We start from the raw sequence: 230,686 nt of genomic DNA, 5'->3' as shown, positions 1-230,686 counted from the left end.
TTAATTTATAACGACATGGGCTGTTCGAATCATATTGAGACAATTGAGAGGATAAAAAAATCAAATTTTGTCTGGTTTGAAGAAAACTGGATTCATGATAACGCATTACATACGCATCAAAAAGCGCAGCTGATTTATGTCGAGCAAGGTTTTCAATACCTTACCGTGGCAGGAAAAATGTACCTACTTCCCCAAAATCACGTAGCGTGGGTTCCCTCAAATGCTTTACATAAGACCAATTCGCATTCGGAAAGCATTAAGCTAATGATCCTTTTTTTTGATATCGACGAAGAAGAAGACTCATTTTTTGATAAGGTCCAAATATTCGCGGCTCCAAGGGTATTAAGGGAAATGATTCTGTATGCGGAAAAATGGTCAAAATTGACGGAAGAGAATGAACACGAAAGAATTTTCCTCCGTGCACTCCTCAACGAACTACCTGCTTTTGGAGCCCGATTATTGCATTTAGAAATTACGTTGCCCAGTGAGAATAGACTACAGACAGTTTTAGACCACCTCCATGATCACTATACCCACGCCATCAAGATGGAGGACATTGCATTATTATCCAATCTATCCTTGCGTACCATAGAGCGTCTATTTAAAAAAGAAACGGGAATGACACTTGTCAAATACCAACAATTGCTTCGGATCATTAAAAGCCTTGAGCTTTTAAGTATGGGCGAGCTGACAATATCCCAAATCGCCTATAAAGTAGGTTATCAAAGTCTGCAGGCGTTTACCAATAGTTTCTATGCTGTCCTGGGCTACCGGCCATCTGCATTTATTCAACATTAACCACTTATTACACTATCCTGGGCGCGCGTCTTGTGTAATTTTAAATTTCATCCTATTTTTTCAAACTTTCGAGGACCATGATGTGCTCTATTGTAAAATCGCTTTAACCATATTTGGTATAAGAACATACCTGATTGCTATCAATTTTTATAATAGTAGGGTAATTACAGGGAGTTAACAGGGGTTTTACAGGCTAAACATGGTCATATTTCAGCTCCAAGTACGATTTTGTTCTGATCTTGGTATAAAGCTAGATATCAGTAATCATCAACAAAAAAAGAAACTGTTATAAAATGGTGGCCTCGGATCACAAAAGAACTGACACTATGGTCACTTTTCGCTTTGAAATGATACACTTGCAATAACGAAATAGCGTACCTTAAATAAACATTATCTTTAAAATCAGGATGACATCAAGAATATTGTAGCTTTTTAGCTACAAAAATAATTGCTCAATAAAAAAATATCAAACAACACTTGCAGAAGTGTAAAAGACACACTATCTTTGTATCATCATAATTTAGGTTTATAATTGGTTATTTAAGGTTTTCATTCTCCCCGTTTGAAAACCTTTTTTTGTTCCTATACATCATATTAAACACGATATGATGTTCCTCTTCCAATGCATCTGTTATAATATCATACATAAAATTAGGATAGGAAATCTTTCAAATAGCGTCCTTCAGAAAATCATTATTCAAATTAAATTCTTAAAAAATTCAATAATTCTTCAACAATAACGTATTTTTAACCGTATGTTCAAAAAATAGGAAAATCCTATTGGTGGCGTACACATAAAAATACATCGAAATATAACTAAACATATATGGCAGAACATGGGGATTTACAAATCGCAATATTAATCGATGCGGATAATGTTTCTTATCGAAAAATCGAAGAAATTCTGAACGAAGTCAAACGCTACGGTATTCCTACGATCAAACGGATCTACGGTGACTGGACCAATCCTTATGTCGAAAAATGGAAGGATAAGCTTCTTACCCATGCGATCACCCCGATTCAGCAGTACAGTTACACACAAGGCAAAAACTCCACGGACTCGGCACTCATTATTGATGCAATGGACATCCTCCACTCTGATAGGGTTGATGGATTCTGTATTGTATCAAGTGACAGCGATTTTACAAGATTGGCAACCCGTCTAAGAGAATCGGGTAAGTTGGTTATCGGTATTGGAGAGAAAAAAACGCCGAAACCTTTCATTGCCTCTTGCGACAAATTTATTTATGTTGAAATCTTTGAAAAGAATCCAAAGAAAGAATCTAACACAAAGAAAAAACAGCAGAATCAACCCAAACCGGTACCTGTTGACAATCCAACCAGCATAGCAGTGCTTGACGAAGAGACACTGGAATTATTAAAAGATACTGTTGATGACACCGCAGATGAAAATGGATGGGCATTTTTAGGGGAAATTGGCAGTCTTTTCAATAAAAGAAAACCAGATTTTGATGCGCGAAATTATGGTTACGATAAGATGTCCCACCTTTTTAAAGCCTATACGGAAGATTTTGAAATTGAAGAACGTAATACGGACAAATCGAGAATAAAACATTATTACATTCGAAATATTATCAAGCGACCTTTGTCCGCCCTCCCCTCTTCACCAACAGCTGAAGACAAAAAAACAGTAACGACTACTGATGCAAAATCGCAGGAAGTTTCGGCAAAACCTGCCAATCAAAATGCACGAAAAAAAGGCCGCCAAAATAAAAAGCCTCAAGATACAGTGGCAGCGGAAAATCCTCCGAAAGATGTTGCAGCAGTTCAACAGAAAGATGAACAACAAGTAGTAGAAAACATAGCTCAAAATGATTCTCCCAATCGTATTTTATTTCCAGCAGCAGGAAATAAAATTACAGCGGATGATGCAAAAAAATCGCAAATCAGAATTACGAAAGATTTTAAGCCTTTATTTCCAGCGAAATCACAAAAGCTCCGGATCGTTATTGATTCCAATGAGTATGAATGCAATTTCACTTATCGTGGCCGTGGATTCCATGTCCTTAAACTAGGGAAAGAAGCAGCTACACAACTTGGACTCGCAGAAGGAATTCAACTGGAAATAACGAAACTCAACGAGCAAACCTATGCGCTCCAAAATCAACCTAGCTAGGATCACATTTTATTGAGCAAAAAAAAGACATGATTGCTGATCGAAGAAAAGATAATTGTTCGGTCAGCGATCAATATAGGTTCTCCTTCCCTTTTCGCTCTCCGTTAAAATCCCCTGAAAACAGCTAGAATATCCTTACTATTTCCAGTTATATTTGTAACTATCCAAGGGGGCTCCATTTTTTGGGGGGATAATCGACGGTCTAAAAAGAATCCTTTACGAACTAGATCGTTGGTCTGATTGCCGACATATAAATGTTCGATGATGAAAATGAGTATATATTTTGTAATAACAATATTTTTATCTATTCTCCTGTTGCTAGCCTGTGATCCTGTACGTACGATTCAGATTGAAGCAAAGAAAAAGGACACACGTATTTTAGTATACTTGAAATCAACTAACAGCAAGCACGTCGGAATTTCTGCGAAAACAAACCCCATTGAGGTATCCCTACATACGAATCCGCAATTCAGGCAGCATTTTTCAATTGGAAAATGGGGTGGAACCTCGATTAAATACTTATTGGTCGATCAAATTGATTCGATAGTCATTCTAAACAGACAGCAAAAACAAGCTTATACAACGCCGATATGTATGCAGCAATATTTAATATCCAGACGAAAGACATTTTCAAAGCATGTAATCCAGATAAAATAATCTGTTTATTCTCCAATAAAATCGTCTATCTCGCACATGAGCAAGCGGTTCGCTGATGAATTTCCAACTAAACAAGCGTTTCGAAAACGATGACCATCAAGCCTATTAACTACTAAAAAACTATCTTCCACCAGCAAATTCCATCGTAAAATGGTAGTTTTCATCGATCGGAACAACTTTTCTATCAACCTTCCGAAAATCGCGGGCCGGTTCTGTCCACAGAAAAGGATAAAATGAAAACACTTGGTTGCCATCTAATTTCCGTACATCTTCAGCCCAATCCTTCCATTTGAATGTTTCATAAAATTGACGGATGTCACCCCTCAATGTCCAATAAATAAAATCAGAATAGCCGCACTCCAAACTTTCCCATTGCAAGGTATCCTGTGCAAAATAATAGACCTGTCCTATGCCCTCACCCAAAGCTCCGGCATTAATCGCAAAATAGCCACCCAAAACATCATCGGCAATTAACAGAAAACCACCTTTCTCTCCTTCTTTGTCAAAGCTTTTCCCTTTGTTCCACTCCATAATACCTCGATTCAATTTAGCCGAACCCGAGCCTAGGATTCGGAGCCATCCACCATCGATGAGTATTCCACCGGTTTGATGAATAATAGCGCCCATAGGTGATTTTGTGGTAATTTGAGCTCTTAAGAGCTCCTCATCTGCGCGTTTCGGATTTCTGGCTAGTATCTCATAAGAATTGCTTGCTTCCTTCATCCATTCTTCGACCAGACCCCATCCTGAATCTGTCGGATTAATCAACTCATTTAGACTCTTCATTCCTTGTGCTTTATATTCAAAACAAACTGTATTTACCTCCTTTACCACCTCATCTGTTATAGAAAGTAAAGCCATGCATCTTGAATTGTCGAAATTACCACAATTCTTCCTGTCATCCAAATCACATAAGTTCATTACCTAAAGTGCAAAACGAGATTTAACCGTTACTTTACGCACAATACATAAGGACCTTGAAGCAATTTTCGCTAAATTTAAACCATGCAACATGAATTAGAAAAACTTCGGTATCCCATAGGTCGCTTTGCCGTACCAGATCATATTGACAAGCAACTACTGAATGATTGGATAAAAACAATCGCAGATTTCCCCGCACGACTCACATCCGAAGTCAGCGACCTGCCAGATATCGCTTTGGAGAAACGATATCGTCCAGACGGCTGGACCATCAGACAGGTGGTGCATCACTGCGCTGATAGCCATATGAATAGCTTTGTCCGTTTTAAGTTAGCCCTAACAGAAGATGACCCAACGATAAAACTCTATGAAGAAAACCTGTGGGCCGAACTTCCAGATGCAAAACACAATCCGATTGAAAGCTCCCTTAGACTATTAGAAGGCCTGCACCAACGTTGGGAAATCCTGCTCAAGAGTCTGAGTGATGAGCAACTTGAACGAGCCTTTATTCATCCGGTTACCAAACGGTATATTTCCCTTAAAGTAAATATAGGCCTATATGCCTGGCATTGTAATCACCATTTGATGCATATCGTCAACGCGAAAAATAGATCGGTTTAACGGCCGAAGATTTATTTTCTGATATAGCTACAAAAAAAGTAAATGCGCCCCCCTGAGAATACGTATTCGAAAAGAAATTGTGGCATTATACTGCATTCCTAGGCCATCAGGGACAGCGCGATCATAAAGGCGCCAAAGGCTCCCAAAGCGAGACCTACGATACCTGCGATCAAAAATGTCCGCAGATAATAACCAAAGGTTTTGGTCTTTTTCTGGACGACATGGATCATCCCAACAAGCAGGGAATAACCTGCAGCTACGCCGAAAAAAAGCATAAAGGCTAGGTCGATCAGCATACCTGTGAAATCTAAATTAGCAGAAGATAACATCGTGCAGGTTATTTTTTCTTTTTAAACAACTTACTAAAAAAGGATGAACGAATATTTCCTTTAGGTTCATCCTGCGGATCGGCCCCTCCACTTTTCGTAGCCTCCGTCCAGATCAGCAGCTCGGGTTCAATATCCAAATCGTGTTGCCGGGCAAAGTTCGACCAGTAGGCATGTTTTTCCTGATCCATAAAGTCAGGATCATTTTTATAGTAACCCAATAAGCTTTCTGTAGCAGACTCATACACACTATAACGATTCGCCCGCTCAAAATAATGAATGGCTTTTTTACTGTCCTTTTTAAGTTTTAAACCCGCATCATACATCAAACCGTAATAAATATTGGAATAGCTATCCGCTTTATCTTTCTTCAGATAAACAAGTAGACGGTCATAGTCATCTAAACTATAATAAATCGAAGCAATATTGCGATTATTTTCAACCAGTTTCAGTTCCGCTTTTTTGTAGTAATCTAATGCTTTTTCAAGATCTTCCTCTACATAGGTCCCACTAAAAAAGAAATAACCCAAGTTGGATAATGCATAGCCATCCCCAAGATCAGCCCCTTTGTTATAGGCCTCAAAAGCTCTTTTTAGATCCGATGTATAGCCTATTCCATGCTGGTAAAGATAACCGATGCTATTCCAAGAAGCTGCATACCCCTTATCGGCGGAACGCTCATAGTATGCAATTCCTTTTTTCAGATCGAGGAAACGCTTATCTTCATTATCGGTATCCGTATAGATATTACCGAGCTCGTACATACTGCTTTCATTGTCCTGATCCGCTGAATACGTAAAGTAACGGATGGCACTTTTGACGTCTCCATTTCTGCAGCAATCCATAGCCATGTGATACAAGGTATAACTATCATAAGCAGATTCAAAATCTACGCCCCGATCCGATTTCCACTGCGTGAAAAAATGGTCAAAAACCTCAAGTTCCTTTCCTTCCAGCTTGTCCAATGCCTTGATATAATATCCATATTGATCTTGGGGAACCCCTTCCAGTCCCTCATATCCTTTATTGAACAGTCGGTCGCCGCGTAACATCATTAGATCTTGGTAATGACGTACATTACCACAGATAAAATCAAAGGATTCACTCAGTTCTTTGCTATCAGTATCGTAGTAATAATACCCACCCACCTGATCTTGCAAGATAAAATAGTCCATCAGCGCATAGCTGATTGTGGCATAATGGGCTGACAATGGAATCAGCCAGCTTTTAGTCTCCGTGTGATAGATTCCTCTTTCCGATTCGGTTTCGATGATATAACAATTATAGGCGCCATTACCAAAATCTGCACCTCCCTGTATAGATTTAATCGTCAGATCTTGCAGCAGAAAATCCTGACTAGCGAGGTCATACAGAAAATATTTGCCTTCCGAAAGGTAAAATAATGCACTGAGCCCATTCATGGCATTTAGCACAGCCACATCTTTTACCAAAAGGGAGCCGTCTGCTGCATGGACTGATTTCATTTTTTTATTGTTTAAATTGACCGCGTAAAAATCAAACAACAATTCGTTCAAAACCCCTTCTGGATATTCGCCCAATAGAACACCCTGATTGGAATAATATTTACGTAGTTTGCTGTTCGCTATCGGTTGATAAATAAAGCCCTCGTAGTCTATTTCAAAAGGCTCATCAGAACCTGTCGTATGAAAGCCCTTACCTTCGGCATCGATAATATCATATTTTCCATCCAGCTGTCCCTGATAGAATCCATAAGCAAAATCGTCCAAAACCGCATAGTTCAAGGGAATAATTGTAGCGCCAGTTTCCACGTCCACCAAGCCATATTTGCCCGCTAAACTCACTTTTCCTACAATCGTACCACGCCCGCTCTGTACAGGCTCTGCAGAGGCGTACATACAAGGGATGGTCTCTTCGCCCTTTCTATTTAAATAGCCAAACAAACCTTCTTTCGCAACAACTGCAAAGCCATTGTAATCAAAGTCTCCGATCTCGTCATAACAGGGTTCGACTTTCACCTCAGCCTTTGCGTTCCGGATTCCCCAACGTCCGTTTTCTTCAAAAAACTGGTTATCAAGGCTATCAATCGCTTCCGTATTCCACCAGCCCAATCCATAGTTGCTCCACTCAGCCTCTAACATCGCTAAAAAAGAATCGTAACCTGAGCGGCTCAAAATAGGACAAAGCGCTGATAACGACTGCTTCTCTATTGCCATTTCGTAATACAGGTTCTTCTCATGAATTTCAAATGCAAAATCCTTTGCTTGTTGGCTATGTTTCACCTCAGACATATTAAAAACATCACGTGCATTGATCTGGAAGCATTCAAATGGAAGTCCATGCAGAAAATCGAACATTTTTTCGATGGTCAACAGAACAGCAGCATTGGATATCAGGCTATACTCCTGAATAAGCAGATCATAGAACTTCCGCAATTTTAAAACACCCGCCTCTTTTTCAGCGTATACCAAGGTACCCTTCGCTTTTGGATTTGCGGCAAACAGGGGTAGCAACAGATCTGGAATGACATAGTTCCATTCACCCAAATAAGCATGGAAATACTCCTGATCTTTTTTATCTGTGTTATAAATATAAATTCGATGTGCCATATTCTTTTTTATTCTTCAATATCAATGTCATTGTTTTTAGCAAAATCCAACCAAAAGTTATATTTAGCGGAATCTGCAAACGTTCCATTTTTATAGTAATACAAGAGACGATTGACGGCATAAGCATAGGCCGCGTTTTCGTTTGCCTGTTCATAGTAACGCAGTGCCTTCACCATACTCTGTTTTACACCCCAACCTTCTTCATATAAAATTCCGTAATAAATTGCAGCATACTGTGCGTCTTTATCCTTTTTGAGATAGCGTAATAAATTGGCGTAATCTTTCTGTTGGTAATAAATTTCGGCTACCTGCGCATCGTTAGTGATGCCGTCTTTTTCAGCCTGCTTAAAGTAGTGTAAGGCCTGCACATAATCCTGTTCCAGATGTTCCCCTTCATAATACCAGTTACCAAGATTGCTCATTGCTTGCGCTTCCCCCAGTGCCGCGGCTTTTTGGTAAGCCTCTAAGGCTTTGGGAATATCAAGCGGCAGACCGAGGCCCGTAGCATAGATGAACCCTAAGTTCGTCCAAGCTTGTGCATGATCCTGTGCTATAGCCTGCTTGTAGAAGCCGATCGCTTTAGGAATATCCAGAAAATCTTCATGATCTGTATCACTATATATATTTCCGAGTAGATACTGACAGTCGGCACTACCTCGGGAGGCACCGATAGTCAACAAAGGTATAGCCTCGCTTATCTTACCGGCACAATTTAGTTTCCGCGCTTTTTCGTATAACGTCTCGTTATCAAGATAAGATTCGTACCCCGCCCCCTTTCGTTTTGTCCATGCTTGATAAAATTGTACAAAGTAGCTCTGGTCAGCTCCCTGCAAATTATATTTTTCGGCATACAAACGGCCAAATGCTGTTTCAGGAAATTCAGCAACATTTCGTTTTAGATCTACATAAAACAGCCTTTCGCCTTTAAATAAGAGTAAGAATTCACCTTCGCTTCGTTCCGGATGTGGATCATGAATCGGCGCACTGACATAATCGTAAAGTTCGCTACAGAAATTCACTTTTGTATCAAAATAGCGCATTCCTTCGGATTGCTGGATACGCATAAAGTCCATATAGCAATATTCGATTTTTAGATAAGCCGGATCAGGTTCGAGTAGCCATTGATCAAGATAGGCTTCATATATTCCTTGCCCTTCAGCACAGGCGACAATAAAGACATCTTTTCGAAAGTTTTTAATGCTATCGACCGAGATTTTATCAATAGATCGATCGACTAAGCGGAATAGATCATGCTCAAGTGCATAAATCTGCCATTGTTTATTTTTCAGGTATGCGATGCTACGATAATCATCCAGAACGATGATACGATCAATCTCTTCATCCAGCACAGTACCATCAGGCTTGATGATTGAAATCTTGCGCTGCAACTTATTGGGTTTGATCCAGAAATAGGCATTGGGAAGAGCCTGTAGGCTATCTTCCAGAAAACTGCCCAAATAGTGACCATCCATACGAAAGTATTTCCGCTTCATGGTGCCTTTTTGCCGCTTATAAAAAAGCTTACTGTAATCGTATCCAAAAGGTTCATCCGCCGATTCGGTAATAACCTGTGTTCCATCAGCAGCAAAAAGAAAATAGTGATCACCTTGCTTTGCATTCAAAAAACCACGGGCAAACCAGTCCAGATCATCATAGGCAGCAGGTAATGAAAGTTGTTTGCTATCAATATTCAATATACCACGTTTCCCTTCGATTTCAACCACAGCATAATTAACCCCATCGATAACATGCGCGTCAAATGCCTCAACGTACTGACAGGATATGATCTCCTCTCCCCGCTCATTGATGTAACCAAATAGATGATCCCGTTCAACCAAAGCAATCCCTGCTTCATTGAACTCAAATAGCTCATCATATTTCGGAGCTACCAGAATATTTCCAAGCGCATCCTTTAATCCTTGTTTTCCATTTTCTTCAAAGACTTCGGTACCCTCTTTCTGAAAAGCATGTTCTTCCCACAGGCCCAAACCATAGTTAATCCAGTCTGTCTCGAGCATTTCCAGAAAAGTATCATAGCCTGATAATTGCAAGATCTTCTGAAGAGGATCCAAACTCTGCTGCTCAAAGGCCTGTGTGTATAAAGCTCCCGTCGTCCTGATCTCATCAACCCAGTCACTTGCCTGTTCTGTATGTTTCTCTACATTCATATTGAAGACATCCCGTCCATCGATTTGAAAGGTATCGAATGGCAAGCTTTCCAAAAATTCAAACATCTTGTTAACCGGTTCAGCATACTTCTTTTTGTAATGCAATTGATAAACATCAGCAAGCAGCGCATAAAAATAGCGTAACCTTGCAATACCGTCCTCCTTATTGGCATAGAGCTGTGTTCCTTGGGACCGGATACCCGAAGAAAATAGCGGGAACATCAGGGCTGGAATTTCATAATTCCATTCGGCCAGATGTGTTTCAAATGTTTCTTTTGTTTTAGGATTTACGTTATATATATAAATGCGATGCGCCATAACCTTATTGCTCGATATTCTTAAAATAGATCGTGCTTACCTCGATAGGATGAAAACGGAAAGCACCGTATCTGACGCAGTAAAAATACAGCTATTATTAACTATTCTGCTTAGCGGAAAACAGGGATTTTTCCTTTTGTTAATTCTTACTTGCAAGGGCAGTTTGCCAGGAAAAGCAATTTGAGATTCGATGCATTCCTATTGATGACATCAATTTTCGGAAATAATATCCAGTCTATAGAAACCCGCTCGCTTATCATGCGGTGCTCCATAGAAAAAATTCCGAAAGTATAGCTGCTGATCTCCTTTCCAAAAGATCTCTTTTAGGGTACATAATTCAAAGTTATCATTCCAGTCCAGGGGAATCTGCGCATAGGTGAGATAGACCTCATTTTCCTTTTTTTGCAAAAAGTAACTGGAACATTCCTGTCCGTTAAACATGCCATTCAATCTATATTTCTTATGCTTAGAGAAATAGACATAGTCTAAATTACCGATTTCTTCAACATCCCATTTTCCCTGACGTAAATCAAGTGCCTGATCTGTTGTATGTCCACCTTCCAACAACAAAATCTCTTCCAATGGAAAATATTTCACAAACATATTCTCCAACAGATCAATGGCACCTTCTGTTTTTCCGGCAATTAGCAATCGACCATCGTTAAATCTTACCTGAGCAATTAAATTTCCCTCTAGCAGTGTATCAATTTCCATGTTCTTACCTGGAATATAGTCTCCAAATACCACACGGCCCTGCAATAGCTTTTTCGCGACTTTTACATCGCTGATCGAAGCGATGGTATCTCTCCTATACTCGGCCTGTTGCTGTTCCTTAAAAAAGCTGATGGAGTCTATTTTATAAATTCTGATCATTTTATCCTGAAAGACAAGCGAGTCGGCCGCTGGCTTTTCGCTTACAATAGCCTTCTTTATTGGAAAAGAAACAGGATTTTTTACCTTGTTTTGTTGACATGCCACACATAGCGACAAAATAATACCAGCGCAATAAAGTACTTTATTCATATTAATAGATTATTCACCTTTAAGATATTTCAATCTAATATCGTATTTCGGCCACATAATAAGAAAGGCAAGTCAATTTAAGCGCTGTGACATTCAATATTCGACTTGTGAACGCTAAATATTGAAATGGATAAAGGCTCATGTTGTTTCATAAGCCTAATGGATAATGTAAATTGTCAGATTTCGAAGTAAAATCCTGTTTCTTTGAGTTCTTCGTATTTTTCTTTATCAAAACTATAGATTTTTGCTGCTCTGGCATGCCTATCCTTTTGCATGTCGCTATGATCAATCAACAGATCCATGCTCAGTATCTTTTTGCGAAAATTACCGCGATCTATCGAACGCTGTAGAATTGTTTCATACAATTTGTGCAGATCAGGTAAGGTAAACTGTGTCGGCAGCAGTTCAAATCCGATGGGCTGGTAACGGATTTTCCCTTTGAGGCGTTCGACCGCAACAGACAAGATCTGTTGATGGTCGAAAGCCAAATCAACTACCTCCGCCAAACTAAACCATTGCACCGCATCGATATCAAGTCCGGCCTCCAAGGTATATTCGTTAGGTTTAACTAAAGCATAATAGGCAATACTGATGACCCGTCCCCGGGGATCACGGTTTAAATCCGAAAAGGTATAGAGCTGCTCGAGAAAGATATCCCTGAGCCCAGCTTCTTCGGACAGTTTACGTAGCGCACATTCATCCGCAGTTTCATCCTCCTGAATAAAGCCACCGGGAAATGCCCATTTCCCTAAGTAAGGTTCTATCGCCCGTTTGGTTAATAACAGTTTAAGCTGATTTTTTTCAAAACCAAAGATCACACAATCGACTGTAACTGCGGGCCTAGGGTATTCGTAGTGATATGTTTTTGGAGTACTGACCATCTTGTTATAAAATTACGTCTGTGGACTTTTTGATCTGTATGCCGTATTTTTCACGCAGTGATTCAAAAGCCTGCAGTGTAGACTCTTCGAAACCAGCAATAGGTGACATACAATCTATCAGTAGGGTAATGCGGGACGTAATCGCTTTATCCTCCGCAAAATATTCCAATATCTGCATTGCAGATGCCAATACACAGTGACTTGATGCCTGTCCAGCAATATAAATGGCATCGTAGGCCTCGATAGCCTCAAGCACAGCATGATTGACAAATTTATTATCGTCGTATTCGGCTTTGATGATACCGTACATTTCAGTGTAGGGATCCTGTCCTTTATAGACCAATATGGGTTTGACTTGACGTACAGCGCTGTGAAAATAGAGCATATTGGTAAATTGACTTTCCAATTGCGCCCCCGAGCTGCCCTCTAAACAATGATAGGGCCAGATGCAAAGCTCCTTTTTTCCCTCAGTAGCCAAGTTTTTAAGATACGCTAAAGATTGTTCAGCTGTGTCCGCATTGGCGACAGTCCATGTTCCATGGATAAGATCCTTGTGACGGATGACTGTAAAAGGTTTGGGCTGATTTCCTTGCTTATCCACCCACCAGTCTGCATGGAAAATCTGCAGCAGTGAATGACAGTCAAGGCTGCACATGACCTGTGTCAGAGAAGCCATATTGTTGTACATCCATTGGGTCAGCCGTTGTACATCAGCACGCGAACCAACTACCGGTAGACTGCCAATGGATTCCATAAAATCGTTTTGTACATCAATCGCCAAAAGCAGTGTACGCTTTTTATCCGATGCAGCAGGCAGGATTTGCTCCTGCCCAACCAATGATAATATGGACGGAATATGATCCCTTTTTTCGGATGCGATCTCTCTTACATCAACAATCTGTTCATATCTTGTTTTCATCTTCAATAATGTATGTATTGTATATGTCCTAAACCTAATTTTTTCCTATCAGCTCTACTTTTTACTAGCCTTTGAAAGTTGGAATCGCAGCAAACTTATGAGCAGACTGTTGTTGACGTCTACGGATCAGTTCATCTATCGTCGGATCACCGGATGTTCCGTTCAGAATAAATGCGTCAATCTGTGCATAGCTCATGCCCAATTCTTCTTCATCTGTCTGTCCTTCCCATAGCCCTGCTGAAGGACTCTTATCTTGAATGGATTCGGGGACACCTAGGTATTTTGCCAGTGTATATACTTCTTGCTTGGTCACCATGGCCAAGGGATTAAGATCATAAGCGCCATCTCCCCATTTGGTAAAGTAACCTACGGTCGCTTCGGCCATATTGCCGGTACCGATCACAAAACGGCTTCCCAATTGAGCAAATTGATAGAGGTAAGTCATTCGGACCCGTGGCCGGATATTGGCTAAGCTCAGGACACGATTAGATTCGCTTGAAGCAGCAATATAGGCTTCGTTATTGATGGTCAGCGCATCGACCGCTGGTTTGATATCAAAGATATGGTATGGGAAATCAAATTTTTCAATAAGCTCCATCCCATGTGCATGACTCTTGCTATTGTTCATGTCGCTACCATAGGGCATCATGACCAAATGTACATCTACTTTCGCCAAGTGGCATAGGCAAGCAACCACACTACAGTCAATCCCGCCGCTCATGCCCAGTACCAAACCTTGACGGTTTGCCGCATTCACTTGTCCCGCAATCCATGATGCCATTTGTTGCGCATACTGTTCAACGTTTTCATCATTGATGAAAAACGGTTTTCTTAGGTTATTTTCCATATACTCTTATTGATTCTGTTTGTAATCTATTTCTTATTTCCTTAAAACTAGCCGTGCTGACAAAGGCCCCATCCGCAAAACATTCTTTGAGCAAGTTGCTATCATTCAATTGTTCGATAGTGGTTGGATTGAGATCGTCTATCAGGCGAAAATCATTGTTTTCAAATACAACGGCAACCATACCTTTTTGGGATTTCTTAAAATTACCGGTATCTGTGGCCGGTCTTTTTTGAATAGCTTTAAACTGACCGTCAACAATTTCGGCCGTTCCCTTTAAAGCGAAGCCAAAGGTATCTCTTGTGACATACTGATAGGTATAGGATCCTATTCCAAGTATTGTGTTGGTCGAGGCAAAACCTTTCGCCATCAGACCATCGCAGATCTTAGTTGCCCGTTCCACGGTGATGGAATCACCATACACAACACCAATATGTGGATCAAGTTCTTTGAAGCCTTTCGAATTGACCTCCCCGCCAAAGAGTTCAAATAAACGTTCGACAATCCCTTTTTGAACGGTTTCGTGATCGGCTTCCGGATCACCACAGATAATCTTAACAGGATCGCCACTGTCTGGTCGAATGACAACTTTGCCTTCCCGTCCCATGATCAGATCTTTCAATTGTGGCAATACATGATCCACAACATGCCATAGGTCATAGGTATCGGACACAATAGAAATATTTCCGCTTGGGTAAACCTCCGTAATCAAATGTCGGAAGGCTTCAACTTCCTGTTCACCATAAGAACACATCACACTATGCTCTGTTGAAGGCGTGTACATCATGACATCACTTGTAGCTCCGTAATAGGTCTTGAGGTATTCCCGAACGGAGAGTGTTGCGGAAACGCCGAAACTTAGTAAATGCCCGCCGGCAGTGCGATAAGCCGTTTCAGGCGATCCCATACCGCGCATAGAGAAGTCTCCAGCTTGGGTGAATACTTTATTGACATCGCCTGTTTTTTCAGCAAAACCTGTCAACAATCGTTTGAATTGATCGGCGATAGTCGCAGCGGTCATCGGTGACCAGATATAAGCGGAAAGTTGCGTTTCAAGATAACCCGGCAACCAGAAGAAATCTGGATGGGTGTTCTCGATCGTAAACATCGGCACGCCTATCGGTACGAGACTCCCCTCTTTCAAGGCTTTCACCTTAATCGGAAGATAACCCAAACGATGTAAAGCGCGTATATGTCGTGACTGATGTGTATGGGCAAAATTGCTATTGGTCATCGCGAACACTTCATGAATGGCCTCTTCATACTGCGCAACAACTGTATCCTCAGGTTGGGCGAAAAAATATTCATCGAAAGAATTACTGATCTCTGCCAGAGCGCCCTGCAATCCAAAGAAGGCAACATGGCTTATTCCTGCGATCCGGGACATCCGGGGGGTCCAGGTTTCGTATACCCATTCTGTATGTGCTGGATATTGATCCTTGTGACACAATTTGTAACCGTCCGTCCAGAGAATCGGATTTTTGCTCATTGCTCTAAACATAGCTTTCGGTTGTTAAGTTGATATAATTTAATTTCGGATGCGTGGTGTTCATCATAGAATCTGTGGTGAAAACAAGTTCGATCGGTGAATCTTCCTCCAACAAAGTACCTTTGAAAATCCTTGGCTCACAATGTGTCACCAACAGGTAGATTTCACTTGCCCCCATCTCCTTTAGAATTTTTCCTGCCCAGAGAAATGTTCCACCTGCAGAACATAAATCATCGACAATAATGCATTTGGCACCTTTGACAATGTTACCTGTTTTTAATTTCATCGCTTCGATACGTCCCGTTTGTGGATTGCGTTGCTTTTCAAAGACACAGGCATCTTCGTAGCCACTATTTAAATAGCGCGCCGCTGCCCCTTTATCCGGAAATACAATTCGGTCATTAGCTGAAAATTCGAGTTTCTCCATTAGTTTCGGCAACCAATCTAACGCAGGATAAATCGCTACACTATTTTCCAGTAATGTGAGGGTTGTTTCGGAATGTGGCTCTATAACATAAACTTTATCAAATTGCAAACTATTGATAAATGCAGCGACATATTTTAGGGTAAATAGGTCGCCCTCAATTTTGCGATCCATACGACTATAGGGCATATAACGAATCCATAATTTACAACTCGCCCCTTCTTCCTCAAGTCGCTTCTTGACAAAAAACAAACGGATCAAATCGCCATCTTCCTGATAGGTAAACTCAAGCAGATTATCCGCTTTGATCCACTGATCGAAATCCTTCACTTTCGTTTCCCCATTCGGAAACTGTTCGGTGATGAGCTGATGTTTATTTAATATAATCATTTTTCTTTTTTTACAGCCACCCTGTCTGAGTACTTTTTACTCAACAAATATCCGTATTATTTTTCATCTTGACAAAATTTATTGAGTACTTTTTACTCAATGAATCAAAATAAATATACAAACATCTATTTTACAGCTAAATAAATCTTATTGAAAACACATTATTTATTCATGACGCGCAATAAAAAATCACAGTTTTACCTTCTGTGGCAACTAAACGTAAGCAAACAAACTTAAAAATCCACTTGAAAATGAGAAACACAAAACGACCAAGAGACCGTATAAAATTAGCTGAATACAGGGATAGTATCTTTCGCTGAAAACCAGATCTTTGTCCTTAAGACAAACAGTCAAACGAATTAATCACAATCGTTTGCTGCCAAAAGAACAGAATATTCGCATGAACAAAGCAAATTTAATCAATAAGGATATTGAAGCTATTTTACAAACTGAATATCAGGACATCACGCAGTTGGTCGAAGATTATCAGGATGTTCCGGTTAGCGAGGAAAGTCACGAAGCCTTATACGCCTATAACCTGCTTTACATGAATATACATTCCCTATCGGAACAGGAATACCTTGACGCGTTCAATCAATTGGGTGAGAAATACCCTAATTACGGTCTGGCAGGAGAAAATGATCACAGCAGAACTATTGCTGAACTGGAGAGGCTGAAACATGCGTTCAACCAACTACGCTTACAAACCGAGCAAGGGCAATATTTACTTCAACTCAAACTCAGGAGTATTGATTTGGACATTCAAGTATATCGAAAACTGATGCAATTGCCGATTACTCCTACCATTCAAACAGAAATAGATCTACTGGCATCAGAATCCTATAAACTTATAGATGAAATCGAAACAATTTTGGCACAATATGTTGATGAATAAGGTGTATTTCATTCGAGCATTGCTCTTGCGAACATCAACGCATATATGTTGTTTATTTATCAGTCTAAGCACGCTCTTATTGCCGCAAGTGACCAAGGCGGCTTCTTATGATCAATTCCAACAGCAGCCGTTCGCACCCTATTCGATCAGTGACGATGGCTATTTACACTATAATCTACAGGTAAATGATAGTAGCTATCTTGCTATAGCATTGAATCTGCATACCTTATTCCCAGGCACAAACGTCGAGAATCTTAGGCTGAAACAGTATGAATTAACTGACTCAGAACTTACAATCAGTAGTTATCAGGGATCTCCCATTTCTGTTAATTATCAGCTTACTGATAACGAACTCAAAATATTAAGAACCAGCAATCTGCCATCCGAACCTAGATTGGACAGCCATTTATTTTCTTTGAACTTTATCAGGGAACTGGAAACTTTATTTACAGTAAACGATTTAGAGCGATTAAAGCGATTCAACTGGGGGACCGTATCCAAAGAAAACATACTCTTATTTTTAAGCCAACTGAACGATTTCTCCAACACAGCAGAATTTGGTTACAATGCGATCCACAATATGTTAGCCAGTAAAAACTACGCTGTGGCAAAGCTCTTTTACAACTCATTTCTGACAAAGAATAAGAATTTCAATGACTTCGAATTACTTAAAATGGCGATCGAACAGGATGACTTGGTTTTTATCAAAAAAACATCCTTAAACAGTTTAAACATCTGGGGTATAGATGAGGTCAAATTCGACTACAGTTTTACGCAATGCACCTTGCTCGGTAAAGCCATACAACAAAAAAACAAGGTTATCGCGCGCTATCTTTTAGACAGAGGTGCTTCAACAGAAAAGGTATACAAATATGAAACGGAAGTACTTAATGCAATCCAATTCGCAGAGCAGGTGAAAGCAAAAAAGCTATCTGATCTTTTTTAAACAAAAAACGCTTACCACAGATCAAACCGATACGTTTCGTATCTTGCTGGAATAAACGATGATAGCAGATTATATGATCCTATTAAAAAATTTATACTGATGAAAAAAATAGCTTTATTTGTCCTGTTGCTCGTTTGCACGATGCTTATCGGACGATCTTATTTCCAGATTAACGCAACGAAAGCTCAAAGCGGATCTTTAGGCAAAAAAGTTAAAAGTAGCGCGGTGCTACCTCAGTTAAAAGATGGCGACATGATCTTCCAGTCATCCATCTCGCCTCAGTGTAAGGCGGTACAACTAGCCACGGGTTCTCCTTACTCGCACTGTGGTCTTATTTTTCATGAGAATGGAAAACCTTACGTACTGGAGGCTATTCAACCCGTGACGGTAACAGGTTTAGCAGACTGGATCGCCAGAGGAAAAAACAAACATTATGTGATTAAAAGGCTTAAAGAAGCAGACAAAGTACTATCGGCAGACGTTTTAGCGAAAATGAAGGGGATCGGGGAAGAATTCTTAGGCAAGAATTACGATGGTACATTCGAATGGTCAGACAACAAAATCTATTGTTCGGAACTGATCTGGAAAATCTATCAGCGCGGTGCCGGAATTGAGGTAGGCAAACTAGAAAAACTGAAAGATTTTGATCTCAGTAGCGCCGAGGTCAAAAGCAAACTCAAAGAACGCTACGGCAATCGGATCCCTTTGGAGGAAACAGTAATTTCCCCTGGATCTATTTTCAATAGCGAGCTTTTGACAACGGTAGCAAGCAACTAAACAAGCCTTACACGACATCGCCCCCGAGCAAACCTAGCTTTTGCAGTTTAACGGGGGCGCCACCATTCAATTTACTCTGTTCTGCGGCGTCAATAAAAGCACAAATTGCTAAGGTTTCCCGTTCATCCACCGGGCTTTGCCCGGTTTGAAAAAAAGGAAGTATACGATCCAGCAAAGGACCATAACCCATAAATTGCCCTAGATGAACAATCTGATCTTTCAGAAAGACTGTCCCACCAAAATCATCCTTCCCTTCCCGGATACCGCGAACTGAAGCAATCCGGCCATCATCCCATTGACCAATGTACATGGAAGTCCCACTTTCTTGTACCGTTCGCACTGTTATACAGCCCGGTCCCATTAAGGCAAACAACATTTCCACCGCATGAATTCCATACCAATACAGATCCTTGTGCGACGGATCCGTGACAGCGGGACTATAAACATCGGCTCCAACAACTTTACTTTTATCAAGGTCCTGCAGGCCGACAATGTAACGTAATGAACTGGAGGAAAAAACGGGACATCCATACTTCCGGGCCGCTTCAAATATTTTTAGGGCATCGGTATATGAATTGGCTATAGGCTTATCGATAAACAATGGTTTTCGAGCCCTGAGGACTTCAAGAGCCTGTTGTAAATGTAAGTTTCCATCGTTCGTCTCCAAAAATACATAATCCACTTGTTCAAGCAGCTGAGCAATACTGGAAACGACAGAGACGCCATACTGCTGAATTTCGGCCGCGATCTTGGGGATACGCTCCGTGCTAAGTGCGATTGTTTTACTGCCATAAGGATAAGCCGCAACAACCGAAAATTGCCCATATACACTACCGGCGCTGGCTGTATTGATCGCTTTTGTAAAAGCAATGGAATGTGTACTGTCCAAACCGATAATACCGATTTTTTTCTTTGGCTTTGGTAACATCAGGTTGAGACCTTTCTCCGAAAAATCCGCCTTTGTGTAAAAAGAAAGCCCCAAAGGCAGTAAAGAAAGTAAGAAATGCTTTCTATCCATTAGACTCATTTAATAAGGAAATGGCACTGTTCACCAAAGCCGAAATTGCCGTCTTAAATGCTTTTTCATCAAGATCGAACTGTGGATTATGAAGCCCATATTGGGTATTGACATTGTCATTATTCGTTCCCACCAACATAAATAAAGCGGGGTACCGATATGAGTAATAAGCAAAATCTTCTGCTGCCATCCAGATTTCCAAATCTTGCACGACTTCATTTCCCATGCTCCTTTGTAGGATATTTTTTACTTGCTGGGTCAATTTGGGATCATTATTCAATGCAGGATACCCATGGCGCACTTCCACATCCACTGTCGCTCCCAAGGCTACAGGTAATGTGCGCGAAATTTCAGCAACAGTCTCCAAGGCCTCCTTGCGCCAGGTTTCATCCATGGTACGAAAGGTACCAGCCAACTTAACCTCCTCGGGAATGACATTCGCTGCACCATCGCCGATAAAACGACCAAAAGTCAATACGGATGGGATATCAGGGTTTGCCTTACGGCTGACCAGCTGCTGTAGCGTAGTCAGCAACTGAGCGGCAATCATAATCGGGTCAACGGCTCGATGCGGCTCGGCCGCATGACCACCGCGTCCTTTAATGGTAAAATAAAACTCATCACTTGAAGCCATAAACCGCCCCGGGCGTAAGCCTATTTTCCCTAAAGGTACACGCGGACTGACGTGCAAGCCTAAAACCGCTTTAATCTTTCCACCGAAAGACTCCAAGATACCGGACTCCAGGATTTGAATCGCACCACCGGGGATCTTTTCTTCCGCGGGCTGGAACAAGAGCACAATTTTCCCTGAAAACTCGGTTTTATATCCCTTTAAAACTGTAGCTACGCCCAATAGATTTGCCGTATGAAAATCGTGACCACAAGCATGCATAACACCTTTATTTGTGGACTTATACAACACATCATTCTGCTCGTGAATAGGTAATGCATCAATGTCGGCCCTTAAAACTACGATATCGTCACTTGAGGACTTTTCGCCCTCAAGTACGGCAACCACACCTGTATTGGCGACCACTTTAAATGGAATATCGAGCAGGGTTAACCGCTCCCGGATATAGGCACTCGTCTTATATTCCTGAAAAGACAGCTCAGGGTACTTATGGATATGCCGGCGGATCGCAACAATCTTCGGGAAAATAGCTTCAATTTCGGTGTCTAATTCTTTCAACATAGCATTCATCATTGGTGTATTGATAAAAAAGGTATTTCAGTCACGATACTTCATCAGGAATCGTCCAACAAGTTAAGTTAAAAATAACGCACATAAAAATACAGTATCATCACTGTAATAATTATCCACCAGAGGGTTGGATTCCGAAAACCACGATAAGAAGCTCGATCCCCTTCGGGCATCTGAAACGAATCGCGTGTCAATATCAGGTTTTTCAGACGCGCTTCCGGAACGGCCGGTGTACATAAACTGACCAGCACACAGGCGATCATGCAGGTCCAGAACACAATGCCGGTTCTGTTAAAAAATGGCATATCTGGAAGTACGTATTCCAAGAGCAGCGAAAGTGGAATGGTCAATAAGCCTGCAGTCAATGCACCATGTGCCGTAGTCCGTTTCCAAAATACCCCCATTAGAAACATGGTAGCTATACCCGGTGTAAATAAACCATACAAATTCATCAGATAGAGGAATACTGGTTTGTCGGAATAACTAATCAATACCACAGCACTCATAATACCAAGCACAATAATAACGACTCCAGCACGTTTACCAAAACGGATTGCTTGCTCATCAGAGGCGTTTTTATTGATGTACTGACTGTAAATATCTACTGTGAGTATGGTTGTACAAGAATTTATAGCGCCGGAAATATGAGACATAATCGCAGAGATAAGACCAGCCATAACCAGACCGATCAGCCCTTTAGGCAATAGTGTTTCTACCAGCGTCGCAAATAATAGGTCCGGCTGATCTAAATGCGGTAAAAATTTAGGCGCCACCAAAGCTGGGATCGTTATAATCAGAGGGACCAGAAATTTAAGGTAATCACCGAAAATAACTCCCATACGGCCATGCCATTCATTTTTTGCTGCCAATACGCGCTGTACAATAAATTGATTGGTCGCACAGTAGAATACACTGATACATAGCAAACCGCCTAGATACATTGTCCAAGGAAAGTCTGTATCGGAAGCTGGATAAAACATCTTCCAGTCTTTGGATGATTCCACGACTGACTGAAATCCGCCTGCCGCATTGATGGTAGCAAAGGTCAACACGACACCACCAAGCACCAGAATAACAAGTTGCACCATTTCAGTCCAGATAACTGCCTTCAACCCTCCTAACACCGTATACAATCCCGTCAAAATTGCCATTCCGAAAATACTATACAGAATGGGAATACCAAATAAAGCATGTAAAGAGAGTCCACCCAGATAGAGCACTGCACCGATTTCTACGAAAACGTAGGTAAATAAAATCAAGATTGCATAGAGTACCCGTGTGGCATTTCCATATCTTTTTTCAAGATATTCGGGAATTGTATAAAAGCCATTACGTATGTAGAAAGGCAGAAATATCCAAAGCAGCGCATTAAAACCGATCAATATGGCACCCCATTCCAAGGTGATGGCCACAAACCCACGGCTATAGGCCGCTCCCATGGCACCGACAAGATGATGGCTACTGATATTTGCGGCAATGATACTCCCTCCGATCATCCACCAGGGCAACTTATCACCAGCCAAAAAATAGTCCCGTTTGGAGGAGGAACTTTTTTTCGAAGCATATAATCCCAATACGACGATACCGACTATGTATACCGCAAAAATAATGACATCAATCCAATCTAGTTTCATCGGTCAGTAATGTTTGAATTCCTAATTTCGTTTGTTCAATAAGTATCTCGAGACTACCCCGTTCATAAGGGCTTTGCCATACAGCATAAATATCTTTATCGTAGAGTTCCGCTGGCGCGAGGTAGCCCACATAACCGTTGGCGATATTGATAAATACAATGGTATGGTTGGGAAATTCAGCCCGTATTATCGACTGGTAACAAGAATATGCTTCATTGGCCTGGGCCACCAAAATTGCATCCCCCATTTTCCAGAGCCATACCGGAATGGTTGCTTCCCGTTGATCCCCAATGGTCTTGCGGGTATTATATTTTCGCCAAAGGCGGTCTTTCATAACCCGCTCGGTACAGCTTTCGTACTCCTCGAAAATAGCCTCAAGACTAGGCAGGTTTTTGTATGGTACGTTTACAGTATGCACAAGCTGTTTGAATTCAGTCGATAATACCTGTTTCTGAAAGTTCCAACAAGCCAAAGGTGCTCCTGAAATTAACGCTTTATCAAACACCCAACGCTGACCTATATGATCCTCCTGCACCAAGGTTGAAAGCACCGCATAGCCCAACTGTCGACCATTTGCTTCTACCAAAGCAGGATCTTTGACATATTGACGCTTCGGAGCCAGATCACCTGATGCACCCTGTAAGAATAAACAGGGAACTTTCAAGACCGCTTCCACCGTATACCGCATTTCACCAACAAAATCCGGGGAAAGCAGTTCATTTTCGTGGGCAAAGCTCGTCGGGTGACAGGCATAATTGCAGATCACAGCTTGCAGTTTTTCGGTGTTATCGTACACACGTCCGAGCAATAAGGTATGATCAGCTTCTTTTAAAGGGTTAAACCCGATGAGATATTCGCCATTAAGTTCCAGATCACGATTACAGGCCAGATCACATACCCCATAACTCCAATGCAAACTCCCTTCGAATAAGCCATCCTTCGCCTGCTGGACACAGCTGATCGCCTGCGTTTTTAAGAATTCCAGATACGGAGGAATTAACTCCCCTCCGGGCTGATGTATATCCGTAGAACAGATAGCAGGGCCAGCATGCGTATGTGAAAGTGTAAAGACCAGCTGTGATGCTGTCAGATTGAAATGATCAAGCAATGCGAAACGCAATGCCCGTTCATCTTCCGCATTTTTCCACCAACCCAGGTCGGCTGTCAATATAATGGCAGGGGGAGAATCAACAGGCGCCATGTAAAGGCAATGCATCAACAAGGGTTGGTGCACACCAACAGCTTGATCAAAAGTAGCTGCCCCCCAATTGCGTGAATAGATCCCTAAGGTAGGCGTGATATCACATTGACCGAGTCCAATTTGAGCCTGTAAACCACCTATTGTTTCTTTTCTTGGATCCTTTTGTTCCATGGCCTAGGGTCTAATTAATGAGAGGCCGCCATCTAGTATGATACTTGTACCCGTCATCTGCCTGCAATTGTCGGAGCATATCCAAAGCACCTGTTTGGCTATTTCCTCCGCTTCGAGTATATCCCCCAGCGGCACTACCGCAGCAGCCTTTTTTTGGAGCGTAGCATCCTTGGACCAAACCACTTTACTCAACCCCGCATTGACATAACCGGGCGCAATTTCGTTGACGCGGATTCCATCAATAGCATATTCAAGTGCCATGGCTTGACAAAGCATCCGTAATCCAGCTTTGGAAACGCTGTATGCCGGCAGGTTCTGATGCACGGCATGCCCTGCCCAACTGCCTAGAAAGACAATATTTCCCTGAACACCAGTAGCAACAAATGATTTAGCACAGGCATTGGCCAGAAAAAAAGCACCATCCAGATTGACCGCCATTTCATTTTTCCAGGCCGCATTGCTGAGTTCCCGAAAGTTTTGAATCGTGACGCAGGCCGCATTAGCAATACAAATCACTATTGCTCCAAGCTCCCGCTGTATACGATCAACCCAAGACTCTACCTGATCAGCATCTGTGACATCTACCTGATCGTAAAATAAGTTAGTCTGAGATTCATCGAGCAAAGACCACCGCTCTTTCGCAAGCGCTGGTGCAAAACGATCCGCAATACAGACAATTGCCTCCGCCATCAGGAAATCCTCGGCTATTGCCCTGCCAATATCACCAAGTCCACCACTGATCAAAACCACTTTGTTTTTATATTCTGCTCTCATATCTACTTAAAATCTACCAGTCACCAACACTACCATCTTTGTAAAATGTACGCTGTAAAATTTCCTGTTGAAAGGGATGCTTTTTCACTTCTTCTTCATTGATTTCAATACCCAGACCGGCCCTAGTATTCGGGAGGACAATACGGCCTTTTTCCTGTACCGTAAATCCTTCACTGACGACATCTTGACGCCACTCAACATCTTTGTGAACACTTTCACAGATAATGTACGATGGTGTTGCGAAGCCCAACTCGATAGAGGCAGCTGTGCTTACAGGTCCCTGTGGATTATGAGGCGCCATAGACACACGATAAGCATCTGCCAAAGCCGCTATTTTACGGGCTTCAGATAATCCACCGCAATGTGTAATATCAGGCTGAATAACACTTACCGCACGTTTTTCAAGCATATCCCTAAAAGCATGCACACCGATCAGGCGTTCGCCAGAAGCGATAGGTGTCGCTACCGCCCGTTGGATCAGGGCAATATCCTCCATGGTTTCGGGCCAGCATGGCTCCTCAAAAAAGTACAGACCATAAGGTTCTAGCGCTTTGGCAAATTGCATTCCCATGCGCGGACTAGGACGTGCATGGCAATCTACCATAATATCGATATCATCACCCACGGCATCGCGCATTGCCTTTACACAGGCTTCAGCATATTTAATCGGACGAAGCCCTTCCAGGGACATCGTTTCCGGAACAGCCATGGATTTAAAAGCCGTAAAACCTTCATCAACGGCCTTTAAGGCAAGATCGCCAAAACGTTTAGCGTCGTCAGGTGCTGTTTCGTAAAAATCTTCCATTCGGCCACCTCCCAAATGACAATAGAGACGGATATAATCCCGTACTCGACCACCCCACAATTCATGACAGGGCACATTATGAATTTTACCTAAAATATCCCATAGGGCAATATCAATACCACTGATTGCCGTTCCGCGGACAATTCCGTTCCCATGCCAAAAATGCTGACGGTACATCATCTGCCACAGATACTCAATGCGACGCGGGTCCTCGCCGACCAACAGCTGGGAAATATCTTTAATTGCACCAACGACGCTTTGTGTATGCCACTCCAATGTAGCCTCACCCCAGCCCCAAAGTCCGGGCTGATCGGTTACAACTTTAACAAAAATCCAATTTCGCATGCGCGCATGGCATACAAAGGTTTCGATAGCGGTTATTTTCATAGTCAGGGTTACAAAGTTTTTATTACACGTGCTGTCGCTTCTAAGGTCCGGTCAATATCATCTTCCGTATGCGCAAAGGAAATACTTCCCTGCTTAATTGCAGCCGGGAAATTAAAGATTCCTTCTTTTATGAGATTTTTGCGGTAGCGGATATCCAATTCGAAATCATGATTATCCAGAATATCGTGAAAATTAAGCGGCGCATGATCCATAAAGTAAGTACAGAAGGCGGAGCCTTGACGAGCAACATAAAATGGTACACCTAATTTAGGAAATATTTCCTGATATCCCTGTTCCAAGCGTGCACCCAGATGTTCAACATGCTTATAGACTTGGTGTTCAGGACTAGAAAGTTTTTTCAATGTTGCGATTGCTGCGGCTGTTGTCAGTGGAAAAGCATTGAATGTTCCCGCAATCATGACGCGCTTGGCTTTATCTGGATCGACAAAATAATCCATGTACTTCTTCTTTCCTGCAATTACTCCTAGAGGATAGCCGTTCGCTACTGCCTTTCCAAAGGTGGAAAGATCTGGCTGAACACCACAAATGGATTGATAACCACCTAAAGCATGTCTGAAGCCAGTCTTTACCTCATCAAAGATCAATAAGAAACCCTGCTCATCCGCAAGCTTACGAAGACCTTCCAGATATCCCGCTTGCGGTTTAACGATACCGATATTCTGTAAAATAGGTTCCAACAAGATGCAGGCCACCGAATATTTCTGCAGCACATAACGAACACTATCCAAATCGTTGTAATTGATCACATGTACCAGCTCACTGTGGTTCTTGGGAACGCCGGCACTCAGTGAGTCAAATGGATATTCACCGGGAGTTTGATAAGGTCCGATATCAGCTTTTTGGCTAATTACATTACAAGCGACATCATTATGCCAACCATTGTATCCGCCTTGCATGACGATGATATGATCGCGTCCCGTCACCGCACGGGCAATCCGGATCGCATGATAAGTGGCCTCAGATCCCGTTGTCGTGATCTGCACACTCTCAGCATTGGGAACTGATGCACAAAATAGTTCCGCAAACTCCCCTTCCAATAAAGTAGGACCTGCTCCCATCAGTACCTGCTGTTCCTGAAGCGTCTTCAATACCGCAGCATTGACATCCGGATCATTATGACCAAGAAAGGAAGCTGCAAATCCAGCTTGATAATCGATATAACTATTTCCGTCGATATCTTCAACACGGCTCCCATTTCCCTTAACGAAGCAGATATTGGGATCCGACTTTCTGTTCAACGATACCACACCTCCTGGTATCCATTTTGCATTCTCGCGCAGTATTGCGGCTGATCTTTCGTTTTCTTGCATGCTTATTAAAAGTTTTGCTTTTATTATTTTTATAATTGGGTGTGACGGCCTCGTATCTAACGCGTGATACAGCAATCTTGTATTTAAATATATACTATTTTATGTATACCAAATTACAATATTTTTGTATACATTTAAAATAAATTTTAAAATAATTCAGATGAACCTACTTATTGACGACCTAGACTTCCCGGAAGGCCCAGCCTTTGATCAGCAAGGCAACATTTGGCTGGTAGAAAAAGAGGCCGGCAACCTCATCCATTACAGGGATAATAAGTACGATCGCCTACAGGTTAACGGGCACCCCAACGGAATCGCCGTTGCGCCAGATGGAACGATATGGTTCTGCGACGCATTACAAAACAGCATCCGCAGGTATAATCCTATTGACAACAGCTGCGAAACCCGCCTCAATAAAATAGGCAACAACGTATTAAAAATGCCCAACGACTTATGTTTTGACAGCAGTGGAAACCTCTTATTTACCTGTCCGGGAAGCGAATTAACCGATGGAACGGGCTACATCTGCTGCCTGCAGACTAACGGCACTACGCGCATAGTCCATCAGAACATGCAATACCCCAACGGGCTAGCTTTTGCCCCCGATAGCAGCAAACTGTACGTTGCCGAAACAGGTAGTAAGTGGATCTGGAAAATGAATTGGAACCCCCTATCGTGCCAAATGGATTCTATTGAAAAATTTGCACTTGCAGGTGGGCAGATCGGACCCGATGGGATTGCATTTGATGAGGAAGGCAATTTATTTGTCGCCACATATGGCTCAGGACACATCCTCGTGCTGGATCAAAATGGCGCTGTCACCGAAAAAATTCAAACATCCGGACTAAACCCAACCAATTGTGCCCTAGATCCATCCGGAGCAATGGGATTGATTATTACAGAAGCAGAAAAAGGTCAATTACTACAACTGAGTCACACAAAAAAGGGGATATTATAATATATATCCCCTTCTATTCTGTATATTCTCGCAAGACTTTACACAAGTTCCAAAGCCTCTTGCTCGCCTCGATCGAGATGATGCACCAAAGTATCATAAGCCTTGTTCCAATCATTCGCTTTTAATGCATCCACAATCGCACGATGCTCTTGTTCAGTATCCAGGTAATCTTCCATCTGCCCAAGAATAGCCCCCAATTTCATGTGAAATAGAGGAATATTGCTATTTTTATAAATAGCGATTAGCCTGGAATTGCAAGTACCTTCAATAATACGTTCATGAAAGCGCACATCTGCCTCACAAGCCCCTCCATAATATCCTTTGCTGACCATATCGGAAAAGTCATTGCAGATCAATTCCAAATCATCAATCAGCTCTTTATTCTTTTTTGAAAACAAAATCTTTAAAGCACCGACTTCAAGCAATTCACGCAGCTCGCGAATATCCCGCACATCCTCAACAGTCATCTTTTTCACAAAACAACCTCCTTTTTCGCCAAACTCCACCAGACTTTCTCCCGCCAAACGCATAAAGGCTTCACGAACAGCTACCCTGCTTACGGCCAGCTTGTCAGCCCAGGCACTTTCGACCAACCGCGCCCCACCAGCGAGCTGGCTTGATAAAATCTTCTTGCGGACTTCCAAATAAACCTTATTGGCAAGCGAATCCTCTTTCATATTGTATACAATTTTCTACAAAAATAAGAATACAAAATCATTTAAAAAATTTAAACAATATATTCCTTTACTAAAACAGCCCTTCACGGGCACCATACTGTCTCCCCGGTGACAAATAGAATAGTTCTGCCTTAGATTTCCAACTGGTCGTATGATTCCCTTTGGGGATATTTATATTAAAGCTACTATTTTTCGATGGATTTTTCACATTCCAGAAACCATCTTTCAAGCCTACAACAATCACTTCGTATTCCTGGTCCGCGGGAACAGCAATTTCAACCGCTTTATCGAGATACCGATCGGGTTTCGCAATAACGAGCACACGATCTGCAATCCGGATCAGGTAATAATCTTCTTTTTCTTCATAATTCACCTGTAATTTTGCTTCGGCACTTTCCGTCATTTGAAAAACCGTCGCATAGCTCACCTGCGTACTTTTGGCTTTTGGGCTAACCAAAACCCGCGCACCCCGCGCCTCAGGCCAAGGCGATTTCACCTGATACAGGTCCCCAAATACAAAAGCCGTGGAATCACCAGCATAAACGTTCACCTCCCTATCGAATACCGCAGGCTTAAACATATCGACATAGGTCGTCCCGCCCACATTCTTAAACTGACTATTCAAAACAAACCCTGCTCCATTAATGACCGGTTTATTCAGCGTATTAATCTGCCAGTAGGGCTGAAATTCGCTATTATTGGTTTTCAATTCATCCAATAACACAATAGCAGCAGGCACATCTTTTCGTTTCAGATTCAAAAACAGAAAACTCTTTGCATACGATTTCACTTTGGACGAATAGGCCGCAGTCAGGTCCGCATTAAAGTAACTGTAAGCCGGCTGGATAGGATCCGGACCAAATGCCGAAGCCCTAATTTCTCCGGTGTGGTACCAGGAGTCACCGAGCACCTCCGCTACGGTACGCGGAAAGCGCTGACTAAAGCGCGTCCCACCATCATTAGTTTTGGTCCGGAATAAAAGCGGTTCAGCAGGATCGCGAACCAATAGCATACTGTGCGCCGCGGAGCGCTTATTAAAATTAAAGTCATAAGGTGATCCATAAGAAAGATATAAACCCAGATCACCCACCTGAATACCATGATGATAAATCTGTAAGGCACCGGCATCCGCATGTTGATGATTTCCAAAATGATAACCACCACCTTTTATCTCCGCAACGACATCCTTACTTGTCTTCTCCTCACTCCATCCTGTCCGGGCAACCATAGCCCCCAAAACAGGCCCAAAATCTTTGGTCAGCGGCAGCTTTGAGCGATCGAAATCCGCTTTGAGCTTCGGATCATTTAACAACAGAAACAGCACGGGATTATCAGGCAAACCACCCTGTTTCAAAAATTCGGCCTTGATCATTGCATTTCCCGAATAAGCGTAACAAAGAAGCATTGTCTGAGGGTTCTTCCAATAAAAATCATCACTGGAATTATATTTCACATTAAACATATCGCCATCACGCAGCATTTTCCCGTCGGGTGTACGCATGTACAACCAATAATAGGGCATATTCTTGATGTTATCGTCAAATACGGGATAACCCAGCATACGATAATACAACCAGGCAGCATGCATCTCCCAGCCAAAACGATAACCACCATAGTCAACCCCCTGGTTGTGCCGTGGAGACTGATATTCAAACTTACGCATCGGCACAAGCTGCTCCAGCACGCTATAAGCAACATATTTATAGGGCTCAGGATCTTCATCATATACAGCCAAACTCCAGGACAGCATATCCAGGCAGATCTGCGCTTCATTACCATGGCCGTTTATAATACTTTCCAGTCCGTAAAATGGCGGCCAGCCCACCTCCATATCCATGACCAACCGCTTAAAGTCTTTCCGCATCTGACTTTTAACAACGGCATCCATCAGTGGATAACACCAATCATAGACCAGCGCCCCTGTATAGATCGCCCGTCCCAATTCCCGGGTAATATCACCATGTGTCACATTCCCAAATTCCAGAACTGACAAATAACGTGAAACTAGATCCACAGCTTCTCGACCAATCCGCTCATCCTGGGTCATGAGGTAGTAAAAAGCTTTCTGCTCAATTACATGCTCAAGCCCTTCATTGTAAAACATTTCCTGATGTTCATTGGTCGGAAAAGCATAAGGCGCTAACGCCGAGACTTTCACTTTCGCCCATGCCGGACCATTCTCTTCAAACAAAAGTCGTTCTCTAACAACAGGCAAACTTTCTTTATTCACCCACAACCTTGGCCTTTCTTGCGGTGGCGTAATTTTAGGCTGATAATGCACAGCTTCTAAAGGTGCCACGGGAGGAACATAAGGCCTAAGGCGCAAACCCTGCAACATTAAATTTGCAGGTAGCCAGACTTTCAATTTTTCCTTCGCATTCAACAGCTCAAATTTTCCCAGCTCCTGATGCCCACCTTTCATAATATCGTACACGATACGTTTTGTCACCCGCTGTCTACCCAGTTGAAAATAGGCGACTTTTGTCAGTAGGCCTGTTTCATCCTCCTGTTTTAACCGCCCCAGATCCTGGGGCTGAGCATCTGACTCCAGCACATACCATCCAGCCTTTGGCACCTTAACCGTAACTTCAATATCTGCCAAACGATCAGGGTAACCGGCAAGGGGAACGTTTTTCAACACCAGCCCCTGCTCACTTCCTCCCTTTGGTTTTTCATAAACGACGGTCTTTTTATTTAAGTCACCCCGACTCAAGTCAACCCGAATTTCTTTTTGCTGCGCGTAGGAAACTGACGTTAATACCAACACCAAAAACAACGAAAAATATGTTTTCATCAAACTCATTACCAATGATACAATACAACTATTTAGCCAACCGGCGGAAGTATTTCTACTCCCAACCCGGATTTTGTGTCAACTTTGGATTCACATCCCTTTCTGCCTGCGGAATAGGCCATAGATAATAGTGATCTGGGAACCCCCGCTGTCTGATCTGTGTTCCGTTAAAATCTGTCATCCAAACTTTATCCACGACATCTTTTGCTATTTTCCATCGTCGGATATCCGAATACCGCTGCCCCTCACCAGCCAACTCTACCATACGTTCGTGGCGTATTTTTTCACGCATCAGCTCCTTACTCAGGCCAGAAGGCAAATTAGGCATTTTAACTCTTCCACGAACGGCATTCACTGCATCATAAACCGTTTGATCAGGCGCACCCAAGGTCTCATTCTTTGCTTCAGCATACATCAGCAATACATCCGCAAGGCGAACCAACGGAAAGTTTTGTGGCATATTATCCTGAAGCGTATAAACAGAACCCATCTCCACAAATTTACGCCATGCATAACTGCCATTGGTCCACACAGGCACATAGGCATTTGGATCGGTGCTCGCCACCGGGAACTTGTACAGGTAAGTCACACCACCGCGCCCCACAAAAGTGGACCACGGCACTACAATAGATTGCTGCAGGCGCGGATCGCGTTTTTCAAAAAGCTTACGTACCGAAGCTTCATCTTTCCAGTCCTCCACACTATTAGGGTTAAAAGGCTGCCCTTTTGCATTGGTATAATTCGCAAAATTAAAAGCCGTTCCATCTTCCATTTCAAAAGCATTGACAAGCTGAGGTGTTGGCCTTGTCCTTTGGGACCCTGTCGTCGCACCCCGCGCATTTCCGTAATTACGATCGGTCGCTATACCGTGCCCTTGCTCAGCAATATATTGGACATCAAAGATCACTTCGCTATTGTTATTGCCAGCAACCCGAAACAAAGTATGAAAATCAGCAAGCAACTTGCGGTCACTTTTATCCATCAGCTCCTTAAAATCAGCAGCGGCTTTTGCATATTCCTTCGCCCAAAGATGTGCTTTGCCCCGCATCGCAAGCGCGGCCCATTTGGTCACACGCCCCTTATTTGAAGCGTCATAAGTATCCGGCAATGTCTCATAAGCTTCGGTCATATCTTTGACAATAAACTCATACACCTCTTTCTCCGTATTCCGGGGTTCATACGATTCATCCACATTGATTGGGGTATCATACAAAGGAACTTCACCGAAATAATCCCATAATTTAAAATAAAAATACCCTCGAAAAAACTTAGCTTCACCCATACTCCGTTTTTTTACAGCTTCACTCATTGCGATAGCAGGAATATTCTTTAGAGCTGTATTTGCACGATACACTCCTTTAAAAAATACTCCCCAGGAGTTTAGGTAAAAACCTGCATTGGCAGGAAAAACGCCCGTAGTCAATCCCGTTGCGAAAGATTGATAGGATATATCGGTAAAATCATCCATCATCCCATAAATTACAATACTATTGGTAAATTCCCGATTGGCATGATAAAGGGTATTCACCCCCATGACAGCATCTTGTTCAGACTTCCAAAAACTCTCTTCCGAAAGACCGACCAATGAGTTTCGGTCCAAAAAATCACTACAAGAACTGAGTAGCGCTAATGCAAGTGATGCAATAATTATCTTGTTAAATTTCTTAATCATGGCTTTTCGTCTTAAAATGTTACATTTAAACCAACTACCCATTGCTTCATTAAAGGATAAGAGACACTCGCATTCTCTGGATTATAACCTTTGAACTTTGTGAATGTGAAGTAATTTTCCAGATTAGCGAATACACGCAACCGGTCTACTTTGAATTTTGCCGAAGCCTCTTTTGGCAATGCATATCCCAGCTGTAGTGATTTGATTCTTAAAAATGAGGTATTCTGTAACCAATAATCACTGTACACAGTATTTAAAGCACTACCTGAAGTACGCAATCGTGGATATTCGGTAGAATGATTCTCGGGCGTCCAACGATTTAAAATATCCGCATTCTGCAAGAAACCTTCATTGATGTTAAAGGTATTAAAACCATCGTTACCCCAATATTGCTTCACACCACTAACACCCTGCGCTACTACGTTCAGATCAAAACCTTTATAACCTGCATTCAGACTCAGTCCATAAGTAACTTTAGGCAATGCCGAATAATTTTTGACAACCCTATCCTCCTCATTAAACACCTTGTCACCATTCACATCTTTGTACAATAGATCCCCGGGTTTAGGCTCTCCGCCCACATATGTCCCAAAAGTATAACCATCTGCCTTCAATTGATCAATTTCACTTTGATCCTGTAAGATTCGATCAAACTCAAGCATATAAAAACTATTAAACGGTTTTCCTTCCATAGTGATATAGCTTTCATTTATTGATCTATTGCCATTGAATTTAATCACCTTATTATTCAGGAAAGACAGGTTTCCATTCAAACCATAAGACCAATCTGCCCCTATTTTCCCAAAATATCCAAGCTGAAGATCAACTCCCCTGTTGCGCATTTCGGCAACATTTTGCCAAGGCGGCGAGAAGTTACCCATCACCATCGGAATAGGAATCTTTGTCAGGATATCAGATGTATTCCGATCAAAATATTCCGCACTAAAGTTCAACCTGTTATTCAACAAGGCAAGATCCAAACCGATATTAGCAATAGTTGTCGTTTCCCACTTTATTTTACTGTTCGCGATTTCCTTAGGCGCGACTCCCTGCTTCAGCTGCCCCCCGAATGGGTACAAATAGGAGCCGTATACCACTTGATAGGTATAATCCCCGATTCTATTATTCCCGAGCCTACCCCATGAACCACGAATTTTAATTTCATCAAAGACTGCTTTTAGGGGTTGCGCAAATTCCTCCTCTGTTACACGCCAGCCAGCAGAAAAGGATGGAAAAAACCCCCATCTATTCTGCTTTGCAAATCGGGAAGAACCGTCATAGCGTGCATTTGCTTCAAATAGATACTTCCCTTTGTAATCATAGTTTAAGCGGCCAAAATAAGACTGCAAGGCATCATCCGTACCGGCCCCATTGATCGCTTCGAGATTTGCACCCGCATCCAAAATATAAATCGCATCATCCCCTAATATGTCGTTCTTTTTTGCATCAAATTTATCCATCCGGTTATACTGCTGATCAAAACCCACCAACACTGCAAGGTGATGATTTTCAGCAATAGTTTCGTGGTACCGCAACAAGGTATTCAACACCGTTGTGTAATTACGGATACTCCCATTGAACAAACTGCTCACACTTGGCTTTTTTTGATATTCTAATCCGGTCTGTAAGTTCCACAATGAATAAGGTCGCACGTATTCCCAATTCCGGTTATTATTGTAATTAAAACCAAAACTACTCTCCCACTCCAGATTCTCCATGAAATTCACTATACTAAAAAACTTAAGTCCAAGCTTTTGCCTTTCGTAATCTCCCCGAATATTATCTACATAAGCTCTTGGATTAGCCCCTTGGGGCAAACCCGGGAACATCTCTCCTCCATAACGGCCGTCCTCAAATTGTGGCACCACCCCGGGTGTTGTATTACGGATCGCTCCAAAGAAGCTATTTACATCCAAGGGCTGCCGGTTTGACCAGGTACCAAAAACATTTCCACCCAAGGTCAATATATTCTTGATTTTCGTATCGGCATTGATCCGAAAATCATATTTTTTATAACCAGAATTATCCACTACCCCTTTATTATCCAGAAAACCCAAGGACATTGCAAAGTTTCCTTTTTTACCACCACCACGAACGGATAGTGTATGCTCGGTTAACGGTGAAGTATTCAGCATTTCCTTATACCAATCTGTATTTGGATACAGGGGATTACCGGCTGCCGACTCCTTTCGCCAGGTATCAATTAATTCAGCACTATACTTCTCTCGCCCTTCTGACTCATTAACAAGCTCCATATGTGTCGCCATATCGGTTATAAAATCGATATTTTTAGCCGCTTGCTGACGCCCAAAGTACCCGTTATAGGTGACCGTAAAATCTTCTCCCTTCCCGCGCTTGGTGGTTACCAATATAACGCCATTCGCAGCCCGGGAACCATATATTGCAGCTGATGACGCATCCTTCAACACGGATATGCTTTCCACATCATTGGGATTGACATCATTCAGTGCACCGGGCACCCCATCAATGACAACCAAAGGGGAAGCATCATTCATTGTCCCCTTGCCACGAATCAACAGATCAAACCCTTCCGCACCCGGACTACCGGAGGTTTGTGCAATATTAAGTCCTGAAGCTTTACCGACCAAAGCGGAAGCCAAATTCATATTTGGTCGGCTCACTGTTGACTCATCAAACTTGACACTAGAAACAGACCCCGTTAGATTCTCTTTCTTCTGTTTCCCATAACCAACCACAACAACTTCATCCAAGGTACTTTCATTCGTTTCAAGTACCAAAGCCTGCACATCGCTGGCCGAGGCTACCTTTGTACTAAAACCGATCAGGCGAAACTGAATCTGATCCGAAGAAGACCCATTCACTTTGAACCGCCCCTCCTGGTCTGTCACCGTAACAGATGAGTTTTTAAGATTGCGCACCTCCACCCCAGCCAATGGCTGACCTTTCGCATCGAGCACCTGCCCAATGATCTGCTGTTGAAAATTTGCTGCGCCCCCGGCCGAAGTAAGAACGCGTTGAATGGGAATCTTTTCCAAGTAAGGAAAAGATGGAACAGTGGCAAATGCACCCATTGAAATAAAAGGCAGTCCCACCAAAAGGCAGTTCCTGTTTATCACATCCCGGATTTTAATCTGTTTTAGTATCATGAATACTCAGGTTAAAGTGGTTAAATAAATGATTTATAAGCTCTTTAGTTTATTGGTATTTTAAAGAAGCGGCGTTTTGTCGTTATAATTTATAATGACTCCGCTCCTATTCTTCATCATAGTGAATACAATAATATATATTTTTTGTATACAATTCAATATTTTTTTTACTTTTTTACAAAAACTTGAATAGAACCTACACGGCCTAAGTAAGTATAATCATCTATTAAATTAAATAGCAACAAGACTAAATCGCATTCAGCATCTAATTTTAATAAATTTTGTATACAAATTACTTTATTTTTTGTATATTTATTTTTAATAAGCTAATTTTGACATAACCAGATAAATCAAAAGAATAACCATTGACCGACAATGAAACAACAAATAAATTGTATTTGGCTATTGCTATTGACGTCCTTTCTATCTTCCTGTTCTCTTGGGGACGAAAAGGAGACAGTGATAATCAATAGCATCCAATTGGAGAACAGCATACTTTCTTTATCCAAACAGGCCACTGGCCTACGGGTTCCATGGGACTTACAATACGATCATGTAAATCAGGCTATCTTATTTTCGGAAATTGGTGGAAGTATCCGTAGACTGGATATACGGACAAAAAGGGTCAGTTTAGTCGATAGCATAAAAGAAGTCTACCATCAGCGTACACTCGGGCTGTTAGGCATGTCTTTGTATCAGTCTGAACATGAACAGGCCTATCTCTTTCTTTCGTATACCAGTAAAAGGGACAGTCTTATTTTTTCAAATTTATACCGCTACGATTACAGCACCGATGGCAGACTGTCCAACCCAAAGCGCCTGTTAGAGATACCGGGCAATACGGGACACAATGGTTCGCGTGTCATTGTATCTACTGACAAGAAAGTCTATTGGGCAACAGGCGATGCAGCAAGCGATACTTTTGCACAGGATAGCAGTTCACTCAATGGAAAAATCTTGCGGCTAAACTTGGATGGTACGATTCCTTCGGATAATCCGATAGCAAACAGTTATGTTTATGCCTGGGGTTTCCGTAATATGCAGGGACTTACCCATAGTGAAAAAGGGATCATCTACACCTCTGAACACGGGGATGCCATTGAGGATGAGGTTAATCTTATCCAGCCCCTTAAAAATTATGGCTGGCCGCAAATTGAAGGTATGATTGATACCGAAAAGGAGAAGGCCATAGCCAAGCTAAGCCCTCGAACTGAACCCATTAAATCGTGGACACCAGTTGTTGCCCCCTCCGGAATGGCTTATTATGGTGTAGCTACTATTCCGGAATGGCAAAACAGCCTGATTTTAACAACACTAAAAAACCAGTCCTTACGCATTTTGAAATTATCAGCCGATGGCAAAAAGATAACCAACGAAAAAGTTCTATTTAAAGATCAACTTGGCCGCCTGCGTTCGGTGCTGGTTTTACCCAATGGTGATATTTACTTCTGTTCCAGCAACAGGGACTGGAATCCACAAAAAGGATTTCCGAAGCCAGATGATGATGTAATTTATCGGCTACGGCTTTCAGATAAAGCGTTGACCCCTATCCTCAAGCCACAAACGGCCAACAGTATTGTGCCTGCTGTAAAAAACGGACAAACATTATACGATTCTTACTGCACTTCCTGCCACAAATCTGATGGCAAGGGACTCACAAATACGTTTCCGCCATTAGCACAGTCAACGATGGTCAATGGTGAACCAAAAGCGCTTCTAAAACTGCTCTTACATGGGCTGAACGGTCAATCGATCAATGGGGTCAAATATGAGGGCGCAATGCCGGCATTTTCGTTTCTCAAAGACGAGGAAGTCATCGCGGTTGCAAATTATATTCGAACTCATTTTGGGAATAATGCGACTAAAATCAACCAACAAAACTTAACCTCATTACGCTAAACTTATGGAACAACAAGCTCCTAAACGCTCCTTATTCAAGAACTGGCTATCCATCCTAGGACCAGGAATCATTACCGCGGCTTTGGTTTTTGGCCCAAGCAAAATGACTATTACGTCAAAAATGGGTGCTGATTACGGCTTTTCACTCCTTTGGGTTGTGGTTGTTGCCATCTGTTTTATGACAGTCTTCACCAATATGGCGGCACGTATCGGTATTGCCCGTGACGAATCCCTGCTCACTTTGATTCGTAATAAGTTTGGAAAAACAACAGCCATAATTATTGGTATCGGTATTTTTCTTGTCGCTACCTGTTTCCAATCGGGCAATGCAACGGGTGTATCAATTTCCATCTCAGAAGCAACAGGGACAAATCCCCAAATATGGATTATTGTGTTTAACGTGATCGGTATTCTACTGCTCTTCTTTAAATCATTTTATGCGCTGCTGGAAAAATTGATGCTGGCACTGATTATTCTTATGCTCTTTGCCTTTCTTTCAACAGCGATTATGATTGAGACTCCTATAGCTGACTTTTTCAAAGGGTTTGTACCCAGTATTCCACCAAGCTCAGTAGGTCTGATCATCGCTTTTACGGCTTCTTGTTTTTCGATCGTGGGCGCCTTCTATCAGAGTTATCTGGTACAATCCAGACGCAAATTATCCAACGACCAACAGACAACCCAAAGGCAGCTTATGGGGAGCCGGATTGGCATTATTATTCTTGGTATTATGAGTGCTGCTGTGATGGTATGCGCAGCGAACACACTGCATCCTCAGGGTATTAAACTGAGGTCGGCAGCCGAAATGGGCCGTGCCTTGGAACCACTTTTGGGAACCTACGCTTCGCACCTCTTTTTCATTGGTCTCTTTGGTGCTTCTTTTTCTTCCTTAATTGGAAATGCCGTCCTCGGGGGTTCATTACTCGGTGATACGTTTGGATATGGCAATAACCTGAACCACCCAAAAGTCAAACTGTTCATATCCCTCGTGATGATTTTTGGTTCTGTCATTGCACTTATCTTCGGGAATCTACCCCTAGAACTTATTGTTTTTGCGCAAAGCATCACCATTTTCCTTGTCCCATTTATTGGTATTATCTTATTTCTTATCGCCAACGATAAGGAGATCATGGGTGATCTCCGAAACAAACCATTGACGAAATTGTGGGCCATATTAGGACTTATATTGCTCGTCGCCCTCGCTATCAGTAATTTTTACAATTTAATCAACTAAACCAGCTATGGATAACAACACATTAGCAGCATTAGAGCAGCAGATACTCGCACCATCGGCAGCGCTCATTGAAGACATAAAAAAAATCCAGGGCGGTATCCTATTCTTAGGAATCGGCGGTAAAATGGGGCCAAGCATGGCTAAATTAGCTATTCAGGCCATTAAAGCTGCTGGCATTGAAAAAAAAGTTATTGGCGTATCACGCTTTTCAACAAAAGAGCTCCAGCAAGAATTAGAAGATAATGGCATCTCGACTATCGCCTGTGACCTATTGGATCCCGAGCAGCTTAGAAAGCTTCCGCAGGTCCCCAATGTGATTTACCTGGCCGGACATAAATTTGGCACAACGGGAAATGAAGACTTCACCTGGGCGATGAACACCTACCTCCCTGGAATGGTTGCCTCACATTTTAAAAAATCCAATATTGTGGCTTTTTCGTCAGGAAATGTACTTCCTTTTGTCCCCATCAATCGAGCGGGTGTATCCGAAGAAACCACACCAGAACCTGTGGGTGAATACGCACAGTCTTGTTTGGGGCGAGAACGTATTTTCGAATATTTCGCCAAGAAAAATCATACTCCAACGCTCATCTATCGTCTAAACTATGCTGTCGATTTTCGCTATGGTGTATTGGTTGAAATAGCAAAAGCTGTCAAGGAGCAATTACCCATAGACCTAACAACCGAGAACGTCAATGTCATCTGGCAAGGAGACGCCAATGAAATCGCATTAAGATCCCTACTGCATTGCCAGACACCAGCCAAAATATTGAATGTAACTGGTCCTGAGATCCTATCTATCCGTTGGATCGCCGAGCGCTTTGCGGAACATTTTAATACCACACCGGTATTTGTAAACCAAGCTGCAGGAACCGCTTTACTCAATAATGCCTCTGAATGTCACCGTCTATTTGGCTATCCAAAAACGACCATCCGGGAAGCCATTGATATTACCGCACACTGGTTAATGAATGGCGGTGAACTTTGGAACAAAGACACCCATTTTCAAGAAAGAAAGGGAAAATTTTAAGGAAAAACAATTATTCTAATGAAAAAATTAGACGCTAATTTACAACAACATCTCTGGGCTGGAACCGTCATCCCCGCTCATCCCCTGGCTCTTCACGAGGACCGTAGTATAGATGAGGAGTCTCAACGTCTTCTGACAAAATATTATATCGCAAGTGGTGCCGGAGGAATTGCCGTCGCTGTACATTCTACCCAGTTCGAAATTCGTGATCCGAAAATCAACTTGTTCGAAACTGTTTTAAAATGGGCCAGCGAAGAGGTGGACAATGCAGAGCTTCAACGCCCCTTCCTTAAAATTGCAGGTATCTGTGGGCCTACCGAACAAGCTGTACAGGAAGCAAGGACGGCACTAAAATATGGTTATGATATCGGTTTATTGAGCATGGGAGGACTCAACGACTGGACAGAAAAGGCTATACTTGATCGGGTTCGTGCAGTCGCTGCCATCATTCCAGTATTTGGGTTTTATCTCCAACCTTCGGTAGGCGGTCGTATTTTTTCCTATTCCTTCTGGCAGGAGTTTGTTGAGATAGAGAATGTTGTTGCCATCAAATGTGCTTCTTTCAATCGTTACCAAACCCTGGATGTCATGCGTGCGCTCGCAAATTCAGATCGTAGCGACCAAATCGCTATGTATACGGGCAATGATGACAATATCGTCAACGACCTCATGACGACTTATCAGTTTCCAGTGAATGGGAAAATTGTTGATATAGATTTTAAAGGGGGGCTACTAGGGCATTGGGCTGTTTGGACGCAAAAAGCGGTAACACTTCTGGATGAAATTAAGAATTACAAGCGCCATCCTGATAGTCAGACAGCAAGCGACCTTTTAAGCAAGGCCATTGCAATAACAGACAGTAATGCTGCATTTTTTGATCCGGCAAACGCTTTTCATGGCTGTATACCCGGGCTCCATGAAGTCCTCACACGCCAGGGCTTGATGAAGGGTACCTGGTGTATCAATCCAAAGGAGCAACTATCACCAGGGCAAAAAGAAGAAATTGACCGTGTGTACAGCGATTATCCAGAACTAAACGATGATGCTTTTGTACAACGCTTCCTAAATTCCAGATAATACCAACAGCAGCTGTCCGAAAATATTCTTAGGATCTTGATCCGGCAGTATTTCTACAACAATGTTGAGTCATTTTTGGGTCAACATTGTTGTTATTTATATTTACGTGGTCGGACTGTTTGATTTTCACAATAATTTGTTTGAATTCTATATATTTTGTATCCATCAATGGAATTATTTTTGTCGACAAATTATCACGATGGAAAAAAACACCAAACCCAGACAATCTTTTGTTCCAACGATATTGGCTTTTGCACTTGTTCCAATTACAGGTCTTGCTACTGATATCTATCTTCCTTCGATGCCTCAAATGGCCTTGGAGTTTGGTCTCAGTGAAAGCCGTATCCAGTTAACACTGTCATTGTTTCTAATTAGCTACGGTGTAGCTCAATTCTTTACTGGTGCGCTCGTGGACGCATGGGGTAGATATCGTATCAATCTAATTTCGTTGTTCCTGTTTATTCTTAGTTTTTGGATCACCGCCACCACAAATGATATCTGGACAATTTACTGCATGCGTATTTTGCAGGGTATTCTTTCTGCATTCGTCGTCATTTCCAAACGGGCTTACTTTGTCGATGTGTACGAGGGCGAGCAACGCAAGCACTATCTCAGTATTATGACCATCGTCTGGTCTATTGGACCTATTATTGCCCCATTTATTGGTGGATACTTACAAACGCAGTTTGGATGGCGTTCAAATTTTATGGTCCTCGCAGTTTATAGTGCAGTGCTTTTTGTCCTGGAATTTATCTTCTCGGGCGAGACAATTAAACAAAGAAAACCACTACACGTCAACTATCTTATCAGCGAATTTAAAATGATGTTAAAGACAAACGATTTTACATTTGGCGTGTTGATGTGCGGAATATCTTACGGATTAGTCATGTTTTATAACCTTAGTGGCCCATTTTTTATCGAGCACCAGTTAGGTTATGGAGCGATCACGACAGGTTATACCTCCCTTATTATGGGATTGGCTTGGATGTGCGGTGGCTTTATCGGCAAAGCACTGATCAAAAGAGCCTTGATACCAAAGCTGCGAATCGCTAATTTTATCCAGATTATCCTGGTACTACTGATGATTGTGGTATCCCCTTATCAAACAAATTTATATACACTGACTTTCTTCGCATTTGCAGTACATTGTACCGCCGGATTTATATTCAATAACTATTTCAGCTATTGTTTGGGGCGATTCCCATTGTCAGCAGGAATAGCCGGCGGATTGGTTGGTGGAATTACTTATCTGTTAACGTCCTCTCTGAGCTACGGTACAGTCAGTTTAATTAATCCCTCTTCTCAACTTGAAATCGGATTGGGATACGCCGTATTTGCGGTTTTGGGTCTGCTCACACTTTTTTTTATCAGTAAGCTGGCTAAAACGAATAGGCTATAGTTAAAACACATAAAAGACTTTGTCAATTTTAAGCTACACAATCCGATAAGGTTGCTAATTTATTTTCAGGTGAAGTTTAAAACAGCTATATTTGTACTATCATAATTTAGGTTTATAATTGGTTATTGAAGGTTTTCATTCTCCCCGTTTGAAAACCTTTTTTTATGCATCTATTTTATTAATTTGCCTTTTTTATCATGATAACTATGAGCTCGTTACGCTCGGTTTACTGACCAGAAAGAACCTTCAGTCAATTTTGATAGCCGCTTCCGTATGTGAAGCATGAAGGTTTTGTTATACGATCATCTTAATTATTTTTAACACTAAATTTCTCGATATAGTTACGTGGACTTTCTTTATAGAATTTCTTAAAGGTTTTACTAAAATATTTTGGATCATTGAAGCCTACTTGATAAGCAACTTCGCTAATACTCAATTCACTATTATTCAACAATATTTGTGCTGCTTTTTTCAGACGAACCATATTGATAAATTCAACCAGATTCAAACCGGTTTGTTGTTTTATTTTACGGTATAAAACTGATCGGCTCACGCCTATCGCCTTGGTGAGTTCCTGCACACCGAAATCCTCGCAGCCGAGGTTTTCCTCTACAATACCCAACACCTGATCCAAAAAGCGCGTTCTTTCGGTAGTCTCTGTCCCCTGCCCCCCCAAAAGATAATTTTGAACAAATTTTTCCTCCAAACGTTTTCTCGTCTGTATGATGTTTGATATTTTCTGAATCAAATGTGGCATACTGAATGGTTTGGTAATATAATCATCTGTTCCCACTTCAAAAGCCTCGGTGATATATGGATCCGCGGTTCGCGCCGTCAATAAAATAACCGGAATGTGATTTGTGCTATTATCATTCTTTATTTGTTGCAACAGTGTTATACCATCACAGTTTGGCATCGTCACATCTGAAATAATAATATCCGGTTGTTTGGCGTGAACCAATGCCAGCGCCTCGTTGCCATCGTTTGCTTCTAAAACCACATATTTCTTACGTAAGTTTTCGCAAAGAAAACATCTCAGCTCGACATTATCTTCGGCAACAAGAATAATCGGCTTCTCATCTGCTGTCCGGTCATTTTCAACTTCCACAAACCCTTGATCGTCGATCAATTGAGCAGACTGCTCAGAGACATTCGTTTCTTCAATTCCGCTTAACATATCGGTTGTAAATGAAGTATCTATATGTACATTCTGCTGCGGCAGACTGATCCTAAAGACTGTATTATAAGCTAAAGGTTCTGCGGCCATATTACTTTCAACAGTTAACAATCCTCCATGTAAATGGATAATGGACCTTGACAACGCAAGTCCTATACCGCTACTTGTAGCGACAAAACCTTCGGTGTTTGCCTGATAGAATTGTTCAAATACAAAGGGTATATCTTTTGCGGGGATTCCTCTACCGGAATCCCAGACCGAAACAAGTAATTTAGCCGTATCGTCATTGCCCTCAAGTTCTACTTGTACTTTTATCCGTCCCCCCTTATCGGTAAATTTAAAGGCATTGTAAATCAGATTGACAAGCACTTTCTCAAACTGCTCAGGGTCAAAATATGCCTGGTAATCGGTAGAAATATTATTCTCAAGAAAAAACTGGATATTATTCTTCTCTGCTATAAAATGGAAGTTTAATAAAACGTTTTTAAGATATTCGGATACAAGAACTTTCTGACTGTGCAGTTCCATTTTTCCGCCTTCATGTTTTCGAAAATCAAGTAGTTGATTGACCAAATTCATCAAGCGATCAGCATTTCGTGTGGCGTAGCCCAGATGTTCCTGTGCATAGTCAGATAGCGAATGATCCGTTTTCAATTGATTCAACGGTCCTATAATCAAAGACAGGGGCGTACGAAATTCATGTGAAATATTTGTAAAGAAATTCAGTTTGGCCTCATGCAATTCCTCCTGCTTCTCGGAAGCAATCTTTCGGATCAAAAGATCACGTTTTAGCTTATTTCTACCATGAAAAAAACGGATAATCAAGAAAACAATAAAACCCAAAATCAAGAAATAACCTGTATAAGCCCACCATGTTTTCCAAGGTGCTGGGAGAATTCTTATTTTTAAAACCCGCGCCTTTTCATTCCAGATGCCGTCATTATTTGACCCTTTTATCCAGAGTTCATAATTCCCCGGATCCAAGTTCGTATAGGTAGCGACTGGATTGGTTACATAATTCCATTCCTGATCAAAACCTTTTAAATAATAGGCATAGTTATTTTTTTCAGGATGAACATAATTCAACACACTGAATTCAAGACTGAATACATTCTGATTGTGATCTAATACCAATTCATCCATCATGGATATGTCCTTGGGGATTACACCATCTATTCCGGGTCTAACAGTACGATTAAACAATTTAAGATCAGTAAACTGTATCGGTGGAACATAGCTATTGACGCTAAGACTGTCTGGATTGAATAGGGTAAAACCAGAAAAGCTACCAAAAGCAAATTTTCCGTCCCGCAGTATGGTGGCTGCATTTTGAATATATTCATTACCAGGCAAACCATCCACTTTTGTATAACTTCTAACGCTCCCTGCTTGCGGATCGAAACAGGTAATCCCTGTGTTTGTGCTTAGCCACAATTTGTTCTTTTGATCACTCAGAATACCAAAAACATTATTGACTGGAAGGCCATTTTGTTCATTGAAACGTTTAAACGCTTTCTTTTCGGGCAGATAGCGATTTAAACCGCCCATATAGGTTCCAATCCAGATTTGTCCTTTTCTATCTTCGTGAATACTAATAATATCATTACCACTGATCGAAAGCGAATCATTTTTATGATTCAAAAACGATATGAATTTATCGGTACCCGCTATTTTAAGATTTAGGCCATTAGAAGTACCGATCCATAAATTACCTTTGGAATCCTCCATGAGTGCTCTGACCATATTTGAGCTCAACTGTTTGCCGGCAGCGTTGAAGGTCTGGAAATAACCGGTTTTTTGATTTTTCCGCTGTACCTGCAAACCGCCACCAAATGTTCCGATCCAAAGATCACCCTGACGATCTTCCAGTAGTGCATACACGTTATTGTTTGCCAGTCCATTGATGACATTTGGGTCAAAACGAAAATGTTCGTAAACCTGTTGTCCTTTACGTCTTAAATTTAATCCACCATCATAAGTGCCGACCCATAAATTACCCTCCCGATCACGGCAGATAGACTTTACATTATTATGGCTTAGGCTACCCACATTACTCTTATCATGCCGTTCATTAAAAAATGAACTCGTATGTCGGTTGAAATAATTTAATCCACCACCCTCTGTCCCAATGACTAGCTCGCCATTTGGATGCTCTAAAAAAGCACTGACAACATTGTAGCTCAAGCTATTTCGTCGAGATTGATGGGTGAAATTTTGGAAATTGGGGATATCTTTATCGTATATATTAATCCCGCCAAAATAAGTACCGATCCAGATAGACCCTCTTTTATCCTGAAATATTGGCCGAATAGAGTTGTTACTCAAACTATTGGGATTGTTATCATCGGCCTGTATAAATAATATTTTCCCGTTTCGGTATAAATAAAGGCCATTGAATGTTCCAATCCAGATGCTCCCATCGTCAGCCTTCTTCAAAGAGCGTACATCCTGGTTTGCCAAATTTGCAGCAGGACTGTCATCAGTATTCAAAGAAGATACTTCTCCTGTATTTTCATTGATTATTTTTATTCCGTTGTATTTTGTTCCTACCCAAAAAACACCGGGAGCAAATTCCAGAACGGCCTGAAATCGTTGATTTACTTTATTAACCAATCCTTTCTGATTGAAATAGGTCCGCAACACTTTTAATCTATTACCATCCTTGGAAGCTGACTGCATCAGCACGATTGCATCATCTGTGCAAAACCACAATCTTTTCTTCCCGTCCTCGTATATCGTTCTAAAATTTCGAAAATACGAGCGGCCATTGCTTCCCTCAACCGTAATTTCATTGAAAACAAGCTCCGCCTCCAAATCAGCACCTTCTTTTATCCGATATAATCCAACATTTGTAGCAATCCAAATGACACCATTTGAATCTTGGAAAATTTGATGCACATTCACTTCTATTTTCCCACTTGTGTTCTCAACGACTGGCAAAGGAATACGCGTAAAATTATCTGCATTCCTATTGTATAAATTAAGGCCGCCTGTTGTCCCTACCCAAAGTCGCTGTTTCTTGTCCTGGGTAATTGCTTGTATAAAATTATGTTCCAGGGAAAGGCTATCCTGCGGATTGCTTCTATAAATTGTAAACTTACGTGCATCATATTTATTCAGGCCATCACGGGTACCAATCCACATAAAGCCCAGGTGATCTTGTTCGATAGCAAAAACACTCCCTTGTGATAAACCTTCGTTTACATCAAGATGTAAAAAACGATAGTTCTTCTCCTGTGCATTAGAAATAGAAAGGGCAAACAACGTACTAAAAACCCAAAGTATACAAATACGTAATGGCATCATGAGGAATATAATTGAAATTGGATACGATAAAAATAATCATTCCATTCTATAAACACCAATAGTTATTTATTTAATCTATCGTTCAATTGTTGCTCATAAAGTGACTCTAAGAGCAATTTTTTATTTTGATTTTCCCAAAAACCGGCAGTCCTGTCTTTAAACCGACCATGATTGTTTTTGCCATTCACCCCTATTGCAAAATTTTGCCCCGAAGCCCAAGGTTGTTGTACGGCCGCACTTTTGACTTTGCAATTCCACAATACCTGTGTTACGCCGGCCCAACCGTGTCCACTCCCCCAGTTACCGCGATCCTGAACATTAATCTCGCCATCGGTTGTAATCTGATCGTACAGGGTGCCTACTGCCCAACGATGATGTGGTCCAATATCCGCATGGGTATTCGTTGCAGTGGACATGCTAAAAACATTTGGCCCCAAAGTTCTTGCTCCCGTGACATAGTCATGCCGCCCTTCTGTGGTATATAATTGTCTAAATAAATTGAGTTGACCATTGTTATTGAATGAATACCTACGTCCCCCGGTAATTTGAGATTTGGGATCCAGGCATTTCGAATTGATAACGGATGTTTGTTTTGCGAAGGCACCCAAGCTTACTGCCGCATAACCAAAATAGCGTGCCGTAATGTTGCGTACCCATGCATTCTCAATTTTATCAAACTCAATAGCTATCCAAGCATGGTTTTCGTCTGTTTCGTTGGCAAATTCGGATTCAAAACGTAGATTTTCAATCCCCACTTCCTGAATACGTCCCGCAAACTTAAATGGAACGACAGAGACTTTACCAAACTGCGGATCTATAGCCATGACAACTGGATTATCTAAAAACAGCGTGTCTCCACTAATGGAAGAAATAACACGTTCAAATTTTAGTTTATATTCCTTAGTTGTCCATTGTTTTGTTCCTTCCCTTGCTATTATTTGATCCATTTTGACCGCTTTAATCCACGCCGCATTGAGTTCATAAGAAAGGAGTACTGATGCCCCTTTCTGAAAATCACGACTATCGTCGACAACGACATACTTACTTCCGACAGGTATATATATTGCTTCAAGCATTTGTGCTTTAGCCTGATCTTCGACATAGTTTCCGTCACCAGAAATTTTCAATAAGCTACGTTGTTGATTTCCCGTGGCACGCAATAAGGTTTCACCTTCCGCATCCCCCTCTCCTCTCAACACAATACCACTCGATTTGATCAGTAGACTTCCAGGTATATTGTAAATTCCTTTTTTCAGCGTTATCGCCCCTCTATATCCGTTTTTATCAAGGGGTTTGTTTGAGATTTCATCGATGGCACGTTGTATCATCTGTTGATCAGTTCCATCTGCTGTAGGATGTAACGAAATAGCGCTGGCTACAGTCGGGAGCTGTCGATTTCCTTGATGATAACCAACCCGACTGAAATCAGGGATGATATTTCCCCTATCATCCGGAAAATAGATGAGTTTACCCTCGGGGTCTTTTCGAATCAGGCTAGACTGTGCCCGTCCCGAACGCAAGTTTTCCTCCCGAAGCAAGGCTTCTAAAAAATAGTAATCTGCGTAACTTAATGGCTTATCCACCTCTAAATTAGATGGTTTTGATCCTGTACTATGCAGTAAAATAAACCCTTTATTTTTATTTGGAGGGGACATATAGTGGTCAATCAGATTAGACATTATTGTCTGCGCTTTGCTCAAATAGTCTTTTCCCTGATTGCTGAATGTACTCAACTCCAATAGTCCCGACGCGATCACGGTGGCAGCTGAAACATCCCTCGGTTCATTCGGAATATGAGGTGCATCAAAATCCCAATAAGGAATTAAATCCTTAGGCATACGTGGATGGCCAAAAAGCCAGTGCACAACCTTTTCGGCTTGCTGCAGGTATTTTGGATCACCGGTCTCACGATAGCACATGGTATAACCATAGAGTGCCCATGCTTCTCCCCGAGCCCAGGTAGACTCATCACTAAATCCTTGATGTGTATTTTTGTGCTGTACTTCACCTGTCGCAGGATTATAGTCAATTACATGGTAGGTGCTATAGTCCGATCTAAAATGATTCTTCATCGTTGTGTTTGCATGACTTACAGCGATATGATAATAGCTAGAGTCCCCGGTCAATTTTGTTGCTTCAAAAAGCAATTCCAGATTGAGCATGTTATCAATAATGACCGGAAAATCCCAACGATGGCTATTATGATCCCAAGAACGGATGCATCCGACCTTAGGATTAAAACGTGTTGCCAAAGTTTTAGCGGATTGGATAATGACATCCCGATAATGTGCATTGGCCGTAAGACGATAACCGTTACCAACACTACAGAAAATCTTAAAGCCCATATCATGGGTTTTCCCATTATACTGTTCGCCTTCTATACCTCCGGTCAATTCACCCGCCAGTTCTTTCCATTTATGTTTTCCGGATTTCTCGTATAAATACCATAAAACCCCAGGATAAAAACCACTGGTCCAATCGCCTCGTTTAACGGCCACCAACTCGTTATTTTCGGAGAGTGTACGTGGGGATGCTAATGTAGAATCAGCTTTTTTTAGCACCTGTAGCTCTTTATAGAGCAATTGCGACTGTCGATCCGCAAGATCCCAGGCTTTTTTCAATTGGTTTGCGTTCTGCGCTTTTGTTTCCTGAATGCCACAAAGTATAGTTGTCAAGCTCAGTATCGAAATAATAAATCGCCTTTTTGGGATAAAACGATTCGAAACATCTCCATGTTTTGACAGCAGCATATTCATATTGAAAATCATATTACATTTAGGTTTGTTTAAGTAAAAGTTTAATTGGTAAGATTTATAGCTGGATAAAAAGGGTCTTCCAGCATTACAACCATATTAAAGGATTACGGATGGGCAAGTTGCGAATGACCTCTTCCTCCTTGGGATTATGATCGAGCTCAGCCCAAAGTTTCAGATAGCTGCTGTCTTGGTAAGCGGTTGCAGCAAAGATAAGAGCAGGTTGAGCAATAGGCCATTGCTCCCAGTACATCACGTCTTTTTGATAAGGCCATTTGTTCTTATCACTGATATAAGGTATCATAAAATCCAGCCCTTTTTTGATTGTACGTCCATCGGGTAACGTATATTGCCATAGCGGTTCATTTGTTGTAGACAGGATATGGCAGATCATGGTCATGGCATCTAGATTAAATAGGGAATATCCAAAGGGCTTGGTCCGTTGGAGTTCCCGGGGAAAGCTACCATCTTTTTCCATCTGGCTGGGTAATAAAATTTGCTGGTAGCGTTCAGCACACATCTTGAGCAAAGCCGTATCCTGCACTAGACTGGCAAAGGATGCCACCTGCATAACCCAACAGGTACCATGATTGTTTGCTGCATTCATTTCGTCTTTACCATATTGGTGCTCAGTCAACCAGCGCAGATATGTTGCAAACCAACGATGGATGGCCTCTTTGGTTGACTGTGGAAAGTTTGGATCATTTTCGAGCACTTTTACGCCCTGTGCCACTTCCATTAAATGAATGGTGTCAATTATGCCTATACCGCGACCTGTAAATCGTCCTTGTACAGCTTGGGCATACAGCAGATTTGGATTCATCATCGTCTCCGAGTCGACAAACCAAGCATGCAAATGAACCAACGCCTGCTGCACATATTTTTTATCCGGATTCAAACGGTAGGCCGAAGCTAGGGCGCCGATAATTTGGCTAAAACGGATCATGGCTTTTCGATGGGCAACAAAGTTGGCTGGATTACTCATACCATCCCGTTGGACATAGGGGGCACCCGCATCCATTGGATCTGGCCACCAATAGTCGCCTTCCGAGTAAAAGTCATGAATACCACCGCTACTTCGAACTGCAGGGTAAGCCGTCACGGTCAAGGGCTTTTGCTTCATGGCCCATTTTGATTGCTTTTTTATAATAGGACGCAAAACCGTTACGATTTTACTCTTGAAAGATCCATTGGGTTCATTCGCCCCAGCGAACAGGGGGAGCAGCACAATCCCAATAAATGTGCACGCTAGTCTGAAGATTGATTGTAAATTCATTTCCTTAGATTTTTATGAGCTATATCGGGATAACGCGGTACTCCTTGCCCTCGACTGTTTGAAATTCAATTTCAAAAGTTTCTTTGGTTGATAAAGGCGATAATTTTTCGCGGTCAAGGATATGGTATTTCAATGAACTGGGTTTGTATAGCAATTCATTTTCAGCCCCATTGACTTTATTCCCACTCGTTCCAATTACTTTCACTGGCATAGAGGTACGCAACTTGCATATTCCACCTATATTGGAAACGATGCGCGTCTGTTGCAATTTATTATCCTTCCAATCAATGTCTACCGTAAAGTTTCCCCTTGCTTTAATTCCCTTAATATGCCCTGTCGACCACTCATCGGGCAGCGCTGGCAATAGATGAATAGCACCATCGTGGCTTTGCAAAAGCATTTCAGTCATTCCGGCCGTTGCGCCAAAATTGCCGTCGATCTGAAAAGGAGGATGTGCATCAAATAAGTTCGGATAAGCACCACCACCGCTCATCTGAGCGCGATCCAGTTTGGGATCAATAAAGTTCAGCGCATCCTTAAGAATTTTATAAGCGTGGTTTCCATCCTGTAATCTTGCCCACCAATTTGTTTTCCATGCCATCGACCAACCTGTACTCACATCACCGCGCAAAAGCAGCGATTTTTTTGCCGCAGCGGCCAATTCACTATTTTCTGTAACGCTAATCTGGTTACCAGGATAGAGTCCAAAAAGATGCGAAATATGTCTATGCTGATCTTTGGGATCATCCCAATCTTTAAACCATTCTTGCAGTTGACCATATTGTCCAACCTGATAGGGATATAATTTTGCACTCGCCTGTTCCAATGTCGATTTAAACTCAGGGTCGATCTGCAGTACATCGCAAGAGCGAATAACCGCAGTAAATAACTCGCGGATAATTGCCATATCCATCGTGGATGCCATGGTCAATTGATATTCCTTTCCTGCTATTTTAATTGTATTTTCAGGCGATGTAGAAGGATTTGTTATCAAGTATTTATTTTCAGGATCAGCGATCAGCCAATGTAACATAAACTGAGCCGCCCCCTTCATCAGTGGATAAGCTTTATTTTGGAGAAAAGATTTATCTCCTGTAAAGCGATAATGCTCCCACAAATGTGTGCTGAACCAAGCTGCGGCCATTGGCCATGCAGACCATCGTGGCATACCTTTAGGGTCCCAGTCATACCCTCCCGGAGGAGAGGTCTTGGCCCACAGGTCCGAATTATGGTGAACTACCCAGCCTTCCTTTATGTTGTAATTTACAGCGGCAGTTTGCGCTCCATTGATCGCCAGTTCCTCCATAAAATCAAATAGTGGCTGATGGCATTCGGACAAGTTGGTATTTTCTGCCAGCCAATAATTCATTTCGGTATTGATATTCGTGGTGTAATTACTTCCCCAAGGCGGCTGTACATGATCATTCCAAATCCCCTGTAAATTGGCGGGTCTTCCACCTTGTCTCGAACTTGCGATCAGCAGGTAACGTCCAAAATGATAATACAAAGTCAGTAAATCCAGATCTGTAGGACCTTTGGAAAATTGCATAATCCGCTGATCGGTCGGTAAATTTGCATGTGTTGAAATTCCAGCCAGTTCAAAATCTACCCTGTTAAACAGTGATCTGTAATCCTTCTGATGATCAACAAGCAGTGTTGTAAAGTTTTTTACTGCGACCTGTTTCATTAAACTGTTAACTGTCGCCTTTACATCTTTTCCAGCTCGGCTCGGCGATTTGTCGAAACCATTAAAGCTGGTCGCTTCTGTCAGTAATAATAGTACCTCATCAGCACGAATGATACGAAGCTTATCCTTTTCTTGCTGTACCTTCCCTCCTTTTGCCTGTACTTTAACACGCATTTCGAAAGTCATCCCCTTTCCCTCAATGCTATCGTAAACCACCTGTTTCGGTTCGTAATCCCGATTAGCCACAAAACTGGGGGCTTTACCCACAAGGCTCAGTACATCGTTGCCGAGTGCTGAAACGGTACTTTTCAGTTTACTGGTCATGGACAGATCCAAAGTGATTGATTTGGCTTGATTTGCTTTTAATCGAATGACCAAAGCTTTGTCGGGATAGCTGACAAAGCTTTCTCTTTGATATTGAACTCCTCGATAAGTATAACTTACTGTACTTACCGCCCCTTCCAAATCCAAATCCCGCCGGTAAGCTTTTACGGCTTTCTCCTCTTGATGAAAATCCAGCCACAGGTCACCCATGGGTAAATAGCGCGCTGAATAAGGACCTTGCATTTTCTTCCAGAGGACAGCAGCCTCTTCATATTTCCCAGCTAAAATAGCTTCACGTACTGATGGTAAAATTTGTGGGCCATTGGGGTTGTTTCCAGCCTCAGGTTCGCCCGACCACAGGGTATTATCATTAATCTGAAAACGATCCCTGCTCACCCCGCCGAAGACCATTGCGCCTGTCGTACCGTTACCTAGCGGTAGTGCTTCCTCCCAATATGCAGCCGGTTTGTCGTACCAGAGTTGGCGCTTCTTTTGTTTATGTTGTGCATGACCACAGATAACAGTGGCCATTATCCCGAGCAAAAGAAAAAAGCTCAAATTCGTGTTTAATTTTATCATCTCACTATTTTTCAATTGTCAACAAAGTACTTTTCGATTCGTCCATCCGTCCGGACACAACTGCTTTTCCTGCGGATAAGCGAAGCCTTATCAAGGCTCTTCCATTGTATGCCTGTACTTTTCGCGCCCCTATGGATGTTCCCTGATCAATGATGAGTTCACCATCTCCTGTAGCATCAAAATAGATCCAGTTTTTGGCATCCAGACAAAGAATACCATTTTTATCCAATACCTTGGCCTGCACCGTTATGATATCATCTTCCCGTGCAATTTCTTCAACCTGTAATTTCGCAGGTTTGCCCCAACGCGCTGTTTGATACACCTGCTCAATTTGATCTGTCATAAGCTCCTTACCATTTTTGGTAACAGCTTTGATCTGATTTTTTCCCGCACGTAACTTCACCATCCAACGCAATCCAGCAGCGGGAAAATCTTGGCTATTTCTTTTCTTTACCCCTTGACTTTCGCCATTGACAAATAGTTCGACCTCCTTTGCATTGGAATATACTTTGATCATCTTTGCCTCATCCGGCTCTCCCCAACGAACAGGCCAAGAGTGTCCGTAGATATGCAACATGGGTTTTGAAGTCCAATACGATTGAAATACGTAATAGGATTCCTTCTTCGTAAAATCGCGTTCGACGACACCTTTCTGGTTGACATAGGGAACCGGATTATCCGGTCGAACAGGTGTCGAAAAATCTTTAAAGGGCCAATATGCCGTACCCGTAAGCCAAGGCATGGTTTCTTGCTCCTTAAGGTGCCAATCGATCAAATTACAGATATAGCTTTCGCTCCAGTCACCATCCTTGGAAACTCTTGCTGCACCACCCACGAGGGATGCATCGCCAGCCCGTTCATCGGTGGTACCATCACCTTCTATCCTGGCTAATGCCCGATCAGGATCCTCTGCATGGCGACGAGCATGACTGTCTCCGCCCCATTCCACATGAAGAAAATGTTTGACCTTTTTCATTTCCTCTGCCGAGGCCGTTTTATAGTCTGTATACACGCCACGATACCAACCCGCCCAGATAGAAGGTGAATATACATCAACAATATCTTTACAAAAGTCACAACGTCGTATGGCTGTTTTTCGACTGGGATCCAATTGGTGGGAAAGTAAATGTAATTCCCGCATAAATGTCCTGATTTTCTCTTTGTCGAATTCGGGGAAATCGCCGGGCCAATCATTTTCATTACCGAGCCCCCAAATAATGATCGAAGGGTGATTGTAGTGCTGCTCAATCATATTTGTCAACATCCGTTTCCCTTGTTGCTGATAGATTTCACCGCCCAAGCCACCGCGACACCAAGGGATCTCCTCCCAAACCAAAATACCAAGACTATCACAGGCTTCGAGAACCCTGCGGCTTTGTTGATAATGCCCCAGCCGAATGAAATTGACGCCCATCTCTTTCATCATTGTCATTTCCTGTAAAATCTGTGAATCTGTCATGGCCGCTCCTACAGCAGCATGATCTTCATGACGATGCGTGCCCCGAAGCAAAAGTCTTTTTCCGTTTAATAAAAAGGGACCGTTATCTTTAAATTCTACATGCCGGAAACCAAAAAGGCTCTCTTCTTTAAATGTCTGTCCATTGCTTTTGACGATGGTTACCAAACGATATAAAGCAGGATGATCTGGGCTCCACAATTCGGGGTTTTTAACCGTTAATTTTCCAAAGTCAAGAGATCCTTCCACCGAACGAACAACCGGCGTCTGACTCAGTAGCAATTTACCCGAAGGGTCATAAAGCTGTGTTTCGACATCAAAATTTGAGCTGTTGGATTGTGTTAATAGGCGACCACGGATTTGCAATACCCCCTGTTTTCCATCTGCATCCACTGTAGGGCTAACAAAGACTTTTTCTAAAGCCGTCTGTGGTACATATTTCAAATTCAGATGGCGATAGATACCTCCATATAGGTTAAAATCGGATAGGTCTGAGGGAATCATTTCGAGGTCACGCGAGTTATCTATCCGAATTGAAACCGGTATCTTCCCTTTAAACTGTGTTTTATAGGCTTCGTTTTTTTTAAACTTTTCGACGGTCTCAGTAATATCTACTGTCCATTCGTCATAGCCGCCGACATGTTCCCCAACCTTTTGCGTATGGATATAAACCGTAGACTTTTGTCCTGCACCTTCAAAATGAAGCAATGTATGACCATTTGGATAGGGGTTTTCAATGGTTAATGTCTTTCTATACCAACCTGGGCCCTGATAATAATTGACAGCTGGATCAACAGCATCTAAGGCATTGTAACAATGAGGCAAACTAACGGTTTGCCATAGTGGAACGGATTCAGGATTGCCCGCCCCAACCGGCCGTACAGCTTCCCAAATCCCCCCAAGATCGCTCTTCAGAAAGTCCCATTCCCTGTCGATTCGCTTTGATTCCTGAGCCTGGAGCTGTAAAGCGCCAAATCCCAATAGCAATGCAAGTATTTTATAAAACTTATTTTCCTTTATCATTAAATAGGGTTCTCTTTTCTTAATCTTTAAATTCAGCTTATTCATCCAAGGCTCCGGTTTTCATTTCCTTTGCTGTGGCAGTCTTATCTCTTTCTAGTTTTCCATCCAACTCAATTTTGATTACAGTTGCGACAGGATCAATGGCCTGTTTGGAAACGTCAATTTTGATCGTATCAGACTGAGATTTCACTTTAAGCGTTTTACCATTCGATAAAAAACTAGCGTTTAAAACTTTATTTTTTACTGGAAGAACGACCGTTCCATCTTGAGGCCAGTCAAATATGGTCAGGTAAAGCAGGGTCTTGTCGCCCAGTTCCTTCATGGTGCATCTTCCCCACTCAAAGGGTTGCAAAGGACTGCTTTTGGTTGCATAAATTGCTTCACTGTTTATTTTCATCCACTTACCTATCGTCGCCAATCTGTCTATGCTTTCCTGTGGAAAGCTTCCATCGGGTTTCGGGCCGACATTGAGCAAATAATTCCCGCCTTTTGATGCGATATCAACCAAATTACGGATCAATGTTTCTGCCGACTTCCATTTATGGTCAGACGTACGAAATCCCCAGGTTCCATTCATAGTCATACAAGTTTCCCAATGCTTTCCTTCCAATTCACTCCAATCTGGAATTTTCTGTTCTGGCGTCTTTGTATCCCCCGGAAAATTTGGTCTTTTCAAGCGATCATTGGTAATAATATTGGGTTGCAGGCGCAGTTGTTCCTGTAACATGCTTGCCGCTTCATCCGTCATATTTGTTGGTGTATCCCACCACAAAACGGAAATATCACCATAATTACTCAAAAGTTCTTTCACCTGTGGTACAGATACATTTTTGATATAGTCATCAAAACTCGCGGTTTCCTGCTTTGGGTCCCAATGGCCTTTATGCGCTAAGGTATAGGCATCTATTTTAGCTGAGTCTGGACTGGGCCAGCCTTCGCGCATGAGTTTCCGCGCCGCTGAACCTCCGGGATTATTCCAATCTTGTGCTTGTGAATAGTAGAACCCTAATTTGACTCCATACTTTTTACAGGCTGCGGCCAAAGGCTTTAACAGATCTTTACCATAAGGAGTCGCGTCGACCATATTCCATTTGCTGGTTTTCGTTTCGAACAGTGCAAAACCGTCGTGATGTTTGGCCGTAATAATGAGGTACTTCATACCGGCATCTTTCGCTATACGCACCCATTCGTCGGGATTATATTGTACAGGATTAAACTGGCCTGCCATTGCCTGATATTCGTCAACCGGGATTTTTGAACGGTTCATAATCCATTCCGCTCCACCCCGAGCTTGTTCATGACCACGATAGACACCGCCAAATTGTGCATATACGCCCCAATGGATAAACATGCCGAATCTGGCTTCTTCCCACCATTTCATCCGTAGACTATCAGGTAGTTTATTTTCTTGCGCCATTGAAGCGCCACTAGATATTCCTGAGATCAGGAGTATCAGGAATAGTATTTTATACATTTTCAGTTTAGTTTTCATGCCTATAATGGTTATATCTTAGAAGCCTTTTGTTTGTGTAAATTTATCATTTCCCAAACTTTTAGCAATATCTACTTCGGACTGTGGTACAGGCCATAAGGTATCCCGCTCTGCAAATAAGCGCATTGCACCATCGGGATCTTTGGTTTTGTCCATGACTTGTTTTATAAGTCCCCAACGTTTTAGATCAAAGTAACGCTGTCCTTCCAGAGCCAATTCAACACGTCGCTCCTGACGGATAATACCGCGAAACTCTTCCTTCGTCAATCCGGAGCTAAATTGCAGCAAGGGCATTTTTACATCTGCGCGGGATCGTACCTGATTCAATGCATCGACGGCTGTTTGCTCAGGTCCAGCACTTTCGTTTTTTGCTTCTGCATACATCAGCAGAATATCCGCGTAACGAAGAAATACCCAATCTTGATCACTTTGTGTCGCGTAGCTGGTTGGCCATTTGGCTTCATTGATATATTTCCGGGGCAAAAAGCCCCCCTTAACATCCGCCGCGACAGGATCAAAGGCCGAAGAAGCCGTCGTTCCACGCCATACCCCCTGATAGATAATAGATGCCTTCAATCGGGGATCACGATTTTCATAAGGATTTTTCGCGTCATATTTGGCAGAAGTCCTGATATCCTTGCCATCAATACAATAGTAGGAATCAACCAGATACCCCAGTGGCTGTACCGTCATTAAATAGGAGTACATCATATCTGCGGGGCTATACATATTAGGTGGTAGAAAACGCGCCGAAAACATAATTTCAGGATTACTATTTTGACCAGGTTTTCTAAATAAATCCCGATAGCCACCTTGATAGATCGAAAATTTGTTTTCATCCATCACCATCTTTGCCACTGCAGCAGCTTCAGCCCATTTTTTATTTGTCAATAATACTTTCGCTTTATAACCGAGTGCAGCACCCCTGACAGCATGTCCTTTATATGCGGTGTTTGGCAACTTTTCAATGGCATAATCAAGATCTGCTAAAACAGCTTCCAAAACTTTGCTTTTTTCAGTCCTTCCCAGTCTAGCGCTGGCATCATCCAAACCTAGTGGCTCAAGTGTCAGTGGCACATCACCATAAAGATTAGTCAGTAAAAAATAATAATGTGCACGAATGAAACGGGTTTCGGCTTTATAGCGATCCCGATCCTGCTGGCTCATGCTGGTGATACGGTCTATATTGGCAATCAATTTATTACAGGCTGCGATTGCTTGATAGGAGATCTCATAACCTTCCGCCTGCATACCGCCTGTCGTTGAGGTCAATCCACCTCTAGAAATTGTATTAAAATTATTGGATGTGCTTGATATGAATGCATCATCGGATAAGCCGTCCCAGAACATGCTTGCCCCACCCCAGCCCCCCCGGGCATTGGAAGATGATGTAGAATTATATCCCCTACATAAAAATTCATACACGCCCGATAGTGCAAGGTCTGCATCCGCTTGAGTTTTCCAAAAAGTAGATTCAGGTATTTTATCCGTTGGATTTTTATCTAAGAAATCTTTCGCACAACTGCCCAGCGCTGTGGTAGCCGCCAAACAAAAATATAGATATGTCTTTTTTAGTTTAATTTTCATGATCTCATCAGTTAGAAGGTGATATTTGCACAAAATGCAAAAACTTTATTTTGAGGATGGGTTACATAACGTCCTGAGGTTGCTCCACCACTGGACGATACACCGCGTTCTGGATCTAAACCTGGGAACTTCGAAAAAGTAACCAAGTTATCTGCGGCAAAATAAACGCGTAATCCCGAAATACCTGCCTTTGATAATGTGTTCTGTGGGATACTGTAACCTATTTGAATATTTTTCAATCGTAAGAAAGATCCATCTTTCAAGAAAAATGTAGAGGCCGTCCGTACATTATTTGCTGCTGGTGAATTGTCTAATCCTACAATCGGTAACGATGCATTTGGATTTTCCGGTGTCCAAGCGTCCATCCATTCTCGCGTGAAAGTCCCGCCTTGTCTAAAAGGAACGATTCCCCATTCGCTAACAAATATTTTTTGGCCTTGAGACCCAAAGAAAAATGCCGTAAAATCGAAGTTTTTCCATACTGCGGTTGCATTAAATGAATAATCAAAATCTGGGAATGCCCCAGGTATTACAACGCGGTCATTATTATCCACCTTGTTATCGCCGTCGACGTCCGCAAATTTCAAATAGCCAGGTTGCGCTGGAACTTGTTGTTTTGGCGAACTTGCGATCTCCTCCTTCGAGCGAAATATACCGACACTTTCCAGCAAGTAGAAACTACCATATGGTAAACCTTCCCGAACAATTGTATTTCCGGAAATACGTTCGGCTCCATATTTTATAACCTTATTACTATTGGCCTGGATATTACCATTTAATGTTAAGGATACCGCACCTATTTTCTCGCGGTACTGAAGTCCGAGTTCGATCCCTCTATTACGCAACGTTCCATAATTTACCGTCGGTGCAGTAAGACCAATATAGGAAGGGAATGCTGTCGATGACGACAGAATATCAGAGGTCACTTTATTGTACCAGTCAAAGGAGGCTGTCAACTTATTATTCCAGAATCCAAGATCAATTCCAAAATCCAATACCTTGGTACTTTCCCACTTAATGCGTTCATTTGCCATAGCCACCTGACGTGCTCCCTGTTGTAGGGTCTCTTCAAAGGGATAGGCAAAAGCAGAGCTGTAAACAGTTTGATAGGGATAGTTTCCGATATTCTGATTACCGAGGGTTCCGATGGAAGCCCTAAGTTTGACTTCATTCACTGTTTCTTTAAGCTGCTCGCCAAAAAAAGCCTCGTCTGAGATCTTCCATCCTGCCGACACAGATGGGAAAAAGGCCCATTTACGATTCTCAGGAAAACGTGAAGAAGCATCATAACGGGCATTTCCTTCCAAGAGATACTTGCCTTTGTAATCATAATTCAAACGACCATAATAGGATCTTAGAGACCATTCATTCGTGATACCACTATTGGACTGTTGTCCCGCCCCGCCGCCATCCAATTCCAGCAGATCCTTATTAGGGAATTGCAATCTACTGCCAAATAATTTTTGCGTTTTGTTATATTCTGCTTGTGTGCCGGCTAGTACTTTCAAATTATGGTCTCCAAATGACTTGTCGTAAGTCAGTTGAGTATATCCCACAGGATATACGTTATTGTCATCCGTCACTTCCAATCCTTGGCCGCCCACGTCCAATTGTCGCGCCGGAAGTGCATCCGGTTTTGCCTGCCACATGTATTGATTGATCACAGGCTTGTTCGTATAGTTTTTGGTAAATCCATAGGTCAGACCACCACTGGTTTTCCATTCTAAACCCTCCAACAGTTTTACATTGACAAAAATATTGCCCTGCATAAAGTAATTGTTCAGTCTTGTGAATGCATTTTCAGCAACGGCTACAGGATTTTTATTGGGTGACTGAAATGGATATGCTCTTGAGGTATATCGTCCACTACCATCCGGAAGTACAGGACCATATAATGGCGATTGACTTATTGTTGACAGGAACTGATCTTCGGCTCCATTTCTGGGATATTTTCGATCACCATAATTCAGCGTAATGCTTGAACCAAAACTTATTCTATCATTGATTTTTGAGTTCAGATTTAACTGCAAATTATACTTCTTAAAGGAAGTCCCGATCATGATATCAGGCTGATCGACGTAACCGAGGATAACGTTATAATTGGTTCCATTGGCACCACCACTTAAACTTAAGTTATGCGTTTGCACCGGTACAGTTTTAAACACGGCATCCAACCAGTTAAAGTCAGGATAAAGCGTTTTGTCTGTCGCATTTTTATAAGCATCAATCATTTCCTGGCTGAAAAGCGAATTCGCATTGCTGATACCTGAATTTTTAGCAGCTTGATTATATAGGGTCATATAATCAACCGAATTATAGACCAAATCAGGTAATGCTGAAGCTTTTGTAATTCCAACATTGTAATCGTAGCTCAGCTGTGCTTTTCCGGATTTACCCTGTTTGGTTGTCACGAGGATCACACCGTTTGCAGCTCTTGCTCCATAGATTGCTGCTGAGGCGGCGTCTTTTAATACTGTAATATTTTCAATCGCCTGTGGATTCAGGTTCTCCAAACTACCGGGAATCCCATCCACAATGACCAATGGTGCAGAAGAAGCACCATAAGAGCCTAATCCCCTAACTTGTAAATTCACATTTTCATTACCCGCCTCTCCGGATCCTTGTGTCACACGAAGTCCCGGCATACGCCCTTGAAGTAATTGTGTAGGATTAGTCGCAATTCGTTTATTCAAGGTTTTTCCGTCTACTGCAGCAACTGCTCCAGTCAAATTGCTCTTTTTCTGTGTTCCGTAACCTACGACAACGACCTCGTCCATTAGGCTACTTGACTCTTGTAGTACGAGATTGATATGCTCTTTTTTATCAATAGGTATTTCTGTTTTTTCTCTACCTACCAGTGAAAAAATCAATACATCAATATCCTTGGCAAGAATCTGATAATTGCCGGATACATCTGTAACGGTTCCATTCTTTGTGCCTTTAATCTGTACTGTCACCCCTGCAAGTGGTTCGCCTGCAGGTGAGGTTACTTTTCCGGATATTTTTAGCTGCGACTGTGCAAACACATTTGGTGCAGCCATACTCATCAGCGAAAATAAAAGCAAACCCTTCCCTACCGTTTTGGTTATCGGTGTTATCATAGTTCTTTTGGTTTATGTGGTTATTTTGAACTCAGTAAATGAAACCAAATATCAAAAATAGTCGGCCTCTAGAGGGAGATTTTTCGTTCGAATAGGTGGAAAAAATGTCTTTTTCCCTGATTTCCAGCAGAATTAAACGGATTTTGAGGAAAATTAAATTTTCAATCGCTGTTTCATTCTTGACGATGGCATAAAAAAGGTATTATCTATCCTTAAAAAGAAAATATCAACCTATTTACAAGTTGATATTTTCTTTCATTTAACACCAAAGAAGTCCGATATTGCTGTTCTAATACCCTGGATTTTGGGGCAGTAAATTTGTATTACGTGCGATTTCATCCTGAGGAATAGGCATCAGTGCATGAAAATCTTTTACTTTTGGTTGGCTTTCATAGGCTCCCGGCCTAGTAAATGCATCCACTACTTGTCCCCAACGTTTGATATCGTACCATCTTTTCCATTCAAAAGCTAATTCAACACGACGTTCTTCCTGTACTGCTTTTCGAAAGTCTGTCTGCGACATACCCGTTGCTAGGTCGGCAGGATAATTCTGTACTCCCTGTGGCGTATACCTTGCTCTGGCGCGAACAGCATTTATATAGCTATATGCCTTCTCCGTTGGTCCGCCTTTGCTCTCATTTAATGCCTCAGCTGCCATTAAAAGAACTTCAGCATAACGAAAGATAACATGTTTGATATCAGAGTCAGAACCATCCGCTCCAGCATTCGTGCCCGGATGCAAACACCATTTTGCGGTATGTATACGAGGCCATTTCCATTTCTGATAAGGTGTCATCACCCCTTTTATCGGTGTTTCGGTCAGAAAACTGATTTTCTTTCTGTAATCTTGATCGGAAAAACTATTATATACACCATTTGATGGTACAATAACGCTCCACCCCAACATATCAGCGTCCCGCACACCGGTCATCGGCGCCGTATAATCCTGATTGGATGAATTTTCTCCGGTAATTCCGCCCAGAAAATCAACCACCCAGACATGCTCAGTCTGAAAACCAAGATCAGCATCCCATAGGCTATTATAATCTTTGACCAAGGCATACTGGTATTTGTTTGCATCATTGATTACAGCCTCAGCCATCTTAGCGGCATCATCCCATTTTTTCAAGACCATATAGACCGAAGCCAACAAAGTCTGGGCGGCGCCTTTGGATGGTCTCGCTTTTTTGTTATTGGCATAGGTATCTGGCAAATTCACTATCGCGTATTCACAGTCTGCGATGATATGCTCATAAACCTTTGCTGCCGGAGTTTTGCTGATCGCAATTACCTTGCTTGGGTCACTGACAAATTCACCCATATAGGGGATATCCCCAAATAGTTGAACCAAGTGATAGTAATATAAAGCCCGAAGTAACCTCGCTTCGGCAATGAGGGCAGATTTTTTAGCCTCATTCATTGTGACGGCTGGAATACCATCTATTGCGGCATTTGCTGCGCCAATACCCAAATAAGCGGTTTTCCATACGGCGAGCAGATCCTGATTGCTCGCATCATGTGTAAAACTGTTCAACTGAATCCGACTAGATTGCGTACCAATATCCGCAATATCAATGTCATCACCCAGCAATTGCAGTACCATGGTCAATCGCCGTCCATAAAAATCTGCATTGGCTAGCAGCCCATAAATCCCCATCACGGAAGCTTCTGCATCCGCTTCCGTCTTAAAATATTGCTTAGGATCCAAAATACTTACCGGTTCCTCGTTCAGTTTGGTACAGGAAAACAAGCTGGTAAAACACAGCATCGTAAGTATAACACGATATATAGTTATCTTTTTCATGAGCATGAATTATTAACAGGTGCCTATTTCGAGCATCTAGCTGAAAATTGCTGCACCCAGATTATTTATTTTTCATTTAACGACCATCAATAGTATTTAGATGGTTCTTAGTAATGTCAAAACCTTATATTTAAGCCAAGGGTGTACGATTTAATATTGGGGTAGCCCATGTAATCTAATCCGACATTTCGGTTAGAGTCCTGATAGCTTACTTCAGGATCAAAACCCGTGTAGTTGGTCCATGTCCATATATTTTGTGCACTGACATATATTCTTAAATATTTCAGATGAATTTTCTCGAGTGACTTTTCTGAAAAATTATAGCCAAGAGCAAGATTCTTTAACCGGAGGTAAGAGCCATCTTCTACCCAGCGCGAGGAAACTTCGGGATTGTTGGTTGAGCTTGCCCTTGGTACGTCAGTATTGGTATTTTCGGGTGTCCAGCGTCGCAGTGCATCCTTCGTAGCATTTCCTTTTCCGGCCATCCAGTCCAGTTCCATTCGTGTGATATTCAACATATCATTACCATAACTTCCTTGCATAAAAATATTCAGATCAAAATTCTTATACTTAAAATCATTGTTAAAACCGAAGGTGAAATCAGGATTTGGATTGCCTATAATCGTACGGTCGTCAGCATTAACAACACCATTTGCACCGGCGATCAATTGATTATTTTTATCGCGTCCAAATAGATCCTTATAGCGAATATCTCCAGGTTTCTTATTTGGTTGTGCGCTAAAATCATCGCCCTGCTGATAAATTCCATCTGTCACCCATCCAAAAAATGCGCCAAGTACCTCTCCTTCACGTAGTAGCTGCGAATCCGTTGAAAGCATGTGACCAGGGATCGTATTATATCGAATCTCGCCTCCGGGAAGCTGCAAAATCTTGTTTCGGTTGAAACTGATGTTAAAATCTGTTTTCCATCCAAAGGCGCCGTTGAGATTGGTTGTCTGCAAACCAAATTCCCAACCTTTGTTTTGTACACTTCCCACATTCTGAAGCGCCGTAGTAAAACCCGAATAGAGCGGCAGTGGCACCTGATACAAGAGATTGATCGTTTTTTTGTAATAATAGTCTACTGATAGGTTGATTCGGCTCTTTAGAATACCGATATCCAATCCGGCGTCTGTCTGCTTGGTTGTTTCCCAGGTCAGATTCGGATTGGCAACATTCGTCGGACGTACTGCATTAACTGGACTTCCGCCCATTGTTGTTAAGGTAGGTGAAAATCTAGCCAAGGATTGGTAGGAACCAATTTCCGAGTTTCCGGTTTCGCCATAACTTGTTCGCAATTTTAAATTGCTCAGCCAATCGACAGATTTCATAAAAGGTTCCTGGCTTACATTCCAGGCAAGCGCTCCGGAGGGAAAGAAAGCCCATTTATTATTATCTCCAAATTTGGAAGAGCCATCGTACCTTCCTGTCGCGGTAACGAAATAGCGATTCTTATAATTATAATTCAACCTACCATAAAAGGAAGACATTACCCAATCTTCAAGATTCGAAGATGCATTTTGATAATTGGAACCAGCACCTAGATTCCAATAGCTAAAGCTGTCCGAAATGAAATTTCGGTTATTTGCCTGCCAGGTTTCATTTCTAGAACTCTGATAGGAATAACCAGCCATCGCATTCAGATTATGGTCTTCATGAAAGGTTTGCGTGTAGGTCAAGAAGTTTTCATTGATCAAATTGGTGTTTTTATGTGCCGCGATCGAGCCGACTCCACCGAAATTCCTACCTTCGACAAGTTCTTTTGAGACATAATTACCTGTACGTTGATTGCTGACCTGTACACCAAAAGTGCTGCGAAAGATCAGATTTTTGAGAATCCCCAACTCCACAAATCCATTCCCCTGAAACAGGTCTGTAATCACTTCGTTTTTCCTTTCCATAGCAGCAGCCACCGGATTGTCGTGCGGATCACCGAACTGCTTCAAGGTGTATTTTCCTTCCTCATCATAAACTCCCTGTGTAGGTTCAAAACGCAAGGCTGCGGAGATTACCCCTGCACCTGTGGTTCCACTGCTTCCTTCCTGTGTCCTTACACCATTTAATTTATTGCGATTAAACAGCAGTCTCGTTCCGATTTTGATTCGATCAGAAACCTTCATCTCTAAATTTGAAGTCCCGGAAAGTCTTCTAAAATCCGAATTGATCACAGTTCCCTTTTGTCCAAAATGACTGACGGAAGTATAGTACCTGATATTATCGCTACCACCGGAAACAGAGACTTGATTATTCAACTGGTTTCCATTTCTAAAAATAAGATCCTGCCAATCGGTTCCTTCACCCAGGGATTGCGGATCTTTGAATGGCAGGTTGTTGTTTCCGGCGTTCGCATAGGTATCGTTAATATAAGCGGCAAATTCCGAAGCATTTAATAGTGGAAGACGCTTGCCCACTTTTTGGGAAGCAAAGGAATTATTTAATTCAATAACAGGCTTGCCCGAACGTCCTTTTTTTGTTGTTATCATGATCACCCCATTGGCGCCTCTCGAACCATAAATAGCTGTTGCGGAAGCGTCTTTTAACACTTCGATAGATTCTACATCTTCAGGCGCGGGGGCAGAACTACCAGGAAAGCCATCAACTACATACAATGGATCACTACTCGCATTGATGGAACTACCGCCCCTAATGCGTACGCGAGGAGCTTTACCGGGTTCTCCATTCGTGCTGGTCACTGAGACCCCAGGGGCTCTCCCCTGTAAAGCTTGTGCAGTACCTGCCAAGGGGAACGCATTAATTTGATTCGCATTAATGGAAGACACGGAACCTGTTAAATCACTTTTTCGTTGTGTTCCATAGCCCACGACAACGACCTCATCCATAACTGACTCGTTCGATTGTAAGGTGAGCTGTACCGTCTTTTGATTCGCCCCAAGTTTAATTTCTTGCCCAGCGTAACCAATGGAAGAAAAAGTTAATGTTGCATTCGCAGGTACCTTTAAGATAAACTCACCTTTATCGTTAGTCTGTGTACTCCGGCCAGGGACTCCCTTCACGCTTATAGAAACTCCCTGCAAGGGAGAATTGTCTTTGTTGGCAACCTTACCTCTGATTTCTGATTCTTCCTGATTAATTTGATGATAGATACCTCTGTTTTCGCCCTTAGTGGTCCCCAGCGATAGTCCCGGTGACAAAAATATTGCCATGGAAGCATAGGGAATAAGCGCACAAGGCCCTCTTCTGAAAAGCTTTGATTTCATAATTTTAAATATTTAGTGTTCTTGTGGTTTATATTTTGATTGATAGATTCATTCCTTGAGCAATTCGTTTAAATCCAAATCTAATTTTTAAAGATTTGTTCAAGTCATAATCGTGTTTTGTTTGGTTATTTGTCTCCAAGGTAATTAAAAAACAAATGGACTTCAACGATTTATACTATTAAAAATGCGAAAACGATTTCGACTATTTTATCCGAAAAGATAGCCTAGAATCTCTATAATGATACTCATCTGCTGCTCGTATTCTCACATTTGCAATAAAATCTATATATTGCTTTTCAAATCAGTTTAAAGTGAGGGATTCGATGATATCAAAAAAATATAGCATGACCTATATCTTTTGGTTTTGCACTTTTTTTATGCTTAATATGGAAACTGGCCATTGCCAGACAATCATACCCACAGGCACACCATTTGTAAAGCAATACAAAAAAAGCCAATACAAAGCAGGTAATCAGAATTGGTCTCTAGCTATTGATCAAGAAGGGCGAATCTATAGCGCCAATACAGAGGGACTACTGCGATTTGACGGACAGTACTGGCGGATATACCCACTTCCCAACCACTCGACAGTTCGCAGCGTTGCTGTTGACAAAGCAGGGAAAGTATACACAGGTGGACGAGGGGAATTTGGTTACTGGACATCAAAAACATTTGGTGAGATGACCTATCATAGCTTATCCAAATTAGTCGCAGATAAAATTTATTTTCCGAACGAAGAGATCTGGAAAATCATAGTGGAGGATCATCGTGTATTTTTCCATACTTTTTCCAAGTCATATATCTGGGAAAACAATACAATCAAACAACTCACTGCTAAAGGTGAGCCATTTCTATTTCCTCATCAGCTCAACAATCAACTATTTTTTGAGCAACTTCCCAGTGGTCTACATGAATTCAAATCAGGCAAATTAGTACCCATACGGGGTAAGGACGTTCTCAAAGACAAAAATGTCTTAGCAATATTGCCCTTTGATAAAAGCAATTCAATGATAGCGACCGCTCGCCATGGACTCTATCTAATGGAATCCAATGGAAATATTAGGCCCTGGTCAATTCCAGCCAATTCTATCCTTAGTCAATCTCAAATAAACAATGGAATTTATTTATACAATGGGCAATACGCATTTGGAACCATTCAAAATGGGGTAATAGTTATCAATAAAAATGGTGAAGTTATCCAACATATCAACAAAAACAATGGTTTACAGAACAATACGGTTCTCAGCATTGTAAAAGATAAACAACAAAATATTTGGGTAGGATTGGATAACGGAATTGACCGCATCGAAATCAACTCATCTTTATCTTTCTACACCGACTTTGTGGGTAAAATTGGGACTGTATACACTTCAATTATCTATCAAGGGAAAATTTACTTAGGTACAAACAAAGGATTATTTGTCAGTGAATGGAGAGGACTAAACAATTATAATTCATTAGATTTCGTACAAGTCCCTAATTCGAACGGTCAAGTCTGGACATTGGCCATTTTCGGCGACGACCTCATCTGCGGTCATAATGATGGAACCTTCAAACTGATCAGTGGTAAACTTGTAAAGATTTCCAAAATTACAGGGGGCTGGATATTCAAACCTATCTTTGGGACAAAAAATATTCTCCAAGGAAATTACACCGGATTATCCAAATTCATTTTCGATGGAACACAGCTCAAGTTTGAACAGCAGTTCCCTTCGATCAAAGAACCGGTTCGATTTTTAGCTCAAAAAGACAATCATTCATTTTGGATCGGTGATTGGGGGCAAGTCCAGTTGATCGGCTTTGATCCGAGCTTCCAAAAAGCACAAATTCAATTTACTTCGATGCAAGACAGCCTTGCAGCTAAACGAAGATTTACAGGGATTTACACCCTAGAAAATAATCTTGTTTTCGCTACAGATAGCGGCTTCATGCAGTTTGATAACATTGTCAAGCGATTTAGTTACTCCAATGAATTAAACAATGCTTTAGGTAGTTATAAAAACTCAAATAAAATAATTCCCATCAACACCAATAGTTATTGGTTTATTCAGAAAACAAAAATCGCCAAGGTGGATTTTGATAGCAAAGGAAAACTGAAGATAGATTCCAATTTACTCAGCCCCTTGCAAGATCGTATGATGAATAACTACGAAAACATTCTGGCAATTGAAAACCATTACTATCTAATTGGGTTAGATGACGGTTTTGCTATCTACCGTAATTCTGATCAACTCTCGAAATTCATACTAATGCCACCAGAGATCGCCCAACTGACTAATCTAACAACTGGAGAAACAATCATACCTGGACCCGATCTTCAATTGGCTTCGTCTGAAAACAATCTCAGAATAAGTTTCGCAAGCCCTTATTATTCCTCTTCGGCATTACAATACCAGTACTATCTTGAAGGCTATTCGGATAAATGGTCTGAATGGAACGAAACAGCCTATCAAGATTTCACCAACTTACCTTATGGGCATTTTGAAATTAAATTAAGGGCGAAAACCAGCACTGGTCTCACCTCCCAAATCCAAACCATATCTTTTATAATCAAACACCCCTGGTATCTCTCCTGGTGGGCAAAAGCGATTTATCTACTGATGTCTGGAGGCTTAATTTATCTTATTTATAATTTTAATCTCCAACGAGAAAGAAAAAGACAGTTTCAGGCGAAGCGAAAATGGCTTGAAGAGAAGAAAATTGCATTGGAAAGGGATGCTGAACAGCAGGAAAAAGAATGGATCAAATTGAAGAACCAACAATTAGAAGATCAACTTAATCTAAAAAACAAGGAACTAGCGAATGCTGCACTCAATATCGTTTATAAAAACGAAATGTTGAACAATCTACATGATGAACTCAAACAGCTTAAAGATGCAGAAGGAAACAGGCTCAGTTCTGATGAATTGAAAAAAATAAATAAGCTAATAGAAGACGCCCATAACGATGACCGTGACTGGCATATTTTTGAGAAGAGTTTTAACGAATCGCATGAGAATTTCTTTAAAAAATTAAAGCATGAATTTCCAGACCTTGTCCCCAATGATCTAAAATTATGTGCTTACCTGCGGCTCAATATGTCGAGTAAAGAAATTGCTTCATTACTCAACATTAGTACGCGGGGGGTCGAAATCAGACGTTATCGCTTACGCAAGAAATTGGGTATTCCAACAGATAAAAACCTCTCCGAATTCCTATTGGAACGTTAAAATTTCGCTACAAACACTACATCATTACCACACATATGCGTTAGTGTCAGCTTCACACTAACGCATGCTTTTTTCTGCATAAAAGTACTTCTTTAGATTCTTAATATCAGTTATTTAACGTAAAAACAAATTTTCCCTGAGAAAGCAAAAATTAACTGTAGTAGTGATGTGAAAATGTTAAATTTTGGCGAAGTTGTACTACATCAACATATTTGCTTCAGGGAAATAACCAACTGTATTTTAAACAAACACCAAAAATTTACGATATGAGGAATCTATCCGCATTATTTTTGACATCCATGGTCGTCTCGGTAGCCTATGGACAAACTTCTATACAAGGGGTAGTCAAAGATGGCTCAAGCATGGTATCCATGCCTGGGGTCACCATTAGTATTAAAGGGAAAACAGTATCTACAAAAACCGACGCAACGGGGAAATTTCAGATCAATGCCTCTCCTACCGATTCATTAGTATTTAACTTTTTAGGTTATCGCAAACAAACGGTATACATCGGAAATCAGACGCAACTCAATGTATTCTTAGAGAATCAAAATCAAGCACTGGAAGAGGTTGTGGTTATTGGTTACGGTACGCAAAGGAAAGCTGATCTAACAGGATCTATTAGCTCTTTAAAATCATCTGACATTACAAAGCAACCGGCAATGTCGGCTATGCAATCCATACAAGGTAAAGCAGCAGGTTTGAATATTATTGCCAGCGAAGCTCCGGGATCTTCACCAAATGTTATTATTAGGGGGCTGGGTACAGCTCTAGGTGGCAGAAACCCGCTATATATTGTGGACGGTATCGCGCAAACAGATATTAATAATATTAATCCATCTGATATCGAATCTATGGATGTTTTAAAGGATGCATCTTCGGCCTCCATATATGGTCTTCGGGCAGCAAATGGTGTTATCATCGTAACGACGAAGAAAGGTAAGACGGGTACTGTAAATATCAATTATGAAAGCTATGCGGGAATGAAGAAGATCCTTAACCGTGTAAAGATGGCTAACGGACAACAATTTAGGACATTCTTTAATGAAAGTCAAAAATATCAGGAACCCGACAAAACTTGGTTTTTGTCAGAAAATCAGAACAACGATACAGATTGGTATGATGAATTAATAAAGACGGGAACTGTTTTTAATAATGCCGTCAATATATCGGGAGGAACTGAAAAAGTTGACTACTTTGTTTCAGCAAACAACTTTACGGAAAACGGTATTCTAGACGGCTCGAAATATGTCAGAAATACGATCCGAAACAACAATATTTACAAATTTTTAGACAATCGGCTTAAGTTTACTCAAAACCTGAATTTAACAGTTACGAATGCGACTCCAAAACCGAACGCTGCCTTCACAACAGCCTATAAACAATCACCATTGGTTCCTCTTATGTACGACAACGGTCGGTATGGAAAGGGTATCGTAAATCAAACGACGGGTGTAGTAGGATACGAAAGAAACCCCGGCGACATTGTTGGCGATCTAAACTCCATTGGCAATCCTGTCTATGAAGCGCTTAGAAACAATGAAAAAATTAATACATTAAGACTGCAAGGAAGTTTTGAAGGTGAATTTAAAATTACGGACTATTTAAAGGTAAATTCCCGAATAGGGGGAAATAAATTCTACTCAAGAAAGAGAGTTTTTTCGGATATAAAGGATGCATGGCTTAATGGTGATCCACTACGTACGGCCCAACAATTTGAAGAATTTAAATCTAAGAATGCTGAATCTTTAGAGTACGCCAATAATAGTTTGAGTTATGAAAATCTGGAACAGTTCCGTTGGTCCTGGGAGAATTTCTTAACTTTTAACAAGAAATTTGACAAACATAGTGTTGAAGCGGTATTAGGTATGTCACGTGAGAAATATGACATTAACAGCATGATGAGCGACAAAGGATATGATGTTCCTCAAAAACCACAATACTGGAGTATAGATCATGCTTCGGGTGCATATCAGGTAGAAAACAGACAAATCTATTACACTCCACGAGCTTTAGCATCTTATTTCGGTCGTGTTCAATATAATTACGACAGTAAGTATTATTTAACAGCCACCCTACGCCGTGATGGTTCAAGCGTATTCCGTAATACAGGAAAGTACTGGGGAACATTTCCGTCCGTTGGTCTAGGCTGGACAGTCACCAATGAAAATTTCATGAAGGATGCTACTTGGATTAATTTGTTAAAATTGCGCGGAAACTGGGGTAAACTGGGTAATCAAGACATCCCATTAAATGTGTCAACAATATTAACAAGTCCTACAAGTTCATCTTATAATTACGTATTTGGCCCTGAACAAAATATGGTATTTGGAAGTGCTTATGGCACACCGGCTAAAAACTTAAGTTGGGAAGTAACTGAAGAAACTGGAGCAGGAATTGACTTTGCATTTTTAAATAATAACTTAAGCGGATCCGTCGATTATTACCATAAGATGAATACCAATGCAATCTTGCTGGTTACTCCAACTTATACCTCTGCGTATGAAGATAAGTTTTATGATCATGGTGCAAAAATCCTAAATCAAGGTGTAGAAATTGCATTAAATTGGAACAAATCGATTTCTCCAGATTTTAATTATTCCGTAGGTGTTAATTACTCTTACAATAGTAACAGCGTTAAAGAAGTTACACCTGCCTACGACGGTGACCAAGGCGGAAGCCTTAATAATGGTGAGCTAACAAAACAACTTCGTGTTGGTCAGCCAATCTACGGATGGTGGATGTACGAAATGAATGGTGTTTGGCAAAACCAAGATGAAATAAACTCAAATGCCAGACAAGGATCACCAAAACCAGGGTATTTGCGTTATACCGATCAAAACTCCGACGGGGTTATTGATTCCAGAGACCGTAAATTTTTCGGATCGTTTTTACCAAGCTCTACTTATGGTATCAACCTAGGTATCAATTACAAAGCGATTGATTTCAATGTTTCAGGCTATGGTGTTGCAGGAAACAAAATTTATAATGGAATGAAAAGTACACGTATCAACGGTGGTGAAAACATTGCCTTAAGTACCTTCGAGAATCGTTGGACACAAGAGGGGTCGACAAATTCGCATCCTGGGGCAGAAAGAGATTTCCTACCGTCTAATTACTATCTAGAGTCGGGCAGTTATTTCCGTATAAATAATATCACATTGGGCTACACTTTTAATAATCTTTATAGTTCTAAATCAAAACTACGCCTATATGTGACTGCACAGAATCCATTTATATTCACGAATTACAGTGGTTTCTCACCGGAAATTGCGGGAGATGGCAGTCCAAATCTAACTTCTGGTGTAGAGCTTTCAGCTTACCCCACAACCCGTAATTTTCTATTTGGACTTAACATGCAATTTTAATCCTTTTAAAAATCAACGTAATGAAAATCAATAAACTTTATATAGCGATTCTTCTTAGTGCGGGTATGGCACTACAAGGTTGCAAAGACAATAATTTCTTAGATGTTCCTTCCAGAGAAAGGGTTGAGGCCGATGATAGTGAAACACCATATACACCAGAGCAATTTGTCAACGGTATCTACGGCATGTTTACGGAATGGGACTACAGTTTCTCCTTTTTGGGAATTACCGAAATAATATCGGATAACGCTGACAAAGGTAGTTCGTCTACTGATGCAGGTGGCGATAAATTACTTTTGGACAACCTGACTTATACCTCAACTGCTGGTTCTTTCCAAGCGCTTTGGGTTAGATGGTACAAATCAATAGGTCGTGCTTCTCAAGCGATAGAATTTATTGAAAAAGCTGGCCTAACAGACGAGGCATATAAAAACAGATTGATCGGTGAGGCTCGTTTTCTGAGAGCATTAAACTATTTCTATCTTGTACGTGGATGGGGCGATGTGCCTATCCAAGATCGTGATTTGATAAAACGAGAACCAGCATCTGAGGTCTATGCTTATATTGAAGCGGACCTTCAATTTGCTATTGATAACTTACCAGTCAAATCTGCCTATGCGGCGAAAGATCTAGGTAGGGCGACCAAAGGTGCCGCTCAAGGCTTGCTATCTAAAGTATACCTATACGAAAAGAAGTGGCAACAAGCAACTGATATGGCAAAAGCTGTTATCAGTTCCGGAGGCTATAGTTTAGAAACTGATTATGCAAAAATCTGGAGATTAGAAGGTGAAAATGGTTCGGAATCGCTCTTCGAATGGCAGGCCCGAGGAAGTTCAATTGCCCATGGAATTCAACAATATAGTCAAGTGCAAGCACCCCGTGGAGGAGCTGTTAATTTAGGTTGGGGTTTTAATATCCCAAGCCAAAACTTATTGGATGCCTTTAATGCCGAAAAAGATAATATCCGCCGTGATGCAACGATTATTTTCAGAGGTGAAACACTTTACGACGGTCGTCTGATTGACAATGGTGTAGAAAATCCGATGTACAATGAAAAAGCGTATTCGTCTGCGAACGGTGGAGCTGGCGACACAGATAAAAATGTACGTTACCTACGTTTGGGCGAAATTTACTTAATATTAGCAGAAGCTTCCAACGAATTAGGAAACAGTAACGAAGCTTTAAACGCTTTAAACACTGTGCGTAAACGGGTAAAATTAGCCGAAATAACGACTACAGATCAGGCTCAGCTTCGTCAATTGATCTGGAAAGAAAGGCGCCTTGAACTCGCCTTTGAACACGATCGCTGGTTCGATCTTGTGCGAACACAACAAGCCAAAGCTGCAATGGCCGCCAACGGAAAGACTTTCCATGATAAAATGTTGCTTTTTCCCATTCCGGAAAATCAACGTATCCAAACGCCAGAAATGCCTCAAAATATAGGTTGGTAATACAATCCATCGATAACTTGGTTCAAACGGCCTTAGGCCGTTTGAACATTTTTTTAAGACTTAAACAATATCCCTCATGAGAAAACGAATAGCATATTCCAGTCTTACGGGTATAGCTTTGGCGCTTATTCTCAGCAGTTCATGCCAAAACACCCCCAATAGTCATACAGACAGGCCGTCAAAAACTGATTCAGTCGGTAGTCATCATGTCAACGAAGATTCGCTGTTGACCAATATTCAACAACATACCTTTCAATATTTCTGGGAAGGCGCCGAACCTACTTCTGGCCTCGCTCGAGAACGTATTCATATGGACGGTGTTTATCCAGAAAATGACCGTAATGTAATTACCATAGGTGGTAGTGGATTCGGGCTTATGAGCATGATTGTCGCTATGGAACGTGGATTTATCAGTCAAGAACAGGGTATCCAAAAGTTAGATCATATTATGGATTATTTGGGCAAGATCGAACGGTTCAAAGGTGCATGGGCACATTGGTATGATGGAGAACTCGGGACGGCCAAACCTTTCAGTGAAAAAGATAATGGTGGCGACATTGTGGAAACCGCTTTCTTAGCTCAGGGTCTGATTGCTATTCGGGAGTATCTAAAGGATAAAGGTGATTCCGCTCAGCAGGTCGCCCAAAAAGCCGACAAACTGTGGCAAGAAATTGATTGGAATCACTATACAAATGGACAAAACGTCATTTATTGGCATTGGAGCCCAAAATTCAATTTTCAGCAAAATCACCCCGTTAGAGGATATGATGAGTGTCTTATTACATATATTTTAGCAAGTTCCTCTCCTTCTCATCCCATCTCACCAAAAGTATACCATGAGGGTTGGGCAAGATCTGGAGCGATCAAAAGCACAGCCAAAAAGTATAATATTCCGCTAGTACTTAAACATAATGCCAAAGAAGGTGAAGTGGGTCCTTTGTTTTGGGAACATTATTCTTATTTGGGTTTAAGCCCGAAAGGACTAAAAGATCAATATGCTGATTATTGGGAAGCGACAAGCAATCATGTTAAAATAAACCTGGCTTATGCACAGCAAAATCCAAAAGGTTATCAGGGTTACGGAGTGGGCAAAGGCTGGGGCTGGACAGCCAGCTATTCCATCAAGGGATACGATGCACACCATCCGGATAATGATCCGGGAGTGATCTCACCTACAGCAGCATTATCTTCCATGCCCTACTCGCCACAGGAAAGTATTCAATTTGCACAATATCTGAATAGCCAACTGGGGACTAAGGTTTGGGGAAAATATGGATATTATGACGCTTATAGCGAAACTGCAAATTGGTACCCTCAACGTTATCTTGCCATCGATCAAGGTCCCATTATCGTCATGATCGAAAATTATAGAACAGGAAAAATCTGGGACTTATTCATGCAAGCACCAGAGATTCAGCAGGGATTGAAAAAACTTGGTTTTACGAGTCCCTATCTAAAGTAGTGGGTAAATTCGGAATCATTTTTAATCTGTCACACGTTAAAAATGGTTCCATCCACGAAAATATAAAATTGCCAACAAGAAGCTCTTAGTCAACACAAGCTTATATTATAAATAAATGGGGATGAGATCAGCTGTAGTAACATGGATAAGCAATCCATTAAATAACAATTTACGCTGCCTCCATCGGATGGAATGGGCCCAATGATAACAAGTACTTCATAACGCATAACAGAAAATAATACAATGAAAAAAATAGTAGCAACATTCCTCCTTGCATTTTTAGCTTGGAATGTCAGTCCAGCACAGTCGAATCAAAAAATGGATGAGTTCATTAACCAACTTATGGCCAAAATGACAGTCGAAGAAAAGATCGGGCAGCTAAATCTAGTCACCGGTGGGGAAGCGACAACTGGAACAACGGTTTCCACAGATGTGGAAGCTAAAATCCGAAATGGCCAGATTGGTGGTATCTTTAGTATGAGTACACCATCCAAGATTCGAAAAACCCAAGAAATTGCAATCAAACAGTCTAGACTTAAGATTCCAATTATCTTTGGTATGGATGTCATACATGGCTATCGTACAGTTTTCCCTATTCCATTGGGGCTTGCAGCGACATGGGACATGGACTTAATTCAGCAGTCCGCCCGTATTGCCGCCGAAGAAGCTACTGCTGATGGTATTAATTGGGCGTTTTCGCCAATGGTAGATATTTCGAGAGATCCAAGATGGGGACGTATTTCTGAAGGCGCAGGTGAAGACACTTACTTGAGTTCCAAAGTTGCAGAGGCTATTGTCCATGGCTTCCAAGGGGATAATTTAGCAGCACACAACACGATGATGGCCTGTGTCAAACATTTTGCACTCTATGGCGCAGCAGAAGGCGGACGGGACTATAATAGCACGGACATGAGCCTTCATCGCATGTACAATGAATATCTACCGCCCTACAAAGCAGCTATAGATGCTGGGGCTGGAAGTATAATGACCTCCTTTAATGATATTAATGGCGTACCTGCATCCGCTAATAGATGGTTAATGACCGATGTCCTGCGCAAACAATGGGGCTTTAAAGGCCTGGTTGTAACAGACTATACCGCTGTTAACGAACTAACAGCGCACGGCCTCGGCAATCTACAACAAGTCTCGGCATTAAGCCTTAACGCTGGTGTCGATATGGATATGGTAGGCGAAGGTTTTCTTACTACACTAAAAAAATCGCTTGATGAAGGGAAAGTTAAACTCGCTGATATTGACAGAGCTTGTCGTTTTGTGTTGGAAGCAAAATATAAATTGGGGCTATTCGAAGATCCATACCGTTACTGTAATGAGCAGCGAGCGAAAACCGTGATAGGTTCAGCTGCCAATCATGCAAAGGCAAGAGAAATTGCTGCTAAATCATTCGTTTTATTGAAAAATGAAAATCAGATTCTTCCATTAAAAAAAACGGGCACAGTTGCTGTTATTGGCCCTTTAGCCAATTCAGGAGCTAATATGCCGGGTACCTGGAGCGTGAGTGCAGAATTGGAAAAAACAGCATCATTAGTAGAAGGGATGAAAGCCGTGTTAGGCAACAAAGTAAACATTCTTACACACTTAGGAAGCAACCTATTGGAAGATCCGAATTACCAAAAACACGCAACAATGTTTGGTCGAACAATTGCACGCGACCCTCGAAAAGAAGATGATATTATTGCAGATGCCGTAAAAGTTGCTCAACAATCCGATGTCGTGATTGCCGCACTTGGTGAATCTTCAGAAATGTCCGGAGAAAGCTCAAGCCGCTCCGAATTGGATATTCCCGTCAATCAGCAAAACCTTTTAAAAGCGTTGTTGTCAACAGGAAAACCAGTTGTACTCGTACTATTTACTGGTAGACCACTCACCCTTACCTGGGAAGATGCACATGTTCCAGCCATATTAAATGTTTGGTTCGGAGGCTCAGAAACTGGAAAAGCAGTTGCAGACGTATTGTTTGGAGATGTTGTTCCTTCAGGTAAAATTACGGCAACTTTCCCAAGAAATGTGGGGCAAATTCCGATTTATTATGCGCATAAAAATACCGGAAGACCCTATGGAAACTCTGGTGATTTCGAAAAATTTAAATCCAACTATCTGGATATAAGCAACTCTCCCCTTTACCCTTTTGGATATGGGTTAAGCTACACGACTTTTGCTTATGGTGATATTCGTCTTGACCGAAATACACTTGATGAAAAAGGGTCTCTTCAAGCGAGCATCGATATCAGTAATACGGGAAATTACGATGCCGAGGAAACCGTGCAGCTTTATATCCAGGATTTAGTCGGCTCTGTCACTCGTCCTGTAAAAGAACTAAAAGGTTTTCAAAAAATATTCTTGAAAAAAGGAGAACGCAAAACAGTAAAATTTGAGATCAAAATAGAAGACCTCAAGTTCTTTGACAACAGCTTGAATTATGTTGCCGAACCTGGTGACTTCAAAGTCTACATTGGCCCCAATAGTCGGGACGTCAAAGAAAATAATTTTAAATTGCTTTAGAAAACCACTATGGCATGTACATAAATAAAGCGGCACTTAGAAAGTAAGTGCCGCTTTATTTATGATCAAAAATCGTTTTTTATAAACTATTTCATATTGCCATCAAAACTTTCGAACAGTAATCGGAGTTCTGCCGTTTTTTCAGGATAGTCCTTTAGAATGTTTGTTCTCTCACTTGGGTCCCAAGCGATATTATGCAATTCCTCAACAGCCTCATACGGTTTACCTGAGATTTGATTTACTCCTCCTGCTACTCTGCGATATTTCCAATCTCCCGACCTGACGGCCTCAACGTGACCATAATTAACCAAATATATTGGTCTATGTGGAGTTTTCAAATCTTCCGATTTACCATTCAACAAGGAATCGATTGCCTGACCATCAATAGCTTTCTTCGGTAAAGGAGCTCCTGTCCATTTAACCAATGTTGGCAGCACGTCCAAATTACTGATTGCCTGTCGAAGGACTTTGCCTTTTTGCGCATAACCTTTTCCATAGACAATGAAGGGTACACGAACACCACCTTCCGTCGTTTCAGCTTTGGAACCTTTGAATACACCTGCAGTGCCCACGTGCCAATTTTTGGTAGCACCATCGTCAGACATTCGTGACGGGTAGGCTATCCACGGCCCGTTATCACTTGAAAAAATCAGAATGGTATTATCAGCTAAGCCTTTTCGCTCGACAGTCTTCCAAAGCTCAGCAAAATTATGATCCAGCTCTTGCATAACTGCACCAAGTGGGCCGGCATTTTGCTGATTTACAAATCGGTTCTTTTTATTGGCAAATGCCAAAGGAAGATGCGGAAAATTGTGCGCGTAGTATAAAAAGAATGGATGCTCTTTGTCCTGCTCTTCTATAAATTTCACGGTTTCTTTGTGGTAGAGTGTGCTTAGGTCTGAATCTTCTGGGGCGATAACTTCTGGTTTTCGATTTCTAAAGATCTTAATGACAGAATCGGTCTTGACATAGGGATCGCGGTAGTCATGGCTATACAGCATCCCATAAAAAGAATCGAAGCCTTGCTGATTAGGATGATGGTAAGACTGTTTGTCTCCGAGATGCCATTTTCCGATCAACGCAGTTCTATAGCCTACTTTTTTTAATAATTCGGCAATCGTTTCCTCATGATCAGGTAAGCCTAAATTAGAGCCAGGACCAATGGGTGCCGGAAGATTATAACGTGAAGCATATCTCCCTGTTAATAATGAAGCTCTTGAAGGCGTACACGAAGGCGTAGACACCATAAAATTTGTCGCTCGTACTCCCATACTGGCGATTGAATCCAAAAAAGGAGTTGAGATATTCGGACTTCCATAACAACCAATGTCGCTATAACCGAGATCATCGGTCAGAATCAAGATAATGTTAGGCTTTTTTTGTTGGCCGTAGGCAAAGGGTACTATTAAAAACAATACCATCAAAGTAAAGAATTTAGAATATCGCTTCATAATTGTATGAGTTAATCGGATCGTGGCACAATATAGCAATTTTTAACAATTCGGATTCTGTTTCAAATTCGTATTTGGGGTTAATTTCTCGATGTGAAATCGGCCAGAGATCATGCTTTTTCGAGTCAAAAACTAGGCTTCCTAATTTAGCCAAGTGGAACTGTTACATCTTTGAGTACGACTTTTTTGGTTTTCATCATAATGTACGCGGCATTGATAACGGACTTCGATTCGATCTGCACATAGTTATATTATCCATAACAGCAAAATCCTGGAGGCAAAACAGTGTAATATACCTTAGTAACCTATAATTTTTCATAGCTAATGAGTTAATGGTAAATACGAACAAGTGCCAACGCCAATCGAAAAACTTGTTTCTATATTAAAGACATTTAGGGAGGCGAGCGCCTCCCCTGCAGTCAATTTGAGAAAAGATAAGGGAAATTATCCTATATTACACATTCGCATTTTCTCACATGGGGATATAGTTATTAAAGATTTAATAGTACTATTAGTAAGGAAAGCGATTTTTGCAAAGTTGATATATTTCATAATTGTATTAAATGTATGGTAAAAAGATCCCATTTTTATTCTTAGCATCTTTTGACATCTTTACAAATATAAAAGAAATTTTAATATAATCTACTAAATCTATAGATTTTATTAAAATAAAGAATATCTTCTAATATGCTCTAATAATAAGACAAAAAAGATCGGTACTTTATCCGGCCGGGTGATCATCTTTCTCGCGATTAACCTGGTGATGGATTACAACGATGAGTAATCGTCTATACTATTCAATCAAAAAATAAAACCCCTAGAAAAGTAGTTACAGTAAAAAAACGTTATATTTAAATGTCATTAACCAAAACTTCGGATCCATGGAAGACATGATTCTTTATAATCGGCTTCAATTTGCCTTTACTATCACATTCCACTATCTATTTCCACAATTGACCATGGGATTATCATTGATAATTGTTTATTTCAAATGGAAATTTCTACAGACACACAATGAAGATTACAACAATGCTTCAAAATTCTGGATGAAGATCTTTGCGCTCAATTTTACAATGGGTGTGGTGACGGGCATTCCCATGGAGTTTCAATTTGGCACAAATTGGGCAAAATTCTCTGAACTGACCGGTGGAATTATTGGACAGACTTTGGCAATGGAAGGAATGTTTTCATTTTTTCTAGAATCCTCTTTTTTGGGAATGTTTCTCTTTGGAGAAAAATTACTCGGTCACAAACTTCACTTTCTCGCAGGGTTGATGGTATTTACTGGTTCCTGGGCCAGTGGCTTTCTGATCATTGCCACACATTCCTGGATGCAACACCCTGTGGGTTATGAAATTCTTGAAAACGGGAAGTTTGTACTGAACAACTTTAGTTCATTGTTTAGCAATCCATGGTTATGGCCTTCTTATCTCCACAATCAAGCTGGATCTCTGGTTACAAGTTCTTTTTTTGTTGCCTCCATTGGAGCTTTCTACCTCCTGAGTGATAGACATAGCAAATTTGGAAAGATATTCGTTAAAAGTGGTGTTATCTTTGGCGTCGTCTCATCCGTTATGCTTGCATTCCCTACGGGCGATCTTGCTGCCAAAAATGTGGTTAAATACCAACCTGCTGCATTTGCAGCCATGGAAGGCATCTTTAAAACAGAGAAGGGCGGATCCGAAATTATCCTGATCGGCCAACCTGATATGGAAAACAAAAAACTTGATAATAAAATTGCTGTTCCAAATGTCTTAAGTTTCCTGACTTACCAACGCTGGGATGCTGAAATAAAAGGGCTAAACGAGTTCGATGGCTCATTACATCCCACAAATGTTCCCGGACTTTATTATAGCTATCATATCATGGTAGGTCTAGGTACAATATTCATCGGAATAATGGTATTGGGCAGTTTCTTGCTTTGGCGAAATAAATTGTATCAAACCAAATGGTTGCTGTGGATTATTATGTTTATGATCCCTTTCCCTTATATCGCCAATACGGCAGGCTGGTATACATCCGAACTAGGACGACAACCTTGGTTGGTCTACAATCTGATGCGTATGGTAGATGGCGTATCGCCCACAGTATCTTCTGGTAATACGTTATTTACCTTATTGGGATTTGTCGGACTATATATCCTTTTGGGCTTACTGTTCCTGATGTTGGTACTAAAAATTATTCGAAAAGGCCCCGAGTCTCATATTGCTTTAAACTAATTTGTCATGGAAATATTCTGGTTTATTGTATTAACTTGCATGTTGGGCATCTACGTTGTCCTTGATGGTTATGATTTTGGAGCGGGAATCATACATTTATTCTTTGCAAAGACTGAACAAGAGAAGAAGGCTGTAACAAATGCTATAGGCCCATTTTGGGATGCAAATGAAGTTTGGCTTATTGCAGCGGGCGGTGTATTATTTTTTGCTTTCCCAACGCTTTATGCTTCATCTTTTAGTGGTTTCTACCTTCCTTTAATGTTGGTACTATGGTTACTGATCTTTAGAGCTATAAGCCTCGAATTAAGAGGACAAGTCCATCATAGGCTTTGGGAAGCCTTATGGGATAAAGCTTTCGGCCTGGCGAGCCTACTTCTTGCGCTTTTTTTTGGAGCAGCTTTGGGCAATGTGGTCCGCGGAGTCAATCTCGGTATGGTTGAAAATGGAGTATCCACCCAAGAACCTTACTATTTTTTTCTAGCACTCTGGAATCCCACCTTTGATCCTTTGGCCGAACATCAAGGTATTATTGACTGGTTTACATTAATACTAGGTTTAGTAGCAGTTGTCACGCTGACTATTCATGGTGCAGGATGGGTTATATTAAAAACATCCAGTACGCTAAATCAACGTCTTAAAAATATCATATTTAAACTGAATTTTGTGTTACTTGCATTGGTCCTTTTATCTGCTTATGTGTGGCATTATGTAAAACCAATCTCCTTGAATAATTTTCAAAATCATTATTGGCTTTGGATCTTTCCATTGTTCGCAGCTATTGGCTTATTAGGGCAGTTCTGGATTAGAACATTCAAAAAAGATGGTACTGGTTTTCTCTTCTCATCGCTGTTTATACTTGGAAGTTTTGCGACGACCGTTGCTTCCATGTTTCCAACCTTACTCCCTTCGACCAATATCATAAACCCCTCGCTTACCATCCAGAATGCCGCAGCACATGAATATGGCCTATCCGTAGGTTTGGGATGGTTTATTTTTGCAGCAATTTTTGTCGTTGCTTATTTTATTATTCAATTTAGGGTCTTTAAAGGAAAACTGGATGATGTCGGTTATGGTGAGCATTAGCATAGTGGCTCCGACAAGCTAGAGCCCCAACAATTTATGTGTTAGTGCAAGTTGTACCAATTCGATCATATTTTTCACTTTAAATTTGGTCAGGAGATTGCGTCGGTGTGTTTCAATAGTAACGGGACTTAAAAATAGTTTCTCTGCAATCTGATTACTGGTATAGCCATCGGCAACCATCGTCAAAATCTCCTTTTCCCTTCGTGTTAAACGTGGAAGATCTTCCATGGAAGGGACAGCTCCGGCATAAAGATCCTTTGCTCTATCGCAAAGCGCTTTCTTTCCATCAAGTCCAAGTTGTACACAACGAAGGAATTCGTCATTAGAAACATCCTTTAGTATATAACCATTCCCGCCATTTCGCATAAACTGAAAAATAAGATTACGATCTGCTAAATTGCTCAATGCAACAACTGGAACCACGGGAAACAGCTTCTTCACCTGTAGACAGACGTCTAATCCGCTGGTGTTCAAAAGTTGCATATCCATGAGTACCAAGTCTACTTTCGTCTTATTCAAAAATTCGATCAATGATACTTCCTCCAAAAATGAATACACTTTATACCCGATTTGGTTATTGAGAAAAGAAGTCACCCCTTCCAATAATAAGGGATGATCGTCCAACACGGCGATAATTTTCATACATTAGTTTTTAACTAAACACTTACTCCTATTTCAATTTGAGTACCCGACCCAAGTTTGCTCTGCATATCAATAGATCCATTGATCCATTTGATTCTGTTGACCATATTATTTAATCCCATTCCATAATTTGCCACAGAAGAGTCAAACCCTTTTCCATTGTCTTCTATCAAAACCTGCAATATTCCCTGTGATTTACTTACCTGAACAATAATAAGGTCGGCATCTGCATATTTCAATGCGTTTGAGATCGCTTCCTGGACGATCCGATATATTGCTAACCCTTTTTGGAAGTCCAGACGTACGTCGTCCTCATAATTTTCAAATTGGATCTGAACCTTATTATTTCTCATCGAAAGACATAATTGCTCCAATGCTGCTATCAGACCAAATTGCCGTAATGACTCGGGCATCAGATTATGCGATATCCGTCGAACTTCACCCAAAATATCGTTCAGTTTGTGCGGTAATTCCTTCGTCAAATCGAATTCACCTACCTGCTCTCCAGCGATCTTAAACTTTAATCCTGTCAACATTCCGCCAATACTATCGTGCAGATCCTGTGCGATACGCTGCCGTTCCTGCTCTTCAGCTTTGAGCATGGACTCGGAAATTTGTAACTGCTTTTCCTTTGCCAATTTCTCTAAAGCAATCTCATGATTCATCTGGATCTGTCCATTCAGTTTCCGTTGTTTTCGATAAGAAAAGGTGACAAATAAAGCAATGATTAAAAGTAAAACAGCAATACCTAAAACAAGAAAGATCTTTAATTGATTGCGATCTTTTTCTGCACGTAGATTTAAAATCAATTTTTCTTTTTCTATGCTTTTGTATTTAGCCTCCATTTCGTTCATCTTCTCCAAAAGCTGGACCTTCTGAATACTATCAGCGAGCTTACTCGCCACATTGGACATCTTTAGTGCCTCTTTGTAATCCCCCATCAATTCATTCACAGCGGCCAATTGGCTATAAACAATTTTACTGTTGTAAAGATCGCGTGTCAACAATCCATTTTTTATGATCTCCTCCAATGGCAATTTGGCTTCAGCATATTTTTTCTGCATCAAGTAGACATTAAACTTTCTAAACAGCATCATCTGGTAGGATTTCCAATTGTTCATTTTCTTCGACCATTCCAAACCAATATTCAACATACGTAATGCTTCATCTGTCTGTTGCTTTGTCGTAAAGTAGAGTGCTTCATTATAATAATAATTGGGGAGTTGGGCAGAGTTGGGCTTGTCTCCCAACATTGCCTTGACCTTATCTAACAATTGTCGGGCCTCTTTTGATTTAACTTGGTAGCAATAGGTGCTTACGGCATTTAAATAGGCTACCAGTAGCGCTGTACTTTCTGGTTGTTTTTCCAGCTGTTTGATCGCTATCTGATGGTATTCATCTGCTTTTGCCAATTGATTGGATGACATAAAGGCCATACCGATCATGGTATTTATTGCACCTTCCATAAGAGGGTCGTGTGCCTTGGCATAGGGCATACATTTACCATTGAGTATATCCAGTAAATCAGCAAAACCTTTTTTCGGAAATCGAATTAGCCCCAGATTATACCAAGCTTTGGCCAATAGTCCCTGTTGAAAGGGCTGTTTGGCATCTCCAAGAATATCTACGCACTTTTGAGCTTCAATCCCAGCTCGCTTATTGTCTAAAAATTGTCCATAGTAGAAGCTTTTGTAAAGCGCTCCCATTGCGTGAAGGCTTCGAAAAGGCTTAGCTAATCGCTCCCCCTGCCGTATATTTTCCCAGAATTTCACAGTATCACGAAAGCGGTAGTAATCTGCCAGATAAAAATGCTGCATTGCTTTCACACTGTCTTCCGAACTCGATAGCAATAACTTTTCCGCGTCAGATCGATATTTATCCTCATTTAATGGCAGAAAACTTTGGGCTTCTGTAAGCTGTATAGTGAAATACAGCATACAACATGTAATTAACTTTAACAAAACTCTACAATGTAACCTCATTAATCAGATACCTTATATAATATGAAATAATAAAAACAGTTTATTGCATTTTTTTGAGATGCAACGCTATAGATGTGCTATTCTGGAAAATTGAGTGGATACTACGAACACTTCAACACACAGATTCTCAAAACTAAGCAATTTTGAAAACATATAAAGCACCTCAATGAATATCGAGATGCTTATTATAGGGTTCAGCAACAATTTTTAAGCTATTTTTAGGAAAATACTATTTTCAGGAACGTCCCGCCACTGTCTCAAATACTGCAGCTCGTGTGGTTGCGATATTGATCAACAGGTCCAATTTACGTTTATAATCCGACGATATCTCCTTTGAGCCTGTGTTTTCAAATAGTTCCCTTTTAACAATAGGTACACTAAAAGGTAAAGTCCATGCCCGTAATGATTTTGCTATGGCATCCATAGCATTGATCCCTTGCAGAGCCTGTACGCCATCCGCCCAACAAACCAGTCCTATATTTTTATCGGTGAGATATGCCGGACTGTTCTTTGCGCTTATCTCTAGCCAATCCAAACAGTTTTTCATTACCCCTGGTACACTTCCGTGATATAAAGGAGATAACCAAAAATGAACGTCTGCCTCCAGAAAGAGATTGTTCATGATCTTTACATTATTGGGTATTCTGCTAAGGCTTGTATCAAATAGTGGTATTCCACTATCCGCAAGGTTAAAAACACTATGCTCAACACCAAACTGATTCAATTGTTCAGCGAAATAATTAGATAATACTCCGGAAGTAGATTCTTGCCTACGCTCCAAGGCGCCATTAAATATTAATGCTTTCATTGTTTCTTATGCTCTTTTAAAAATAACTTTTGGCATTCCGACCTCTCCGTACATCAAAGTTGTAACAATCGGAATTAAGCGTGCAGCAGCTAGCATATAAAGTGATTCTGGCATATGTGGCCTTGCCCTAACAACCACTTTTTGATCCTTATACGGAGACAAATCTGCCCGCTTCAAATTTTGGGTCCATAATTCCAATTCCAATGCTTCCACACTTTTAAAATCGTAATAAGCCACATTAGGATGGAATTTATCGGCTAAAGCCATATAGATCCAGGGGGGAATGATGGCATCAACAGAACAAGTAAAAGCAACGGCTTTGCCTATAAAGGGTCTCAATTCCAATGCAGCAAGAGCCGCTTTAAATTCCTTTTCTTTGACGATTATTTCTTGATAAAATAGTGTCTTGATGTCAAATTCTATAATTTCAAGTGTGGTTTTGAAATCAATGAGATCGAGCGCCAAAATACCCGAATTTTCAACCTTATTTACAAACATGTTATTTTATAATTATTATCTCCGCTTGATTGAATGTTCAAGGTATTTAAATCAATTTATCGATCACCTCTTCGTACTGCTTTTCGACGGCAGACCAATCTAAGACAGACCAAAACGCATCCAAATAGTCTGCTCTTTTATTCTGATATTTCAAATAGTAGGCATGCTCCCATACATCAACACCCAAGATTGGCACTCCCCTACTTGTCAATTGGGTTTCCATCAATGGATTATCCTGATTGGGTGTCGCTACGACATCCAAAGTACCATTGTACTTGATATAAAGCCAGGCCCATCCAGAGCCGAATTGTCCAAGTCCCGCGTTTTTTATTCTCGTTTTCAACTCGTCTAAAGAACCAAAAGTTGCAACTACTTCTTTGGCCAACTTTCCGGTAGGCTCTGTTTTCGGCGTTGCAGATAAAATTTGCCAAAACAAGGAATGATTGTAGTGCCCGCCTGCATTGTTGCGAATAGCAGGACTATATTGACTCACTTGCGCTAGGATAGCTTGCAATTCAACACCTTCAGCATCTGTACCGACTACAGCTTTATTTAAATTATCTACATAGGCCTGATGATGTTTTTGGTGATGGATTGTCATTGTCTCCTGATCAAAATAAGGTTCAAGTGCCCCATAGGCATATGATAAATCTGGTAATTGAAATTTGCTCATGTTATTAGTTTTATTGTTTTTTATAATAAGTCAAAGCTAAATAATAGACTTTAATAAAACAACTATTAAGTTGTTTTATTAAAGTCATAAGCATCAATTTTTATTGGAGATAGTTTAAAAGATGGTCATTACAACAACATGTAGAAAAAGTTGTATCTTTGCTTAGAAAGATTAAACCAACTTTTTTATTGTCAAATGCAAAAATCAGCCGCAGATAGAATATTGATGTTATTAAAAATGCGGGGTGAAGTTACTGCCGCACATATTGCTATGGAGTTGGGCATCACGAAAGAGGGGGCTCGCAAACACCTGCTCAATCTTGCCGACCAAGGGCTTATCGAATCCTATGCAAGAAGTGAAGGTATCGGTAGGCCGTCAACCTACTATTGCCTTTCGGCAGTGGGACTCTCGAAGTTTCCTGATAGTCACGCAGACATTACCGTCCAGCTGCTTCAATCCATTAAACAGTTGCTTGGGGAGAATGCATTGGATTTATTGATTACTGATCGAGAGTCAAAAGTATATCGGAAATATACAAATGCGTTAGCTGGTATTGAAACACTAGAGAATAAACTTGATATTATGGCGACGAAGCGAACAGAAGAAGGATATATGGCCGAATGGAAAAAAGAGGCTGAATCTTATCTCTTCATTGAGAATCATTGCCCTATATGTGCTGCGGCGACAGAATGCCAAGGTTTTTGCCGTTCTGAGCTTCACAATTTTCAACAACTTATCGGGCCATCCTACACAATCAAGAGAATAGAATATATTATCGAACATGGTGCTCGCTGCACCTATCGTATCACTGAAAGAAAATAGTGTAACTTTTTCAGTTACCTCTTATATAATTAATAATATACCAATAAGTATTTTTTATATTTGCAATCAGAAAACAGCGATATCATGTCAAAAGCAGAACAGACCCGACAATTTATCATCGAAAGAACGGCCCCTATTTTTAACAAAAAAGGATACTTCGCTACCTCCTTATCAGACATCACTACAGCTACAGGTTTAACAAAAGGCAGTATCTACGGAAATTTTAAGGACAAAGATGATCTAGCTATACATGTCTATACCTATCAAAGTGAAAAGATTTCAGAAGCTGTTAATCAGCAGATTATACTGCAAAAGACAGCCCTAAAGAAACTTTTCGCTTTTTTTGATTTCTACAAAGAAAATTTTAAAAATATTGCTGCTTCAGGTGGCTGCCCGCTAATGAATGCTGCTATTGAAGCTGATGACTCCTTACCTTTTTTAACACCGAAAGTCAAACGATCATTTGCACTTTGGAAGCAACGATTGATTTCGATATTAGAAGAAGGGATTAACAATGGAGAGTTTAAACGGGATATTTCTGCTGAACATTTTGCGGTGACCTTCATGGCTATGATTGAAGGCGGCATTTTACTTTCAAAAATTTCGGGACGTGCTAAAGATTTCGCCATTCTCTTGGATAATATGAAAGAAATGGTGAATCGCGAGATCAAAATATAATTTTTAAAAAAATACTAATACCAATCAGTATATTATTACATTAATTTTAACATAATAAAAATGAAAAGAGTTGTAATTACTGGCATGGGGACAATCAACCCGCTAGGAGAGAACATTGATATATTCTGGGATAATATTTTACGAGGCGAAAATCGCACAGCTATCATCAGTCGCTTTGACGCATCTTTGTTTCGGACACAGATCGCGAGCGAAATCAAAAACTTTCAACCGGAAAAATACCTCGATAGAAATGAGATCAAAAGAAGTGATTTATTTACTCAATACGCCCTGTACAGTGCATCGCAAGCGCTAGAAGATTCTGGTTTGGATCCAAATATTATGGATCCATTTGACATTGGCGTTATCTGGGGTGTTGGACAGGGCGGAATGGAAACATTCGAAAATGAAGTTGAAAATTATGTAACGGGCAATTACATCCCGCGATTCAGCCCCTTTTTCGTCCCAAGGCTTATTGTTAATATGGCTTCGGGAATGATATCAATGAAATTCGGTCTGCAGGGAATCAATTATACAACTGTTTCTGCCTGTGCGACATCCAATACAGCGTTCATGGATGCATTCAATTACATTCGATTAGGAAAGGCAAAAGTTTTTATCAGCGGCGGCTCAGAAGCACCTATTACCCCTGCTTCAGTAGGAGGTTTCTCTGCGATGAAAGCAATGTCGAGTAGGCATGATGATCCCAAAACTGCAAGCAGACCATTCGATCGGGATCGGGATGGATTTGTTATGGGGGAAGGTGCCGGAGCTCTAATATTGGAAGAATACGAGCATGCCAAGAAAAGAGGCGCAAAAATATATGCTGAACTTGTCGGCGCTTCCATGACTGCTGATGCCTATCACATGACTTCGCCTCATCCAGAAGGCATAGGTGCGGCCAAAGCTATGTCACTAGCGCTAGCGGAAGCCCAAATCAATAGTGATCAATTGGATTACTTAAATCTCCATGCGACTTCTACTCCCGTTGGCGATATTGCTGAACTGAAAGCAATGAAACTTGCATTTGGCAAGTCCAGCAACCTTTGGGTCAGTTCGACCAAATCAATGACCGGCCACCTGCTCGGTGCGGCAGGAGCAATTGAAGCAATTATTGCGATAAAGTCCATAAACAATAATGTAATTCCAGCGACAATAAACATCGAAAATATCGATCCTGCAATTCCTGAAGGAATCAAAATTGTTGTCAAACAACCTTTGGAAAAGACAATTCAAACAGCAATGAGCAATGCTTTCGGTTTTGGTGGACACAATTCAAGTATTCTCTTTAAAAAGATTTAAGATTTTTTTTAAAAAAATCTTGACAAAGTGTAAAAAAGACACTATCTTTGTTGTATCATAATTTAGGTTTATAATTGGTTATTTAAGGTTTTCATTCTCCCCGTTTGAAAACCTTTTTTTATGCCTATTTTTTTCGTCCAATGCTATTTGTATATCTGTTTTTTGTGGATCACTATCCTTGTTGAGGCCTGGAGTAAATTAATCCTATTTTTGGAAGTAGCCAGGTTGACAATCAATCCCACATTTATTCAGTTAAGTTTGCTCGCGCTTTGAAAACAGCAAGCTGGAGCGCATATTCCGTTTGATAAATGATATCACCTTTTTTAACCATTGCCGCGATCAACTGCTTATATATAATCACGATAAGGACTGAAGCAGATACATACGCATACCAACTTGTAACTAATCACAATTTTCAATCAGTTTTTAGACAGTTATCAGTCATTGATTATTCAGTTTAAACTGAGCAAGCACTGAGCAAGCACTGAACGAGCACTGAACAAGTAATGTAGAAAGGTATAATTTGGTCACCGCTTGATCCCAATTTTCTACATTCAAAAATTAAAAGAGAAATTTGATTGACGAATAGAAAGAAAAACTCTTGCTACAAGCGGAAAAATGATTAAGAGCGGTCTCTTGGATTTGAATATGTATTTGACTTACAAAAAGCTATAGAAGTAATGATTATTTTTTAAAACAGGATGAAAAATTTACGCAAAAAAAACAGCGGGATAACCGAAGTTACCCCGCTGCGTAAAAATAAACATATGAAACTAAAATTTTCCTGTACGCTTATCCCACCACATTTGTTCGCCCCATACAAAATCTTTTACTTTAATAGCCGCGGCTTCTACATTAAGTTTGTTATTTTGATACTCGCTATTAGGATAGGGTGCTCGCCATGGTTGATCATTATGGGCCGATCCATAGACAGAATTTAGCGATGGATAATTTGTGGTTGGCACTCCTGTTCTCCTATACAAGCTCCAGGCTTCGTAATTTTCTTTGAAAAGCGCGATCCACATATCCCACCAGATACGTTCCTTAGTGTTGTTCCATTTACCCGCACCACTTAAATATGTTTGGATATCTGCTGTACCAATGCCGTTCTCCTGCATCGACAAGTTTACCGCCTTTTCATAAGCATCTTTTGCAGTGATCCCTACATTATAGCCTAACATCGCTGCTTCGGCCAGACTATAATAAGTTTCACAGGACTTATAAAAGGGAATAAAACCAGCTGGATCACCCATATATTTCTCCCCAATCCATGAAACAGACCTCAGAACCGAAGGCCCTGATTTTGCACCATTCTGGTAGCCCTTATAGGTACCATCGTTTGTCTTTTGAGCAACTGCCCCGATTCTCGGATCCTTTGTTGATAACATGTGATCAATGAAAATATCTGAAAGTCCCCAATTGTCAATTCTTTTTCCGTAGATACCTGAATTGTACCAAGGCTCAAAATAGGGTAATGATCCAGGAAAATTAACATAACAATTTTCGTCGTTACTTTCTATCAACGGGTATTTACTTGAATTGCCAGCAATTTCTTCTATAGTAGATTTTGCTAAACTAGATGATACTGCAGAAATACGCAATGCCATTCTCAATCGCAAAGAATTACAGAATTTTTTCCACATTTCCATATCACCGTTATATATAATATCACTTCCGCCGACTTCATCTGTACCTATTCCAGCAGCCATTTCATCTGCGATTTTCTTCAAATCGGCCATTACAGCTGGATAAATATCCTCCTGTTTATCATATTTAGCTAAAAGCACGCTCCCTTCTTCCGGCAATCCTTTTAGAGCTTCAGAATAGGGAACATCACGCCAACCTTCAGTCAATAAAAACCACATGTAATTTTGCCAAATGCGGCCAATTGTGCGTACGTTTTTAAAGGCTTCAGCTTTATTCTCCGTACTTGCTAGCATATCTTTAATTTGCGTATTATTGTAGTAGCAATTGTACCAGCGATTGCCATATGTATTATTTGTTGGTATCAAACCCGACATGAAATCCATGTACTGTATTTTTACAATATACCCCGCGAACGTTCCATAACCATCCACATCCCCTCCAAACGATTCAGCTGTATTCCGTAAGACATTAATTAACATATTATTTGCCGGCACGCTAGCCAATGCATCTGGATCGGTGTTTATCTCTTCAAAATTTTTTGTACATCCAGAAATTAAAATCATGGATGTAAACACCGGTATACCTAATTTTATCAATAAACTTTTCATAGTTTCTTTATCTTATTCAGAACAATAAATTTATTTGTTATTCATGACGCATATTAAAATGAAAATCCTAATTTAAACCCTATACTTCTAGAAGAGGGTACCGTTGCTTGCTCAAATCCTACGCCACGGCTATCGCTTGATACACCACTCGTTTCTGGATCTAGGCGCATTGTATTTGACTTATGAACCCAAAGTAAAGCCAAATTAGATCCTATTAAGGACACATTAGCACGCTTGATTCCCTTAATTTTACTATAAATATGTGAGGGAATAGTATATGTCAAATATGCTTCGCGCAATTTGAGGAATGATCCATCAAACACATAGCTTTCTGCAATACCTCCCGATTCATACCAATCTTGTGCATTGGTTTCTATCGTATTAGCGATCCAACCTCCCTTACCATCAGACATAGCAAATCGCTCATTGCTCATAACATCTTTCCCGGCGACAATTGCTCGTTCACGAACTCCATTGGCAGCCGTGATCTCAGCTACACCCGTAGTATAAGCGTGGCTCATTGTTTGGGACCAAATATCCCCCCCCTTTCGGAAATCGAGCATAAAGCCAAAGCTAAAATCCTTGTACCTAAAATCATTTCGCATACTAGTCAAATAATCCGGAGTCACATTTCCAATAATCTGATTAGGTTTAGACATCACTAATCCACTTTCATTAACTTTAATTGCTCCTTTCATATCACCTTCTTCAACACGGTCATATCCAGTGCTTCGTAATGCACCCCAAGCTTCACCGGCAGTTGCTGTGTTAGCTACTCCCCAAGTCCATCCTAATTGATAAGTCGTAAGATTTAATTCAGGATATAGCTCTAAAATCTTATTTCGATCTCTCGAAAAGTTTATTGTTGTTGTCCAATTCAGACCATTTTCTCGTTTTAGAATGTCTCCTCTTAGCTGAACTTCCACACCTTTACTTTGAATTTCTCCAGCATTTAGCACCATATTACTAAAGCCAACCACATTAGAGGTTGATACTCCCAAGATTTGATCAAATGCCTTTTTGTAATAATAGGTAAAATCGGCATGAATACGATCTTTTAACAATCCTATTTCAGTTCCTACTTCCCAGGTATTAATTGTTTCCGGTTTTAAATTTTTACTCGCATATGTCATGCTCTTGTACATTTGAGCAATGCCATTATAGGCATTTGACTGTGCGTAATAATAATTACCTATTCGATAAGGAGAAGTTCCATTACCTACTTGCGCAATATTTAAACGAAGCTTCCAAAAAGAAAGCGCTTCTCCTCGTAATCCCGAAAATGTAGTAGTTGGAATCCAGCTAAGGCTAGCAGAAGGATAAAAAAACGCATCCTTAACTGTAGAAGACCAGTCATTGCGACCTGTAACATCCACATAAATTTGATCTTTCCAACCGATAGAAGCTTGACCATAGATTGAATTAGAACGATTATGAGAATGATCCATACTGGTTACAGCATCCCCAATTTTATTTGTTATCGTATAAACCCCTAATACGGTTAATCCGTTAGCCCCCAAGGAATTCATATCATATATAGCGTCCCTATAATTAGCTCCAAGTGTAGCCAATACACTAAAATCACCATACTGTTTATTGAAATTAGCCAAAAAATCTGCATTAAATTCTGTATTGCTTTTCTTGATTTCATTAAAGCTTCCCAACGGGTGATCATAATTATAATAATTTCGTTCGAAGATATTCGTGTTATAATAATCTAAACCTACACGTCCCTCAAACTTTAAAAAGTCATATGGCTGATAATACAAGGAAGACTTTCCAAAAAAACGATTTGTTTTTAAAGAATTTAATGTCTTATTCATAGAGAAAAATGGATTCATATGATAATTCGAATTCCAGTTATAAAACGTGTAATTTCCTTGGTCATCTGTTTGATCCCAATTATTTTTAAGATCTTTCATATCCACTTGGCGGCCGAACCAAATTAAACCGTTCATTGGATTTGCCCCGTCATATCCCTGCGAGATCAAATTACCACTTTGCGTACGGGTATAATTAGACATTACATCGTATGAGAACTTATCATTGATTTTGTAATCATTATTTAGCTGCACAGTATATCTTTTTTGATCAGTATTGGGTACAGTTCCTTTTTGATCACGGAAAGATAGAGACGCACGGGTGGAAGACCTTTCCGTTTTAGCCATTAGGGAAAGGTTATGATTTTGTGAATATCCTGTTTGAAAGAAATCTTTTACATTATCGGGGTTTGATATCCATGGAGTAGCTTGACGAACGCTATTGACAACCGGGCTATTAAATTGTGGCAATTGGAGTCCGATGTCCATTCTAGGCCCCCATGACTCATCAAAACCATCGTTTACTCCTCCACCAGCACCGTCCACATAGCTAAACGATTTTTGCTGCGCATACTGTTGGTAGGTCAATCCATTTCCCAACAAGTTAAAGTGGTATTCGTCGCCTCTATTACCTTGTCCATACAAATTTTGGTATTTTGGAACCGTAGATGCTTTGTCTAAAGAAAAATTCCCATCATATGACAATAAAACTCCATCTTTAGCGCGTTTACCCGATTTGGTTGTGATCATGATAACACCTTTACCTGCCCTCATCCCATATAAGGCTGCCGATCCACCTTTTAAAGTAACGATACTTTCAATATCTTCGGGATTAATATCATTTAACCCTGAGCCGTAATCAACGCCATTATAAGTATTATCACCTGAACGTTGCGCGTCATTTGATATAGGAATTCCGTCAACAACAATTAATGGTTGCTGTTCTGAATTTAAGGAACTATTGCCGCGAATAGAAATACGAGCAGACGAGCCTACAGCTCCTCCAAACTGATTAATTTGCACCCCCGCAACTTTTCCGGATAAAGCACCAGTCACGCTTAACTGTCCTGCGTCAGTCAACTCTTTTGATTTAACTTCCTGCACAGCGTAACCTAGTGATTTTTTCTCTCTGGTAATCCCCATTGCCGTAACAATAACTTCATCTAAACTTCTTTCATCAGATGAAAGTGTAATCTGTAAAGTTGTCTGATTGGTTAAGTTAACTTCTTTACGACCATAGCCAATTGCAGAAACACTCAACGCCCCTGCCTGTTTGTAGTTTATCGTAAATTCTCCATTTTGCCCGGTCTGAGTACCGGTACCATCTTTAAGGGTAATTGTCACTCCGGGAATAGGCTTGCCGTCTTGGTCGACCACCTTCCCCTTCAAAACTGTTTGCGCATATACTGCCGAGCTTACTAAGACTGTAGCGGCTAGCATAGCAATGCTTTTTCTGTTCATAAGTTTAGTTTCAGATGTGTTAGTTTATAGTGCTTTTTTACAATAACTAAGTTATAAGTATCCTGCTTCTATTGTTTACCGAATATTCACTACTATTGCCCAATTCTTAACCTGAAATGTTAAATAATACGAACAAGGCAACCCCCGTCTTATGAATTTTTAACGGGACATCGTGTAAAACAAAATCACTAATATTCAATTTGGAAAGATCGCTTTTTAACAAAAAAACATCGCCCTAACTAATGGGTTTTCATAATCTCGCAAAGGAATTTACTTTGCCTCACAAACAGAGTATTCTCTTATATCCTGGTTGGGAAAACTACGATATAACAATTACTTCCATTAAACAAAGGCTTATTATAATAATTTACTTTGATGCGGCATACCGGACTTTGAACACAGTTCAAAGTAAAATATCGTAAATTGATCAATAATGTAGGAGTCACTTTGGCAATCTCAATCGCCTAACTACCTAAATAAATTTTAAATGACAGAATATAAGGTTTGCTTGTACTGTTGTACATACTCTTTCGGGTTACAGCCTACGATCTGCTTAAATACTCTGTTAAAGTTAGTGATACTGTTAAAACCACAATTGTATGCAATAAAGGAAACGCTATCCAAATGATCCTCATTAAGCTGATTACAAACCTCCTTAACTCTTATTCGATTTAAATATGCGACAAAGGTAACACCACAATGTTTTTTAAAATACCGGCAAAATGCCTGTGGCGTGAGGTTTGCATAGCTAGCAACATCCTCAAGACTAATGTCATGCTTATAATTTTCTTTAATATAATTACAAATTAAATTGATACGGTTTGAGCTGTGTATTGTATCACATGACATCTCACCTCGCTCTGCACAAAGTGGTTCGGTCTCCCTTGATATATGTGCCAAAGACCTTAATAGGTAGAAAAAATGCATCAATTTATCCATCTGATCTGAGGACTTTAATTGCAAAATTCTTTCTGAAATTTGTTTAAGATAGTCGTCGGGAATTTTAAAACCATATGAATTATTGTAAATGAATTGATTTAATGATTCAAACTCCTCTAAGGAAAACAGTAACTTGAGTTTACCATTCGGATCAAAAAAAATTGAGATAGACCGAGACTCATTTGAAAAGCCATCCTCAGAGGCTGACTTAAATACATGCGGCTGATTCGCCCCCAAAAAGAAAATATCATTTTCCTTAAAAGGATGTAAAGTATCTTCGACAATCAATATTCCCCTGCCCTTTACTATCCACATGAGTTGTGCTTCTTGATGTCTGTGAAGATGTGGATAGAAAGTTTCTAAAATATCTTCTTGTACAGTTAGGCTTTGGCCTTGCATAGTTGGCACATTAAATTGGAGCGTTTTCATAGGATTTCATAAGTTTATGTTCGTACTGCTGTTTAGTTAACATAAATATAACAACTACGAAACAAGTAAATATATCGATTATAAGAGATAGAAAAACAAAAACAAAATATGTATATAATGTGATAATATTTAGTAATTCATAAAAATTCAATCAATGTTTGATTAATACACACCGCAAAAACTTAATATATCACAAAATCTCGGTTAAAATACAATTAGACTTTGATAAATTGTGATAATTAATATCCAACAGAAACACAGAACTTTATTTTTTACCAATGTTATTTGTTTTTATGTATAAATTATCAGAAGCAAGCTATTGTAACAACAAAAAAAATAAAGATCAGATAAATGATTCCTTGAAATCACCTCTTTATGAATCAAAAGAATAAATTTCGCGATATTAGCTGGCAAATAATAGATATTCATATCAAAATTTATCTTTGGTACAGGAAGAATGAAAGATGCTTTTGATATTTTATCATTGGATAAACACATTACTTTTTTATTTTCAAACTTATGTTCAAAAAAGAAATCTATATTAATCGTCGAAACTATCTGTTATCGAACTTCAGTTCAGGAAAAATCCTTTTATTAGGGAACATTGAAAATCCGATCAATTTTGAGCACAACACATATCCTTTTCGCCAAGACAGTAGTTTTTTATATTATGTAGGTATAAAAAGTCCCCGATTGGCCGCTATATTAGATATCGACAGTGGCGAAACGATATTGTTTGGCGACGAAATGTCCATCGATGATATTGTTTGGATGGGGCAACAACAAACTTTATCAGAGAAATCGGATCTTTCCGGTATCAGCAAGTTACTTCCATTTAAAGAACTCTTCAACTATCTAAATAAGAAACCGCAAGACACAATCCATTATCTCCCTCCTTATCAATCGCATAACAAATTACTGCTTGCAAAATTGACCGGTCTTCCCGTAGACCTCCTTCAGCCTTCAACAACTTTAATTCAGGCGGTTGTTGCGCAACGAAGCATCAAATCGGAAGAAGAAATTATCGAGTTGGAAAAGGCTGTTGATGTTGCTGTTGATATGCACCGTCTTGCCATTCAAATGACAAAACCTGGTCGCTATGAATATCAAATTAGCAATGCCATGCAACATTTTGCACAAGATCAAGAGATGTCCTTTTCCTATCCTCCTATTGTGACCAAGCGCGGAGAAATTCTACACAATCATATGCAGTTTCATCAACTTCATGACGGAGACATTCTTCTCAATGATTCAGGAGTCGAAACCTCTATGGGATACGCATCAGACCTTACCCGGACTTTTCCTGTCGGAAAACGTTTTACTTCTTTACAAGAGGAGATATACCAAATTGTATTACACGCATTCAAATCAGCTGAAAGCTTGTTAACTTCCGGAATCCACTTTAAAGAAATTCATTTAAAAGCATGCGAAGCGCTTGTCGATGGACTCATACAGACAGGCTTTATGAAAGGTAATGCCCAGGATGCTGTTATGAATCATGCGCACGCACTTTTCTTCCAATGTGGACTAGGCCATATGTTAGGTCTCGATGTACATGATATGGAGGATTTGGGTGAACAATATGTTGGATATACAGAAACAGAACCAAAGGACACCAAGACCTTTGGCATCAAATCCCTTCGACTCGGCAAAAAATTAGAGCCGGGAAATGTATTAACTGTTGAACCTGGAATTTATATTATTCCAGAATTAACTCAACTTTGGGAACAACAAAATCTACATAGGGATTTTATCAATTATGACTTCCTAAAAACACATCTTGATTTTGGAGGAATCCGTATTGAGGATAATTATCTCATTGAGAACAATGGATATCGCCGCCTCGGAAAATACCTTGAACGGGAAATCCAAGAAATCTATCAGCTTAAAGACAATCCAATTGATTAAATAATTAGCATGATAAGCTTAAAATGTGAAATCCTACATCTCGAATCATTACATTCGACTAAATAATAAATATAAAAAATGAAAAAAATTAGACAATCGATCATCGTCATTCTTATATTGATTTTTTATACACCAATTTCTCTTTTTGCTCAACGGCTTTGGACGGATAATGGTGATCAATATTATGAGTTTTCCGATAAGGGAATAGAAGTAGTCAATCCGAAAAATGGGAATCGATCAATCTTCCTTTCTCAACAATCGCTTATCCCTCAAGGCCAAACGGCCGCGCTAAAAGTTGAGAACTTCTCCATCTCGAAAAACAAAGAACTTATTTTGATTTATACCAATAGTAAAAGAGTTTGGCGCGAGAATACAAGAGGTGATTATTGGGTTTATAACAAGAAATCCAATCAACTGCGGCAATTAGGAAAAAAATTTCCAACATCACAGCTGATGTTTGCTAAATTTAACTCAAATGCAGACAAAGTAGCTTACGTCAACAAGGCCGACCATAATATTTACGTAGAAGATCTGATCAACGGCAACATCGCTGCTGTTACCAAAGATGGTACAGATCATATGATTAATGGCACTTTCGACTGGGTCTACGAAGAAGAGTTTGGTTGTAAAGATGGCTTCCGTTGGTCCCCCGACGGCTCGGCTATCGCTTACTGGAAACTTGATGCCCGCAATATCCGGAATTTTCTGATGGTCAACAATACCGATAGCCTCTATTCCTACACTATTCCAGTAGAATATCCTAAAGTCGGTCAGTCGCCCAGTGCCTGTTCGATATGGATCTATGAAATTGCAAATGCCAAGACTACTATGCTGAATATCCCCGGAGATCCTTACCAACATTATATTCCCCGCATGGAATGGTGTCTCGATAACAAACAGGTCATCCTAGAGCAGCTCAACAGAAAACAAAATGAGAGCAAGATCTATACTATTGCCCTCTCCAATAATAGGGCGCAAAACATACATCAAGAGCAAAGCGATTCCTGGATTGATATCAAAGCACGATGGAACAACAACGATCCTTCGGGATGGGACTGGGTTCAAGGTGGAAAGGCCTTCATCTGGGTATCTGAAAAGGACGGCTGGCGCAAAATTTACCAGATTGATTTATCAGGCAACGAGAAGCTGGTGATGAAAGCGGACTATGATATGATCAATCTTGACTTTTTCGATCCGAAAAATGAAACTATTTATTTTACCGCATCTCCAACCAATGCAACACAAAAATATCTATATAGTGTCTCTACGAAAGGCGGAGTTCCAAAAAGGCTGACACCTACATCTTACGAAGGTACGTGCGATTATGATATTTCAAAAGATGGTAAGGTCGCAATCTTCAACTTTAGCAATCGTGCTGAACAAAAACAAAATGCTGTGATTGAGCTGCCCACACACAAAGTGCTCGTAGATTTTGAATTCAAACGCGAGAGAAAAGTCAGTGATGGTATTAAAGAGTTTTTTAACGTTAAAACCGCCGAAGGAGTTGAATTAGACGGCTGGATGATAAAACCGCTTGATTTCGATCCAAACAAAAAGTATCCTGTCGTCTTCATGGTCTACGGCGAACCAGCATCACAAACGGTTTTAGACAATTTTAGTGCCGGTTACAACCCGTTGTATAAAGGAAATATGGCACAGGACGGCTATGTTTATATTTCGTTGGATAATCGCGGGACGCCGGCTCCTAAAGGCAGCTTATGGCGAAAAAGCATCTATCGCAATATCGGTCAGCTCAATATTCGCGACCAAGCACTGGGAGCACAAGAAATACTGAAATGGCCGTTTGTCGACAATTCACGTGTGGCCGTTTGGGGATGGAGCGGAGGGGGATCAAGCACGCTTAACCTCCTAGGGCAATATCCGCAAATCTATAAAACGGGTATCGCCATTGCAGCTGTAGCAAATCAGTTGCTCTACGACAATGTATACCAAGAACGCTACATGGGCCTTCCACAAGAAAATCTTGCAGACTTTGAAAACGGCTCTCCACTGAAATATGCAAAAAATATTAAAGGAAATCTACTGTATATCCACGGAACTGGAGATGACAATGTTCATTATCAAAATGCCGAAGTGCTGATAAATGAGCTTATCAAAAATAATGTACAGTTCCAACTGATGTCCTACCCTAACCGCAGCCATTCTATCAGTGAAGGCCAAGGTACGCACGAACATTTAAGAACTTTATTTACAAACTATTTAAAACTTCATTGCCCCCCAGGCGGGAAATAGATTGAATTGATAATTATTTTACAGATGAAAAGGACACTATTATATGCATTAGGCACCTACAGTATTTTGGCAGCAGGTATCCAGCAATCCACAGCCCAGCTGATGAAAGCAAAAAATGAATTCACGAGAGCGGATTCACTTCGCGGATTTCTTACACCACTACGAACTTGTTATGACATCAAATATTATCATTTGGACGTTAAGGTCGACATAAACAATAAGTTTATATCCGGCTCTAACCTCTTCCGCTTTAAAGCGACTACTGATTTTAAGCGTTTGCAATTCGATCTTTTTGCAAATCTTAAGATCAATAAAATAATTTACAAAGGGAAGGAAGTGCCATTTACAAGGGAATATAACGCTGTCTTTATCGACTTTCCTGTTAACATCTCTCGTGGAACGCAGGATGAATTTACAGTATATTACGAAGGTCATCCTACTGAAGCTTTAAAAGCTCCTTGGGATGGTGGATTTGACTGGAAAAAAGACAGTAATGGAAAGCCATGGGTAGCTACAGCATGCCAGGGCATGGGCGCTAGCGTATGGTGGCCAAACAAAGATCACCAATATGATGAAGTAGATAGCATGTTGATTTCAGTTGCTGTTCCGAACGATGTCATGAATGTCTCCAACGGACGCTTAGTCAAAACAGAAAAAATGAAAGATGGTTATACCAAATTCCATTGGAAAGTTGTCAATCCGATCAATAACTATAATGTCGCCATCAATATTGGAGATTACATTCATTTTAAAGAAAAATACAAAGGTGAAAAAGGACCTTTAGATGTGGACTATTATATTTTACGAGAGAATGATAAAGCCGAAAAAAAGGCTCATCTACAAAAAAATGCCAAACAGACATTGGAAGCTTTCGAACATTGGTTTGGGCCATATCCTTTCTATGAAGATGGTTATAAGCTCGTTGAAACTTACCATACTGGAATGGAACACCAAAGTGCCATTGCTTATGGTAATCATTATCAAAATGGGTATCGTGGCAGGGATGCATCGGAAACAGGCTGGGGACAGAAATGGGATTTCATTATCGTCCATGAATCTGGTCATGAATGGTTTGGCAATAATATAACTTCAGCTGATTTGGCGGATATGTGGATTCATGAGAGCTTCACCAATTATTCCGAGGGTTTATTTATTGACTATTTCTATGGCAAAGAGGCCAGCCAGACCTATGCCCACGGCATTCGAAGTGGGATCCAAAATGATAGCCCTATCCAAGGCCCCTATCATGTAAACAAAGAAGGATCTGGAGACATGTATCCAAAAGGCGGCGTTATGCTCAATATGATACGTACCATGATCAACAATGATGATAAATGGCGTAGCATTCTTCGAGGCTTGAACAGCAAATTTTATCATCAGCAGGTAGATTATAATGATATTGTCAATTATGTCAGTCAACAATCCGGTTTAGATCTTTTAAAAGTATTTGAACAATATGTGCAGCACACTTCCATTCCTATACTGGAGATTAGACAAGATCCTTCAGGCAGAATAATGGGACGTTGGATCAGCGAAGTCAAAGGCTTCCATATGCCAATACATATTGGTATAAAAGGTCAAAAAAGAGATCTCATTGAACTAGATCAGCATTTCCGGCCGATTAAAATAAATGGTTTAAATAAAGAAAATATTGACGTAGACACATTCAATTATTATGTAGGTGTTTTATCAGAATAACTTTCCTTATAAGAATTAGACAACCTAATAAAATAACCCAAGAATGAAAATTTAAGGCTGTACCCAAAAAAACTATTTTTTGGATACAGCCTTTATAAATAGGCTGTTAATGATCAAAACGATCGGGTTTAAATCCTTGAATATTTGACGCTATTTCCCTCCCGGCCAATAGGTCGCAAACAATTTTACCATAGGCAGGGCCCAAACTTAACCCCATCATTCCTCCCCCGCCAGCCACAATAGCATTATCATATTTTTTTAATCTTCCCAAATAAGGCAGTCCATCTGGTGAACATGGTCTATAGCCATACCATATTTTATCTTGGGGATAATCGACCTTTAGTTCGGGGTAATATTTGGGGATGGATTCCACAATGCCTTGTACACGATTTTTATAAATCTTATCATTTGCTGGCCCCAATTCCATTGTACCACTAAATCGGATCTGACCATTCATAGGCGTCACAGCAACTCGCGCCTCAAGCAATAGCGCCGCATGATTCAATGTATTCCCCTCCTTTGGTTCATACATAAACGAATAACCTTTTCCCGGCATCAGCGGCGTATTGCAGTTCAACTTTGATGTCAACTGGGGCAAATACGCTCCACCTGTCAACACAAAAGCATCCGCCTGAAAACTCCCTTTATTGCTTATCGCCTCCTTAATCCTTTTTCCTGAAGTAACAAATTTATTGACTTCGGTTTCCTCGAAAAAAATTACTCCCGCTGTTTTCAAGTATTGAATCAATTGTTGCATTAACTTTGGCGGATATAGCTTTCCATCACATCGATATAATATCGCTCCCAAAACATCCAGCTTAAGATTTGGTTCTAATTCCTGAACAGCATTTCCCTCTAAGATATCTACATCCAATCCTAGGTCCTGCGCACGATGGGCAAGTTCAATTTCTTCATGCTGCATTTCTCTCGATCTGTACATCATCAGAATGCCATTTTGTCTCAACTCAAAGTCAAAGCCATCTTGCGATGCAAGCTCATCATAGAGCCTGCTGCTATAGAGATTTAGGTCACGTATGGCGGTCGCATGTTGATCGACATGTGCTCGATTGGCATGATTTAGAAATTTCAGTCCCCAATTGATCAATCGCGGATTTAATGAAGGTCGTACATAAAATGGGCTTTTACTATTGAACATCCATTTTATTCCTTGAGCAACAATACCAGGCGCAGCCAAAGGGGTAAAATGGCTTGGTACAATCATCCCTGCATTACCATAGGAACAATTATTGTCTAATGTATTTTTCTCCAGAATTTTCACTTCCCAACCGTCTTTGACAAGGTAATAGGCAGAAGCGAGTCCCGCAATTCCTGCACCTATCACGACAACTGTACCTCTATTGTTTTCTTTCACGTTTCTATTTATTGTCTTAATAATCTTTTATATCACCTGAAAACCGCCAAAATAAGGGTCTTCATCATCCAAAAAAATAGTGTTATAGCCCGTTATTCTTGCCCAACCTTCTACCGATGGGATAATAGCCGGTTTACCATCTATCGTTGTTTCGGCCTCGATTTTACCTGTGAATTGTGACCCAATGTAACTTTCATGCACAAATTCCATCCCTTTTTTTAGTTTTCCTTTTGCATACCATTGCGCCATACGCGCCGAAGTACCGGTTCCACAAGGAGAACGGTCCAAAGCATTGTCGCCAACTAGCACTGCATTTCGTGCGGAAGAATTCGGATGGGTAGGCTTTCCGGTCCATTGTATATGGGTCAATCCATGAATATTTATGTCTTCAGGATGAACAAAAGAATAGTTATCGTTAAGTAACTGACGAATTATTTTGCCATAATGAATCAGTTGACTTGCGGAGTAAGAGCTGATGTCTTCAAAATTATCTTGCGGATCAATAATTCCGTAAAAATTTCCACCATAAGCAACATCAACTGTAATGCGTCCTAAGTCCGGACAGTCTACTGTCAACCCCTCCGCATATAAAAAAGATTTTACATTCGTAAGCTTTACACTTTTGACTTTTGGTCCTTCTTGAATATAATCGATATGTACAAGCCCAGCTGGAGTCTCCAATCTCAGTTTTCCCGGAGTTTTCGGTCGCACCAACCCTTCTTCTATCGCAATCGTCACCGTACCGATTGTTCCATGTCCACACATTGGCAAGCAGCCACTGGTTTCAATATAAAGAACTCCAATATCGTTTTCAGGATCAAAAGGCGGATAAAGCATACTTCCGCTCATCATATCATGGCCTCTAGGTTCGAACATCAATCCCTTACGAATCCAGTCAAATTCATCCATAAAATGCAACCTGCGTTCCATCATTGAGTTTCCTCGCAACAATGGAGCTCCACCAGCCACCAATCTCACAGGACAGCCGCAGGTATGTGAATCTATACAAAAAAAAGTCTTCTTCATTTTTGGTTACTTATCTATATTATGCCTTCGTCCATTGTTGATTGATCAAACGATCGATCTGTAACGGATTCCCGTCTTGAAGTTCTTTCGGCAAAAATTCGTTTGGCCAATTTTGGAAGCTAATCGGCCGAATGAACCTTTTAACTGCATCTGGGCCGACAGATGTGAAACGTGGATCTGTCGTCGCCGGAAATGGTCCGCCATGCTGCATCGCATACTGTACTTCTACTCCTGTCGGCATACCTTGGAAAAGAAGTCTTCCACATTTGTCCTGTGCAATCGCAAAGAGCTCAGTACATTCACGAATATCTTTCTCCGATGCTGCAAAAGTTATCGTAATCTGTCCATCAAGCTGTTCTAGTAAAGCCTTCATTTCAGCTTGATCGGAACAGGAAATAACCAGTCCAAAAGGCCCAAATACCTCTTCTAGGAGCTTAGGATTTGTCAAAACCTGAGTTGCCTGAGCTTCCACAAGCAGCGCCTGAGCAAACTCGCCCGGAGTATTATCCTGTCCCTCTTCTAATATACCTACGCCTTCATATTGAACCATTTCGCTTTTTAAACGATTATAGCTTTCCAGTATACCAGTATGTAGCATTTTACCTGTAGAAGCAGATTTTAGTTCGTTCTTTAACGCTAGTTTGAGCCTGTCTAGCTGCTCGCCCGAGAAGCCTACTAATACACCCGGGTTAGTACAAAATTGCCCAACCCCCAAGAGTAAGGAGCCAATGTATTGCTTAGCGAAAGCTTCGAGGTTATTCGTCAAATAATCGGACAATAGAAATATTGGATTTACACTTCCCATTTCAGCAAATACCGGAATGGGGTCAGGTCTTGACTGCGCGAGATCAAACAATGCCTTTCCACCACGAAAAGACCCAGTAAACGCCACCGCCTTTACCAATTTATGACTAACCAATTGCTGTCCAATAGTGAAGGAATCCGATATAACATGACTAAAAACACCGTCAGGAGCACCGTATTTGGAAATAGCTCTTTGGATAGCATCAGCCATCAATTGTGAGGTTTTAAGGTGGGCGGGATGAGCTTTTACGATAACCGAACATCCTGCACCAATAGCACTTGCTGTATCACCACCTGCGGTTGAGAAAGCAAAGGGAAAATTACTTGCTCCAAAGACCACAACAGGACCAAGCCCTTTATTATATTTACGTAAATCAAATTGTCCGTTTGGGTCACGGTCTATCCGCGCTTCACTATATAAACCAGTCTTTACCGCATCCGCATAACGTCGCCATTGATTGACCGTTCTGGCTTTTTCTCCCTGGAGCCGGGCCAAAGGAAGTGCTGTCTCTAAATGAGCTGTTTCAATCAATATTTCATCCAATGTTTCGATTTCCGTGGCAATGGCATACATTAATTCTGCCCGTTCAATGACATCACTTTGTTGAAGAAATTGAAACCCAACTTCTGCCTGTTTCAACACGTGATCAATTTCATTTTTGTTGCTATCCATTCCTTTTGTATTTAAAGTTAGTATATCTTCTCAAAAAACAAAGAACCTTCAATAGATCTTAACACCATCCGGGATTGATTACTAAAAAAGGTTCTTTCGTATATTTAAAAGTATAAAAAAAGATTCCCGAGTCTTCATCTGAATAAAACTCAGGAAACTCCTTATAATTGTGGTCTAGTTGCAATTGAGTCTGCAATAATTTTTTTAACACGTTGCTCTTCCTCGCCAATCAACGGTAATCTAGGAGCACGTGTATACGGTGTTGAAATCCCTTCTGCTGTTGCAGCCAATTTGATATATTGAACCAGTTTAGGATGAATATCCAACTCCAATAATGGCATAAACCAACGGTATATTTCTACCGCTTTCTTATATTCCCCCGCTTTCACAAGATCGTACATTGCGACCGTCTCTCTTGGAAACGCATCCACCAATCCAGCGACAAGGCCATCTGCACCCAACATCAGTGATTCTAGACCCAATGTATCTACTCCAGCTAAAATCTTTAGTCGATCACCAAAACGATTTTTCAATCGAGTAATATTGGTTAAATCACGGGTCGATTCTTTCACCGCTTGGATATTTGGTTCCAACAATAATTCCTCAAACATATCAAGCGAGACATAAGTGCTATAATCAACAGGATTATTGTAAATCAGAATGGGTAACTTGGTGCTTTGTGCAATAGAACGAAAATAAGTAACAGCCTCTCTATCATCAGCTCTATAACGCATTGGAGGCAACAACATCAAACCATCAGCACCTAATTCCTCACTGGTTTGAGCTATTCTAATCGCATCTGCAGTTGTATTTTCTGCAATATTGAGTAATATAGGAACACGTCCCTCAACAACTTTCAAAGCATATTTCAATAGCTCATACTTTTCTTCCGTAGTCAAGACGCTTGCCTCACCTAGAGAACCAGCGATAATCAGGCCGTGAACACCTCCCGCCAATTGTGCGTTGATGTTTTTACCAAACATATCAAAATCCAAATTCCCATTTTCGTCAAATGGAGATAACATTGCAGGATAAATCCCCTCCCACTTAAATTGTGCCATAGCTTAATATTTTAATATTTCTTTATCACAAATCTATTTGGAATACAAAGTCCAATCTTCTTATGAATTAATCAACACTGACCTAATATTCACCTTTTATAGAATGCCTTTAGTAAAAATGCATAGAAAACAGATGTTATAATTAATATCGGTATATCAAACCATAATAACAAAGCTTATTCCATGCTAATCGCAATAAGTATCTGATAAATTCAAAATATTTTTTTAAAAAATTTGCTAGTGTGTATAAAAGACACTATCTTTGTACTATCATAATTTAGGTTTATAATTGGTTATTAAAGGTTTTCATTCTCCCCGTTTGAAAACCTTTTTTGTTTTATCTGAATAGATATTTTAACTCCTTCACCTCTTATTTCTCAGACCAAATATTTTTAAGTGAATATAATTCCATTTACTCTGTCATCGCTTCAGTTATAATACTGTAATCGTTTTAAAGCCGCATTCCGTAAGCTACTTTAATTAACATGGTATCTACCTCGATTTCTACCGTTCGACTACAGGCTCCGAAAGTATACATATGCCTTTCCGATAATTTTTAGCTTCGGTTCCATTAGTATACTCATCGACTGGCTTAAAAGCGACAGAACTTGGACTGGTTATGTCAATACGCCCTAACCGTTTCCATGATTGCAGTGCATATTGCTAAATATAGGGTTGATACAACCGAGAACGTAACAATTGGCTTCGAAAAAAGTCTGATAAATAAAAAGCGAGGAATAAATCTAATTACCCCCGCTTTTCATTTTATAAAGATCAATAACCTCTCTTTACATTTTATAATATTGTTCCCATCCCCTTGCAGGAGGGGGACCTGCCAAAAGCGCATTGGCAAATGTATCGTTGGTGATTTCCTTTTTTTCAGGATTAAAGATTACTTTTGTGTTCAACCGCTGCGCAATGACCCCCAAACAAAATACTTGACTTAAAGGTCCTGCGATCTCAAAAGCTGATCTTGTTTTTTCCTCCCCTTTACATGCTCTCAAAAAGTTAGCAAAATGATTAGATGGCGATTTTGGTGTCTCAGGAAGGCGTGATTCCATTTCCTTTGCTTTAGCTTCGGGAATGATCTGCAAAACACTGGCATGGGAACCTCCTTTAAAAGTCAGTTCCTTTCCATAAATAATCTTGCCGGGGTTTAACTTTGCTGGTTCCAATTTGCCTGTACTAGGAGCCGGGATATTTGGATCTAATCCCGAAACTCCGTAGCCATCTGGTATAGGCGGCAAATTATTTAGCCCATCATACCAATTAATGTCAACTGCTGGCATTTTTTTTCGCTTTGGAAAATGGAATTTCAATGTCGAAGACATGGGAAAAAAATAAGAGTTATGTCCATCAAGTTTGACAGCACTGACCTCTGTCGGTAGTCCAAGATCCAAAAATTCATGTGCAGTGTCTAATATATGTGCCCCCCAATCACCAAGAGCTCCCATCCCAAAATCATACCAACAACGCCATTGCCCATTCACAAAATCCTTATTATAATTATGACCTAAGGTCTGCATTTGCCACAGTTCCCAGTCCAAAGTTTCTGGCGCTATTTCAGCAATAGGAAATCCTTTCATATTCACGTCCCATCCATGCCATCGACGTGGCATATTCATATGTGCGTCAATACGGGTGACATCTTTAATTATCCCAGCTTCCTTCCATGCTTTAAATTGAAAATAATTTGCTTCGGAATGTCCTTGGTTTCCCATTTGTGTCACAAGTTTTGTATTCTTCCTAGCCTTATTGGTCATTAACTCAACTTCGAGAAATGTCCTTGCCATTGGTTTTTCTACATAAACGTGTTTTCCAAGATCCAATGCCAACATTGTTATGGCAAAATGGGAAAAATCAGGCGTCCCGATACTAACCGCATCAATCTGACTCCCCATCTTATCAAACATAACTCTAAAATCTTTAAACTTAGGTGCATCAGGAAACATCGCTAAAATCTCATGCGTGTGCTTCGCACCTAGATCAACATCGCATAACGCGACAATATTGCAAAGTCCCGTTTTATAAAGCTCCTTTATAATCTCCGCCGCCCTATTTCCTAAACCTACACAGGCCAAATTCACCCGCTCATTTGCCGATGCTAAATTGATTTTACCAAAGGTGCTATTCGATAGCATCACAGCGCCAGCTGCAATGACAGATTGTTTAACAAAGCTTCGGCGTGATAAATAATGATTCATATATTCTAAGCTTAGTTTGATGTATTAATCTTTATACTGCGAAATGAAACCCTATCCCCATGGTCCTGTAATAAAATAAGCCCCTCTTTTGCTTCACCAAAGTTATCCCAGTCCTTATATTTACTGATAGCGACCAGCTCCTTAAATTCCTTTGATCCTCGTTTGTAACTCAACATCTTAACGCCATTCAGGTAGTGTTCAACCCGATTATCAGCTGTTACCACTACCCTTCCTCTATTCCATTCACCGATCGGTCTCCTAGCTCGCTTCTCTCCATCCGACGTAATGAGGTCATATAGAGACGCCAAAGTACGATTTCCGGCCCGTCCCAATTTTGCATCAGGGTGTAAGGCATCATCAAGCACCTGATATTCAAGACCTATAGCTGATCCTTTAGACTTTTCTTTTAATGTTACAAAATACTTGACACCACTATTGGCGCCAGGACTAAGTTTAAATTCAAAAGAGAGATCAAATACCGAATATTTGTCCTTTGTTACAATATCGCCACCATTAGTTGACTCTCCGCCGTCAGATTTCAAAACGGTTAATTGACCATCCTTAACTTCCCAACCTCGATCAGGAAATTTGTTTCCATGAATACTGCGCCACCCGCTATTGGTTTTACCATCAAATAATAACTTAACTCCATTTTTCCTTTCAGCATCGATTAACTCATTTGGTTTTAGGTTGACGATATAGACGTCTTTCGGAAACCCTTTCGACGTTAAATCTGTAGTCTTTATTTTAATATTTTTGAAATATACCTTCTTTCCATCTAGTTCCGAAGGGATGCTATGTACTTGTAGTCCGATAAAACCAGTCCGATCAATTGTGTCTACTACATAAGAGACAGGTACGTCGTTGATCCAGGTACGCAACTCATCCCCAATTGCCTCAATTCTAACGTGATTATATTCTTCAGCTTTATATGCTTTTTTTGCATTTTCATTGAGATCCAGGGGATAAATCCAGCCTCGACGTGCTTCATCATAAATGCCCCCTGTCCACGCTCGGGAAGAAGGGTCTATTTCGACTTGTCGTCCATAAACCCTACCTCGACCATCATTGGCATTGGGATCGAGATGACTTCGGGTCTGAATTCCTGAATTTGTTTGACTACCTTCGAGCTTAACATCTAATTCCAATATGAAATCGCCATATTCTTTTTCTGTAATCAAAAATGAATTAGGTGTTCCTTTAGTCATTCGGCCCACGATTGCATCTCCCTCAATAGAATAAGGAGCTTTTCCACCTACAGATTTCCAACCATTCAGCGTTTTCCCATCAAAAAGGTTTATCCAACCTATTTCTGTACTCTTATTTATCTGAGCATGCGATAAAAATGTATTTCCAATCATCGCCGCCATCAAAACAGATCTAAATAATGTGTTTCTTTTCATTGTAATAATTATTGTTTGAGCTCATATGCCCAGTTTATTTATTTGAATATTGGTTTATTATTCATATGATATGTACTACCTTTTTCTAGATATTAAAAAGTATGTAAACAGATCAATTCCTTCCGATGATTTAGGCGATCAGGAATTATCTCCATGTATACCCTCTTAATGGTTATTTGTCCAATTTGCTTGGTAAAACAATATATAAATTAATATAGCTTGAATGAATATAATTTTACGATTTATTTACGAAAACGTTTGAAACACCAGAGAGTTAATATGTAAAATAACAGCTTAAAAGACTGCAATCTTTATACAGATATCGTATTGAGATAAAATTTCATCCTTTAGTCTCACTGTGTAATTTTTTTACGATTTTGATTTTTCGATATTTAGCGAAAAAAGCGCATAATATAGGGAAAAATCTCATTACAAAAAATAAAAAACAATCAGTAAAAAATTTGGAGAAAACGAAAATTATACACAACTTTAAAGCACAAACATATATTCCAAATCGGCTACAAAGTAGACAAAGGAAATTTTTTATTTTAAAAAGACGTTTTTATCTTTTTCCATCGCTTCGATAAAATTTTAAATTAGTTTTTTTGCAGAAAAACTTTACTTAACATATAGGCAGTAGCAATATGACAACCAACCCCGTAAAGGTATATACAGTAGTTTCAAAGGAAATTAAGGAAGATCCAGATGTATTCACGAATCTAGAAGGTGTTTTTTCTACTTATGAAAAAGCGCAGGAATATATTAACCATTTTTTTGGCGAAGCAAAATATGGCTATCGTGCTATAGTAACTACTTTTTTGGATCCTTTTCAAGATGAAATCCAGAATAATGATGCTTATTTTAGTATTTCTTCTCAGTTGATAGACAATAAATTGGATATAGAAATTTGCAAAACCTCGTTTGCGGTTGTTCTTTCCGAGGTCGGAAGATTACGTATAGATGGAGCTACTTCAGAAAAACCCTTGGAGATTGCCTTACATTGCTTTGCTAAATCTGAAGAAAAAGCAATCGAAAAATTCAATAAATTGGTCGCTAATTATGCGGAAGAACACAAACTAAATTTTCAAACTATGCCTTATAAAATAACAGATTCCGACCAATGTTATTAGTTGTATTGTTCTTTGGAACATATAGTATATTTTAAGAACCTAATTTTTTTCGAATTTCACTCAGATATTCAGGAGTAAAACCCAAATAAGATGCAATAAGATATTGCGGTACCCGCTGCACAAATTCGGGATACTTAACTACCATGTCACGATAAAACTCTTCTTTAGATAACGAAAAAAGATATTTAACACGTAGTTGAGCTGCAGCATAAGCTCTCTGATATACAAAACGAAAATAACGTTCCATTATCGGAAATTCTCCTATTAGCTCGTCTTGCCTTTCTTGACTTATATACAATACTTCAGATTTTTCAACAGCTTGGATGTAGAAAGAGCTTACAAGTTTATGTTCATAGGCCATATTATCTGTAAGCCACCAATTTTCTATAGCAAATTCTGTTGTTTGTTCTACACCTTTCTCACTCACAAAAAACTTACGCAATATTCCTTTCAACACAAAATAATGATACCGACAGACTTGTCCTTCTTCCAATAAATTCTCCTTTTTAACTATTGATATTACGTTAAAGTATTGTGTTATCCTTTCAAATGTAACGTCATCAATCTTGATAAATTTCTCTAAATGTGCTCTAAATCTTTCCAAGACCTTGCTTTTTATTTTGTAACTGTAATTTTGCTCGCTCGTGCAAAATACAATAAATAGTTAGGTCTCACAAAATGGAAATTTTACTACTAAAAAGGGCGCTACGTCGTCTAGATTTTAATAGATGCATCCCAACCCATACGGGGATAATTCTCCTGATTGTTTAAGAAGTGTTTGACATGATGTCCCCTAAGCCCTTTTCCAGTCCGTAAAATTTCATTAAGCTGCTCCTGATCCATGTTTTGTAGCAACATTTCCGTAACAAAGGGTTGTAGTTTCAAGTCATCTGCCACACGTTTGATAGGATAGTGTACAAAGAACATATTAATTGCATAATTCTTTGATATTTTGACAAGCCAGTTGTCCATGCCAACTCGCTTTAGTTGATCAAAGATTGTAGGACAATCCAATGTTGTTCCATTACGCAAGATAATGCATTTGGTGTCGGCTGTTGTATATACTGCCACGATATCAATAAATCGAAGCTGCTGCAGATTAATATATGGGACAAATTCCCCTCGTTTAACTAACAAATCAGCCAACAGATAAATGTCGATGTTGTGGATATCTATTCCAAAGGATTGCCCTTTCCTCTTTACGCTGTTTTCTTTTAAGCTCCAGGATTCGTTTAGCGAAGCCGGTGATCTTTGTTCGGATGGTTCAACAACAGGTATTTTTTTTATCAAAGGTTTACGCCTTTTTACCATTGATTCTGGTATTGGTAATTCTTTCTCTAAACTTATATTATGCACTACCCGCATGAGCGGTCTGTTATAAAATACCGCAAGGTTTTGCCGCTGTCCGATAGAATGGTAAAGTAGTGACCAGTTTTCACGCATATAGACCATGAGACTGTATGATACAAAAATTGTTGCATAGCGTATTCCATAGATTTGCATATGAAGTTCGAAAAGCATCGATCGTTCTGCCGAAGACTGACTATACACAAAAATAACAGCAACATACAATAATAGAAATGGAAAAACGGACACCAATAGGAGCGAAAAGAAAGCGATAAAATGCAAGAAAATATCGAGACCAGGTATATATTTTGCTTGCTCACCCAATCGCTCACGCATATATGGAACGCTCCAATATGTGGGCAAATTAAGCACCAGCGACACCATTGTTGCCCCAATCCAAAAAACGCAGACCATAATGACAACCAAAATCCAATATTTATACTGATCTGATCGTTCCAAAAAACCTTGAAACGATATTGTCTTCAAATTAAAGACAATAGACAACATCAACGAGCTCAAAAAATAAACAATAGATTTCATGACATTTCTCTGAAATAATACCTGATTAGGACAATAACTTTAATGCAATTACTTACAAAACTATACCAATATAATAAATACTATCGAAATTATAAAACATCAACCCAACAAACGATAAGATTTACAAAATAATTAATAAAAACATAACATTATTCAAGGGTAAAATTTTAAAGGAGCAGTAGATAGGTGTTATTTCAGATGATCTCTCGGCATCCTAGGGCAGTCCAAATGGTAATAACCTACATCTCACTGCCGTGTTATCATATTTTTTAACAAAAAATAGGTGGTTTATAATTAAATATTGAGATATTGTAATATAATAAATTTAAATAATGAAACAGCAATTCAACAACCATGGCGTAGCCAAAGTACAATTTCGCATCTTGGCCTTGCCGGAGAATTTATTGGCAATCGAAACAACAGCTATTCGCAAAAATTTTCTATCCTGGATGGAGGCAAATTTCGCACTGACTACTAGACAAAAATTTCAATTGATGACCATGCCCGACGATTTGCAGGAAACGTTGAGTCAAGCTATCGCAAATAGTTATGAACTCGGACAGGCCGTTCAGTTTTTCAAAGAAACAACCTCGAAGGACGATCAGCCCGATTTGAAGGATATTATCATCAATGGTGCCGAAATGATGGCTGAGATAGATAGCAACAATAGTAGGAAAGCAGCTTTTGTGGGACAACTGGCGATCAATATTCGCTATAAAGTAAGCCTGTAATTTACCGAACGATAATACCGTCCAAAGTGGACTAATCTAACAAGTGCCTTTAACATCAATATCCCGTTTACGTCCAATCCTTCGGATAGAAAATAAACGGGATATTATATCAAAAATTTTCCGGGCTACCAATTTATGACAATATGAATAGATTGTACCATATAATAATCAAACGATTTAATATATTATTTACATCGCCAAAGAGGTTATATACCTCTAGTCACTTAGATGAACAGTTTAATAGGACTAAGCAGTATCATATGCATCGTACCAATATAGCCCAAAGCCTTGCACGGATTTCAAATAGACAAATTATAACAGATCAACCAGCACGTCCGGTCTACGATAAAAGATCTGACAAGTTAAACGAGCGAGTTCCTCTATCCTTAAAAATGGTCTATACAATTTGTCTTTGGCAACCTTACTTTTGGCTCAAAGATACATACACAACATTGATCAGAAACAACGAACAACTCAATCTGCTTAATGACGATCACCTATATAGTGCAGCAGCAAAAGCAGATATTCTCCTGTTTAGCAGTGGCGGTAATTATTCAGTCAACGGAATTTTGGAACAGATCGACCTCAGCAACAAATATGTGGTTATCATCTCTACTTATAGTGAGCAAGAAATACGCTCCCATATCAAATACCGTATTGATTATTATCAGAATGCATACCTGGTCGATTCACAACTAGCGTTTGACCAATTTATAGCCAATATACTTGAACGGGCAACTAAACAGGATTAAAAACAAAGTTGCTGGTAAATTAAACCCGCTAAGCCCTAACCTACTAGATCTGCAACTGCAGGCGGATCCAGTTTAAGACAAACAGTAGCATAAAAATGCCAAGAATATACAGTTCTATTTTATTTACCTTGACCGTACCAAATTTCCATACGCAGATCCGATCGATAATAAGCAATAACAGCATTGGAATCAGTCCAAAAATCCCGATGTACATCGCCATCAATTTATCCGGTGCGGAATTTCCAGTGCCCAAAATCGCAACAATAGCCACTACACCAATAAATCCCAATATCCCTAGAATTAAAAAAAGAGTCCCTTTTGTTTTTAAGAATTTTATCATTATTGTTTTTTAGTGCCAGTTTTCTCCTACCTAATATTGTAATTATTGGTTGATCTAACTGTTTTCCAATTTACATATCTCAATGCGTTAAAATTAAAAACAAGCCCCCGAAAGTCGGGGGCGAGTGGCTCAAAGCCGGTTCATTTTTCTAGTTCGCTAGGGAATGTTCCGAACCTCGCAGCCAAGGATAATAGCTAAGTTAGTTAATTTAAATCATAGTATTATGCCAAGGCTTTTATTTAAGGCCTACTTTATTTACCATTTACCCAAAATCCCGCTAATTGTCATTGACTACATGCTGAATCATGAGAAATGGTCTCTTAATTTTTATTTTAGCTAACCATATTTAAAATAACCAGAAAATAATATTTAGTTTTGTTCCAAATACAAAATTGCCTTGTCCTATTTTTATAACCTTTTTATAGCGCATATAATATGACTGACTTTCCAAGATTAGAAACTGAAAGACTTGTTCTCGACAAAATAACAGTGGAAGATATTCCACAAATTGTATTGTATCTTCAAGACAAAGTATTTTCTGATTATACATCGAATATTCCGTACCCTTATCGGAAGGAGGATGCTGAGATTTGGCTAAAACTATCAACCGAAAGCTTTAAAAACCGCAAGGGGTTCACCTTTGCAATTCGAGAAAAAAACGGGAAATTGCTCGGTGCCATCGGACTTCACGACGAAGGCTCCGATAAAGCCGAATTAGGTTATTGGATAGGCATTCCATATTGGAATAATGGCTATGTCACTGAAGCTGCGAAAGCCGTTATTAATTATGGATTCAGAGAACTCAGTTTCAACAAGATATTTGCAACCTATTTTCCCCATAACCCAGCTTCTGGAAAGGTTCTGAGCAAAATAGGGATGCAAAAAGAGGCTATACTAAAACAGCACCTAAAGAAAGATGGTAAATACTATGATATCCCAATGTATTCTATTTTTAGAGAAGATAGATAATATTTAATCACAAAAACAGATTAATTTTAAAAAAATATCGCCGATATTCAGTTTATTTTTGTCACCGTCAAATAATAATTTCGAAAGATAAAATACTGATTAAAGCACTGTTCATTTTTTTAATGGATAGCTACAATCACTGTATAGACGAATATTGCGCTACAAGCGAATAATGAAATGGTGGATTATTTGTCGAAAAAATTAGCTAAATTTAGAGGTAGATACCCTACGATAGAAAACATGAAGATATTTGCATTTGCTGGAAGCAATTCTTCCACCTCGATCAATAGGCAATTAGTCGAGTTTGTTCTGAAAAGTTTTGATGAGCATGAAATCAACTTGATTGATCTAAACGATTATAATATGCCTATTTTTTCTGTCGATTTGGAAAAAAATGGTTTTCCGAACGAAGCTTATCGTTTTCTTAATAATATTGCAGAAAGCGATATTATTATTTGTTCATTAGCAGAGAATAACCGTTCTTACAGCGTTGCTTTTAAAAACGTTTTTGACTGGGCGTCCCGAATAAATGTTAAGGTATTTCAGGACAAACCGATGTTATTAATGACTACATCTCCCGGCGGCTATGGCGGTGGAAACGTGATGGCCGAGGCGCAAAAATTCTTTCCTCAATTTGGCGCTATCATTAAAGAAACTTTTTCATTACCAAAATTCTATGAGAATTTTGATTTGAACAATGGGGTTATTAATCCGGAACTACTAACTTCACTTAACGAAAAAATAAACAACTTCAAGAAACAACTCGCGTAACAATACTCTATTAGTAAGATAGTTTTATAAGATCATTTTTCTTTCTCTATTTATAGGTTTTTTTTTATGAGTGCACAAATCAAATGAGTGCACAAATCAAAGATGCTGGTCTTCTTCTTCCTACAGTAGATTCTTTGTGCTCCACGAGCGAATATTGTTGCATCTATCGCCCAAAAGTGGATTTAAACTAGATGATCGCCCAAATTTGAAAGTAATCGGAAAACTGGGAATGGAAGTCCTGGAAAACGGCAATCAATCACCTTATTTTGCCTATTTAACAACAACTGATGGCAAAAAGAAGTTAGATACAGATAATTTCAAATGAAGCGGCTTGTCAAAGGGCAATTTCTTCCGCATAATATTCCTCATTCCATTTCGCAAGCTGACACATAATCGGAATAAGTGCCTTCCCTTTCTCGGTCAGAGTATATTCTACACGAGGAGGTAATTCTTTAAATACTTCTCTTAAAATAATGCCATCTTCCTCCAGTTCTTTTAATGAGGACGTTAGTACTTTTCTTGAAATATTTTCAATCAACGCATCAAGTTGTCCAAATCGGGCTTTTCGATCTCTTAGTGTGTATATAATAATGGGCTTCCATCTTGTTCCCAAAATCCCCATGGAACGTTGCATCGCGCACGAACAGCTCTTAAAATCAGTTCTTTTCATTGTCAAATAAATTGATAGTTACGCAAAGGTAACTACTTTATACTATCAATAGTTACAAAAATACACTATTTAAAATATCTTTGTATAGAAATTCGCAAATGATATAAAAAAATGAGCATACAAACACTTTTCAGTCCATTCCAATACAAAAATCTTGTATTAAAGAACCGTTTCGTCATGGCCCCCATGACACGAGCATTTTCTATTGACGGGATCCCTGGAGATGTCGTTACAGGTTATTATGAACGGCGGGCTGCCGGAGACGTTGGTTTGATTCTAACCGAGGGAACTGTCATCGCACGGCCTGCATCAAAAAACTTAAAGGACATTCCAAATTTCTATGGCGGCCAAGCATTAAATGGCTGGAAAAACATTGTCGAGGCTGTCCACGCAAAAGGGGGTAAAATAGCACCTCAACTATGGCATGTCGGATATACGCCAATGCAGTGGACTCCACCAGCAGCTTTTGAAAGTCCAGATACAATGACTTTGGTCGATATAGAAAATACTATCCAAGCTTATGCAGCTGCAGCAAGATCTGCAAAAGAACTAGGTTTCGATGCTTTCGAAATACATGCTGCACACGGTTATCTGATTGATCAATTCTTTTGGGAAGGAATGAATCACAGATCAGATGAATTCGGTGGTAATACAATAAAGGAACGTTCCAGATTTGCTGTCGAAGTGGTGAAAGCAATGCGAAAAGCCGTTGGACCTGATTTTGTAATTATCATCAGACTATCCCAATGGAAACAGCAAGATTATACAGCAAGATTAGCCCCTACCCCAAAGGAAATGGAAGATTGGATCTTACCATTAGTTGATGCAGGTGTGGATATTTTCCATGGAAGCCAACGACGCTATTGGGAACCAGAATTTGAGGGCAGCGATTTAAATTTCGCCGGATGGCTGAAAAAGATCTCTGGCCAACCGACAATAACAGTAGGGTCGGTTGGACTTGACAAAGATTTTGGTGAAGTATTTACAAATTCAGAATTTAAATCCTCTCCAGCTTCACTGGATGAATTGGTACGTCGATATGAAAGAGGGGATTTCGATTTGGTTGCTGTAGGTCGAGCGATCTTGCAAGATCCAAACTGGGTTAAAAAGGTACAAGCAGAACAATTCGAAGATTTATCTATCTTCGAGGCCAAAAGCTTAACAACTTTGTCTTAGCTAGATTAATAATCTAAACGTTCTAAAAATTTAAAAATCCATAAAAGACGAGTATTCGCTTTTATGGATAAAAACAAGATATTCGCTCGTGTTTGGATATCTTGTTTTTTTAAGAAATCACATGATATACGTTAGCCTAAAATTTTTCTATTTTTGAATATCGGCTCATTATTAATAAATTGCCGTCAAAATATTTTTAAACCTATCATCATGTCCGAAGCCCATATTTATATACTTAGTGGATTAGGAGTCGACCGAAGGGTATTTAACAAAATGAATTTTAAGGGCCTAAATGTGACATACCTTGACTGGATCGCCCCGCTTCCAACAGAATCAATTTCATGCTATGCGTTGCGATTAGCCGCTAAAATTACCACCGAACGTCCAATTCTTATTGGATTATCTTTTGGAGGAATGATTGCCATGGAAATAGCTAAAATAATTGACATAAAACAAATTATTTTACTTTCATCCGCAAAAGGTAATAATGAACTCCCTAAACTTTACAAGCTTATCAGTATGCTCAATATACACAAGTTTATCCCGAGTTCGGTTCTAAAGTCACATCATATTTTATCTTATTATTTCTTTGGTGTCAACCTAAAAGAACATAAAATGATGCTCAAGCAAATATTACAAGACACGGATTCTAAATTTTTGGCTTGGGCGATTCAACAAATTTTAAATTGGAAAAACAGGACTATCCCCAATAATCTAATCCATATACACGGCAGTAGAGATCGCATTATCCCAATAATAAATGTAGCTCCTACATTTATTATTCAAGGAGCTGGTCATTTCATGACTGTCACTCATGCAAAAGAAATTGAAACGATCATAATTAGGATAATAAATGAGAATCAATGCCATCCATAGTTATTAAAACTCTCTCTTCGATTAAAGTGCCCCTCTAACTCAACAAAGTAGTAACGAATTGATAGGAAGCAACACCAATCCAGTACTTATATATATACTATTCAACAGCGCTAAAATCATTTTTTATATCATTTAAGCATGTCAACCTTTTAAAATCACCGAATCTGTTGACATACTTTAGATCAACTCACATAGACTTAGATGAAAATGGCGATGAACCCGATGGAGAAAAAACTTAAATCCAGATTCGGTGTCAAATTTCCTAAATAATAGAAAGAAAAATTCCCCGCTAATTTCGATAGCGGGGCGCGTTAAAAACAATAGCTTATCGCGTCGTTCGTACTGCTTTGAATTTTTACTGCATTATCTCCCATTATCAAAGAAATCGTGTATTTCTTTTAATAAAACTGCCCTTAACTTAAAGATATCCAACAGAGCCTTCATAAAATAGATCTGTTAAAACAATAATGCAGAAAACAAAGTTATAAAAGGAGGATTCGTTTTAGAAACCGGTTATCACTATGCGACACAATTACCAGATTTTAAATAAATACAAGATATGTTCAAAAGACTTATATTTTTTATTCTATTTGTTCACATTTTTAGCTTCAAAATGCAAGCACAAGACAAACTCGCTATCGATCCAAAACTGGAAGTTGCAGCATCTTTTGGGCCTTATCGTCCCATAGGAGTCAGCGCAACTTCAACAAACAGACTATTCGTATCATTTCCTAAGCAGAACAAAGACTATCAATATGCACTCACAGAAATCATTGATGGCAAGCGTATACCCTACCCAAACGAATCATGGAACAAACAAGGGGATGAAGATTCCCATTTTGTAAATGTTCAGGATATATTTGTAGACGCAGCCGATTACTTATGGGTATTAGACTCCAAACCATCAACGTCTGGGGCTATTTTCGGTCCAGGTGGAACGGCTCCTACCGGACAATTCAAACTTCTAAAAATCGACACAAAAAACAATCAAATCGTGCGTATCTACACATTTGATGACTTGGACAAAACGAAATCAGGTTTGAACGATGTCCGCATTGATGTACAAAAAAATCTTGCTTATCTTTCAGACCCTGGACAAGCAGCAATCATTGTCCTTGACCTTCAAACGGGAAATAGCCGAAAAGTATTGGAAAAAAGTTCCTTCACATTAGCAGATCCCGAAGTTGTTATTTCCTATTCGGGTATAGACATGCGCAATAGGGATGGGAGCCCATTCCTCTCCCACGTGAATGGGATAGCGCTAAGTCACGATTTTAATTACTTCTATTTTAAACCGATCAATAAAAATCACCTATACCGCGTCGCGACAAAGTATCTTGCTGATATGACACTCTCCCAACAAGAGCTACAGAGCAAAGTAGAAGATATGGGAAATGTAGGCGTTACACACGGCCTGCTTGCAGATCGAAGCGGCAATATTTATCTTACCACCTCAATGGATTACAGTATCAAATACTTGAGTCCAGACGGACAAGTTCATCTATTGACGCAGGATCCGAGATTGTTGTGGCCAGATTCTTTGGGTATAGACGGTAACGGTTATCTTTACTTTTCATGCGCGCAATTAGCTAGAGATCCACAATGGAACAAGGGCATAGACCGGGCCGAACTACCCTATCGTGTTTATAAAATAAAGTTGCCGAAATGATTATTCGAATATTAAATATGCAAACATGAAATTATTGATCAAACAACTCTCCTTTTTTCTACTCATCCTTGTTCATTCGCTGTCCAAAGCGCAAACGGATCGTCCTGTGCTGGATATTATGCTTAACAACTATCAGTATCCTTATGATGTAAATTATTTAAACCTGAAGAGTCAGGGAGAAGAGATAAAAATGGCCTATATGGATGTCACCTCGCAAAATCCAAATGGTCATACGGTGTTGCTTCTTCATGGCAAAAATTTCAACGGAGCGTACTGGAAAACAACTATCCAAGCCTTAAATACAGCTGGATATCGAGTTGTCGTACCTGATCAGATTGGATTTGGTAAATCCTCGAAGCCCACAGATTATCAGTTTAGTTTTCAGCAACTCGCCGAAAACACAAAATCACTTCTAGACAAATTAGGTGTTGATAAAGTCAGGTTACTAGGGCACTCTATGGGAGGAATGCTTGCCTCTCGGTTTGCGTTAATGTATCCTGAAACAGTTGAAAAACTTATTTTAGAAAATCCCATAGGACTCGAAGACTGGAAACTTGTTGCTCCCTACGCTTCCATTGACCAAAATTTTCAGATGGAATTAAAAGCAGATTATACAACGACAAAAGAATATCAAAGTAGATTTTACTATGACAACAAATGGAAACTAGAATATGATGAATGGGTATACCTTCTTACCGGTTGGACAAAGGCTAAAGATTATCACAAAGTTGCACTGGTCAACGCCAAAACGTCGGACATGATTTTCACCCAACCCGTTGTTTACGAATTCCAATATATCAAAACACCTACCTTACTCATCATTGGTACAAGGGATCGAACAGCTATTGGTAAAGCGAATGTAAAAGATCCAAATGTCGCTGCAAAAATGGGACTGTATCAGCATTTGGGAAAGGAAACACAGCAAAAGATAAAAGGATCAAAACTCGTTGAACTCGACAACGTCGGACATTTACCTCATATTGAAGCTTTCGATCGATTTATACAACCCCTTGTTTCCTTTTTGAAAGACTGATTTTAGTCGTCTGCTTCATTTTATTGCATCTACTAAAGATCTCTTTGGTGTTATTGCCGAATAACTAGGGGATCCCTATTAAGATTTGTCTTATAGACAAATCTTATCAAATAGCATGCTCTCCCTGCGAAACATCAACAGACTAACCAAAGACTTTTTTGCGAGATGACCTTAGCTCGATTTCAGTCTATTTTACTTTGTATTCGCTACATCAAATTAAAAACTTTCACCCAAATAGATAACCAAAAACATATTCACATATAGCAAATTCCCTTTAAATAAACGATAATAGCCCCTACAACCATCAATACACTTCACAAAAAAATATAAAATTTTTAAAAACTAATATTTTTAGTATATTTGACTATCAATTTTAGACAACATCTTTATGGAACAGGCAAAAGGATACGACAATAAGGAATTGCATGTTGGCGATATTGTTCGCTTCCACACCCCTTATCCCGATGAGGATCCTGATACAATTTTTATTGTGCTTTGGTCATACTACGATCCCGAAGGGAAATCATCCAGAGCCGAGGTAGTAAAATTTGATTCAGCCCTTAAACATTACCCAGTAATTCAAAAATGGTTTATTCGGGATCTGGAAAGAGTCCCTGAAGTCAGCCCCGAATTACTGCAACAAATTGCATTATTTATGAAAAGTAAATTGGGGAATGCAATTATAAGCAAGCTGATAGTTTAAATAGGATTATACATAATAATGAGTTATAAGTAGTACAATGGAAAATAAATTCAAATCAAACCGAGCATTCATAGCACGATCAATATGGTCCGATTGGCGGGAACAGCTTAAAGACAGCGAAATAAATGGTTTACTTCAGCGACTTGAAACGATGGAGCGGGAGGTCCTTGTAGACTGGTTACAATGGTACAACCCAAAGGGAAATTATACGGATCGAAAATGCATGGAGAATGGTGTAAAACCACTTTGCAAATCAAAGGCTATCGAATATACCTATAAAGAGATATTACGAAATCATGCAAAAAAGCAATATAAAAGTTTTTCGAATGGCCCACTACAACTTATGTTTAACAACTAAATGCTGAGGTTATGGAATCTTTCATCAAACAGATTATCGGCTATCAATTGCCAAAAATTGCAGCAATGGAGTCACAGCGAAAGGATTGGCGTTATCGGCTATTAGATTTAAAAGATAAAACACTTTTCGACACGCTTTCACTCATGAAACGACAGGAATTGCTCCAATGGCTTCAATGGAATGATTGCAATGGAGTTTATGCTGATTATGACTGTGTTCGAATAGGCATTCCTTTATTCACAAAAGAACAGGCTTTAGCCACAGTCTATCATCACATTATGCGTGACCACGAAAGTTGGGATGGTTATATGGATAAAGAATATATTCGTGGAAGTATATTTTAAACAATTATCATAAGCTTTTAATATACTCTTCTAAAGTTCTGAGGTTGGCAATAGCGGATCCAATCGTATTGTTAAAATAAACATATACTTCTTTTTCTTCAGCTAACCATTCCTTGATATAACCACTGTATTCATGCAATACGGCATCCTCATAACTTCCCTTATAATCACCCTCTGGTCCATGAAAACGCACATAGACTATATCATTACCAGCGTACTCTATATTTATTCCGCCGCTATCTTTATCATGTAACACCAAATTTATGCCATAAGAGGTTAATAGTGTCATTGTTTCCTGACTATACCAGGATTGATGACGAAACTCAACACATACATGCCAACCCAAACTTCGCTTATCCTTTACAATACACCGTAAAAGCTTATCTAAATTGATCAACGAGGAAAACGTGGTTGATGGAGGTAATTGTATCAACAAACAGCCCTTCTTCTTATCCACAGCGTTAATAATATCCAAAAATTTAGCAACATCGTTAGGTTCAAAAATTAAATCCTTTTGATGAGTAATACCTTTCCAAAGCTTAAAAGTAAAACGAAAGTTATTGCTCGTTTCCTGAGCCCATCGGCCGACAGTCTCCCTACGAGGCATCTTGTAAAACGAGCTGTTTACCTCCAAAGAATTGAATAAGAGGCTGTATACTGCAAGCCTGCTCTTATCCTTTAAATCATTGGGATAATAGCTTTTGTTTTTGTAAGGCAATAGTATGCCACTTGTACCTGAAAAATATAGCGTATCCATAAAACGATAACAATTGAAACTGCGGCAGTAATTTAAAATTCAAACAATATATTATCATTATATGACTTCATACATAAGAAAAAAATAATCCGCTGCAAATTTCTGTATGAACATATCTCATCATAATAACGTTTTGGCCGATATAAAAACGCTATCCAAATTTATCTTAAATCATTTAGTTTAGCTATATTAGAGATTCCAAGTCTACACTATGGGAATCAATTATTCGCTAAATATCCAAACATTTGAGGAATACTAATCAATGGAGTCCCAAAGTATTCCAGTATGCGTTCAATAAAACCAGATCATCTTATTTAGCCGAAGAAACTGTACAGCGTGTTTTTTATTAAGCTTTGGGAAAACTTAAATGAAAAAAATATTAATGCCACTGTAGAACCCCAGATCTTTTGGAGTCCCCAAGCAGGAAGCATTTGTCGAATGGCGACGTACAGGTTATCCAAAATTGACACCTAGTCCAAATCCGGGATCCACCAATAGACAGATACCACGTCGACCGATTTACCCCAGTGAGGAGGCTGAATTAAATCAAACAAATCTCAAAGATGCTGTTTCAAGAATGCAGAACGGAGATTCCTTTTTGTCCAAAGTATGGTGGGATAAAAAACAATAAAAACAACAATAAAGGTTTGAGCCCACGAAATTATTTCGTATCGCTCAAACCTAATTACCAAAATGCTGTTCCAGATGCTATCCCCTCACATATTCGGTATAGCTATTCCTGCAACAAGGTCTTCAGGATTATTTTAGAGCAAAACAATTTAATTGTTTTTCGTACTGAATCTTTTTCCGCAATGATTTAGGTTTCTTTTGAAATTATATTTATCTTTCTTTAAGTATAAAACAAATCCCACTATCTTCAAGCCATACAAAAATGAAAACAACCTCTTCACTATTTTTGCCAACAGTAGCATCTCTTTTTATAGGGTGCGGAGAAAATGGTAAAAAAGCCACATCACCGTCTCCAGATAACTTACCAAAAAATAACCCAAGCTTTAACTTCGAGGGGATCAAACAAGATTATACAACAAATGAAGAATTATCGTTCCAGATTACAAATACGTCTAATTTAAAAATTGATTCCATCCTTTATTATATCAATGATTACCTGATTGCCAAAGTCACAGAAATTAATAAAGTAGCGTATAGATTATCAAGAGAGAAATTTGGCAAGCAAATCGTTAAGGCGGTTGTATTTCATGGTGGAAAATCCGAAGAAAACACAGTGAACATAGACTATCTGCCATCAAACCCACCTCGAATTTTAAAGTACCGAATAATTAATACCTACCCACATGATATCAAAGCTTTCACACAGGGACTAGAGTTCTTTGGAGACAACTTGATGGAAAGCACTGGTAATGGCGTTGGGGTAAGCGGAAGTAAAGGTAAGTCAAGCATCCGCATTGTCAATTCTACGACAGGACAAGCAATCAAAAAGATCGAATTAGCCGATTCAATATTTGGCGAAGGTGCCACTATATTAAATGGAAAATTATATCAGTTGACTTACAAAAGCAATCTTGCTTATGTCTATGATATGGCAACACTAAAGATAATAAAAACACTGCCATATTTCAAAAACATGGAAGGATGGGGACTGACCTCAGATCGTAAAAATTTGTACATGTCTGACGGTTCAGAAAATATCTATATAATCAATCCCAATGATTTTTCCAAAATCGATTATATCCGTGTCGCCACAAATGAGAAAATCGTTAACCAGATAAACGAAATGGAATGGGTAAAGGGAAAGATTTATGCTAATTTCTTTATGGAAGATGTCGTGGGTATCATAGATCCAAGAACGGGTGCCATTGAGGGTTTAGTCGATCTTTCCAAATTACGAGAAAATGTGACACAACATGTTGACCTGGATGTATTAAACGGAATTGCCTACAATAAAAAATCAAATACCTTTTTTCTTACAGGAAAAAATTGGGACAAAATATTTGAAATACAGCTAATAGATTAATTAATCACTCGTTAGGTTATCGTATACACAATCAAAAAGACAGTTTACACATTAAAGTGATTGGCATCCAAAAAGATAACCCCTATACTTTTAACAGATACATTTTAAAAATGGAAATTTTAGACTCAACATTATTTTTTTAGCTAAGGCATTTCTTCAAGCTTGTTAAAACCCGTTGTTATCATCTCCTGCAATTGAGGTGTAAACAAGTTGGTTGAAAGTGGCATTTTCTTGGCTCCTCTATTTAATCTCCATTGTGCACGCTTCTCAAGCAAAAATTGCAATCGCTGTGCTGTTGTCAATCCCGGCAATGTATAATATATACTATTTTCACCTTCTTTTCCTTGCTTTTGGATATATCTTCCTGTAGTTACCTTAAATTTATTTCTTTCCTCAAAACTTCGGATAAAAGAGCTATCCTGATTAGCGATATCCCACATAGGATCACGAGGGCAGCAGACAGAGCCATAGCTTTCCTTCCAGTATACTGTTAATAGGTTTTCGGGCACCGTAGGTTTAGCAAAATCAATCACTGGATTTTCCAGTCCCCCAAGCCGAACGCTATCAACTTTTATATTGTCCTCTTCCCGTCTGATATAGTAATAATAATTAGTGGTTTCTGGCTCCACGCACATTCCTTTTTTTGAAGCCATTTTACTGACTTCATTGTAAGACTTCCAATCAGGAACAATAAGAATAAAATTCTGCAATTCAGGATAAAACGTCGATGACTTTTTAAAAAATTCTATTGGGATCTTTGCGCTCAAATAAAACACGTCTATTGAATCTGCATTAAACTGCAATGGCAGATCCCATAAATAATTGCCCTCTAATCGTGCTACCTGACGATCTTCAATATTAATTACTCGATCATACTTTTGGGCTAGCCAATCCGGCCGTACAGTTTCCTGTTGATCGGAAGGCCTGATGGCTTGTTCTATGGCTTTACTTTTACAGGATACAACAAGTAGAAGTAAAACTAGCATTAAATAAAACTTACCAATTGTTAAACACGTTCTCATTGGCTAAAAAATTATGTTTCATGAATAATATTATTGCGCAGCAGCAACCTTTATTCCCACCTTATTTAAAAACTCAACATGTTTCTCCAAACAAGTATCTGCCAAGACTGCTATTTTAGCTTTTTCATCAGTAATATCCCTTAACAGGGCCTGTCTGGCACCTTTTTTCTGCTCATCCACATATTTGACCAACAACGTACCGTAACCATCCGTAATTCTCGTCATGTAAGCTAATGTCGTCAAATGGAAGCTCTTCGCAGTCTCACTAGGCTTTAATACATTAACTTCACTCTTTATTCCTTTGACATAGCTGCTCAGCGCCTGTACCTCTTTTAGCTTCATTTCGTAGGATAATTCATCCGTTTTATCCACATCATATTCTCCTTCCAACAATTTATTATAGCTTTCATCCAACTTTTCTTTACAACTATAGAAAAGGCTGGCAATCTTCTCATTATATCCGAAGTCCAAATTACTGCCACAGGATGTCAATGCTAATGTACTGATGATTAATGTCAAAATAATAATTCTCATAGCTCGATTTTTCAACAAATAACGCATTTTCAAAACAAGCTCTTTAAGGCAGTTAATATTCGTTACCTGTTTTTTAAGATTCGCTATCATTTAGGTACAATTTTACCCCCAAACACAATAGCACGGATAATTATCAGATTAGCAAATACTGTAAAACAAGTCAAAGACAACAGCTTGTTTCTTAAGGAAGAATTGCGGAACTTAGAAAAAGAATCTAGACTAGACTAGAAGACCGATAATTTTAGACGAATCAAGAAAAACGATGTGGGATCAAAACGAAAAGAACTGAATAAAACACGATGAAACAACTAATTTTATTGATCATGTTCACCGGAATGTCGAGCATGGTTTTCGGACAAGAAATTAGCCGCTCAACGACCCAAACAATTACACAATCCGGAATCGGACTTGGTTCTGTAATTGCCGTCGTTACTTCTTGGGATCGTAACAAGTCTATTCTCTGGGCGCTGATTCATGGCATCTTGGGCTGGCTATATGTTATTTATTTTGCATTTACACGGAGCAATAATTAATATTTCTCCAGGTCATATTTTCAATACAATCAACAGTGCTATATCCTTCTGTAAAACAGAAAATAAGAAGCAGTCAACCAAAATCGAAAGATCATGAGCATGATACAAAATTTCCTCCGGGTCAATTTGGAAACATTGAATAGTTTTCTCGCTGATAGTCATTCATTAAGCAAAATGGTATATAGTAAAGAAGCAATACATTTGGACAATTTGATAGATATTGATAAAGCTTGGGAAGGTATTTTCTTTTTATTGACAGGAGAATCAATCGGCACATACGATCAGGCCGCTCTACCGTTATCCTGGCTATTAGTTGGGCCCAATGACATTGATCGCAATCAGGACATGGGCTATGGCCCAGCAACCTATACAGATATAGAACAAACCAGACAGATTGATTTAGCGTTAAAGGAAATTTCTACCGATGAATTAACGCAACGTTTCGACTCGGCCACCATGCTTGAAAAAGATATATACCCAGCTATCTGGGAGGATGAAAATGCATTAGATTATCTGCTTCAATACTTCGAAGATCTAAAAGCATTTTATCAGATGGCCACCTTACATCATGAAGCAGTAATCCTATTTCTCAATTAAAGAGCGACTATTTCACGCTAATAAAAACCATAAAATAACTATGCATATTTCTGATAAGAGAAGTATCCACATTGAAGAACTAAAGGAAGTAAATAACATAGTTATTTCCGACCTGGTCGCATTAACATTAAATATTGTCCAAGGAGGGGCCTCAGTGGGATTTATGCAAGACATAAGCGAAGAAAAAGCAAGTGAATTCTGGAACAATGTCCTGGCAAAGGTCCAGCAAGAAAAAACAGTGCTACTTGTTGCAAAAGACAGCTCATCGGACCAGATCGTTGGGACCGTGCAATTACAAATAGACCTTCCCCAAAATCAGCCTCATCGGGCGGACGTAGCAAAAATGTTGGTGCATTCCGCCTTTCGACGTCTAGGTATAGCGGAAAATCTATTACAACATCTTGAATTAATTGCGAAAAAAATGAAAAAATCACTACTGGTGTTAGATACTGTAACAGATAGCCCAGCTTATGCTTTGTACTTAAAATGTGGTTGGAAGGTCGTGGGAAACATTCCAAATTATGCACTTTTTCCTAATGGTACCCCCTGCAATACAACCTACTTTTATAAAAACCTTGAATAGTATTGCTATTCGCAAAAAACCTCCAATAACTGTTAACTTATTGGAGGTTCTGTCCACAAAAACAATGGTATTGATTCCGACTATTTTTTGTACCACGCCGGACCAGGTTTGCTTCCCATTTGGAAAACAAGGGTAGCTCCGGACATGATCTGCTCATGTGTGATATAACTTGTTTCAAGAGGTTTTCCATCCAAAGTAACCGACTGGATGTAAATATTGGTTTTATTTACATGATCCGCTTTGACAGTAAACTTTTTCCCATTCGCAAGTTTAAATTCGCTATGTTCAAACAATGGCGTACCGATTTCATACCTTCCGCTCACTGGATCTACTGGATAAAAACCCAGCGCACTGAATACATACCAAGCAGACATCTGTCCGCAATCATCATTTCCGCTTAACCCCGACGGATTATTTAGATAGAGTTTTTCCATCACTTCAGCAGCATATTGCTGTGTTTTCCATGGTTGCCCAATCGCGTTAAACAAATATATAGCGTGATGACTTGGCTCATTTCCATGTGCATATTGTCCAATCATGCCCGTACTGAAGATAGGCAGTTTACTGGTGTCTGATGGATGGAAGGTAAACATGCTATCCAATTTCTGCCCAAAGCGTTCATTTCCGCCGACGAGATTAATCAATCCCGGAATATCGTGTTGAACAGACCAAAAGTATTGCCAAGCATTGCTTTCACAGATATGTGCACTATATTCTTCTGGATCAAATGGCGTTACAAAAGCACCATGACTGTCACGGGGTTGCATAAATGATGTCGCGGGATTATAGACATTTTTATAATTTTTTGCTCTTGCAAAAAACGTAGTTGCTACCTCCTTATTCCCCATCTTATCTGCCATAACCGCAATACAATGATCATCAAATGCATATTCGAGTGTGCGTGACAGAGACCAGTTTTCAGCATTGTATTTATCCACAACATCATAAGGTACATAACCCAGTTCTTTATACACCCCAATACCTCTGTAGTTATCTATGTTTGCTGTTGCCACACAAGCTTCCAGTGCTTTATTGACATCAAAATCACCTATTCCTTTCAAATAAGCGTCCACAATAACTGGGATTGCATGGTTGCCAATCATCATATCGGTTTCACTACCATAGATATTCCATACGGGCAAGCGACCATGCTGTTCGTAAAATGCAATAAATGATTTCACCATATCATTTACCCGATTTGGATCAAGATAAGTAAATAGAGGATGTGAAGCGCGGTAGGTATCCCAAAGTGAAAAAGTACTGTAATTGGTCCAACCTTCGGCCTGATGTACCTTTCTATCCGCACCAAAATAAGCCCCATCTACGTCTCCAAATATAGTAGGGGCCAACATTGAATGGTACAATGCTGTATAGAACTTTACTTTAGCTTCTTTGTCTGCAGTCTGAATAGCAATCTTACCAAGCTCTTTGTTCCAGCTATTTTCAGCTTGTTTTAAATAGTGATCAAAATCATCTGTTGGCACCTCAGCTTTCAGGTTTTTGGAAGCACCGTCCATACTTACCCCCGAAAGAGCCGTGCTAAGTGTTACCTGTTCCCCAGTAGATGTTTTAAAATCAAAACGTGCCTTGAAAGCAGTACCAATACGTTTGGTCGTTTTTGTTATGCTGTCAACACTTGACTGTATCGCCGAGCTATCGATGTGAACTGCAGTAAACGGCTTTGAAAATCGGGTTTCAAAATAAACACGTTGCCCTCTGGCCCAACCTTCTGAAAATCGGTAGCCACGCACAGTGACCGAATCGACCACCTCGATGTATGAATCTATTATGGCATCCCAGTTCATTGCTTTCTTTAGATCCAAAAAAATAGCCGATTGAGCTTCAGGGAATGTATAACGTTGAATACCACAACGTGGGGTTGCCGTTAGTTCCACATCGATATTATAGTCTGTCAGCTTTACTTTATAGTATCCCGCATGTGCCTGTTCGTTTTGATGCGAAAACTTGGAATGAATACCCAAAGGCGCCGCGGCCTCGTGGTAAGGCAATGTAACAGGCATAAACGATATATCATATAGATCCCCAGCTCCCGTCCCACTTAAATGAGTATGACTAAAGCCCGAAATCGTACTATCGGGATAAAAATAACCCGAAATACGATCCCAACCAGGCAATCCATTATCTGGACTCAGTTGTACCATACCAAAGGGCGATTGTGCTCCAGGATAGGTGTTACCCGTAAAATCTGTCCCTATAAAAGGATTGACTAATTTTGCATAAGAATCTTCAGCCGAATCCTGCTGTGAGGCACAGCTCAGTATTCCCAATAAACCTGCGCATGCCAGGTATTTCATATATTTCATAGTGTAGATAGCTTCTTTAATCTGCGTGTCATTTATCTGTCTCCCGTAACAATCAGGATATCTTTGCTATTGACCAAAACTTGATGGCTTATCTTAAAGCCTCCTAATAGCTTTCCGTCGACGATAATTTTTTTGATGAATTCTCCGTTGCCCTCTTTTTGGCGTCTAATGGTCACACGATCAGACTTAGGATAATACTTTTTATCAAGTTGAATAGTTACTTTATCAAATACCGGCGTAACGATCGTATAATCTGGTCTACCGGGACAAAAAGGATAAATCCCAATCATATTCATTAATGCCCAGGTCGACATTGTTCCTGTATCATCATTTCCTGGGATCCCACCAGGACTATTCGTAAAATGCTTATCCAGAATTTGCTTAACCAACTTTTGTGTACGCCATTCCTCACCTTTTATTTCCGAAAAAACATGTGGATAAAGCATGTCAGGTTCGTTGGTAACATCAAAATACCCTTTATCAAAGGTGGCCTGTAATCTTTCCACAAATTTCCTTTTACCGCCCATCAGTTGAACTAAACCAGGGATATCAAATGGTATCGCAAAACTATAATTCCAGGCATTCCCTTCATGGAATCCATGGTTAGGCTCAAAATTAGCCCCCATCAATGGATTGAATGGTGTCAAAAACGATCCATTGGGAAGAATAGGTCTAAATGTTCCATATTCTGGAGAATAGTAGTGTTTGTATCCCTGCGCTCTCTTACCAAAAGTTTGCGCATCTTTAGTTTTCCCCAACGAGTTGGCCAACTGCGCTAAATTCCAATCAGCAACATAGTACTCAATCGCATGGGAAACTGAATTATCAAAAGAATCGCGAAGAGGAACATAACCATACTTGACATAATCGCTATTGTCCGGACGGATTCGGTTCGTCGAATCCGTTGTCGTCGCCGACTTCAAAAAAGCCTCATAAGCCGTATTGATATCATAGTCCCGAATGCCTTTCATCCAAGCATCTACGATCACAGGTACTGCAGGATCACCGTCCATAGTATAGCTTTCACGGCTATAAAGTTCCCACTTAGGCATCCACCCATTTTCTTTATAAATATCAATCATGGAACGAATCATCCCCACCTGTTTATCTGGATAGACCAACGACATGAGCGGCTGTACATTTCTGTACGTATCCCATAAAGAGAATACGGTATAACGATTATGATCCGCAACAAGGGTCTTTCTATTTTCCATAGCCGGATATTCACCGTTAACATCCTGTAAAATATTTGGATGAATCATGGCATGATACATCGCCGTATAAAATACCGTTTTTTGATCTTCGGTACCTCCTTCAACCTGAATTCTTGATAATTCATTATTCCACAAAGATGAAGCTTGTGTCCTGATCCGCTCAAATCCAAAACCAGGTTGCTCGACTTCCAGATTTTTTCGTGCATTTTCAACGCTTACGAAAGATACCGCCAACTGAACCTCTAAGCTCTCATTTTCCTGAACATCGAAACTCAAGAATGCCCCAAGATCGTCCCCAGACAATTGGCTCGAATAATCGGTAAAAATCTTGTAGTTGCCAGCATCTTTATTCCAGTCATTCTCCCATTTTTCACCGGCACGCTGAAATTTCCAGTAACCTTTCTTTGCGGGCTTTTTATTCACTCGCATCACGAAGAAAATCGGGTATACGGCCTGATTATTGGTATAACAGAACGAACCCAATAATTTCGAACCTTCAAGTTCCGTATCACTGACATAGCGAACCGTGGCACCAGTTTCATTCGTCAGTCCCTCGCCTAAATTGAGCAGAATATTAGCCTGTCCTTTAGGGAAAGTAAATTTAGATACACCCACACGAGCAGTTGCGGATGTTTCGGTTTTAATACCGTATTTTTTTAACACATTACTATAATAGCCCGGATGAGCCTCTTCCTGTGTATAAGTACTTCCATATTGGTGGTAGTCAACTTCCAGTTTTCCCGCTGTTGGCATCAGTAAAAGACTTCCCATATCAGGACAACCTACACCACTCAGATTGACATGTGAAAAACCTGTAAAATAGCTATTGCTATGTTCGTACGGTGTAGACCACCAACGTGCATCCTTATCAAAGGCATTAAGTGATGATCCCATCACATTAAAGGGAGACACATTCATTAAACCATGTGGTACCTGAGCACCGGGATTGGTTGTACCATAGTTACTGGTACCAATAAAAGGATTGACATAGTCGGTCGGTAGTTTTTGCGCAGACGCTTGCTCCCAAACAAATAATCCCAAAAGAAAATAATGGATAAACTTGATCATATCATCTTGATAAAGACAATCTACTTCTTTCTGATACAATGAACAGTAGATTGCACATTTTTACGTGTAGTCACAATACTACAGATAATACCAAAGATTTACAAATATCGACCGCAGTTATATCTATCATTTTACAATGTTAATAGGATTTAGCAAGATTAAAAATAGATTCGAATTTATCAAGCTCCTAGTTATCTTAAAGTATAGTATTATGAATAAAATACAGTCGCTAATGCGGGTTAGATTCAAGGAGAAAGATCATATTCAACAAAAAAAATCCTGAAGTGGGGAGCTTCAGGATTTTTACTAACTAACCAATTATTAACCTAAATTATGAAAACTACACATATAACGCCACCCATCGAACTTTGTTATCCTGTTGTTCTATGTTTAACCAAACTTTAACAAACAGTGCCGTTCGTTGCGAAAAGGCACAATCTGAAGATATCATCTTCCATTAAAGTCCATCTCAGTGATACATGATTAATGTAACAAGCCCCATTGCATATTCGGCTTATCCCCCATTTCCAAAACTAACTCACCTCCTTTTAGCAATTCCGCAGCGTCAAAATAGAATGTCTGTAGCGGTTTACCGTTTAAAGTTGCGCGCTGCACATACATATTCTTTTTGCTTGCATTTTTAGCTTTAATTGTAAATTGCTCACCCCGACCATATTGGCGTCCCAGCTTAATCTTAATTTCCTCAAAAGCGGGACTTCCAATTTCATAAATCGGTTTTGCTCTTGTACCACCATCTAGCTGGAATAATCCTATTGCATTCATAATATACCAGGCACTCATCTGTCCTTGATCCTCATCTCCGAGATAGGCGTTAGAAATCCCTTGTCCGTAATAGCGTTCACCGATAGACCGACTCCATTTTTGTGTAAGCCAGGGCTTTCTCAACCAATTAAAGATATAAGCGAAATGCATGGACTGCTGATTTCCCTGAACAACCGGATAATCCCAGTATTGATCATTTGGCCCATTATACCGCCATTTTTCACTTTCTCCGAACCCCCATTCCAAACGCTTTAGAAACACATCCTCACCAATCATTTTTGCCAATGCAGGGATATCTTGAGGTACAAAAAACGTCAACTGCCACGCATTGCCTTCCACATAATGATGATTGGCTCCAGATTTAAATGGATCAAAGTCCCGGTACCATTCTCCTTTGGCATCTTTCATCCTCGCATAGCCGCTTTTAACATCTATCGCATTCTTCCACCAGCTCCCTCTATCATTAAAATAACTGTATTCCTTTTCCTTTCCTAAGGATTTTGCAAATTGTCCTACAGTCCAATCGTCAAAACTGTACTCCAGGGAATTTGAGAAACGACCAAGGTCATAAGGCACATACTTATACTTCAGATAAACATCCAGATCCCGGTTGCCTGCAAAGCCACCTTCAAATTTCAGGGGACTTGTTGTCTGCATTTTCTTGATCGCTTCAAATGCCTTTGTGACATCGTAATCACGTATTCCCATCTGATAGGCCCCTACGATCAAAGGAATCTCGTGTTCAGCAACCATCACTGGAATATATTCCATCCCAGCAGGCCCTTTTGCCAACCAACCGTCGGCATCGTACATAGCCAATTGCGATCGCACCCATTTATTCGACCATTCCGGTGTAACCAGATTCCAGAATTGGTTTAAATTCCAGAACGTATTCCAAAATGCGTCACAGCCCAGAGCGGGGTCCTGCGGATGTTTCATCGTTCTGATCGTCTCATCAGAAGATCGCCATTGCCCATTAACATCGCTGAATGTATTACGGCTAGCCAGGGTACGATACATATTTGTATAAAACTTCTCTTTTTCCAAATAGTCATTACTCTTTATCTCCAGGCGCCCCAATAATTCATTCCAGACCTGATGTTGGTTGGCAACCACACGCTCAAAAGACCATCCAAATGGATCTGAGATTTCTGTTTTCAAATTTTCCGCAGCATTGGCTATACTGACATAAGAAATCCCGGTCCGCAGCTGTACTTCCTTGTTTTTACGGACATCAAATTCTACATACATACCAGCGGATTGAGCGCTGTCGGCAACCAGATCAGACTGATCTGTTATATGACCATTATGCCAAGTTCCGAAATTGATAATCGGTTTATCAAACTCCATCACGAAATAGACAACATAATCTTGCTTCGCATCCGTAGACCATACATTTTCTGACAACTGGCTACTGTAGCCCATAATCTTATTATCAGAGACCTTTTTTAGGGAAAGATCTTTGATCTTATAATCATATTCTCCGTTCACTTTAAGATCAATCATCACACGTCCGGTATCCAATTTATGATAAGTATATTTCTGGAAACTGGATCGCGTCCCTGCAGTTAATTTTGCATCTATATCCTGGTCAAGTAGATGGACGGAATAATACCCTAATGGAGCCTGCTCAGTTGATTTATCTATCGCCGAACGGTAACCTGAATGCGTACTATATTGATCTCCAACACTAGTCTTCAATTGGCCTGCTGTTGGAAACGTGCCTAGTCCAGCCATTGTCCATTCGTGTATATGGCTAAATGTCCCAATAGATTCTATTGAAGGTTCATAACCAGCCTGCCAGCCAATATTCTGATTATCCGGACTAATCTTAACCATTCCAAATGGCATCCACGGTCCCGGTGCCAGCATCCATCTGGAATGCGCAGCCCCTATCATGGTGTTGACATAATCCGAAGCCCCACCCAATCTTTTGGGAGATCGTTTTATAGAAGATGTTTGAATTAATTTATCGTTGATATATATAGCATATTTACTTCGTACCTCTTTCGATGCATAAGGCATTGGAATCTCAAGTCGAGATAAGCCCTTCTCATGAGTTTTATCATAGATTTTCTTTCCATCCAACAATATTTTTACTCGTTCGTCGTCTTTCAATTTCAATAGATCGATGAGCATATGCTGGATGCGTTCATTTCCGTTTGACAGCTCAAATTCCGATTGTCGTACGCTTTTTACTATTGAAGTGTAATCAGTTAACAATTTTGCCTGTACAGGGCCCAATAATTTAAAAGAATCAAACTCAACCCATCCCCCCTTTATGACTGTAAGGGTCACTTGATTAAATCCTTTAGAAATAAGGTTCTCAGGTAATACAATTCGTATTGTCGAAGCCGCTGACTTCACATCCGTACCAATCGGATCACTTTGTCCCTCCCCATTATTCAGATCGTAATTATAGGATTTACCATTGACAGAGATCTGTAAGGTCGGCTTATTTTTTGGATCGCTATGTGCTAATTTAACTTCCAGCGCCCATTTACCGCCTTCTACTTTACCGCCCACTACACTATATAAATTTAAAAAGTGAGTCCGCAATCCAGAAGTTCCACCTGTCCCGCCCCATTCATTGGCAGGCCCCGGCAAGACGTAGGGAAGATCCCGTGATAAGGAAGACTGTCCTACAATAAAATAATTATCTTCATAGCCGAAATCATGTTCAAGAAACTTCTTATAATCGTGAGGAGCTAATGCGAATTCATGACTGGAGCCATCGGAATTACCCAGTTGCCAAACGGTATTCTCCTGCCCCAAAACAACTTGCTCCAAGATTAGCAACAAGCCTGTGAGAATGAAAGTAGGGAAATGTATTTTCATAATGTATGAATTTTAGAATAAAATATATTTAATCCTTTGCTTTTATTCGCTCGTTACTGTATATACTGGCCTTATCAGAATTAAAATGAATGGCAAAAAGTCATCTCGAAACAAACTAAATTACCAATAAAAACAACATTGTATATACATAATAAATAACAAAAAAATAGTTTATAACTAATTAATAAGCCAAAAAAATTAATTATGTATACAATATTACTATAAAAAAGAATAAACACCAAACAAAAACAACTTAAATGTACATACATAAAATAAGATATTAAAAAGCTGTTGATTCACGTATTTTATCCCTACAATCGGACACCTCATAGAAACAGTGTTTGCCTCATCTTTGTGATTTTAAAGTAGGTTTAAAAAATGAAATTGAAATATAGCGCGATTTTAAAATCGTCTTTGATCAGAAACTTCTTTTTTAATCTTCCAAAACAAAACTTCAAAACCTTCATTGCAGTTTTGAACCTTTCATGTTTGTAATAAAAAACTAATGATAAACGACATTCAGTAGTTGCCAATAACGATCACCTACTTCAGGAAACATTAAATAGACTATAGGGTAAATTTGGCTGGATATTCGTCTAAGAATCTATATTTCAAGAAATTATAAATAAAAAAACTAAACATAATGTATTTACTCACGATACCTTCTTAGCGTCAGCTAACGGAATTACCCGAAACTTTCCGAAAATCTCTTATCATGCAATAAATAATATTGGTTTTTTCAGTCCGATAGGTTATATTTATATAATTTAATTGCTAAGACAGTGCAAAGATAATGAGTAAAAACAGTAATCCTATTATCTAAATCACATTCTACACATTTGTGTAGATACCTTTGAGATAATAAGATAGACATTTAACGCTTAAATGCTGTTATGGAAATTATACAAAGGCTTGATTGTAAAAAACAATAGTGTACATAGAAATCGTGATTATGTATTTGTTTTTGCATAACACAGCTATTTCTAAAACACAATAATATATCATTTTTGCCATTCATACTATGAAGATTGAGATTGAAGATTTTTTTAAGCCGGTACACGTTAAAGATACCTTTAGCAAAGGTGATTATGAGATTATAGATGCTTTTATAAATTTTGCACAGTCTTTGAGCAGATTAACCTATCAAAGTATATACCTAATTGACTATTCTAAAAAGAGCTTTCTATTTGTGTCTGACAACCCCATCTTCTTATGTGGAAACTCTCCCGCTGAAGTTTTAAAGAAAGGTTATCAACATTATTTTGACAATGTACCAGAACAGGATATACAGTTATTAAAAAAAATAAACGATGTTGGATTTGATTTTTTTGAAAACCTTTCGAAGGAGGAAAGATTAACACATTCTATATCCTATGATTTCCATTTGAAACAATCGAATGGGAAACCTTTGTTAATAAATCACAAACTTAAGCCCATACTTTTAGATAAATCTTCGAACCCCTGGATAGCGCTTTGTGTTGTTTCCATTTCGTCGCACGCGAATGCAGGAAATATTAAATTTAAGTCTGATGAGAATGGAAAACAATTTGAATATAATTTGGAAACAGATCGTTGGGTCGAAGCTCCGCATGTCAAACTTAAACCTCGAGAAAAAGACATTCTTTTATTTTCTGCCCAAGGATTGACTATGGATCAGATAGCAGATAGACTTTACGTTTCGATCGACACAATAAAATTTCACAAAAAGCAGATATTCTCCAAACTAAAAGTAAAAAGTATCACAGAGGCCACCGCTTTAGCAATTGAGCAGTCTTTATTTTAATTAGCATCACGATCCTTATCATTCTTATAGGGAGGTATTTTTTTTGCTATATCAAAGATTTTATGAGCGTCTATTGTATTGCCAAAACAATACTGTGCCAATTTATTCTTTTCTATAAAAGAATTTAGCCATGTTGTTTTTATATATATAGGCAATGTTTCCGAATATAAATAAATAATTGGAACGCCTAATTGATAAGAAGGTATTCCTAAATTAAACAATGTACGAACCAATTTTTTATCACATTCTGCAATAACTAACCCATTCCCTAAATAAAATGGAGGAAAAAATGCATCAAAAAGCATCTTTTTGAGTATGCTGATGCGCTGCCCCGTGATTTTTTGTGAAATAATGAAACGCCCTATATGCCAAAAATGATCAATCTCAGCGATCAGGAGATTTTCCTTTTTTATTGAAAACAACTGTTGAATTGGCAACGTAGTTTCCCTATCCCAATAAGTAATACGAATAGAGGCTTGTATGGCATGTTTTTTTGTATCACGCATAACGTAATAAATTGATTTATCAAAAAAAAGCAGGTCTTCTCGAATCAGATTCTCATATTGGCGTGAGTACTCTTCATCGGGAGCATTATCCAGATGAAAGAATTCTCTTGTCGTTCCTAAATAAAAATGAATGAACTCTGAAAGTTCTTTCTTCTCAAGTTTAGTAAAGTAATAATTTTCAGACGTCCAATTCATGTAGATAGCAACCAAGAACTATAAAAATAAAGACTTTTATTCTAAATTTTTAACGCCACAATGTGTTATGTAGAAAAAGAAAGATAATATATTTAACGCTATAATTATTTCAGAGACAAATAATAAGATTCGGGAAACACTTTTATCTCTTTTTCTGTAGCGATATTAAACACAAGCTGACAGACCATTCCTGACAGCACATATAGTCCCAATGACAACTGTGGCGGAGGAGAATCCATTGCTATTTTACCATATTCTGAAAGAAAATCTTCTAGCCATTTTGTATCAATATTTTTTTCTTGTAACCGATCAACAATATATTGTCCAACATTTATCTCAAATGCATGATGTTCTTTATGAAGTGATCTCAAATTACGGCTTTCTGGTGTAATTACTGTTAAAAATCCAGCCCAGCCCAAATTATAAGGGTGAACAACAGGTACACTTTTCTGTGCCATATATTCGTCAAATAAAAAAGGAATATCCGAAGAAAAATCCAGGGCATTAATGGCAACTTTACAGCTTAAATCAAGATTATATAAATTGTTCCGGTCTATAAATTCGCTATACGCCTTAATATTCGCTTCAGGATTAATGGATATCAATCGCTGTTTTAAAGCAATAGCCTTATTGACACCAATGTCGTCCGTGACATAATTCTGTCGATTGAGATTTGTTAGTTCTACAGTATCACCATCTATTATTGTCAAATTTTCAAAGCCCATCCGCAATAAACACTCGGCAATATAACTACCGATACCGCAGCCTCCAATCAGCACCGGAAAATTCTTAATGCACTTTTGCTCCTCCTCTTTTATATGAATGATATTACGTTCGTATCTCAAACTCATTTACTATAAATTTGTATCTTAATAAAGATAGGACTATAATTTAAAAATTATTGTCTCATCTTTATCAATTAATCCTAAAAATTATTTCTTAAAACATTGCTAGGATTCTAGCTTTAATATCATAATAATGATTCTATCATTGCCTCCCAATTAGAATCTTCATAAGAATCCTATCTTAAACGATTAGTCGCTACACTAAAATACAAATAACCTATACTTTGCTTTCTTAACACATTAATATTAATCATGTCTTCATAAGCTTAACAATGAAAAAACATCCAAACGAAAATTGTTGTACTCAAATTGTTGATCATAATATTTAGGAAACAAGCATTGTGAAAACATTATTTTTCAATTCATAAAGTATAGATATTTAACATGACAAAACTATTTTATCCTATTTAATTTTGGAATATTATCCTGATATTAGCAAGTATCCGTTTAGGACACTAATAGCAGGAAAAAAATGAAAAGCTTATTGATTTTACAGCAAACGTAAATGGACTATGGAAAAGCAGGTAAATGCAGGTGAGTTTGTAGATAGATTTATGACGGGTAGTCTGGAACACCTTAGATACCAACAGTCTCCAATTAAGATATTTCAGCTCAGTGAAATTGCGCCCTATATTAAATTCCCTACCCCCCCTATTTTCCTGGGATATAACCTCTTGGTACATATAACAGAAGGTCATTTCAAACACAAAATTGGAGCGAAAGAATATGTGGTAGAAGCACCTGCGATTCTTACGAGCAATTATGGCAACATCTCCACTATTAAATCCGTTGACAAATCAGCAAAGGGACATTGCGTATTAATCAATGACAATGCAATGACTTCCATATTTAGGGAGCAGGAGATTCTGAATATTTTTAATATTTCCCCATTACTTAATCTTGCAAAACAGGATAGCGCAGATCTCAACGAGCTCTTCAAGTTACTTTACAATGAATTACTTTCTGAGTCACCTTATAAAGAATTGTTTGAAAGTTTACTAAAATCTCTTTTACTAAAGATAATTAAGCTATCTTCTTCCAATCAAGCGCTCAACCGAAGACAGGAAATTGCAATGATGTTTAAACAGCTTGTGCACAAAAACTTCAAAAAACAAAAACATATTGGTTTTTATGCTGATAAGCTCGCTGTATCGACCAATTACCTAAATCGATGTGTATTTTCGGTATTCAAAAAATCATCCAAAGAGCTAATTTTAGAGGTCCTCATTATGCATAGTCAATTTCTTCTGTTTGAATCGAATAAAAGCATCGCTGACATCTGTTATGAACTCGATTTTTCGGATCCTTCTTATTTCTCCCGACTATTTAAAAAAATCGTAGGAACTTCACCAACTTCTTATCGAAACAAGGCAACTTAATTTTTTACACATGCACGATTTGTCCTATCTTTTATACGGAAGTGGACAGGCTAATCACAATGATATGGGTTATTTTTGTTTAGCGATCGGGATGTAGGAGTAAATCACAGCTATCTTAAGGATATATCGTATACATCCACTATTGCAAATGTTTTATCATTTAATCAATAACTAGCGATGTCTAACGTTTTAGCACACACAAACAAGATGCAGGATTTCGATTTATATATCGAAAACTTCAAAGAAAGGTTGTCAAATTTATTCCATAAGGAGTATGACTATAATAACCTAAGCTTAACACGTGGTTTACCACCTCAGTTTTTAAGTGAAATCATGGAAATGAAACCATTGTCGGTCGCTATTCCAGAGCATCTTGGTGGCCGCGGGCTACATGTAAAAGAGTGTCTAGGCGTGCTAGCTGCTGCTTCTTATGAATCACTGTCTCTTTCTCTGATCTTTGGAATTAATATCGCGCTATTTTTAGAACCATTTGCCAAATATGGCAATCCCTTATTACAGGAGAAAATATTTCGTCGCTTTTTAGACAATAAAGCCATGGGCGGACTAATGATCACAGAACAAGCTTACGGAAGTGATGCCCTCAATATGCGTACATTTTATCAGCAAGATGGGGATAAATATCATATTAAGGGCGAGAAACATTGGCAGGGCTTAACGGGTGCTGCGGATTTTTGGCTTGTCACTGCACGAAAAAAAAATGAAAATGGGGAACTTGTACGTGATATAGATTTCTTTGTCACCGATAATTCGATTGCCGAGCAAAAAATCGAGGTATTAAAAAAATACAATAGTCTCGGTCTATATGCTATTCCTTATGGCATCAATAAAATAGACATCGAGGTACCGAGAGATTATCGATTAACCCCTGAAAGCACAGGTATAAAACTCATGTTGGACACCTTACACCGAAGCAGACTTCAGTTTCCAGGTATGGGTATGGGTTTCATAAAACGTATGCTGGATGAAGCTATGAAACATTGCACCGAAAGACGTGTCAGCGGAATTCCTTTAAACGAATTGGATTCAGTTAAGTTTCAATTATCTCGTTTACAGGCAGCTTTTACAATATGTTCGGCCATGTGTGCTTACAGCAGTTCGATCAGTTCAATTCATAATGATCTCTCTGGCCACAGTGTAGACGCAAATAGTGTCAAGGCATTGGTGACAGATCTCATGCATGAATCTGCTCAGATCTGTGTACAATTGTCTGGAGCAAATGGCTATAGACTGGATCATGTCGCTGGTCGTGGCTTAGTAGATAGCAGACCTTTTCAGATTTTTGAGGGTTCAAATGAGATGCTCTATTCTCAAGTCGCTGAGGCTATTGCCAAACTGATGCGCAAAAGCAAAGAAAGCAATCTGCTTTCATTCCTGAAAATAAATCCGGCAACCGAACTTGCGGCTCCATTTTTCTCTTCTATTTTGAATTTCGACTTCCCGCTTCAACCTAAACAGCGCGAGATGGTCACTTTAGGGAAAATAATTGCACGTGTTGTTTGCTTCCAATATGTCCTGCAAATCAATAACGCTGGTTTTAATGATAAAATGACAGAAATTGCCCGTCAGCATGTTAGTATGGATCTGTACATGTTGGTCGGTCAACTCTCCAATAGCAATAATGCCGAACCGCTTATGCACTATGACGAAAAGGCTGATTGGATGAATTTCACCTCTTTATAAAATTGAGGGGGGCTGCGAAAAGAATTTCATCGCAGTCCCTTTTTCTATTACATCTCCGCAATATCCCATTCCCAGACACTATGGTAGTGGCCAAGATTTTCTGCGTAATCAATAAATTTCTGGTAGAACGAATGAACCCCTATCGTCGCACTATCGCCAATGACGACCAACTTCTTTTTGGCCCTTGTCATAGCGACATTCATCCGTCGCACATCGGATAAAAAACCAATCTGTTGTTCGTTATTGCTTCGTGTCAAACTGATATAAATAATATCTTTCTCTTGCCCCTGAAAACTATCAATGGTCTGTACTTTAATAATAGCAGCATACGGCCGTAATTCTTCGTCCTGCTCCAACATTTCCTTTAATACAGACACTTGTTTCCGGTAAGGTGCTATTATCCCAATACTTGGCCATTGTTCGATTGGAGAAGTCTCTAACCAAGTTGCGATGGCTGTCTTTAAATGAGATTTCAGAAAACTGGCCTCCCCGAGATTATAGATTGCACCATCACTTTCGGTTTCCTCAAAACCTGCCCCAGCCGTATCGATATATACAATCGGTTCTGAATCGTTCGCTATTGTCCAATGCGCAACTGAACAATCAGCTTTCAAGAGACCTCCATACAAAGCTGAGGAGGGATAATTCATGATCTGCTCGTTCATTCGATATTGGATATCGAGCAGCGAAACCGCTTGGGGATAAAGATTGATGAGTTTTTCAAACAGCGTATTGCTAAGCTTATTGTCCATACCTTTATTTGATTTCACTGTTGGCGAGAGTTGACAATGATCCCCAGCCAACACCAATTTGTCAGCCTTTAATATCGGAATCCAGCAGGCAGGCTCCAGTGCCTGAGCAGCCTCGTCAATAACAACCGTCTCATATCTTCGGTTTCGTATAACATCTTGATTTGCCCCTACTAGCGTCGCGGTTATTACCTGAGAGCGATCGAGAATATCCATTACAATAAAATCCTGAATTTTATCAACATCTTTTCGAATTCTGTAAGCTTCGTCGAACAATGCTTTCCTTTGTTCGCGCTCGGCCTTGCCAAAATTGCGTTTATATTTTTGGGCCATATCCGTATAGGTCCGAACTTGCTTTTGCAAGGACTTTATATCCTTATTCGCGCTATGACGATCTATTCTGCTATCAAGGGTTAACTCCTGTAGATGTTCAGATACTTTAACCGGATTACCTATCCGAGTGACAGCTATTCCTGCAGCATCTAAACGCTCAGTCAATAAGTCAACCGCAGTATTACTCGGAGCCACGACCAATATCTGCTTGTTATTGCTCTTTGACAAAGCAGCTATTGCCCTGATTAATGTTGTCGTTTTCCCAGTCCCTGGAGGGCCATGTAAAAGTGCGATATCTGTTGTAGTTAAGACCTGTTGAACAGCACTATTTTGGCTGACATTGAGATCTGGATGCTCAAAAAATATATCTTTTTCTCCAGTATATAATTGTTCTTCACCAATAAGCTTTCTGATCAATTTGCCTTGTCGTGGATCAGTCGCAAGTTCCTTTGCCTGTCGCAATGCATTCGCCATTTCACGGTATGAGTATTCGTCAAATAATAAGTCCACACCAAGTTTCCCCCTTCTGCTCCAATCGGGCAGCTCATCTACACGAAATGAAATCCGCATACTTTCCTTATTAACCGAAGATATAATGCCGTCTATTCTGTCCGCATTTGGGTCATGGTTTGAAAATAGAGAAACAGGCATCCCAAAACGAAACCGATGATCTACATCGAGGTGATTTGTTTTTTTTAAACTAACTGACAGATAATCTCCCCGCCCCAGTTCGCTATCCGTGATCTGAATAGGAAACCAGGTCACCCCCTGCATTCTTCTTTCATTTAAACTGCTTTTCAATAATAATGTTTCATGCTGCACCTTATCATATTGTTGTTCTTCATGTAATAATGTAATAAGTTCGTCGAAATAATTCATATCAGTACACTCGCTTTGATCAGACACAAAGTAACAGTTTTTTCAAATACTTTACCGATCAGTTCATGCATGTTCTCCTATTTTTCCTAAGAAAATCGGGAAATTCTCTCATCGACGCTGTACGTTTATCAAGAACTTCTCAAGCTGAGCTACAAAAGTCATATTTATTTCCTATCATTGGCGATAAAGATTTGTTGATTAATTTTTTAAAATAAAAGCGATTAAAATGAGTGAGATATTCCTACACGATAAAGCCCAGAGCTGGACGGATCTAGGCGATGGTGTACAACGTAAAATATTAGTTTATAACGATGAATTGATGTTAATGAAAGTACGTTTTCAAAAAGGTGCAATCGGTGCCCTACATCAACACCCACATACACAAATATCTTATGTCAACGCCGGAAAGTTCAGGTACCACATCGATGGCATAGATGAAATCTTAACTGTAGGTGATTCCTGTATCATTAACCCAAATTTAACCCACGGCTGTGAATGTCTTGAAGAAGGCGAGTTGATAGATTCTTTCACACCGCATCGAGAAGATTTCATTACATCGTTGTAGCCAGAAAAAAAGAGAATTTTACAGGTCCAACACAACAATATTCATTCCGAACAATCGTTTATTTACTTATGTTCAAAAATACTATTTCGCTCTTCTCCGCAAAAGTAGCTACGCTACTTCTCGGTCTTTCTTGCTGTGTATTGCCATCTTTGCGCGCACAGGAAAAACCATTATCCATTGAAAAGATCAATTCACAGCTTTATCTTTATACGACTTACAATACCTTTGAGGGCACCAAATATGCCGCTAATGCGGTCTATCTAATCACCAAGAAAGGTGTTATTCTATTTGATACGCCTTGGGACTCGACACAATATCAACCGCTTTTGGACAGTATTAAACAAAAGCATCAGCTACCTGTCATTGCAGTATATGCCACACATTGGCACGAGGATCGCGCGGGAGGCTTTGCATATTATAATCGTATGGGAATTCCAACTTATGCGACAAAAATGACCAACGATCTGCTTAAGGCAAATCATAAAGCCCAAGCTACGCATCTCGTTAAAATCAACAAGACCTATAATGTGCGTGGTCAGTCCTTCGTTTTGAACTTTTTTGGTGCAGGACATTCTTTGGATAATGTCGTTGTCTGGTTTCCGGACTATCAAATTCTGGATGGGGGTTGCTTCATCAAAAGTTCGGAGGCCAAAAACTTGGGATTTGTCGGTGATGGTGATGTCAAAGCCTGGAAGCCTGCATTGGCAAGATTGTTAGCGAAGTATCCGCAGATAAAAATGGTTATTCCTGGACATGACGCATGGAAGGACAATCAACAGATAAAACGTACTGAGGAACTACTTACTGAGAAGCAATAAATAATAATATTTAAAAAAATAAAAAAGCAATTTTGTTTTTACAAAAAAGGTATTATCTTAGCGACAGAAAAAACAAAGGGGGCATTAGCTCATCTGGCTAGAGCGCTTCGCTGGCAGTGAAGAGGTGATCAGTTCGATCCTGATATGCTCCACAAACAAAAGAGGCTACTTTTCATAAGTAGCCTCTTTGTTGTTTTTATACATTGATCAGTTTTCCCGAAACATCATTTCAATTTGTGGCAGTAATTCCTATTTGTAAGAATTAACTGATTTAGAAACTTTCCATGCACCATTTTCCTTCACAAGTGTGATCAAATCGGTCTTAGAGAAACCATCAAATTGCATGGTTACTTTCGCAATAGCATAATCTGGTAATTCTTCAACGATCTGCGTTGTTGTTTTGCAGTTCATTTTTATTCCTTTTTGTTTTTTCAAGAACTCGATCATCTCCGAACGACTGTGATTTAAATCCTGTTTACCACATATTTTCTGGTTAAAATCAGAAGTGAATAGCTTATCTAAATTCGCTACCTGACCTTCGGTCATCGCGCCTACATATTCATCAATCGCCAAATCAGCTGTAATTAAATTACGTTCTTCTGGTTTAACCGAAGCCATTGAGCAAGTAGAGATCGCTATCATTGCTGCCGCTACAAATGTTTTTACTAAAGTTTTCATATCTTTTCTATTTTATAATGTATTAGTATATTTTCTTATCCTATTGTCGGAGACAATCTAAATTTGTTGCACTTTTTTCTTATTTATTTTCTGATTCAAATTTAAGACAACTGATGTGTTGATTCTATTACATTTAGATTAACATTACATTAAAATCGGTAAACGCTATTTTTTTCTAGGTGAATGAAATTTTGATTTATTCTATCTATAGACAAAACGCGACAGAACAGATAAAATCTTCTTTACAATATTGTAATTCTGTACAATTCCTCTTAGATTGCATGTATTCATGACACACTACGACAGACAGCATCTTTTTTTATATCAGCTTGCTACTTTAACATTTTTATTGGTGATATTTCAATCTGAGCTCTATGCACAGCGCCCTGTCAATGAAATAGAAATCACTGAGCATATTGCAGATACGAGTAAACAAAGGGATCTGATCGATATCGGAAAAGAGATTCTCAAGATTAAGCCACCGCAATCTGTCGATAGTACAGGAAAAAAGTTTTACTTTTCATTTCTGCCATTTTCGACAAATGTCCCTGGAGGAGGGCACGCTTTAATTACGAGTACTACAGCAGGGTTTTATCTTGGTGAGCGTAAAAGCACCTATATGTCTAAAGTTACTTTCACGCCATACACCAATTTTGGAAAGCGATTCGGCCTCCCCATCCGCTCCTATGTCTGGTTAAAAGATAATACTTGGGTTATCGATGGTGATATCAGGCTATTAAAATACCCACATGAGACTTGGGGAATAGGCAAAGAGCATCACGGAGACCAACAGATCAATTTGGATTATACTTATTTTAGACTATATCAACATGCGTTGAAAAGAATCCACGGCGGACTGTTTATGGGTATTGGCTATGACCTGGATTACCGCATGAATATCAAATCTACGAGTGCTATCCCACTTGACGAGTACACCTCCTACCCCTATGGTACAGCGTTGAAAGACCATACTATTTCCTCAGGACTCAGTCTCAACCTAATCTATGACACGCGCGCCAACTCTATCAATACCTGGTCCGGCAATTATGCCAATCTACAGTTCCGCCTTAACCCGGTTTTCATGGGAAGTGATCAGAATTGGAAGTCCTTATTCCTCGAAATCAGGAGATACCATCGCTTGACCCAGGATCCGAATAGGCAGAATATGATTGCTGTGCGAAGCTTTTTCTGGACTGTATTCAATAGCAAAGCACCTTACCTCGATTTACCAAATTTGGGTTGGGACCCTTACAACAGTTCCGGAAGAGGGTTCCCAGTAAGTCGGTTCCGTGGCAAATCGTTATATTATCTGGAAACAGAATACCGCCGAGACATCAGCAGCGATGGTTTATTTGGTTTTGTTGCTTTTATGAATTTTACCACCGTAAACGGCCCCAAAAACAGCATGTTTGCGGATTGGAATATTGGTACCGGTGCAGGTGCTCGAATTAAATTCAATAAAAATTCAGGCACCAATATTGGCATCGACTATGGCATCAGTACCAATCACCGTGGCGTAAGACTGACTTTGGGTGAAGTATTTTAATATCTAGCTCAAGTGATAGCTTTGATTCTTAAATTCCATGGAAGCATAATATCGATATTTTTCATTGTCTAACGGATAATCCCAGCAGCCCATACGATGATAGATTTCACCTCCAAACCCTACTTTAAACCTATAAAGCCCATATAAGGGATGTGATGGGTCCGCCTGAGGAGATACGCCAAAGAAATCATATTCAGTACACCCTTTTTCCTTTGCGACCTGCATTGCTCGCCATTGCAAGGCATAGGTCGCCATATAATTACGATTTTCGGAAGCCGAAGCACCATATAAATAGGTTCCTCGATTTGCTGCAATTACCAGAAACATCGCGGCTAAAGGCTTATTTTCCAACTCGGCAATCAACAGGTAAACGTCTGCAGGTGACATTGTATCGTTTGCTCTTGCCGAAAGTACAATCTTAAAATAGTTGATATCATGTAAGAAAAAATTATTCCGGGTAGCCGTCTGCCGATATAATTCATACCAAATCTCCAAGCTTTCCAAGCCAAGGGAGCGTACTTTAACGCCCTTCCTTTGGGCTAAATTAATATTATACCGTGTTTTTGATTTCATGTTGGACAACAGACGATTTTCTTCGGCCTTAAGGTTCATAAAAATGGTATTAGAAGGAAGAATGTCCGTATTTGCTTTATGAAAATTCCAATTTTCAGTATTAAAATTAAAACGCATTTCCTGAATCCGTTTTTCCGGAACGCCTAACCAATTGCCATAAAGATCATAACAATCATCATCTTTTGCCCAATGTGATTCCCAAGATAAATCATAACGTATCATAATACAGTTTTGAGGCAGATATGTGCGTATGCTTTCCGAAAGTTGCTCTAAAAAATAGCCTTGATTTTCTTCCGATGGTTCTATTTCAGGGCCATACGGGACATAAGCTATACTATGTTCATGATCTATCATCTGTATTATAATTAATAGGTCGCCAACGAAGTAAGCATCGTCCTCAACTCCTGTATAAAGATCGGAACGCTTCGATTTGAAATTAAACGCTTTCGATTCGATCCCCTGCATCTTTTTCACAGTAGACCAATATGCTGTCTGCTGAATAATCCCTGTCTTATAAAGGCCACTAACCTCTTTATCACTTATATCTGCTATCATAACCCGCTAATTGTTATCGGATATCTTCAAAAAACACAATATCCGTTATAGATTTCAATACCCAAAAACGGCAAACTTAGCCATAATGCAGCATTATACAGGTATTCATTTGTCACTTTGTTGTTAATTTAATAAAACAACCTATTATTAGCGCTAAAAACAGCTTTTTCACATTATTTAACGGGTTTATATTATCAACTTGGTTGGTATTTTGCCTCAAAAATTAGGATATTTGTAGCCTAACAACTCACCATAATGATGGACAATAAAGCGATCTCTAAAATTTTTAAATTGTGCAGCCAATTAATGGAACTTCACAACGAAAATCCATTCCGAACAAAGGCTATGGCTAGTGCATCTTTTAAATTGGACAAATTGCCCTTTCGCATTGACGACGCCTCGCTTGAAGAATTGAGCGCACAGCCGGGCATAGGAAAAAGTACCGCCGAAAAAGCGAAAGAGGTCGCACAAACCGGAACGTTTAAGGAACTCCAGGACCTATTAGCGAATACGCCATCAGGAGTTGTTGAAATGTTAAACATAAAGGGCCTGGGCCCAAAAAAGGTTCAGATTATCTGGCAAGACCTTGGTATTGAAAGTGTAGGTGAACTACTGTATGCCTGCAATGAAAACCGGCTAGTTGAAGCCAAAGGATTTGGCTTAAAAACGCAGGAAGAAATAAAGAAGTCCATCGAATTCTCAATATCCAATCAGGGATGGTTCCTATACGCCAAAGTATTGTCCCAAGCTGATACATTTTACGCTATTTTAAAAACACATTTCCCCTCGTCTCTTCTATCCTTTACCGGAGATTTTAGAAGAAAATGCGAGGTGTTAAGCACAGTGGATCTACTCATTTCCGAAAGTATAGAAGCAGTGGAGAAATTCCTAGGTGATTATACATTGGTGGAGAAAACAGAGAATTCACTGGAAATTACCGATGAATTAGGTTTTACATTCAAGGTTTTCAGTACGAATATCAATGATTTTTATCGGGACCTTATTCTCAGTACAGGATCGACCGCACACTTGGATCTTTTATTCAATATTCTTCCTGACTTACCTTCACTTTCCAGTGAAGAGGCTATCTATCGTAACTTAAGACTTGATTATATTGAACCTGAATTGCGCGAGGGTCTCGACGAAATTGAACGCGCACAGAACCATACTTTACCTCAATTAATCCAATTTAAGGATCTCAAAGGGACACTGCACAACCACTCAACTTATAGTGATGGCGTTCATACCTTGGAGCAAATGGCTCTTCATTGTAAAGATGCATTAGGTCTCGAATATCTTGGAATATGTGATCACTCCAGAACGGCTGTTTATGCAAATGGTCTTTCCATCGAAAGATTGGAAGAGCAATGGAAGGAAATTGCCCGCTTAAATGAAAAACTAGCCCCTTTTAAAATCTTTAAAGGGATAGAATCCGATATTCTAAGCGACGGATCACTGGACTACCCCGATGAGGTACTAGTACAATTTGACTTTGTTGTCGCCTCTGTTCATTCCAACTTAAAGATGGATGAGGAAAAAGCAACCGCTAGATTGATTAAAGCAATTGAAAACCCATATACAACAATTTTGGGACATCCAACAGGCCGTCTTTTATTAAGTAGATCGGGCTATCCACTTGACTTTAAAAAAATAATTGATGCCTGCGCCGCGAATAAAGTCGTCATCGAAATTAATGCAAATCCTTTAAGGTTAGATTTAGATTGGAGATGGCATCGCTATGCTGTGGAAAAAGGTGTATTGTTATCCGTTAACCCCGATGCGCATCGCACTGAAGGGCTGCTGGACATGAAGTATGGTATTTTTATTGCACAGAAAGGTGGCCTGGAAGCAAAAAATTGTCTGAATACATACTCCTTGACGGAGATTACAAACTATTTTTCCAATCGTAGATATTAAAAAAAGCTTATAATGTCGCATAAAACCAATGCTGTCCGCTTGTTGGATACGGCAAAAGTAAACTATGAACTAAGAGAATACGAGGTGGATGATCATGATGTCAGTGCCGAACATGTTGCCTTGTCATTGGGTCTATTACCTGAAACACTTTATAAGACTTTAGTATTGAAAGGAAATATAGACCCTTACATTGTTGCTGTAATTCCCGGAAATGCCCAACTTGACTTAAAAAAGATCGCTAAAGCATCAGGTAATAAAAATTGTGAAATGCTCCCTATGAAGGATCTCCTAGCTGTAACGGGCTATATCCGCGGGGGCTGCTCACCTATTGGCATGAAAAAACTATTTCCAACATTTATTGAGGAAGCAGCTCAATTGGAAACAGAAATTTCTGTGAGCGCAGGAAAACGAGGCCTTCAAATAATATTAAATCCCAACGATTTAGCAACGATGACTAAAGCGATCTGGTCAGATTTAATCAGTATTTAACAGGAACATACTCGTCCGATTTCAGCTCTTTCGCCCATACAGCAAAATACGTTTAAATGGATATATCGCAGGGAATCTAGAAAAATGCTGTTTAATACGTGTCTTAAAAGCCTCAATAAAAACAGGTCGTTTATCTTCGTCCAGTCGCTCAATATAAGGGATCAATGCCGATCCGGAAATAAAGTCATAAAGTACTTCCGCTTCGGCGGCAATAATTGGGTAGATACGAAGTGAGAGGTCCAATTCCTCCAAGCCCGAATGAAACAGAATCTGTGCATAGTCATCTATACTTAGCACCGATGAAGCCCTATTCCAACCATCCAAATAGCTTCGGTAAGGTTCTTCAGCAGCTAGCTCAAATAGCAGTTTATTTAAGACATTTTCAGGCTGGTAAGGCATCTGAACGGCCAATTGCCCACCGCTACTCAATCTGGAAATGAGATGCGGAAAAAGCAGTTGGTGACCATCCAGCCATTGCAATGCAGCATTACTGAATATCAAATCCCAGGAACCCGCTGTCTCCAGAAATTTTTCAACACTACTATTCTCAAATTTTAGGTGTTCATGTTCAAGTTTACGGCTCATCGATAACATTTCTGGAGATGCATCTATTCCAAGGAATGTAGCCTGTGGAAATTTATCGCTTAAAATAGCGGTTTGCTCTCCGGTTCCACATCCGAGATCTACCGCTTTCATCGTTGCTTCCGAAGCTATTAGTTCGGATAGATCAAAAAAAGGTTTGAAACGGATGTCTTTAAACTTATTATAGATATCTGGATTCCAAGGCATAATATTTTTTATTTAAGTCCCAATGGGATAATACAATAGCTGTTATTTAAATAGCTCCAAAATTTCAGCTACATCAACTTTTCCAAAATACGAAGTTAGATCTATGGCTTCCAACAGCGCTCTGATTTCTTCCAATTGATGTTTTTTTCCAATCAATAGTTGCTCCAGTTCATGAATAGATTCAGAAGCAAAAAAATCCCCGAAAATCTTAGCATGCTCAATAGAACCTTTATGTACATCTAAATGTAATTCTATAAAACCGGCGGGGATCTTGATTGCCTTTTTAAAATTATAATTCGGAGAGAAACCGAAATTCCAGTCCCAGGTTTCATATTTTTCCTTCACCAGATTCTCGATGTTCTGGATATCAGTTGCAGAGAAATGAATGATCTCCGCATCAGGATTTTCACGCTGCATTTCTGCGATCAATAGTTCCTTAAATTTTACCGTTGTAAAACCCTGAGGTAGATAACCGATCAGGTTGGTCACCCTTGCCCGGTTGGACTTGACAGCTTTATCGACAAATTTAAGCGGGTTTACCTTCAATGCATCACTCAATATCTGCATCTGCGAATCAATTAAAATAGTACCATGCTGAACCATTTTACCATTTTTTGCAAGCTTAGCATTTCCACTAAACTTCTTTCCATCCACCAGCAGGTCGTTCCTTCCCTCCAGTTTGGCCGGAATATTCAATTTGTTCAAAACAGTAACAATAGGTTGCGTGAAAGTCGAAAAATCCATAAAATCAAGATTTCCCAATAAGGTGTGAAAGGAAAAATTGAGATTTCCTAAATCATGATATACTGCACCACCGCCAGACATTCTCCTAACGACCTTAATCTTATTATCATTCACGTAATCAAGGTTAATTTCGGCCAAAGTATTCTGAAATTTGCCGATAATAATTGATGGATCATTCATGTACAATAAGAAAATGGGTTCTTTCGGATATTTCGTGAGCAGGTATTCCTCAGAAGCAATATTGAAATAAGCATCATGGGAAGGCGAATCAATAATAAACATCGTATTTTTATATTTTCTTAAAATTAACAAGAATTTAAATGCCTTGATTCATCTCAAACTCATAATTTCCATCAATCCCACGTTTTGTCAGCTTCCTATCACAACAATCCTAATTACCATTAAAAGATTTCAAATGACACCAAAAACAACTTAGTTCTCAGAATCAGGTATGCTTTTAGACAGCCCAGTCAATTATTGATCTTTGCCCCCCCTTATTATAAAACCAATTACATATAACCGCCTTACTATACACCCGATGAATTTCTAGCAGATCTTATTTTTTCTTCAAGGTTTTTGATAATCAATGCGGAAAAATCTTCTTTTACAATCTCTTCTGTTTGGCATAAAGCTCCCGGACTAAAAACATTTATTTCCATAATACGATCGCCCACGATATCCAAACCAACAAAATACATTCCATCCTGTATCAATTTGTCTTTGATTTTATCAACCATAAGTAGCAGCTCCGGCGAGATTATCGCGGTTTGGGTTTTTGCCCCTTGGTGCACGTTGCTCCGGATCTCATTCCCCTGCTGCACACGGTGAACAGCAGCATATTTTCCATTGATGGAAACGGGTTCACCATTCAACAGAAAAAAACGGATATCCCCAGCAGCTGCTTCTGGCAGATACTCCTGCCCTATCACATAGCCATCCCTGGCAATCGCCTCGACCGTTTGTTTTAGATTCTGTTGATTATCTTTATTGATCAAAAACACATTTTTCCCACCAGACCCCTTTAAAGGTTTTAAAATAATCAGTCTATTTTGTTGCTCAAAAAACTCGACAACATCAGTATAATTTCTGGTTACAATTGTTTTGGGTCGGATAGACTCGTCAAAACCCTCGAGATACAATTTGTTACTTGCCCGGCCCAAACTATCGGGATCGTTAATGACCTGTACACCTTTTTCTTTTAATAAAGAGGCGAACTGCAGCGCAGATGAAGCTGCCCAGGGCCGATTCACCATATCCAAAACAGGATCGAATCTAAGCCAGATCACATCCATCTTCTCCAATTCCATTTTTGTCTTTGCTGTAGCTCTCAATACCTCCATCAACTGCTTTGCAGAGGTAATCTGTTGTGTAGGAAGCACCTCACGCACATGGGCGGCAATATGGGCAGATTCATAATAAAAATCGGCCAGTCCAATGTAATAAATCGCATGCCCTAGCTGATGTGCCTTCAATGCAAGCAGGGTTGTTGTGAAACGTTCAGTTTCTTTATGAGTCTGATTAATAACAAATGCTATCTTCATATGGTGTCGCTGATTATTGTATCATCTGAAATATTCCTTTACTTTTCTTCAGGTTGGTTAACACATCTTTATAGGGTGAGCTCAAGTATTTGGGTGTTAACACCGGTGCATTCAATACACCCTTAAGCATTAATTCTTCGACTATTGGGATATAATCTTCCCTGATCTTGCCCATAGTCAGCAAGGTGAGATCCCGACCACTTTTTATATAATTTATCAATTCGATCAAACCACTGAGGTACAACGCATCTTTTGTGAGCCCTCCGCTTCTAAAAACACGCATAGTCATCTGAAAAGCCGTCTCTGGCAGAAACTGATATTTATCTACCAACAGCGCGAATGTATCTAAAAAAGTATTTCCCTGTTGCATGTGATATACCGCCACCACCCTACCGGCTAATATGCGTAATCGATTATTCGTCAAGCCTCCAACCAAGTATTCGGCGAGTACGGCCAATCCCTCCTGAAGCTTCTCATATCCTGGAACTCCCAATCTAAAAAGGCTGAAGGGCTGTTGCTTGCCATTATAGTAGGTGACAATATGAGTCCCAACTTCGTGTTGGATCAATGCCTGTACCCGATGTCGGGGCAGACTATATTGTTTACTGATATTTAGCACCCCTTGATTCACCATCACTCCATAGATATCATCCCGAAGCCGTACAGTCGTACCAAAATTAGGATCTTGGCTTTTTAAATAATCCAGTTCTTCCTGTGCTAGTTTCGCAAACTCTTCTGCATAGACGACATCCTCTTCCTTTGTTTGATGCTCCCTGTCAGTCGCTGTAATTGTTAATATGGCCTGCGCTTTTTCCAACAGCTTTTCGTTGACGGTACCAAACACCTGCATGCTGCCAAGTAAAAATCCCTCTTTCCCCCTTTCGCTCAGCATGCTCATCATCTGATCGAGCTCTTTGCGTTTATCCCGAAACAAATAAGCTATGGAAGGGTCATAAAGGTCTTCAATATGTAGATTATAGAGGTTACGTTTAATAATATCGGGATCAATCGGCATGGGTCTATAATGAAAAACAGGAACCCTGCGATAGTTTCCCTTTTTGAACTGCAGCCAGGCGTCATAGGAATTTGTCGGTGTTACCAACAATAGAAAATCAAACCGCTGGCTTTCACGGGCCAATTTTTGATCGATTTCCCAAGCCAAAGGAAGCATCTTTTTGGGATGACTAATTTTAAATGATGTTGGCTTTGACAGGGTATGTATGCGAATAAATTCAAAAAATGTTTTGGATAAACTTCGGGATATAGCCTCACGAAAATGACGAAGATCAATGGGAAGTATTTGTTGGTTGGCCCCCAGCAGATACTTCGGTTTGATTTCTAATCCCATATACAAGATATTACTATTTAGTTTATCCAATTGTATACTCGCTGGAGAGAGACTCTGTGTCGCATTGGTTTTCGTGTCGGTCACAATTTCGACTTTTGCAATAGATTCCTCCGTTTCCAATTGCTTTCCAAGATATTGTGCAATGGATTGTACATTTTTCCGGGCAATATGGATCTGAATATCTTCTTCCTGCCCCGGGCTTGCCGTCCAAGCTTCTATAATTAGACATGCACCAAATTCTTCGACGAACTGGTTAAGTATCGGTGCGATCCAGTCCGATACATTCATTTCTGGGTCCTTAACTCTAAAATACGCAGGTTCGGATTTTACCAGTTCCGCCAGCATCGGATCCGGACTAAAAAACTGTCGATACAAAAATAAATAAGGCACAACCTGATTGAATACCATTTTATTTTTTGGTGGTATCTGCGTATGAAAAACCTCCTTATTTTTGATTTTTTTTAGGATAGCCGCTAACTGCTTCGTATTATCTTTCATAGGCAAAATAGGATTCGAGGGTGTCAGTGGTTTGCATTAAAAGTTGCTTATATTCCTGTAACTTTTGAGGGTAGACCTCTCCGGTCCATTCATTCATAAAGTCCTTGCGAAACTCAATAGAAAACACACAACCCTTATCGCCAAATTGCTCATTTAAATAAGATGACAAAAAGCCACCCTTAAATTTAACATTCTCACGCACGTCATAGACCTGCCCATCTTTACCCGTACGAAGCACATCCATCAATGAGCTGGTCAATTCCTGCCATTTGCTGTGATTGTTTGCTGTTCCAATATTAATCTGTGGATTGTTTACTTTGTCGATCATAGCCGTCGGCCCATCTCGGAGCGCATTATAGCTATGAATATCATAAACAACAAAATAGCCATAGCGGTCAATGGTGTTTTGAATCTGCTGCGTTATCTTCCGGTACAACATGTCATAAGATTCGTACAGTTGATCTTTTATTTGTTGCGGCAACGCTGACCTCCAGACCTGAATTCCCCAGGACTGTTCGGGAGTCAGATAAATCGCTCCATCCTTACTCCGATTTAAATCCAGTTGGAACCTCGATGTGCCACAAACAAAGCGGTTAAAGGGCAATTCTGCCAAAATTGCTGTATACGGATCCTCCTCACGTAAACGATCTTCGGGAGCAATATGTAAATACGTTTCTAAATCCGCATCGATATGATGACCATCGTGGATAGCAAAAGCCCAAAAAGGGCTTCTATAATTTTCGAATTGATAAAGATAGGATAAGGACATGTACTTTATATTAAACAGTTTTAATGATTATTTGCTCACTCTGATTAAGTAAACGCTTACAAGCGATAAAAGGTTTGAAAAATAAAATACTAAAGCCTTGTTACAAGGAAGTACCGACGTGTTAGCCATAGAAAGCGTTAAAAATCGTTAAACCGACTGACTGATTTATGCCCTGGCATTCTTATTGAAAGTTGTTTACTAGTTTCATAAATTTAGGTTAATAATTAGTTAGTTTATAAAAAACCTGTTAGTCCCCGCTAACAGGTTTTTTATTTTCTAATACGAAAAGAATATAAATATTAGAATATTTTACTGAAAATCAATATAGAAATACAAAAAAATGTTAAAAAATCTAAAAAAGTGAAAATAGTTGAAACATTTTATATTCTCATCACGTTATACTTGTACTTTTCATAAATTTAGGTTAATAATTGGTTAGGAAAACTCCTGTTGCTCCCCGCTTCAGGAGTTTCTGTTTATCAACAGTTTAAAAAATAAAACAGTAATAACCCTTAATATATCTGCATCCTTTAACACATCCACCTCCCATGATGGATTCAATAGAGAATTAGCTTTTTAGAGTCAACGACTTTAGCGATTTAACCAAAATTGGAACGAAATTATAAGTTAACAAAAAAATGACATTTTATTCATCTTAGATAAATAAGTTTTGGCACAGGTCTTGTACTGTTTTAAATATTCATAAATTTAGGTTAATAATTGGTTAGTTAAAACACTTGAAGTTCCCCGCTTCAAGTGTTTTTCGTTTATGAAGTTTTACTATTATCACACCAATTGTTTGAGTGCAATCTCGTAAGCTCGGGATGATAATTGGGTGCAGTCGGGAGAAGAATCCCTTATTTTTTTCAGCGCTTCAAAAATCACCTTTGAAACGTCTGAAAAGATGGCATCATCACTCATTTCAATATTTCGCTGCATTAAATAAGCAAATACCCTGGCCATACCACAATTGGCTATAAAATCAGGGATTACCGCGACACGTCGATCCGCAAATTCCATAACAGGTCCATAAAATATTTCCTGATCAGCAAAAGGTACATTTGCACCACAAGCAATGACTTCAAGCCCATTATCCAAAAGTTGCTGTATTTGATCTTTGGAAACCAAACGTGAAGCAGCTGCAGGCACAAAGATTTCGCTCTTCAATCCCCATATTTCCTGCTGCATCTGCTCAAAAGAAATCAAATCCGGAGCATGCAGCTCATTACCTTTTCGCGTCAGGAATAACTGGGTAATATCTGACTCACTAAAACCATCCCGATTGATCAAACCACCGGCACGATCAATAATTCCGACAATTTTTACTCCCAATTTGGATAAATAGAATGCCGCCGCTGCAGCAACATTTCCCCACCCCTGGATGACTGCACGTTTTCCAATACAGTCGTTCCCGAAAAGCTGATAATAATGACGAATGGATTCAGAGACACCATAGCCAGTGATCATATCCGCAACCTTGTATTTACGCTTTAAATCCGGACTATAAGTATTGTCCTCCAAAACTTTAGAAACACCATAACGCAACTGTCCTATTTGATGGATACGATTACTCTCGTTTACTTTAAAGTGCCCATTCAATATACCTTCCTGTGGATGCCATAGTCCATATTCTTCTGTCAGCGGAATGACATCATAGATCTCGTCGATATTGAGGTCCCCGCCTGTGCCGTAGTAGTTTTTTAGTAATGGCGTCACCACTTTAAACCAGCGGTCCAAGACTTCATTTTTTCGCGGATCGTCCGGATCAAAATCAATTCCGGATTTGGCCCCACCAATCGCTGGTCCTGAAACAGTAAACTTTACCTCCATCGTTTTGGACAGGGATTCTACCTCATGCCGGTCTAGGCCTGCACGCATACGTGTACCACCACCAGCTGCACCGCCTCGTAAAGAGTTAATGACAACCCATCCCCGTGCTTCAGTTTCGCTATCCTTCCATTCAAATATAATTTCTGGACTCCGATGCTCAAATGCGCGCAATAATTCTTTCATACCCAGCATGTCCTTATAGATTACCTCTCCGTTCTTGTTCACGTTCGATCGCTTCAAAAAGTGCCTTAAAATTACCAGCGCCAAAACTCTGTGCACCTTTTCGCTGAATAATCTCATAAAATAAAGTAGGTCGGTCTTCCACAGGTTTGGTAAAGATCTGTAGCAAATAACCCTCTTCATCACGGTCTACCAAAATACCCAGTTCTTGGATCACCCGGATTTCTTCATCTATTTCACCCACTCTTTCTGATAACATATCATAGTAAGCTTCTGGAGGTGCACCGAGAAATTCAACTCCCCTGGCTTTAAGTTCCTTCACTGTACGTAAAATATCCTTTGTTGCCAATGCCACGTGCTGAACACCCTCACCTTCGTAAAACTCGAGATACTCTTCTATTTGAGATTTCTTTTTGCCTTCAGCGGGCTCATTGATCGGAAACTTCACATAGCCATTGCCATTGCTCATTACTTTGCTCATCAAGGCGGAATATTCCGTATTGATCTGCTTATCATCAAAGGACAGAATGTTTACAAAGCCCATAACATTCTGATACCATTGGACGGTTTCATTCATTTTATTCCAACCTACATTGCCCACACAATGGTCGACATAAAGCAAACCGGTCTCTGCCGGACTGTAATCGCTTTCCCATTTCTCATACCCGGGCATAAATACGCCGGCATAATTTTTCCGTTCGACAAATAAGTGTACGGTCTCACCATACGTGTAGATCCCCGCAGTCCAGACCTCCCCATATTCATCTTGGCGTAACTCGGGCTGCTGATAGACCTTTGCGCCCCTTTTGGTGGTTTCTTCAAACGATTTTCGGGCATCATCCACCCATAAAGCCAGAATCTTCACGCCATCACCATGTTTCTTTACATGTTCTGCAATAGCATGATCCGACTTCAGCGCCGTGGTCAGTACTAAACGTATTTTATTTTGTTTTAAGACATAGGATGCACGGTCCCTGACCCCTGTCTCAGGCCCTGCGTATGCCTCTGACTGAAAACCAAACGCTGTTTTGTAGTAATGTGCTGCCTGTTTGGCATTGCCAACGTAAAATTCAATGAAATCGGTTCCATTAATAGGTAGAAAATCTTGCGCTTGGGCAGTTTTTTCCGCAAATGTATTTGCCATAATGTATATAAAGGTTATTCGTATTCAATTTAACTCATCCATGATTTAAAATAATCCGGATCTTCTATTTTTAACGCTTCTTCTGTCAGCATTAGTGGACGAAAAGGATCAATCATCACGGCAAGTTCCTCGGTTTTAACCTGCCCGATACTCTTTTCTACTGTACCTGGATGTGGTCCATGCGGTATACCGCCTGGATGTAAGGTAATCTGTCCTTTTTCAACGGATTTCCGGCTCATAAAATCGCCATCGACGTAATACAATACTTCATCTGAGTCTACATTGCTATGGTTGTAAGGTGTCGGTATAGCTTTTGAATGATAATCATAAAGACGCGGGCAAAAGCTACAGAGCACAAAACTATCCGTCTCAAATGTCTGATGGATCGGTGGCGGCTGATGTAATTTCCCGGTAATCGGCATAAAATCATGAATCGAAAATGCCCAGGGAAAATGATAACCGTCCCAGCCAATAAAGTCAAAAGGATGACTGCCATAAACATAGGGATAGATTAAGCCTTGCTTTTTGATTTTGACCTCAAAGTCACCAAACTGGTCAAAAGTTTCCAAGTCTTGTGGTATCCGAATATCGCGCTCAAAAAAAGGCGCGTGTTCCATCAGCTGCCCAAATTCATTGCGGTAACGCTTGGGTGTACGTACCGGAGAAAACGATTCTACGATAAATAGTCGGTTGTCCGTCTGATCAAATTCCATCTGGTAAATTGTGCCTCTGGGAACAACCAGATAGTCACCGTACTGAAACGGAATACTTCCATATCCTGTCTTGAGTTTCCCTGTTCCTTGGTGGATAAAGATAATCTCATCGGCCTGACTATTTTTATAAAAATAATCGTTCATGGATAATCTGGGTGCAGCAAGCGAAATATGGAGATCCTGATTAACCAGAACGGGTGTCCGGCTTTCGAGGTAATCATCTTTGGCCTGCACCTGAAATCCCTTTAGACTGGTATGCTTAAGGTGTTTTTCACGGGCGATGTTGGGTGCCACCTCATAAGGTTCATGAATCTGCTTCACCAGTGTAGGTGGATGGCAATGGTACACTAACGAATAAAGGCTAGAAAAGCCATGAGTGGAGACCAATTCCTCCGCATAGAGCGTATTATCGGGCTTTCTAAAAACAGTGTGTCGCTGTGCTGGAATTTGCCCTTGTTTAACATAAAATGGCATAATTCTACGATTTAAAACGGTTATAAAAAATAATGAATATCAATGTGCCGATTAACTATTGGCAAAAAATTCGGAAGGATTAGTATTGGGCAAAAACGATATCCGCTATAATTGCTTTGTTGAACGCAATATAGGGCATGGATGACGCAAAGCGATATATTCCACGATTGATCATTTTTACAAGTTTATAATGTTAGTATAAAGATAAGTATATTTTTCTATTTCAAGGAAAGAAATATTTTTTTTAAAACTTATACAATATATTTGTACTGCATTCAACATTAAATAACCAATAAAATTTCGATATGAGAATTGTTACGTGCTCAAAAAATGGTCAACACGAACTAGGAATTGTGATCGATGACCGGGTATATACTTGCTCGGATATCGCTCCTTCTCTTCCGACTGACATGATTGGTTTTCTAGCGGGGGGGGAGGAAATTATGGCCGAGTTAACGCATTTCCATCAGGCTTTAACAAGGGGCGGCATAGCGAGACCTTACCATTCACTATCAGAAATTCAACTTGTTGCACCTGTCCCCCATCCGACTTCGGTACGTGATGCCTATGCTTTTCGACAGCACGTAGCAACATCAAGGCGGAATCGTGGTTTGGATATGATTCCTGAATTCGACGAATTTCCCGTTTTTTACTTTTCCAACCATCAGGCCATACAAGGTCCGGGCCCTATACGCTGTATGCCTTTACATCTTGAACAATTGGATTTTGAACTTGAGGTAGCTATCGTGATCAACAAAAGTGGCATCAATATTCCCGCCTCACAGGCCGATGAGTATATAGCTGGGTATATGATCATGAATGATTTTAGTGCCCGAAAACTTCAAATGGACGAAATGAAATTAAGTTTAGGTCCCGCTAAAGGTAAAGATTTTGCGACGGCAATCGGCCCTTGGTTAGTAACGAAAGACGAATTGGAATCTTATAGAATTAAGCCCTCAGTGGGCCATATTGGCGATAAATATGATCTCGCCATGTCGTGCCGGGTGAATGGCCTGCAAGTTTCCGCTGGTAATTTTGCGACAATGCATTGGACATTTGCGGAGATTATTGAACGCGCTTCCTACGGCGTGCGTCTATTCCCGGGTGATGTGATCGGATCGGGAACAGTTGGAACCGGCTGTTTTTTAGAGCTCAATGGCACTGGGCGCATCGAGAATCCCGCTCATCAGGATCAATGGTTGCAAGTAGGCGATCGGATCGAGTTGGAAGTAACAGGTTTGGGAACACTTTCCAACTCCGTTGTATTATACCACCAATAAATCTACTCAACTAATGAATTCTTCTTTCGATACAGTCACTTTTGAGTCCTTGGCTGATAAAGCCATCATGGATAATTTAATCAAATATGCCATTGCACCTCGTCCAATCTGTTTTGCGAGCACGATCGATGCGGAGGGCAATGTCAACCTGAGTCCTTTCAGCTACTTCAATCTGATGTCACACCAGCCACCCATATGTGTCTTCTCCCCCTTACGTCGCATGCGCGATGGAAGTACCAAGCATACGCTGGACAACATTCAGGAAGTCAATGAAGTCGTCATCAATATCGTAAACTATACGATGGTACAGCAACAGTCACTGGCGAGCACAGAGTATGCTAAGGAGGTAAATGAATTTGACAAATCTGGGTTTACACCGATCCCATCATTACACGTTCGCCCGCCGCGGGTAGCAGAATCCCCGGTTCAGCTGGAATGTCGTGTGAAAGAAGTGATCGCTTTGAGCGACGAACCCGGAGCAGGAAATCTCGTTATTGCCGAAGTTATCTATATGCATGTGCACAAACACCTCTTGCACAAGAACAATACGATAAAACAAGAGGAGCTCGACTTGGTCGCCCGTCTCGGGGGTGACTGGTACTGTCGCGTAACCAATGAAAACCTCTTTATTGTTCCTAAGCCACTCCGCAGTCTGGGCATCGGTGTAGATCAGCTGCCCCAAAGTGTTCGCCTTTCCAAAGTACTTACCGGAAACCATCTCGGGTTACTGGCCAATGTTGAATCCTTGCCGGTTTTAGAGGAAGCCACCAAAGAGGATAAATATTTAAAATACCTTCGGCTGAATTTTCCACAAGGCTCACCACAATTGACACAAAAAGTACATGCTTATGCTGCGCAATTGTTGGATTCAGAGCAATTGAACAAAGCATGGCAGATACTATTAAGTTTATAAAAAGTACTCCATATTACTGCACATGGTAGTAAAATAGGGAAGTATAGGCAGACTGTTGCTTTAGCCCGTGCATACCCTATTTTTTCATATTTGGAATCAATCATTTCACTTAAGAGTTATTTAAGACTTCCTTTTTTGCAACACGTATACCATCAGCAATAAGTTTTTTCAACCTGGGGCGCCTAGCAATAATATCCTGAAGCTTATTTTCGGCACAATCAGCTAAATTATTGGCTTTATATGCCCAGGCGATCTCATAAAGTTCAACCAAAGCGAGCCAGTGATCTGTAGTCTCGGCAGCCAACTCGCTAAAGATACCCATCCAACGCTCCGGGTCAAAAGCTTCTGTCCTAAGTTTTCTTATTGCTGCATGCAATGCGACCAGCCTAGAATCTTTTACATCAGTATACGATGAAGCTGTTGGTTCCTCCAGTTCTTTATCCAGCGATTCATATCCATCTTTATCTGCAGCGCCAGCAAAAACTGAAATGATCTCAGCCCCCACCGCCATATCATAGGTTCCCCATTCAGGTTTAAAGTAAATTTCCGCGCGATTATTGCGATAAACTTCGCAGTCTTCAAATGAAATCAATACAATCTTCCCCCCCTGATGCACAATCTGCAAAATAATACCGTCAACCACGATGCCTGAAGAAAAATTTAACGTGCATCGCTTTTCTTCTACAATACCATAGTTAGCGAGTTCTTCGGTTGAGAAGTCCTCCAGATCCATATTGCTTTCCTTTAAGCGACCGACGGGTGAACCAAATCCTTCCCGATGATAGTCTATCCCCTGTCCTTCCAATTGTTTCCCTGAAAAAGCCAGCGCTGTGGGTCCTTCTGTTTGTATATAGGAAACAACTTGATCTGCATTGGCGGTTTTAAAAACACCAGACACCTGCAATCCGGAACGATAGACAGCCGTACACACTGCCCCACATTCAATCGCTTTTTCTAAACTTTGTTTCCCTCCAAGCCGGAAAGCCATGGTATCAGCAAACTGATTCAGCACGTCCATCAAATGATCAAAATCGGGCGTGACAAACAGTTGCGGCTGCGGCTTGGTAATATCATAGGAGTACGATACCGTATTTAAGTCATAAGGCAGCTTGGGTACCGACTTTTGCATACAACTCGCACTCTCACCTATAGAAGACAACAGTCCAGCTCCATAGATCTTCGGATCATCCAGCGTGCCGATCAGCCCATACTCTACCGTCCACCAGTGTAGCCTGCTTAATAAAGCCATTTCAGAAGGCTCACCCATATTATCCTGAACGATCTTTAGATGATTTTCCGCATCCGCCAGTTCGGCTTCGCTAGTACCCGCATGTTCTTTTAAAATGGATAAGTGGCGAATCGCCTCATATAATTCAAAATCCTTACGGGATGACAGTGCTTTTGTACCAATTTCACCAAAGTATTGCAAGTAAACAGCATAATCCGGTTCGCCTATGATAGGCGCATGCCCCGAAGATTCGTGAATAATATCCGGTGCTGGTGTATACTCAATATGTTCGAGCTGCCGTATATCCGCCGCGATAACCAATACCCGATGTGCCTGAAATTCCATGAAAGCGGCGGGTGGTATAAACCCGTCCACCGTCACTGCGCCCCAGCCGATCTGCTTCAAGCTATCGTTCATCTGTTGTAGATCCGGGATATGTTCGATTGACAAACCCGCTTTCTTTAACCCCGGTATATATGGATAGTAAGCTACGTCTTTTAAGAAAGAATAATTCTGACGCATGACATAGCGCCATAAGGCTTGATCCAAAGCCGTGTAACGCTCGTATCGCTGTGCGACTACATAGCGCTTTAAATGTTTGGGCAGCTGCTCCAAAACAATATTATTGTATGTTTCCATTTATAATCGGCATCAAAGTAAAGTCGGAGACTCTGTATGAAGATAAAAATTATTTATGAGTTCCGAAAGAACAGATCTATATTCTTATGCTTATTTACAAAATAAATAAAACACATAAAGACAACAACCTTACTAAACAACTTTAAAAAAACCTCTTTTTCCTAATTTAATTCTTAAACCAACATCCAGACCAACGAACTTATCAGGATCTGTACATTTGTCTAAATCGATCTGAACAGCACCTTCAGCAATTAATCGGCGGATAGCGGATTTACTCCTATTCTTTTCTAAAAAATGACAGAGATCAACAAGTTTTACAGCACTGCCGAATCGTTCCAGTATAAGCTTTAGTGAAACTTCTTCAAAACTTTTATCATCCAAATTTTTTCGTTGAAACTGCCTAACGAAAAACTCCATTGCAGCCGCAGCGGCTTGTGGTTGATGATATTGACAGACGATATTATGTGCAATAAGCTTTTTGACTTCCATGGGGTTTTCCCCCATTTCTAGGCGTGATTTTAATAGCGTCTTTTCCCCTTGACTAAAGTCTGTCGTAAGATCAATATATTCCGTAATTAAGCTGTCCGGTATGGACATCACTTTACCGAACATATCGTTAGGCTCGTCCAAAAGTCCAATCGTATTGTGTAATGATTTACTCATCTTTTCCTTACCATCCAAGCCTTTGAGTAATGGCATACATAAAACAACTTGTGGATCAAGATGGAAAGATCCCTGCAGCTGACGCCCCATTGTACAATTAAATAATTGGTCAGTCCCGCCCATCTCAATATCGCTCTTGATATGCACCGAATCAAAACCTTGCAATATCGGATAGATGAGTTCATGCAGGCCGATGGGCTGGTTCTCGGTAAAACGTTTGTGGAAATCATGGCGCTGCATCAGCTGTGCTACCGTCACATTTGAAACAAGCTGAATCACCTCCGTAAAATTTAATTTGTCCAGCCAGTCGCCATTAAATACGACTTTCGCCTTTGACATATCAAGAATTTTGGACAATTGTGTAAGATAGGTGGATGCATTATCATCTATCTCTTTCTGATTCAGCTGTTTGCGCGATTTATTTTTTCCCGTCGGATCACCGATCCGCGCCGTAAAACTGCCAACCAATACTACAACCTGATGTCCCAGTTCCTGAAATTGCTTTAACTTTTTTAATACCACGGCATGTCCCAGATGAAGGTCAGGAGCAGTAGGATCAAAGCCTAACTTAATAATCAACGGACGCCCCGCTTCTTTCGACTGTTCCAATTTGGATTTCAATCCTCCTCTCGGCAACGTAACTTCGATGTTTTCTTCTAAATTTGTTAACATAATGATTAAAAACAAAAAAGCCCGAACGTTATGTTCGGGCTTAGCTATATAAATAATTGAATTTTTTAAATTTTAATACGCATAGGTTCCCGAACTACCATCGGGAGATAATAATTAAAGAAAAATGGAAGACGTAATATATTGTTCATTTCCTTCATTGACAAGACAAAGTTAACGCAATATTTCTAAAATCCAAAAAGTCATAGCGTACAATAACTTTACGACGAACAGATCACGGCTACACATTATCGCCATCTCTACCTTTCGTTTCTTCTACTCCATTTTTTTCCAATAGTTTACCTTCTGCATTATATACATACCTTTCAATATGCCCATTTTGCTTTTTCTCAACGATTTTCTTCAGCAACAATTGATTTTTAAAGTACTCTCGATAAGTTGAACCGTTGGATATGTACAATCGTTCTACGAGATTATTCTGCTGATATAAGTCCGTATAATTGATTTTATTTTTTTTATAGGTATGCTTAAGTAATTGACCTTCTTTATTGAACGACTTAGACTCCACGACCTGGCCAACGCAATCCAGCTTTGCTTTATAAAGTAACTTATTATCCAAACTATAGTCCGCTTTACTATGGTCAAATTCATTTTCAACAGTATAATAGGTATCAAAAAAGGTCTTCAGCACCTTTTTCTTTCCCAGGTTAGCCTGGTATACCACAATCTTCTCTTGGCTGATCTTACCCTTTCGAAAATCGCGCTGCACACTTGACGTATCCGTAATTGCGTATTGAAAATTCAAAACCGCATCCGTTTTCACTTCCATCTGTTGCATTATGCCATGTCTTACCTGAACGATAGCGCGTTTGCCGTCCTTTTCGATCTTAAAGTTGCCACCCACCAAACCTTCTTGGTCAATCGTAATAAAAGCACTTGAAGGGCCCATAAATTGATTTTGCTGTAGAATATATTTTCCAGGCTTCAACTTAATTGTGCTTCCTTTTTCAATTACACGAATAGTATCCTTTGGAGATTCCGATAAATGCAACTGATAAGTATCTTTATCTAGGCGAACATACTCCTGGGCTACGGCTATTTGTTTCAACAAGGCGATACATGGTATTAAGAAAAAATTCAATTTTAGCATATTGTAATAAGTTTGTTGCAAAAAGAATAGTACAATTATTACACCAAAAATTAGGAACGGCGAAAATCCTCGTGGACAAATACTGAATAAACGCAGATTAATAACAGCGTAGGATTCACAAAAAAAGGGAGATAAATCGTTAAGATATATCTCCCATGTATTATTTATAAAGAAATCGTCCTATCAAACGGATTCAAGATATTGTGCATAGCAGTATCCCTCTTCGTTATCGTTGGTTCTTACCAGCCACCATTGATCGTTTGCTTTGCTAATCAAAGTGATAATTTCACCTTTTGCTGCTTTACCAACGATAGGTTGGTCTGTCCCAGGACCTTTTCTGATATTTAAATTACTATTTTCTGTGATAACTTTCACCTGACTTCCCGGTACTTCGGTCGCTACATCAACATTTAAAACGACATCGCCGGTCTGAAAGTTTGGATCTATATTGCCATAAATTTCCCACAGTTTATTTTTCACATCGGCAGTAGGTGCGGTACCTCTAATTTGAAGCACACCGTCCATCTCAGCGTAATTCAGATCGTTGACTCCTGAAGATTGCGCAGTATCCAAAAGAACTTTATATTTTTCTTGTAATGACATAATTTTTGCTATTTATTTTTTAACAACAATACCACTCAAATCCACTTTTTTGGGATTCAGATTATCCAAACCTTGTTTCAGTGTTACAATCTTTGCTTGCTCTAACGTACCTGTCACCGAAATAATGCCATCTTTGACACTGGCTTGCACCGACGGAAAATCTTTCATGAAAGTGTTTACAGCCGCCCCGAGTACAGCATCGTTATTCGATGTTTCAATTGGCGCTGGAGTGGTCGCTACTGGAGCACTCACAATAATATTATTTTGAATGGACTTCACATCCTTATCCCCCGCGGTCTTCGCGATCGATTCGATTTGTTGTTTTTCTTCCTCTGATGCTACTGTGCCGCTGAGGATTACTTTTCCCTTCTCGACCTCAACATCTACGGTTTTACGTCCTGTCAGTGCATTTTCAATCTTCTCCTCCAATTTATCATCTGATAAACCTGATTTACATGCAGAAAAAGAGAGTGCTGCCGATGTTGCCAAAAGACAAAATGTTAGTTTGCAAAATTTCATATATAAATAATTTGTTTTTTTAAAGGCCAGATGGAATATCCAAATTCTATTCTTGAATGTTGTATTTCAATTCTGCATATTCATCAGCCCTATATTAATTTATAATTTCCAACAATTCCTTAACAAACAGACAAGCCAATTGTTTGTCAGATAATTTTAAACCTTAAATCACTTGTTGGATCATAATTATATCATTAATTTTAAAAGCAGCGGGTGTGAATGGTATAGGGGCTACATAAGGATTCAATCGATAAATATTCATTATGGGGTTTTTGAACAATATTTTTGGAAAGAAAGAAAATAAAAAAGATAATATACAGGATTTCTGGAATTGGTTTGTAAAACACGAACGGACCTTTTTTCAAATTGTAAAAAATAGCGATCATATCGATCAGAATTTTTTCAGCAAGCTCTCCCCCAAAATCGACGCACTTCGAAAAGAACTCTACTTTCTAACAGGCATGTATAACGATGATATAGCTGAACTTGTCATCACTCCTGATGGGGTTGTAAAAAATATCGCATTTGTCGAAGCATTAATAGATGCGGCCCCTTCCCTTCCAAACTGGAAATTTACTGCTTTAAAACCAGCAATCGAAGATATGGAGAAATTCAAAATATCGATGTATGGATTCTCCTTTGATATTAACGAAATGCATTTCTACCCTATTGAACACATCTATCGTCCAGATGATGTCGACATTGTTATCACTCATCCCGAATACACAGAGGAAAACAAGGCTAACATCGCTCACGGGGTTGAAATATTCTTAGATAATTATATTGGTGAGCTAAACTCAATCATCACCATAGACAATTTAAATGTTACTTCCAGCAAGCAAGCAACGGGAGAACTCATTCCACTGATCAAATTAAAAGACTATTTAATATGGCGGGAAAAAGAATTTGTCGAAAAATACACGGATATCAATCACGAAACTGAAAATGATTCCTATACGGCTTTTGAGGGCATGCTTGAAAATAATTTACCTATTTTAGCCATAATAAATACGACACTTTTGGACTGGGATGGAAAGGCATCACATCCTTGGATCGTAATATTACGGATCAATTATGATGGAAATGCGACAAATGGCATGCCTGATCAGACAACATATGACCTGATGGATAAATTCGAAGATGAACTAATGGCATGTCTTCCATGTGATATTAGTTTTCTCAATATTGGCAGAGAAACCGCGGACAACTTAAGGGAAGTTTATCTTGCATGCACCGAATTTCGAAAATCATCCCAAACGATAGATCAATTAATAATGCTGTATCAGAATAACCTCCAGATAGACTATACGGTCTATAAAGACAAATATTGGAAGTCTTTTGAGCGGTTCAACAGGACAGTGGAATAATAACATTCATTGGAGTCTTTACAACGAATCCAATTTTCTTACTAAACGCAATAGCGCTAGGTAAGGGCTTTCCGATGTGATTAGAGATTTTAACCAGGCAATGAATCCGAAAACAAATAAATCCTGATTTTCGGAGTTGTCAGCCATTGCGTCTATATCTGCTACAAAAGCATTATTCTTAACAATAACTGGATTCTGCAAATACTTTTCGACTAGTGCCAAAAAATTAACAACACGACCTTCACGCACTGTTTCCAGATATTTTTTATATCGGCGCTTAAAGCTTTTCACGCGCGAAACTGCTAGCTCAATATCCCCAAACTGAATATAGATCAATATTTCCAACAAACTTTTACGAATTGTCCATAGCATGCCCATTTTTTTCTCATACCAAGCATCCGTTCGGATCATTTTCCTCCATTCTGTCAATGCAAGCTTATCTTGGACTTGTGTCAAAAACATAACCAGACATAATTGTAAATCTGCAAGATCACTTTCATTAGACTTCGATGTTGACTGTTGGATCCCAAACCTTAAAATAGCAAGGGCTTCAACTCCCTCGCCCATATAGTGGTAGTTTAAAGCCTTTAGCAAATAACAACGTAAGTGAAACTGAGCATAAAGAATGCTTGTTGAAGAACAGCTTTGAATTAATAGCTCCAGGTACCTTAGACTTTCGTGAAATAACCGATTCCGCAAATTAAAGTTAGCGAGATAATAGAGAATATGTAAGTAATAAAACAAGTGATGAACCGAATTTACCTTTTGTTTTGTTATAAATTCGTCACTCGTTTTCAGGAATGACCGCACCAACGTATAATTCTGGTGTAAAGAAGCATATTCATTTGCAATAAATAATATCTGATAAAGTGACTTAAAGGACAATAACTCCCCTAACGAAATTTCATACTTACCGATTGTATCAAGCACTAATTTATTCAGATCAACAATCTTTCCTTTCAAATGGATGTCTTGCAATTCGGCCCTCAAAAGCGCATAAGCTATCTGAAACTTTGCTTCCTGCTGCATCTTATACTGATTCCCCCTAAAACGATCGATCAGTAATTCCAAATTAAGGCTAGGTTCTAAATATGCATATTGCAACCTGACTTGGAGGATTTCATTGAGCAAACTAAATTGTTCAAGAAACAGCGCCTTATTTTCGGCCCGTTGAAGACATTTAAACCCAAGTTTTATCAGATGATTTTCTAACAAAAAACGCCCCACTACAAGCAACCTCAAGGCTTCATGCGCCTCACTATTGTCTCGCTCAAAGATCTTGTTTGAAATATAAAATAGCAGACTATCATGTAATCTTTTTCTTAAAGCATGATAAGCATCCTTATTTCCCGAAGATTGGTAGAGTTTTTTTAATCTATTTATATCATCAGTTTCCAAAATTTCAAGCAACCTGATATTTTTGACATCTTTCCGTTTATTTTTCTTTTTCAAAAGCGCTTTAAAGTCCTTTATATCTTCATTATTCAATACACCAATGAGTTCTACAATTGCATCCATATCATCGAAATTTAACAGAAAATCAAATCTAACAAATAAAAATATATCATCAGTATTTCCAATAAATTGGTTTTATATAATGGAGAATCCTATTGATATTTGAATCAACAAATAACAAAAACAACAATAAAAAATTAAAATTATGGAACCGCTAAAAAACATGATTGAAGAAAAAATTTCAAAAAAGGATTCAAACATAAGAAATCCTTTCAAACCTACTGGAGCATTCATTGGTGCATCCTGGACAGCTCTCCTGGTAGGAACTATTGGTTATTGCATTGGATTATGGAATGCAACCATGGCACTAAATGAAAAGGGATACTACTTTACAATTCTATTGTTTGCCTTATTTGCCGTTATTTCTGTTCAAAAAAGTGTCAGAGATAAAGCCGAAGGACTTGCTGTAACTGAACTATACTATGGTTTAAGTTGGTTTGCGACAATTGCTGCCGTAGTCTTACTTGTTGTGGGACTATGGAATGCAGAATTGCTACTTAGCGAAAAAGGATTCTATGCTATGTCTTTTTCATTAAGTATATTCGCTGCAATAGCCGTTCAGAAAAATACACGGGATGCCAAACTTATCGATGACAATGAAATAAAACTTTAGCGGTTTGTCTATCCTGTGGCCGCTGGCTAACATGCCACAGGATTTATTGTAAACCATGTTTTTACTTATCCTCCTGCTTCTATGCGCTTTTTTGCTGTAATATTTTCCCTATCGTATTTTCGGTATAGTTTTTAAGTAAGTCCACATGTTTTTACGTCACGTTTCATTGCATTTTATATTCCTCGATTTTTCGATACAACGTGGCTACACCGATCTCCAATAACCGTGCTGCTTCTGCTTTATTCCCATTTGTATGCTGCAGCACGCGCTGAATGTGTTGACGTTCTATATTGGCCATGGAAAAACTGGAGGATAACATATCGTCCGCTTTCGAGCTATTCGTCCCAAAAGGAAGACTTTCAGCCTCAAGCTTTCCATTTTCGCTTAATATGACACTGCGTTCAATCACATTTTTTAATTCACGGATGTTTCCACGCCAAGCATTTCGCTCGAGGGCAGCAATAAATTCAGCTGTCATTTGCAAGGGTTTGAGATTCAATTTTACTGCAAAAATATCGGCGTAATATTGGGCCAACAATCGAATATCTTGAACGCGATCGCGCAAAGGTGGTAATTGTATCGTAAAGACGGATAGTCTATAAAATAAATCGCTTCTAAAATGTTCGGCGTCAATTTCAGCTTCAAGATTTCTATTGGTAGCAGCAATAATACGGACATCCACTTTCGTCGGTTTGGAATCACCGACCTTTAAGAATTCACCTGTTTCCAATACACGTAAAATTTTAGCCTGAAGTTCAATCGCCATCTCTCCGATCTCATCCAAAAAAATAGTTCCCAAATGCGCTTCTTCGAATAGACCACGTTGGTCTTTTGTTGCTCCTGTAAATGCTCCTGCTTTATGTCCAAACAATTCATTTTCCAGCAGATCTTTTGTGAAAGCCGCACAATTAATTGCAACAAAACTCCGCTCCTTCCGCGGACTAGCTTGATGGATCGCTTGTGCAAAAACCTCTTTCCCGGTCCCAGTTTCCCCCGTTAAAAGTACAGTCGTATTGGTTATGGATACTTTTTGGGCAAGGGAAATTGCAGATTTAATTGAAACAGAGCTACCTATAATCTTATCAAATGAGAGCCTATTACCTAACTGTTTTTCCAACTGTTTTACGCGTCGTGCCAACGCAACTTTCTCACAGGCCTTATAGAGCAAAGGAATTATTCTGTTGTTATCATCACCTTTGGTAATATATTCAAATGCGCCATTTTTAATCGCCTGAACTCCATCTGGGATATTCCCATAGGCAGTCAATAAGATAATTTCAGTGATAGGAAAACGTTCCTTGATTAGTTTTGCCGTTTCCACACCATTACCATCAGGCAGCTTAACATCACATAATACAACATCAATGTCGAAAATGTCGAGCTTTTTCAAGCCAGATTTGATATCGGAGGCCTCGATTACCTCGAATCCCTCCAAAGTGATGATCTTAGCAAGTAATTTACGAAGTTTCTCTTCGTCATCTATAAGAAGTATTTTATTCACTATTTTTTTTTCAAAATTACGATTTGTTCAATGCAAATAGCAATAATATCCTCAAAAATTAGTGTACGGCTGCACATCTTCCAGTATAAGGAAATTGCTATAGTTCAAAAAGTTTTTCGAGATCAAAAATAAACGCGTATATTTGTCCTACCACAACATAAATAAACTGTATGTAAGATTAAAATTCTTTATAACATAATCAATACCGTCGGTAAATAACTTGCCGAGATGGTCTGTTTTAACATTTAAAGAATTTACCATGATTTCATTACAGCAGATATCTTATATACATCCGAATAAAGATTTATTATTTGAAAATATAAGTCTTACAATCAATACCCACGAGAAAATAGCATTAATTGGCAACAATGGTGTTGGCAAATCTACATTATTGCGCATGATCGCCGGTGATCTATTCCCTACTACAGGCAGCTTGCACAGCGACACCCGCCCTTTATACGTCCCGCAAGTTACAGGACAGTATGATGAATTTACCGTCGCTCAAGCTTTGGGCATTGACAATAAACTAGAAGCATTATATGCGATTTTAGAAGGCGATGCTTCAGAAGAACATTTCAATAATCTTCAAGATGACTGGACGCTGGAGGAGCGCTGTCAAGAGGCTTTTGGCTACTGGAATTTACCACAAATTCATTTAACCCAGAAAATGTCTGATCTCAGCGGCGGACAAAAAACTAAAGTGTTGCTCGCTGGGACTCAGATTCACGCATCTGAATATATACTCTTGGACGAACCCAGCAATCATTTGGACATGGCTAGCAAAAAGTTGCTTTATCGTTGGATACAATCTTCAAAGCAAACCATTGTAATCGTCAGCCATGATCGGATGCTACTCAATCTCCTGGAAGATACTTTAGAAATGACCGCAAATGGTATAAAGCGCTATGGAGGAAACTATGCCTTTTACGAATCGCAAAAAGAAATAGAACGCAATGCGTTAGCACAAGACATACACCAGCAAGAAAAAGCAGCCAAAATCGCTAAAGAAAAAGAGAGAGAAACCATTGAAAGGCAAAATAGATTAAACAATCGCGGGCAAAAAAAACAGGAGAAAGCAGGTGTGGCCCGCATCATGATGAACACACTACGGAACAATGCGGAAAAAAGCACCGCAAAAATCAAGAGTGTGCACCAAGAAAAAATTGGAGATATTCAGTCCAGTCTCCAAGAACTCAGAAATACGAAAGCAGCATTGGATGAAATCAAAATTGATTTAGGAAACAGTATTTTCCCGCTTGGAAAAAGCCTCATCAAAGCCTCCAACATCAATTTTAAATACAATTCAATTGAACTCTGGAAGGAAAATATAGACTTACAGATAATCAGTGGAAACCGAATTATTTTAAAGGGCAACAATGGCTCTGGCAAAACCACATTGATCAAATTGCTCTTAGGCAAGCTAGCTCCTACACAAGGTCAAATTGAAAGACATAACTTTAGCTCCATCTATCTTGACCAAGAGTATTCACTTATCGACCAAAAGTTGAGCGTTTACGAACAGGCTCAAAATTATAACAGTGCATCGTTAGCGGAACACGACGTAAAAATCAGACTTAACCGTTTTCTATTTGGGAAAAATGACTGGGACAAATCTTGTAAGCTCCTGAGTGGTGGCGAGAAAATGCGCCTGATTCTTTGTTGTCTAACGATTAAGCAGCAAGCTCCGGATTTGATTGTATTAGATGAACCTACCAATAATTTAGATATACAGAATATTCGCATCCTTACCCGTGCTATCCGGGACTACAAAGGCACACTAATTGTCATTTCACACGATGAAATATTTCAGCAGGAGATCGGAATAGATAGCACAATAAGCTTAAAAAATTGAGTAAAATAAAACTACAGCCGATATTTCATATAGCAGCAATATCGGCACATTCGCTCCGCGTGTACCTTTATCAACCTCGCTATGTTTAAATTGATAGCACTGTGTTTTGTAACAATCTCATATTCTTTATTTAGAAACATGCTAAAACGATAAATTAAATTGAAAAAAAATAAAATTTTATCAATATATTCACGATGATTTTAAACATGAAACAATAACCATCAATTAATTGAACCATCCCATAGATATAAAAGTTTCCGAGGAAATTGTATCTCACAGGCTATTCAATTAGTTACTCAATTTAATTATGTCAAATTATCAAATTAAAGAGAATCCCGAATTGTTTGACGCGATCGTAGTTGGCTCTGGTGCTGGTGGAGGTATGGCCGGATATATCCTGGCGCATGCAGGTCTCAAGGTATTGATGCTAGAGGCTGGTCCATTTTATGATCCGGCAAAAGATTCGTTACAGTTACGTTGGCCATGGGAGTCCCCCCGAAGAGGAGCAGGTACCACACGACCTTTTGGCGATTTCGATGCCGCCTTTGGTGGCTGGCAACTTGAGGGCGAGCCTTACAGTAAAGTCAATGGCACCGAATTCGAATGGTTTAGAGCGAGAATGCTGGGTGGTAGAACAAATCACTGGGGGCGCATATCTTTGCGCATGGGACCTGATGACTTCAAACCTAAAGATGGGGTCACGGATGAATGGCCGATCACTTATGATGAAGTGAAACCGTTTTATGACCGGGTAGACCGTATGATAGGCATCTATGGCACAGCGGAGGGTATACATAACGAACCCGATGGTATTTTTATGAAACCACCTAAACCCCGTCTTAACGAATTATACATCGCAAAAGGCGCGAAGAAAGCTGGTATACCCGTTATTCCCGGACGTGGTGCTGTGCTGACTGAGGTCTCCAAAGATATCAAAGACAGAGGTACTTGTTTCTATTGTGGGCAATGTGGCCGTGCATGTAAAGTATACGGGGATTTCTCATCGTCGTCTTGCCTGGTAATCCCGGCAATGAAAACGGGTAATTTAAAGGTGATCGACAATGCAATGGTACGGGAAGTGTTGACCAACGATGAAGGATTGGCGACTGGTGTTTCCTATGTTGACACGAAAGATTTACAAGAATATACCGTGAAGGGAAAGACTATTATTCTTGGCGCCAGCGCCTGCGAAAGTGCCCGAATCATGCTGAACTCAAAATCTAAAGCACATCCAGGTGGTGTTGGTAATAGTAGCGGCCTAGTAGGAAGATACCTACATGACTCAACTGGTGCCAGCCTGTCAGGCTATTTACCACAATTACTCGATCGCAAAAGATATAACGAAGATGGCGTCGGAAGTGTCCATATTTATTCACCATGGTGGGAAGATAACTCAAAACTGGCTTTCCCACGAGGTTACCATATTGAATACGGCGGCGGTTTACATATGCCATCCTACGGTTTCCTAAATTGGGTACCAAAGGTAAATGATGCCGGAAAAAATGCCGATGGAAAAACCAAAGCAAAAGGTGGTTATGGTGCAACACTTAAAGAAGATTTCCGTAGCTACTATGGTGCAAATGTTGGCATGGCCGGTCGTGGTACAGCATTGGCAAGAAAGGACAATTACTGTGAAATTGACCCTAGTCAGGTTGATAAATTTGGAATTCCAATACTGCGCTTCAATTATAAATGGGCTAATGAAGAAATAGCGCAAGCCAAGCACATGCAAGAAACATTTCAATCCATTATGCACGAAATGGGAGCTGTCATCACATCTAAAATCCCAGGTGCTGATACCTTATATGGCTTAGAAGCTCCAGGAAAAATTATTCACGAAGGTGGCACGACCAGAATTGGGAACGATCCGAAAACTTCGGTATTGAACAAGTGGGGACAAGCCCATGACTGTAAAAATCTCTATGTGGTAGATGCCGGACCATTTGTACAACAAGGTGACAAAAACCTTACATGGACAATTCTAGCTTTGTCAATGCGTACAGCAGAATATATACTACAAGAAAAGAAAAAATTAAATGGTTAAAGCATGAATAGAAGAGAATCTTTAAAAGCATTAGGCTTTATTGCTGCTGGATCAGGTCTTTTAACCGCAGCTTGTAATTCCAAAGACGCCCAAAATACAACAGCGACAGCTAATGGCGAAAAACTACCTGGTGTCCAGGATTTTGAATATGAACGGACAGCGCAATTAAATGCAGAAAAGTTTTTTGACGAACATGAAATGGCAACAATTACTGTTTTAGCCGATATCATTATTCCAAAAGACAGTAAATCTGGTAGCGCCTCGGAAGCAGGAGTTCCCGATTTTATAGAGTTTATTGTCAAAGATCTGCCTGACAATAAAATCCCCATGCGTGGTGGACTACGTTGGCTGGACCTTCAGTCTAAAAGACGATACGGTAATGTATTTATAAAATGCGATGTAAAAGATCAACTTGCATTAGTGGATGAAATTGCTTATCCTGAATTGGCGAAACCAGAAATGCAACAAGGGGCCGCGTTTTTTTCATTAATGCGCAACCTTACTTCTTCGGGATTTTATACGAGCGAGATTGGCATCAAAGACATCGGATATGCGGGTAATAAACCCGGTGTCTGGAACGGTGTTCCAGACGATGTACTGAAAGAGCATGGTTTTGATCCAAGTAAGTTTTTTGGATAATAAAAAAATCCTTTCCAAGGCTTTTGGAAAGGATTTTTTATTGAACAATACACTGGATTTCTCCACAAATAGCTGTATTAATTTAATTATTGTTCCTGCGTTACCTCAGTCGGTTCCGGAGCTTTATCGATCAATTCCATAAACTGATCCAACTTCGGTGTAATAATAATCTGTGTTCTACGGTTGCGTTGTTTTCCAAGAGCAGTTGTATTATCAGCAATAGGGTTATATTCTCCTCTACCCCCTGCTGTCAATCGCTTAGGATCCACTCCATATTTTGTCTGCAAAGCCTGGACAACCGAAGATGCTCTCAATGTACTTAAATCCCAATTGTTCCGAATATTTGGTTTTGAAATTGGATCTGTATCTGTATTCCCCTCTATTAACACTTCATAATCTCTATAGTCTTGAATGATCTTCGCTATTTTACTTAAGGTCATATCTGCTCGATCACTGATTTCATAACTACCCGACTTATACAACATATTATCTGCAAGGGAAATATACACAACACCTTTTAACACCTGAACATCAACCTCTTGTAATTCTTCACGACTAAGTGATCTTGTCAAATTGTTTGTTAATACCAAATTTAACGAGTCTGATTTGTTCTTTGTCTCAACAAGATGTTTAATGTATTTATTTGATGCGTTGATTTCATCAACCAATTTGGAAATATTGACATTTCCTTGTGAATTTTGATTGATACTCTTATCCAAGGAACTTTGTAAGGCAGCATAAGCCGCTTTAAGATCAGCATTATTTTGTCGTTCTGAAGCTAATTGGTCTTCCAAACTCTTAATCCTTGACCGACTTTCAGTCAATTGAAGTTGACTATCCTGATATTGTGTTTGCAAATTTTTATAATCCGTCTGCAAACCAACATATTTTTTTTTGCTGACACCACATCCTGTAAAAAGTAAACTCGCGGTCAGTATGGACATCGGAAAAACTATATTCTTCATAGCATTCTAAATTTTGTAGATGTTGAATTAATTCTTTAAACTAAAGTAAAGCAATATTTCAGCCAAAAAAAAACCATCTTATCGAATTAACATCCTTTAACGTCTATTGCGCGAGTTCCTTTAATTCAGCTATCGCGAAAACCTGTCCCCCTTTCAAATAAGGATTTGCTCCTTTCAGATAATTGTAAATAATCGATTTCGCTTCTTCATTGGGCAATTTATGGAGATTTTTGACAAGGAAATTTTTGTCTTCTATGATATTATCTTTATAACCCAAAAAAGATGGTGCGTGAACCTGTACGCTCCATCGAATAAACCTTGCTTCAATATGATTGGGATTATTTTTGATTATTTCCTCCAAATGCTTTTTACCTTCTTTAAACTGGCTAATTTTCTTAAATGGATTGCCCATGTGTTTAGCCATTAATATCTCATAAGCCGCACGATAAACCCTTTCTGTGGTAGATTTTGCCCCTTCATCAAGTATATCAAAATTACGTTCACAAAGATCCTCGTCCTTTACTGCCTCAGCATAATCCTTTCTTATCTTATCAATATTCAGCTGCTGTCCCAATCCTATTTTTGCTATTGTAAATAAAAATACTGTCAATACTATTCGTGTCATCATAATTATAAATCAGGCTATTTCAAAAAAATCATTTTCCGACTTAAATTACTAAAAAAATCGAATCCAAATATTAATTTTCAATTATCATACCACAAAGCCTAACACATATGTCGTTATATAACTACAATAGGTTTTTTCGACACTAAAATTCTTTCTTAAAGGATATTTTTAACCCATTTTTGCGCCATGAAATTAGCATTAACAACAAGCCCTGTATGGCTTAAAATAAGTCTATCCATTCTTTTTGGTGTTTTATTGGGATGTTTATTGGGGGAAATGGTTTTCAACCTTTTAGTGTCTTAATTTACCTCAAAATGTAGCAAAAATAAATTAGATTTTGTGTCGCTTTCAAAGAAATCTTGCGCTCATCCTTGCCCAAAATAAAATTATTTTTAGTATATTGCTTATACCAATATAAATTTAAAAGTGAGCTATGGAGACAAAAGCAGAGTATCAGATTTGGGACACTATAGTCAATAGTGCAAAAACTAAATTCGATTATAAGCATATTCGTGCGATGTTCAAAAAGGAGGACGACGAAATTACCGACAAATTTCTATTTCATGTTATAGCAGGATTTGCCTGTGGAGAAAACCATCAAACAATCTCAACTAACTTGTTCAATGAGTTGCAAAGCATCAATTTTGAATGCAATGAGCAGCAGATTGATAAGTTTATTTCTGACAAACACGTTAAATTTAGCCCAGAGATTTATGCAACATATCTTGCATTTTCGATGTTGGAAGACGGTGAAGATATCGATAATATTACTGAAGTCATTAATAATCTACTACAAATAGATAAATAATATTTTTAGAGGTATCGTTTAATTTTGGCCAAAAACTTATATTCGTAAACAAATTACGCCTAAGTTATGCGCCATTTTTTAACACTATTTTTAATATTTTGTTTTTGTTCGAATATTTTGGGACAAAATTTCGAATTTGGCAGAATTTCTATTTCAGATTTCTCGACCACCCCATTGGATAGTAATGCAAATGCTATTGTCCTCAAAGAATTTGGGCAAAGCTCAGTTTTCGTCGATGACTATGATCATCGGATAAAATTAATGCACGAATACCATGTCCTCATCCGTATAAATAATAAAGAGGGTTTTAAAAAAGCTAATTTCGAGATCCCGGCCTATAAAAGAGGAAGTTATATCCGTGACCACTTAGACGAATTGAAGGCTGTTACCTACAATTTGGAAAACGGACAGATCAATCGAACAGAACTTGAAAGTAAAAAAGTTTTTAAAGAAAATTACTCTACTTACCTCGATCTGAACAAATTCACACTTCCAAATATTAAAGAAGGATCCATCATTGAAGTTTCTTATCGAACCCTCGAACAGGATCTATTTAATTTTAAGACATGGGAATTTCAGGATGATATCCCCAAATTACATAGCCAATACATTGCTATTATACCCGCATCTTTTACTTATAATGTAGTATTGCGTGGTCCCTATAAACTTGATGACCCCAAAAAAGGAGAAGTTTTGAAGGAATATCTTTTTTTGGATGGCGTAAGAATGGATTGTTCAAAGCTCACCTATGCGATGTCCAATATTCCGGCTTTTGTGGAGGAGGACTTTATGACTTCCCCAAAAAATTTCAAGTCCGCAATCTATTACGAGCTCGAATCTATATTCTATCCTAGTATCGGAGTCAAAAAAACATTTAGTAAAACATGGAAAGATGTCGACACAGAATTAATGAATGAAAAGACCTTTGGCGGACAGTTAAAAAAAACCGAACTCTTCAAAACCACTCTTTCGACACTTCTAAGTCCAAATGATACTAAATTGGTAAAGGCAAATAAAATCTATGACTACATCAAGAAACAGATAAAATGGAATAATTATGTTGGAAAATATTCCGAAAATGGAATCGAAAAAGCCTTAGAAAAAAGAACTGGTAATATTGGTGATATCAATTTATCGCTGATTACTGCCCTACAAGCTGCGGATTTAGATGCTTATCCAATTATTTTATCAACAAGACGAAATGGTACCCCAAATTCGCTATTTCCTGTATTATCTGATTTTGACTATGTCATTGCCTGTCTGGACATCGATGGCATCAAATACAAATTGGACGCATCGAATCGCTATCTTCCCTTTGGTTCATTGTCCTTGCAATGTCTCAATGAACGCGGCAGAATTATATATTCCAAAAAGAGTTCAGATTGGTTTCCATTAGCCTCCGAAGAAATATCCGAACAATACTATACGTTGACCGGCGTGCTGAATGATCAAGGTCAGATTAAAGGAACGCTTACCATCAGCAGTCAAGGGAATAAAGCGCTCTTAAAAAGGCAGCATATTGCCAAATTCAACTCCCTCGAAGAATACTGGGAGAAACTGGATGAAGAAATGCCCAACGTCAGTCTTACCAATGCCAAAATTGAAAATCTTGACGAGGTCGACCAGGTATTAAACGAGACATTTGATATTACATTAGAAGTTAATAAACAACAAGCAAGTAATATATTGTCGCTTGCTCCAAACGTCATCGATCGAATCTCTTATAACCCGTTCAAAATTCAAGACCGCACTTATCCAGTAGATATGGGATTTAAATCTAAACTCCAATACAATATCCAATTGGAAATCCCCAAACAATACGAAGCATCCGATAAACCACAAAATGTATCTTTGGCTCTTCCTGAGTCCGCTGCAAGATATAAATATCTGACACAGATGAATGGCAATAAATTAGAAGTGCTGGGAAGCCTAAGCTTTAACAAAGCTATATTTACCGTAGATGAGTATTTCTCCTTAAAGGAGCTTTATTCACGCATTATACAACAGCAGAAATTAGACATTAGATTAACCACAAAAAAATGAAAACATTAATTGCCAATTTAATCTATTTCCTCTTTCCAATAGTGGCAATCGGACAAGAAAACTACGATATTGCCAATATTCCAAGTGCGTTAAAAAGCCGGGCAGTAGCAACAGTCCGAAATGATAAAATTGTGGTGGAAATAAAATCCCCTGAGCAGGTCACTGAAACGGTCACACGTGTCATTACCGTTTATAATAAAAACGGGGATTACTATGCCGCCCTTCCGATACATTATAACAAATCAAATGAGATCAAGAACATAAAGGGTGCGATCTATAATGAAATGGGGATATTGCAGAAAAAAATAGCAACCAAGGATTTTAAAGATGTTAGTGCAGTCGACAACAGTACCATGTTTGCAGATTCAAGGATGAAACTCTATATTCCCGATTATCACAGCTACCCCTACACCATCGAATACCAATACGAAGTAAGGCATAAACAGAACTTAATCATTCCTTCATGGACTCCTGAGGTTTCAAATAGTGTATCCGTTGAAAAAAGTAGCTATCAATTTGTAACTCCGATCGGTAGTGAATTCCGTATCGAGTCAAAAAACTATAAAGGCAATATCAAAGAGGAAAAAAACGATAAAACAGTCAGTAAAACCTGGAGTACTGAACATATTCCGGCTAAAAAGGATGAGTCCTATGGTCCTAATCCCAATCTGAAAAGAACCAGTGTATTGATCGTTCCTAAAAACTTCGTCTATTATGGAAAAGAAGGCACCTTTAATGATTGGAAAGAGTATGGCCACTGGTTTTCAACTAAATTATTGAACAAAAAGCAAGATCTTACTGAAGCCTCAAAACAGAAATTTATATCACTTACAAAGAACGCTTCATCGGATCAAGAAAAAGCGAAGATCCTCTATGACTATTTGCAAAAAAACACGAGATATATTAGTATTCAGATTGGAATCGGTGGACTTGAGCCTTTTCCGGCATCTGAGGTTGACCGTTTAGGTTATGGTGACTGTAAAGCCCTGGTCAATTATATGGGAAGCATGTTATCCGCTGTAGGCATACCTTCCTACTACTGTATGGTTGAAGCTGGTAAACACAAGGAAAATTTTCATAAATCATTTGCGAATGTACAGGATGGCAACCATGCAATCCTATGCCTCCCATTCAAAAATGACACGACTTGGCTAGAATGTACTAGCCAGAACCTTCCTTTTGGATTCCTTAGTAATTTTACGGATGATAGGGATGTCATTGCCTGTACAGAAAATGGAGGGGTGATTATGCATACACCAAAATATAGCAATTCAACCAATCTACAACTTCGCAACGCCGATCTGACACTCGCTGAAGACGGCAGTATAAAAGGCACTTTAAACACAAAGTTCTATGGCACACAATATGAAAACCATATGGAGGTACTTTTAGCAAACAACAATGAGAAAACTAAACTATTGGCCGAATATTATAATATCGATAACATCAATTTCGACCAGGTAAAATACACTGAACACAAAGAAACGAAACCATGCGTCGAAGAGGATCTAACAATTTTTATTAAAAACTACGCAGTGAAAAACGGCAATAAAATGTTGATTCAACCTAATATTTTCAATACACAATCCAGTATTTCGGAGAATAAAAATCGTACGGAAGATATCTTTATAGAACGTGGCTTTATAGATATTGACAGCATTAGCATTGCACTACCAGATAACATCGTAAAAAATATAACGCCTGAACAAAAGATTATCGAAAAACCATTTGGTAAATATGAATTTAAATCGGAGATAAAAGAAAACAAGTTAGTTACTTATCGAAAATTAGAATTATTCGAAGGAAATTATCCCGCAAGTAACTATGAAGACTTCTTCCTCTTTCATAAAGAGGTAAGTAGTTCCGATAAAGGACGCTATAATCTAGGCATATTGTAATCCTACCCTAAAATATTTACCAGAATATGAATTTGCCCAGCAATCAAAATAAAGCAATTATTGTATATTAGCCACATGACAGAATACGCGGCAATTTTTGACATGGATGGGGTTATAAGCCACACAAATCCCTTTCATGCAGAAGCTTTCAGGGCTTTTTTTAAAAACCATAATGTACAGCAGGCTACTGAAGAAGAATTTGAACAGCATATGTATGGCAAACACAATAGCTATATCATGCAACATTTTTTTAAACGTCCAATATCTCCTGAAGAATTACGTACGCTCGAATTTGAAAAAGAGCAGCTTTTTAGGGTGATCTACAAAGAACATGTCGCCCCTATTAAAGGCTTAATAGAATTTTTGAAAGACTTAAAAGACAAAGGCTTTAAACTTGCGGTAGCTACATCAGCACCCAAGGAAAATATGGATCTGATTTTGGATGAGTTAAAGATACGAGATCTTTTCTCATCAACATTAAGCAGCGAAGATGTAAAATTACATAAACCACATCCCGAAGTTTATTTGAAATCAGCGGAAAATCTGGGTATACCGATTGAACAATGCATAGTATTTGAAGATTCCTTTTCAGGTATAACGGCGGCAAAGAATGCAGGAATGAAAGTCGTCGCTGTCTTATCAACACATAAAAAAGAAGAGCTTCCTGTCAGTGATGCTTATATCAGAAATTATACTGAAATTTCTGTAGCAAATGTGAAAGCAATCGTGCAATAGAAAAATCATTAAAACAATCTATTACCTGTTCGACAGCTAGATCATTCAGTAAGCTAGCTTCCCTGATTTAGGGTTTATAAATTAGGTATTTATTTTATCTGTAAAGGATACATAAATAATAAGAGCTTCCAAAAGAAGCTCTTATTATCTATGTTAATCCCTTTTGAGACCAAATTTCTCAATTTTACTATAGAGATGACTACGCTGTATATCGAGGTCATCAGCAGTCTTGGAAACATTCCAATTATTCTTTTCCAATTTATATTTTATAAATTCTTTTTCTGCATGATCTTTATAATCTTGGAACGAGTCGAATGAATCCATATCTAACCCATAATTTGCAGTCCCTCTCTCATAGGCAACTCCACCCACAGGTTCACGTGAAGGATTGGCGAATGCAACAACATCTTTATCAGTAATAGATTTATCACTCAAAATAATTAAACGCTCAATCATATTACGCAATTCACGGATATTTCCTGTCCAAGGAAGATGACTTAACTCTTTCATCGCGGCAGTGGTGATTTCCTTAACAGGAATACCATATTCCATGCATATTTCTTCACAAAAGTTTGTCGAAAGCAATGGTATATCATCAACGCGATCTATTAGCGCCGGCACATGGATTAAAATCACCGAAAGACGATGATACAAGTCCATTCTAAAATTCCCATCTTCTATTTCTTTTAACAAATCTTTGTTAGTTGCGGCCACGACACGTACGTTAACATCGATCTCCTTATCTCCTCCCACTCTGGTGATTTTATGTTCTTGTAACGCACGCAAAACTTTGGCTTGGGCAGAAAGGCTCATATCGCCTATCTCGTCCAAAAACAACGTTCCGCCGTTGGCCTGCTCAAATTTACCTATACGTTGTTTAATTGCCGAAGTAAAGGACCCTTTTTCATGCCCAAACAACTCTGATTCAATTAATTCCGAAGGAATAGCAGCACAGTTGACCTCAACCAATGGCCCCTGTGAACGATTGGATTTTTCATGCAACCAACGAGCTACAAGCTCCTTACCCGAACCATTTGCTCCCGTAATCAATACTCTGGCTTCCGTTGGAGCAACACGATCTATGGTCTCTTTGATCCGCTTAATTGCTCCTGACTCACCCAATATATCTTTTGTCTTTGAACTACTGACTTTACGTTTTAATACTTTCGTCTCAGTTACAAGCGAACTTTTATCCAATGCATTTCGAACCGTAATAAGCAATCGGTTTAGATCCAATGGTTTTTCTAAAAAATCGAAAGCTCCTTTTTTTGCTGCCTCAACTGCTGTCTCAATCGTGCCGTGACCAGAGATCATAATAAAGGGAATGTCTGGACTAGCCTGATGCGCTTCGGAGAGCACTTCCATCCCATCCATATTATTCATCTTGATATCACATAGAACCAAGTTGATCTTTTCTTTTTTTAAAATATCTAATCCATCACGACCATTGTCAACATCCAAAATCGTATAATCTTCATATTCTAAGATATCACGAAGCGAACTTCTAATGGCGCGTTCATCGTCAATGATTAAAATTGTACTCATAAATTCAGCATTATGCTATTTTCAATTACGGAAATCAATATAAGGTTTTTTTAGCAATTAGCGAAAAAGAAGCAAACCTTGTAAGCCGGGTTCTGTAGACCACCGAAGTGGAATTTCTATCATTTATCTAGATTTGCCATCACTGACAAACTCAATCAACCTACCCATTACGAATTCCAATAAATTGAAAGAAGACGAGCAGCCTTCAGATTTCGTAACCTATTTGGTCTTTCAACACACGAGGTTTACCGTAATATATGTTACCATACAAGACCGTAAGCTCTTACCTTACGTTTTCACCCTTACTCCGAAAAGCGGTATATTTTCTGTGGCACTTTCTGTCTGCTATTTTCATAGCATCCTTCCCGTTAGGAAGCGTGTCGCTCTATGTTGCCCGGACTTTCCTCTCCTCCCGAAAGAGCAGCGATAGAACCAGTTTGCTTCTGCGCAAAAGTAGCTATTTTACTTGGATAAACAGCGAGTTTCCTTAAAAATTCAATGACGCTCCTTTCATGCGTTGAAGAAGTTAAAAATTACGCAGTCCTTTTGCGTAGATAACATAAAGTTTGTATTTTCATCTAAACTTCCATCGGCAAAAATATGGCATTAAATAAACTCGCGCTTATCCGTTACAAAACAATAGACAACTGTCTGCGTCTAAGACATCGTAAATGGACTTTAGAAGACCTAATGGAAAAGGTTTCTGATGCACTTTATGAATTTGAAGGAATCAAAAACGGTATAAGCAAACGGACTATTCAAGGTGACATACAATTGATGCGAAGCAACAAGCTAGGGTATAATGCGCCTATTATTGTCACCCATCGTAAATTTTATACCTACCAAGACCCAGACTATAGTATAAGCAACTCTCCTATTTCTGTCGGAGATATGCAAAAAATGAAGGAAGCTGTTGAAGTTTTAAAACATGTTACTGGCTTTTCAAGCTTCGACGAAATGAGTGATATTATCGCACGCCTTGAGGATAGTATCCACGCTAAAAAGGATAATCAGCCTTCCATTATCCAAATGGAGAGTAACATCCGTTTGAAGGGCTTATCATTTATTGGCCTCCTCCACCAAGCTATTCGGAAAAAAACACCACTTCTCATCAGCTACCAATCTTTTAGGGCAATACAAAAACAGGATCTGGTCTTCTCACCTTATCTCTTAAAAGAATATCGTAATCGATGGTTTCTTATTGGACACCATAAAAAAAGCGAAGGTTTGATGACACTGGCATTGGATCGAATTGATACAATTGAAGAAATGGGCAAAAATTCATACAAAGAATATACAGGAATAGATTTTGAACGTTATTTTTCAGATACAATCGGGGTCACAAAATCACAAAAAGATCGTGGTCAACGCGTTATTCTAGCAATAAACGCAAAAAACGCGCCTTATGTAGAAACTAAACCAATACACTCTTCCCAACAAATTTTAGATAAAAAAGAAGATGGCTCAATCTTAATCCGTATTGACGTTGTGCTTAATTTTGAGTTGGAAAGGGAAATCTTAGGTTTCGGTGAATCCATTAAAGTGCTATCACCCAGAAATCTACAGAGCAGAATAAAACAGCGCTTGGTCGCTGCCTCACAATTATATACTGAAAAATCTCAGGACGAAACCGCTGCTCCATTAAATGGTACCGAGGCACTATCGTCGTTGCATCAGTAAATGATCCAGTATGGGCTGCCTGTGTAAAATTCTCTATAAATAAACTAGATATCTTGGGCAATTGCATAACCACTAGCCCAAGCCCATTGGAAATTATAGCCACCAAGCCATCCCGTAATATCGACGGTTTCTCCACCAAAATAAAGACCTTCAATTTTTTTTGACATTAAAGTCTTGCTATGAAGCTCCGCCGTCGACACCCCACCACGCATGACCTCCGCTTTATCATAACCTTTATCACCTGCAGGCTTTACCTTAAAGCGATGAATAGTGTCAACGATCAATTTAGCATCAGCTTTACTTAGAGACGCAATTTTGGTATCCAATACCAAGTATTTCCCAAGTGCATCAACCAATTTTCTACTAAAATAATCGTTTAGCAACTGTGAAACAAGTCTTTTGCCTCCGCTTTGGCGCTCTTGTTTAATAAGGTTATCCAAATCAAAATTAGGCAACAGATCAATGCTAATCTCATGCCCCGGCCGCCAATAACTTGATATCTGAAGAATTGCTGGGCCACTTAATCCCCAATGCGTAAACAGCATGTTCTCTTCAAAAGATATTCCAGCAACAGATACCTTGGAAAACACCGAATTTCCGGACAAAGAACTATACCAATCTGCATCTTTTCCTGTAATTGTCAAAGGCACCAAAGCAGGGGCAGTGCCTACCACTTCCAGACCAAACTGTTTTGCAATACGTAATCCAAGATCAGATGCCCCAAGTTTCTGAACTGGAAGCCCCCCTGAAGCAATCACCAGCTTTTTAGCGTTATACTGATACTCTCCTCTCGGATTTTCTACATGAACTGTAAATCCGTCAGCATTTTTTTCCACCGATTTCACGAGCGTGTTGAGTGCTATATCCTGCTCAGTTTCATAAAGAATTTTTGAAAATATGGCTACAATATCCTTAGCTTTATTGGTCTCTGGAAACAATTGTCCCAAGGTTTTTTCCTGCCCTCGGATACCATATGCTTCAAAAAAATCAATAGTATCTTCGACGGTCCATTGCCTAAATATGCCGTGCAAAAAATCCGGGTTCGCAGAGATAAAATTAGCGATCGTCGTTCCTGTATTTGTGTAGTTGCATCTTCCGCCACCTGAAATCAAGATCTTGGCGCCAACCTTTTCATTGCGCTCCAATAGTAATATTTTCTTTCCCAGCAGTCCAGCTTGTGCTGCACACATTAAACCACAGGCACCACCACCAATGATAATTGCATCGTATGTATTCACAGTCCTATATTAATAAGCAATCAATTGATCTTCCGTTGAAATGACCCGTCGTTCCGACTGACTCTGGTAACCAAGTTCGATAATCCGAATTACATCTCGAGCCTGCTCCGGTGAAGCTATTAAGGTAGTCTTCCCTAAAATAGTATCGGCAACATTTTGATAAAACTCGGGATAAGAGCCTTTTTCTGACACAATAATTTCCTCCACATCCTTACCATTTTCAATAATATTCAGTTTACCATAAATACTTGGCTCCTCTTCTCCCCAATTGGGGTCTTCATCAGGGAACTTACCATCCCGCAATAATGCTTCTTGGGGATCAACACCATTTTTTACAAAATTTCCGTTCATACCAAAGAGGCGATATCGTGGAGTCGGTTCTTTCGCAAGCATTGATCCTTTGAGTGAAACTCTCAAATTATCGTAGTACAAAATACAGTCAAAATTATCAATGGTCTTTGCGTGATCCCGTTGTATCGCAAGATCTGCAAATACAGCATTTGGTTTTCCAAATAATTGCAAAGCCTGGTCGATAAGATGCGGCCCTAAATCGTAAAATATACCTGATCCGGGCGAATTCTCTTCACGCCATGCATTGGGTCTCAAATAATTCCGAAAACGGTCAAATCTTGATTCCAGATTTACGATCCGTCCTAATCGTCCACCTGTTATAATTTTCTCTACCGTTCGATAATCCGAAGTAAATCTTAGATTATGATAGGGCGCAAGTACCAAATTCTTTTCTTTGGCGAGCGCAATTAACTCATCGGCCTGTTCTATCGTATTTGTAAACGGTTTTTCGACAACGACATGCTTTCCAGCCTCCAAAGCACGTTTTGCCATTGGATAATGCATATCATTTGAAGTAGCAATCACGACCAGCTCGATGGTTTTATCAGCAAAAATTTCATCAGCAGATAGTGCAATTTCCGCTTGCGGAAAGCGCTCTTTCAATAGCATCTGTTGCTCAGCCTTGCGCGCAGTAACTTTTACAAGTTCTAGCGCCGCTACCGAACGCATAACAGGAGCATGAAAAACCTGTCCTGAAATACCAAAGCCTATAAGGCCAACACGAATCTTACTCATATCGTTACATTCTTTCCGGCACACATATACCCAACAAACCCATTCCTTTGGCGATAACTTTCGCTGCTGCAGCGGACAGATGTAATCTGAAATTCTTTACATCATTGGCCTCGGCTTTCAATATAGTCTCCTCGTGATAAAATTTATTATACAATTTAGCAACTTCATAAATGTAATTTGCCAATTGAGCTGGGCTAAATTCCTGTGCAGATGCTTCAATAGTTTCGGGAAAAGCACCCAACTGCTGAATCAAATCACGCTCATAAGATGAAATTGATGGAAGTACTGATAACGGGCTATTCGCATCAAATTCAGCCTTACTCAAAACCGATTTAATACGCGCATGTGTATATTGGATGAAAGGTCCTGTATGACCCTGAAAATCTACCGATTCATTGGGATCAAACAGCAAACGTTTCTTCGGATCTACCTTTAATAAAAAGTATTTCAAAGCACCCATCCCTATGGTATTATACAGTGCTGCTTTGGCATTTTCTTCCAAACCTTCGGTCTTTCCGAGCTCTTCTGTACGCTCTTGTGCTGTCTTGAGCATTTCAGCCATTAAATCATCAGCATCCACGACCGTTCCTTCCCGTGATTTCATTTTGCCGGAAGGTAGGTCAACCATACCATAAGACAAGTGAAATAAACCATCAGCCCAAGACTTACTCAGTTTTTTTAAGATTAAAAACAATACTTTGAAATGGTAATCTTGTTCGTTGCCAACAACATAAATGGATTCACTCATTTTGAATTCATCATATTTCAGCTGTGCAGTACCTAAATCTTGTGTAATATATACAGAAGTACCATCACCACGGAGAACTAGCTTTTGGTCTAATCCCTCATCCGTCAAATCAATCCAAACCGAGTTATCGTCTTTTTTAAAAAACACGCCTTTTTCCAGTCCCTCCTGAATAATATCTTTGCCTAACAGATAGGTATTCGATTCGTAGTAATACTTATCGAAATCTACTCCCAGCTGTTTATAAGTCTTTTCAAAGCCGGCATATACCCAGCTATTCATGGTTTTCCAAAGTGAGATAACCTCTTCGTCGCCTGCCTCCCACTTTTGAAGCATAGACTGAGCTTCTTTCATCAGCGGTGCATTCTTTTTTGCCTCATCTTCAGATTGCCCCTCAGCTTTCAACACCTCTATTTCTTTTTTATACTCCTTGTCAAAAACGACATAAAACTTACCGACAAGGTGATCACCTTTCAAGCCTGTGGATTCAGGAGTTTCCCCCGCGCCGAATTTCTGCCAGGCCAACATAGACTTACAAATATGGATACCACGATCGTTCACCAAATTGGCTTTGATGACTTCATAACCATACGCCTTGAGAATTTCAGCGACAGAATACCCTAATAGATTATTCCGGATATGCCCCAAATGTAAAGGTTTATTCGTATTTGGCGAAGAATATTCAACCATCAATTTCTTTCCATTAGCTGGAAAGCTGCCAAAATCTTTGGCAACAATCGTATCATTCAATAAAGCAACCCAATAGTCATCGGAAAGTACAATATTCAAAAAACCCTTTATCACATTGAAGTCAGAGATTTCAGCAATATGCTGCTGTAGATAGGCACCGATCGCTGTCCCGGTCTGTTCGGGAGATAATTTCGAAAAGCGGGTTACCGGAAAAGTCACGATTGTAATCTGCCCTTCAAACTCCTTTCGGGTCGCTTGTAAAGCTATTTGATGTTCTAAAATATCTGCATTGTAAAGCGTTTTAACAGCCTGCACGGTGACTTCAACAAGTCGCTTTTGAATAGAATTTCCCATTTAATGATTTTGTAAATTTTACAACTTCCTGATAGTGAATTGGAAATAAATCACATTCCTTATTTAGGTATTCACCATTAAAGTATATCTTTGCAAAAATAATAAAAAATGCAGAGCTATCAGGAATTTCTTGACTTAAGTGTTGGTTTTCCGCAAGACGGATTCGAAATCATCGACGACGAATTGTATTTCCACGATTTGAATTTAATGGAAATGATAGAAACGTACGGTACGCCGTTACGTTTTACCTATTTGCCTATCGTCAGCAAAAAAATTCAACAAGCGAAAATCCTTTTTCAGACCGCTATTCTGAAACACAACTATCGCGGATCTTACAAATACTGTTATTGTACCAAATCTTCCCATTTCAAGCATATCGTAGAAGAAGCCTTGAAAAATGATATCCACCTTGAAACTTCATCTGCCTTTGACATGCCGATGATTGATTCACTGGAAAGACAAGGCACCGTAACAAAAGACATTACAGTCATCTGTAATGGATTCAAAACCTATCAATATAAGCAGTATATTGTTGATATGATCCACGATGGTTATACAAACATTATTCCTGTCTTGGATAATAAGGAGGAATTCAATCTCTATGATGATGAGATTGAATTAGATGAACCATGTGCCTTAGGGATCCGGGTCGCTTCAGAAGAGCAACCAGATTCTCAATTTTACACCTCCAGATTGGGCATTCGCCAAGAAGACGTCATCGACTTTTACAATAATAAGATTGTTGACAACCCAAATTTTAAGGTTAAGCTACTTCATTTTTTCATTAATTCGGGTATATCAGACACACCGTATTACTGGAATGAGTTAGAGAAATACGTCACTCTCTATTGTAAATTCAAAAAAATAAATCCTGATTTAGATACTTTGGATATCGGTGGCGGCATGCCTTTTAAAGATTCATTGGTACATGATTTTGATTATGAGTATATGGTCAATGAAATTGTCAACAGGATCAAACAGATCTGTGCGCACCATGAAGTCATGGAACCAGATATCATTACTGAATTTGGTAAATATACAGTCGCTGAAGCATCGGGAATCCTTTATAAAGTTTTGGGACGTAAGCAACAAAATGATCGCGAACGTTGGTTTATGATTGACGGGTCTTTCATCACCAATTTACCAGATGTTTGGGCTTTAAACCAAAAATACATTTTATTACCAATCAACAATTGGGATTCGGAATATGAACGGGTAAACTTAGGTGGAATCACCTGTGATGGTCAGGATTACTACAATCAGGAAGCACACATGAACTCTGTTTTTATGCCAAAAACACGTAAAGTGCAATATTTAGGATTCTTCCACACCGGAGCTTATCAAGACGTTCTGAGCGGGTACGGAGGAATTCATCATTGCCTACTCCCTTCACCAAAACACGTACTGGTACGTCGAAACAGAGATGAAACATTTAATTATGAAGTATTTGGAGAGGAACAAAACTCCAAACAGGTAATGAAATTATTGGGCTACCAATAAATAAAAAATCATAAAAAAATCCTGTCAGTTGACAGGATTTTTTTATTTCGCTACCCAAGCATTGAAAAATTTCAGAACTTTTTCCTCATCGTAGCCTTTCTCTTTTTCCAAGCTACCACTCTCCTGAACATGAAGCGTCTTTCCATTTTTATCCAATACAATAAAAAATGGGTAACCTAATTTATTTCCCTCCGGCGCATATTTTTGAAAAACCGCCTCATTCTTGTTTTCTTTCGAATAATTTAAATGGTAATAGAGAAAACGCCGCTTTAGCAAATCATCAATACGGGGATTCTTATGAATGTAGTCATTAAATCGTAAGCACCATACGCACCAATTCCCTCCAGCTTGAACAATGATATTCTTTTTTTCCTTCTTGGCCAGCTGTAGTAAGCTGTCAATATCCCTTTGTGCATCGGCTTCTGGACGGTAAGGTTTAGTAAGTTGCCCCTGAATTTTCGAAGCTTCTTGAGCAAAAGCAGTTGAATAGACGAATTGACTAGCCAAACATATACCTATCCCCAAAAACAATATTTTAATCCTTTTCATTATTCAACAAATTATTAATGATCTAAAATTACAAAATCATTCCTCTAAACCAAAACATAAGCCTATCATAATGGTTAAACATTATATCGTCCCTAAAAAATACGACGTGGTAAGAGGGCGATGATAATACTGCCATTACATTACTTTTATTTTTTCACTAAAGCCAGTAACAGGAAGCATTTGAAAATATTAAAAAAAAATAAATAACAAAACAAAAAGAAATAAAAGAAAACTAAAATTTTTGAAATATTTTTGACAAAAATCCTTTAAATTATCACAAACATACCATAACTTAGCATTTATCTGCTACAAAGTACTTATACAAAAAATCTTACTTTAAGACCAAAACGAAATAAAATGAAACAAGGAGAATTCAAACGGTCAAAATTAATAGAAAGAATAAAAGACACAGGCGAATGGGATGTTATTGTCATAGGAGGCGGAGCTAGTGGCTTAGGGGTTGCACTCGATGCATTGAGCAGAGGATTCAAAACCATCCTATTGGAACAAGTTGATTTTGCAAAAGGTACCTCAAGTAAAGCGACGAAACTCGTCCATGGAGGAGTACGCTATCTTGCACAGGGAGACATTTCCCTCGTCAGGGAAGCATTACATGAAAGAGGCTTATTACAGCAAAACGCTCCACATCTGGTAAAAAATCAATCTTTCGTAATCCCAAATTACAGTTGGTTTGATGGGCCCTTTTATACCATCGGCATGAAAATATACGATTTCTTAGCTGGAAAATTGAGTTTAGGAAAATCTATGCATATTAATAAAGAGGAAACACAACGGCGGATTAGTACTGTAAGAACAAAGGGACTCTATGGCGGCGTTATTTATCAAGATGGCCAATTTGATGACTCCAGACTAGCTGTAAATATTGCACAAACCTGTATCCAAATGGGGGGCGTAGCACTTAACTATATACGAGTAACTAATCTCACTAAAAGTAGCAGCGGCAAAGTTAATGGCGTTATCGCACAAGACACTGATACCGGGGAAGTATTTACGATCCAAGGCAAGGTGGTTATCAATGCAACCGGAATCTTTGTTGATGATATCCTAAAAATGGATAAGCCCGAAGCGAAACAAATGGTGAGACCAAGTCAAGGCGTACATCTTGTTTTTGACAAGTCCTTTCTTCCGGGCGATGACGCAATCATGATACCGAAAACAGATGATGGCCGAGTCCTTTTTCTTGTCCCGTGGCACAATCGTGTTATAGCAGGAACTACAGATACTCCGATCGACGAACATAGCCTTGAACCAGTAGCACTTGAACAAGAAATCGAATTCATTTTAAAAACTGCGGGACGCTATCTTACCAAACAGCCTACCCGTCAAGATGCACTTGCGGTATTTGCCGGTCTTCGCCCCTTGGCGGCTCCAACTGGAAATTCCAACAAGACCAAAGAAATTTCCCGAAGCCACAAAGTTATTGTCAGCGATTCAAACTTACTGACGTTAACCGGAGGAAAATGGACAACCTTTCGTAGAATGGGTCAGGACACAATGGATAAAGCAATTAAAATTGGCTGTTTACCTAAAAAGGAGAGCAAGTCAGCGACACAAAAAATTTATAGCGCCATTCCTACAAGCGACCGGAGTAACCATATGTATATTTATGGTTCCGACCAAGAAGCAATACACGCTCTTGCACAAGAAAATCCTATTTGGAATGAAAAACTAGTGGAACACTTAGAATTTAAGAAGGCCGAGGTGGTTTGGGCCGTGCGCAACGAATTAGCACAAACGATAGAAGACATACTTTCGCGTCGTGTACGTATCCTATTCCTCGACGCCAGGGCCGCAATTTTAGCAGCTCCTGAAGTCGCGAGGATACTCGCGCTTGAATTAGGCAAAGACGAAAATTGGCAAAAAAATCAGATCGAAAATTTCGAAAAAGTGGCGAAAAATTATATCTTAAACTAATACAAAATAACCAGCAGTAATCAATTATGGAACAACAATACATCTTAGCAATGGATCAGGGCACAACGAGTTCCAGAGCTATTATTTTTGATAAGGACAGAAATATTGTTTCAATTGCGCAAAAAGAATTCACGCAAATATTCCCAAAACCAGGATGGGTAGAACATGACCCACATGAAATTTGGTCTACTCAAGCAGGTGTCACAGCAGAAGCGACAACAAAAGCTGGATTAAACGGAAAAAATATCGCCGCCATCGGAATTACCAATCAGCGGGAAACTATTGTTGTATGGGAAAAGGAAAGCGGCAGACCGATTTATAATGCCATCGTATGGCAAGATAAACGCACAGCTGATTATTGTGATCAACTTCGGCAATCTGGCAAACATGAAATGATCCAGAAAAAAACCGGCCTCATCCTCGATCCTTATTTTTCGGCAACAAAATTAAAATGGATTCTTGACCATGTAGATGGAGCGAGAGAAAAAGCTCAAAATGGTGAGCTAATCTGTGGCACAATTGACACCTGGCTCATATGGAATCTCACACGCGGCGATGTTCACATAACGGATGTTACCAATGCTTCACGCACACTTCTATTCAATATCCATACCATGGATTGGGATACAGAACTTCTTGAATTATTTGACATCCCTGCGGCAATACTACCTCAAGTGAAAGAAAGCAGCGAAATATATGGTGAATCGAGAACAACTATCTTTGCGCATAAAGTCAAGATAGCCGGAATTGCGGGAGATCAGCAAGCCGCCCTTTTTGGTCAGCAATGCATAGAGAAAGGCATGGTAAAGAATACCTATGGTACAGGATGTTTTATGTTAATGAATATAGGTAGTAAACCAATTATGTCCAAAAACAATCTATTGACTACCGTAGCTTGGAAAATCAATGGAAAAACAGAGTATGCATTGGAAGGAAGTATATTTATTGGCGGTGCATTGGTTCAATGGTTAAGGGATAATCTAAATATTATCTATAAATCAGCAGATATCGAACAATTGGCACTTTCCGAAAAAGATAACGGTGGGATAACCTTTATCCCAACTTTTGCGGGTCTAGGTGCCCCCTATTGGAACGCTAGAGCTCAAGGTACTATCTTCGGCCTGACACGAGCAACAAGCAATGGACACATCGCTAGAGCTTCGCTCGAAGCTATTTCGCTCCAAACTAGGGATGTACTAAAGGCCATGGAGGCTGACAGCGGCATACCGATCAAGGAGCTTCGTGTAGATGGTGGAGCAACGGCCAATAACCTTCTCATGCAGATCCAAGCCAATGTACTGAATAGCAGTGTCATTAGACCCAAAATCACTGAAACAACAGCTTTAGGAGCAGCTTACCTCGCAGGATTGGCCGTTGGTTTTTGGAAAGATGAAGAAGAACTTTCAAAATTTTGGGCACAAGACCGTCTTTTTGAACCAGAAAAAGAACAGGAAGAACAAACCCAACAAATTATTAAGCAATGGGCGAAAGGCGTTAAAGCATTGCAATTCTGGACAGAAAACTAACCAATACTTATGAACCATTATTTAGCAGAATTTATAGGAACAACACTCCTCCTACTTCTTGGAAATGGTGTCGTTGCAAATGTAATCTTAAAAGGAACAAAAGGGGAAAATAGCGGCTGGATTGTCATTACCACAGGATGGGCCTTAGCCGTATATATTGGCGTCGTATTTGCCGGACCTTATACAGGTGCTCACTTAAATCCAGCAGTGACAATAGCCATGGCACTCAATAATACACTACCCTGGATAGAAGTCCCCGGTTATATTCTCGCTCAAATCGCAGGGGGATTCTGCGGCGCATTATTGACCTATATCATCCATAAAAATCACTTCGATGCCACAGCTGATCCTACCACAAAACTAGGCGTTTTCGCTACCATCCCAAATATTCGTAATAGGTTTACAAATCTGGCTAGTGAAATCATTGGAACTTTCGTCTTAATTTTTGTGATCTTTTTTATTACAGGACAAGATGTAACCATCGACGGAAAGACTGAACCTATTGGAATGGGCTCCTTGGGTGCCATACCAGTCGCTTTTTTAGTTTGGGCTATTGGATTATCATTAGGAGGCACTACAGGTTACGCCATTAATCCTGCCCGGGATCTTGGTCCACGCCTATTCCATGCACTCTGGCCAATTAAAGGGAAAGGAAGTTCGGATTGGTCATACGCTTGGGTGCCGATTATTGGCCCCATTACAGGAGCCATCTTAGCGTTCATTCTCTATACCCTAATAAAATAATAAAGGGATTCAAAAGTTGAATCCCTTTATTATTTACGCCCGCTTTGGTTTTCGATGACCATATTCGCGATCCCGTTCAAAAGTATTCATGTGACGTTCTTTTTTTACAGGATAAACATCGTCAATAACAATCAAAATACCTTTTTCTTCAACTGTGCCAAACTCATCATTTCGCGCAGTACCAAAAGACTTCATCGTCGGAGACAAGTTCATGTAAGTATTAATCAAAGGTGGAATATTTTCCCCTAACGCTCTGACATGACTATTTAATATTTTATATCCTTCCTTATAATCCATTCCATCAAAAATGCCCACAAAACGGTCGTAATCATTTTTAATTTCAAGATCAGGAAGCGGAACAACCAAGTTCTCGTGATCAGGGAAATAGTAGTCCATGAAGTAAAGCAACATATCTCGTGCATCCTTATTGTAATGTGGATACATCGTTACTTTTCCAAAAAGGTATTTAATTTCGGGGTTAAGCATGACCAAAGCTCCCAAACCATCCCATAAATTATCGAGTGAAAAAATACCTTTTCTATTATCAATTGCCGGCTGATATCGAGGCTGAACGAACGATCGCCCCAGCTCAATTGTAAAGGGTAAATAATCTTTAGCAAACTGGTCAGAAAATTGGAAATAATGAGCTGTAGATAAATTAGGAATACCCTTTGATTCCCCAGCATTAGCACATTTAATAACCCGATAGCCCGCAACAACTTCTTCATCTTCGGGATTCCACGCGATCAATTGATCATAACAATCCTCACATGTATCATTCTCGTCGATATCAATTGAAAGTCCTGTACCTCCTCCTGCGCCACGGAATGTCAACTCTCGTAACCGACCAATTTCACGCATAACATTTGGCGAGTTATGATAATTGATTAAGTATATCTCGTTATTTCCATTGTTGGTATAGCGTAAGAAAACTTCTTTATTCAATTCGGCTTTCAATAGTTCTCTATCAACTGGAGGTATAATTTCTTGCATAAATTCTATTTTTCTTGAGCTAATCCATAAACCCTTCTTTTCACTTCTTCAGCCCAAGTCTTTTCGTTTTTTGATTGATCAAACGCTGTATAAGGGATTCTCTTTCCTACTATAATGTTAACGGTGTGCCCGCGTTGGGCAAACATTTCATCGGGTAAATATAACATTTCAATGTTTACCTTGAGACCTATTTTTTGTCTAAGCCTTGCAAAATTATAAAAAAACTTAGAGTTTTTGCCGTCAATCAGTACCGGAATGATATCTTTTTTATATTTTTTCGCTTTGCTAATAAAACTTTTTTTCCATTCTAGATCTTCGATACGTCCATTATCTTGCTTTCTCGAAACCAATCCTGCCGGAAACACAAGCAGAGCATCGTCTGCCCCATACGCTTCCTCAATTGCAGAAATAGCCTGTTTTCCCTGACTTCCCAATTTATTCACCCCCACAAATAAAGGTCTTAAATTACCGATATTTAACAAGATATCATTAACCAAAAATTTCACATCTCGGCGGTGCTTACCAATGGCATGCATAAACGCAATGCCGTCCAATCCCCCCAAAGGATGGTTAGAAGCAAAAATTACAGGATCAGACACAGGAATATTTTCCGCACCATATAGGTTTACTTTTACCCCCAAATCATTGATGAGTGCATCCACAAAATCCAACCCTTGCAAATCAGCAAAGCGTGTCATAATATCATTGATTTCATCCTCGTGAATAGTTCTTTTCAAATAATTTAGCAGGAAGGATGGAATCCATTTCGCTAGCGTCGCATTTTTTTTGTAGATAACTTCGCGTATATCAATAAATTTTTTATTCTCACTCGTAATCATCAATCTTATTTTTCTGACTAAAAAATCCCTACCTACCCTTTGTAAGCATATATCAAATTGCTGACAAAAATACTAACAGAATACTAATAAAAGTACAATTTTAAACATTAAAATTGTACTTATTTGCAATAATGTGATTACTTACTTTTATTTTACCTGTCAAACTAAAAATGTCTTTCCCCACTTTGGACAGCTCATCTACAAAAATTTCCCTTTTACATCATTTTTTTTATTAAGTTTGAGTATGTTAATAGGACAATTTCTTTCAAACGCAGATTTCAGCATTCAAAAGACGGATTCAATACAGCTGGCATTGGAAAAACTACAAGACATGCTTTGTAAAGAATTGGTGGTTTTAAATGGCGATGAATATATTGGATTCGTCAATGAATCCAATTTATTGGATGCCGACGATGAACAAGCTCCTATTTCCAACATTAAGATTAATACAGCTCCGATACAGCTTAAATTTAATCAACACCCTTATGATGCGCTGGTAATGACTACCGTATATAATAGTTCATTGGTCCCTATCTTGGATCAAGATAACAAATATATTGGCGTTTCTACACAATTAGATATATTAAAAGCCATCGCTTTAATTCAATCTCAAAACGAATCTGGAGCCATTATTGTATTGTCCACTGGACTACATGACTTTTCGCTCTCCCAAATCGCACATTTAGTCGAGAGTGACAATTGTAGAATTCTTAATTGTGCAACGAAAATAAATCTTGAAAGCGACTCGATTGAAGTCACTTTAAAAGTAGATAAAACCAATATTAATTCATTGCTCAATTCATTCCTAAGGCATAATTATATCGTCATGGAAACACATAATACCGTCGCCGCATTTGATGACACAGCCGAACGCTATCAGCAGCTTATGAATTACATCAATATTTAATGAATTAAGAATAGTTTTTTTCTCATCTTTGCCCCATAAATTCAAAAAAATATGAGAATTGCGATATATGGACGAGAGTTTCAACCCTCCGTTATAGCACATGTGAAGCACTTATTTAAATATCTCGTTGGCAAAAATGTCGACATTTGGGTTTATGACCCTTTTTATAAGTTCTTGACAACGCAGTTTGAATGTGGATTTAATTTCCTCACCTATCATACGTATGAGGAAATTAAAGACAATATTGATGTCATGCTCAGCTTGGGCGGAGATGGAACAATGCTTTCTGCGGTTTCGCTCATCAAAGACTCCGGCATTCCCATTGCGGGTATTAATTTTGGGCGATTGGGCTTTTTGGCCTCTATCAACAAAAATGATTTTGAATATGCAATAGAAGACATACTAAATCACCGTTACGATATCCAAAAGCGTGTTCTACTATCAGTGGAGTCCGAACAGATCAATTTATTCGAAGGAAATCATTATGCCCTTAATGATATTACGGTATTTAGATATGATAGCTCGGCCATGATTACCGTCAATGCGCGAATCAATGGTGAGCTTCTCAATTCCTATTGGGCTGATGGATTGATTATTGCCACCCCTACTGGATCTACAGCTTACTCATTGAGCTGCGGAGGACCAATCATTATGCCCGAAAGCGGAAATTTTGTCATTACACCAATTTCGCCCCACAACTTGAATGTGAGGCCCATAGTTATTTCAAATCAGTTCACTCTTGAACTTGAAATTGAAAGCCGAAGTGATCAATATATACTTAGCTGTGACTCAAAAAACACGTCGATAGATACGTCCGTGAAATTGACTATCAAGCAAGCACCGTTTACGATCAACCTAATTCGTCTTCCGCAGGAAAGTTTTTTCAGTACCCTCAGAGAGAAGCTTCTTTGGGGTATCGACGTCAGGAACTATTAATCTTTATCATATTGTACTTCTGAATTTCCAATTAAAAATCGATATTTGGAACAAATAGAGACAGTAACGATACAAAGGTATCCATGAGTAAGTTTCAAAATAATCAAACGAATTAACCTTTCACGGTCAAACATTCGCTTGAAGATAATATATAGAAATCAGTAATCTGGTTTTTAACACGTAAATAAGCTGTAACTTAAGCTAAAAGTGTTAATTTATTGAAAATAGCAACAATGAGCTTTTTAGATCAAATTGATAAAATTAAATTACCCCAGCATATTGCCATTATCATGGATGGTAATGGCCGTTGGGCAAAACAAAAAGGTAAACTCCGTGTATTCGGACACCAAAATGGTGTGAAAGCAGTGAGAGAGGCATTAGAGGGCTGTGTTCAGGCCAACATCAAATTTCTGACACTCTACGCATTCTCGGCGGAAAACTGGAATCGGCCAAAACTAGAAGTAATCGCATTGATGGAGCTTTTGGTCTCCTCCTTGAAAAAAGAAATCAAGACATTTCAGGAAAATGGTGTTAGATTAAATGCAATCGGAGATATCAGCAAACTCCCAACAAATGCACAAAAAAAGCTTCAGGAAACTATTGACGCCACCAAAGACAATACACATTGTACATTAACCCTTGCCCTGAGCTATAGTTCACGTCAGGAAATTGTGGAGGCCGCCCGAAATTTGGTTAAAAAAGTAAATGCAGGTGAAATAGCCATTGAAGAGATCAACGATGATGTCTTTTCCGCTAATCTCTATACCCGAGATCTACCAGATCCGGATTTATTGATCCGAACCAGCGGAGAACTTCGAATAAGCAATTTTCTTCTTTGGCAAATCGCTTATTCCGAACTATGCTTCTTAGATAAGATGTGGCCAGAGTTTACGAAGGAAGATTTATTTAAATCAATTGTAGAATATCAACAAAGAGAAAGAAGGTTTGGAAAAACAAGTGAGCAGTTATAAATGATTTTATTAAATTTGTCAACTGATTTGAATAAAAAGCAAGCTGGTTAAATTTTCTTAATTAACAAAAATTAACAACTGATTGGTGTACTTTAGCGCCAATAATTCAAGATAAATGAAGCGTATACTACCCGTAATACTATTTTTTGGTCTCTCATCAATGCAACTTGTCTATGGACAAGAAAAAGGTGCGTTCAACTTAAATGACCCCGAAAAAATCAGTTATCTCAACCCTAAAAACTATGTAATTAGTGCTGTTGATGTAACCGGAACACAATTTTTGGATAAAAACGTATTAATTACCATATCTAAATTGTCGGTAGGTCAATATTTGGAAGTGCCAAGTGAAGCGACTGCAAAAGTAGTAAAAGATATGATGGCTCAAGGCCTCTTCGATGATGTCGAATTATGGGCAGACAAAATTGAAGGCGAAAACATCTTTTTGACCATCCGCGTAGTAGAACGTCCCCGTTTGACCCGTATTGATATTAATGGACTAAGCAAAAGCCAAACTGAAGAAGTCCGTAAACGTTTAAATAGCAATACCGGTAAAATCGTCAATGAGAATTTGATGAACACCACACGAGCAACAATCCAACGCTTTTTGAAAGAAAAAGCATATTTATATCCGGAGATTAAACTTAAAACAGTCAAGGATTCGGCACAGGCCAACAACGAAATCCTGATTGCAGATGTGGATAAAAAACATAAGGTAAGGGTAAAAAAGATGACCTTTACGGGCAACGAGCATTTTTCACAAAAAGAACTGCGGAAAATGGCCAAACCAATCAAACAAAAAATGTGGTACCGCATCTTTGGTCCAGGTAAATTCAAGGAAGAGAAATATAAAGAAGGTAAAGAGAACCTAATCAAAAAACTAGCGGCCAAAGGTTATCGCGATGCGGAAATCTTAAAAGATACTATCATCCGAGAGGGTGAGAAAAATGTATTGGTAAATTTTGATATTTATGAAGGCCCTAAATATTACGTTGGTAATATTGTATGGACGGGAAATGCAAAGTATTCGGACACCTTATTAAATAAGATTTTAGGGATCAAACGTGGGGATGTGTTCTCGGAAGAGAAACTAAATACTAAATTATTGGGTGGAGGTCGCAATGCAGATGATATTTCATCTATCTATATGAACGATGGTTACCTAACATTCTCTGTAGATCCTGAGCAGACACGTGTATATAATGATACCATTGATTTAAATTTACGTGTATACGAAGGTGCACAATATACAATTAACAACGTTATTGTGAAAGGTAACGATGTTACTAATGATCGGGTTGTGTTACGTTCCATTTATACCAAACCAGGACAAAAATTCTCAAAAGAACAAATTATGCGAAGTGTTCGCGAAATTGCTCAATTAGGAAATTTTGACGAACAAAAAACAAACCCTGTTCCGACCAACTTAAATTATGCAGAAGGAACGGTAGATATTGTTTACAATGTGACAGAGAAACCCTCTGATCAAGTGGAACTTTCGGGAGGTTATGGAGCTGGACAGATCATCGGTACGCTTGGATTAACTTTCAATAACTTCTCTACAAGTAACTTCTTTGATAAAAGTTCATGGAAGCCTCTACCTCGTGGTGATGGTCAAAAATTAAGTGTACGGGGTCAGACTTCTGGTAAACGTTACCAATCGTATAGCTTCTCATTCTCTGAACCCTGGTTAGGTGGAAAAAAACCGATCTATTTTGGTTTGAGTGCCTATACCTCAAGTTCATCTTATGGAGGATTTAACTATTATACAGGTGAGCAAATTGTAAAAGATTCGGAGCTTAACCGGATTTGGATGACGGGTATAACCGCGACTTTAGGTAAACGCTTGCAATGGCCAGACAACTGGTTCCAAGCCAATACTTCGTTGTCTTTCCAACGGTATAAGCTTCAAAATTATGGTAATTACTTCTTGTTCGACAACGGTACTGCATATAATATCAACTTGACACAAGAATTTAGCCGTAACTCGATCGATGCTCCAATCTACCCTACATCAGGTTCGAACATCAAGTTCTCGGTACAATTGACTCCGCCTTATTCATTGTTCAATAACGTTGACTATAAAAACGGTACACCGCAAGATCGTTACCGCTGGACTGAATACCACAAATGGAAATTCGATTCGCAATGGTATGCAAAAATTGTAGGAAAATTAGTTTTCAAAGCACAGGCACAGTTTGGTTTCTTGGGCAAATATTCCAACAAAACTGAAATTTCAACGTTTGAACGTTTCAAACTGGGAGGTGATGGTATGCAGGGATTTGATTACCTTCAAGGTTCAGAGATTATCGCTATGCGCGGCTATGCAAATGGTGTAATTATTCCAGAGGGTACTCAAAATGTAAACGTAGCACGAAACTCCGGTAGCCCAATCTATACGAAGTATCAAATGGAATTACGTCACCCTGTCATGTTAAATGATCAAGCAACCGTATACGTATTGGCATTTGCCGAAGCAGGTAACACTTGGAACAAATTCACCGAATACAATCCATTTAAGGTACGCCGTTCAGCTGGTGTAGGTGCCCGTATCTTCTTACCGATCTTTGGTATGTTGGGAATAGATTATGGACACGCATTTGACCCTATCCCTGGATTACCGAGCAGTACTTGGAAACAGAACTTCACATTTAGTATTATGCAAAATATGGGGGGATTTTAACCTAGGTTGATCTCATCACGAATATTGTCTTAAACGATTTAAAAGCTATCTGCAATTTCTGCGATAGCTTTTTTGTTTACTAAATTTGTCAAATTAATTTTCAGGATTAAGATGGATGTATTATAAATCTTCTTATATTGAAGATAGCTTATTCTAAGTAGCAAAAGTTAGCTATACCGCTTCCTTTAGAAATACATGACCAGAATCGGCCAACAAGTTAAATAGTGTTAAACCCGAGAAATATCTGTTAGATTGCATCTTTTTTGTTATTTTTGAGCCGTAAATTTATGTAGGACGGTTTGCCAGATTAAACTTTTGAGCTTATCCATTGTCATAAAGTAAATTAATGTTAAATAATAAATTATAGTCTATAAAACTTACAGGAAATATGAAAAAAATATTGTTAGTTATAGCTTTTGTAGTCGTAAGTGCTACAGCGACATTTGCGCAGCAGCTTGCATATGTAGATTCAGAATATATCCTAAAACATGTCCCAGAATATACCACTGCACAAAAACAGTTAGATGATCTTTCTAAACAATGGCAGGCAGAGGTAGATCAAAAATATGCTGAAATAGAAAAGTTATATCAGGCTTATCAAAAAGATCAGGTCCTATTAAATGAAGATATGCGTCGCCGCCGTGAAGACGAAATCGTTACTAGAGAAAAAGAGGTAAAAGATTATCAAAAACAAAAATTCGGATTTGAAGGTGAACTTTTCAAAAGACGCGTGCAATTGGTAAAACCTATTCAAGACCGTGTTGCTAAAGCAATACAGGATGTTGCTTCCGCACAAAATCTAGATTTCATTATGGATAAAGGAAATGAGTCAACTTTCTTATATGCAAACCCAAAATTGAATAAAAGTAATGAAGTCATTACAAAATTAGGCTACAAACCCAATCCTGGTCTTGCAAACTAAGCTAGAGTTTGTTATCATTGTGGACACAAGTAATACAAATAGTAATTAATTAGAAAACTAAAAAAAATTGCCATAGAGATGGCTTATTAGATTAAAATGAAAAGCATGAAAAATTTATTAAAAGGTGCGGTTGCTATAGTGGCAGTATTTTTCTCAACTCAATTCGCAAATGCGCAGCAAAAGCTTGGTCACATCAATTTTGCTGAGATCATTCAATCCACTTCAGATTATAAAACAGCTGAGGGCCAATTGAAAACGTTGAGCGACGGTAAAACAAAAGAAATTCAAGATATGGTTACCATTTATCAAACGAAACAAAAAGAGGCTAATGATAAATTGCGTAACAGAAGCGAAGCGAATAAAGAAACTGTTGATCCTGAAATTAACAAACTAGGTCAAGAATTGCAAGATATTCAATCACGTATTCAAACTGCACAACAAGCGGCACAAGAAGAATTGGGTAAAAAAGAAGATGAATTAATTACCCCTATTCAGAGAAAAGTAGCTGAAGCAGTAAGCGTAGTATCGAAAGAGAAGGGTATGGCTTATGTATTTGATATCTCAAGCACAAACATTCCTTATTTCCAAGGCGGTGAAGATCTAACTGCCGCTGTGAAAACAAAATTAGGTATTTCTGCTACGGCAGCGCCTACAGCACCAGCGAAAAAATAATAACATATAGAAGACATAAAAAAGGGATTATTCAATGAATAATCCCTTTTTTTTATGTCTTTTTTACCATAATTCAGACCTAATGTAAACAGCCAAAAAAGCTTCCGGCCGGCCCCCGAAGACATACTTTAATAGTATGTCAACACGAATAAAAATCTACAACACGATTTACTTGCTTTTACCAGCTAAAATTAAGATATTGTACAAGAAAATACATATCTACCTAATGAAAACTTCATGGGCATAAATTTGTTTATTAACGAACGAATATGACATCTCATGAAGCTTCGTTGCTAAAAATGTTTAATTGCATGAAATCATCGTGGAGTTAAATCGCCTCAAAGGCTTATATAATTTAATCTATGCCGCCTTCAGTGGTAATAAAACCGCCGAAGGCGGCATAATGCCTTTGATAACAAATTGGTAATGAATAAACAAATTATTCTAATGAAAAAGAAAGTAATTGAGGATCATCCAAAGAAACAAAGAAAAGTGACATCTGGCCCTATCCGGGACAAAGAACGTACCAAGGCACGGATGATCGCTGCAGTAGGAAAAGTCATCCAAAAGAAAGGCTACCATGCATTAAACGGCCCCAATATTGCCTTGGAATGTGGCTTGAATAAAGCGCTAATCTGGAATTATTTTGGAGGTCTTGATCAATTGGTGGAAGCGTACCTAACACAAAAAGACTTTTGGCAAATTGGAGACAAAGGCGTGTTGGAGCAAATGATATCAAATCCAGAAGATATTGATGTTGCTTTGATCAACGAACTACTTAAATCACAGTTGAACACATTTTTAAAAGATAAAACCAAACAGAAAATCATCCATTGGGGACTGGGTGAGAAAACAAAAGCACTCAAAAATATAGCTGATCGCCGAGAAGTTCTTGGCGAAGAATTGTTCAAGCACATTGATCCAAAATTTGAAAAATCTGAAACTGATTTAAGGGCCACACTAGCCTTATTGGTTAGTGGGATCTATTATTTAAGTTTACAAGCTAAATCGACAGGCAGCACGTTCTGCGGTATCGATATCAATACAGAAGAAGGAAAAGCCCGTATTGAAAAAGCAGTTGAAAAGATTCTCAAGCAAACATTTGCGAACGTAGAATAGTTATACAAATGATCTCAGCTTCCAAGAACCACGACAATTCTTGGAAGTTTCCTACACAGCATTTCCCGTCTCGGTCAATAAATTCCGACAGAAATGACGCAATAAATCTCATTTTTTGATTTATTTTTATTATGTTAGCATAACAAAAATAATATGGTATATTTGTTATATAACCAATAGTCTAGCATATGATAGGTCAACTAATATTTGCAATTTGTTTTTTTGGTGCATTATTCTTCTTCGCTAAGAATGCACGCCAGATCTATAATAATATCAAATTGGGTAGAGATGTAGATCGTTCAGACAGGCCGGCAGAACGTTGGAAGACGATGATTTTAGTTGCTTTTGGACAAAAAAAGATGTTCAAAAGGGTTACTCCCGCCATTCTACACCTATTTGTCTATTTGGGCTTCGTAATTATCAATATTGAAATGCTGGAAATTGTTATCGATGGCTTATTCGGAACCCATCGGATCTTTTCGTTTTTGGGGAGTTTTTATAATTTTTTGATTGGTTCATTTGAGTGGCTGGCCCTCGGGGTATTATTATCCTGTCTGGTATTCCTTATTCGAAGAAATGTCATTAAGATAAATCGTTTAAACAGTAAAGAACTTAATAATTGGCCTAAAACAGACGCTAATATTATTCTAGTTACTGAAATCCTGCTCATGTCGGCTTTCCTTTTAATGAATGCAACTGATCTAAAATTGCAGCTTTACGGTTTTGAACATTTTAAATCGGTTGGTTCGTTTCCAGTGAGTCATTATTTGTTACCTTATCTCCCGACCGCCACAGCAACATTATATAGCATTGAAAGGTGTTGTTGGTGGTTCCATATTTTAGGTGTATTGGCATTTTTAAATTACCTCCCCTATTCGAAACACCTGCATATTATTCTTGCTTTCCCAAACACATATTTTTCAAGTTTGGATGCCAAGGGAAAATTATCAAATATGGCTGCGGTAACCAACGAAGTTAAAGCCATGCTTGATCCAGCTTTTACTCCACCAAATTCAGATGCAACAGCTCGCTTTGGCGCTAAAGATGTTCAAGATTTAACATGGAAAAACCTTTTGGATGCCTACACATGTACCGAATGTGGCCGATGTACTTCCTCGTGCCCAGCCAATATCACGGGAAAACTATTGTCTCCTCGAAAAATAATGATGGATACAAGGGATAGAGTAATAGAAGTGGGTAACAATATTAAGGCAAATGGCGCCTTTGTAGCCGATGGCAAGTCGCTTATTGACACTTATATCAGTAGAGAAGAATTATGGGCGTGCACAAGCTGTAATGCCTGTGTAGAACAATGTCCAGTCAATATTAATCCATTAGATATTATCATAGAACTTCGCCGCTTTGCAGTAATGGAGGAATCTCAGGCGCCGACAAGTATTAATAATATGTTTGGAAATATTGAGAATAATGGCGCTCCGTGGAAGTATGCTCAAATGGATCGTGCAAATTGGACGCAACAACAATAGTTAAATGATGGAAAATGAATTAAAAGTTCCAACAGTCGCCGAACTGTTAGCTAGAGGAGAAACTCCTGATATCTTATTTTGGGTGGGTTGTGCTGGTAGTTTTGACGAGCGTGCCCAAAAAATAACACGTGACATTTGTCGAATTCTCAAACATGTTGGGATCAACTATGCAATCCTTGGAACTGAAGAAAGTTGCACGGGCGATCCTGCCAAACGAAGCGGGAATGAATTTTTATTTCAAATGCAGGCTATGATGAATATTGAGGTATTGAATGGCTATGAAATCAAAAAGATTGTCACCGCTTGTCCGCACTGTTTTAACACGCTTAAAAATGAATACCCCGCTTTGGGAGGTAATTATGAGGTCATCCATCACACGCAGTTGATCCAGAGTCTCATCGACGAAGGCAAATTAAAACTTGCTGATAACAACGTATTCAAGGGTAAAAAGATCACTTATCATGATCCATGCTATTTAGGTCGTGCAAACGAAGTTTATGAAGCACCTCGAAAAGTGCTTGAAAGCTTAGATGCACAACTGGTTGAATTGAAACGTTGTAAAAGCAATGGATTGTGCTGTGGCGCTGGAGGCGGCCAAATGTTTAAAGAACCCGAACCTGGTAAAAAAGATATTAATATTGAACGTATTGAAGAGGTAATTTCGGTACAGCCTCAAGTTGTTGCAGCAGCGTGTCCTTTCTGTATGACGATGTTGAAGGACGGTGTGAAAATAAAAGACAAAGAGTCCGAAATAGAGGTGCTCGATATCGCTGAAATAACAGCCCGCGCAAATAAACTTTAAAATTTTAGTTCGTAAGTTACTATATAACGAAAGAAAGGCTTGATCCGTAGATCAAGCCTTTTTTTTGCTAAAAGAAGACTCCTTTAACATTGGTAAAAAGCTAGCCGCCATAGCTACCCTGCCGGTTAAAATATGGGTGCTATGTACGGCTAGCGACGGACGATATCCACTATCGTCCATGCATTAACCATCACCAACCATTTCAAAGGTAGGACTCACATTTTACAAATCAATTGTTCATTTCATATAAAATATTGTTCAAATCATCACTTTTTCAAAATTTACGTCAACTTGCTGTTCATACGCTATTCTCAACATACGTCCTATGCTCTACAACCATCTCAATACATGCTGATTCCATACACACTCCATAATGGATTTGCTGATTCTAAGGAATTAATACTCAGATATCATCTTCGCCGATCCACTTGGTTGTTTGCGGTGCTTTGAATGCTTCTGATATATGATTTTTCTTGTCTTATGCAAAGAATAAAAAAACAAAAATGCATTATAATTGTAAAGGTAAAGTGACATTAAACAATTAAAAAAATACAACTATGCACCGGATTATGAATATGATAGCGATTGCCGGCTTCAGTGCCGCACTCCTGTCGACAGCCCCAGCAAAACAACAAACTGGACTTCAAAACAATCCTATTGAAGCGATTGAGCATACTTCGTTCACAGCTGGTCAAGGTACAGATTCTCTATTGCAGTACTTCGATCAGACGACCAAAGAACTCGAAAAACAAATCGCAGGACTTAGTGAGGCTCAGTTACAGTTCAAACCTGCTCCAGACAAATGGTCTATCAGTCAATGCCTCGAACATATCGTATTGTCTGAACGCATGATATTTGATATGGCAAAGACAGCCTTGACAAAGGCACCTCAGCCCGAGAGAAGAAGTGAAGTGAAAATGTCGGACGACAATTTAAAAACGACACTTACGGATCGAAGTCACAAATTTCAGGCCCCTAAAGAACTTCAGCCCAGTGGCGTGTATAAAGATACAAAGACTGCTTTAGCTGATTTTCATGCTGCGCGACAACCAGTCATTGATTACATTAAGAAATCGGATGCTAAAGATCTACGCAACCATATCAACGATTATCCGACAGGCGTCGTAGATGGTTACCAAGGCTTGATGTTTATTGCCGCTCATTGTGCCCGACATACCAAACAGATTGCAGAGGTAAAAGCAGATCCTAACTTTCCAAAAAAATAAGAAGATGAAAAAAATGAATTATCAGATCACCATCGACGCTCCCGTTGATCAGGTATTTAAAACCATGCTTGGAAAAGACACATACAAACAATGGACAACCGCTTTTAATCCAACTTCCGATTTCGAGGGCAGTTGGGACAAAGGAGCGAAGATTTATTTTACGGGCATCAACCAAAATGGTGAAAAAGAAGGTATGGTCGCGGAGATAGCCGAAAATATTCCCAATAAATACATATCTATTCGTCACTACGGCATACTAGACAAGGGCAAAGAAGTTACGGAAGGCCCGGCAGTCGAAGCATGGGCTGGTTCATTTGAAAATTACACCTTTGAGGATCTTGGCAGTAAAACATTAGTAAAGGTCGATGTGGATACCAATGAGGAATATTTGGAGTATTTTGACGAAGCCTGGCCAAAAGCTTTACAAATTCTGAAAGAAATCAGTGAAAAATAATTATTGGCAGCGCCCATTTATTACACAAGAGTGGACATAATGCTAAAAATGGGAAAAAGGCTAAATCTTAGTTGAAGATTTAGCCTTTTTCCCATTTTTAAAGTGCCCAGGAGCAGATTCGAACTGCCACGCCCATACGAGCGCCACCCCCTCAAGATGGTGCGTCTACCAATTTCGCCACCTGGGCTCATATTCGCCTTTGGTATCACAAAAATAAAGATTTTTACTTCTTTTGCAAGGCGAAAAATACTTTTTAATGCTTTATTTCACTAAATTCCTATTGATCAAGGTTCTAATTACACCATCAACCAAACCAACCCGGGGTACAATGATCTGTTTTAGTCTGCCATGCTTCATAATTGTCAAAAAAATCTCACTTGCCGGAATAATGACATCAGCCCTGTCTTCATTGAGCCCCAACAAAATAATACGTTCTTTTAATGAGAATGAAGCCAAATGCTCATAAACAGCTTTTAATTTAGCATATGACAACGGCTTATCAACTTTTTCATCGGATAGTCGTGCTAATTTATTAATATTTCCTCCGGTCCCGATGCCAATAACCTGTTTATACATATGGGTATTGCTCCGAACCCACTCCTTGAGTTCATCCCAGGTTTCGGGATTATCCTGATTGTCCAAAATGCGTATTGTACCTAGATTAAAGGACCTGGAATTCACCAAGACACCATTGGCAAATAAAGACAACTCTGTACTTCCGCCGCCTACATCTATATAAAGGTATACCTTGTCCTTTTCAATCTTATTATCCCAATGGCTATTGTAGATAATTTCCGCCTCCTTAGCACCCTCGATGATATCTATATTGATTCCATTCCTCCGAACTTCTGCAACAATATCAGCTCCGTTTTTAGCGTCGCGCATCGCCGATGTTGCACAGGCCATATAATCTTCCACCTGATATACATCCATCAATTCACGGAATGCTTTCATGGTTTTTATCAAACTCTCTGCCTTTCTAGGGGAAATTTCCTGATGTATAAATGCATCATCGCCCAAACGTAATGGAACTCGCAAAAGTGTATTCTTTTTAAAATTATATTGCTCTTTGTGCCCAATGATATCAGCGATCAAAAGGCGGACCGCATTGGACCCTATATCTATAGCAGCGTATCTCACGTTTTTGTTTCTTTCAATTAGTTGATTAAATCATGCTAAAATAAACACAGTAATTAATAACTGTATTATACGAATGTTAAGTTATTATTAATTTAACAACTCGACAAATCTTTCTTTTCAATTCTTGTACTCCACAAAGTATCTTTCTCATCTCAAAATAAAGTTCAATTTAGGCATACACCTAAAGGATGAACTTTGGAGCGACTACCTTCACGATGATAATTAGGAAAACAAAAGCATAAAAAAAGGAATATCTACTTAGTAAATATTCCTCTTCCAGTATATTAGTTTTACTTAGTGATGGCCATGTTCTTCAACTTTCCCACCAGCCAATTTATAGATTTCTTCAACTTTCTTCAAAGATTCCTCTGAAATATGAATTACAGCTTTGTTCGTATTATGCTCTTCATGAGATAATCTGCTGTTGATCTCACCTTGTTTTTCTACGACCAATGCCAAGAATGCTTTATCATTGAATACCGTAGTACTATCTGATCCTACAATTGAAACCGGAACTTGAAGCGCTGGTACCCCACGTTGTGCCTCGCCAACATGTAATTCTTTTGCCAAACCATCTAACTCAGGCAATACAGTAGCATAAGCTTCTTTAATTTTAGCTGCTACATTCTTCACCTCTGTTGATGCGGATTGCTTTGCAGCCACATCAGCAAGATTTACTAAATAGTTGCCATTCTCTCCAACGAATTTAATCATGGCAAAGGCATCGCCATCTGCTAAAGATGCATTGGCATATTGACGCTGTCTATTTGCAGCTGTTTCACCACAAGACGCAAATAAAGTACTCGCACAAGCAGCTACAATAAATAACTTATTAATCTTCATATCAATTTTGTTAATTATACAAAAGTAGATAAAATATACATTCTTCGAAACCTAATCCGTGAAAAGAAACGAAAATTAAGCAACATTTCTTCCTGCATTAATCACACCGAATATTGTTCGGGCAATCAGTTTTGAATAATCCTCACGCTGTGCCTCATCCAATTTATCCGAATTGAGTGCACGAATCGCATAATGTTGGATCACCAGCAAAGGCAATACGATGCTTTCTCGCGCCAAAATAGAAGCACGGTCTACAGGATAATTTTCCATCAACTTAGATGTGCCACTAAGCTTTAATAGATACTCTTTGGTAATCTGATATTCAGCATAGAGGTTTTTCCAAAATTCACCATACACTTTATCTTCCTTCATATAGGCTGTAATATCAAAATTAGATTTGGTCATGGACATCATACAGTTGTCGATCAAAGTCTGGAAGAATCCCGAGGAAATATACAATTGTTGCACATCCTTCCATAGATTATTTTTCTCGGCCCACTGCAAGGCAGTCCCTACCCCATAAAATCCAGGAATATTCTGCTTCAACTGACTCCACGAAGTGACGAAACTTATCGCGCGTAAATCTTCAAGGCGTAACTCCCGTCCAGAATTCCGTTTTACAGGCCGACTTGAAATATTGATGGATGAAAGTGCTTTCAATGGTGACATCGTTTCCAAATAGGGTAAAAACAACTTATTGGTACGAAGACCCATAAATTTTTGATGACTTAATTCGGCCAACTTATCGATAATCTCTTGTTGATGCTTCGTTAAAGTATCGCCTACACGTTGTTTTAAATCAGAAATAATCCCCGCATGCAGAAGCTGTTCTATATTGAAACGGGCCGTATCCAACGAGCCATATTGACTACTGATTGTTTGTCCCTGGATCGTCAATTGGATATGATCATTTGCAATTTCTTTACCCATGGAAGCATAAAAACGCTGCGTTTTACCACCACCACGCGCTGGAGGCCCACCTCTACCATCAAAAAAGACAAGATCAACATCGTATTCTCGGGAAATTGCCGTCAACTCTATTTTCGCTCTATAAATTGACCAGTTGGCCATCAGATAACCACCATCTTTTGTACTATCCGAATAGCCCAACATAATGGTCTGTTTATTTCCTCTACGTTTTAAATGTGCCTTATATTCTTTATTGCTGTACAAGGTCTTCATCACATCTGCAGCTCTGGTCAAATCATCCACTGTCTCAAATAATGGAACAAAATCAATCGTCAACGCATCTTTCTTCCAACCGGACCACAAAAACAACTGGCGTAACCCCAGGATATCGCTTGCTTGTTGACAATTACTAATAATAAAACGCTGTGCTGCACGTTCAGAACCTGAACGTTGGATTTGTTTAAGCAATTTGATTACACCCGAAGTATCTTTCGTCAACGGATCTGCATCCTCGCCTACCGTGAGATCCAATTCCTTAAACTTCAACGCCTTCTGCTTATCGACTTCACTCAGTTCCAAATAATCCAATGGCAAGCCAGTAGCCTCCTGATTCCGTTGAATCAAGTAATTCGTTGCTTCCCGGAGGATACGGCTATCCTGCCTGATATCCAATGTCGTGAAGAAACAACCAAATGTCATTACTTTACGAAGCAAATCATCCACAATCTCAACAAAGAGACCATTGTGATATTCTTCTAGCACATTTTTGATTGCCTTTAAGTTTGTAATGATATTATCTGTTTCATCCTCGGGGTTTTCAATAGGATTAAAGCTATTTTCATAAAATAAGGTCTGCAAGTTATCCATATATTCCTCAACCCCTCTGAATGTAATACGGCGTCTAACAATACGAAAATCTCGGTAATAACATCTAAACAAAATAGTACGCAATAAAGCCGCGACTTTCTTGGTACTTTCAACACTGACATTCGGGTTTCCATCACGATCCCCACCTGGCCAAAAGCCCAACTCGATCAGCTGTTTTACCTCCTCCGTATCGACATCCAATTCGTCGTCAATAAAAGACTGTATTTCCGAAGCTACCTTATAAAATACATTTTCCAAAAACCAGGCTAAACTCGCCGCTTCATCCACTGGAGTGGGTTTATTTTTATTGATGAATGGCGTTTTGCCAAGCTGCTGCAATAATAAATGTATACTGTGAAGGTCATTAGTTTTTATCGCATCAATCAAATCATTGATAATCCCCAATACTGGCCCTGGATAAAATTGAGTAGGGTGTGCGGTAAGTACCAAACGAACTGAAAAATCCTTTAATTTCGCGACGATTTTCCGTCGCATATCGCCGTTGCCTTCGGCATTTTTGATCAATGCACCCAATACATTTTCATCGTCGCCCCGACCAACCATCTGAAATGACGAATCCTCTATTGCATCAAACAATACGACTTGACGCTCTATATATTGGACAAAACGAAACAATAAATCAATACGTTGTTCTTCTGAAGAAAACTCTTCATGTTGATCAAAAAAGCTCTTTATGATCTCATCTGGAGTCAAATGTTGGTCAACACCCTTCTCGCATTGCTTCGCAAAAAATGGCAATAAAGTTCCTGTATCTTTAACACGTTGAAATGGCAATGTTAAAAACAAACTTTTGAAAAGCTCAAAGCGTGTCAATACCTCGTCCTGAAAGACGGCTTCATTTTTACTTTGCTTCATATTTAAATCTTTGAAAATGGTCAAGAGAGTTTAGGTGACTCTTGAATTTTTGTAATATATCTGAAATTACCCTATGCGCCAAATATAACAATATTATATTTAAACAAATAAAAATATATAAATTAATCAAAAAAATCATCAAAATATTATAAAGATATTAATGAAAATTCGTATTTTTTTGTTTTTAACATATTATTACCGCAACTCTGGAAACCACGGGCTAATATAGCCTTATCTATGTATATTTGTGCTATACAATATGAAACAGACACAAGAAATAAAAAGTTTTTTCTACAGTCAATATTTTGCGGATGGGCTCCGAATTACCATTGGATGTATCGTACCTGTCCTCATCTTTGCTACCATTGGTCAATTTACCAATGGTACAATCGTTTCCTTAGGTGCCCTTTTAGTTGGACTATCTGATACTCCCGGAGCTCCAAGTCACAGACGCACAGGGATGTTTGCAGGAGCAATACTGACTACGCTGACATTTATTCTGACCAATATTGTCAATCAAAATGTATATCTCCTGGCTATTTTTATTGGAATAGCTTGTTTTATCTTTGCCATGTTTGCAGTATTCAATAGCCGGGCAGCCAATGTTGGCTTAATGTGCATACTGATGATGCTAATCCACGTGCAGACACACTATCCCCTGGATCAAGCCATCAGTTATCTGGGCTTTTACACCCTTGGTGGACTCTGGTATATTGCGATCAGTCTTTCTATTACACAGGTACGCCCCTATCGATTAGCCGAACAGGAACTTGCAGAGACCATTCGTTATGTTGCCGATTATATTCGATTGAAAGCTAATTTTTACGATGCGAAAATTGATAATGACAAAAATTACCTGAAATTGATTGACAAACAAGTTGAAGTGAACCAACATCAGGAAAATGTAAGGGACCTATTATTCCAGAGTAAGAGATCCATTAAAGATACGACTAAAGTAGGCCGATACCTCACCCTGATTTTTAATGATATTGTCGATCTATTTGAACAAAGTATGGCTGCACATTATGACTACAATACAATCAGCGAACGCTTTGGCCCAACAGGTATCCTGGATGATTTTAAAAATGTTATTTTAAAGTATACAAACGAGTTAGACAATTTAGCCTATCAGCTCAACACCAATATTCAACCCAAACCGCTGTATAATTTTGATGATGACCTCATGAGTCTTCATGCAAAAATTGACCAACTTGACAAGGATAATCAATATAGTACCTTTGCGCTGCGCAAAGTGTTGATCAATTTACGTGATTTAGTCCGTCGCATAAAAAACATTTATGGCTACTCGCACCTGCAGCCTGACGATGTTAAAAGGAAAGAAATTGATGACGCCAAACGTTTCGTCCAAAGCTCTGCAATTGACCTAAAAAAGTTCCGCGAAAACCTAACTTTAAAATCAACGATCTTTAGACACGCCTGCCGTATGGCAATCGTTATGTCTGTCACATATTATATCTTTGAGACCACCAATATCACCAACAACGTCTATTGGATACTATTAACAATCATGGTGATCTTGAAACCAGGATTTGGTCTCACAAAGGAGCGAAATATACAACGTCTTATCGGGACCACCATCGGCGGATTAATCGGCGCCTTTATTCTGCTGACTATACACGATCCGACGATACTGTTCGTGTTGCTGGTTTTTTTCTTCCTAACAGCCTACAGTTTATTCAGGGTCAATTATGTCGTTGCTGTTCTTTTCATGACGCCCTATGTATTGATCATGTTCAGTTTCATCAGTTCCAATACCCTAGAAGTAACCAAAGAACGCATCTTGGACACGTTTATTGGGGGAATGATTGCTTTCCTCTCTAGCTATATTATTTTCCCGAATTGGGAAAGCATGCAAGTGAAGGAATCTATGCGCAAGCTTTTGATCGCCAATTATAATTATATCTTTCAGGCATTAAAAGAAATTGCGGGCCAAGCCCCATCAATAACGGACTATAAATTAGCCAGGAAAGCCGTGTATGTCGAAACCGCAAATATGGGTTCCACTTTTCAACGCATGCTGACTGAACCAAAAAAAAGACAGAAATACAGCAAGGAGGTCAATAAATTTGTGATATTTAACCATATCCTCGCTTCATTTTCCGTCACATTAATGAATCATTTGGACGAAATGGACAACAATTACCTCAACAAAGACCATGTGCGTGCCATAAGAAAAATATTAAACAGTCTGGATCAATCTATTCAACTACTTTATTCTCCGGATTCTAGCGCGGCCTTTTTGCCCATGGAAATCGAAATATCAAATCATCGATTTGACAACAGTGACATTAATTCTGCGGATGGAAAGCTACTGGAGGAACAATTGGAATTCTTGTATAAAATTGCTCAGGACTTAAACAAGATCGTTCAGGATCTCCACGATAAAAGTGCCGCAGAGCAGGCCGCAGAATTATCGAGAATAATAAGCTAATATCCCAAAAATTCACGAAATTTACATGTATGAGTGAAAACATGACAACCTCTTATGACATTATCATCGTGGGAGGCGGCCCCATCGGCCTCGCCTGTGCCCTTGAAGCAAAACAGGCCAATCTCAGTTATCTTATTATCGAGAAAGGATGTTTGGTAAATTCGCTGTATAACTATCCGCAAAATATGACTTTTTTTTCCTCTTCTGAGCGGCTGGAAATCGGGGGTATTCCTTTTGTGACAACCAATCCAAAACCTCGAAGAACGGAAGCCCTAGAATATTACAGACGTATCCAACAAAAATTTGAATTGGATACCCACCTCTTCGAAGAAGTATTGGGTATCGAGAAAAATGAATCTGCGTATTTTAACGTCAAAACCAGCAAACGAAGCTACCTAACTAAAAAAGTGATTATCGCTACCGGTTTCTACGATATCCCCATGCTACTTCATATCCCCGGCGAAGAACTTAGCAAGGTAAGACATTATTACGACGATCCTCATTATTACAGTGGTCAAAAGGTTATAGTCGTGGGAGCAAGCAATTCATCCATAGATGCTGCATTAGAAACCTTCCGAAAAGGTGCTAAAGTTACATTGATCATACGGAGCAATGAAATCAGCCCTAGAGTTAAATATTGGGTCAAACCGGATATTGAAAATAGAATTGCAGCGGGAGAAATCGCTGTGCTTTACAACAGTCAACTAACAGCTGTTACTGAAACAACTGCGACTGTTCAAACGCCAACAGGTACTGTCGAACTCGAAAATGATTTTGTACTCGCGCTAACCGGATATCGGCCGAATTTTGATTTTCTGAGAAAGATAGGAATTGAAATCCCAAACCAGGCTCCTTGCATCCCTTCTCATAACGAACAGACAATGGAAACAAATATAAAAGGCTTATATTTAGCGGGAGTGGTATGTGGTGGATTAAATACCCATCTTTGGTTTATCGAAAATTCAAGAATTCACGCTAAGCAAATCATTGAACATATAGAGTCCACACCGAATTAACGATATTGATAGCGAAGGCCATTTAAGAAAATTTTCATCATTTTCTTCTGTAAACTAAGGATATGATCAAATTCTTCTTTAGTAGGAAACAGCATATTTTTCATATCTTTCAATATGCCCATACGCATACCAAATAGCGAATACAATAAAATGCGCGCTGTCTCATTCAGATCGTCTACCCGGATTTCCCCGGCATCTATACCAATCTGAAGAATTTTTTCAATGATTTCAACCTCACGCAGATATGACTCTTGGAATACCTGCTCCAACTCATCTGGAAGTTCCTTGACCATCTTCATGGTATACTCAAACAAATTATAGTATTGATTGATTGCTTTGACACGCATATCGATGGAATACATCATAATCTCTTCAAAGTTGCCACCTTTGTCGATGACCGCTTCAATTTCCTCAATCATTTTGTCAATCACATACTCGAAAACGGCAGAATACAAACTGTTTTTATCGGGGAAATAATAATAAAGCAGCGCTTTTGAAAAATTAAGATCTTTAGCTATCTCCGACATCGTGGTTTTAGCCATACCAAAGTGTGCAAAACGCCTTGTTGCAGCTTCTAGAATTTTGATCCTTTTTACATCTGCATTACCCATTAAACTTATATTTTTTATCGTTAAATAAACGGTTTATACTATCTTTACCGAATATCAGGTTAAAGATAACTGATTTTTTTGAATTTCTGAAAACTAAAGTCAATATGGAGTTAAACATTCAATCGAATATTTCGTTGAAACCTTTCAATACATTTGGAATAGAAGAAAAGACAAATTTCTTCATCGAAGTGAATGATAATGAAACACTGACCAAAATTTTTAAAAAAGGACTTTTTAAAGAAAATTTCTTCATTCTCGGAGCAGGCAGCAATGTACTGTTTACAAAACCATTTAATGGATATATAATCCGAATAACGAGTAAAGGAATTACGGCAAAAATTGAATCGGAGGAGGTTTATGTCAGCGCCAAAGCTGGTGAGGTATGGAACGATTTTGTTTGGTATTGTATCGAACACAATTACGCTGGAATAGAAAATATGGCTCTTATTCCCGGCACTGTTGGCGCCTCTCCTGTACAGAATATAGGTGCTTATGGCACTGAATTAATGGACGTCTTCTATGCTTGTGAGGCCTTTGACACCCTATCGGGTACATTTAAAACATTCAAAAAGGAAGATTGTAATTTCTCCTATCGGGACAGTATTTTTAAGACGGCACACAAGGGCCGTTTTATAATTACTGAGGTGACCTATAAACTTAGCCTTACACCCAAAATCAATACAAGTTATGGCGCAATTGCAACGCAGCTCATTAAAGAAAATATAACCCAACCTTCTATCGCCGATATAGCAACCATTGTATCAAAAATTCGCGTAGAAAAATTGCCGGATCCAAGTACCGTTGGCAATGCAGGGAGTTTCTTTAAAAATCCCGTGATCCCCGCAAATGACTTTGAACGATTATTGACATTGTATCCAACGATCCCACATTACCCGATGCAAGACCAACAAACAAAACTTGCAGCTGGATGGTTAATAGAACAGTGTGGCTGGAAAGGTAAGGAATACGGACAAGCTGGTGTCTGGAAACACCAGGCCCTTGTACTAATAAATAGACAAAACGCTAGTGGACAAGAAATTTATAAACTTTCTGTCCAAATTATTGAAGATGTGAAAAATAAATTTGGGATTGTACTCGAGCGCGAAGTTAATTTATTGTAAAGGATCAAAAAAATAGCTGTGTTTTTTTTTGCAATCAAAATAGCAATATTACAGCCCCCATACGGGCTAAATCTCATATAGGCCAAGCTTATTTTACTTAAGGTTAATATCCATAAATGATTTTAGGTCTTAAAATAATCTTAAAATTACATTAAGAAATTCATTCTTATCAATTTTGGCGCATTATTTGCCTCATACTTAACGAACCGCAATTTATAAACTTACTGTTTTCTAAAAAGAACAGTTGTAATTCATTAAGCTATGACAAAGAATGAATTTGACACCATGGTTATTGAGCAATCTGACTCATTAAAACTCTACGCCAGAAATTTCACCAGCGATTATGAAGATGCGAACGATCTTGTGCAAGACACCATTCTAAAAGCTGTAACCTATTTCAAAAATTTCAAAGAAGGGACTAACCTAAAAGGGTGGCTTTACACCATCATGAAAAATACGTTTATAAATAATTATAGACGGATTGTAAAAACCAACTCTTTCATCACGAAAGATGAAGACATCTCCAATTCAAACTTGTTAATATCCGCTTCAAGTAACCAAGGAGAAAGCAAATTTGTTATGGAGGATATCCATGAGGCCCTATCTAATCTTTCCGAAGAATATTACATCCCCTTTTCGCTCTATTTCGAAGGCTTCAAATATCATGAAATATCAGAACATTTGAACATTCCTATCGGAACTGTAAAAACCAGGATACATGTGGCTCGCAAATTAATGAAACGATCACTATCAGCCTATAAAGTAGCTTAGTTTTTGCTATCTTCACCTTCAATGATAAAAGAAGGTTTACCTGAATATAGTGAGAGTCAGCTCGCATTGCGGAATGGACAAGATAAGCCTCAGATTTGGGTGGCTTATAAAAATTACATCTATGATGTGAGTGATAGTAGACTTTGGAAGAATGGTATGCACTATGAACATTGGGCAGGCCAAGATCTAACTGAGGAGCTCATAGACGCTCCTCATTCAGATACTGTATTTTCAAAATTCGAGGTTATCGGAATCTTGAAAAGCAATTAAATAAAACTTATAGACTAAACTGCGACAGCGCGACAAAGGCATTTAGCCGCTTCTGTATGTCTCCATCGGTGAGCTCAACGAGACGATCTGTTCCAAACTTCTCTACACAAAAGGAAGCCAATACAGATCCAAAAATCAAGGCATTTTTCATATTGTTGAAGTTTATGCTTTTCACCTTGGCAAGATAGCCGATAAAACCACCTGCAAACGAATCTCCTGCTCCTGTAGGATCAAACACATCGGCTAAAGGTAGCGCTGGAGCAGAAAAAATCTGATTTTCACCAAAAAGCAATGCACCATGCTCACCCTTTTTTATGATCAGGTATTTTGGCCCCATTGCCAAAATAACCTTTGCAGCTTTGACCAGGGAATATTCACTGGATAGTTGCCTTGCTTCGGCATCATTGATTGTCAAAACATCGACTTCTCGGAGCACTTTCTTTAAATCATCTAAAGCAACATTCATCCAATAGTTCATCGTATCCAACACGACTAGTTTCGGCTTTCGTCTCAAACGGCCTAAGGTCGTTAATTGCACCTGCGGAGTTAGATTTCCAAGGAGAAGATATTCGCAATCCTGATAACTATCAGGAATAATGGGATCAAAATTTGCCAGCACATTTAAATCTGTGGCTAGCGTATCTCGGCTATTCATGTCATTATGATATCTTCCAGACCACCAGAACGTTTGTCCGCCCTGCACAATCTGAACCCCTGATACATCAATGCCGCGATCTTTTATAACAGCAAGATTACGACTTCCAAAGTCTTCCCCAATAACGCTGACTAATTTGATCTGGTCACATAAATAGGATGCGGCTAAACTCGCAAAAGTACCGGCACCACCTAGAATTTTGTCAGTTTTACCGAACGGTGTTTCAATCGTATCAAAAGCCACCGTGCCAATAATTACTAAACTCATAGTTTTTTGATAAGCATGATAAACAAAAAAACCGGCATAAAGCCGGTTTCAATATTGCTCCTGAAGCTGGGCTCGAACCAGCGACCCTCTGAT

At 39.4% G+C, this 230,686-nt stretch carries 172 protein-coding genes, 3 tRNA genes, 1 other RNA gene and 1 pseudogene (1 of these 177 cut by a window edge); 84 read left to right on the top strand and 93 right to left on the bottom strand.

Annotation, left to right across the window (positions count from 1 at the left end; genetic code table 11):
* The first annotated feature begins 15 nt into the window (after positions 1–15).
* The 3 genes from HPC41_RS16945 to HPC41_RS16935 all read left to right on the top strand — a co-directional run bounded on the left by HPC41_RS16945 (position 16) and on the right by HPC41_RS16935 (position 3,592).
* On the top strand, positions 16–798 hold the full coding sequence (locus tag HPC41_RS16945) for an AraC family transcriptional regulator (RefSeq protein ID WP_172395195.1): 783 nt from the start codon (positions 16–18) through the stop codon (positions 796–798).
* Positions 799–1,624: 826 nt separating this feature from the next.
* On the top strand, positions 1,625–2,935 hold the full coding sequence (locus HPC41_RS16940) for an NYN domain-containing protein (protein WP_172395194.1): 1,311 nt from the start codon (positions 1,625–1,627) through the stop codon (positions 2,933–2,935).
* A gap of 270 nt (positions 2,936–3,205) precedes the next feature.
* Positions 3,206–3,592, top strand: coding sequence for a hypothetical protein (locus tag HPC41_RS16935; RefSeq protein WP_172395193.1), 387 nt, complete (start codon positions 3,206–3,208; stop codon positions 3,590–3,592).
* Positions 3,593–3,712: 120 nt separating this feature from the next.
* Here the strand turns inward: HPC41_RS16935 and HPC41_RS16930 are convergent, their stop codons facing one another.
* Positions 3,713–4,453 (bottom strand): DUF2625 domain-containing protein, encoded by a 741-nt coding sequence (locus HPC41_RS16930; RefSeq protein WP_216660808.1) that lies wholly within the window; start codon positions 4,451–4,453, stop codon positions 3,713–3,715.
* Between the two features lie 144 nt (positions 4,454–4,597).
* On the opposite strand from HPC41_RS16930, the gene HPC41_RS16925 reads away from it, so the two are divergent.
* Entirely contained in the window at positions 4,598–5,134 is a 537-nt protein-coding gene (locus HPC41_RS16925) for a YfiT family bacillithiol transferase (protein ID WP_172395192.1), read from the top strand.
* A 98-nt stretch (positions 5,135–5,232) separates the two neighbouring features.
* On the opposite strand, the gene HPC41_RS16920 is transcribed toward HPC41_RS16925, so the two are convergent.
* The 9 genes from HPC41_RS16920 to HPC41_RS16880 form a co-directional block, all read right to left on the bottom strand.
* Positions 5,233–5,463 carry a hypothetical protein gene (locus tag HPC41_RS16920; RefSeq protein ID WP_172395191.1) on the bottom strand — a complete coding sequence of 77 codons (231 nt, stop codon included), beginning with the start codon at positions 5,461–5,463 and terminating at the stop codon, positions 5,233–5,235.
* 8 nt (positions 5,464–5,471) lie between these two features.
* Complete coding sequence (locus tag HPC41_RS16915) at positions 5,472–8,048, bottom strand: tetratricopeptide repeat protein (protein ID WP_172395190.1); 2,577 nt, start codon at positions 8,046–8,048, stop codon at positions 5,472–5,474.
* 8 nt (positions 8,049–8,056) lie between these two features.
* A complete protein-coding gene (locus tag HPC41_RS16910) occupies positions 8,057–10,534 on the bottom strand; it encodes a tetratricopeptide repeat protein (protein WP_172395189.1) in 2,478 nt (825 codons plus the stop codon).
* Between the two features lie 210 nt (positions 10,535–10,744).
* Positions 10,745–11,557: a hypothetical protein gene (locus HPC41_RS16905; RefSeq protein WP_172395188.1), complete on the bottom strand. Its 813-nt coding sequence runs from the start codon at positions 11,555–11,557 to the stop codon at positions 10,745–10,747.
* Positions 11,558–11,733: 176 nt separating this feature from the next.
* The gene (locus HPC41_RS16900; protein ID WP_172395187.1) at positions 11,734–12,438 is read right to left on the bottom strand and encodes an NUDIX hydrolase; all 705 of its coding nucleotides are present in this window, start codon (positions 12,436–12,438) and stop codon (positions 11,734–11,736) included.
* Positions 12,439–12,442: 4 nt separating this feature from the next.
* Complete coding sequence (locus HPC41_RS16895; RefSeq protein ID WP_172395186.1) at positions 12,443–13,357, bottom strand: cysteine hydrolase family protein; 915 nt, start codon at positions 13,355–13,357, stop codon at positions 12,443–12,445.
* A 64-nt stretch (positions 13,358–13,421) separates the two neighbouring features.
* Positions 13,422–14,204 carry an NAD(+) synthase gene (gene nadE, locus HPC41_RS16890; protein WP_172395185.1) on the bottom strand — a complete coding sequence of 261 codons (783 nt, stop codon included), beginning with the start codon at positions 14,202–14,204 and terminating at the stop codon, positions 13,422–13,424.
* Positions 14,194–15,702 (bottom strand): nicotinate phosphoribosyltransferase, encoded by a 1,509-nt coding sequence (locus HPC41_RS16885; RefSeq protein WP_172395184.1) that lies wholly within the window; start codon positions 15,700–15,702, stop codon positions 14,194–14,196. Before HPC41_RS16885 ends, nadE begins: the two co-directional genes overlap by 11 nt.
* Positions 15,695–16,504, bottom strand: coding sequence for a phosphoribosyltransferase family protein (locus tag HPC41_RS16880; RefSeq protein ID WP_172395183.1), 810 nt, complete (start codon positions 16,502–16,504; stop codon positions 15,695–15,697). Before HPC41_RS16880 ends, HPC41_RS16885 begins: the two co-directional genes overlap by 8 nt.
* 331 nt (positions 16,505–16,835) lie before the next feature.
* Here HPC41_RS16880 and HPC41_RS16875 point away from each other — a divergent pair, with 331 nt between their 5' ends.
* The 3 genes from HPC41_RS16875 (at position 16,836) to HPC41_RS16865 (ending at position 19,122) form a co-directional block, all read left to right on the top strand.
* Positions 16,836–17,399, top strand: a complete 564-nt coding sequence (locus HPC41_RS16875) for a hypothetical protein (RefSeq protein ID WP_172395182.1) — start codon at positions 16,836–16,838, stop codon at positions 17,397–17,399.
* Positions 17,359–18,345 (top strand): hypothetical protein, encoded by a 987-nt coding sequence (locus tag HPC41_RS16870; RefSeq protein ID WP_172395181.1) that lies wholly within the window; start codon positions 17,359–17,361, stop codon positions 18,343–18,345. The genes HPC41_RS16875 and HPC41_RS16870 overlap by 41 nt, the downstream gene beginning before the upstream one ends.
* Before the next feature lie 99 nt (positions 18,346–18,444).
* Positions 18,445–19,122, top strand: a complete 678-nt coding sequence (locus HPC41_RS16865) for a YiiX family permuted papain-like enzyme (RefSeq protein ID WP_172395180.1) — start codon at positions 18,445–18,447, stop codon at positions 19,120–19,122.
* A 7-nt stretch (positions 19,123–19,129) separates the two neighbouring features.
* On the opposite strand, the gene HPC41_RS16860 is transcribed toward HPC41_RS16865, so the two are convergent.
* The 7 genes from HPC41_RS16860 to HPC41_RS16830 form a co-directional block, all read right to left on the bottom strand.
* Positions 19,130–20,140 (bottom strand): Gfo/Idh/MocA family protein, encoded by a 1,011-nt coding sequence (locus HPC41_RS16860; RefSeq protein ID WP_172395179.1) that lies wholly within the window; start codon positions 20,138–20,140, stop codon positions 19,130–19,132.
* Positions 20,133–21,332, bottom strand: coding sequence for a M20 metallopeptidase family protein (locus tag HPC41_RS16855; protein WP_172395178.1), 1,200 nt, complete (start codon positions 21,330–21,332; stop codon positions 20,133–20,135). Before HPC41_RS16855 ends, HPC41_RS16860 begins: the two co-directional genes overlap by 8 nt.
* Positions 21,333–21,409: 77 nt before the next feature.
* Entirely contained in the window at positions 21,410–22,975 is a 1,566-nt protein-coding gene (locus HPC41_RS16850; protein ID WP_172395177.1) for an SLC5 family protein, read from the bottom strand.
* Positions 22,956–24,347, bottom strand: coding sequence for a hypothetical protein (locus tag HPC41_RS16845; RefSeq protein WP_172395176.1), 1,392 nt, complete (start codon positions 24,345–24,347; stop codon positions 22,956–22,958). The genes HPC41_RS16850 and HPC41_RS16845 overlap by 20 nt, the downstream gene beginning before the upstream one ends.
* A gap of 3 nt (positions 24,348–24,350) precedes the next feature.
* Positions 24,351–25,121, bottom strand: coding sequence for an SDR family NAD(P)-dependent oxidoreductase (locus HPC41_RS16840; protein WP_172395175.1), 771 nt, complete (start codon positions 25,119–25,121; stop codon positions 24,351–24,353).
* A 13-nt stretch (positions 25,122–25,134) separates the two neighbouring features.
* On the bottom strand, positions 25,135–26,313 hold the full coding sequence (gene dgoD / locus HPC41_RS16835; protein WP_172395174.1) for a galactonate dehydratase: 1,179 nt from the start codon (positions 26,311–26,313) through the stop codon (positions 25,135–25,137).
* A gap of 8 nt (positions 26,314–26,321) precedes the next feature.
* Positions 26,322–27,644: an aspartate aminotransferase family protein gene (locus tag HPC41_RS16830; protein ID WP_172395173.1), complete on the bottom strand. Its 1,323-nt coding sequence runs from the start codon at positions 27,642–27,644 to the stop codon at positions 26,322–26,324.
* A 160-nt stretch (positions 27,645–27,804) separates the two neighbouring features.
* Between HPC41_RS16830 and HPC41_RS16825 the strand changes: the two genes are divergently transcribed.
* Complete coding sequence (locus HPC41_RS16825; RefSeq protein WP_172395172.1) at positions 27,805–28,602, top strand: SMP-30/gluconolactonase/LRE family protein; 798 nt, start codon at positions 27,805–27,807, stop codon at positions 28,600–28,602.
* 38 nt (positions 28,603–28,640) lie between these two features.
* Here HPC41_RS16825 and HPC41_RS16820 read toward each other — a convergent pair whose 3' ends face one another.
* The 4 genes from HPC41_RS16820 to HPC41_RS16805 all read right to left on the bottom strand — a co-directional run bounded on the left by HPC41_RS16820 (position 28,641) and on the right by HPC41_RS16805 (position 36,873).
* Positions 28,641–29,279, bottom strand: a complete 639-nt coding sequence (locus HPC41_RS16820) for a GntR family transcriptional regulator (protein ID WP_172395171.1) — start codon at positions 29,277–29,279, stop codon at positions 28,641–28,643.
* A 70-nt stretch (positions 29,280–29,349) separates the two neighbouring features.
* Positions 29,350–32,073, bottom strand: a complete 2,724-nt coding sequence (locus tag HPC41_RS16815; protein ID WP_172395170.1) for a hypothetical protein — start codon at positions 32,071–32,073, stop codon at positions 29,350–29,352.
* 55 nt (positions 32,074–32,128) lie between these two features.
* The gene (locus HPC41_RS16810; RefSeq protein WP_172395169.1) at positions 32,129–33,745 is read right to left on the bottom strand and encodes a RagB/SusD family nutrient uptake outer membrane protein; all 1,617 of its coding nucleotides are present in this window, start codon (positions 33,743–33,745) and stop codon (positions 32,129–32,131) included.
* A gap of 11 nt (positions 33,746–33,756) precedes the next feature.
* Positions 33,757–36,873 (bottom strand): SusC/RagA family TonB-linked outer membrane protein, encoded by a 3,117-nt coding sequence (locus HPC41_RS16805; RefSeq protein WP_172395168.1) that lies wholly within the window; start codon positions 36,871–36,873, stop codon positions 33,757–33,759.
* A 375-nt stretch (positions 36,874–37,248) separates the two neighbouring features.
* Between HPC41_RS16805 and HPC41_RS16800 the strand changes: the two genes are divergently transcribed.
* The 5 genes from HPC41_RS16800 (at position 37,249) to HPC41_RS16780 (ending at position 43,512) form a co-directional block, all read left to right on the top strand.
* A complete protein-coding gene (locus HPC41_RS16800; protein ID WP_172395167.1) occupies positions 37,249–38,772 on the top strand; it encodes a PQQ-dependent sugar dehydrogenase in 1,524 nt (507 codons plus the stop codon).
* Positions 38,773–38,776: 4 nt separating this feature from the next.
* Positions 38,777–40,006 (top strand): Nramp family divalent metal transporter, encoded by a 1,230-nt coding sequence (locus HPC41_RS16795; protein ID WP_172395166.1) that lies wholly within the window; start codon positions 38,777–38,779, stop codon positions 40,004–40,006.
* A gap of 7 nt (positions 40,007–40,013) precedes the next feature.
* Positions 40,014–41,036, top strand: a complete 1,023-nt coding sequence (locus HPC41_RS16790) for an NAD-dependent epimerase/dehydratase family protein (RefSeq protein WP_172395165.1) — start codon at positions 40,014–40,016, stop codon at positions 41,034–41,036.
* An 18-nt stretch (positions 41,037–41,054) separates the two neighbouring features.
* A complete protein-coding gene (locus tag HPC41_RS16785) occupies positions 41,055–42,113 on the top strand; it encodes a dihydrodipicolinate synthase family protein (protein ID WP_172395164.1) in 1,059 nt (352 codons plus the stop codon).
* A gap of 199 nt (positions 42,114–42,312) precedes the next feature.
* Complete coding sequence (locus tag HPC41_RS16780) at positions 42,313–43,512, top strand: MFS transporter (protein WP_172395163.1); 1,200 nt, start codon at positions 42,313–42,315, stop codon at positions 43,510–43,512.
* A 307-nt stretch (positions 43,513–43,819) separates the two neighbouring features.
* Here HPC41_RS16780 and HPC41_RS16775 read toward each other — a convergent pair whose 3' ends face one another.
* The 10 genes from HPC41_RS16775 to HPC41_RS16730 form a co-directional block, all read right to left on the bottom strand.
* A complete protein-coding gene (locus HPC41_RS16775; RefSeq protein WP_172395162.1) occupies positions 43,820–47,995 on the bottom strand; it encodes a hybrid sensor histidine kinase/response regulator transcription factor in 4,176 nt (1,391 codons plus the stop codon).
* Positions 47,996–48,057: 62 nt separating this feature from the next.
* Entirely contained in the window at positions 48,058–50,763 is a 2,706-nt protein-coding gene (locus HPC41_RS25710) for a glycoside hydrolase family 88 protein (RefSeq protein WP_343043842.1), read from the bottom strand.
* 73 nt (positions 50,764–50,836) lie between these two features.
* A complete protein-coding gene (locus tag HPC41_RS16765) occupies positions 50,837–52,024 on the bottom strand; it encodes an alginate lyase family protein (RefSeq protein ID WP_172395161.1) in 1,188 nt (395 codons plus the stop codon).
* A gap of 19 nt (positions 52,025–52,043) precedes the next feature.
* Positions 52,044–54,614 carry a glycoside hydrolase family 95 protein gene (locus HPC41_RS16760; protein ID WP_246250815.1) on the bottom strand — a complete coding sequence of 857 codons (2,571 nt, stop codon included), beginning with the start codon at positions 54,612–54,614 and terminating at the stop codon, positions 52,044–52,046.
* 4 nt (positions 54,615–54,618) lie between these two features.
* Positions 54,619–57,093 carry a glycoside hydrolase family 2 TIM barrel-domain containing protein gene (locus HPC41_RS16755; protein ID WP_172395372.1) on the bottom strand — a complete coding sequence of 825 codons (2,475 nt, stop codon included), beginning with the start codon at positions 57,091–57,093 and terminating at the stop codon, positions 54,619–54,621.
* A 37-nt stretch (positions 57,094–57,130) separates the two neighbouring features.
* Complete coding sequence (locus tag HPC41_RS16750) at positions 57,131–58,585, bottom strand: alpha-L-fucosidase (RefSeq protein WP_246250809.1); 1,455 nt, start codon at positions 58,583–58,585, stop codon at positions 57,131–57,133.
* A gap of 18 nt (positions 58,586–58,603) precedes the next feature.
* Positions 58,604–60,172, bottom strand: coding sequence for a RagB/SusD family nutrient uptake outer membrane protein (locus HPC41_RS16745; protein ID WP_172395160.1), 1,569 nt, complete (start codon positions 60,170–60,172; stop codon positions 58,604–58,606).
* An 11-nt stretch (positions 60,173–60,183) separates the two neighbouring features.
* Positions 60,184–63,273: a SusC/RagA family TonB-linked outer membrane protein gene (locus HPC41_RS16740; RefSeq protein ID WP_246250803.1), complete on the bottom strand. Its 3,090-nt coding sequence runs from the start codon at positions 63,271–63,273 to the stop codon at positions 60,184–60,186.
* A 289-nt stretch (positions 63,274–63,562) separates the two neighbouring features.
* Positions 63,563–65,077, bottom strand: coding sequence for a RagB/SusD family nutrient uptake outer membrane protein (locus tag HPC41_RS16735; RefSeq protein WP_172395159.1), 1,515 nt, complete (start codon positions 65,075–65,077; stop codon positions 63,563–63,565).
* Between the two features lie 116 nt (positions 65,078–65,193).
* Positions 65,194–68,295 carry a SusC/RagA family TonB-linked outer membrane protein gene (locus tag HPC41_RS16730; RefSeq protein WP_172395158.1) on the bottom strand — a complete coding sequence of 1,034 codons (3,102 nt, stop codon included), beginning with the start codon at positions 68,293–68,295 and terminating at the stop codon, positions 65,194–65,196.
* 386 nt (positions 68,296–68,681) lie between these two features.
* Between HPC41_RS16730 and HPC41_RS16725 the strand changes: the two genes are divergently transcribed.
* From HPC41_RS16725 to bglX, 5 genes are all read left to right on the top strand, one after another.
* Entirely contained in the window at positions 68,682–71,504 is a 2,823-nt protein-coding gene (locus HPC41_RS16725) for a triple tyrosine motif-containing protein (protein ID WP_172395157.1), read from the top strand.
* Positions 71,505–71,770: 266 nt separating this feature from the next.
* A complete protein-coding gene (locus HPC41_RS16720; RefSeq protein ID WP_172395156.1) occupies positions 71,771–74,872 on the top strand; it encodes a SusC/RagA family TonB-linked outer membrane protein in 3,102 nt (1,033 codons plus the stop codon).
* Between the two features lie 20 nt (positions 74,873–74,892).
* On the top strand, positions 74,893–76,323 hold the full coding sequence (locus HPC41_RS16715) for a RagB/SusD family nutrient uptake outer membrane protein (protein WP_172395155.1): 1,431 nt from the start codon (positions 74,893–74,895) through the stop codon (positions 76,321–76,323).
* Between the two features lie 76 nt (positions 76,324–76,399).
* Positions 76,400–77,785 (top strand): glucoamylase family protein, encoded by a 1,386-nt coding sequence (locus HPC41_RS16710; RefSeq protein WP_172395154.1) that lies wholly within the window; start codon positions 76,400–76,402, stop codon positions 77,783–77,785.
* A 243-nt stretch (positions 77,786–78,028) separates the two neighbouring features.
* Positions 78,029–80,305, top strand: a complete 2,277-nt coding sequence (gene bglX, locus HPC41_RS16705; protein WP_172395153.1) for a beta-glucosidase BglX — start codon at positions 78,029–78,031, stop codon at positions 80,303–80,305.
* Positions 80,306–80,391: 86 nt separating this feature from the next.
* On the opposite strand, the gene HPC41_RS16700 is transcribed toward bglX, so the two are convergent.
* The gene (locus HPC41_RS16700) at positions 80,392–81,756 is read right to left on the bottom strand and encodes a sulfatase-like hydrolase/transferase (RefSeq protein WP_246250800.1); all 1,365 of its coding nucleotides are present in this window, start codon (positions 81,754–81,756) and stop codon (positions 80,392–80,394) included.
* An 881-nt stretch (positions 81,757–82,637) separates the two neighbouring features.
* On the opposite strand from HPC41_RS16700, the gene HPC41_RS16695 reads away from it, so the two are divergent.
* The gene (locus HPC41_RS16695) at positions 82,638–83,975 is read left to right on the top strand and encodes a cytochrome ubiquinol oxidase subunit I (RefSeq protein WP_172395152.1); all 1,338 of its coding nucleotides are present in this window, start codon (positions 82,638–82,640) and stop codon (positions 83,973–83,975) included.
* Between the two features lie 6 nt (positions 83,976–83,981).
* A complete protein-coding gene (cydB, locus tag HPC41_RS16690; RefSeq protein WP_172395151.1) occupies positions 83,982–85,058 on the top strand; it encodes a cytochrome d ubiquinol oxidase subunit II in 1,077 nt (358 codons plus the stop codon).
* Positions 85,059–85,076: 18 nt separating this feature from the next.
* On the opposite strand, the gene HPC41_RS16685 is transcribed toward cydB, so the two are convergent.
* The 5 genes from HPC41_RS16685 to HPC41_RS16665 all read right to left on the bottom strand — a co-directional run bounded on the left by HPC41_RS16685 (position 85,077) and on the right by HPC41_RS16665 (position 89,661).
* Positions 85,077–85,700: a response regulator transcription factor gene (locus tag HPC41_RS16685; RefSeq protein ID WP_172395150.1), complete on the bottom strand. Its 624-nt coding sequence runs from the start codon at positions 85,698–85,700 to the stop codon at positions 85,077–85,079.
* A gap of 14 nt (positions 85,701–85,714) precedes the next feature.
* Positions 85,715–87,637, bottom strand: coding sequence for an ATP-binding protein (locus HPC41_RS16680; RefSeq protein WP_172395149.1), 1,923 nt, complete (start codon positions 87,635–87,637; stop codon positions 85,715–85,717).
* Between the two features lie 280 nt (positions 87,638–87,917).
* Positions 87,918–88,490: an NADPH-dependent FMN reductase gene (locus HPC41_RS16675; protein ID WP_172395148.1), complete on the bottom strand. Its 573-nt coding sequence runs from the start codon at positions 88,488–88,490 to the stop codon at positions 87,918–87,920.
* 6 nt (positions 88,491–88,496) lie between these two features.
* Positions 88,497–88,988 carry a DUF2480 family protein gene (locus HPC41_RS16670; RefSeq protein WP_172395147.1) on the bottom strand — a complete coding sequence of 164 codons (492 nt, stop codon included), beginning with the start codon at positions 88,986–88,988 and terminating at the stop codon, positions 88,497–88,499.
* Positions 88,989–89,034: 46 nt separating this feature from the next.
* Complete coding sequence (locus HPC41_RS16665) at positions 89,035–89,661, bottom strand: superoxide dismutase (protein WP_172395146.1); 627 nt, start codon at positions 89,659–89,661, stop codon at positions 89,035–89,037.
* A gap of 237 nt (positions 89,662–89,898) precedes the next feature.
* Between HPC41_RS16665 and HPC41_RS16660 the strand changes: the two genes are divergently transcribed.
* The 3 genes from HPC41_RS16660 (at position 89,899) to fabF (ending at position 92,460) form a co-directional block, all read left to right on the top strand.
* Complete coding sequence (locus HPC41_RS16660; protein WP_216660807.1) at positions 89,899–90,483, top strand: helix-turn-helix transcriptional regulator; 585 nt, start codon at positions 89,899–89,901, stop codon at positions 90,481–90,483.
* 84 nt (positions 90,484–90,567) lie between these two features.
* Complete coding sequence (locus HPC41_RS16655) at positions 90,568–91,161, top strand: TetR/AcrR family transcriptional regulator (RefSeq protein ID WP_172395144.1); 594 nt, start codon at positions 90,568–90,570, stop codon at positions 91,159–91,161.
* A gap of 60 nt (positions 91,162–91,221) precedes the next feature.
* The gene (fabF, locus tag HPC41_RS16650; protein WP_172395143.1) at positions 91,222–92,460 is read left to right on the top strand and encodes a beta-ketoacyl-ACP synthase II; all 1,239 of its coding nucleotides are present in this window, start codon (positions 91,222–91,224) and stop codon (positions 92,458–92,460) included.
* Positions 92,461–93,233: 773 nt separating this feature from the next.
* On the opposite strand, the gene HPC41_RS16645 is transcribed toward fabF, so the two are convergent.
* The 3 genes from HPC41_RS16645 to HPC41_RS16635 all read right to left on the bottom strand — a co-directional run bounded on the left by HPC41_RS16645 (position 93,234) and on the right by HPC41_RS16635 (position 99,364).
* Positions 93,234–94,715 carry a SusD/RagB family nutrient-binding outer membrane lipoprotein gene (locus HPC41_RS16645; protein WP_172395142.1) on the bottom strand — a complete coding sequence of 494 codons (1,482 nt, stop codon included), beginning with the start codon at positions 94,713–94,715 and terminating at the stop codon, positions 93,234–93,236.
* A 53-nt stretch (positions 94,716–94,768) separates the two neighbouring features.
* Positions 94,769–97,996 (bottom strand): SusC/RagA family TonB-linked outer membrane protein, encoded by a 3,228-nt coding sequence (locus tag HPC41_RS16640; RefSeq protein ID WP_172395141.1) that lies wholly within the window; start codon positions 97,994–97,996, stop codon positions 94,769–94,771.
* A gap of 483 nt (positions 97,997–98,479) precedes the next feature.
* Positions 98,480–99,364 (bottom strand): AraC family transcriptional regulator, encoded by an 885-nt coding sequence (locus HPC41_RS16635; protein ID WP_172395140.1) that lies wholly within the window; start codon positions 99,362–99,364, stop codon positions 98,480–98,482.
* 519 nt (positions 99,365–99,883) lie between these two features.
* On the opposite strand from HPC41_RS16635, the gene HPC41_RS16630 reads away from it, so the two are divergent.
* The 3 genes from HPC41_RS16630 (at position 99,884) to HPC41_RS16620 (ending at position 105,223) form a co-directional block, all read left to right on the top strand.
* Positions 99,884–101,272, top strand: a complete 1,389-nt coding sequence (locus HPC41_RS16630) for an aminopeptidase P family protein (protein WP_172395139.1) — start codon at positions 99,884–99,886, stop codon at positions 101,270–101,272.
* A 78-nt stretch (positions 101,273–101,350) separates the two neighbouring features.
* Positions 101,351–103,525: a S9 family peptidase gene (locus tag HPC41_RS16625; RefSeq protein ID WP_172395138.1), complete on the top strand. Its 2,175-nt coding sequence runs from the start codon at positions 101,351–101,353 to the stop codon at positions 103,523–103,525.
* A gap of 24 nt (positions 103,526–103,549) precedes the next feature.
* A complete protein-coding gene (locus HPC41_RS16620; protein ID WP_172395136.1) occupies positions 103,550–105,223 on the top strand; it encodes a M1 family metallopeptidase in 1,674 nt (557 codons plus the stop codon).
* 106 nt (positions 105,224–105,329) lie between these two features.
* Here the strand turns inward: HPC41_RS16620 and HPC41_RS16615 are convergent, their stop codons facing one another.
* From HPC41_RS16615 to HPC41_RS16590, 6 genes are all read right to left on the bottom strand, one after another.
* Positions 105,330–106,595, bottom strand: coding sequence for an NAD(P)/FAD-dependent oxidoreductase (locus HPC41_RS16615; protein ID WP_172395134.1), 1,266 nt, complete (start codon positions 106,593–106,595; stop codon positions 105,330–105,332).
* Between the two features lie 27 nt (positions 106,596–106,622).
* The gene (locus tag HPC41_RS16610) at positions 106,623–107,621 is read right to left on the bottom strand and encodes a 4-hydroxyproline epimerase (protein ID WP_172395132.1); all 999 of its coding nucleotides are present in this window, start codon (positions 107,619–107,621) and stop codon (positions 106,623–106,625) included.
* A gap of 19 nt (positions 107,622–107,640) precedes the next feature.
* Positions 107,641–109,098 carry an aldehyde dehydrogenase (NADP(+)) gene (locus HPC41_RS16605; RefSeq protein WP_172395130.1) on the bottom strand — a complete coding sequence of 486 codons (1,458 nt, stop codon included), beginning with the start codon at positions 109,096–109,098 and terminating at the stop codon, positions 107,641–107,643.
* Between the two features lie 161 nt (positions 109,099–109,259).
* Positions 109,260–110,159, bottom strand: coding sequence for a dihydrodipicolinate synthase family protein (locus tag HPC41_RS16600; RefSeq protein ID WP_172395129.1), 900 nt, complete (start codon positions 110,157–110,159; stop codon positions 109,260–109,262).
* Positions 110,160–110,947: 788 nt separating this feature from the next.
* On the bottom strand, positions 110,948–112,363 hold the full coding sequence (locus tag HPC41_RS16595) for a Gfo/Idh/MocA family oxidoreductase (RefSeq protein WP_172395127.1): 1,416 nt from the start codon (positions 112,361–112,363) through the stop codon (positions 110,948–110,950).
* Positions 112,364–112,374: 11 nt separating this feature from the next.
* Positions 112,375–113,766 carry a 3-keto-disaccharide hydrolase gene (locus HPC41_RS16590; RefSeq protein ID WP_172395125.1) on the bottom strand — a complete coding sequence of 464 codons (1,392 nt, stop codon included), beginning with the start codon at positions 113,764–113,766 and terminating at the stop codon, positions 112,375–112,377.
* Positions 113,767–114,410: 644 nt separating this feature from the next.
* Between HPC41_RS16590 and HPC41_RS16585 the strand changes: the two genes are divergently transcribed.
* Entirely contained in the window at positions 114,411–114,896 is a 486-nt protein-coding gene (locus HPC41_RS16585; protein ID WP_172395124.1) for a hypothetical protein, read from the top strand.
* 31 nt (positions 114,897–114,927) lie between these two features.
* On the opposite strand, the gene HPC41_RS16580 is transcribed toward HPC41_RS16585, so the two are convergent.
* Positions 114,928–115,500 carry a Crp/Fnr family transcriptional regulator gene (locus tag HPC41_RS16580; protein ID WP_216660806.1) on the bottom strand — a complete coding sequence of 191 codons (573 nt, stop codon included), beginning with the start codon at positions 115,498–115,500 and terminating at the stop codon, positions 114,928–114,930.
* Between the two features lie 110 nt (positions 115,501–115,610).
* Complete coding sequence (locus tag HPC41_RS16575; protein WP_172395123.1) at positions 115,611–116,783, bottom strand: hypothetical protein; 1,173 nt, start codon at positions 116,781–116,783, stop codon at positions 115,611–115,613.
* Positions 116,784–117,115: 332 nt separating this feature from the next.
* Between HPC41_RS16575 and HPC41_RS16570 the strand changes: the two genes are divergently transcribed.
* Positions 117,116–117,514, top strand: a complete 399-nt coding sequence (locus HPC41_RS16570; RefSeq protein ID WP_172395122.1) for a hypothetical protein — start codon at positions 117,116–117,118, stop codon at positions 117,512–117,514.
* A gap of 260 nt (positions 117,515–117,774) precedes the next feature.
* Positions 117,775–118,266, top strand: a complete 492-nt coding sequence (locus tag HPC41_RS16565) for a hypothetical protein (RefSeq protein ID WP_172395121.1) — start codon at positions 117,775–117,777, stop codon at positions 118,264–118,266.
* Positions 118,267–118,309: 43 nt separating this feature from the next.
* Here HPC41_RS16565 and HPC41_RS16560 read toward each other — a convergent pair whose 3' ends face one another.
* Positions 118,310–118,606, bottom strand: a complete 297-nt coding sequence (locus HPC41_RS16560; RefSeq protein WP_172395120.1) for a hypothetical protein — start codon at positions 118,604–118,606, stop codon at positions 118,310–118,312.
* 435 nt (positions 118,607–119,041) lie between these two features.
* Here HPC41_RS16560 and HPC41_RS16555 point away from each other — a divergent pair, with 435 nt between their 5' ends.
* Both HPC41_RS16555 and HPC41_RS16550 read left to right on the top strand, forming a co-directional pair.
* Positions 119,042–119,575, top strand: a complete 534-nt coding sequence (locus tag HPC41_RS16555) for a GNAT family N-acetyltransferase (RefSeq protein WP_172395119.1) — start codon at positions 119,042–119,044, stop codon at positions 119,573–119,575.
* Between the two features lie 240 nt (positions 119,576–119,815).
* Positions 119,816–120,346 (top strand): NADPH-dependent FMN reductase, encoded by a 531-nt coding sequence (locus HPC41_RS16550; protein WP_172395118.1) that lies wholly within the window; start codon positions 119,816–119,818, stop codon positions 120,344–120,346.
* 334 nt (positions 120,347–120,680) lie between these two features.
* On the opposite strand, the gene HPC41_RS16545 is transcribed toward HPC41_RS16550, so the two are convergent.
* Complete coding sequence (locus HPC41_RS16545; protein ID WP_216660805.1) at positions 120,681–120,980, bottom strand: winged helix-turn-helix transcriptional regulator; 300 nt, start codon at positions 120,978–120,980, stop codon at positions 120,681–120,683.
* Positions 120,981–121,127: 147 nt separating this feature from the next.
* Here HPC41_RS16545 and HPC41_RS16540 point away from each other — a divergent pair, with 147 nt between their 5' ends.
* From HPC41_RS16540 to HPC41_RS16510, 7 genes are all read left to right on the top strand, one after another.
* Positions 121,128–122,192, top strand: a complete 1,065-nt coding sequence (locus tag HPC41_RS16540; RefSeq protein WP_172395116.1) for an NADH:flavin oxidoreductase — start codon at positions 121,128–121,130, stop codon at positions 122,190–122,192.
* 210 nt (positions 122,193–122,402) lie between these two features.
* Positions 122,403–123,068, top strand: coding sequence for an alpha/beta hydrolase (locus HPC41_RS16535; RefSeq protein ID WP_172395114.1), 666 nt, complete (start codon positions 122,403–122,405; stop codon positions 123,066–123,068).
* Between the two features lie 613 nt (positions 123,069–123,681).
* The gene (locus HPC41_RS16530; protein ID WP_172395112.1) at positions 123,682–124,737 is read left to right on the top strand and encodes an L-dopachrome tautomerase-related protein; all 1,056 of its coding nucleotides are present in this window, start codon (positions 123,682–123,684) and stop codon (positions 124,735–124,737) included.
* A 25-nt stretch (positions 124,738–124,762) separates the two neighbouring features.
* Positions 124,763–125,770, top strand: coding sequence for an alpha/beta fold hydrolase (locus HPC41_RS16525; RefSeq protein WP_172395111.1), 1,008 nt, complete (start codon positions 124,763–124,765; stop codon positions 125,768–125,770).
* 388 nt (positions 125,771–126,158) lie between these two features.
* On the top strand, positions 126,159–126,473 hold the full coding sequence (locus tag HPC41_RS16520; RefSeq protein ID WP_172395110.1) for a hypothetical protein: 315 nt from the start codon (positions 126,159–126,161) through the stop codon (positions 126,471–126,473).
* Between the two features lie 37 nt (positions 126,474–126,510).
* Complete coding sequence (locus HPC41_RS16515) at positions 126,511–126,831, top strand: hypothetical protein (RefSeq protein WP_172395108.1); 321 nt, start codon at positions 126,511–126,513, stop codon at positions 126,829–126,831.
* Positions 126,832–126,842: 11 nt separating this feature from the next.
* Entirely contained in the window at positions 126,843–127,175 is a 333-nt protein-coding gene (locus tag HPC41_RS16510) for a hypothetical protein (RefSeq protein ID WP_172395107.1), read from the top strand.
* Positions 127,176–127,182: 7 nt separating this feature from the next.
* On the opposite strand, the gene HPC41_RS16505 is transcribed toward HPC41_RS16510, so the two are convergent.
* Positions 127,183–127,932: a DUF72 domain-containing protein gene (locus HPC41_RS16505; protein WP_172395105.1), complete on the bottom strand. Its 750-nt coding sequence runs from the start codon at positions 127,930–127,932 to the stop codon at positions 127,183–127,185.
* Between the two features lie 433 nt (positions 127,933–128,365).
* Here HPC41_RS16505 and HPC41_RS16500 point away from each other — a divergent pair.
* Positions 128,366–128,563, top strand: a pseudogene (locus tag HPC41_RS16500) (SusD/RagB family nutrient-binding outer membrane lipoprotein); the annotation flags it as partial.
* 261 nt (positions 128,564–128,824) lie between these two features.
* Positions 128,825–129,925 carry a glutaminyl-peptide cyclotransferase gene (locus HPC41_RS16495; RefSeq protein ID WP_172395102.1) on the top strand — a complete coding sequence of 367 codons (1,101 nt, stop codon included), beginning with the start codon at positions 128,825–128,827 and terminating at the stop codon, positions 129,923–129,925.
* 143 nt (positions 129,926–130,068) lie between these two features.
* On the opposite strand, the gene HPC41_RS16490 is transcribed toward HPC41_RS16495, so the two are convergent.
* Positions 130,069–130,947, bottom strand: a complete 879-nt coding sequence (locus tag HPC41_RS16490; protein WP_216660804.1) for a hypothetical protein — start codon at positions 130,945–130,947, stop codon at positions 130,069–130,071.
* Between the two features lie 30 nt (positions 130,948–130,977).
* Positions 130,978–131,481 (bottom strand): hypothetical protein, encoded by a 504-nt coding sequence (locus HPC41_RS16485; protein ID WP_172395100.1) that lies wholly within the window; start codon positions 131,479–131,481, stop codon positions 130,978–130,980.
* A gap of 299 nt (positions 131,482–131,780) precedes the next feature.
* Between HPC41_RS16485 and HPC41_RS16480 the strand changes: the two genes are divergently transcribed.
* The 3 genes from HPC41_RS16480 to HPC41_RS16470 all read left to right on the top strand — a co-directional run bounded on the left by HPC41_RS16480 (position 131,781) and on the right by HPC41_RS16470 (position 133,194).
* The gene (locus HPC41_RS16480) at positions 131,781–132,014 is read left to right on the top strand and encodes a hypothetical protein (RefSeq protein ID WP_172395098.1); all 234 of its coding nucleotides are present in this window, start codon (positions 131,781–131,783) and stop codon (positions 132,012–132,014) included.
* Positions 132,015–132,107: 93 nt separating this feature from the next.
* Complete coding sequence (locus tag HPC41_RS16475) at positions 132,108–132,611, top strand: YfbM family protein (protein ID WP_172395097.1); 504 nt, start codon at positions 132,108–132,110, stop codon at positions 132,609–132,611.
* A gap of 40 nt (positions 132,612–132,651) precedes the next feature.
* Complete coding sequence (locus HPC41_RS16470) at positions 132,652–133,194, top strand: GNAT family N-acetyltransferase (protein WP_172395096.1); 543 nt, start codon at positions 132,652–132,654, stop codon at positions 133,192–133,194.
* An 80-nt stretch (positions 133,195–133,274) separates the two neighbouring features.
* On the opposite strand, the gene HPC41_RS16465 is transcribed toward HPC41_RS16470, so the two are convergent.
* The 3 genes from HPC41_RS16465 to HPC41_RS16455 form a co-directional block, all read right to left on the bottom strand.
* The gene (locus HPC41_RS16465) at positions 133,275–135,518 is read right to left on the bottom strand and encodes a GH92 family glycosyl hydrolase (RefSeq protein WP_172395095.1); all 2,244 of its coding nucleotides are present in this window, start codon (positions 135,516–135,518) and stop codon (positions 133,275–133,277) included.
* A 32-nt stretch (positions 135,519–135,550) separates the two neighbouring features.
* The gene (locus HPC41_RS16460; protein WP_172395094.1) at positions 135,551–137,800 is read right to left on the bottom strand and encodes a GH92 family glycosyl hydrolase; all 2,250 of its coding nucleotides are present in this window, start codon (positions 137,798–137,800) and stop codon (positions 135,551–135,553) included.
* Between the two features lie 483 nt (positions 137,801–138,283).
* Positions 138,284–141,421 carry a GH92 family glycosyl hydrolase gene (locus HPC41_RS16455; RefSeq protein ID WP_172395092.1) on the bottom strand — a complete coding sequence of 1,046 codons (3,138 nt, stop codon included), beginning with the start codon at positions 141,419–141,421 and terminating at the stop codon, positions 138,284–138,286.
* A 1,021-nt stretch (positions 141,422–142,442) separates the two neighbouring features.
* Here HPC41_RS16455 and HPC41_RS16450 point away from each other — a divergent pair.
* Positions 142,443–143,204 carry a response regulator transcription factor gene (locus tag HPC41_RS16450; RefSeq protein ID WP_172395090.1) on the top strand — a complete coding sequence of 254 codons (762 nt, stop codon included), beginning with the start codon at positions 142,443–142,445 and terminating at the stop codon, positions 143,202–143,204.
* Here the strand turns inward: HPC41_RS16450 and HPC41_RS16445 are convergent.
* Together HPC41_RS16445 and HPC41_RS16440 are read right to left on the bottom strand one after the other, a co-directional pair.
* Complete coding sequence (locus tag HPC41_RS16445) at positions 143,201–143,905, bottom strand: hypothetical protein (RefSeq protein ID WP_172395088.1); 705 nt, start codon at positions 143,903–143,905, stop codon at positions 143,201–143,203. The two genes, HPC41_RS16450 and HPC41_RS16445, sit on opposite strands and share 4 nt — an antisense overlap.
* Positions 143,906–144,009: 104 nt before the next feature.
* The gene (locus HPC41_RS16440) at positions 144,010–144,756 is read right to left on the bottom strand and encodes a HesA/MoeB/ThiF family protein (protein ID WP_172395087.1); all 747 of its coding nucleotides are present in this window, start codon (positions 144,754–144,756) and stop codon (positions 144,010–144,012) included.
* Between the two features lie 506 nt (positions 144,757–145,262).
* Between HPC41_RS16440 and HPC41_RS16435 the strand changes: the two genes are divergently transcribed.
* Together HPC41_RS16435 and HPC41_RS16430 are read left to right on the top strand one after the other, a co-directional pair.
* Entirely contained in the window at positions 145,263–146,129 is an 867-nt protein-coding gene (locus HPC41_RS16435; protein ID WP_172395085.1) for a helix-turn-helix domain-containing protein, read from the top strand.
* A 177-nt stretch (positions 146,130–146,306) separates the two neighbouring features.
* On the top strand, positions 146,307–147,830 hold the full coding sequence (locus tag HPC41_RS16430) for an acyl-CoA dehydrogenase family protein (RefSeq protein WP_172395083.1): 1,524 nt from the start codon (positions 146,307–146,309) through the stop codon (positions 147,828–147,830).
* Between the two features lie 47 nt (positions 147,831–147,877).
* Here the strand turns inward: HPC41_RS16430 and HPC41_RS16425 are convergent, their stop codons facing one another.
* Complete coding sequence (locus tag HPC41_RS16425) at positions 147,878–149,818, bottom strand: AAA domain-containing protein (protein ID WP_343043839.1); 1,941 nt, start codon at positions 149,816–149,818, stop codon at positions 147,878–147,880.
* A gap of 199 nt (positions 149,819–150,017) precedes the next feature.
* Here HPC41_RS16425 and HPC41_RS16420 point away from each other — a divergent pair, with 199 nt between their 5' ends.
* The 3 genes from HPC41_RS16420 (at position 150,018) to HPC41_RS16410 (ending at position 151,326) form a co-directional block, all read left to right on the top strand.
* A complete protein-coding gene (locus HPC41_RS16420) occupies positions 150,018–150,356 on the top strand; it encodes a cupin domain-containing protein (protein ID WP_172395082.1) in 339 nt (112 codons plus the stop codon).
* A 68-nt stretch (positions 150,357–150,424) separates the two neighbouring features.
* A complete protein-coding gene (gene bla, locus HPC41_RS16415) occupies positions 150,425–151,174 on the top strand; it encodes a BlaB/IND/MUS family subclass B1 metallo-beta-lactamase (protein WP_172395080.1) in 750 nt (249 codons plus the stop codon).
* A gap of 78 nt (positions 151,175–151,252) precedes the next feature.
* Positions 151,253–151,326 (top strand) — tRNA-Ala (locus HPC41_RS16410).
* A gap of 97 nt (positions 151,327–151,423) precedes the next feature.
* Here the strand turns inward: HPC41_RS16410 and HPC41_RS16405 are convergent.
* The gene (locus HPC41_RS16405) at positions 151,424–151,852 is read right to left on the bottom strand and encodes a nuclear transport factor 2 family protein (RefSeq protein WP_120260678.1); all 429 of its coding nucleotides are present in this window, start codon (positions 151,850–151,852) and stop codon (positions 151,424–151,426) included.
* A gap of 352 nt (positions 151,853–152,204) precedes the next feature.
* On the opposite strand from HPC41_RS16405, the gene HPC41_RS16400 reads away from it, so the two are divergent.
* Entirely contained in the window at positions 152,205–153,398 is a 1,194-nt protein-coding gene (locus tag HPC41_RS16400; protein WP_288811425.1) for a BamA/TamA family outer membrane protein, read from the top strand.
* Between the two features lie 3 nt (positions 153,399–153,401).
* Here the strand turns inward: HPC41_RS16400 and HPC41_RS16395 are convergent, their stop codons facing one another.
* Complete coding sequence (locus tag HPC41_RS16395) at positions 153,402–154,526, bottom strand: lipid II:glycine glycyltransferase FemX (protein ID WP_172395078.1); 1,125 nt, start codon at positions 154,524–154,526, stop codon at positions 153,402–153,404.
* Positions 154,527–154,784: 258 nt separating this feature from the next.
* On the opposite strand from HPC41_RS16395, the gene HPC41_RS16390 reads away from it, so the two are divergent.
* Both HPC41_RS16390 and ybaK read left to right on the top strand, forming a co-directional pair.
* A complete protein-coding gene (locus tag HPC41_RS16390; RefSeq protein ID WP_172395365.1) occupies positions 154,785–156,443 on the top strand; it encodes a DNA polymerase/3'-5' exonuclease PolX in 1,659 nt (552 codons plus the stop codon).
* Between the two features lie 12 nt (positions 156,444–156,455).
* Positions 156,456–156,932, top strand: a complete 477-nt coding sequence (gene ybaK, locus HPC41_RS16385; RefSeq protein WP_172395077.1) for a Cys-tRNA(Pro) deacylase — start codon at positions 156,456–156,458, stop codon at positions 156,930–156,932.
* 21 nt (positions 156,933–156,953) lie between these two features.
* Here the strand turns inward: ybaK and HPC41_RS16380 are convergent, their stop codons facing one another.
* The 8 genes from HPC41_RS16380 to HPC41_RS16345 form a co-directional block, all read right to left on the bottom strand.
* Positions 156,954–157,721 (bottom strand): methyltransferase domain-containing protein, encoded by a 768-nt coding sequence (locus HPC41_RS16380; RefSeq protein WP_172395076.1) that lies wholly within the window; start codon positions 157,719–157,721, stop codon positions 156,954–156,956.
* 42 nt (positions 157,722–157,763) lie between these two features.
* Positions 157,764–158,747, bottom strand: coding sequence for a lipoate--protein ligase (gene lplA, locus HPC41_RS16375; RefSeq protein WP_172395075.1), 984 nt, complete (start codon positions 158,745–158,747; stop codon positions 157,764–157,766).
* Between the two features lie 245 nt (positions 158,748–158,992).
* A complete protein-coding gene (locus HPC41_RS16370; RefSeq protein WP_172395074.1) occupies positions 158,993–160,006 on the bottom strand; it encodes an ATP-grasp domain-containing protein in 1,014 nt (337 codons plus the stop codon).
* 13 nt (positions 160,007–160,019) lie between these two features.
* Positions 160,020–161,852 (bottom strand): peptidase MATCAP family protein, encoded by a 1,833-nt coding sequence (locus HPC41_RS16365; RefSeq protein ID WP_172395073.1) that lies wholly within the window; start codon positions 161,850–161,852, stop codon positions 160,020–160,022.
* Entirely contained in the window at positions 161,842–162,621 is a 780-nt protein-coding gene (locus tag HPC41_RS16360; RefSeq protein ID WP_172395072.1) for an N-formylglutamate amidohydrolase, read from the bottom strand. The genes HPC41_RS16365 and HPC41_RS16360 overlap by 11 nt, the downstream gene beginning before the upstream one ends.
* Positions 162,622–163,407: 786 nt before the next feature.
* Positions 163,408–164,676 carry a Glu/Leu/Phe/Val dehydrogenase dimerization domain-containing protein gene (locus HPC41_RS16355; RefSeq protein ID WP_288811421.1) on the bottom strand — a complete coding sequence of 423 codons (1,269 nt, stop codon included), beginning with the start codon at positions 164,674–164,676 and terminating at the stop codon, positions 163,408–163,410.
* On the bottom strand, positions 164,648–165,775 hold the full coding sequence (gene hppD / locus HPC41_RS16350; protein WP_216660803.1) for a 4-hydroxyphenylpyruvate dioxygenase: 1,128 nt from the start codon (positions 165,773–165,775) through the stop codon (positions 164,648–164,650). Before hppD ends, HPC41_RS16355 begins: the two co-directional genes overlap by 29 nt.
* Before the next feature lie 29 nt (positions 165,776–165,804).
* Positions 165,805–166,962, bottom strand: coding sequence for a homogentisate 1,2-dioxygenase (locus HPC41_RS16345; protein WP_172395071.1), 1,158 nt, complete (start codon positions 166,960–166,962; stop codon positions 165,805–165,807).
* Between the two features lie 305 nt (positions 166,963–167,267).
* On the opposite strand from HPC41_RS16345, the gene HPC41_RS16340 reads away from it, so the two are divergent.
* Entirely contained in the window at positions 167,268–168,242 is a 975-nt protein-coding gene (locus tag HPC41_RS16340) for a fumarylacetoacetate hydrolase family protein (RefSeq protein ID WP_172395070.1), read from the top strand.
* Between the two features lie 13 nt (positions 168,243–168,255).
* Positions 168,256–169,155 carry a flavin reductase family protein gene (locus tag HPC41_RS16335; protein ID WP_172395069.1) on the top strand — a complete coding sequence of 300 codons (900 nt, stop codon included), beginning with the start codon at positions 168,256–168,258 and terminating at the stop codon, positions 169,153–169,155.
* Between the two features lie 109 nt (positions 169,156–169,264).
* Here the strand turns inward: HPC41_RS16335 and HPC41_RS16330 are convergent, their stop codons facing one another.
* From HPC41_RS16330 to HPC41_RS16310, 5 genes are all read right to left on the bottom strand, one after another.
* Positions 169,265–171,022, bottom strand: a complete 1,758-nt coding sequence (locus tag HPC41_RS16330) for an aromatic amino acid hydroxylase (RefSeq protein WP_172395068.1) — start codon at positions 171,020–171,022, stop codon at positions 169,265–169,267.
* Between the two features lie 132 nt (positions 171,023–171,154).
* Positions 171,155–172,357, bottom strand: coding sequence for a tyrosine--tRNA ligase (gene tyrS / locus HPC41_RS16325; protein ID WP_172395067.1), 1,203 nt, complete (start codon positions 172,355–172,357; stop codon positions 171,155–171,157).
* A 238-nt stretch (positions 172,358–172,595) separates the two neighbouring features.
* On the bottom strand, positions 172,596–173,465 hold the full coding sequence (locus tag HPC41_RS16320) for a hypothetical protein (protein ID WP_172395066.1): 870 nt from the start codon (positions 173,463–173,465) through the stop codon (positions 172,596–172,598).
* 183 nt (positions 173,466–173,648) lie between these two features.
* Positions 173,649–174,068: an SH3 domain-containing protein gene (locus tag HPC41_RS16315; RefSeq protein WP_108633042.1), complete on the bottom strand. Its 420-nt coding sequence runs from the start codon at positions 174,066–174,068 to the stop codon at positions 173,649–173,651.
* A gap of 12 nt (positions 174,069–174,080) precedes the next feature.
* A complete protein-coding gene (locus HPC41_RS16310; RefSeq protein WP_172395065.1) occupies positions 174,081–174,587 on the bottom strand; it encodes a BON domain-containing protein in 507 nt (168 codons plus the stop codon).
* Positions 174,588–174,850: 263 nt separating this feature from the next.
* On the opposite strand from HPC41_RS16310, the gene HPC41_RS16305 reads away from it, so the two are divergent.
* Complete coding sequence (locus tag HPC41_RS16305) at positions 174,851–175,954, top strand: DUF695 domain-containing protein (protein ID WP_172395064.1); 1,104 nt, start codon at positions 174,851–174,853, stop codon at positions 175,952–175,954.
* Between the two features lie 18 nt (positions 175,955–175,972).
* Here HPC41_RS16305 and HPC41_RS16300 read toward each other — a convergent pair whose 3' ends face one another.
* Entirely contained in the window at positions 175,973–177,472 is a 1,500-nt protein-coding gene (locus HPC41_RS16300; RefSeq protein WP_216660802.1) for a hypothetical protein, read from the bottom strand.
* 160 nt (positions 177,473–177,632) lie between these two features.
* Here HPC41_RS16300 and yiaA point away from each other — a divergent pair, with 160 nt between their 5' ends.
* Positions 177,633–178,082, top strand: a complete 450-nt coding sequence (gene yiaA, locus HPC41_RS16295; RefSeq protein WP_246250797.1) for an inner membrane protein YiaA — start codon at positions 177,633–177,635, stop codon at positions 178,080–178,082.
* Positions 178,083–178,245: 163 nt separating this feature from the next.
* Here yiaA and HPC41_RS16290 read toward each other — a convergent pair whose 3' ends face one another.
* Positions 178,246–179,583: a sigma-54-dependent transcriptional regulator gene (locus HPC41_RS16290; protein WP_172395062.1), complete on the bottom strand. Its 1,338-nt coding sequence runs from the start codon at positions 179,581–179,583 to the stop codon at positions 178,246–178,248.
* 259 nt (positions 179,584–179,842) lie between these two features.
* Here HPC41_RS16290 and HPC41_RS16285 point away from each other — a divergent pair, with 259 nt between their 5' ends.
* The 3 genes from HPC41_RS16285 to HPC41_RS16275 all read left to right on the top strand — a co-directional run bounded on the left by HPC41_RS16285 (position 179,843) and on the right by HPC41_RS16275 (position 184,118).
* Positions 179,843–181,435: an ABC-F family ATP-binding cassette domain-containing protein gene (locus HPC41_RS16285; RefSeq protein WP_172395061.1), complete on the top strand. Its 1,593-nt coding sequence runs from the start codon at positions 179,843–179,845 to the stop codon at positions 181,433–181,435.
* A gap of 307 nt (positions 181,436–181,742) precedes the next feature.
* Positions 181,743–183,479 carry a GMC family oxidoreductase gene (locus HPC41_RS16280; protein ID WP_172395060.1) on the top strand — a complete coding sequence of 579 codons (1,737 nt, stop codon included), beginning with the start codon at positions 181,743–181,745 and terminating at the stop codon, positions 183,477–183,479.
* Positions 183,480–183,482: 3 nt separating this feature from the next.
* Positions 183,483–184,118 carry a gluconate 2-dehydrogenase subunit 3 family protein gene (locus tag HPC41_RS16275; protein WP_172395059.1) on the top strand — a complete coding sequence of 212 codons (636 nt, stop codon included), beginning with the start codon at positions 183,483–183,485 and terminating at the stop codon, positions 184,116–184,118.
* Between the two features lie 86 nt (positions 184,119–184,204).
* Here HPC41_RS16275 and HPC41_RS16270 read toward each other — a convergent pair whose 3' ends face one another.
* Together HPC41_RS16270 and HPC41_RS16265 are read right to left on the bottom strand one after the other, a co-directional pair.
* A complete protein-coding gene (locus HPC41_RS16270) occupies positions 184,205–185,083 on the bottom strand; it encodes an OmpA/MotB family protein (protein WP_172395058.1) in 879 nt (292 codons plus the stop codon).
* A gap of 103 nt (positions 185,084–185,186) precedes the next feature.
* On the bottom strand, positions 185,187–185,711 hold the full coding sequence (locus tag HPC41_RS16265) for a hypothetical protein (RefSeq protein WP_172395057.1): 525 nt from the start codon (positions 185,709–185,711) through the stop codon (positions 185,187–185,189).
* Between the two features lie 433 nt (positions 185,712–186,144).
* Here HPC41_RS16265 and HPC41_RS16260 point away from each other — a divergent pair, with 433 nt between their 5' ends.
* From HPC41_RS16260 to HPC41_RS16245, 4 genes are all read left to right on the top strand, one after another.
* The gene (locus HPC41_RS16260; RefSeq protein WP_172395056.1) at positions 186,145–186,519 is read left to right on the top strand and encodes a hypothetical protein; all 375 of its coding nucleotides are present in this window, start codon (positions 186,145–186,147) and stop codon (positions 186,517–186,519) included.
* 117 nt (positions 186,520–186,636) lie between these two features.
* Positions 186,637–188,562: a DUF3857 domain-containing protein gene (locus tag HPC41_RS16255; protein ID WP_246250794.1), complete on the top strand. Its 1,926-nt coding sequence runs from the start codon at positions 186,637–186,639 to the stop codon at positions 188,560–188,562.
* The gene (locus HPC41_RS16250) at positions 188,559–190,460 is read left to right on the top strand and encodes a DUF3857 domain-containing transglutaminase family protein (RefSeq protein ID WP_172395054.1); all 1,902 of its coding nucleotides are present in this window, start codon (positions 188,559–188,561) and stop codon (positions 190,458–190,460) included. Before HPC41_RS16255 ends, HPC41_RS16250 begins: the two co-directional genes overlap by 4 nt.
* Before the next feature lie 75 nt (positions 190,461–190,535).
* Entirely contained in the window at positions 190,536–191,195 is a 660-nt protein-coding gene (locus HPC41_RS16245; protein WP_172395053.1) for an HAD family hydrolase, read from the top strand.
* Positions 191,196–191,348: 153 nt separating this feature from the next.
* Here HPC41_RS16245 and HPC41_RS16240 read toward each other — a convergent pair whose 3' ends face one another.
* Both HPC41_RS16240 and rnpB read right to left on the bottom strand, forming a co-directional pair.
* The gene (locus HPC41_RS16240; RefSeq protein ID WP_172395052.1) at positions 191,349–192,740 is read right to left on the bottom strand and encodes a sigma-54-dependent transcriptional regulator; all 1,392 of its coding nucleotides are present in this window, start codon (positions 192,738–192,740) and stop codon (positions 191,349–191,351) included.
* Positions 192,741–192,805: 65 nt separating this feature from the next.
* Positions 192,806–193,183: RNase P RNA component class A (rnpB, locus tag HPC41_RS16235), an RNA gene on the bottom strand.
* A 157-nt stretch (positions 193,184–193,340) separates the two neighbouring features.
* Between rnpB and HPC41_RS16230 the strand changes: the two genes are divergently transcribed.
* A complete protein-coding gene (locus HPC41_RS16230) occupies positions 193,341–194,420 on the top strand; it encodes a helix-turn-helix transcriptional regulator (RefSeq protein WP_172395051.1) in 1,080 nt (359 codons plus the stop codon).
* A gap of 44 nt (positions 194,421–194,464) precedes the next feature.
* Here the strand turns inward: HPC41_RS16230 and HPC41_RS16225 are convergent, their stop codons facing one another.
* The 3 genes from HPC41_RS16225 to argS are packed head-to-tail and all read right to left on the bottom strand — an operon-like array spanning position 194,465 to position 198,533.
* The gene (locus tag HPC41_RS16225) at positions 194,465–195,610 is read right to left on the bottom strand and encodes a BaiN/RdsA family NAD(P)/FAD-dependent oxidoreductase (protein ID WP_172395362.1); all 1,146 of its coding nucleotides are present in this window, start codon (positions 195,608–195,610) and stop codon (positions 194,465–194,467) included.
* A 57-nt stretch (positions 195,611–195,667) separates the two neighbouring features.
* Positions 195,668–196,744: an oxidoreductase gene (locus HPC41_RS16220; RefSeq protein ID WP_172395050.1), complete on the bottom strand. Its 1,077-nt coding sequence runs from the start codon at positions 196,742–196,744 to the stop codon at positions 195,668–195,670.
* Positions 196,745–196,748: 4 nt separating this feature from the next.
* A complete protein-coding gene (argS, locus tag HPC41_RS16215; protein ID WP_172395049.1) occupies positions 196,749–198,533 on the bottom strand; it encodes an arginine--tRNA ligase in 1,785 nt (594 codons plus the stop codon).
* Positions 198,534–198,641: 108 nt separating this feature from the next.
* Between argS and HPC41_RS16210 the strand changes: the two genes are divergently transcribed.
* Positions 198,642–200,033 carry a type III PLP-dependent enzyme domain-containing protein gene (locus HPC41_RS16210; protein ID WP_104380843.1) on the top strand — a complete coding sequence of 464 codons (1,392 nt, stop codon included), beginning with the start codon at positions 198,642–198,644 and terminating at the stop codon, positions 200,031–200,033.
* A 42-nt stretch (positions 200,034–200,075) separates the two neighbouring features.
* Here HPC41_RS16210 and HPC41_RS16205 read toward each other — a convergent pair whose 3' ends face one another.
* A complete protein-coding gene (locus HPC41_RS16205) occupies positions 200,076–200,582 on the bottom strand; it encodes a thioredoxin family protein (protein ID WP_172395048.1) in 507 nt (168 codons plus the stop codon).
* Between the two features lie 357 nt (positions 200,583–200,939).
* Between HPC41_RS16205 and HPC41_RS16200 the strand changes: the two genes are divergently transcribed.
* The 3 genes from HPC41_RS16200 to HPC41_RS16190 are packed head-to-tail and all read left to right on the top strand — an operon-like array spanning position 200,940 to position 204,787.
* On the top strand, positions 200,940–202,517 hold the full coding sequence (locus HPC41_RS16200; RefSeq protein ID WP_172395047.1) for a glycerol-3-phosphate dehydrogenase/oxidase: 1,578 nt from the start codon (positions 200,940–200,942) through the stop codon (positions 202,515–202,517).
* 26 nt (positions 202,518–202,543) lie between these two features.
* Positions 202,544–204,043 carry a glycerol kinase GlpK gene (gene glpK, locus HPC41_RS16195; protein ID WP_172395046.1) on the top strand — a complete coding sequence of 500 codons (1,500 nt, stop codon included), beginning with the start codon at positions 202,544–202,546 and terminating at the stop codon, positions 204,041–204,043.
* 9 nt (positions 204,044–204,052) lie between these two features.
* Entirely contained in the window at positions 204,053–204,787 is a 735-nt protein-coding gene (locus HPC41_RS16190) for an MIP/aquaporin family protein (RefSeq protein ID WP_172395045.1), read from the top strand.
* A gap of 33 nt (positions 204,788–204,820) precedes the next feature.
* On the opposite strand, the gene glsB is transcribed toward HPC41_RS16190, so the two are convergent.
* Positions 204,821–205,780, bottom strand: coding sequence for a glycine N(alpha)-acyltransferase GlsB (gene glsB, locus HPC41_RS16185; protein WP_172395044.1), 960 nt, complete (start codon positions 205,778–205,780; stop codon positions 204,821–204,823).
* A 5-nt stretch (positions 205,781–205,785) separates the two neighbouring features.
* Positions 205,786–206,619 carry a lyso-glycine lipid O-acyltransferase GlsA gene (gene glsA / locus HPC41_RS16180; RefSeq protein WP_172395043.1) on the bottom strand — a complete coding sequence of 278 codons (834 nt, stop codon included), beginning with the start codon at positions 206,617–206,619 and terminating at the stop codon, positions 205,786–205,788.
* 244 nt (positions 206,620–206,863) lie between these two features.
* On the opposite strand from glsA, the gene HPC41_RS16175 reads away from it, so the two are divergent.
* From HPC41_RS16175 to HPC41_RS16125, 11 genes are all read left to right on the top strand, one after another.
* Positions 206,864–207,526 (top strand): CBS domain-containing protein, encoded by a 663-nt coding sequence (locus HPC41_RS16175; protein ID WP_172395042.1) that lies wholly within the window; start codon positions 206,864–206,866, stop codon positions 207,524–207,526.
* A gap of 51 nt (positions 207,527–207,577) precedes the next feature.
* Positions 207,578–208,462 carry an NAD kinase gene (locus tag HPC41_RS16170; RefSeq protein ID WP_172395041.1) on the top strand — a complete coding sequence of 295 codons (885 nt, stop codon included), beginning with the start codon at positions 207,578–207,580 and terminating at the stop codon, positions 208,460–208,462.
* Between the two features lie 233 nt (positions 208,463–208,695).
* Positions 208,696–209,433: an undecaprenyl pyrophosphate synthase gene (uppS, locus tag HPC41_RS16165; protein WP_172395040.1), complete on the top strand. Its 738-nt coding sequence runs from the start codon at positions 208,696–208,698 to the stop codon at positions 209,431–209,433.
* Positions 209,434–209,548: 115 nt separating this feature from the next.
* Positions 209,549–212,113, top strand: coding sequence for an outer membrane protein assembly factor BamA (bamA, locus tag HPC41_RS16160; protein ID WP_172395039.1), 2,565 nt, complete (start codon positions 209,549–209,551; stop codon positions 212,111–212,113).
* Between the two features lie 388 nt (positions 212,114–212,501).
* Entirely contained in the window at positions 212,502–213,035 is a 534-nt protein-coding gene (locus HPC41_RS16155) for an OmpH/Skp family outer membrane protein (RefSeq protein ID WP_172395038.1), read from the top strand.
* A gap of 105 nt (positions 213,036–213,140) precedes the next feature.
* Positions 213,141–213,707 carry an OmpH/Skp family outer membrane protein gene (locus tag HPC41_RS16150; RefSeq protein WP_172395037.1) on the top strand — a complete coding sequence of 189 codons (567 nt, stop codon included), beginning with the start codon at positions 213,141–213,143 and terminating at the stop codon, positions 213,705–213,707.
* Positions 213,708–214,154: 447 nt separating this feature from the next.
* Positions 214,155–214,826, top strand: a complete 672-nt coding sequence (locus tag HPC41_RS16145) for a TetR/AcrR family transcriptional regulator (protein ID WP_172395036.1) — start codon at positions 214,155–214,157, stop codon at positions 214,824–214,826.
* 188 nt (positions 214,827–215,014) lie between these two features.
* The gene (locus tag HPC41_RS16140; protein WP_172395035.1) at positions 215,015–216,313 is read left to right on the top strand and encodes a 4Fe-4S dicluster domain-containing protein; all 1,299 of its coding nucleotides are present in this window, start codon (positions 215,015–215,017) and stop codon (positions 216,311–216,313) included.
* A 7-nt stretch (positions 216,314–216,320) separates the two neighbouring features.
* The gene (locus tag HPC41_RS16135) at positions 216,321–217,115 is read left to right on the top strand and encodes a (Fe-S)-binding protein (protein WP_172395361.1); all 795 of its coding nucleotides are present in this window, start codon (positions 216,321–216,323) and stop codon (positions 217,113–217,115) included.
* A gap of 557 nt (positions 217,116–217,672) precedes the next feature.
* Positions 217,673–218,341, top strand: coding sequence for a DinB family protein (locus tag HPC41_RS16130; protein ID WP_172395034.1), 669 nt, complete (start codon positions 217,673–217,675; stop codon positions 218,339–218,341).
* 4 nt (positions 218,342–218,345) lie between these two features.
* Positions 218,346–218,795 (top strand): SRPBCC family protein, encoded by a 450-nt coding sequence (locus HPC41_RS16125; protein ID WP_172395033.1) that lies wholly within the window; start codon positions 218,346–218,348, stop codon positions 218,793–218,795.
* Between the two features lie 103 nt (positions 218,796–218,898).
* Here HPC41_RS16125 and HPC41_RS16120 read toward each other — a convergent pair.
* From HPC41_RS16120 to HPC41_RS16105, 4 genes are all read right to left on the bottom strand, one after another.
* A tRNA-Leu gene (locus HPC41_RS16120) sits at positions 218,899–218,982 on the bottom strand.
* 74 nt (positions 218,983–219,056) lie between these two features.
* The gene (locus tag HPC41_RS16115) at positions 219,057–219,935 is read right to left on the bottom strand and encodes a Ppx/GppA phosphatase family protein (RefSeq protein ID WP_172395032.1); all 879 of its coding nucleotides are present in this window, start codon (positions 219,933–219,935) and stop codon (positions 219,057–219,059) included.
* 294 nt (positions 219,936–220,229) lie between these two features.
* A complete protein-coding gene (locus HPC41_RS16110) occupies positions 220,230–220,778 on the bottom strand; it encodes a hypothetical protein (protein ID WP_172395031.1) in 549 nt (182 codons plus the stop codon).
* Positions 220,779–220,853: 75 nt separating this feature from the next.
* The gene (locus tag HPC41_RS16105; RefSeq protein ID WP_172395030.1) at positions 220,854–223,430 is read right to left on the bottom strand and encodes a phosphoenolpyruvate carboxylase; all 2,577 of its coding nucleotides are present in this window, start codon (positions 223,428–223,430) and stop codon (positions 220,854–220,856) included.
* A gap of 259 nt (positions 223,431–223,689) precedes the next feature.
* Between HPC41_RS16105 and HPC41_RS16100 the strand changes: the two genes are divergently transcribed.
* Both HPC41_RS16100 and HPC41_RS16095 read left to right on the top strand, forming a co-directional pair.
* Complete coding sequence (locus HPC41_RS16100) at positions 223,690–225,882, top strand: FUSC family protein (RefSeq protein WP_172395029.1); 2,193 nt, start codon at positions 223,690–223,692, stop codon at positions 225,880–225,882.
* Between the two features lie 29 nt (positions 225,883–225,911).
* The gene (locus HPC41_RS16095) at positions 225,912–226,898 is read left to right on the top strand and encodes a YpdA family putative bacillithiol disulfide reductase (RefSeq protein ID WP_246250792.1); all 987 of its coding nucleotides are present in this window, start codon (positions 225,912–225,914) and stop codon (positions 226,896–226,898) included.
* Here HPC41_RS16095 and HPC41_RS16090 read toward each other — a convergent pair.
* Positions 226,895–227,509, bottom strand: a complete 615-nt coding sequence (locus tag HPC41_RS16090; RefSeq protein WP_172395028.1) for a TetR/AcrR family transcriptional regulator — start codon at positions 227,507–227,509, stop codon at positions 226,895–226,897. The two genes, HPC41_RS16095 and HPC41_RS16090, sit on opposite strands and share 4 nt — an antisense overlap.
* 104 nt (positions 227,510–227,613) lie before the next feature.
* On the opposite strand from HPC41_RS16090, the gene murB reads away from it, so the two are divergent.
* From murB to HPC41_RS16075, 3 genes are all read left to right on the top strand, one after another.
* Entirely contained in the window at positions 227,614–228,630 is a 1,017-nt protein-coding gene (murB, locus tag HPC41_RS16085) for a UDP-N-acetylmuramate dehydrogenase (protein WP_172395027.1), read from the top strand.
* Positions 228,631–228,891: 261 nt separating this feature from the next.
* Complete coding sequence (locus HPC41_RS16080; protein ID WP_120260597.1) at positions 228,892–229,401, top strand: RNA polymerase sigma factor; 510 nt, start codon at positions 228,892–228,894, stop codon at positions 229,399–229,401.
* 21 nt (positions 229,402–229,422) lie between these two features.
* On the top strand, positions 229,423–229,671 hold the full coding sequence (locus HPC41_RS16075; RefSeq protein WP_172395026.1) for a cytochrome b5 domain-containing protein: 249 nt from the start codon (positions 229,423–229,425) through the stop codon (positions 229,669–229,671).
* Between the two features lie 7 nt (positions 229,672–229,678).
* On the opposite strand, the gene HPC41_RS16070 is transcribed toward HPC41_RS16075, so the two are convergent.
* Together HPC41_RS16070 and HPC41_RS16065 are read right to left on the bottom strand one after the other, a co-directional pair.
* Entirely contained in the window at positions 229,679–230,593 is a 915-nt protein-coding gene (locus HPC41_RS16070; protein ID WP_172395025.1) for a PfkB family carbohydrate kinase, read from the bottom strand.
* Between the two features lie 57 nt (positions 230,594–230,650).
* Positions 230,651–230,686, bottom strand: a tRNA-OTHER gene (locus HPC41_RS16065) (it continues 90 nt past the right edge of the window).

Source organism: Sphingobacterium prati (genome assembly GCF_013167215.1).
In the GTDB taxonomy this organism is placed as follows: Bacteria; Bacteroidota; Bacteroidia; order Sphingobacteriales; family Sphingobacteriaceae; genus Sphingobacterium; species Sphingobacterium prati.
The sequence above is the reverse complement of the archived record's forward strand: the minus strand, read 5'-3'. Positions and strand labels throughout refer to the sequence as shown.

What these genes read in the sequence shown, in the direction of transcription:
- HPC41_RS16945 (WP_172395195.1), top strand. Translation starts at nt 16, where the DNA reads ATGGGCTGTTCGAATCATATTGAGACAATTGAGAGGATAAAAAAATCA.
- HPC41_RS16940 (WP_172395194.1), top strand. Translation starts at nt 1,625, where the DNA reads ATGGCAGAACATGGGGATTTACAAATCGCAATATTAATCGATGCGGAT.
- HPC41_RS16935 (WP_172395193.1), top strand. Translation starts at nt 3,206, where the DNA reads ATGAGTATATATTTTGTAATAACAATATTTTTATCTATTCTCCTGTTG.
- HPC41_RS16930 (WP_216660808.1), bottom strand. Translation starts at nt 4,453, where the DNA reads ATGGCTTTACTTTCTATAACAGATGAGGTGGTAAAGGAGGTAAATACA.
- HPC41_RS16925 (WP_172395192.1), top strand. Translation starts at nt 4,598, where the DNA reads ATGCAACATGAATTAGAAAAACTTCGGTATCCCATAGGTCGCTTTGCC.
- HPC41_RS16920 (WP_172395191.1), bottom strand. Translation starts at nt 5,463, where the DNA reads ATGTTATCTTCTGCTAATTTAGATTTCACAGGTATGCTGATCGACCTA.
- HPC41_RS16915 (WP_172395190.1), bottom strand. Translation starts at nt 8,048, where the DNA reads ATGGCACATCGAATTTATATTTATAACACAGATAAAAAAGATCAGGAG.
- HPC41_RS16910 (WP_172395189.1), bottom strand. Translation starts at nt 10,534, where the DNA reads ATGGCGCATCGCATTTATATATATAACGTAAATCCTAAAACAAAAGAA.
- HPC41_RS16905 (WP_172395188.1), bottom strand. Translation starts at nt 11,557, where the DNA reads ATGAATAAAGTACTTTATTGCGCTGGTATTATTTTGTCGCTATGTGTG.
- HPC41_RS16900 (WP_172395187.1), bottom strand. Translation starts at nt 12,438, where the DNA reads ATGGTCAGTACTCCAAAAACATATCACTACGAATACCCTAGGCCCGCA.
- HPC41_RS16895 (WP_172395186.1), bottom strand. Translation starts at nt 13,357, where the DNA reads ATGAAAACAAGATATGAACAGATTGTTGATGTAAGAGAGATCGCATCC.
- nadE (WP_172395185.1), bottom strand. Translation starts at nt 14,204, where the DNA reads ATGGAAAATAACCTAAGAAAACCGTTTTTCATCAATGATGAAAACGTT.
- HPC41_RS16885 (WP_172395184.1), bottom strand. Translation starts at nt 15,702, where the DNA reads ATGTTTAGAGCAATGAGCAAAAATCCGATTCTCTGGACGGACGGTTAC.
- HPC41_RS16880 (WP_172395183.1), bottom strand. Translation starts at nt 16,504, where the DNA reads ATGATTATATTAAATAAACATCAGCTCATCACCGAACAGTTTCCGAAT.
- HPC41_RS16870 (WP_172395181.1), top strand. Translation starts at nt 17,359, where the DNA reads ATGAAATCGAAACAATTTTGGCACAATATGTTGATGAATAAGGTGTAT.
- HPC41_RS16865 (WP_172395180.1), top strand. Translation starts at nt 18,445, where the DNA reads ATGAAAAAAATAGCTTTATTTGTCCTGTTGCTCGTTTGCACGATGCTT.
- HPC41_RS16860 (WP_172395179.1), bottom strand. Translation starts at nt 20,140, where the DNA reads ATGGATAGAAAGCATTTCTTACTTTCTTTACTGCCTTTGGGGCTTTCT.
- HPC41_RS16855 (WP_172395178.1), bottom strand. Translation starts at nt 21,332, where the DNA reads ATGTTGAAAGAATTAGACACCGAAATTGAAGCTATTTTCCCGAAGATT.
- HPC41_RS16850 (WP_172395177.1), bottom strand. Translation starts at nt 22,975, where the DNA reads ATGAAACTAGATTGGATTGATGTCATTATTTTTGCGGTATACATAGTC.
- HPC41_RS16845 (WP_172395176.1), bottom strand. Translation starts at nt 24,347, where the DNA reads ATGGAACAAAAGGATCCAAGAAAAGAAACAATAGGTGGTTTACAGGCT.
- HPC41_RS16840 (WP_172395175.1), bottom strand. Translation starts at nt 25,121, where the DNA reads ATGAGAGCAGAATATAAAAACAAAGTGGTTTTGATCAGTGGTGGACTT.
- dgoD (WP_172395174.1), bottom strand. Translation starts at nt 26,313, where the DNA reads ATGAAAATAACCGCTATCGAAACCTTTGTATGCCATGCGCGCATGCGA.
- HPC41_RS16830 (WP_172395173.1), bottom strand. Translation starts at nt 27,644, where the DNA reads ATGCAAGAAAACGAAAGATCAGCCGCAATACTGCGCGAGAATGCAAAA.
- HPC41_RS16825 (WP_172395172.1), top strand. Translation starts at nt 27,805, where the DNA reads ATGAACCTACTTATTGACGACCTAGACTTCCCGGAAGGCCCAGCCTTT.
- HPC41_RS16820 (WP_172395171.1), bottom strand. Translation starts at nt 29,279, where the DNA reads ATGAAAGAGGATTCGCTTGCCAATAAGGTTTATTTGGAAGTCCGCAAG.
- HPC41_RS16815 (WP_172395170.1), bottom strand. Translation starts at nt 32,073, where the DNA reads ATGAAAACATATTTTTCGTTGTTTTTGGTGTTGGTATTAACGTCAGTT.
- HPC41_RS16810 (WP_172395169.1), bottom strand. Translation starts at nt 33,745, where the DNA reads ATGATTAAGAAATTTAACAAGATAATTATTGCATCACTTGCATTAGCG.
- HPC41_RS16805 (WP_172395168.1), bottom strand. Translation starts at nt 36,873, where the DNA reads ATGATACTAAAACAGATTAAAATCCGGGATGTGATAAACAGGAACTGC.
- HPC41_RS16800 (WP_172395167.1), top strand. Translation starts at nt 37,249, where the DNA reads ATGAAACAACAAATAAATTGTATTTGGCTATTGCTATTGACGTCCTTT.
- HPC41_RS16795 (WP_172395166.1), top strand. Translation starts at nt 38,777, where the DNA reads ATGGAACAACAAGCTCCTAAACGCTCCTTATTCAAGAACTGGCTATCC.
- HPC41_RS16790 (WP_172395165.1), top strand. Translation starts at nt 40,014, where the DNA reads ATGGATAACAACACATTAGCAGCATTAGAGCAGCAGATACTCGCACCA.
- HPC41_RS16785 (WP_172395164.1), top strand. Translation starts at nt 41,055, where the DNA reads ATGAAAAAATTAGACGCTAATTTACAACAACATCTCTGGGCTGGAACC.
- HPC41_RS16780 (WP_172395163.1), top strand. Translation starts at nt 42,313, where the DNA reads ATGGAAAAAAACACCAAACCCAGACAATCTTTTGTTCCAACGATATTG.
- HPC41_RS16775 (WP_172395162.1), bottom strand. Translation starts at nt 47,995, where the DNA reads ATGATGCCATTACGTATTTGTATACTTTGGGTTTTTAGTACGTTGTTT.
- HPC41_RS25710 (WP_343043842.1), bottom strand. Translation starts at nt 50,763, where the DNA reads ATGATTTTCAATATGAATATGCTGCTGTCAAAACATGGAGATGTTTCG.
- HPC41_RS16765 (WP_172395161.1), bottom strand. Translation starts at nt 52,024, where the DNA reads ATGAATTTACAATCAATCTTCAGACTAGCGTGCACATTTATTGGGATT.
- HPC41_RS16760 (WP_246250815.1), bottom strand. Translation starts at nt 54,614, where the DNA reads ATGATAAAATTAAACACGAATTTGAGCTTTTTTCTTTTGCTCGGGATA.
- HPC41_RS16755 (WP_172395372.1), bottom strand. Translation starts at nt 57,093, where the DNA reads ATGATAAAGGAAAATAAGTTTTATAAAATACTTGCATTGCTATTGGGA.
- HPC41_RS16750 (WP_246250809.1), bottom strand. Translation starts at nt 58,585, where the DNA reads ATGAAAACTAAACTGAAAATGTATAAAATACTATTCCTGATACTCCTG.
- HPC41_RS16745 (WP_172395160.1), bottom strand. Translation starts at nt 60,172, where the DNA reads ATGAAAATTAAACTAAAAAAGACATATCTATATTTTTGTTTGGCGGCT.
- HPC41_RS16740 (WP_246250803.1), bottom strand. Translation starts at nt 63,273, where the DNA reads ATGATAACACCGATAACCAAAACGGTAGGGAAGGGTTTGCTTTTATTT.
- HPC41_RS16735 (WP_172395159.1), bottom strand. Translation starts at nt 65,077, where the DNA reads ATGAAAAAGATAACTATATATCGTGTTATACTTACGATGCTGTGTTTT.
- HPC41_RS16730 (WP_172395158.1), bottom strand. Translation starts at nt 68,295, where the DNA reads ATGAAATCAAAGCTTTTCAGAAGAGGGCCTTGTGCGCTTATTCCCTAT.
- HPC41_RS16725 (WP_172395157.1), top strand. Translation starts at nt 68,682, where the DNA reads ATGGAAACTGGCCATTGCCAGACAATCATACCCACAGGCACACCATTT.
- HPC41_RS16720 (WP_172395156.1), top strand. Translation starts at nt 71,771, where the DNA reads ATGAGGAATCTATCCGCATTATTTTTGACATCCATGGTCGTCTCGGTA.
- HPC41_RS16715 (WP_172395155.1), top strand. Translation starts at nt 74,893, where the DNA reads ATGAAAATCAATAAACTTTATATAGCGATTCTTCTTAGTGCGGGTATG.
- HPC41_RS16710 (WP_172395154.1), top strand. Translation starts at nt 76,400, where the DNA reads ATGAGAAAACGAATAGCATATTCCAGTCTTACGGGTATAGCTTTGGCG.
- bglX (WP_172395153.1), top strand. Translation starts at nt 78,029, where the DNA reads ATGAAAAAAATAGTAGCAACATTCCTCCTTGCATTTTTAGCTTGGAAT.
- HPC41_RS16700 (WP_246250800.1), bottom strand. Translation starts at nt 81,756, where the DNA reads ATGAAGCGATATTCTAAATTCTTTACTTTGATGGTATTGTTTTTAATA.
- HPC41_RS16695 (WP_172395152.1), top strand. Translation starts at nt 82,638, where the DNA reads ATGGAAGACATGATTCTTTATAATCGGCTTCAATTTGCCTTTACTATC.
- cydB (WP_172395151.1), top strand. Translation starts at nt 83,982, where the DNA reads ATGGAAATATTCTGGTTTATTGTATTAACTTGCATGTTGGGCATCTAC.
- HPC41_RS16685 (WP_172395150.1), bottom strand. Translation starts at nt 85,700, where the DNA reads ATGAAAATTATCGCCGTGTTGGACGATCATCCCTTATTATTGGAAGGG.
- HPC41_RS16680 (WP_172395149.1), bottom strand. Translation starts at nt 87,637, where the DNA reads ATGCTGTATTTCACTATACAGCTTACAGAAGCCCAAAGTTTTCTGCCA.
- HPC41_RS16675 (WP_172395148.1), bottom strand. Translation starts at nt 88,490, where the DNA reads ATGAAAGCATTAATATTTAATGGCGCCTTGGAGCGTAGGCAAGAATCT.
- HPC41_RS16670 (WP_172395147.1), bottom strand. Translation starts at nt 88,988, where the DNA reads ATGTTTGTAAATAAGGTTGAAAATTCGGGTATTTTGGCGCTCGATCTC.
- HPC41_RS16665 (WP_172395146.1), bottom strand. Translation starts at nt 89,661, where the DNA reads ATGAGCAAATTTCAATTACCAGATTTATCATATGCCTATGGGGCACTT.
- HPC41_RS16660 (WP_216660807.1), top strand. Translation starts at nt 89,899, where the DNA reads ATGCGGGGTGAAGTTACTGCCGCACATATTGCTATGGAGTTGGGCATC.
- HPC41_RS16655 (WP_172395144.1), top strand. Translation starts at nt 90,568, where the DNA reads ATGTCAAAAGCAGAACAGACCCGACAATTTATCATCGAAAGAACGGCC.
- fabF (WP_172395143.1), top strand. Translation starts at nt 91,222, where the DNA reads ATGAAAAGAGTTGTAATTACTGGCATGGGGACAATCAACCCGCTAGGA.
- HPC41_RS16645 (WP_172395142.1), bottom strand. Translation starts at nt 94,715, where the DNA reads ATGAAAAGTTTATTGATAAAATTAGGTATACCGGTGTTTACATCCATG.
- HPC41_RS16640 (WP_172395141.1), bottom strand. Translation starts at nt 97,996, where the DNA reads ATGAACAGAAAAAGCATTGCTATGCTAGCCGCTACAGTCTTAGTAAGC.
- HPC41_RS16635 (WP_172395140.1), bottom strand. Translation starts at nt 99,364, where the DNA reads ATGAAAACGCTCCAATTTAATGTGCCAACTATGCAAGGCCAAAGCCTA.
- HPC41_RS16630 (WP_172395139.1), top strand. Translation starts at nt 99,884, where the DNA reads ATGTTCAAAAAAGAAATCTATATTAATCGTCGAAACTATCTGTTATCG.
- HPC41_RS16625 (WP_172395138.1), top strand. Translation starts at nt 101,351, where the DNA reads ATGAAAAAAATTAGACAATCGATCATCGTCATTCTTATATTGATTTTT.
- HPC41_RS16620 (WP_172395136.1), top strand. Translation starts at nt 103,550, where the DNA reads ATGAAAAGGACACTATTATATGCATTAGGCACCTACAGTATTTTGGCA.
- HPC41_RS16610 (WP_172395132.1), bottom strand. Translation starts at nt 107,621, where the DNA reads ATGAAGAAGACTTTTTTTTGTATAGATTCACATACCTGCGGCTGTCCT.
- HPC41_RS16605 (WP_172395130.1), bottom strand. Translation starts at nt 109,098, where the DNA reads ATGGATAGCAACAAAAATGAAATTGATCACGTGTTGAAACAGGCAGAA.
- HPC41_RS16600 (WP_172395129.1), bottom strand. Translation starts at nt 110,159, where the DNA reads ATGGCACAATTTAAGTGGGAGGGGATTTATCCTGCAATGTTATCTCCA.
- HPC41_RS16595 (WP_172395127.1), bottom strand. Translation starts at nt 112,363, where the DNA reads ATGAATCATTATTTATCACGCCGAAGCTTTGTTAAACAATCTGTCATT.
- HPC41_RS16590 (WP_172395125.1), bottom strand. Translation starts at nt 113,766, where the DNA reads ATGAAAAGAAACACATTATTTAGATCTGTTTTGATGGCGGCGATGATT.
- HPC41_RS16585 (WP_172395124.1), top strand. Translation starts at nt 114,411, where the DNA reads ATGACAACCAACCCCGTAAAGGTATATACAGTAGTTTCAAAGGAAATT.
- HPC41_RS16575 (WP_172395123.1), bottom strand. Translation starts at nt 116,783, where the DNA reads ATGAAATCTATTGTTTATTTTTTGAGCTCGTTGATGTTGTCTATTGTC.
- HPC41_RS16570 (WP_172395122.1), top strand. Translation starts at nt 117,116, where the DNA reads ATGAAACAGCAATTCAACAACCATGGCGTAGCCAAAGTACAATTTCGC.
- HPC41_RS16565 (WP_172395121.1), top strand. Translation starts at nt 117,775, where the DNA reads ATGCATCGTACCAATATAGCCCAAAGCCTTGCACGGATTTCAAATAGA.
- HPC41_RS16560 (WP_172395120.1), bottom strand. Translation starts at nt 118,606, where the DNA reads ATGATAAAATTCTTAAAAACAAAAGGGACTCTTTTTTTAATTCTAGGG.
- HPC41_RS16555 (WP_172395119.1), top strand. Translation starts at nt 119,042, where the DNA reads ATGACTGACTTTCCAAGATTAGAAACTGAAAGACTTGTTCTCGACAAA.
- HPC41_RS16550 (WP_172395118.1), top strand. Translation starts at nt 119,816, where the DNA reads ATGAAGATATTTGCATTTGCTGGAAGCAATTCTTCCACCTCGATCAAT.
- HPC41_RS16545 (WP_216660805.1), bottom strand. Translation starts at nt 120,980, where the DNA reads ATGCAACGTTCCATGGGGATTTTGGGAACAAGATGGAAGCCCATTATT.
- HPC41_RS16540 (WP_172395116.1), top strand. Translation starts at nt 121,128, where the DNA reads ATGAGCATACAAACACTTTTCAGTCCATTCCAATACAAAAATCTTGTA.
- HPC41_RS16535 (WP_172395114.1), top strand. Translation starts at nt 122,403, where the DNA reads ATGTCCGAAGCCCATATTTATATACTTAGTGGATTAGGAGTCGACCGA.
- HPC41_RS16530 (WP_172395112.1), top strand. Translation starts at nt 123,682, where the DNA reads ATGCAAGCACAAGACAAACTCGCTATCGATCCAAAACTGGAAGTTGCA.
- HPC41_RS16525 (WP_172395111.1), top strand. Translation starts at nt 124,763, where the DNA reads ATGAAATTATTGATCAAACAACTCTCCTTTTTTCTACTCATCCTTGTT.
- HPC41_RS16520 (WP_172395110.1), top strand. Translation starts at nt 126,159, where the DNA reads ATGGAACAGGCAAAAGGATACGACAATAAGGAATTGCATGTTGGCGAT.
- HPC41_RS16515 (WP_172395108.1), top strand. Translation starts at nt 126,511, where the DNA reads ATGGAAAATAAATTCAAATCAAACCGAGCATTCATAGCACGATCAATA.
- HPC41_RS16510 (WP_172395107.1), top strand. Translation starts at nt 126,843, where the DNA reads ATGGAATCTTTCATCAAACAGATTATCGGCTATCAATTGCCAAAAATT.
- HPC41_RS16505 (WP_172395105.1), bottom strand. Translation starts at nt 127,932, where the DNA reads ATGGATACGCTATATTTTTCAGGTACAAGTGGCATACTATTGCCTTAC.
- HPC41_RS16495 (WP_172395102.1), top strand. Translation starts at nt 128,825, where the DNA reads ATGAAAACAACCTCTTCACTATTTTTGCCAACAGTAGCATCTCTTTTT.
- HPC41_RS16490 (WP_216660804.1), bottom strand. Translation starts at nt 130,947, where the DNA reads ATGAGAACGTGTTTAACAATTGGTAAGTTTTATTTAATGCTAGTTTTA.
- HPC41_RS16485 (WP_172395100.1), bottom strand. Translation starts at nt 131,481, where the DNA reads ATGAGAATTATTATTTTGACATTAATCATCAGTACATTAGCATTGACA.
- HPC41_RS16480 (WP_172395098.1), top strand. Translation starts at nt 131,781, where the DNA reads ATGAAACAACTAATTTTATTGATCATGTTCACCGGAATGTCGAGCATG.
- HPC41_RS16475 (WP_172395097.1), top strand. Translation starts at nt 132,108, where the DNA reads ATGAGCATGATACAAAATTTCCTCCGGGTCAATTTGGAAACATTGAAT.
- HPC41_RS16470 (WP_172395096.1), top strand. Translation starts at nt 132,652, where the DNA reads ATGCATATTTCTGATAAGAGAAGTATCCACATTGAAGAACTAAAGGAA.
- HPC41_RS16465 (WP_172395095.1), bottom strand. Translation starts at nt 135,518, where the DNA reads ATGAAATATATGAAATACCTGGCATGCGCAGGTTTATTGGGAATACTG.
- HPC41_RS16460 (WP_172395094.1), bottom strand. Translation starts at nt 137,800, where the DNA reads ATGATCAAGTTTATCCATTATTTTCTTTTGGGATTATTTGTTTGGGAG.
- HPC41_RS16455 (WP_172395092.1), bottom strand. Translation starts at nt 141,421, where the DNA reads ATGAAAATACATTTCCCTACTTTCATTCTCACAGGCTTGTTGCTAATC.
- HPC41_RS16450 (WP_172395090.1), top strand. Translation starts at nt 142,443, where the DNA reads ATGAAGATTGAGATTGAAGATTTTTTTAAGCCGGTACACGTTAAAGAT.
- HPC41_RS16445 (WP_172395088.1), bottom strand. Translation starts at nt 143,905, where the DNA reads ATGAATTGGACGTCTGAAAATTATTACTTTACTAAACTTGAGAAGAAA.
- HPC41_RS16440 (WP_172395087.1), bottom strand. Translation starts at nt 144,756, where the DNA reads ATGAGTTTGAGATACGAACGTAATATCATTCATATAAAAGAGGAGGAG.
- HPC41_RS16435 (WP_172395085.1), top strand. Translation starts at nt 145,263, where the DNA reads ATGGAAAAGCAGGTAAATGCAGGTGAGTTTGTAGATAGATTTATGACG.
- HPC41_RS16430 (WP_172395083.1), top strand. Translation starts at nt 146,307, where the DNA reads ATGTCTAACGTTTTAGCACACACAAACAAGATGCAGGATTTCGATTTA.
- HPC41_RS16420 (WP_172395082.1), top strand. Translation starts at nt 150,018, where the DNA reads ATGAGTGAGATATTCCTACACGATAAAGCCCAGAGCTGGACGGATCTA.
- bla (WP_172395080.1), top strand. Translation starts at nt 150,425, where the DNA reads ATGTTCAAAAATACTATTTCGCTCTTCTCCGCAAAAGTAGCTACGCTA.
- HPC41_RS16405 (WP_120260678.1), bottom strand. Translation starts at nt 151,852, where the DNA reads ATGAAAACTTTAGTAAAAACATTTGTAGCGGCAGCAATGATAGCGATC.
- HPC41_RS16395 (WP_172395078.1), bottom strand. Translation starts at nt 154,526, where the DNA reads ATGATAGCAGATATAAGTGATAAAGAGGTTAGTGGCCTTTATAAGACA.
- HPC41_RS16390 (WP_172395365.1), top strand. Translation starts at nt 154,785, where the DNA reads ATGGACAATAAAGCGATCTCTAAAATTTTTAAATTGTGCAGCCAATTA.
- ybaK (WP_172395077.1), top strand. Translation starts at nt 156,456, where the DNA reads ATGTCGCATAAAACCAATGCTGTCCGCTTGTTGGATACGGCAAAAGTA.
- HPC41_RS16380 (WP_172395076.1), bottom strand. Translation starts at nt 157,721, where the DNA reads ATGCCTTGGAATCCAGATATCTATAATAAGTTTAAAGACATCCGTTTC.
- lplA (WP_172395075.1), bottom strand. Translation starts at nt 158,747, where the DNA reads ATGTTTATTATTGATTCGCCTTCCCATGATGCTTATTTCAATATTGCT.
- HPC41_RS16370 (WP_172395074.1), bottom strand. Translation starts at nt 160,006, where the DNA reads ATGAAGATAGCATTTGTTATTAATCAGACTCATAAAGAAACTGAACGT.
- HPC41_RS16365 (WP_172395073.1), bottom strand. Translation starts at nt 161,852, where the DNA reads ATGAAAGATAATACGAAGCAGTTAGCGGCTATCCTAAAAAAAATCAAA.
- HPC41_RS16360 (WP_172395072.1), bottom strand. Translation starts at nt 162,621, where the DNA reads ATGTCCTTATCCTATCTTTATCAATTCGAAAATTATAGAAGCCCTTTT.
- hppD (WP_216660803.1), bottom strand. Translation starts at nt 165,775, where the DNA reads ATGGCAAATACATTTGCGGAAAAAACTGCCCAAGCGCAAGATTTTCTA.
- HPC41_RS16345 (WP_172395071.1), bottom strand. Translation starts at nt 166,962, where the DNA reads ATGCCATTTTATGTTAAACAAGGGCAAATTCCAGCACAGCGACACACT.
- HPC41_RS16340 (WP_172395070.1), top strand. Translation starts at nt 167,268, where the DNA reads ATGAGAATTGTTACGTGCTCAAAAAATGGTCAACACGAACTAGGAATT.
- HPC41_RS16335 (WP_172395069.1), top strand. Translation starts at nt 168,256, where the DNA reads ATGAATTCTTCTTTCGATACAGTCACTTTTGAGTCCTTGGCTGATAAA.
- HPC41_RS16330 (WP_172395068.1), bottom strand. Translation starts at nt 171,022, where the DNA reads ATGGAAACATACAATAATATTGTTTTGGAGCAGCTGCCCAAACATTTA.
- tyrS (WP_172395067.1), bottom strand. Translation starts at nt 172,357, where the DNA reads ATGTTAACAAATTTAGAAGAAAACATCGAAGTTACGTTGCCGAGAGGA.
- HPC41_RS16320 (WP_172395066.1), bottom strand. Translation starts at nt 173,465, where the DNA reads ATGCTAAAATTGAATTTTTTCTTAATACCATGTATCGCCTTGTTGAAA.
- HPC41_RS16315 (WP_108633042.1), bottom strand. Translation starts at nt 174,068, where the DNA reads ATGTCATTACAAGAAAAATATAAAGTTCTTTTGGATACTGCGCAATCT.
- HPC41_RS16310 (WP_172395065.1), bottom strand. Translation starts at nt 174,587, where the DNA reads ATGAAATTTTGCAAACTAACATTTTGTCTTTTGGCAACATCGGCAGCA.
- HPC41_RS16305 (WP_172395064.1), top strand. Translation starts at nt 174,851, where the DNA reads ATGGGGTTTTTGAACAATATTTTTGGAAAGAAAGAAAATAAAAAAGAT.
- HPC41_RS16300 (WP_216660802.1), bottom strand. Translation starts at nt 177,472, where the DNA reads ATGGATGCAATTGTAGAACTCATTGGTGTATTGAATAATGAAGATATA.
- yiaA (WP_246250797.1), top strand. Translation starts at nt 177,633, where the DNA reads ATGATTGAAGAAAAAATTTCAAAAAAGGATTCAAACATAAGAAATCCT.
- HPC41_RS16285 (WP_172395061.1), top strand. Translation starts at nt 179,843, where the DNA reads ATGATTTCATTACAGCAGATATCTTATATACATCCGAATAAAGATTTA.
- HPC41_RS16280 (WP_172395060.1), top strand. Translation starts at nt 181,743, where the DNA reads ATGTCAAATTATCAAATTAAAGAGAATCCCGAATTGTTTGACGCGATC.
- HPC41_RS16275 (WP_172395059.1), top strand. Translation starts at nt 183,483, where the DNA reads ATGAATAGAAGAGAATCTTTAAAAGCATTAGGCTTTATTGCTGCTGGA.
- HPC41_RS16270 (WP_172395058.1), bottom strand. Translation starts at nt 185,083, where the DNA reads ATGAAGAATATAGTTTTTCCGATGTCCATACTGACCGCGAGTTTACTT.
- HPC41_RS16265 (WP_172395057.1), bottom strand. Translation starts at nt 185,711, where the DNA reads ATGATGACACGAATAGTATTGACAGTATTTTTATTTACAATAGCAAAA.
- HPC41_RS16260 (WP_172395056.1), top strand. Translation starts at nt 186,145, where the DNA reads ATGGAGACAAAAGCAGAGTATCAGATTTGGGACACTATAGTCAATAGT.
- HPC41_RS16250 (WP_172395054.1), top strand. Translation starts at nt 188,559, where the DNA reads ATGAAAACATTAATTGCCAATTTAATCTATTTCCTCTTTCCAATAGTG.
- HPC41_RS16245 (WP_172395053.1), top strand. Translation starts at nt 190,536, where the DNA reads ATGACAGAATACGCGGCAATTTTTGACATGGATGGGGTTATAAGCCAC.
- HPC41_RS16240 (WP_172395052.1), bottom strand. Translation starts at nt 192,740, where the DNA reads ATGAGTACAATTTTAATCATTGACGATGAACGCGCCATTAGAAGTTCG.
- HPC41_RS16230 (WP_172395051.1), top strand. Translation starts at nt 193,341, where the DNA reads ATGGCATTAAATAAACTCGCGCTTATCCGTTACAAAACAATAGACAAC.
- HPC41_RS16225 (WP_172395362.1), bottom strand. Translation starts at nt 195,610, where the DNA reads ATGTGTGCAGCACAAGCTGGACTGCTGGGAAAGAAAATATTACTATTG.
- HPC41_RS16220 (WP_172395050.1), bottom strand. Translation starts at nt 196,744, where the DNA reads ATGAGTAAGATTCGTGTTGGCCTTATAGGCTTTGGTATTTCAGGACAG.
- argS (WP_172395049.1), bottom strand. Translation starts at nt 198,533, where the DNA reads ATGGGAAATTCTATTCAAAAGCGACTTGTTGAAGTCACCGTGCAGGCT.
- HPC41_RS16210 (WP_104380843.1), top strand. Translation starts at nt 198,642, where the DNA reads ATGCAGAGCTATCAGGAATTTCTTGACTTAAGTGTTGGTTTTCCGCAA.
- HPC41_RS16205 (WP_172395048.1), bottom strand. Translation starts at nt 200,582, where the DNA reads ATGAAAAGGATTAAAATATTGTTTTTGGGGATAGGTATATGTTTGGCT.
- HPC41_RS16200 (WP_172395047.1), top strand. Translation starts at nt 200,940, where the DNA reads ATGAAACAAGGAGAATTCAAACGGTCAAAATTAATAGAAAGAATAAAA.
- glpK (WP_172395046.1), top strand. Translation starts at nt 202,544, where the DNA reads ATGGAACAACAATACATCTTAGCAATGGATCAGGGCACAACGAGTTCC.
- HPC41_RS16190 (WP_172395045.1), top strand. Translation starts at nt 204,053, where the DNA reads ATGAACCATTATTTAGCAGAATTTATAGGAACAACACTCCTCCTACTT.
- glsB (WP_172395044.1), bottom strand. Translation starts at nt 205,780, where the DNA reads ATGCAAGAAATTATACCTCCAGTTGATAGAGAACTATTGAAAGCCGAA.
- glsA (WP_172395043.1), bottom strand. Translation starts at nt 206,619, where the DNA reads ATGATTACGAGTGAGAATAAAAAATTTATTGATATACGCGAAGTTATC.
- HPC41_RS16175 (WP_172395042.1), top strand. Translation starts at nt 206,864, where the DNA reads ATGTTAATAGGACAATTTCTTTCAAACGCAGATTTCAGCATTCAAAAG.
- HPC41_RS16170 (WP_172395041.1), top strand. Translation starts at nt 207,578, where the DNA reads ATGAGAATTGCGATATATGGACGAGAGTTTCAACCCTCCGTTATAGCA.
- uppS (WP_172395040.1), top strand. Translation starts at nt 208,696, where the DNA reads ATGAGCTTTTTAGATCAAATTGATAAAATTAAATTACCCCAGCATATT.
- bamA (WP_172395039.1), top strand. Translation starts at nt 209,549, where the DNA reads ATGAAGCGTATACTACCCGTAATACTATTTTTTGGTCTCTCATCAATG.
- HPC41_RS16155 (WP_172395038.1), top strand. Translation starts at nt 212,502, where the DNA reads ATGAAAAAAATATTGTTAGTTATAGCTTTTGTAGTCGTAAGTGCTACA.
- HPC41_RS16150 (WP_172395037.1), top strand. Translation starts at nt 213,141, where the DNA reads ATGAAAAATTTATTAAAAGGTGCGGTTGCTATAGTGGCAGTATTTTTC.
- HPC41_RS16145 (WP_172395036.1), top strand. Translation starts at nt 214,155, where the DNA reads ATGAAAAAGAAAGTAATTGAGGATCATCCAAAGAAACAAAGAAAAGTG.
- HPC41_RS16140 (WP_172395035.1), top strand. Translation starts at nt 215,015, where the DNA reads ATGATAGGTCAACTAATATTTGCAATTTGTTTTTTTGGTGCATTATTC.
- HPC41_RS16135 (WP_172395361.1), top strand. Translation starts at nt 216,321, where the DNA reads ATGGAAAATGAATTAAAAGTTCCAACAGTCGCCGAACTGTTAGCTAGA.
- HPC41_RS16130 (WP_172395034.1), top strand. Translation starts at nt 217,673, where the DNA reads ATGCACCGGATTATGAATATGATAGCGATTGCCGGCTTCAGTGCCGCA.
- HPC41_RS16125 (WP_172395033.1), top strand. Translation starts at nt 218,346, where the DNA reads ATGAAAAAAATGAATTATCAGATCACCATCGACGCTCCCGTTGATCAG.
- HPC41_RS16110 (WP_172395031.1), bottom strand. Translation starts at nt 220,778, where the DNA reads ATGAAGATTAATAAGTTATTTATTGTAGCTGCTTGTGCGAGTACTTTA.
- HPC41_RS16105 (WP_172395030.1), bottom strand. Translation starts at nt 223,430, where the DNA reads ATGAAGCAAAGTAAAAATGAAGCCGTCTTTCAGGACGAGGTATTGACA.
- HPC41_RS16100 (WP_172395029.1), top strand. Translation starts at nt 223,690, where the DNA reads ATGAAACAGACACAAGAAATAAAAAGTTTTTTCTACAGTCAATATTTT.
- HPC41_RS16095 (WP_246250792.1), top strand. Translation starts at nt 225,912, where the DNA reads ATGAGTGAAAACATGACAACCTCTTATGACATTATCATCGTGGGAGGC.
- HPC41_RS16090 (WP_172395028.1), bottom strand. Translation starts at nt 227,509, where the DNA reads ATGGGTAATGCAGATGTAAAAAGGATCAAAATTCTAGAAGCTGCAACA.
- murB (WP_172395027.1), top strand. Translation starts at nt 227,614, where the DNA reads ATGGAGTTAAACATTCAATCGAATATTTCGTTGAAACCTTTCAATACA.
- HPC41_RS16080 (WP_120260597.1), top strand. Translation starts at nt 228,892, where the DNA reads ATGACAAAGAATGAATTTGACACCATGGTTATTGAGCAATCTGACTCA.
- HPC41_RS16075 (WP_172395026.1), top strand. Translation starts at nt 229,423, where the DNA reads ATGATAAAAGAAGGTTTACCTGAATATAGTGAGAGTCAGCTCGCATTG.
- HPC41_RS16070 (WP_172395025.1), bottom strand. Translation starts at nt 230,593, where the DNA reads ATGAGTTTAGTAATTATTGGCACGGTGGCTTTTGATACGATTGAAACA.